The sequence below is a fragment of the Neobacillus nitrireducens genome, from assembly GCF_030915405.1.
Taxonomy (GTDB): Bacteria; Bacillota; Bacilli; order Bacillales; family Cytobacillaceae; genus Neobacillus.
Genome location: NZ_CP133262.1, coordinates 3727844 through 3958529 on the forward strand (window position 1 = coordinate 3727844; position 230686 = coordinate 3958529).

General features: G+C 39.9%; 197 protein-coding genes, 3 rRNA genes, 2 pseudogenes and 3 riboswitches (2 of these 205 cut by a window edge). Of the genes and pseudogenes, 161 read left to right on the forward strand and 41 right to left on the reverse strand.

Annotated features, from left to right (window positions below; genetic code table 11):
• Both RCG22_RS18070 and RCG22_RS18075 read left to right on the forward strand, forming a co-directional pair.
• A protein-coding gene (locus RCG22_RS18070; protein ID WP_308104060.1) for a flagellin N-terminal helical domain-containing protein crosses the window boundary here: on the forward strand, window positions 1-1461 show its 3' portion. The gene continues 144 nt to the left of window position 1, outside the view; 1461 of the gene's 1605 nt are visible here — the last part of the coding sequence; the start codon falls outside the window, past its left edge; the stop codon is at window positions 1459-1461.
• A gap of 97 nt (window positions 1462-1558) precedes the next feature.
• Window positions 1559-1647: riboswitch (cyclic di-GMP riboswitch) on the forward strand.
• 49 nt (window positions 1648-1696) lie between these two features.
• Complete coding sequence (locus RCG22_RS18075) at window positions 1697-5161, forward strand: OmpL47-type beta-barrel domain-containing protein (protein WP_308104061.1); 3465 nt, start codon at window positions 1697-1699, stop codon at window positions 5159-5161.
• Between the two features lie 92 nt (window positions 5162-5253).
• Here RCG22_RS18075 and RCG22_RS18080 read toward each other — a convergent pair whose 3' ends face one another.
• Complete coding sequence (locus tag RCG22_RS18080; RefSeq protein ID WP_308104062.1) at window positions 5254-5925, reverse strand: glucosaminidase domain-containing protein; 672 nt, start codon at window positions 5923-5925, stop codon at window positions 5254-5256.
• Window positions 5926-6080: 155 nt separating this feature from the next.
• Here RCG22_RS18080 and RCG22_RS18085 point away from each other — a divergent pair, with 155 nt between their 5' ends.
• The 28 genes and pseudogenes from RCG22_RS18085 to queF all read left to right on the forward strand — a co-directional run bounded on the left by RCG22_RS18085 (window position 6081) and on the right by queF (window position 29141).
• Entirely contained in the window at window positions 6081-7214 is a 1134-nt protein-coding gene (locus RCG22_RS18085) for a flagellar hook-length control protein FliK (protein WP_308104063.1), read from the forward strand.
• 16 nt (window positions 7215-7230) lie between these two features.
• Window positions 7231-7653, forward strand: coding sequence for a flagellar hook capping FlgD N-terminal domain-containing protein (locus tag RCG22_RS18090; protein ID WP_308104064.1), 423 nt, complete (start codon window positions 7231-7233; stop codon window positions 7651-7653).
• 21 nt (window positions 7654-7674) lie between these two features.
• The gene (locus RCG22_RS18095) at window positions 7675-8565 is read left to right on the forward strand and encodes a flagellar hook-basal body complex protein (protein ID WP_308104065.1); all 891 of its coding nucleotides are present in this window, start codon (window positions 7675-7677) and stop codon (window positions 8563-8565) included.
• A 123-nt stretch (window positions 8566-8688) separates the two neighbouring features.
• Window positions 8689-9612, forward strand: a complete 924-nt coding sequence (gene fliM / locus RCG22_RS18100; RefSeq protein WP_308104066.1) for a flagellar motor switch protein FliM — start codon at window positions 8689-8691, stop codon at window positions 9610-9612.
• A 106-nt stretch (window positions 9613-9718) separates the two neighbouring features.
• Window positions 9719-9973, forward strand: a pseudogene (fliN, locus tag RCG22_RS18105) (flagellar motor switch protein FliN); the annotation flags it as partial.
• 138 nt (window positions 9974-10111) lie between these two features.
• Complete coding sequence (fliD, locus tag RCG22_RS18110) at window positions 10112-11671, forward strand: flagellar filament capping protein FliD (protein WP_308104067.1); 1560 nt, start codon at window positions 10112-10114, stop codon at window positions 11669-11671.
• A 2-nt stretch (window positions 11672-11673) separates the two neighbouring features.
• On the forward strand, window positions 11674-12030 hold the full coding sequence (locus RCG22_RS18115) for a hypothetical protein (RefSeq protein ID WP_308104068.1): 357 nt from the start codon (window positions 11674-11676) through the stop codon (window positions 12028-12030).
• A gap of 17 nt (window positions 12031-12047) precedes the next feature.
• Entirely contained in the window at window positions 12048-12425 is a 378-nt protein-coding gene (fliS, locus tag RCG22_RS18120) for a flagellar export chaperone FliS (protein WP_308104069.1), read from the forward strand.
• Window positions 12426-12547: 122 nt separating this feature from the next.
• Window positions 12548-12634: riboswitch (cyclic di-GMP riboswitch) on the forward strand.
• Window positions 12635-12735: 101 nt separating this feature from the next.
• The gene (gene flgB, locus RCG22_RS18125) at window positions 12736-13116 is read left to right on the forward strand and encodes a flagellar basal body rod protein FlgB (protein ID WP_308104070.1); all 381 of its coding nucleotides are present in this window, start codon (window positions 12736-12738) and stop codon (window positions 13114-13116) included.
• 9 nt (window positions 13117-13125) lie between these two features.
• On the forward strand, window positions 13126-13566 hold the full coding sequence (gene flgC / locus RCG22_RS18130) for a flagellar basal body rod protein FlgC (RefSeq protein ID WP_098262828.1): 441 nt from the start codon (window positions 13126-13128) through the stop codon (window positions 13564-13566).
• 12 nt (window positions 13567-13578) lie between these two features.
• The gene (gene fliE / locus RCG22_RS18135) at window positions 13579-13878 is read left to right on the forward strand and encodes a flagellar hook-basal body complex protein FliE (protein WP_098262827.1); all 300 of its coding nucleotides are present in this window, start codon (window positions 13579-13581) and stop codon (window positions 13876-13878) included.
• Between the two features lie 36 nt (window positions 13879-13914).
• Window positions 13915-15546, forward strand: coding sequence for a flagellar basal-body MS-ring/collar protein FliF (gene fliF, locus RCG22_RS18140; RefSeq protein WP_308104071.1), 1632 nt, complete (start codon window positions 13915-13917; stop codon window positions 15544-15546).
• Window position 15547: 1 nt separating this feature from the next.
• The gene (fliG, locus tag RCG22_RS18145; protein WP_098262825.1) at window positions 15548-16549 is read left to right on the forward strand and encodes a flagellar motor switch protein FliG; all 1002 of its coding nucleotides are present in this window, start codon (window positions 15548-15550) and stop codon (window positions 16547-16549) included.
• Window positions 16539-17324, forward strand: coding sequence for a FliH/SctL family protein (locus RCG22_RS18150; protein ID WP_308104073.1), 786 nt, complete (start codon window positions 16539-16541; stop codon window positions 17322-17324). Before fliG ends, RCG22_RS18150 begins: the two co-directional genes overlap by 11 nt.
• Window positions 17311-18630, forward strand: a complete 1320-nt coding sequence (gene fliI, locus RCG22_RS18155; protein WP_374049479.1) for a flagellar protein export ATPase FliI — start codon at window positions 17311-17313, stop codon at window positions 18628-18630. Before RCG22_RS18150 ends, fliI begins: the two co-directional genes overlap by 14 nt.
• Window positions 18627-19070 carry a flagellar export protein FliJ gene (gene fliJ, locus RCG22_RS18160; protein ID WP_308104075.1) on the forward strand — a complete coding sequence of 148 codons (444 nt, stop codon included), beginning with the start codon at window positions 18627-18629 and terminating at the stop codon, window positions 19068-19070. Before fliI ends, fliJ begins: the two co-directional genes overlap by 4 nt.
• A gap of 33 nt (window positions 19071-19103) precedes the next feature.
• Window positions 19104-19445, forward strand: a complete 342-nt coding sequence (gene fliN / locus RCG22_RS18165; RefSeq protein WP_098262821.1) for a flagellar motor switch protein FliN — start codon at window positions 19104-19106, stop codon at window positions 19443-19445.
• Window positions 19446-19456: 11 nt separating this feature from the next.
• Window positions 19457-20053 (forward strand): flagellar biosynthetic protein FliO, encoded by a 597-nt coding sequence (locus RCG22_RS18170; RefSeq protein WP_308104076.1) that lies wholly within the window; start codon window positions 19457-19459, stop codon window positions 20051-20053.
• A 56-nt stretch (window positions 20054-20109) separates the two neighbouring features.
• Complete coding sequence (gene fliP, locus RCG22_RS18175) at window positions 20110-20814, forward strand: flagellar type III secretion system pore protein FliP (RefSeq protein WP_308104077.1); 705 nt, start codon at window positions 20110-20112, stop codon at window positions 20812-20814.
• 17 nt (window positions 20815-20831) lie between these two features.
• Complete coding sequence (fliQ, locus tag RCG22_RS18180; RefSeq protein ID WP_098262819.1) at window positions 20832-21101, forward strand: flagellar biosynthesis protein FliQ; 270 nt, start codon at window positions 20832-20834, stop codon at window positions 21099-21101.
• Window positions 21102-21110: 9 nt separating this feature from the next.
• The gene (gene fliR, locus RCG22_RS18185; protein ID WP_308104078.1) at window positions 21111-21890 is read left to right on the forward strand and encodes a flagellar biosynthetic protein FliR; all 780 of its coding nucleotides are present in this window, start codon (window positions 21111-21113) and stop codon (window positions 21888-21890) included.
• Window positions 21887-22990 (forward strand): flagellar biosynthesis protein FlhB, encoded by a 1104-nt coding sequence (gene flhB, locus RCG22_RS18190; protein WP_308104079.1) that lies wholly within the window; start codon window positions 21887-21889, stop codon window positions 22988-22990. Before fliR ends, flhB begins: the two co-directional genes overlap by 4 nt.
• 25 nt (window positions 22991-23015) lie before the next feature.
• Window positions 23016-25067, forward strand: coding sequence for a flagellar biosynthesis protein FlhA (gene flhA / locus RCG22_RS18195; RefSeq protein WP_308104080.1), 2052 nt, complete (start codon window positions 23016-23018; stop codon window positions 25065-25067).
• Window positions 25064-26209: a flagellar biosynthesis GTPase FlhF gene (flhF, locus tag RCG22_RS18200; protein WP_308104081.1), complete on the forward strand. Its 1146-nt coding sequence runs from the start codon at window positions 25064-25066 to the stop codon at window positions 26207-26209. The genes flhA and flhF overlap by 4 nt, the downstream gene beginning before the upstream one ends.
• A complete protein-coding gene (locus RCG22_RS18205) occupies window positions 26160-27032 on the forward strand; it encodes a MinD/ParA family protein (RefSeq protein WP_308104082.1) in 873 nt (290 codons plus the stop codon). Before flhF ends, RCG22_RS18205 begins: the two co-directional genes overlap by 50 nt.
• Window positions 27033-27068: 36 nt before the next feature.
• Entirely contained in the window at window positions 27069-27782 is a 714-nt protein-coding gene (locus RCG22_RS18210) for a FliA/WhiG family RNA polymerase sigma factor (RefSeq protein ID WP_308104083.1), read from the forward strand.
• Window positions 27783-27962: 180 nt separating this feature from the next.
• Window positions 27963-28388, forward strand: a complete 426-nt coding sequence (locus tag RCG22_RS18215; protein WP_308104084.1) for a PilZ domain-containing protein — start codon at window positions 27963-27965, stop codon at window positions 28386-28388.
• Between the two features lie 252 nt (window positions 28389-28640).
• Entirely contained in the window at window positions 28641-29141 is a 501-nt protein-coding gene (gene queF / locus RCG22_RS18220) for a preQ(1) synthase (RefSeq protein WP_308104085.1), read from the forward strand.
• Between the two features lie 153 nt (window positions 29142-29294).
• Here the strand turns inward: queF and RCG22_RS18225 are convergent, their stop codons facing one another.
• Complete coding sequence (locus tag RCG22_RS18225; protein WP_308104086.1) at window positions 29295-29462, reverse strand: hypothetical protein; 168 nt, start codon at window positions 29460-29462, stop codon at window positions 29295-29297.
• A 161-nt stretch (window positions 29463-29623) separates the two neighbouring features.
• Here RCG22_RS18225 and RCG22_RS18230 point away from each other — a divergent pair, with 161 nt between their 5' ends.
• Entirely contained in the window at window positions 29624-30448 is an 825-nt protein-coding gene (locus tag RCG22_RS18230) for a protein kinase domain-containing protein (protein WP_308104087.1), read from the forward strand.
• Between the two features lie 66 nt (window positions 30449-30514).
• Here the strand turns inward: RCG22_RS18230 and RCG22_RS18235 are convergent, their stop codons facing one another.
• Together RCG22_RS18235 and RCG22_RS18240 are read right to left on the reverse strand one after the other, a co-directional pair.
• On the reverse strand, window positions 30515-30733 hold the full coding sequence (locus tag RCG22_RS18235; RefSeq protein ID WP_308104088.1) for a DUF2922 domain-containing protein: 219 nt from the start codon (window positions 30731-30733) through the stop codon (window positions 30515-30517).
• A 40-nt stretch (window positions 30734-30773) separates the two neighbouring features.
• Window positions 30774-30992 (reverse strand): DUF1659 domain-containing protein, encoded by a 219-nt coding sequence (locus RCG22_RS18240; protein WP_308104089.1) that lies wholly within the window; start codon window positions 30990-30992, stop codon window positions 30774-30776.
• Window positions 30993-31467: 475 nt separating this feature from the next.
• Between RCG22_RS18240 and RCG22_RS18245 the strand changes: the two genes are divergently transcribed.
• The 8 genes from RCG22_RS18245 (at window position 31468) to RCG22_RS18280 (ending at window position 39802) form a co-directional block, all read left to right on the forward strand.
• Window positions 31468-32205: a GntR family transcriptional regulator gene (locus RCG22_RS18245; RefSeq protein ID WP_308104090.1), complete on the forward strand. Its 738-nt coding sequence runs from the start codon at window positions 31468-31470 to the stop codon at window positions 32203-32205.
• Window positions 32206-32271: 66 nt separating this feature from the next.
• The gene (locus tag RCG22_RS18250) at window positions 32272-33117 is read left to right on the forward strand and encodes a fructoselysine 6-kinase (protein WP_308104091.1); all 846 of its coding nucleotides are present in this window, start codon (window positions 32272-32274) and stop codon (window positions 33115-33117) included.
• A 100-nt stretch (window positions 33118-33217) separates the two neighbouring features.
• Window positions 33218-34510: an ABC transporter substrate-binding protein gene (locus RCG22_RS18255; RefSeq protein ID WP_308104092.1), complete on the forward strand. Its 1293-nt coding sequence runs from the start codon at window positions 33218-33220 to the stop codon at window positions 34508-34510.
• A gap of 125 nt (window positions 34511-34635) precedes the next feature.
• Window positions 34636-35523 carry a carbohydrate ABC transporter permease gene (locus tag RCG22_RS18260; protein ID WP_308104093.1) on the forward strand — a complete coding sequence of 296 codons (888 nt, stop codon included), beginning with the start codon at window positions 34636-34638 and terminating at the stop codon, window positions 35521-35523.
• A 4-nt stretch (window positions 35524-35527) separates the two neighbouring features.
• A complete protein-coding gene (locus RCG22_RS18265) occupies window positions 35528-36427 on the forward strand; it encodes a carbohydrate ABC transporter permease (RefSeq protein ID WP_308104094.1) in 900 nt (299 codons plus the stop codon).
• Between the two features lie 291 nt (window positions 36428-36718).
• Window positions 36719-37684, forward strand: a complete 966-nt coding sequence (locus RCG22_RS18270) for an SIS domain-containing protein (RefSeq protein WP_308104095.1) — start codon at window positions 36719-36721, stop codon at window positions 37682-37684.
• A 78-nt stretch (window positions 37685-37762) separates the two neighbouring features.
• On the forward strand, window positions 37763-38776 hold the full coding sequence (locus tag RCG22_RS18275) for an SIS domain-containing protein (RefSeq protein WP_308104096.1): 1014 nt from the start codon (window positions 37763-37765) through the stop codon (window positions 38774-38776).
• 12 nt (window positions 38777-38788) lie between these two features.
• A complete protein-coding gene (locus RCG22_RS18280; RefSeq protein WP_308104098.1) occupies window positions 38789-39802 on the forward strand; it encodes an SIS domain-containing protein in 1014 nt (337 codons plus the stop codon).
• Window positions 39803-39944: 142 nt separating this feature from the next.
• On the opposite strand, the gene RCG22_RS18285 is transcribed toward RCG22_RS18280, so the two are convergent.
• The 5 genes from RCG22_RS18285 to RCG22_RS18305 form a co-directional block, all read right to left on the reverse strand.
• Entirely contained in the window at window positions 39945-41423 is a 1479-nt protein-coding gene (locus RCG22_RS18285; protein ID WP_308104099.1) for an N-acetylmuramoyl-L-alanine amidase, read from the reverse strand.
• Between the two features lie 217 nt (window positions 41424-41640).
• Window positions 41641-42459, reverse strand: coding sequence for an N-acetylmuramoyl-L-alanine amidase (locus RCG22_RS18290; RefSeq protein WP_308107199.1), 819 nt, complete (start codon window positions 42457-42459; stop codon window positions 41641-41643).
• A gap of 253 nt (window positions 42460-42712) precedes the next feature.
• Window positions 42713-42856 (reverse strand): YvrJ family protein, encoded by a 144-nt coding sequence (locus RCG22_RS18295; RefSeq protein ID WP_098262797.1) that lies wholly within the window; start codon window positions 42854-42856, stop codon window positions 42713-42715.
• 61 nt (window positions 42857-42917) lie between these two features.
• Entirely contained in the window at window positions 42918-43136 is a 219-nt protein-coding gene (locus tag RCG22_RS18300) for a DUF2922 domain-containing protein (protein ID WP_308104100.1), read from the reverse strand.
• 40 nt (window positions 43137-43176) lie between these two features.
• Window positions 43177-43395, reverse strand: coding sequence for a DUF1659 domain-containing protein (locus tag RCG22_RS18305; RefSeq protein ID WP_308104101.1), 219 nt, complete (start codon window positions 43393-43395; stop codon window positions 43177-43179).
• A gap of 137 nt (window positions 43396-43532) precedes the next feature.
• Here RCG22_RS18305 and RCG22_RS18310 point away from each other — a divergent pair, with 137 nt between their 5' ends.
• Window positions 43533-43724, forward strand: coding sequence for a hypothetical protein (locus tag RCG22_RS18310; RefSeq protein ID WP_098264041.1), 192 nt, complete (start codon window positions 43533-43535; stop codon window positions 43722-43724).
• Window positions 43725-43783: 59 nt separating this feature from the next.
• Here the strand turns inward: RCG22_RS18310 and RCG22_RS18315 are convergent, their stop codons facing one another.
• The 4 genes from RCG22_RS18315 to RCG22_RS18330 all read right to left on the reverse strand — a co-directional run bounded on the left by RCG22_RS18315 (window position 43784) and on the right by RCG22_RS18330 (window position 48710).
• Window positions 43784-45085 carry an NCS2 family permease gene (locus RCG22_RS18315; protein ID WP_308104102.1) on the reverse strand — a complete coding sequence of 434 codons (1302 nt, stop codon included), beginning with the start codon at window positions 45083-45085 and terminating at the stop codon, window positions 43784-43786.
• A gap of 218 nt (window positions 45086-45303) precedes the next feature.
• The gene (locus RCG22_RS18320) at window positions 45304-46773 is read right to left on the reverse strand and encodes a diguanylate cyclase domain-containing protein (RefSeq protein WP_308104103.1); all 1470 of its coding nucleotides are present in this window, start codon (window positions 46771-46773) and stop codon (window positions 45304-45306) included.
• A gap of 222 nt (window positions 46774-46995) precedes the next feature.
• Window positions 46996-48210, reverse strand: a complete 1215-nt coding sequence (locus RCG22_RS18325) for an aminotransferase (protein WP_308104104.1) — start codon at window positions 48208-48210, stop codon at window positions 46996-46998.
• Window positions 48207-48710, reverse strand: coding sequence for an Lrp/AsnC family transcriptional regulator (locus RCG22_RS18330; RefSeq protein ID WP_308104105.1), 504 nt, complete (start codon window positions 48708-48710; stop codon window positions 48207-48209). Before RCG22_RS18330 ends, RCG22_RS18325 begins: the two co-directional genes overlap by 4 nt.
• 267 nt (window positions 48711-48977) lie before the next feature.
• On the opposite strand from RCG22_RS18330, the gene RCG22_RS18335 reads away from it, so the two are divergent.
• The 8 genes from RCG22_RS18335 to RCG22_RS18370 all read left to right on the forward strand — a co-directional run bounded on the left by RCG22_RS18335 (window position 48978) and on the right by RCG22_RS18370 (window position 57385).
• Window positions 48978-49910, forward strand: coding sequence for a phosphate ABC transporter substrate-binding protein (locus RCG22_RS18335; protein ID WP_308104106.1), 933 nt, complete (start codon window positions 48978-48980; stop codon window positions 49908-49910).
• Window positions 49911-50330: 420 nt separating this feature from the next.
• Window positions 50331-51320, forward strand: coding sequence for an efflux RND transporter periplasmic adaptor subunit (locus tag RCG22_RS18340; RefSeq protein WP_308104107.1), 990 nt, complete (start codon window positions 50331-50333; stop codon window positions 51318-51320).
• Complete coding sequence (locus RCG22_RS18345; RefSeq protein ID WP_308104108.1) at window positions 51320-52030, forward strand: ABC transporter ATP-binding protein; 711 nt, start codon at window positions 51320-51322, stop codon at window positions 52028-52030. The genes RCG22_RS18340 and RCG22_RS18345 overlap by 1 nt, the downstream gene beginning before the upstream one ends.
• Entirely contained in the window at window positions 52014-53174 is a 1161-nt protein-coding gene (locus tag RCG22_RS18350) for an ABC transporter permease (protein WP_308107200.1), read from the forward strand. The genes RCG22_RS18345 and RCG22_RS18350 overlap by 17 nt, the downstream gene beginning before the upstream one ends.
• A 120-nt stretch (window positions 53175-53294) precedes the next feature.
• Window positions 53295-53822 (forward strand): PepSY-associated TM helix domain-containing protein, encoded by a 528-nt coding sequence (locus RCG22_RS18355; RefSeq protein ID WP_308104109.1) that lies wholly within the window; start codon window positions 53295-53297, stop codon window positions 53820-53822.
• Between the two features lie 199 nt (window positions 53823-54021).
• A complete protein-coding gene (gene galE, locus RCG22_RS18360; RefSeq protein ID WP_308104110.1) occupies window positions 54022-54993 on the forward strand; it encodes a UDP-glucose 4-epimerase GalE in 972 nt (323 codons plus the stop codon).
• A gap of 199 nt (window positions 54994-55192) precedes the next feature.
• Complete coding sequence (locus RCG22_RS18365; protein WP_308104111.1) at window positions 55193-56524, forward strand: putative bifunctional diguanylate cyclase/phosphodiesterase; 1332 nt, start codon at window positions 55193-55195, stop codon at window positions 56522-56524.
• A 12-nt stretch (window positions 56525-56536) separates the two neighbouring features.
• Complete coding sequence (locus RCG22_RS18370) at window positions 56537-57385, forward strand: YitT family protein (RefSeq protein WP_308107201.1); 849 nt, start codon at window positions 56537-56539, stop codon at window positions 57383-57385.
• 23 nt (window positions 57386-57408) lie between these two features.
• On the opposite strand, the gene RCG22_RS18375 is transcribed toward RCG22_RS18370, so the two are convergent.
• Window positions 57409-59451, reverse strand: coding sequence for a molybdopterin-dependent oxidoreductase (locus RCG22_RS18375; protein WP_308104112.1), 2043 nt, complete (start codon window positions 59449-59451; stop codon window positions 57409-57411).
• 218 nt (window positions 59452-59669) lie between these two features.
• Between RCG22_RS18375 and RCG22_RS18380 the strand changes: the two genes are divergently transcribed.
• Window positions 59670-60164, forward strand: coding sequence for a hypothetical protein (locus RCG22_RS18380; protein WP_308104113.1), 495 nt, complete (start codon window positions 59670-59672; stop codon window positions 60162-60164).
• A 105-nt stretch (window positions 60165-60269) separates the two neighbouring features.
• The gene (locus RCG22_RS18385; protein ID WP_308104114.1) at window positions 60270-62162 is read left to right on the forward strand and encodes an Ig-like domain-containing protein; all 1893 of its coding nucleotides are present in this window, start codon (window positions 60270-60272) and stop codon (window positions 62160-62162) included.
• 77 nt (window positions 62163-62239) lie between these two features.
• Here RCG22_RS18385 and RCG22_RS18390 read toward each other — a convergent pair whose 3' ends face one another.
• On the reverse strand, window positions 62240-62686 hold the full coding sequence (locus tag RCG22_RS18390; RefSeq protein WP_308104115.1) for a DUF6376 family protein: 447 nt from the start codon (window positions 62684-62686) through the stop codon (window positions 62240-62242).
• A 173-nt stretch (window positions 62687-62859) separates the two neighbouring features.
• Between RCG22_RS18390 and RCG22_RS18395 the strand changes: the two genes are divergently transcribed.
• Window positions 62860-63303 carry a ferritin-like domain-containing protein gene (locus tag RCG22_RS18395; protein WP_098263295.1) on the forward strand — a complete coding sequence of 148 codons (444 nt, stop codon included), beginning with the start codon at window positions 62860-62862 and terminating at the stop codon, window positions 63301-63303.
• Between the two features lie 106 nt (window positions 63304-63409).
• Here the strand turns inward: RCG22_RS18395 and RCG22_RS18400 are convergent, their stop codons facing one another.
• Window positions 63410-63685 (reverse strand): hypothetical protein, encoded by a 276-nt coding sequence (locus tag RCG22_RS18400; protein WP_308104116.1) that lies wholly within the window; start codon window positions 63683-63685, stop codon window positions 63410-63412.
• Window positions 63686-64029: 344 nt separating this feature from the next.
• Here RCG22_RS18400 and RCG22_RS18405 point away from each other — a divergent pair, with 344 nt between their 5' ends.
• On the forward strand, window positions 64030-64638 hold the full coding sequence (locus RCG22_RS18405) for a transposase (protein ID WP_308104117.1): 609 nt from the start codon (window positions 64030-64032) through the stop codon (window positions 64636-64638).
• Window positions 64623-66116 (forward strand): YifB family Mg chelatase-like AAA ATPase, encoded by a 1494-nt coding sequence (locus tag RCG22_RS18410; protein ID WP_308104118.1) that lies wholly within the window; start codon window positions 64623-64625, stop codon window positions 66114-66116. Before RCG22_RS18405 ends, RCG22_RS18410 begins: the two co-directional genes overlap by 16 nt.
• Window positions 66117-66854: 738 nt before the next feature.
• Here RCG22_RS18410 and RCG22_RS18415 read toward each other — a convergent pair.
• Complete coding sequence (locus tag RCG22_RS18415) at window positions 66855-68237, reverse strand: S1C family serine protease (RefSeq protein ID WP_308104119.1); 1383 nt, start codon at window positions 68235-68237, stop codon at window positions 66855-66857.
• 235 nt (window positions 68238-68472) lie between these two features.
• On the opposite strand from RCG22_RS18415, the gene wecB reads away from it, so the two are divergent.
• Together wecB and gloA2 are read left to right on the forward strand one after the other, a co-directional pair.
• The gene (gene wecB / locus RCG22_RS18420) at window positions 68473-69621 is read left to right on the forward strand and encodes a non-hydrolyzing UDP-N-acetylglucosamine 2-epimerase (RefSeq protein ID WP_308104120.1); all 1149 of its coding nucleotides are present in this window, start codon (window positions 68473-68475) and stop codon (window positions 69619-69621) included.
• 22 nt (window positions 69622-69643) lie between these two features.
• Window positions 69644-70030 (forward strand): SMU1112c/YaeR family gloxylase I-like metalloprotein, encoded by a 387-nt coding sequence (gene gloA2, locus RCG22_RS18425; protein WP_308104121.1) that lies wholly within the window; start codon window positions 69644-69646, stop codon window positions 70028-70030.
• Window positions 70031-70407: 377 nt separating this feature from the next.
• Here the strand turns inward: gloA2 and RCG22_RS18430 are convergent, their stop codons facing one another.
• A complete protein-coding gene (locus tag RCG22_RS18430; protein ID WP_308104122.1) occupies window positions 70408-71079 on the reverse strand; it encodes a hypothetical protein in 672 nt (223 codons plus the stop codon).
• 36 nt (window positions 71080-71115) lie between these two features.
• On the opposite strand from RCG22_RS18430, the gene RCG22_RS18435 reads away from it, so the two are divergent.
• From RCG22_RS18435 to RCG22_RS18445, 3 genes are all read left to right on the forward strand, one after another.
• Window positions 71116-71265 carry a hypothetical protein gene (locus tag RCG22_RS18435; protein ID WP_308104123.1) on the forward strand — a complete coding sequence of 50 codons (150 nt, stop codon included), beginning with the start codon at window positions 71116-71118 and terminating at the stop codon, window positions 71263-71265.
• Window positions 71266-71369: 104 nt separating this feature from the next.
• Entirely contained in the window at window positions 71370-72026 is a 657-nt protein-coding gene (locus RCG22_RS18440) for a 5-bromo-4-chloroindolyl phosphate hydrolysis family protein (protein WP_308104124.1), read from the forward strand.
• Window positions 72023-73201, forward strand: coding sequence for a toxic anion resistance protein (locus RCG22_RS18445; protein WP_308104125.1), 1179 nt, complete (start codon window positions 72023-72025; stop codon window positions 73199-73201). The genes RCG22_RS18440 and RCG22_RS18445 overlap by 4 nt, the downstream gene beginning before the upstream one ends.
• Before the next feature lie 122 nt (window positions 73202-73323).
• Here RCG22_RS18445 and RCG22_RS18450 read toward each other — a convergent pair whose 3' ends face one another.
• Window positions 73324-74061 (reverse strand): M15 family metallopeptidase, encoded by a 738-nt coding sequence (locus RCG22_RS18450; protein ID WP_374049480.1) that lies wholly within the window; start codon window positions 74059-74061, stop codon window positions 73324-73326.
• A 286-nt stretch (window positions 74062-74347) separates the two neighbouring features.
• Window positions 74348-74432, forward strand: a riboswitch (cyclic di-GMP riboswitch).
• A gap of 49 nt (window positions 74433-74481) precedes the next feature.
• Here RCG22_RS18450 and RCG22_RS18455 point away from each other — a divergent pair.
• Both RCG22_RS18455 and RCG22_RS18460 read left to right on the forward strand, forming a co-directional pair.
• Entirely contained in the window at window positions 74482-74646 is a 165-nt protein-coding gene (locus tag RCG22_RS18455; RefSeq protein ID WP_166257048.1) for a hypothetical protein, read from the forward strand.
• A 132-nt stretch (window positions 74647-74778) separates the two neighbouring features.
• Window positions 74779-75213, forward strand: a complete 435-nt coding sequence (locus tag RCG22_RS18460) for an SRPBCC family protein (protein ID WP_308104128.1) — start codon at window positions 74779-74781, stop codon at window positions 75211-75213.
• Window positions 75214-75489: 276 nt separating this feature from the next.
• On the opposite strand, the gene RCG22_RS18465 is transcribed toward RCG22_RS18460, so the two are convergent.
• Window positions 75490-76542 (reverse strand): multicopper oxidase domain-containing protein, encoded by a 1053-nt coding sequence (locus tag RCG22_RS18465; RefSeq protein WP_308104129.1) that lies wholly within the window; start codon window positions 76540-76542, stop codon window positions 75490-75492.
• Between the two features lie 212 nt (window positions 76543-76754).
• Here RCG22_RS18465 and RCG22_RS18470 point away from each other — a divergent pair, with 212 nt between their 5' ends.
• From RCG22_RS18470 to galE (RCG22_RS18485), 4 genes are all read left to right on the forward strand, one after another.
• A complete protein-coding gene (locus RCG22_RS18470) occupies window positions 76755-76916 on the forward strand; it encodes a hypothetical protein (RefSeq protein WP_308104131.1) in 162 nt (53 codons plus the stop codon).
• A 449-nt stretch (window positions 76917-77365) separates the two neighbouring features.
• Window positions 77366-78178 (forward strand): UTP--glucose-1-phosphate uridylyltransferase, encoded by an 813-nt coding sequence (locus RCG22_RS18475; protein WP_308104132.1) that lies wholly within the window; start codon window positions 77366-77368, stop codon window positions 78176-78178.
• Window positions 78179-78184: 6 nt separating this feature from the next.
• The gene (locus RCG22_RS18480; RefSeq protein ID WP_308104133.1) at window positions 78185-79462 is read left to right on the forward strand and encodes a UDP-glucose dehydrogenase family protein; all 1278 of its coding nucleotides are present in this window, start codon (window positions 78185-78187) and stop codon (window positions 79460-79462) included.
• Between the two features lie 63 nt (window positions 79463-79525).
• Entirely contained in the window at window positions 79526-80515 is a 990-nt protein-coding gene (gene galE / locus RCG22_RS18485; protein WP_308104134.1) for a UDP-glucose 4-epimerase GalE, read from the forward strand.
• A gap of 39 nt (window positions 80516-80554) precedes the next feature.
• Here galE (RCG22_RS18485) and RCG22_RS18490 read toward each other — a convergent pair whose 3' ends face one another.
• The gene (locus RCG22_RS18490) at window positions 80555-81619 is read right to left on the reverse strand and encodes a glycosyltransferase family 61 protein (RefSeq protein ID WP_308104135.1); all 1065 of its coding nucleotides are present in this window, start codon (window positions 81617-81619) and stop codon (window positions 80555-80557) included.
• Window positions 81620-81827: 208 nt separating this feature from the next.
• Between RCG22_RS18490 and RCG22_RS18495 the strand changes: the two genes are divergently transcribed.
• On the forward strand, window positions 81828-82835 hold the full coding sequence (locus RCG22_RS18495) for a glycosyltransferase family 2 protein (protein WP_308104136.1): 1008 nt from the start codon (window positions 81828-81830) through the stop codon (window positions 82833-82835).
• A 27-nt stretch (window positions 82836-82862) separates the two neighbouring features.
• On the forward strand, window positions 82863-84605 hold the full coding sequence (locus RCG22_RS18500; RefSeq protein ID WP_308104137.1) for a GT-D fold domain-containing protein: 1743 nt from the start codon (window positions 82863-82865) through the stop codon (window positions 84603-84605).
• Window positions 84606-84729: 124 nt separating this feature from the next.
• Here RCG22_RS18500 and RCG22_RS18505 read toward each other — a convergent pair whose 3' ends face one another.
• Window positions 84730-85689: a GDP-mannose 4,6-dehydratase gene (locus tag RCG22_RS18505; protein ID WP_308104138.1), complete on the reverse strand. Its 960-nt coding sequence runs from the start codon at window positions 85687-85689 to the stop codon at window positions 84730-84732.
• 76 nt (window positions 85690-85765) lie between these two features.
• Between RCG22_RS18505 and RCG22_RS18510 the strand changes: the two genes are divergently transcribed.
• Both RCG22_RS18510 and RCG22_RS18515 read left to right on the forward strand, forming a co-directional pair.
• The gene (locus RCG22_RS18510) at window positions 85766-86461 is read left to right on the forward strand and encodes a glycosyltransferase family 2 protein (protein ID WP_308104139.1); all 696 of its coding nucleotides are present in this window, start codon (window positions 85766-85768) and stop codon (window positions 86459-86461) included.
• On the forward strand, window positions 86458-87150 hold the full coding sequence (locus RCG22_RS18515; protein ID WP_308104140.1) for a glycosyltransferase: 693 nt from the start codon (window positions 86458-86460) through the stop codon (window positions 87148-87150). Before RCG22_RS18510 ends, RCG22_RS18515 begins: the two co-directional genes overlap by 4 nt.
• A gap of 46 nt (window positions 87151-87196) precedes the next feature.
• On the opposite strand, the gene RCG22_RS18520 is transcribed toward RCG22_RS18515, so the two are convergent.
• Window positions 87197-87457, reverse strand: a complete 261-nt coding sequence (locus tag RCG22_RS18520) for a hypothetical protein (protein ID WP_098262247.1) — start codon at window positions 87455-87457, stop codon at window positions 87197-87199.
• A 187-nt stretch (window positions 87458-87644) separates the two neighbouring features.
• Here RCG22_RS18520 and RCG22_RS18525 point away from each other — a divergent pair, with 187 nt between their 5' ends.
• The 4 genes from RCG22_RS18525 (at window position 87645) to rrf (ending at window position 94141) form a co-directional block, all read left to right on the forward strand.
• Window positions 87645-88373, forward strand: coding sequence for a YheC/YheD family protein (locus RCG22_RS18525; protein ID WP_308104141.1), 729 nt, complete (start codon window positions 87645-87647; stop codon window positions 88371-88373).
• 901 nt (window positions 88374-89274) lie between these two features.
• Window positions 89275-90812 (forward strand): 16S ribosomal RNA (locus tag RCG22_RS18530).
• A gap of 202 nt (window positions 90813-91014) precedes the next feature.
• Window positions 91015-93949: ribosomal RNA gene (locus RCG22_RS18535) — 23S ribosomal RNA — on the forward strand.
• 75 nt (window positions 93950-94024) lie between these two features.
• Window positions 94025-94141: ribosomal RNA gene (gene rrf / locus RCG22_RS18540) — 5S ribosomal RNA — on the forward strand.
• Together the 16S, 23S and 5S rRNA genes form the textbook arrangement of a ribosomal RNA operon.
• A 57-nt stretch (window positions 94142-94198) precedes the next feature.
• Here the strand turns inward: rrf and RCG22_RS18545 are convergent.
• The gene (locus RCG22_RS18545; protein WP_308104142.1) at window positions 94199-95980 is read right to left on the reverse strand and encodes a vWA domain-containing protein; all 1782 of its coding nucleotides are present in this window, start codon (window positions 95978-95980) and stop codon (window positions 94199-94201) included.
• A gap of 387 nt (window positions 95981-96367) precedes the next feature.
• Here RCG22_RS18545 and RCG22_RS18550 point away from each other — a divergent pair, with 387 nt between their 5' ends.
• Both RCG22_RS18550 and RCG22_RS18555 read left to right on the forward strand, forming a co-directional pair.
• A complete protein-coding gene (locus RCG22_RS18550; protein WP_308104143.1) occupies window positions 96368-97303 on the forward strand; it encodes a CPBP family intramembrane glutamic endopeptidase in 936 nt (311 codons plus the stop codon).
• Between the two features lie 534 nt (window positions 97304-97837).
• Complete coding sequence (locus RCG22_RS18555) at window positions 97838-99421, forward strand: L,D-transpeptidase family protein (RefSeq protein WP_308104144.1); 1584 nt, start codon at window positions 97838-97840, stop codon at window positions 99419-99421.
• Between the two features lie 134 nt (window positions 99422-99555).
• Here the strand turns inward: RCG22_RS18555 and RCG22_RS18560 are convergent, their stop codons facing one another.
• Window positions 99556-100131, reverse strand: coding sequence for a 3D domain-containing protein (locus tag RCG22_RS18560; protein WP_098264015.1), 576 nt, complete (start codon window positions 100129-100131; stop codon window positions 99556-99558).
• A 335-nt stretch (window positions 100132-100466) separates the two neighbouring features.
• On the opposite strand from RCG22_RS18560, the gene RCG22_RS18565 reads away from it, so the two are divergent.
• A complete protein-coding gene (locus RCG22_RS18565; RefSeq protein WP_308104145.1) occupies window positions 100467-103502 on the forward strand; it encodes a S8 family serine peptidase in 3036 nt (1011 codons plus the stop codon).
• A 54-nt stretch (window positions 103503-103556) separates the two neighbouring features.
• Here the strand turns inward: RCG22_RS18565 and tagU are convergent, their stop codons facing one another.
• Window positions 103557-104489, reverse strand: coding sequence for a polyisoprenyl-teichoic acid--peptidoglycan teichoic acid transferase TagU (gene tagU / locus RCG22_RS18570; RefSeq protein WP_308104146.1), 933 nt, complete (start codon window positions 104487-104489; stop codon window positions 103557-103559).
• Window positions 104490-104928: 439 nt separating this feature from the next.
• On the opposite strand from tagU, the gene RCG22_RS18575 reads away from it, so the two are divergent.
• The 3 genes from RCG22_RS18575 (at window position 104929) to RCG22_RS18585 (ending at window position 108066) form a co-directional block, all read left to right on the forward strand.
• Window positions 104929-106203, forward strand: a complete 1275-nt coding sequence (locus RCG22_RS18575) for a serine hydrolase (protein WP_308104148.1) — start codon at window positions 104929-104931, stop codon at window positions 106201-106203.
• A gap of 74 nt (window positions 106204-106277) precedes the next feature.
• Complete coding sequence (locus RCG22_RS18580) at window positions 106278-107225, forward strand: C39 family peptidase (protein WP_308107202.1); 948 nt, start codon at window positions 106278-106280, stop codon at window positions 107223-107225.
• A 124-nt stretch (window positions 107226-107349) separates the two neighbouring features.
• Window positions 107350-108066 carry a polysaccharide deacetylase family protein gene (locus RCG22_RS18585; RefSeq protein WP_308104149.1) on the forward strand — a complete coding sequence of 239 codons (717 nt, stop codon included), beginning with the start codon at window positions 107350-107352 and terminating at the stop codon, window positions 108064-108066.
• 55 nt (window positions 108067-108121) lie between these two features.
• On the opposite strand, the gene RCG22_RS18590 is transcribed toward RCG22_RS18585, so the two are convergent.
• On the reverse strand, window positions 108122-109147 hold the full coding sequence (locus RCG22_RS18590; RefSeq protein WP_308104150.1) for an acyltransferase: 1026 nt from the start codon (window positions 109145-109147) through the stop codon (window positions 108122-108124).
• A 206-nt stretch (window positions 109148-109353) separates the two neighbouring features.
• Between RCG22_RS18590 and RCG22_RS18595 the strand changes: the two genes are divergently transcribed.
• From RCG22_RS18595 to RCG22_RS18615, 5 genes are all read left to right on the forward strand, one after another.
• Window positions 109354-111513, forward strand: a complete 2160-nt coding sequence (locus RCG22_RS18595) for a bifunctional glycosyltransferase/CDP-glycerol:glycerophosphate glycerophosphotransferase (RefSeq protein ID WP_308104151.1) — start codon at window positions 109354-109356, stop codon at window positions 111511-111513.
• Window positions 111514-111533: 20 nt separating this feature from the next.
• The gene (locus tag RCG22_RS18600; RefSeq protein WP_308104152.1) at window positions 111534-112952 is read left to right on the forward strand and encodes an MBOAT family O-acyltransferase; all 1419 of its coding nucleotides are present in this window, start codon (window positions 111534-111536) and stop codon (window positions 112950-112952) included.
• A 17-nt stretch (window positions 112953-112969) separates the two neighbouring features.
• The gene (locus RCG22_RS18605; RefSeq protein WP_308104153.1) at window positions 112970-114172 is read left to right on the forward strand and encodes a DHHW family protein; all 1203 of its coding nucleotides are present in this window, start codon (window positions 112970-112972) and stop codon (window positions 114170-114172) included.
• Window positions 114173-114209: 37 nt separating this feature from the next.
• On the forward strand, window positions 114210-116897 hold the full coding sequence (locus RCG22_RS18610) for a bifunctional glycosyltransferase/CDP-glycerol:glycerophosphate glycerophosphotransferase (RefSeq protein WP_308104154.1): 2688 nt from the start codon (window positions 114210-114212) through the stop codon (window positions 116895-116897).
• A gap of 316 nt (window positions 116898-117213) precedes the next feature.
• The gene (locus RCG22_RS18615; RefSeq protein WP_308104155.1) at window positions 117214-119604 is read left to right on the forward strand and encodes a glucosaminidase domain-containing protein; all 2391 of its coding nucleotides are present in this window, start codon (window positions 117214-117216) and stop codon (window positions 119602-119604) included.
• Between the two features lie 46 nt (window positions 119605-119650).
• On the opposite strand, the gene RCG22_RS18620 is transcribed toward RCG22_RS18615, so the two are convergent.
• Window positions 119651-120988 carry a glycosyltransferase family 2 protein gene (locus RCG22_RS18620; protein WP_308104156.1) on the reverse strand — a complete coding sequence of 446 codons (1338 nt, stop codon included), beginning with the start codon at window positions 120986-120988 and terminating at the stop codon, window positions 119651-119653.
• 243 nt (window positions 120989-121231) lie between these two features.
• Between RCG22_RS18620 and RCG22_RS18625 the strand changes: the two genes are divergently transcribed.
• The 11 genes and pseudogenes from RCG22_RS18625 (at window position 121232) to RCG22_RS18675 (ending at window position 136746) form a co-directional block, all read left to right on the forward strand.
• The gene (locus RCG22_RS18625; RefSeq protein WP_308104157.1) at window positions 121232-124354 is read left to right on the forward strand and encodes a CDP-glycerol glycerophosphotransferase family protein; all 3123 of its coding nucleotides are present in this window, start codon (window positions 121232-121234) and stop codon (window positions 124352-124354) included.
• A gap of 52 nt (window positions 124355-124406) precedes the next feature.
• Entirely contained in the window at window positions 124407-125291 is an 885-nt protein-coding gene (gene galU / locus RCG22_RS18630) for a UTP--glucose-1-phosphate uridylyltransferase GalU (protein WP_308104158.1), read from the forward strand.
• Between the two features lie 95 nt (window positions 125292-125386).
• Window positions 125387-126556, forward strand: a pseudogene (locus RCG22_RS18635) (CDP-glycerol glycerophosphotransferase family protein); the annotation flags it as partial.
• Window positions 126557-126844: 288 nt separating this feature from the next.
• Window positions 126845-129169: an SH3 domain-containing protein gene (locus RCG22_RS18640; RefSeq protein WP_308104159.1), complete on the forward strand. Its 2325-nt coding sequence runs from the start codon at window positions 126845-126847 to the stop codon at window positions 129167-129169.
• Between the two features lie 159 nt (window positions 129170-129328).
• Window positions 129329-131107 carry an SH3 domain-containing protein gene (locus RCG22_RS18645; RefSeq protein WP_308104160.1) on the forward strand — a complete coding sequence of 593 codons (1779 nt, stop codon included), beginning with the start codon at window positions 129329-129331 and terminating at the stop codon, window positions 131105-131107.
• Window positions 131108-131385: 278 nt separating this feature from the next.
• Entirely contained in the window at window positions 131386-131784 is a 399-nt protein-coding gene (tagD, locus tag RCG22_RS18650; RefSeq protein WP_308104161.1) for a glycerol-3-phosphate cytidylyltransferase, read from the forward strand.
• 70 nt (window positions 131785-131854) lie between these two features.
• Window positions 131855-132973, forward strand: a complete 1119-nt coding sequence (locus tag RCG22_RS18655) for a CDP-glycerol glycerophosphotransferase family protein (protein WP_308104162.1) — start codon at window positions 131855-131857, stop codon at window positions 132971-132973.
• A 118-nt stretch (window positions 132974-133091) separates the two neighbouring features.
• Complete coding sequence (locus tag RCG22_RS18660) at window positions 133092-133922, forward strand: ABC transporter permease (RefSeq protein ID WP_308104163.1); 831 nt, start codon at window positions 133092-133094, stop codon at window positions 133920-133922.
• 17 nt (window positions 133923-133939) lie between these two features.
• Window positions 133940-134746 carry a teichoic acids export ABC transporter ATP-binding subunit TagH gene (gene tagH / locus RCG22_RS18665; RefSeq protein ID WP_308104164.1) on the forward strand — a complete coding sequence of 269 codons (807 nt, stop codon included), beginning with the start codon at window positions 133940-133942 and terminating at the stop codon, window positions 134744-134746.
• Window positions 134747-134748: 2 nt separating this feature from the next.
• Window positions 134749-135480: a WecB/TagA/CpsF family glycosyltransferase gene (locus tag RCG22_RS18670; protein WP_308104165.1), complete on the forward strand. Its 732-nt coding sequence runs from the start codon at window positions 134749-134751 to the stop codon at window positions 135478-135480.
• Between the two features lie 216 nt (window positions 135481-135696).
• Window positions 135697-136746, forward strand: a complete 1050-nt coding sequence (locus RCG22_RS18675) for a glycosyltransferase family 4 protein (RefSeq protein WP_308104166.1) — start codon at window positions 135697-135699, stop codon at window positions 136744-136746.
• A gap of 119 nt (window positions 136747-136865) precedes the next feature.
• Here the strand turns inward: RCG22_RS18675 and RCG22_RS18680 are convergent, their stop codons facing one another.
• Complete coding sequence (locus tag RCG22_RS18680; protein WP_308104167.1) at window positions 136866-137864, reverse strand: LCP family protein; 999 nt, start codon at window positions 137862-137864, stop codon at window positions 136866-136868.
• A 149-nt stretch (window positions 137865-138013) separates the two neighbouring features.
• Window positions 138014-138646 (reverse strand): YigZ family protein, encoded by a 633-nt coding sequence (locus tag RCG22_RS18685; protein WP_308104168.1) that lies wholly within the window; start codon window positions 138644-138646, stop codon window positions 138014-138016.
• A 331-nt stretch (window positions 138647-138977) separates the two neighbouring features.
• Here RCG22_RS18685 and RCG22_RS18690 point away from each other — a divergent pair, with 331 nt between their 5' ends.
• The 8 genes from RCG22_RS18690 (at window position 138978) to RCG22_RS18725 (ending at window position 147881) form a co-directional block, all read left to right on the forward strand.
• On the forward strand, window positions 138978-140120 hold the full coding sequence (locus tag RCG22_RS18690; protein WP_308104169.1) for a sensor histidine kinase: 1143 nt from the start codon (window positions 138978-138980) through the stop codon (window positions 140118-140120).
• Between the two features lie 64 nt (window positions 140121-140184).
• On the forward strand, window positions 140185-140871 hold the full coding sequence (locus RCG22_RS18695) for a response regulator transcription factor (protein WP_308104170.1): 687 nt from the start codon (window positions 140185-140187) through the stop codon (window positions 140869-140871).
• Window positions 140872-140991: 120 nt separating this feature from the next.
• Window positions 140992-141837 carry a DegV family protein gene (locus RCG22_RS18700; protein ID WP_308104171.1) on the forward strand — a complete coding sequence of 282 codons (846 nt, stop codon included), beginning with the start codon at window positions 140992-140994 and terminating at the stop codon, window positions 141835-141837.
• Window positions 141838-143151: 1314 nt separating this feature from the next.
• Window positions 143152-144165 carry a nuclease-related domain-containing protein gene (locus RCG22_RS18705; RefSeq protein WP_308104172.1) on the forward strand — a complete coding sequence of 338 codons (1014 nt, stop codon included), beginning with the start codon at window positions 143152-143154 and terminating at the stop codon, window positions 144163-144165.
• Window positions 144135-145625, forward strand: a complete 1491-nt coding sequence (locus RCG22_RS18710; RefSeq protein WP_308104173.1) for an ATP-dependent helicase ComFA — start codon at window positions 144135-144137, stop codon at window positions 145623-145625. Before RCG22_RS18705 ends, RCG22_RS18710 begins: the two co-directional genes overlap by 31 nt.
• A gap of 22 nt (window positions 145626-145647) precedes the next feature.
• Window positions 145648-146364, forward strand: coding sequence for a ComFC family protein (locus RCG22_RS18715; RefSeq protein ID WP_308104174.1), 717 nt, complete (start codon window positions 145648-145650; stop codon window positions 146362-146364).
• Window positions 146365-146618: 254 nt separating this feature from the next.
• Window positions 146619-147167 (forward strand): ribosome hibernation-promoting factor, HPF/YfiA family, encoded by a 549-nt coding sequence (gene hpf / locus RCG22_RS18720; protein ID WP_088089623.1) that lies wholly within the window; start codon window positions 146619-146621, stop codon window positions 147165-147167.
• A gap of 147 nt (window positions 147168-147314) precedes the next feature.
• Window positions 147315-147881, forward strand: coding sequence for a Uma2 family endonuclease (locus RCG22_RS18725; protein ID WP_308104175.1), 567 nt, complete (start codon window positions 147315-147317; stop codon window positions 147879-147881).
• A 217-nt stretch (window positions 147882-148098) separates the two neighbouring features.
• Here the strand turns inward: RCG22_RS18725 and RCG22_RS18730 are convergent, their stop codons facing one another.
• On the reverse strand, window positions 148099-149430 hold the full coding sequence (locus RCG22_RS18730) for a cytochrome c3 family protein (RefSeq protein WP_308104176.1): 1332 nt from the start codon (window positions 149428-149430) through the stop codon (window positions 148099-148101).
• Between the two features lie 279 nt (window positions 149431-149709).
• Between RCG22_RS18730 and RCG22_RS18735 the strand changes: the two genes are divergently transcribed.
• Entirely contained in the window at window positions 149710-150636 is a 927-nt protein-coding gene (locus RCG22_RS18735) for an RpnC/YadD family protein (RefSeq protein ID WP_308104177.1), read from the forward strand.
• 227 nt (window positions 150637-150863) lie between these two features.
• On the opposite strand, the gene secA is transcribed toward RCG22_RS18735, so the two are convergent.
• Window positions 150864-153377 carry a preprotein translocase subunit SecA gene (gene secA, locus RCG22_RS18740; RefSeq protein ID WP_308104178.1) on the reverse strand — a complete coding sequence of 838 codons (2514 nt, stop codon included), beginning with the start codon at window positions 153375-153377 and terminating at the stop codon, window positions 150864-150866.
• Window positions 153378-153916: 539 nt separating this feature from the next.
• Here secA and RCG22_RS18745 point away from each other — a divergent pair.
• The 7 genes from RCG22_RS18745 (at window position 153917) to RCG22_RS18775 (ending at window position 165473) form a co-directional block, all read left to right on the forward strand.
• Window positions 153917-155314 (forward strand): cytochrome c3 family protein, encoded by a 1398-nt coding sequence (locus RCG22_RS18745; protein WP_308104179.1) that lies wholly within the window; start codon window positions 153917-153919, stop codon window positions 155312-155314.
• A 27-nt stretch (window positions 155315-155341) separates the two neighbouring features.
• Complete coding sequence (locus RCG22_RS18750; RefSeq protein ID WP_308104180.1) at window positions 155342-156550, forward strand: cytochrome c3 family protein; 1209 nt, start codon at window positions 155342-155344, stop codon at window positions 156548-156550.
• Window positions 156551-156570: 20 nt separating this feature from the next.
• Complete coding sequence (locus tag RCG22_RS18755) at window positions 156571-157269, forward strand: tetratricopeptide repeat protein (RefSeq protein WP_308104181.1); 699 nt, start codon at window positions 156571-156573, stop codon at window positions 157267-157269.
• Between the two features lie 2 nt (window positions 157270-157271).
• Window positions 157272-158243, forward strand: a complete 972-nt coding sequence (locus tag RCG22_RS18760; RefSeq protein WP_308104182.1) for a 6-bladed beta-propeller — start codon at window positions 157272-157274, stop codon at window positions 158241-158243.
• A gap of 160 nt (window positions 158244-158403) precedes the next feature.
• Window positions 158404-159927, forward strand: a complete 1524-nt coding sequence (locus tag RCG22_RS18765) for a cytochrome c3 family protein (RefSeq protein WP_308104183.1) — start codon at window positions 158404-158406, stop codon at window positions 159925-159927.
• Window positions 159928-160267: 340 nt separating this feature from the next.
• The gene (locus RCG22_RS18770; RefSeq protein WP_308104184.1) at window positions 160268-162469 is read left to right on the forward strand and encodes an Ig-like domain-containing protein; all 2202 of its coding nucleotides are present in this window, start codon (window positions 160268-160270) and stop codon (window positions 162467-162469) included.
• A gap of 280 nt (window positions 162470-162749) precedes the next feature.
• On the forward strand, window positions 162750-165473 hold the full coding sequence (locus RCG22_RS18775) for an Ig-like domain-containing protein (protein WP_308104185.1): 2724 nt from the start codon (window positions 162750-162752) through the stop codon (window positions 165471-165473).
• 50 nt (window positions 165474-165523) lie between these two features.
• On the opposite strand, the gene RCG22_RS18780 is transcribed toward RCG22_RS18775, so the two are convergent.
• Window positions 165524-166042 carry a hypothetical protein gene (locus tag RCG22_RS18780; RefSeq protein WP_308104186.1) on the reverse strand — a complete coding sequence of 173 codons (519 nt, stop codon included), beginning with the start codon at window positions 166040-166042 and terminating at the stop codon, window positions 165524-165526.
• Between the two features lie 171 nt (window positions 166043-166213).
• Window positions 166214-168169 carry an SEC-C metal-binding domain-containing protein gene (locus tag RCG22_RS18785; RefSeq protein WP_308104187.1) on the reverse strand — a complete coding sequence of 652 codons (1956 nt, stop codon included), beginning with the start codon at window positions 168167-168169 and terminating at the stop codon, window positions 166214-166216.
• 338 nt (window positions 168170-168507) lie between these two features.
• Between RCG22_RS18785 and prfB the strand changes: the two genes are divergently transcribed.
• The 14 genes from prfB to RCG22_RS18855 all read left to right on the forward strand — a co-directional run bounded on the left by prfB (window position 168508) and on the right by RCG22_RS18855 (window position 184255).
• Window positions 168508-169609, forward strand: a protein-coding gene (gene prfB / locus RCG22_RS18790) for a peptide chain release factor 2 (RefSeq protein ID WP_308104189.1) whose coding sequence is annotated in 2 segments (ribosomal slippage) — window positions 168508-168579 and window positions 168581-169609 — 1101 coding nt in all. Because the reading frame shifts where the segments join, the coding sequence is not laid out codon by codon here.
• Between the two features lie 263 nt (window positions 169610-169872).
• The gene (locus RCG22_RS18795) at window positions 169873-170700 is read left to right on the forward strand and encodes a YitT family protein (RefSeq protein WP_374049481.1); all 828 of its coding nucleotides are present in this window, start codon (window positions 169873-169875) and stop codon (window positions 170698-170700) included.
• Window positions 170701-170751: 51 nt separating this feature from the next.
• Window positions 170752-171096, forward strand: a complete 345-nt coding sequence (gene cccB, locus RCG22_RS18800; protein WP_308104191.1) for a cytochrome c551 — start codon at window positions 170752-170754, stop codon at window positions 171094-171096.
• A gap of 614 nt (window positions 171097-171710) precedes the next feature.
• Window positions 171711-172397, forward strand: a complete 687-nt coding sequence (gene ftsE, locus RCG22_RS18805; protein WP_088089609.1) for a cell division ATP-binding protein FtsE — start codon at window positions 171711-171713, stop codon at window positions 172395-172397.
• Complete coding sequence (ftsX, locus tag RCG22_RS18810; protein ID WP_308107203.1) at window positions 172387-173280, forward strand: permease-like cell division protein FtsX; 894 nt, start codon at window positions 172387-172389, stop codon at window positions 173278-173280. Before ftsE ends, ftsX begins: the two co-directional genes overlap by 11 nt.
• Window positions 173281-173460: 180 nt before the next feature.
• Window positions 173461-174750 carry a murein hydrolase activator EnvC family protein gene (locus RCG22_RS18815; protein WP_308104192.1) on the forward strand — a complete coding sequence of 430 codons (1290 nt, stop codon included), beginning with the start codon at window positions 173461-173463 and terminating at the stop codon, window positions 174748-174750.
• 326 nt (window positions 174751-175076) lie between these two features.
• Complete coding sequence (locus RCG22_RS18820) at window positions 175077-176534, forward strand: S41 family peptidase (RefSeq protein WP_308104193.1); 1458 nt, start codon at window positions 175077-175079, stop codon at window positions 176532-176534.
• 171 nt (window positions 176535-176705) lie between these two features.
• Window positions 176706-177899 (forward strand): PDZ domain-containing protein, encoded by a 1194-nt coding sequence (locus RCG22_RS18825; protein ID WP_308104194.1) that lies wholly within the window; start codon window positions 176706-176708, stop codon window positions 177897-177899.
• Window positions 177900-178249: 350 nt separating this feature from the next.
• Window positions 178250-179029, forward strand: a complete 780-nt coding sequence (locus RCG22_RS18830; RefSeq protein WP_308104195.1) for a DUF6448 family protein — start codon at window positions 178250-178252, stop codon at window positions 179027-179029.
• Window positions 179030-179097: 68 nt separating this feature from the next.
• The gene (gene lepB, locus RCG22_RS18835) at window positions 179098-179613 is read left to right on the forward strand and encodes a signal peptidase I (protein ID WP_308104196.1); all 516 of its coding nucleotides are present in this window, start codon (window positions 179098-179100) and stop codon (window positions 179611-179613) included.
• Between the two features lie 371 nt (window positions 179614-179984).
• On the forward strand, window positions 179985-180932 hold the full coding sequence (locus RCG22_RS18840; protein WP_308104197.1) for a cation diffusion facilitator family transporter: 948 nt from the start codon (window positions 179985-179987) through the stop codon (window positions 180930-180932).
• A 272-nt stretch (window positions 180933-181204) separates the two neighbouring features.
• Window positions 181205-181909 carry a response regulator transcription factor gene (locus RCG22_RS18845; RefSeq protein ID WP_308104198.1) on the forward strand — a complete coding sequence of 235 codons (705 nt, stop codon included), beginning with the start codon at window positions 181205-181207 and terminating at the stop codon, window positions 181907-181909.
• Window positions 181890-183341, forward strand: coding sequence for a sensor histidine kinase (locus RCG22_RS18850; protein ID WP_308104200.1), 1452 nt, complete (start codon window positions 181890-181892; stop codon window positions 183339-183341). The genes RCG22_RS18845 and RCG22_RS18850 overlap by 20 nt, the downstream gene beginning before the upstream one ends.
• Window positions 183342-183652: 311 nt before the next feature.
• Complete coding sequence (locus RCG22_RS18855) at window positions 183653-184255, forward strand: NADPH-dependent FMN reductase (RefSeq protein ID WP_308104202.1); 603 nt, start codon at window positions 183653-183655, stop codon at window positions 184253-184255.
• Between the two features lie 50 nt (window positions 184256-184305).
• Here the strand turns inward: RCG22_RS18855 and RCG22_RS18860 are convergent, their stop codons facing one another.
• The 3 genes from RCG22_RS18860 to RCG22_RS18870 form a co-directional block, all read right to left on the reverse strand.
• Window positions 184306-185364, reverse strand: coding sequence for an ABC transporter permease (locus RCG22_RS18860; protein ID WP_308104203.1), 1059 nt, complete (start codon window positions 185362-185364; stop codon window positions 184306-184308).
• Window positions 185361-186086 carry an ABC transporter ATP-binding protein gene (locus tag RCG22_RS18865; protein WP_098262786.1) on the reverse strand — a complete coding sequence of 242 codons (726 nt, stop codon included), beginning with the start codon at window positions 186084-186086 and terminating at the stop codon, window positions 185361-185363. Before RCG22_RS18865 ends, RCG22_RS18860 begins: the two co-directional genes overlap by 4 nt.
• 211 nt (window positions 186087-186297) lie before the next feature.
• The gene (locus RCG22_RS18870) at window positions 186298-186852 is read right to left on the reverse strand and encodes a hypothetical protein (protein ID WP_308104204.1); all 555 of its coding nucleotides are present in this window, start codon (window positions 186850-186852) and stop codon (window positions 186298-186300) included.
• Window positions 186853-186935: 83 nt separating this feature from the next.
• On the opposite strand from RCG22_RS18870, the gene RCG22_RS18875 reads away from it, so the two are divergent.
• The 15 genes from RCG22_RS18875 (at window position 186936) to RCG22_RS18940 (ending at window position 201166) form a co-directional block, all read left to right on the forward strand.
• Window positions 186936-187529: a putative ABC transporter permease gene (locus tag RCG22_RS18875; RefSeq protein WP_308104205.1), complete on the forward strand. Its 594-nt coding sequence runs from the start codon at window positions 186936-186938 to the stop codon at window positions 187527-187529.
• A gap of 240 nt (window positions 187530-187769) precedes the next feature.
• On the forward strand, window positions 187770-188468 hold the full coding sequence (locus tag RCG22_RS18880) for a response regulator transcription factor (RefSeq protein ID WP_308104206.1): 699 nt from the start codon (window positions 187770-187772) through the stop codon (window positions 188466-188468).
• Window positions 188469-188472: 4 nt separating this feature from the next.
• The gene (locus tag RCG22_RS18885) at window positions 188473-189855 is read left to right on the forward strand and encodes a sensor histidine kinase (protein ID WP_308104207.1); all 1383 of its coding nucleotides are present in this window, start codon (window positions 188473-188475) and stop codon (window positions 189853-189855) included.
• Window positions 189848-190552: a polysaccharide deacetylase family protein gene (locus tag RCG22_RS18890; protein ID WP_308104208.1), complete on the forward strand. Its 705-nt coding sequence runs from the start codon at window positions 189848-189850 to the stop codon at window positions 190550-190552. The genes RCG22_RS18885 and RCG22_RS18890 overlap by 8 nt, the downstream gene beginning before the upstream one ends.
• A 7-nt stretch (window positions 190553-190559) precedes the next feature.
• Entirely contained in the window at window positions 190560-191177 is a 618-nt protein-coding gene (locus tag RCG22_RS18895) for a DedA family protein (RefSeq protein ID WP_308104209.1), read from the forward strand.
• Between the two features lie 170 nt (window positions 191178-191347).
• A complete protein-coding gene (locus RCG22_RS18900; RefSeq protein ID WP_308104210.1) occupies window positions 191348-192508 on the forward strand; it encodes an MGDG synthase family glycosyltransferase in 1161 nt (386 codons plus the stop codon).
• A gap of 35 nt (window positions 192509-192543) precedes the next feature.
• Window positions 192544-193146: an undecaprenyl-diphosphatase gene (locus tag RCG22_RS18905; RefSeq protein WP_308104211.1), complete on the forward strand. Its 603-nt coding sequence runs from the start codon at window positions 192544-192546 to the stop codon at window positions 193144-193146.
• A gap of 128 nt (window positions 193147-193274) precedes the next feature.
• Window positions 193275-194105 carry a cytochrome c oxidase assembly protein gene (locus tag RCG22_RS18910; RefSeq protein ID WP_308104213.1) on the forward strand — a complete coding sequence of 277 codons (831 nt, stop codon included), beginning with the start codon at window positions 193275-193277 and terminating at the stop codon, window positions 194103-194105.
• Between the two features lie 240 nt (window positions 194106-194345).
• Window positions 194346-195692 (forward strand): cytochrome ubiquinol oxidase subunit I, encoded by a 1347-nt coding sequence (locus RCG22_RS18915; RefSeq protein WP_308104214.1) that lies wholly within the window; start codon window positions 194346-194348, stop codon window positions 195690-195692.
• Window positions 195689-196717 (forward strand): cytochrome d ubiquinol oxidase subunit II, encoded by a 1029-nt coding sequence (locus RCG22_RS18920; protein WP_308104216.1) that lies wholly within the window; start codon window positions 195689-195691, stop codon window positions 196715-196717. Before RCG22_RS18915 ends, RCG22_RS18920 begins: the two co-directional genes overlap by 4 nt.
• Before the next feature lie 14 nt (window positions 196718-196731).
• Window positions 196732-196833 carry a cytochrome bd oxidase small subunit CydS family protein gene (cydS, locus tag RCG22_RS25455; protein WP_374049382.1) on the forward strand — a complete coding sequence of 34 codons (102 nt, stop codon included), beginning with the start codon at window positions 196732-196734 and terminating at the stop codon, window positions 196831-196833.
• Between the two features lie 248 nt (window positions 196834-197081).
• Complete coding sequence (locus tag RCG22_RS18925; protein WP_308104217.1) at window positions 197082-198155, forward strand: YncE family protein; 1074 nt, start codon at window positions 197082-197084, stop codon at window positions 198153-198155.
• Between the two features lie 156 nt (window positions 198156-198311).
• Window positions 198312-198518, forward strand: coding sequence for a copper chaperone CopZ (gene copZ / locus RCG22_RS18930; protein WP_308104218.1), 207 nt, complete (start codon window positions 198312-198314; stop codon window positions 198516-198518).
• 83 nt (window positions 198519-198601) lie between these two features.
• A complete protein-coding gene (locus RCG22_RS18935) occupies window positions 198602-201025 on the forward strand; it encodes a heavy metal translocating P-type ATPase (protein WP_308104219.1) in 2424 nt (807 codons plus the stop codon).
• A gap of 12 nt (window positions 201026-201037) precedes the next feature.
• A complete protein-coding gene (locus tag RCG22_RS18940) occupies window positions 201038-201166 on the forward strand; it encodes a hypothetical protein (protein WP_308104220.1) in 129 nt (42 codons plus the stop codon).
• A 255-nt stretch (window positions 201167-201421) separates the two neighbouring features.
• On the opposite strand, the gene RCG22_RS18945 is transcribed toward RCG22_RS18940, so the two are convergent.
• The 3 genes from RCG22_RS18945 to RCG22_RS18955 form a co-directional block, all read right to left on the reverse strand.
• A complete protein-coding gene (locus RCG22_RS18945) occupies window positions 201422-202165 on the reverse strand; it encodes an amino acid ABC transporter ATP-binding protein (RefSeq protein WP_308104221.1) in 744 nt (247 codons plus the stop codon).
• 16 nt (window positions 202166-202181) lie between these two features.
• Window positions 202182-202841, reverse strand: coding sequence for an amino acid ABC transporter permease (locus RCG22_RS18950; protein WP_308104222.1), 660 nt, complete (start codon window positions 202839-202841; stop codon window positions 202182-202184).
• A gap of 66 nt (window positions 202842-202907) precedes the next feature.
• Entirely contained in the window at window positions 202908-203684 is a 777-nt protein-coding gene (locus RCG22_RS18955) for an amino acid ABC transporter substrate-binding protein (protein ID WP_308104223.1), read from the reverse strand.
• Window positions 203685-204062: 378 nt separating this feature from the next.
• Between RCG22_RS18955 and RCG22_RS18960 the strand changes: the two genes are divergently transcribed.
• The 5 genes from RCG22_RS18960 to RCG22_RS18980 all read left to right on the forward strand — a co-directional run bounded on the left by RCG22_RS18960 (window position 204063) and on the right by RCG22_RS18980 (window position 208231).
• Window positions 204063-204494, forward strand: coding sequence for a hypothetical protein (locus RCG22_RS18960; RefSeq protein WP_308104224.1), 432 nt, complete (start codon window positions 204063-204065; stop codon window positions 204492-204494).
• A complete protein-coding gene (locus tag RCG22_RS18965) occupies window positions 204481-205848 on the forward strand; it encodes a 4Fe-4S binding protein (protein WP_308104225.1) in 1368 nt (455 codons plus the stop codon). Before RCG22_RS18960 ends, RCG22_RS18965 begins: the two co-directional genes overlap by 14 nt.
• Before the next feature lie 843 nt (window positions 205849-206691).
• On the forward strand, window positions 206692-207147 hold the full coding sequence (locus tag RCG22_RS18970; protein WP_308104227.1) for a WD40/YVTN/BNR-like repeat-containing protein: 456 nt from the start codon (window positions 206692-206694) through the stop codon (window positions 207145-207147).
• Between the two features lie 77 nt (window positions 207148-207224).
• On the forward strand, window positions 207225-207620 hold the full coding sequence (locus RCG22_RS18975; RefSeq protein ID WP_308104229.1) for a WD40/YVTN/BNR-like repeat-containing protein: 396 nt from the start codon (window positions 207225-207227) through the stop codon (window positions 207618-207620).
• Window positions 207621-208024: 404 nt separating this feature from the next.
• Window positions 208025-208231, forward strand: a complete 207-nt coding sequence (locus RCG22_RS18980) for a DUF2933 domain-containing protein (protein ID WP_308104230.1) — start codon at window positions 208025-208027, stop codon at window positions 208229-208231.
• Between the two features lie 271 nt (window positions 208232-208502).
• Here the strand turns inward: RCG22_RS18980 and RCG22_RS18985 are convergent, their stop codons facing one another.
• On the reverse strand, window positions 208503-209741 hold the full coding sequence (locus RCG22_RS18985; RefSeq protein ID WP_308107204.1) for a hypothetical protein: 1239 nt from the start codon (window positions 209739-209741) through the stop codon (window positions 208503-208505).
• 182 nt (window positions 209742-209923) lie between these two features.
• On the opposite strand from RCG22_RS18985, the gene RCG22_RS18990 reads away from it, so the two are divergent.
• The 17 genes from RCG22_RS18990 to RCG22_RS19070 form a co-directional block, all read left to right on the forward strand.
• The gene (locus RCG22_RS18990) at window positions 209924-210295 is read left to right on the forward strand and encodes an ArsR/SmtB family transcription factor (protein WP_308104231.1); all 372 of its coding nucleotides are present in this window, start codon (window positions 209924-209926) and stop codon (window positions 210293-210295) included.
• The gene (locus tag RCG22_RS18995) at window positions 210288-212348 is read left to right on the forward strand and encodes a heavy metal translocating P-type ATPase (RefSeq protein ID WP_308104232.1); all 2061 of its coding nucleotides are present in this window, start codon (window positions 210288-210290) and stop codon (window positions 212346-212348) included. The genes RCG22_RS18990 and RCG22_RS18995 overlap by 8 nt, the downstream gene beginning before the upstream one ends.
• 132 nt (window positions 212349-212480) lie before the next feature.
• Window positions 212481-213431 carry a cation diffusion facilitator family transporter gene (locus tag RCG22_RS19000; protein WP_308104233.1) on the forward strand — a complete coding sequence of 317 codons (951 nt, stop codon included), beginning with the start codon at window positions 212481-212483 and terminating at the stop codon, window positions 213429-213431.
• Between the two features lie 267 nt (window positions 213432-213698).
• The gene (locus RCG22_RS19005; RefSeq protein WP_308104234.1) at window positions 213699-213983 is read left to right on the forward strand and encodes a YhdT family protein; all 285 of its coding nucleotides are present in this window, start codon (window positions 213699-213701) and stop codon (window positions 213981-213983) included.
• Window positions 213980-215431, forward strand: coding sequence for a sodium/pantothenate symporter (panF, locus tag RCG22_RS19010; RefSeq protein WP_308104235.1), 1452 nt, complete (start codon window positions 213980-213982; stop codon window positions 215429-215431). The genes RCG22_RS19005 and panF overlap by 4 nt, the downstream gene beginning before the upstream one ends.
• 100 nt (window positions 215432-215531) lie before the next feature.
• Complete coding sequence (locus RCG22_RS19015) at window positions 215532-215771, forward strand: CsbA family protein (RefSeq protein ID WP_098262752.1); 240 nt, start codon at window positions 215532-215534, stop codon at window positions 215769-215771.
• 220 nt (window positions 215772-215991) lie between these two features.
• Window positions 215992-217971 carry an excinuclease ABC subunit UvrB gene (uvrB, locus tag RCG22_RS19020; protein ID WP_308104236.1) on the forward strand — a complete coding sequence of 660 codons (1980 nt, stop codon included), beginning with the start codon at window positions 215992-215994 and terminating at the stop codon, window positions 217969-217971.
• A 7-nt stretch (window positions 217972-217978) separates the two neighbouring features.
• Window positions 217979-220852: an excinuclease ABC subunit UvrA gene (gene uvrA / locus RCG22_RS19025; protein WP_308104237.1), complete on the forward strand. Its 2874-nt coding sequence runs from the start codon at window positions 217979-217981 to the stop codon at window positions 220850-220852.
• Between the two features lie 373 nt (window positions 220853-221225).
• Window positions 221226-221540, forward strand: coding sequence for a magnetosome magnetite crystal formation protein family (locus tag RCG22_RS19030; protein ID WP_308104238.1), 315 nt, complete (start codon window positions 221226-221228; stop codon window positions 221538-221540).
• A 42-nt stretch (window positions 221541-221582) separates the two neighbouring features.
• The gene (locus RCG22_RS19035; protein WP_308104239.1) at window positions 221583-222692 is read left to right on the forward strand and encodes a DUF4097 family beta strand repeat-containing protein; all 1110 of its coding nucleotides are present in this window, start codon (window positions 221583-221585) and stop codon (window positions 222690-222692) included.
• 15 nt (window positions 222693-222707) lie between these two features.
• Window positions 222708-223073, forward strand: a complete 366-nt coding sequence (locus RCG22_RS19040) for a phage holin family protein (RefSeq protein WP_308104240.1) — start codon at window positions 222708-222710, stop codon at window positions 223071-223073.
• Window positions 223074-223367: 294 nt separating this feature from the next.
• Window positions 223368-224303: an HPr(Ser) kinase/phosphatase gene (hprK, locus tag RCG22_RS19045; RefSeq protein ID WP_098260052.1), complete on the forward strand. Its 936-nt coding sequence runs from the start codon at window positions 223368-223370 to the stop codon at window positions 224301-224303.
• Window positions 224304-224323: 20 nt separating this feature from the next.
• Complete coding sequence (gene lgt, locus RCG22_RS19050) at window positions 224324-225142, forward strand: prolipoprotein diacylglyceryl transferase (RefSeq protein WP_308104241.1); 819 nt, start codon at window positions 224324-224326, stop codon at window positions 225140-225142.
• A 31-nt stretch (window positions 225143-225173) separates the two neighbouring features.
• The gene (locus RCG22_RS19055) at window positions 225174-226142 is read left to right on the forward strand and encodes a nucleoside recognition domain-containing protein (RefSeq protein WP_308104242.1); all 969 of its coding nucleotides are present in this window, start codon (window positions 225174-225176) and stop codon (window positions 226140-226142) included.
• Window positions 226111-226755: a pyrophosphatase PpaX gene (gene ppaX, locus RCG22_RS19060; RefSeq protein ID WP_308104244.1), complete on the forward strand. Its 645-nt coding sequence runs from the start codon at window positions 226111-226113 to the stop codon at window positions 226753-226755. The genes RCG22_RS19055 and ppaX overlap by 32 nt, the downstream gene beginning before the upstream one ends.
• 5 nt (window positions 226756-226760) lie before the next feature.
• The gene (locus RCG22_RS19065; RefSeq protein ID WP_308104245.1) at window positions 226761-227294 is read left to right on the forward strand and encodes an acyltransferase; all 534 of its coding nucleotides are present in this window, start codon (window positions 226761-226763) and stop codon (window positions 227292-227294) included.
• Window positions 227295-227576: 282 nt separating this feature from the next.
• Window positions 227577-230686, forward strand: partial view of a bifunctional 2',3'-cyclic-nucleotide 2'-phosphodiesterase/3'-nucleotidase gene (locus tag RCG22_RS19070; protein WP_308104246.1) — the 5' portion only. Its footprint extends 859 nt past the window's final position; the window shows 3110 of its 3969 coding nt (coding positions 1-3110); its start codon is at window positions 227577-227579; its stop codon lies off the right edge, out of view.

Genomic DNA, 230686 nt, shown 5'->3' on the forward strand with positions numbered 1-230686 from the left:
TCTGAAAAAATGAGAGCGCAAATCCGCGGCTTGGATCAAGCATCACGTAATGCCCAAGACGGAATTTCCTTAATCCAAACAGCTGAAGGTGCCATGAACGAAACACACAGCATCCTACAACGTGTTCGTGAATTATCAAACCAAGCAGCTAACGGAACTTCAACTACTCAAGATAAACAAAATATCCAAACCGAAGTAAACCAATTAATCGACGAAATTGATCGCGTAGCTGGTGATACAGAATTTAATAGCTTTAAGATTCTAAATGGCGATATCTCTAAGACTGCTAAATTTGCCCAATCAACAGGCGGAGCAGTTGCGAATGTTGTTGCGTCTGCAACAGCTGCGGCGGGAACAACAACTGTAACAACTTCAGGTCCTTTAGCAACAGCTGAAGAATCGATTTGGCAAACAGGAACACTAATGGATCACAATGGCGTAGCTGCTCCTGTAAGTGGCACGACCAAAATGACAGACCTTGGTGATGGCACTAGCAACTATGGTCTTCAAGTTGGCGATGAAATCACTCTTTCTGCAGTTGTAGGCGGCGAAGTGAAATCTTCTGTTTATGTTGTTACAGCTGAAAGTACATTAGACGATTTTATGTCTTCTGTTAAAAATACACTAGGTGCTGCTGATGTATCGATGAGTTATGGCGCAGGGGATTTTTCATCACTTGGTACAGGCGCAATGGGTCTTGATGGAACCTCTTCTGCTGCCAACACATTGGTTATTTCTGGTCAATCTGGTGCAGCCAATGATATTAGCACATTAAAAATCTCAGCATCTTCATCAGAAGGGATTGCACGTTCGTCCTTTAACACTGAAATGAATGGCGGTCTTAATGGTGGACTAGAACAACTTCAAGTTGCTGGAAACCAGGGTGACTTTATCGCTCAAGTTGACATAAATGGAGACGCTACTGCAGGGACTGGTGATGGAAGAATCGCTGTTCGTTCTAATTCTGTTGTTCAAGTTTCTAATTTACAATTATCATTTAATGACACAATTGCCGCTGCTGCTACATCTACGATTACAGTAGGTTCTACGAATAATACAGTATCCATCCATGTGGGCGCAAACGCAGGACAAACATTGGAAATTGGCATTAACGCGATGGATTCAGTAGCATTAGGCCTGAAAACTAACGGCGTTAATATCTCTCTTATGAGTGAAACAAGTGCAGAAGATGCATTAAAAGTTTTAGATGGTGCAATCGGTCGTGTTTCGTCTGAACGTTCTAAATTAGGGGCAATTCAAAACCGTTTAGAACACACCATCAACAGCCTTGGAACCTCTTCTGAAAACTTAACGGCTGCTGAATCCCGTTTAAGAGATGTTGATATGGCTAATGAGATGATGCAATTTACGAAAAATAATATCCTTTCTCAAGCTGCACAATCTATGCTTGCGCAAGCTAATCAACAGCCTCAAGGTGTATTACAGCTTCTTCGTGGTTAATAACTAGTTATTACAATTAAAAAGAAGTCTCTTATCAGAAGGGACTTCTTTTTTTAAGCTATCTACTGAAATGGTAATGAAAGTTTTGGTTGATCATCGTGAAAAAGGGCAAATTTCAGGAAACTGGAAGACGCAAAGCTGCGGGACTAACCTTAAATAAATAAGTATGTCAGCCGGGTTGCCACATTACGTGCCTTTTTCGCATATGCTTCTACATTTTTTAGGAGGAATACGTATGCAAATTGTAAGAAGGAAGATTTCCTTTCTTGTGTTAGCGGTACTATTTTTACAGTTATTATCACCGATTACTTCAGCTTTTGCTGCAAGTAATTTAACCACCGCTCCTACAAATTTACGTTATTATCCTGATGGGATTGATAACTTTCTCTTAAGATGGGACGGGGTGACCGGTGCTAGTGGCTACCGTCTTTATGAAAAAGTGGGCGAAGAAAATGTCTTAAAAAAACAAACATCAAATCTCTATTTCTACCTTGCAAGTGTACCAGAAGGAACTCATACCTATACCGTGATCGCTTATAATAGTACGGGAGAGTCTCCGTTCTCAACATCTTTAAACGTTGAGATTAAATACCCTGATATGCAATCACCTAGCGGATTGACTTCAAGTATCGTCAACGGTAATGATGTCTCGTTAAAATGGAATGCAGTAGAATTCGCAACAACTTACAATGTTTTCGAAGTGAAAGATGGTCAGAGGGAATTACTTGCTTCATCAACAAAACCAAATCAATATTTTGCTAATGTTTCTGAAGGTGAACATGTTTATGAAATAACTTCATACAATTCCCAATACGGAGAATCAACACCAAGCTCTTTTGCTGTAAATGTTGTCTTTCCTGATATGGCAGCACCTACTGGCTTAACTGCTTATATTAATGATATTAATAATGTTTTGTTTAGATGGAATGCGGTTCCTTATGCTGAATCCTATAATGTATATCAAATTGTAGATGGAGCAAGGAAGTTTATTGCTACGACAACAGATACAAAACAGTATCTATCAAACTTGCCTGAGGGCGAAAATATTTATGAAGTGACTTCTTATAATTCTAAATATGGAGAATCGTTGGCAGGTAGCAAAAGCAAGTTTACGGTCTCTTATCCGGAAATACTTCCGCCACAAGAGGTTTATCCTTATTTTTATAATGGAAACGATCTTTTTCTCATGTGGTCTGCAGCAGGATATGCAGAACAGTATAAACTCTATCAATTGGTCGATGGTCAAAAAGAATTAGTTACGACTACTACCAATCGTTCACACTACTTCAGTAACCTTCCAGAAGGTGATTATACCTTTGAAATCGTTTCTGTCAGTAGCCGTTTTGGAGAATCCACTGCAAAAACTTACGACGTAACGGTTGAATTCCCGGAAATGCAGGCACCTAAAGCGTCAATCGATATGGATACTCCAACTAGTGCGGTAATTGGCTGGTCCTCTGTACCGTATGCAACAGAATACGAAGTCTATAAATTAGTAGATGGAGTACCTACATTAATTGGAACAATAACATCAACAAAAACATCTTACTATGTAAGTGATTTACCACAAGGTAAACACGAATATATGGTTCTAGCAAAATCCGACCGCTTCGGAAAATCTGGCTACTCTAATGTAGTTGTGGCAGAAGTAACACCAGTCCTACCTGCTCCAAAACCAAGCGCACCAGAAGTAAAAGATGATTCTGTCACTCTTACCTGGGAACCAGTGGAAGAAGCAGACAAATACAATGTCTACAAAGAAGTAGACGGAGAACGTGTATTAGTTGGAACTACTACGGAACCAACCATTACTGTAGATACTCCAAAAGAACAAGGCACTCATGAGTACTTAATCGTTCCTGTCACAAAAGATGGAGTAGAATCAATTGACTATGCAACGGTTGAAGTGGTGATCGACAAACCATCTGATGTCACAGCGCCAGTAACGGTTGCCGAACCAGCGGATGAAAAATGGTCAAAAGAGGATGTTTCCGTCAAGCTAACGGCAACAGACGATTTAAGTGGTGTGAAGAGCACCTTCTATTCTATTAACCATGCAGAGTTCGTCGAAGGTACACAATTAACACTCAATCTAGAAGGCATGAACACCGTTTCATTTTATAGCGTTGATAATGCTGGAAATGTTGAGGAAGTTAAGACAGTAGAAGTGAAAATCGACAAACAAGCGCCGGAAACGGTGATCAATGCGAGTGCCTATTGGTATAACAATAAGGTTAATTTAGAACTAACAGCAATCGATGATCTTTCTGGAGTAAAAGCCAGCTATTATTCAGTTGATAACGGAGCTTTTACAGAAGGAACGCAATTTAGCATCGAAGAATCAGGCATTCACACGGTTTCCTTCTACAGCGTTGACAATGTTGGCAATGTTGAGGAAGCAAGAACAGTTGAAGTGAAAATTGACAACCAAGCGCCAATAACTACTGCCGAGGTAAAAAATAATAGTTTGGTGGAATTAACAGCAACTGATGACCTTTCCGGAGTTCAAGCAACCTATTACTCCGTAAACGGTTCTGATTTTAAAGAAGGTACAAGCCTTGAGGTTACCCAAGCAGGAGTAAATAAAGTTACCTTCTACAGCATAGACAAAGCTGGAAACTATGAAGAACAGCAAACCATTGAAGTTGTAGTAGATAAAACGGCACCGGTCACTGTAAGTAATATTGAGGATCAATGGTACACCGAAACAGCGAACGTTGAACTGACAGCAACTGATGACCTAAGCGGAGTAAAAACAACATACTATTCTATCGATGGTGCTGACTTCACCGAAGGCACAAGCTTTACAATCGAAAAAGAAGGCACACACACAGTTACATTTTATAGTGTTGACAAAGTTGGTAACACAGAAGTAAAAAATACTGTAGAAGTAAAAGTAGATAAAACTGCTCCTACAACAGTAAGTAATATCGAGGATCAATGGTACACAGAAGATGTAAACGTTGAGCTTACTGCAAGTGATGAGCAAAGCGGTGTGACAGCAACCTACTATTCTATCGATGGTGCTGATTTTACCGAAGGCACAAGTTTTACAATCGAAAAAGAAGGCACACACACAGTTACATTTTATAGTGTTGACAATGCAGGCAACACAGAAGTAAAAAACACAGTCGAAGTAAAAGTAGACAAAACCGCTCCAACGATCAAAGCAGATTTCCCAACGGAATATGCGCTTGGATCAAGCTTCAACCTTAATTATGATGCAGCTGATAATCTTTCAGGCATTAAAGAAAGCTTTGTCGAAGTCAACGGTGTTAAGAACACAACAGGAAAAATCACCTTTGACAAACCTGGCGTGAATACAATTAAGATTACAGCTATAGACAATGCGGGATTAAAAACAGTTGTAGAAAAAAAGGTATCCACCTATATTCAAGCGAATATTGAAGTAACACCGAAAGTCATCAACGGTAACAAAGGAGACTTTACGGTTAGGGTAACATTACCTAAAGGCTACAGTTTTGATAATGTTGACTTAGCCACGGCAACCATTAATAAAGTTAACGCACTTAACGACAGCAAGGGCTTAGCAAATCAAGCGAAAAAAGGCCAATTTAAATTTAATCGTGAAGATTTTATTTGGGATGAGAAACAAGAACTATTAGTTTTCCATGCAATGGTTGATGGAGTTCTTGTCGTAGGAAGCACAACTGTCGATGTTATTAATAACCATAAATAATGAATCAATAAAGAGAGGATGTCCCATTGGGGCATCCTCTTACTATATTTTATTAAGAAAACGCCCAGCTGTCGATGGGCGCTTGCGCTTTCCTATACAAGGGTACCGAAGAAATTGTTTACGCCTTTTACCCAATGATTATTTAATCCAGTAGGGTCATTATTGGCGCCAACCGGTGCATATTTGCCACCTATTTTTGCAATGGAATCCAGTCCTTTATCTAAATAATTTTTCCGTAAATTTCTTGCCATATCATGAATACTTTCTGAGACGGAATCATAATGTCTTAGACCATTTTTACCCATCATACCGGCAATATTATTTTTCTCATAAACGGCCTGAGACTTGCCATTACCTGTTTCATGCATGGCGACTGAGGCTAATAAATTTGGATTAATATTAAATGCTTTGCCGGCTTCTATGAACTGTTCCCCGAGATTGCTTAATTTTCCTTTTAGCGTTGAATTCAATTTCTCTAAAGATACTTCTGAAAAATCCAAGCTTGTGGTCGAGTTTACTATATGGGAAAGGTCCTTGATGTTATCAAGAATTGGTGAGGTGCCAGCCCAAAAACTCCCATTTGATTGTTGAAGTTGAGAAGGAGTGGAGGATTCCCCTTCAAGTAACATCGCTTGTAAAATGGATTGAAAAAAATCACCGCTAGGAATTTGCTGATTTGCACTATTCATTGTTGGGAGATTGGTCGATATAGATAGTAGAGCTATATTTTTAAACCAATCTGAAGAAACGGGACTTATACTCATAGTTTACTGCTCCTGTCGTATGACTTCTTTTCTACTATTTTACACCTTTTCTAATATGAGGTAAATCCTATCGGAATACTTTGTTAAAAAAATTTAAAAAATAGACCCATACGCTTTTTTAATAATCAATCTCCACTCGAAAGGAGAAAAATATTGTGATTGCATCGGCTTCATTGATTCCTAGTCAACACAAAATATCCAATAAAACTAGCGGTACTAAACCGGATGATCAAACAGTCGGCTCATTTTTGGAGTTATTGAATGAGTTGAAAAAAGAACCAGAGCAGGATTCAAGTAAAAATCTCCTTGCCATGGTGGACCCGTTATTCAGTCCAATGAATGAGGATAGCACCGAATCTATTAAACTAGGAGAACAGGGGGATCATCAGGAAGAACAGACTAAAACCGAGCAACCGACAAGAGAAGATTTGATTTCTTTTATAAGTTTATTGTTCAAAACTGACATTGATTCAAATAATCCTACACATTCTCAATTTGAAAAAGAATTACAAAACATCAATCCAAGCAAGTCAACACCTGCTCGTTTAGAAAAAGAATTACATAAAACCAGTCAACAACTAGAAACCATCCCCCTTGAAAAAATGGCAAAGCTACTCGCGGAAGCGGCTATTCCAGTTAAAGAAGGTATTTCAACACCTCAACTTGGACAAAAGTCACTTGAGGATTCGCTCAAACCTAAGCAAAACGGAAATATGCCGGCACCTGATTTTGAATTTCAGCCAAAGTTCGAGGGAAAAGAAGTTATTTTTCAATCCGTTCACCCTAACGGCGCAGGCTCTGTTGCTGGTAAGAGTGAACAGGCACCGATCCCTAAGGGTTCTGTCCAGCAGTTTTTCTCGGAAGTCATCGAGTTAGTCAAGAATCATGCGAGCCTCAAAAAGGCATCAGAGTTCATGGAAGCGAAATTCTCGCTGACTCCTGAAAAGCTTGGGGAGATTGATGTGAAATTGTCCATTCATAAAGGACAAGTAGCTGCTCACTTTACCGCTGAAACACTCATTGGCAAAGAAACACTTGAATCGCAAATCTCTTTATTACGCACTTCGCTTCAGCAACAGGGGCTGAACGTAGATAAGATAGAGATTACCTTAGGCGGACAGGGATTACAGCATTCCTTTTCACAACAGGAAGAAAAATCACGGCAGGACCAATCCCAGCAACGATCTTCGAAAAAGAAAATCAATATCGAGGAGTTTTATCAAAGCCATTCAACGATCGAAGAATATAAGCAGAGTGGAATTGAAAACACGATTAATATTCTGGCCTAAAGAGGAGGAAAGCACGATGAACACAATTAACTCTTTAAATATGAATACAAGTACGAAATCAACCAAACAACAGAGCCAAGTAGATAAAGATCTTTTCCTGCAGATTCTAACTACCCAATTACGAAACCAAGATCCAACCCAGCCAATGGAAGACCGTGAAATGATTGCGCAAATGGCACAATTTAGTACACTTGAACAAATTTCTAACCTGAATCAAGCATTTAATCAATTTATCGATAGTCAACAAGTAGATATTAGCCGTTATTCTACTATGATGAATAAAGAAGTAACTTGGACCGATGATGTCACTGGCAAGCAAGAAAGTGGCGTTGTTAAAGGAATTATCAAAAAAGACGATCAATTCTATTATCAAGTGAATGATGAAGAGATTCCAGTTGGAAAGATAATTTCCGCTAAAGAAATAGCATCACAAAGCTAATAAACTCAGGAGGTAACAAACATGCTGCGTTCACTCAATTCAAGTGTATCTGGGATGAAGGGTTTCCAAAATAAATTAGATGTCATCGGTAATAATATTGCTAACGTTAATACAATCGGATATAAAAAAAGCCGGATTATCTTTCAAGATGTGCTAAGTCAAACAGTGCGGGGGGGTTCCACCGCTAATGCTAATTTAGGAGGAACCAATCCTGTTCAAATTGGCTTAGGGGTAAAGACAGCATCAGTTGATACCATCCATACACCGGGGAGCCCGACTACGACGAACCTATCTTCTGATTTATATATCGATGGAAATGGTTTCTTCGTCGTTCAAAACGACAGTGGGTCCAAATATCTGACAAGAGCAGGTAATTTTGATCGCGATGGTCTCGGTAATCTCGTTACTCCGCAAGGGTATAAAGTGATTGGTAAAGATGCTACTACTAACACTTTTGGACCAATTAACATCGATTCTACTAAGTATGTTTCCTACACAATCGATTTTAATGGGGTTATTAAAGGTGTAGAAGCCGATGGGACAACAAATGACATTGCTACGCTTGGTACGGTTGTGGTTTCCAATCCAGCCGGTTTGAAAAAAGTGGGCGGTTCTATGTATGAATTATCTGGGAATGCAGAAACGAATTATCAAGTGGATCTTGCCGGTAATTTTGTATTGGATGCGAATGGAGATAAAATTCCTGCAGTGCCAACGATTGATGGCTTAATGAATACACGGGATATTACCAAAGCCGGTCAAATTGTCTCCGGTCAGTTGGAAATGTCCAATGTCGATCTTTCAGAAGAGATTACCGAAATGATTATCGCTCAGCGTGCATTTCAGGCAAATGCCAAAGTTATTACTGTATCAGATTCTATTTTAGAAGAGTTAGTGAATTTAAAACGGTAATAGACTAGTAAAATTAAATGAGTAACAATAGTGCTAGACCATATTCAATTTTAAGTGTTAGTATTTAAAGGGAAAGTAAACTACTTTCCCTTTAAATGATTTTACGGCGGTGAGGAAAACACGATGACACTATATGAAAATACCAAAGACGTGAACGTTTATGATTTTAAAAAAGCACTCCGGTTATCAATGGAACAAGTGCGCGTGCTAACACGAATTCATGATAATTTTGCTTATCAACTGGCTTCCGCTATTTCAACACAATTAAGGACGATCGTCCAAGTGGACGTGTTGTCTGTTAATCAAATGATCTATGAAGAGTTTATTAAACAACTGCCAGCCTTCACTATATTAAATGTTTTTGAAACCCCGGAAAAAGGCCGAATGATTATGGAATTAAAGTCGCAGATGGCGTTTGGTATTATTGACCGCTTATTAGGCGGCCGGGATTTGCCTGTCATTTTGGAAGAAAAAACAACCTTAACACAAATCGAGAATAAAATTCTTCATAATCTTTTTGCGGGGTTTGTTGAAAATCTCCAAAAATCGTGGAAAGATTTAATGAATGTAAATTTGAAGGTTGTTGAGATTGAAACCAATCCACAATTTTTACAAGTAGCCATTCCCAATGAAACCGTCATTGTGATCGCATTCCAAATCAAAATCGGTGAAATCACGGAATTGATGCATATTTGCATTCCTTATATTATATTAGAACCATTCCTGCCCAAATTATCATCCTATCAATTATTCTCGACTCGTACTAAAACCAATAGTCCACAGGAATCAAATTTGTTAAAATCAAAACTGCAAGAGCTTGAAATTCCTGTCAGTGTAGAATTGGGGCGTTCAACCATCTCAATTGAAGAATTTCTATCGTTAAATGTGGGCGATATCGTTCAGCTCGAGCAGCTTTATGAGGAACCATTAAAAGCAATGGTTGGTAAAGATGTGAAGTTTTTAGTCAAGCCTGGTATGAAAAAGACGCGCCTAGCCGCAGAAATTGAAACTGTTTTTGAAAAAGAGGGTAAAAAAGATGAGTTATGATGGGAAAATTTCAAAAGAAGAATTAGCTGCCTTATTAGGCGAAAAACAAGAGGAAACAAAGCCGTTTTTATTTAAGGATTTGGAAGAACAACCTCTCAAAGACGGAGACGAGGAATCCGTCAATTTAAACCTTCTCATGGATATTAATCTAGAAGTAGTCGTTGAATTGGGGAGAACAAAAAAGAAAATAAACGAAATTTTAGAGCTGTCCCAAGGTTCGATTATTGAATTGGACCGTGTGTCAGGTGAACCAGTCGATTTATTAATCAACGGGAAAGTCGTCGCCAAAGGGGAAGTCGTCGTTATCGATGAATATTTTGGTGTCCGGATAACAAAGATTATTAGTAAGACGGTCAACTAATTATAAACAAGGGCTGATTCCATGTGAATCAGCCTTTTTCTATCGATGACAGTAACTTTATAAAATGCTTCAACGTTCTCTCCAAAAATGCCGTTATCCTTTACTAGATACCTTATAACGGGTTCGGAGGATGGTAGGATGATTACAAACAATCTTCGTTTTTCTGGTTTGGCATCAGGAATTGATACCGAATCATTAGTAAAAAAATTAATGGATGCGGAAAAAGTACAATTAAATAAAGTGATACAAAATAAGACGAAAACGGAATGGAAAGTCGATGCTTATCGAGAAGCCAATACGAAATTCCTAGATTTACGCACCTCGATGGAAACACTAAGACTTGAATCTACTTTTACAAAAAGTAAGCTGACTTCATCAGACAGCAGTAAGGTAGATGTCACTGTATCGGGGCTGCCGAGCAGAAGCGAGTATATCATTACTGATGTTAAGCCCTATCAACCTGGGACGCCTTCCTCTGTAAAATTCGCTGCCACAAGTCTAGCAAGTGAGACAAGTGAATTGGGAGCGGGGAACGGATTTCAATTTACTTTGAACGGTGAAACAATCGACCTAAACGCTCAGGATTCGATTCGCAGCTCGATCACTAAAATCAACGCCTTAGCTGACAAAACAGGCGTAACAGCAAGTTACTCAAGCGGTGATCAGGCGATTGTGTTTACCTCTAAAGATGCAGCGGGGAATATTAACATTGCCAATCTATCAAACAGCACGAATGTATTAAGGCTGGCAGAAGGAACTGTCAGTGAGATACAAAATGACTTTCCAGCAGGAAACCCAAGTGGTGCCAGTGGAAACTCGGCTATTAAGGCAATCGATGGAGAGGTAACCATTAACGGGACGAACCTGACGCTAAAGAATAATCAACTGAACTATGATGGAATTACCTTTACCATCAAATCTGAGATACCAGCGGGAAGCCAAGTCACGATTACGAAAAAAACAGATGTGGATGCGATCTTCGATAACATTAAAGGATTTGTCGACAAGTATAACGAGACCATTCAGACATTGCATGATAAGTTGGGTGAAAAGCGGTATAAAGACTTTGCGCCGCTATTAGATGATCAGAAAACAGACATGAAGGAAAAAGAAATTGAATTATGGGAAGGTAAGGCCAAGAGTGGTTTATTGCAAAGTGATCGCATCATCTCTTCGGCCCTCGATAAATTACGAACGACCATATACTCGAAGGTTAATGATATCGATGCGACAAAAATGAATACCCAATTTGATTCGCTTTCGGAAATCGGAATTACGGCGAGTTCCAATTACAAAGAAAATGGCAAGCTAGAAATCAATGAAACGAAGCTACGTGAAGCACTAGAAAACAATATCGAAGAGGTTTCATTATTATTTTCAAAAAAATATGACACAACGAAATCGACAAACAACACAGCTAATAATAAAGCGGAATTCGCTAATAGTGGGATTGGTTGGAGACTGTATGACCAACTTAATGAGACGATGAAGGAAATATCCAAGACAGCCGGTACGTCTAATGATGCGGTCCTTTCTAAATCATTAAGTCAGTTGGATACGCAAATCGATTCATGGCAGAAGAGATTGGAAGCGAAAGAGAATTATTATTGGAAACAATTTACAGCCATGGAGCAGGCCATTCAAAAATCTAATAGCCAAAGCGGATGGTTAACACAACAAATGGGTGGAGGGATGTAAGCTTGTATAAACAAAAGGAGGCATTACTCCAAAGGTATTACCAGCTTACAAACAAACTAATCAACGAAATGACGGAGAACGGTGTAGAAATTATTCAAGCTGCATTAAATGAACGTCAAGCGTGCATTCTGGAAATAAACCAAATGGATCAAGGTGCAGGCCAAATCCTGCTAAACCCGGCAATCGAAAAACAACTGTTACGAATTCATCCTTTGGAGGTAGAGCTTAAAAGGATGCTAGAGAGAGTACAGCAAAAGGTGCTATCCAATTTGCATGCGCTCAAAAAGGAAAAAACGATTAAACAATACGGGGAATCGACCTATGGTTCAAGTGGGTTATTTTATGACAAAAGAAAATAGAGCAAAGGTGGTCAAACATGTCTCTTCGCAATCCATACCAGGCATATGAGAACAATCAAGTGCTGTTCGCAAAGGGGGGAGAGCTAACCCTTCTTTTATATCAAGGGGCGATTAAATTTATTGAACAGGCAAAGCTGGCACTGGGGAAAAATGATCTTCAGCGAGCTGGTGATCGCATGATTAAAGCCCAGAACATCATCAGCGAGTTAATGGTGACTCTTAATATGGATATTGAAATTTCCAAGTCTTTACTCCTGCTTTATGACTATGTAAAGCAAAGATTAATTGATGCGAATCTTAATAAAGACGTAAAAATATTAAATGAAGTTCAAGGAATGCTAGTTGAATTGCTAGAAACTTGGACGGAAGCAATCAAAGTCGTTAGACCTACTTAACTGTGAATTTTTTGTTAAGTAGGTCTTTTTTCATTTTTTCCCCATTGTAATATATGAAAGTGCATTGTAATATAATAGTATTGGTAAAATTCGACCAATATCATCAGAAAACGACATTTATAATCCGATAATGGCAAACCTAGGGAAATCTAGGGACGCAAAGCTATAGGGGCTACCATCATTTTTGATCACGCCAGCCAGTTACCGAAGAGATATAGTTTATTTACTATGTACTATTCTTCGGAGTAGTACTTTTTTTTCGCAAAAAAATTGGGTTTATTTGCCAAGAATTAGAGAGAGGAGATTAAAAATGCTACAGAATATATCGGTTCTAAATCAGGCATTAGATGCTTCTGTGTTAAGGCACAATGCCATTTCTAATAATCTGGCTAATGTGGATACCCCAAATTATAAACCGCAAAAAGTAGTTTTTGAGGAACTATTGAAGGATGAACTAGCAAACTCTTCTTTTGTGGGAAAGTTGACGAACCCCAAGCATATTCCCATCGGCAATTCAGCAGCCAGACCCTATATCACCGAGCAACCTGTGGTGATGCAAAATAATGGGAACGGCGTAGATGTAGATCAAGAAATGACTAATTTAACGAAAAATTCGATTTGGTATCAGACATTAAGCTATCAGCTAGGCGAAGAATTTAATTTATTAAAAACAGCCATAAGGTCAAGGTAGGGATAAAATATGTCAATGTTTCAACCTTTAAACATTAGTTCTTCCGCATTAACAGCGGGGCGTATGAAAATGGATATTATTTCTTCCAATATTGCCAATGCTACAACCACTAGAGGGAAATTGGTGAATGGGGAATGGATTCCGTATCGAAGGAAAATGGTAGAGGTCGAACCGAGTGGGACCGCACCGTTTAGTCAATTTTTAAAAAATGAAGTGGGGGCGAATGGTGTCAAGGTGACAAGAATTACCGAAGACCAGACTCCTTTCCAACCTGTTTATGACCCTGCCCATCCAGATGCAAACAAGGATGGCTATGTCATGATGCCTAACGTGGATATCACCAAAGAGATGGTTGACCTAATGAGTGCCTCAAGAGCATATGAAGCCAATGTTACTGCATTTAATGTTGGAAAAACGATTTCGTTAAAAGCTTTAGATATTGGTAGATAAGGAGTTTAAATAATGAAAATAGATCAATTGATGATAAACCCATCACTTTTTATCGAAAAGAATCAACCTGTGAATGCTGCTTCACCTTCTAAAACATCCTTTTCACAAGCTTTAGGTGAGGCACTAAAGAGTGCAAACGAAACCATTATCCAATCCGAGAATATGTCAGAAAAAATTGCGACGGGCGAAATCAAGAATATTCATGATGTAACCATTGCTGCACAAAAGGCCCAAATTGCTTTGCAGTTAACTACTCAAGTAAGAGATAAAGTGGTGGAATCGTATCAAGAAATTATGAGAATGCAAGTATAATGAACGACTTAGTTTTACTAGGAAGTTAGGTGACCTATGAAAGAGAAACTCGGTGATGTTAAGGGGAAAATAGTTCAAGGCTGGAAAAATACCAGCAAGAAAAATAAATCCTTCTATATTGGTACCTTTATTACGTTAATAGCCATATTTTGCTTTATCTTTTTCTTTTTGTTAAAGACCAATTATGTACCTCTATATTCAAATAACTTAACTCAAAAAGAAATCGGTGAGATTAAGGCTGTTCTAGAAAAACAAGGGTTCACTGATTATAAGATTGCCAATAATGGCACACAAATCCTTGTTCCAAAAGAGAATGTTCCAGACCTTATCGTTAATTTAGCTTCAGAAGGTCTGCCGAAAAGCGGCCCGATTAGTTTCTCCGAACAAACTCAAAATTTGAAGTTTGGTGTAACGGAACAGGAATTAGATGTCATCGAACGAGAAACGATTCAAAAGCAATTAGCTAATTTGATGACAAAAATTAGCGGTGTTAAGAGCGCCGAAGTAATGATTACAATGCCAAAGGATAGTGTCTTTATTCGTTCGGAGAATGAAGATAAAGCCAGCGCCTCCATCATTGTTGACCTAGAACCAGGCACAGAATTAGAACAAGGACAAATTAAATCACTCTACTTCTTAGCCTCAAAGAGTATTCCAAATTTACCACAAGAGAATATTGTAATTTCCAACCAATACGGTCAACTGTTAACACTAGAAGATTCGGGTAGTGATTCCTCTTTTGTGGGGGTAGGCGACTATGAAAATCAAAGAAAAATTAAACAAAAAGTAGAGGCCGATATTCAGCGCAGTATACAACAGATGCTCGGTACGATGTTAGGACAGGATAAAGTATACGTTCAGACGTTTGCTAAGTTGAATTTTGATAAGGTCAAAACCCAGCAAAGTCTTGTGGAACCAATTACAAAGGACCCTAAAGACGGAACTGAGCAAGGAATCGCAGTTAGTGTGGAAGAGATATCCAAAACTTATAATGGTACGGGAGCATCCGCTGCTAGTGGGGTAAATGGGACAGGTACGGGTGATGTTCCGGCTTACGCAGGCAGCGGCGATGCCGGAAATAATAAGTATCAGGAAACCCAGAAAAAAGTAAACTACGAATTCAATCGGATTACAAAAGAAATCATCCAGAGTCCTTATACAATTGAAGATTTAACCATCAATGTCGGTGTCGAACCTCCCAATCCGAAAAATCCTTATTCGTTAACACAGGCAACTCAGGATAATATTCGAAGCATCATCTCGAATGTGGTGCGTACGGCAATTGATACGAACAATACAAAAACAGCATCAGATTTAAATAATCGAATTACAATCTTCCCAAGAGAATTTACAGGAAAAACGGATGTAGTTACCCCAAAAGAAACGGGGATAGAAAAACAATCCTTGTGGAATTATCTCTTAATTGGTGCGGCAGCATTGGCTTTACTGATAATTGGATTCCTTTTCATGAAATGGATGAAACGGAAAAAGGATGAAGATCTTGATCCCTTTTCCGAATACTTGGAAGCCAAAAAGATTAACGAATTTGAAGAGGATGCTAATAAAAAGAAATCCGTCCAAAATGAAATTAATCAATTAGCTGGTAAGAATACCGAAGAATTTGTTGATCTGCTGCGCTACTGGTTAAAGGAAGATAAGGAGGGGTAATATGCGCAAGTTAACGGGACTTCAAAAAGTGGCGATCCTTTTGGTTTCTTTAGGAAAAGAAGGTTCTTCTACGGTCTATAAACATTTGAAAGAAGATGAAGTGGAGTTATTAACAAAAGAAATTGCCAATCTTCAATGGATTGATTCAAGTGTAAAAGAAGAAGTTTTAGATGAATTTTATACGATGGCAACGGATAAAAACGTCGTTTCCAAAGGCGGCGAACATTTTGCCAAGGATTTACTTGCCTTATCATTTGGAGAAGAGAAGGCAAAGGAAATGCTCCATCGCTCTTCAGAGAAAAATCAAAAGAAGCCGTTTTACTTTGCTCATCGGGCCGAACCCGTTCAAATTTTAAACCTTTTACAATATGAAAATACCCAAACGATTGCACTTGTTTTATCTTATTTGGATTCGCAAAAATCATCGGCTATTCTTTCTTCTTTTCCAGCAGAAAAGCAAACGGATATAGCCACAAAAATTGCGCTCATGGACACCGTTTCTCCAGAAGTGATTCGACAGGTGGAAGAAGTTCTGCAAGAAAAACTGGCAACCACCTCGTCACATGATTATACAGTAAACAATGGAATTGATAACATCGTCAATATTTTAACAAGCGTTGACCGCGGGACAGAAAAACATATCTTAGAAGCCTTATCGGAGCAAAGCCCAAACTTGGCAGAGGAAATCAAAGGAAAGATGTTTATCTTTGAAGATATTGCTTTCTTAGATCATTATTCCATTCAACGTATTCTCCGCGATGTTGACAGTGAAGACTTGTATTTAGCTTTAAAAATTGCCAGTGAAGATTTAAAAGAAGTAATCTATAAAAATATCTCAAAAAGACGGGCGGAATTACTTGAAGAACAAGGGAAATATGATAAGCCTGTCCGACTCAAAGAAGCAGAAGAAGCTCAAGGCCGGATTGTAAGAATCGTTCGTAAGCTGGAAGAAGAAGGCTCGATTCTGATTGAGAGAAGAGGTGGAGAGGCCGTTGTCGTCTAAGATTTTCAAGTCTACCACGATCTCTCCTGTCATCGAAGCTATGTTGTTATTGTCAAAGAAAAGAGGAAATGATGATACGACTGATTGCATCCAGTCAAGTCAATCCGCTGAAGAACTTCTATTAAGTGCCGAACAACAAGCAGCTGCCATTCTGAAGAGTGCAAAAGAGCAAAGTCTACTAGAAAAAGAACAAGCAGTATCCGAGCTTGAGAACTGGAAACGGATCCAGCAAGAGAAAGTGATGCAAGACCTTGAAGATATCAAACAGCAGGGCTTTCGCGCGGGGTTCGAACAAGGGAAGCAGGAAGCAGAGAGTGAATACACCTCTAAAATACAGTTGTCTCAAGAACTATTAACTAAGGCTTATCAAGATAAAAAAGAAATTATTAATGAATCTGAGCCATTTGTTATCGACTTAGCGGTCCAAATTGCATCTAAAATTATTCAAAAGGAACTTGATTCTAAACCGGAAGTATTGATTGAGATGATTAAACAAAACCTCGTCTATTCCAATGAACGCTCGATGATTTCAATCTGTGTAAGTCCGGAAGATTTTACATTCGTCCAAAATCAGCGCAATCAATTACTTGAATCGCTGGAGGGACAGGTCGAAGTGAAAATTTTACCGGAGCATTCGATTGAAAAAGGCGGCTGTGTCATTCGCACTTCGTATGGAAGTATTGACGCTCGATTGGATGTACAGCTGAAAGAAATAAAGCAGGCATTACTGAAAACATTACAGGATGATTCGTATGAAAAAAATGCTGGAGATTGATAAATATTTACATACCCTACAGACGATTAATCCGATCAAAATTAATGGAAAGGTCACCCAGGTCATCGGTCTTACCATTGAATCACAAGGTCCTGACGTCAAGATGGGCGAGGTTTGTCAAATCTATCCTGCTACGAATGAGCCCCCATTAGAAGCAGAGGTGGTCGGCTTTAAAGGGAATCGAGTGCTGTTGATGCCATTAGGAGAAATTGTTTCGATTGGTCCAGGCTGTGAGGTGGTTGCCACGGGCAAACCGTTAACCGTTAAGGTGGGAATGGATCTACTTGGGAAGGTTTTAGATGGTTTAGGCAAACCAATGGATGAAAGCCCGCTCCCCTCTGGATTAGTTGAAGTAGTTACGAATAACAATCCACCTAATCCCTTAAAACGGCCAAGAATTCACCAGCCCTTGAATGTGGGGGTCCGCTCGATTGATGGGCTGTTAACAGTTGGCAGAGGCCAAAGGGTCGGAATATTCGCAGGGAGCGGTGTTGGAAAAAGCACGCTGCTAGGGATGATTGCGAGAAACACCAGTGCGGATGTTAACGTCATTGGCCTCATTGGAGAACGCGGCAGAGAAGTACTTGATTTTATCGAAAGAGATTTAGGAAAAGAAGGGTTGAAAAAGTCTGTCGTTGTCGTGGCCACTAGTGACCAGCCGGCCTTAGTTAGGATTAAAGGGGCGATTATCGCCACAACGATTGCAGAATTCTTCAGGGATCAAGGCTTGAGTGTCAATTTAATGATTGATTCCGTTACCCGTTACGCGATGGCGCAAAGAGAAATTGGCCTTGCGATCGGGGAACCGCCAACAACAAAGGGGTATACTCCTTCTGTTTTCGCGATGCTGCCAAAGCTGTTAGAAAGGGCAGGGACTGGGCCTAAGGGTGAAATTACCGCGTTTTATACGGTCTTAGTTGACGGCGATGATATGAATGAACCAATCGCTGATACGGTAAGAGGAATCTTGGATGGACATATTGTATTAGATCGGAAATTAGCCCACCAAGGCCACTTTCCATCGATTAATATTCTAAATAGCGTAAGCCGCGTAATGAAAGATATTACGGCATTGGAACATATTCAGGCGGCGGAGAAAATCAAACAGTTCATGGCTGTCTATCAAGAAGCTGAGGACTTAATCAAAATTGGTGCTTATAAACAAGGGGCAAACCCAGAAATTGATTTATCCATTAAATATAAGGGCTGGATCGACACCTTCTTAAAACAAGGAGTCAATGAACCATCCCAACTAGAGCATTCCATTCAAACAATGATTGAACAATTTGGGGAGATGGTTAAATGAGTTTTCAATTTCGGTTTGAAAAAATCTTGACGATGAAAGAAAAAGAAACGGAGTCGGCATTTCATGAAATGAATGTCATTAAAACAATAAAAGAAACAGCCGAACATCAATTACTACAATTGCTTGAAAAAAAAGACAGCTATATACAAGACTACCAAACGATGATGCGAAATTCTCTTCGAGTGACAGACATCCAAGAAAAAGAGCAGTATATCCATTTCTTAAATAAGCAAATTGATCGAGCTAGAAAAAAAGTGAACGAACTTACCCAAGAGTTTCATTTGAAAAATAATCTGTTATTGGCTAAAAACCAAGAAGAAAAGATTTGGAGTTCCTGGCGGGAAAAATCCTTAGAGGAATATACCGAAAAAATAAATAGAGAAGAACAAAATCAATTAGATGAAATGGCGGTGCTCCGCTATTTTCACAAAAACTACTAACAATCTGGCTAAAAAAGAGAGTGCGAACTAAACATGAATGATAAGCAGTCAAAAAGAATCCAAACGGTCCAATTTGCCCCGTTATCCGAGGGAGTTAAATCATCAAATTCTAGTAAAGAATTAAACTCCATTGAAGATGTGAATCTCCAATTAATTGTCGAACTAGGTAAAACGAATATGAAGGTCAGGGACATTCTGAAAATTAAACCCGGCGTGATTATATCCGTCGATAAATTAGCTGGGGAGCATGTGGATGTGGTCATTAACGAATCAGCTGTGGCCGAAGCGGAAGTGGTCGTCGTGGATGAAAAATTTGCGATTCGCATCACGGATATCGTTTCTAAGCAAGAACGCGAAGAAAGAATGAACGATTAGAGGTGTGCAGATTGAAGAATATCCATCTAAAGATCACCTTAGTTTTCGGTTTCCTTTTACTGTTTTCTTCGTTTTCACATCATCAAGCGGCCTATGCTAAGGAGGGCAATACCGTTTATGATGCCTATCAAACGGGTAAAGGCCAAAAAAATACGGTTGCTACCCAGGGAACACCTTCAGCAGGGGAAAAGAATTCGCTTGTACCTGAAGTTCTGAAATTTATTTTTTCGTTTGCCGCAATTATCATTCTATTACTCTTGTGTTTAAAATTTCTGAAAGCCAAATCGAAGCAAATGACTTCGCAGGGCCCCATGTATACGATGGGCGGCCATTCATTAGGTGGGAATCGCTCCCTGCAATTAATGATGATTGGCACAACACTGTATATCTTAGGAGTCGGCAATGATGTTCAACTGCTTCGGACCATCGAACCCGGAGAAGAACAAGATTTGATTTTGCAATCACTTGTAGTAGAAGCAGAAAAAAAGCAACTACCTAAACTTTTTCCTTTTAAAAAGAAACAGACAGAGGATTGGGAACAAACCTTTCTGTCGCAAATGAACCAGGTTCATTCAACCAGTATTCCAATCAACAAGTTAAAAGACTAACAAAGATGGCGGAGATTCAGTTGCTAAAAAAAATATGTATCCTATTACCTTTTCTTATGTTGAGCTTTTATGATGTTAGTTTTGCCGCCTTTGATGCGACCATACCCGGTGTGAATTTGAGTAGTTCGGAGCCGGGAGGCGTGTCCACATCCATCAAAATCATGCTTCTCTTAACGATTCTTTCTGTGGCCCCGTCCATTCTGCTGCTGATGACTTCGTTTACGAGAATTGTGATTGTCTTATCGTTTGTGCGAACATCACTGGGCACACAGCAAATGCCGCCTAACCAGGTCATCATTGGTCTGTCGCTGTTCCTCACGATGTTTATTATGGGCCCCGTCTTTTCTGATATTAACAAAGAGGCCTATCAGCCGTTTATGGATGGGAAATTGACTCAGGAACAAGCACTTGATACGGCCGCAAAGCCAATCAAAGAATTTATGGCCAAGCACACAAGGGAAAAAGACTTAAACTTATTTCTCGATTATTCGAAGCAGAAAAAGCCAGAAACAATCGATGATATTCCCTTACATGTGTTAGTTCCAGCCTATTCGATCAGTGAGCTAAAAACGGCTTTTCAAATGGGATTTATGATTTTTCTCCCTTTTTTAATCATTGATATGATTGTGTCCAGCATTTTAATGGCCATGGGGATGATGATGCTGCCACCTGTTCTGATCAGTTTACCATTTAAAATATTGTTATTCATTTTAGTAGATGGCTGGCATTTAATTGTTAAATCCTTACTTACCAGCTTTTAAATAAGAGAGGTACGATCATGACACCGGAAATGGTTATTGAAATTTCGAAGCAAAGTGTTTATGTCACAGGTCTTGTCGCTGCGCCTATTTTAATACTTGCTTTAGCAGTGGGTTTAATTATTAGTATTTTTCAAGCGGTTACCCAAATCCAAGAGCAAACACTCGTGTTTGTTCCAAAAATGATTGCCGTTTTTATTGGTTTATTGGTTTTTGGACCGTGGATGTTAAGGCAGTTATTAAACTTTACGGAACAAATCTTTGGCAATCTGTCACAGTTTGTAGGGTAACTTACAGTGATGGACTGGTTAAATGAATTACCTGTTTTTCTACTTATCATGGTTCGGATGGCTTGTTTTTTTATGACGGTTCCGATTTTTATGTCGAGATCCATTCCAGCATCTTTTAAAATTGGACTCTCTTTTTTCTTGGCGGTTATTGTCACCATTTCAACCGAGCAAGCTGAGATTCACGCCTTTTCAGCAGGATTCATCCTCCTCATTATGAAGGAAGCAATGATCGGATTAGGTCTCGGCTTCATTGCCTCTATTCTTTTTTATGCGATTCAATTAGCCGGAACCTTGATTGATCTTCAAAGTGGTTTTGCGATGGGAGCAGTGTTCGACCCTCAGGCTGGAACAAACGCCAATTTATCGGGAAGGTTTAAAAACGCCTTGGCGACACTGTTTCTATTATCGCTCGATGGTCACCATTTAATCATCCAAGGTGTACTTGAAAGCTATCAATGGATTCCGGTGGATGCGCTGGTGCCTGCCTTAATCGATGGCAGCATCTCAACGTTCTTACTAGAAACGTTTAAAAGCTCGTTTGAAATAGCGTTTTTACTGGCATCACCGATTGTGTTTACGTTATTTTTGGTTGATTTAGTGCTTGGCATCATTGGAAAAACATCACCGCAAATCAATCTGATGGTCGTCGGCTTTTCAGTGAAAATTGGTGTCTATTATCTTGTTTTATTATTAGCGCTACCAGGCTTTTTCCTGTTGCTTCATCGTTTGTTTGCACAGATGTTTGAAGCTGTCGGTCATATGATTCAAATTATGGGAGCATCTATATGAGGGGAAACAGTGACAGCCGCTTTTTACTAACATTAGATTTACAATTTTTCGCGGAGGAAAAAACAGAAAAAGCGACGCCGCAGAAGAGAAGGGAATCGAGAAGAAAAGGCCAAGTAGCCAAGAGTGCTGAGGTAGCTTCATCCTTGATGCTAGTGTCATTTTTTCTATTCTTGCTCTATTATGGCAAATACTTTGCGACGAACATTCTAGTTTTGTTTCAAAATATTTTTTCTTCCTATTTATTACTAGATTTATCTGCAGCGAGTACACATAAGCTGTTCGTCGATTTATCGCTGCTTACTATAAAAATTGTCTTGCCGATTTTAGCCATGTTGTTTGTTGTTGGCTTATTGTCAAATTACCTGCAGTTTGGTTTTTTATTGACCACGGAAAATTTAAAATTTGATTTTAAAAAAATTAATCCGCTTGAAGGGGCGAAACGGATTTTATCGGCCCGGTCGCTTGTGGACTTACTTAAAAATATTTTGAAGATTGTCCTCATTGGCGGGATGGCCTATTTTTTACTTAAAAAGGAAATAGGAACCTTTTTGCACCTTTCCCAAATGGGGATTAGGCAAATTATTGATTACCTTTTTACGATTATCATTAAAGTCGGAGTGTTTACCTCAGGCGTATATGTGGTTTTAGGAGCAGCTGATTTTCTTTATCAAAAATATGACCATGAGAAGAAAATGAAGATGTCATTAAAGGAAATAAAAGATGAACATAAAAAAAGTGAAGGTGATCCCTTGGTCAAGGGGAAAATCAAGGAATTGCAACGAGCGATGTCGTTAAACCGAATGATGTCGGATGTGCCAAAGGCAGATGTTATCATCACGAACCCCACCCACTATGCGATTGCGATTATGTATGATGCCAATGATACAAGGGCACCAGTGGTGATCGCAAAGGGTGTTGACTTTATGGCGCAAAAAATAAAAGAAATTGGAAAAGAAAATGGGATTATTTTATCTGAAAATAGGCCGTTAGCCCGGGCCTTGTATGCAAATGTGGAGATTGGTCAGGAGATTCCCGAGGAATTGTTTAAAGCAGTCGCTGAAATCCTCGCCTATGTTTATCGTTTAAAAGGAAAGTTCTAAGTCGTTCAGAGAATAAGGTGGAAAAATGAAGTTTAAAGAAATTTTCGTATTACTTGCTGTGTTACTCATCGTTGTCATGATGGTCATCCCATTGCCTACGATACTAATAGATATCTTGCTGATCATTAATATCTCTCTATCTATCACGATTTTACTAGTTGGAATGAATACAAAGGAACCCTTAGATTTCTCGATTTTTCCGTCTTTGCTACTGTTAACGACACTATTTCGGTTAGCGTTAAATGTCTCAACCACTCGTTCCATCCTTTCGCATGGGAATGCCGGCCATGTGGTAGCAACTTTTGGAGAGTTCGTGATTGGTGGAAATCCGGTCATTGGATTTATCATTTTTTTAATCCTCGTTATTATTCAATTCCTTGTGATTACGAAGGGTTCAGAGCGGGTAGCCGAAGTGGCTGCAAGGTTCACCCTAGATGCAATGCCAGGTAAACAAATGAGTATCGACGCCGATTTAAATGCAGGGATGATTAGTGAAAAAGACGCTCGTGCGCGCCGGGAAAAAGTAGGGCATGAAGCTGATTTCTACGGGGCGATGGACGGGGCAAGCAAGTTCGTTAAAGGGGACGCGATTGCTGGAATCATCATTTTATTTATTAATGTCATCGGTGGTTTCGTCATTGGGATGACCATGATGGGGATGGATTTTGCTGAGGCCGCGAGTACCTTTACGTTATTATCAGTTGGAGATGGTCTTGTTAGTCAAATCCCAGCACTGTTAATTTCAACAGCAACGGGGATCATCGTTACACGAGCAGCCTCTGATGGCAGCCTAGGTGATGACTTAACCCAGCAATTATTTGCCTATCCGAAGTTGATTTATGTGGTTGCTGGCTGTATTGCTTTATTTGGTTTGGTTACGCCGATTGGAATTCTGTTAACATGGAGTATTGCTGGTCTGTTAATTTTTTCCGCCTATAAAATGCAAAAAGCAAAAGATAAAGAAGCCGAAGAATTGGAAGAAATGCCAGAACTGCCAATCGAAGAAGAAAATAGTCCGGAGAATGTGCTGAACCTGCTGCAAGTGGATTCATTGGAATTTGAATTTGGGTTAGGTTTGATTCCATTAGCGGATGCCACACAAGGCGGCGATATTTTAGACCGGGTCATCGCGATTCGAAAACAAATCGCTTTAGAGTTAGGATTAGTGATTCCAATCATCAGGATTCGCGATAATGTCAATTTAGAATCAAATGAGTACATGATTAAGTTAAAAGGCAACGAGATCGCCCAAGGGGAAATCTTCCTTAATCACTATTTGATGCTCGCACCGGATGATGAAGATCACGGTATCATCGGGATTGAAACGGTCGAGCCAACCTTTGGCCTACCGGCTTTATGGATCAATGATGAGATGAAACGGAAAGCAGAGATCTATGGCTATACCGTGGTGGATGCTACGTCCGTCATCACCACCCATCTAGCTGAGACGATCAAACGGTATGCGCACGAGATTTTAGGTAGAGAAGAAACGAAGCAACTGATTGACAAGGTGAAAGAAACATATCCCTCCATTGTGGAAGAGCTTGTTCCATCCTTGTTATCGATAGGTCAGATTCAAAAAGTATTACAAAAGCTGTTGAAAGAAAAAGTCTCGATTCGCAATTTGCCTGTCATCCTTGAAACCCTTGCTGATTGGGCTGTTTTTACGAAAAATCCAGATTATTTGACCGAGTATGTGAGGCAGAGTCTATCAAGACAAATTACCCAAAAGTTGACTGTGGGTAAAATGATTCAAGTGATTACCGTAAATGCCCAAGTTGAAAAGATGATTAGCGAAAATCTTCAAGAAACAGAGCAAGGGATTTATCTAACGCTAGATCCGCAATCGATTCAGCAATTGGTCCTATCTTTAAATGAGACAATCCAACAGGTTGTGAAGGTGGGAATTCAGCCGATTATCATGACATCGCCAACGATTCGGATGTATGTCAAGCAAATTGTGGAACGTATTAATGAGGATATCCCTGTGATTTCATTTAACGAATTGGAATCAGATGTGGAAGTTCAAAATATTGGTGTCGTTCATTTTCAAGATGTTGGAGTGGTTACCGCATGAAGATTAAAAGATATATCGTAAAGTCACTACCACAGGCCGTGCAGCAGATACGGTTAGAGTTAGGAGAAAATGCCGTCATTCTTAATACGAAGGAAATGAAAACAGGAGGTTTTCTTGGCCTGTTTCAAAGGAAACAGCTAGAAGTAATCGCTGCCTCGGAGGAGTCTGATCAGAAGCGTGAGCCATCTGGGCCTATACAGACCAATAAGGAACAAGTTGATACAGAAGTTCTTAACAGGTTAAATCAGATGGAAAAGCTGCTTGGACAATTTGTCACCAATCAAAATCAATCACAGGATCAAACTTCACGAGGATTAGCAAAATGGATGAAACGGTTAGAGGATCAGGAAGTTGATGCTGAAGTTATACAGTTTATTGCCAAAAGAATTACGTCTCTCCACCCTTTATTGGAGCAGAAAACCGAAAGGGAAATTGGGAATATTGTCATCAGCACCTTAACAAAGTTATTTCAGGAGTGCGTTGCACCAGAAGGTTTGGATTCAAATGTTAACATGATTACTTTAATTGGACCGACGGGTGTGGGTAAAACGACAACCATTGCTAAACTTGCTTCAAGACAAGTGTTAAATCAGCGGAAAAAGGTCGGCTTTTTAACGGCAGATACCTTCCGAATCGCTGCGATTGAGCAGCTAAAGACCTATGCCACCATTTTGAATATCCCGATTGAAGTTGTCGAGAGTTCAGATCAGCTAAAACAATCACTGGTTAACTTAAAGAATTGCCAAATGATTTTCATGGACAGTGCAGGAAGAAATTACCTAGAAGAGCAATATATCGAAGAAATAAATGAATTACTCACACAACAATTAAAGCAAGAGAATCACTTGGTCCTTAGTATGACTGCCAGGTGGAAGGATATGAAACAGATTGTAGAAAAAATGAAATCGGTGCAAATTGATCGAGTCATCCTCACAAAGTGGGATGAAAGCACTTGTTATGGAGCTGCATTAAATTTAGTTTATCATTACCCGTACCCATTATCTTTTCTTAGTTTGGGACAAGGTGTTCCAGAAGACATTATGCTAGCAGACCCAGAATATATGGCTAAAAAGATTGTGGGAGTCGATGAAGATGAAGCAGGATCAAGCACACAGACTGAGAGAATTGCATCAGCGTATTAATAATATGAAACAGGGAAGGGAAACCAAAGTTGTATCAATCACAAGTGGTAAAGGTGGAGTTGGCAAGTCCAATTTTGCGATAAACTTTGCCTTAGCACTGGTTGAAGCAGGACAAAAAGTGGTCCTTATCGACTTAGATATTGGGATGGCCAACCTTGAAATCCTTTTAGGAATGAATGTTAAGGACCATCTGATAGATATGGTAAGGCATAAAAAAAATATTTGGGACGTCCTTGAAAAAGGGCCCAATGGCTTAGAACTGATTTCCGGCGGGAGCGGCTTTGAGGAAATTTTGGATTTAAGTGAACACGATACTAATTATTTATTTACTGAACTAGGAAGACTGGACGGGTATGCGGATATCATTTTATTTGACACAGGGGCAGGCCTTTCGAAGGAATCGCAGCGTTGCCATTTAGCGGCAGATGAAATTATTCTTGTTACAACTCCTGAACCCACAGCGATCACAGATGCCTATTCCGTCGTTAAAATTTTAAATCATCAAGATTCGAACCTTCAAGTTCGGTTAGTGGTAAACCGTGTCCAAAACTCACAAGATGGGATTGCGATTGCTAATCGGGTGCGCCTGGTGACGAAACAGTTTTTAGCAAAAGAGATCGATGTTCTGGGATTTCTGCCGAATGATTCGATCGTGTTTCAATCGGTGCTAGAACAGTCCCCTTTTTACCTAAAATATCCTAAGTCTCAACCGGCTAAATGGATGAAGGATATGGTGAATATCTATTTGAATATGGATAATCGCACGAATATTACCGGGGTAAAGGGTTTTATCAACAAGCTTTCTCAATTGGTTAAAAAATAACTTAAGATATCGTATCAAACTGGAGGAGGGGTACTTTTGAGTCAACAGCTGGAAGAAAAGTTATTTGATCAATACCTGCCATTGGTCCATAAAATAGTAAAGAATACAAAAAGAAGTCTTCCCCACAATGTGGAAGAGGACGAACTCCTTTCTTTCGGTATGATGGGTTTATTAGATGCCCTCCGAAAATATGACCAACGTGAAAATGTAAAGTTTGAAACCTATGCCTCACAAAGAATCCGTGGCGAAATTTATGACGGTTTACGCAGGAACGATCCGTTGTCGAGAACGTTAAGGAAAAAAGAAAAAGAAGTGAAGCATGCATACGAAGTTTTAGAGCAAAACCTATTTAGGAAGCCAACCATTTCGGAAGTAAGTAATTATTTACAGATCAGTGAGCACGACTGTAAAAAGATTATGACACAAGTTTCTTTTGAAAAACAAGAATCCTTATTTGAACCAATTGAACAGGGAGAAGAGGCTCAATTAAAGATTGATTTACTTGCAGACCAATCCGTAGTGGAGCAATCTAAGATAATAGAAGAGAAAGAGCGCAGCAAAATTCTAGCTTCATTAATCGATGATTTACCTGAGAAAGAAAGGATCATTCTATCATTGATCTATTATGAGAATTTGAGTATGAGTGAAGTCGGGAGAATATTAGATCTACATAAATCAAGAATTTCACAGCTGAATTCACAAATCCTAAAAAAACTAAAAAAAGTACTTGAAAAGGAATGGAGCGAATGACCTGCCAAGCAATTGGGGGTCATTTTGTCTGTTTAGGAACGGGAAAACAAGGAAAAGGGCTCAACGATAATGAAAAAAAGCCGTTAATAGTAATAAACAGGCAGGTGAATTTTACTGATCATGAAAAGGGATATCGTTTTTATGATTTATATAGATTTTTAATAAAGGGGTATATTATCTATGGCACTAAAATCGTTAACTTTACATTCTTCAAACATAGAAATTTCCAATTTAATAAATGAAAATTCTTACCGGATAAAAATAAATTATCCGTTAGAATCCGTCCTGACTTTAATTAATCGAAAAGAAATCGAGATAGGGATAGAAGAAGAGAATACCGTTGTCTTTATTGAAAATATCGGTCCAGGCGGATTGAGGTTTTTATCCAATTTAAAATTAATGGTCGATCAGAAGATTATCTTTTCTTTTGAGACAGAGGAAATAAACGAAATCCATATTCAAGGGGTCATTATTTGGAAGGATGAGATGTCTGAAGGACTCTATATGTATGGTGTACATTTTTATTTAGAGGAAAACACACGTGCCCAATTTACGGAATTGCTAAATGATTATTCAGAAAAGCATTTTACCCGAAACGAAGGTTAGTGTGCCTCCCATAAATTTTCAATTGACGTTTTGTTTAGTGTTCTATAATATATGGGGAAGAGAATACCCGTACTTGCGAAAGAGGTTCATAGCTGATACCCTCTATAAAAAACTATGGATTCATGACTATAAAGCCATGTCCATATTGGACGTGGCTTTTTTGTTGGATTCTTTTAGTTTGAAAAATAGAGCTGTGCAGCAAAAAACACTCTCTTGAAGAAGTCTCGGGATATAATACTAGGGGGTTCTTTTATGTCTGGCAGAAGCCATGAAGAAGGTTTAAAGGATTTAACTTTATTAGGTAATCAAGGGACTACCTATTCATTTGAATATGCACCAGAGGTGTTGGAGGCGGTTGATAATCTGCATCCGGATCGTGATTATTTCGTGAAATTTAATTGCCCGGAATTTACTAGTTTATGCCCGCTGACGCGCCAGCCGGATTTTGCTACAATGTATATTTCGTATGTTCCAGACCAAAAGATTGTCGAGAGTAAGTCATTGAAGTTGTATTTGTTCAGTTTCAGAAATCATGGCGATTTCCATGAGGATTGTGTGAATATCATCATGAATGATTTAATTAAGCTGCTTGACCCACGGTATATTGAGGTTTGGGGCAAGTTCACTCCACGGGGCGGGATTTCGATTGACCCATGGTGCAATTATGGGAAGCCGGGAACCAAGTACGAAGAGATGGCTCATTTCCGCTTGATGAATCATGATCTTTATCCGGAAAAAGTGGATAACCGTTAAAATATTCGGCCGGATTTCCGGCCTTTTTTTTATGTGGTGTGGGGTCTCCGCGGGTTATTTCACCAGTAAATGGGGGTTATCCGCTAGTGAATGGCACCCAATCACCAGAAATGATTAAAAGCCACGAATCTCCCGTGGCTTGTTGTGTTTAAGTTACCAGACATAATCGTCATTTTCTTCTTCCTGACTGTCATCATCTGTTAGTTTGTCTTCGAGCCATTGGTCACGGGTGATTCCAGTGAACATGATTTCATTTTGAACCTCTTCACTATTCCATTCATCATCCAGCATACTCGCTCGAAGATTTGGATCTATTGTCATCTTTTTTTCACCTCCACTACTATCATTACCAATTTTCTCGTGAGTATAATTGATGTAGTGAGCGTCTGATTAAAAAATTGCACGCTTCATGATGGAGTGGAGGGCAGCTCGGGTTCGATTCTTTCCAGCATACAGGTAAGAACGCAACAATAAAAGAAAGCATGGTGTTATCATTGGATATTGGTGGTTTTGATATAAAAAGGAAGCTCTATTCGAATGAATTTGGCCTTAGTGTTTTTGAAGTAGTGGAACAGGAAACGAAAAGGACGTATATCCTCAGGTTAGCTGATTTCTCTAATAAATCCATGGACTTTAAAAAGGCCCAATGGAATCAGTTACAGGAGGAGTATCAGAGAGTTATCTCCGACTATAGCCATTTACCGCGCATCCTGCAGCTGGCGAAGGTCGACGAAGATCACTTGTTTATCCTATTAGAATGCGAGGAAGGGCTGACATTACTAGAAAAAGGGACGCTAGCGTCAGATGAAGTAAAACAGCTGGTTACAGCAGTCAAGCATCTTCACGAAAAAGGAATCATTCATGGGTCGATTTCTGCTGAGAACATCTGGATTACTTCGAACGGAAAAGTGATTTTATATGGGGCCGGGGAGGCCAAAATCCTGGAAGGAAAACCACGGTTAGGGGCTGTTTCTGATATTCGGCAGTTGATCAAAATCATCCGCATGCATTCCGACATTAGAGAGTCAGCCGGAGAAATGCTTGCAATAGAGGACCCGACAACAGTGGAAGAATTAGAAAGGCTTCTCGCTAGTGCTGATCGGAAAATAGCCATCAGTGACGATAATAAATTGGCTTCATTTTTTGAAAGAAAAAGCATCGGCCAAAAACAGGAAGCTGACAATAAACGCCAAAAGAAGCTAAGTAATCAACAAGGCGATACGAGGAAATCACGAAATCGCCTAATCATTCTTGGTGGGGTAGTCAGTTTAGCACTGCTTTTTCTGCTTGCTTATTTTTTACTTTGAAAAATAACAAATATTTTCCAAATAGGAGAAAGGCCGGATCCACGGGAATCCGGCCTTTCTCAAAAATTAAACTAATTCATAATCCGTTACGCTACGGTCGACGACTCTTGCTCCTTTTGCCGAAATAAACTTGCCACTTCCCGATGTGAATATATCGGATGCAATAATTTGCGACATCGACATCTTGACGACCTCTTCATCGATCGGCTCCTTCGGATTGTCGACAGTGATACGAGCAGTCTTGCCAAGTTCGGTACCGAATTGTAATTCTAAAGTTTTTGCCACAGTTATTCACCTCCTTTCTTAGCCTCAGTCGATGACCCTATTATGCTAGAATTTCCACGCTGTCATTTCGTTCGACCTTTTTCAGCGTATCAGTGCCTAAAACAGAAAGTGCTAATGCCGCCTGAAATAACTGGTCGGTCGTCGCTTCCTTTTTTACATTGCTAAAAGTTTTGGCCCGTAGAATGAGCTCGCCATTATCATCCATTCCTGCCTCATACACTAAACGAAGCTTTGTCCCTTCCAAAAGTGATTGTGCCATTGTCCCTCACCCCCTTTCACCTTCTATATAGAAGAAAGTCGGCAAAAAGGACAGGGGGAAGGAAATATTTGTTATAAAGGATGAGTTTCTACTATTCCAATCAATTTAATATACTAGTTAAACATGGCAGCACTTATTCTAAAATAGAATTATTGAACGTTTACTTTTAAAAAATTTGTAGAAATTTGTTTAGTCGATCATATATTGACAAGAAGTAGGAATTGACTTATTCTGGAGTTAACTAATTTTTCTGACAAAATATCTTCACTCTTTAAATCTCCTTCGCTAAAATCAACTTAGAATCGCTTATTTTGTAAGCGCTTTTAACGGATTACAACCTATTCACTACTTCCAGAAAAATTCACATTAGTTTGCTGTAAATGGTATATACCATAAGAAGGAATAAGAGTTTACAAATGAAGCAAAAATACTATATCCTTTGTATTAAATAGATGAATATACAGGAGAAATAGAGATGAGTAGAATGATCCGTGATGAAGAGGATATTCCTTTTTACAAACAATTAAAGAATAAGATCCTTGACGAGATAGAGAGCGGTAAGCTTAAGCACGGTGATAGGCTTCCGTCGGAAAGGGAATTGGCTGAGCAGTTTCAAATCAGCCGGATGACCGCAAGACATACCTTGTCAATCCTCGAAAGGGAAGGTGTTGTGGAAAGACGTGTAGGTTCGGGAACCTTTATTAACAATCAGAAAATCCAAATGGACTTTGTTACGTTTAATAGTTTTACCAAAAACATGCTGAGCAAAGGATTAATACCGAGCACACAGATTCTTTCGATTCGTAAAATTGAAGCAACACCTAATTTAGCTCAAAAGCTAAAACTCGCCTCAGGAGAGATACTGATTGCCATTCAACGGCTTCGGCTTGTTAATGAGACTCCAATCTCAATTGAAGAATCATTCCTGGCAGAGAAAATTTGTCCTGGACTCGATGAAATGATTACGGATAATGATTCCTTGTATGAGATTTTAGAAAGAGAATACGGGATCGTCCTTGTCATGGCAAAGGAGTTTATGCAGGTGGCGGTATCTGATGAAAGTGAGAGCAAGCTGTTAAAAGTCCGTTCCGAGAGTCCGTGTATATTTCAAGAAGCAGTTGCTTTTGATAGTAATGAAAAGGAAATAGAATTTTCGACTTCGTTAACGAGAAGTGACATCGTTAAGTTTTATTCTGAATTAAAGTTGAAATGATGGTTAAAATCATTTCAACTTTAATTAAGTGGTATATACCATTAGTCATTTTAGGAGGGTTTTTTCATGAAGGTAATCGGTGTGGGTGATAATGTGGTGGATAAATATGTTTATAAGAAAACGATGTACCCAGGTGGAAATGCGTTAAATTTTAGTGTTTATGCCAAGCAGTTAGGGGTTGAAGCAGCATACCTTGGTGTGTTCGGCAATGATCGGGCTGCCCGGCATATTATTGCCACCTTAAAAAGCTTGGAGGTGGATATTTCCCATTGCCGGCAGCATGAAGGGGAGAATGGCTTTGCCGCGGTTGATTTAGTGGATGGTGACCGCGTGTTCATCGGTGGGAATGGGGGCGGTGTTCAAGTTGAGCATCCAATCGTCCTCAGCCTAGAAGATGTGGAATATATTAAAAGGTTTGATATCGCTCATACCAGCATTTACAGTGAAATGAATTCAGAATTACATAAGTTAAAAGAATCCGGAATCCTAGTATCCTATGACTTTTCAAGTGATTATAACGATGAATTGCTTGAGAAGAATTGCCAGTATATTGATTTCAGCTTGCTGTCGTGTGGGAAATTGGCCGATGAGGAAGTAGAGAGTCTACTAAAACGTGTCTATTCCTATGGGAGTAAATTAGTGCTGGGTACAATGGGTTCCAGAGGCTCAGTTATCTATGACGGCCAATCCTTTTACCGCCAGGAGCCTCACTTTGTTCAGCCCCTTGATACGCTAGGTGCGGGGGATTCCTTTTTTACCGCATTTATTTTACATTATCTCACTGAAAAAAGGAAAAATCCTGATATTCATCAGAATACCTTCCTTTTAAAAAGCAGCATGGAAGAAGGGGCAAAGTTTGCGGCAAAAACCTGTCTAGTTGATGGTGCCTTTGGTCATGGGATTCCTTTTTAATATCTTATGACATTGGAATATTACTTTCGGTATAGGTTTAGGAGGTGAAGGGAGTCCACTTTGTTTTGGTTGATGTAAAAAAATAAGGAGGGTTAATGAAATGAGAAGGAAGATAAACGTTTTATTAGCAGTACTATTGGCGTTCGCGCTCGTCTTGACAGGATGTTCTAGTTCCTCTTCCAGCGGTGAAGAGTCGGGGAAGGTCGTTTTAAAGTTTTTGCATAAGTGGCCGCAGCCAGAATATGCTCCCTATTTTGAAGAGGTAGTGAAGGCTTTTGAAAAAGAAAATCCAGATATCAAGATAAAAATGGAAGCGATTGCAGATGAACCGATTAAAGATAAACTCCGTGTAATCCTAGGCGGTAATGAAGTTCCTGACATAATGTTTTCCTGGTCGGGTGAATTTGCCCGGAAATTTGTTCGTGCCGATGCAGCCTTAGATTTAACTCCTTATTTAAATGAAGATACGGCTTGGAAGGATAGTTTTATTCCAGCATCGCTTCAGCCTTTCACATCCAACGGGAAAAATTATGGGATTCCACTTCGTTTTAATGGTAAATTCTTTGTTTACAACAAGAAGATTTTTGATAAATACCAACTGCAGGCACCGACTACATGGGATGAATTTATCCAAGTTCTAGACACCCTGAAAAAGGGCGGAGAAACGCCGATTATTCTTGGAAACCAAAGCCCATGGGCAGCGATTCATTATTTAACAGGATTAAACCAAAAGATGGTCGCACAGGATGTGAGAATGAAAGATTATAATCCTAAATCAGGAGAGTTCACAGATCCTGGCTATGTTAAAGCAATGGAAATGTTGGCTGATTTGAATAAAAAGGGTTATTTTATGAAGAATGTTAACTCTAGTTCTCATGATATGGCACAGCAGCTCTTTGCGGCTGGTAAGGGGGCAATCTTCTATGTTGAATTAGAAGAGTTCCAAACCATCGAGAATAATATGAAAGGAAACTGGGGCTTCTTCCCTATGCCGTCCATTGCAGATGGTAAGGGCAGCCAAAGTTTCATCACTGGCGCACCGGATGGATTTATTGTTTCTTCAAAAACAAAGCATCCGAAAGAAGCCATCAAATTCTTAAAGTTTTTAACTAGCAAAGATAATGCTTTAAAGCTTGTAAAACAAATTGGCTGGCCAAGTCCGATTGACGGGGCAACCAACCCAGATACAGCTTTGAAGGAAGTAGCGGAAGGTGTCGATTATATGAAGAAAGCCGAAGGTATGGCTGAGTGGCTCGATACAGACGTTCATGCAAAGGTAGCAGATGTGTATTTATCCAACATTCAGCTGTTGCTTGATGGATCCAAATCACCAGAGGAAATTATCAAAGAAGTGCAAAAGGTTGCCAAACAGGTACAGAGCGAAGTGGAATAAAGAAAAGCGGAGCCGCTGGGCGACGGAACTAGACAATATACAAAGTTATTATATGTTTCACTTTTATAAACGAGAAAGGGTAGGCAGGGTACACTTGCTTACCCCCTCCTAGGAGGAAGTTGGGGATGACAAGAACATTTCGAAACAGCCGAACCGCCATACTTTATATTTTGCCAGCGCTCCTTTTCATCCTGTTTTTTGTATTTTTGCCGATCATGTTAAACCTGTATAACAGTTTGTTTCGGTGGAATTCCTTTGAAGCGGGAAAAGTTTTTGTTGGCTTAGAGTACTATGGCAGACTTTTTAAGGATCCAATCTTTTTTACCGCTTTGAAAAATAATTCCCTGTATGCCGTCATTTCATTAGTGTTCCAGGTTGGTTTGGGCTTAATCATTGCCGCCATTTTAGAAGATAAATTAATTAGAAGGTTTCAGCCCTTTTTCCGAACTGTCTTTTTTATCCCGTCTGTTATTTCAATTGCAGTAGTTGGTTTGTTATGGCAGCTTCTCTATAACCCGGAAGTGGGTTTAGTGAACGGCGTCTTAAAGACATTAGGACAATCAGAATGGGCCCTCTCATGGCTGGGAGATAGTAAAACGGCCATTTATGCAGTTGTTGCTGTTTCACAATGGCAGTACACCGGTTATATGGTGATGTTATTCTTGCTTGCGATGCAAAAAATTCCTTTTGAATATTATGAAGCGGCAATGATTGATGGAGCTTCTAAGATAAAAACGTTCTTATATATTACCTTACCGCAGATGAAGGAAATGATTCTTGTCGGAACGGTGATTACCGTGATTGGTGCATTCAAAGTATTTGATGAAGTGTATGTGATGACCAATGGGGGACCAGGTCGTTCAACAGAGGTATTAGGAACGATGCTGTATCGGGCCGCCTTCCGAAATGATGAAATGGGCTATGCCTCCACGATTGGGACGATTATTTTTGTCGTAACCCTTACCCTATCCTTAATTCAGTTGAAAATAGGCAAATCGGGACAGGAGGCGTAAGGCAATGACGACTAATAACCCAGTTGTAAAGACGAATGAAATAAAAGAAATCAAGACAGGGAGCCCAAGACTATCCTTGAAGGTGAAAAATAGAATCTTTCAAACGGGTGTCCTTATATGGTTTAGTCTCTTTGCATTGGTGATCATTTATCCGATCATATGGCTCGGCTTGAGTGGACTTAAATCCAATGCGGACTTTTTCTTAAATACTTGGTCGCTGCCGAGGGAATGGCTATGGGAGAATTACAAAGCTGCGTGGGATGCAGGGATTGGCCACTTTTTCCTAAATAGTGTGTTCATCACGGTGATCTCAGTTGTAACGGTGCTGCTGCTCGGGTCAATGGCAGCATATGGATTGAGCCGCTTCCAGTTTAAAGGCCAGAATATTTTATTGATGATTATTCTAAGCGGGTTAATGTTGGCACCGCAGGTCAGTTTAATTCCTTTATACAAATTACTGCAGGCGATTGGACTTTATAATACCTATTGGGCATTGATTTTACCATATGTGGCTTTTCAACTGCCGTTTTCAATTTTTTTAATGCGATCCTATTTTCTATCGATTCCGAAAGAACTTGAGGAGTCGGCGATTATTGATGGATGTAATAGTTGGAAGGTATATCGGCATATAATTGTTCCGATGGGCAAACCGATTATTGCCTCGTGTGCATTACTAACGGGGATGAATGTGTGGAATGAATTTATGTTTGCGTTAGTTTTTGTAGAAGACTCTGCCCTAAGGACAATTCCAGTGGGTCTGATGAATTTGCGCAGTCAGTTGAATACCAATTTCGGTATCCAATTAGCTGGGTTGGCCATTTCGGCGCTGCCAATGATTATCGCGTATATTGTATTCCAAAAGCAATTTGTCCGTGGCCTATCGGCCGGAAGTGTAAAAGGATAAGTCAGCTTGTGAAAGAGTGGAATGAGCATGAAAAAAGATAGGAAGAGTTCGAGTTCCTAGTTCATGCTCATTCACTCCAGTTTCATATGATTGGTTTAAATGGTATATACCAAATGATATTTTTCACTTTGGGCTGACTACTCTACGATGAATTTGGGACGTTTGTACTGCAGTTTGCATGTATTTTTATTTGTGGATTTGCCTTGATTTGTTTCGAAACATTTCAAAGGCTCCAATATAGCCAAAAAGAAGTTTTAACGGTAAAAGTCAATAAATAGAGGAGGATAAAAAATGTTAACAGACGTACAAAAGGCTTTGGATGTGTTTAAAGAAAGGGACATTGATCGTGTCTATTTCGTAGGATGCGGTGGCTCATCTTCTCTCATGTATGCAAGCAAATATGTATTAGACCGGGAAAGTGAAACGATTGATTCGGACCTGTATAGTTCAAATGAGTTTATTCATCGTAACCCACGGAAACTTAATGAAAAGTCGCTGGTGATTTTGTGCTCCCACTATGGAAAAACACCGGAGACGGTTGAGGCTGCCCGGTTTGCAAGGGGAAAAGGCGCAATTACCGTCTCGTTAACCTTTGATTCCCAATCGCCGCTTGCCCAAGCTTCTGAATATGTCATTGTTTATGAGGATGGGCAAGAAGCGAAGTATGTGAATGAGTCACCGGCTGTGATGCTTGAACTTGTTTTTGGTCTTCTAGCAGCTAAGGAAGGGAATGAAAAGTTTTCCGATATCATTTCGTCTTTAGAAAATTTAGACCCAATATTAGTCCAGGAGAAGGCAAAGTATTTAAATCAGGCAAAGGAATTTGCCCAATCCTATAAAGATGAAAAAGTAATTTACACGATGGCAAGCGGCGCCAATTATGGAATTGCTTATTGGTTCGCGATTTGCTTGCTGATGGAAATGCAGTGGATTCATTCCCATGCCCTCCATGCCGGCGAATATTTCCATGGGCCATTTGAAGTCTTGGATAAAGACGTGCCAGTGATTCAATTATTAGGTTTAGACGAGACGCGTCCATTAGAAGAACGCTCATTAGAATTCACTCAAAAATATGGAGAAAGGGTAGTTGTCCTTGATGCAAAGGAATTTGACCTGACAGGTGTAGCCGAAAGTGTCAAAGGCTACATTGCCCCACTCGTTCTGCAAACCATTCTGCGCCAATACGCAGAAGAATTAGCAACAGCCCGCAACCATCCACTAAGCACAAGAAGATATATGTGGAAAGTACCTTACTAAAAAAGGTGTCAGGCACCAACTGTGTTTTTATCAATGATAGTCTCAATAATTTAATTATGAATTTGGAGGTAATTTTTGATGTTAAAATTTGATGCGGATTTATTTTTGCAATTGGTTGGGAAAGAGGCATTAGCGAAGAGAGAGGAAATAGAGAAGATTGTGGATGAAATTTCGGCTAAAGGATTTAAAAACATATTCTTAATTGGTTCCGGTGGAACGATTGCAATGATGTATCCATATGAGTATATTTTTAAGTCTAATTCCACGCTGGAGGTTCATGCAGAGATTGCGGCTGAGCTGCTAGTAATGAATAATCGCCACTTGACCAAAGATTCTGTTTGTATCTTTGCTTCTGTTACGGGAACCACAAAAGAAACAGTAGCTGCTGCTGAGTTCTGCAAGAGCAAAGGAGCCACAACCATAGGACTAGTAGCTGAACAAGGCACCCCATTGGCTGAGACGGTGGAGTATTACATCTCTACTGGTCATGAGAAGCATTCGTTTGATACCTTCTTTATTCACTTACAGCTGCTTACGTTTCGCTTTATTTATAACAATGATGAATTCCCGCAATATGATCAGTTTGCGAAAGAAATTGCCCTTTTACCACAAGGGATGGTCGATGCGTTAGAGCAGTTTGACTCCCAAGCGGAGCAATTTGCAATAAAGCATAAGAATACCGACTACCACATGCTGGTTGGGGCCGGGAACCTTTGGGGCAATACCTATTCCTACGCCATGTGTATCCTGGAGGAAATGCAATGGATTAGGTCGAAATCCATTCACGCCGCTGAGTTCTTCCACGGCACGCTTGAACTGGTGGAGGAGGATACAAGTGTAATTTTATTCAAAGGCGAAGATGAAACTCGTCCATTGGTGGAACGTGTGGAACGATTCGCAGAAAATATTACTAAGGAATTGTTCATTTTGGATACAAAGGATTACCGTTTGGATGGAATCAGTGAGGAATTCAGAAAGCACTTTGCTGTCTGCCTGAACTGGGCACTGACTGGCCGAATCAGTGTCTACCTTGAGCGTGAAAGAAATCATCCGTTAGAAATCCGCAGATATTACCGTAAAATGGCTTATTAGGAGGCGGCGATAGTGTATAACTTTGATGTGGAAAGATATTTAACGATCCAAAATGGTGCCTTATCTCTTAAGGATGAATTTGATCAGGTGATTGATTCATTGATAGAGAACGGATTGGAAAATTTATTCTTTGTCGGAACTGGCGGTGCGGCCATCCTAATGCAACCGGCTGAATATATTTTAAAAACATATTCCACCTTACCCGTTTTTACAGAAATCTCTTCGGAATTGATGTTGATGGGCCATCAGCACTTGGGTGAGCATTCACTGGTTATTTTGCCATCTTTATCTGGTACAACGAAAGAAACAGTGGAGGCGGCTGCATTTTGTAAGGAAAAAGGGGCGGTAACGATCAGCTTGGTGGGGCATGCCTCGACACCATTAGCGAATAGAACCGATTATACTTTTGTGAATTATGCGGCTGATGATACCTCCTGTGAATCGTTCTATATCCAGTCCTATTTGCTAGTGTTCCGTTTATTGTATAAGCAAAATGAATTTCCCGACTATCAACAATTTGTTGAGGAATTGAGACATCTGCCAACTGTGCTCCTTTCCGTGAAAGAAGCAATCGAACCGCGGGCAGCTGAGTTTGCCTGCAAACATAAGGAGACGCCCTACCATATCCTCTCAGGAGCAGGTATCGATTGGGGTCAAACCTATTATTATGGCATGTGTATTTTAGAGGAAATGCAATGGATTAAAACACGTCCGGTTCATGCATCCGATTTTTTCCATGGTACATTGGAATTAGTAGAAGAGGATACGAGCATTATCCTCTTAAAAGGTGAGGATTTGACCCGTCCACTTACGGAAAGAGTCGAGCGTTTTGCTGAACATTATTCGAAGGAATTAACTGTTTTTGATACGAAGGATTATCGATTAGCGGGTATTTCTAATGGGTTGAGAAGTCTTATTTCTCCGATTGTTTTTGCGGCCTTGCTTGAGAGAGTCAGCTGCCACTTGGAAAAGCAAAGAAAGCATCCGCTGACAACAAGAAGATATTATAAAAAGGTACCCTTTTGATAGTATCAATGGATTGAGTGCAGCCCTCACATCTTTTGTGAGGGCTCTTATTATTTAGTTCATATCTTAGTTAAAAAGTATCGGTTTCAATTTCCAAATATCATTGGGAAGAAGAGAGGAGCTACGTGTAGACTCCTGCGATTCAATATCCAGCATGGATCATTTGTTCATAGAGGTTTAAAATCGATTGTCCGTAGGTTGTACCTGGAACAGCCCATTTTCCGTTTAAAGCGGTCCATGTGGGAGCAGAACCTCTGTCGACAAGTTGAAAGCGGGGGTCAACTAATGGATATTGATTGGGTAGTGGCTTCGTAGTGGCATACGCGTACAGGTGCTGAAGCTGGGTAAGGACCCCTTCTTCCTCATTTTTAAAGCTTGCCCCTCGCGTATCTCCTCCAGTTGCTCCAATTCCTGCATAGTTGTTCTGTCCTGGATTGACGACTCCGGTAAACCGAAAATAGTCTGTTTCGTGGATGGCTTGTGCAAAGGCAACATCCCCTCTAATCCCGTAGTAATTCCCGTAAGTTTGATAAAATTGACCTAATTCCGGTGCGTTAGGGTTGACCTTTTTCACAAATTGATCCATCTGTTCCGGTGATAGGAAAGTCGGACCTAAAACGGTAAACAGGCCCGGGTCCGCTATGATTGGTGCTTCTTTTGGACTATTGCTTGGGGTAGGACTTGTGTTTGAATTCGTGCTAGTGCTGGGTTTTGCTGTTGCCGCTTTTGTGGTGTTGGCTGCTGGTTTTTGGGTGACTGATTTAGTTGTCGTTGTACTTGTTTTTTCAGTAATAATAAATGCATCATCGTATCCTAATTTTTCGATTGCCTTGAGGCGTTTTTCTGCCTTGGCGTTGGTTGTATAGGATGCAACTTTTACTCGGTACCAGGTGGCCCCCGATATTTTTGTAGAAACGATCGCTGATTTAATGCTCTTTTTCTTTAATTCTGCGACCCTGTCTTTTGCATTTTCTTTCGATTTATAGGAGCCTACATAGACGGTATAGACTGTTTTTGTCGTGGCTTGAGTTATTTTGGGTGTGGTTGTTGTTTTCGTAGTTTCCTTCGTCACTTTGCGTTTTAGATTAAAGGCCTTGGCTATTCCGTTGACATGACCCTGAGCGACTTTTAGATGCCAAGAAGAATCCTTCATCAGCTCGGCATCATGTTTATTGCTTATAAAGCCGTTTTCCGTTAGGAGTGACGGCATTTTGGTTTCCCTGATTACATGAAAATTGGCCTTTTTTTGTCCGCGGTCCTTCAGTTGATTCACCTTTATGACTTCGCTATGGATGATATCTTGGTATTTTGCAGCTTTACTTGAATCAGATAACCCGTCGTAAATAAAATCCTCATATCCTTGGGCGGAATTGTCAGCCGAATTGATGTGAATAGCCAGGAAAAAGTCTGGGTCCCAGTCGTTGGCGGCACTTGAGCGCTCAGCTAAGCCTTTAGTGGTATCGCTTGTACGACTCATCTTTACTTGAACATTTTCATAATCCTTTAGGATAATCGTTCGTATTTTAAGCGCAATTGCTAAGGTAATATCTTTTTCATTCAGTCCATTATCTTGGGCGCCGGGATCTTCTCCGCCATGACCTGGGTCTAAATACAGCTTCATACTTACCCCTCCATTTCTTTTAAAATACGTTCAACTATATCTTATGGTAAACCCAATCTCGTGGACTCTATCTGAATTGCTAAACATGAAAAACCATACAAAAGACCCCCTCTTTTTATTGATAGGTAGGAGGTCTTTTGGAAGGCGGTGTCCTTTTGGGGCGGACAAGTGTACATAAGCGGTGCCTGACACCAAAATATACACTTTAAATACTTGTTCATTCTGCAACAAGGAAGGCGTCTTTGATGCCGGCCTTTTTTACATCATCTAAGCGTTCTTCGGCATTTTCTCGGCTAGAGAAGGCACCTGCTTGGACTCGGTACCATGTTTCTCCAGAGATTTTTGTGGTATCGACGAATGATTCGATGCCTTTTGACTTCAGTTGGTCTACTCGCTCGTCGGCATTTTCTTTCGATTTGAAGGAACCGGCAATGACTTTGAATAGCGTACCGGAATCTGGTTTATCAGGTTTCGGGGGTTCAGTGGGCTTACGTTTCAGGCCAAAGGCTTTGGCAATTCCGTTGACGTGACCTTGTGCTACTTTTTGTATCCAGGAAGATTGTTTCATTAGTGCGGCGTCATGGTCATTACTGATAAAGCCATTTTCCGATAAGAGTGCCGGCATATCTGTTTCACGTAACACGTGAAAGTTCGCCTTTTTCTGGCCGCGATCTTGCAGTTGATTTACTTTCATAACTTCGGCATGGATAATATCTTGGTATTGGGCTGCTTTAGAAGTGTTAGATAAGCCACTATAAATATAGTCCTCGTATCCTAGGGCTGAGCTTGGGCCGGAATTGATGTGAATAGCCAAGAAAAAATCTGCCCCCCATGCATTCGCCTCACTCGATCGCTGACTTAAGCTCTTTGTCGTATCGCTGCTCCGACTCATTTTCACATTAATGTTCTCATAATCATTTTGTAAAATGGACCGTATTTTAAGCGCGATAGCTAATGTTACATCTTTTTCATCCAATCCATGACCTTGAGCCCCAGGGTCTTGTCCGCCATGGCCTGGATCTAAATAAAGCTTCATTTCATCCTCTCCATTTCTAAAAAATTGATTATATATACATGTTATGTGACTATGGACAAACATGTGCAGGTGCTTGTCATGGTATTTTGGTGGTTGGATTACACCAAAGATAAATTTTCTTTGTTACCGAGGGGGCAGATGAATGGCAGTTTGGGTAAGAAAGAGAGCCCTTAAATGACCGAACTCTCATTCGTAGCGAGCTTCGGGTAACAAAGAACACCCCTCGCCAATTTGGTCAGGGGTTGTTCCGCAATTATATCCGTTCCTTCATCCGCTCGGGGAGATTCTGAATCGAGGTGACAACCATATCAAGCTTTGACTCAATCCGGTAAAGCAGATAAAGGGTCACTACGATAGGAAATCCAACCTCGCTAATGATTGGAATCAATTGTTCCACTTTTTTTCACCTCGCTTTTTTAAAAAAAGGCCGTCCCTAAGGGGAATCGGCCTCTCACTTATTAAACCAATTCATAGTCCGTCACGTTACGGTCAATGACACGTGCGCCTTTCGCAACGACAAGCTTACCACCTGCTGAAGTAAAAATATCAGCTGCGATAATTTGCGTCATCGATTGCTTGACGACTGCCTCATCAATCGGTTCTTTTGGATTTTCGACTGATAAACTGACGGTCTTGCCCATCTCCGTCCCAAATTGTAAATCTAAGACTTTTGCCATATATCTCACCTCCCATCGCTAGATTATTCCTCCAATATCATTACGCTAAAATTTCCGTGCTGTCATTTCGTTCCACTTTGTTCAGCATGTCCTTGCATAGAACAGTAATCGCTTGCGATGCTTGAAATAACTGTTCAACCGTTGCTTCCTTTTTAATATTGCTAAACGTTTTTGCTCTTAGGATGGGTGCACCCTTTTCATCCACACCAACCTCAAAGACCATACGAAGCTTTGTTCCTTCTAATAATGCTTGTGCCATGATCAACCACCTCCTTTCACCCTTTATATAGAGAAAAGTCGGCTAAAAGGACATGGTAAAAGAAAATAATATAAATAAAGTTGATTAATGCTATACTTGGGGAACGGCTTTGGTTTCTGAAAGGAGTTAACAATCTAATGAAGTATTTGAAATCACAAATGCAGCAGTTAATTAAGGATAATAAAGAATTGCATACACGCTTAAAAGAGTTGAAGGTAGAACACGGACTCGAAAAAAACACGGCCCTAAAGGCTTTATACCATTCAGAAGTTGCGGATGGCGGAAAGTATATGACAGCGTACCAGGCGCTTGACCTACCTAAAAAATAGATACCCAAAAAAAGAGTGTGAGGCACCGCATTAGGTGCCTCACACTCTTTTTTTTAAAATTAATGTTGTAAAAATGCCAATTGAATAAAGAACAACACGGCAAACACGTATAGCAAGGGATGAATTTCACGCCACTTCCCTTTTACTAATTTTAACAGTGGATAACTGATGAAACCAAGCGCGATTCCTGTCGAAATACTTGATGTAAGCGGCATGCTCAAAACAGTTAAAAAGGCAGGGAAGGCTTCATCTAGCTCATTCCAGTGGATTTTTGCAATACTTCCCATCATGAGACTGCCGACAATAATCAATGCCGGTGCGGTAATGGCAGAAATCCCGGAAACCGTACTAACCAGTGGACCGAAGAAGGCGGACAGGATGAACAGGATTGCCACCGTCAGGGAAGTTAAACCAGTTCGTCCTCCAACTGCGACCCCTGATGTCGATTCAATATAGGCGGTTGTTGGGCTCGTCCCAAACATCGCACCCACTGCAGTACCAATCGAATCAGCGAGTAAAGCTTCTCTCGCCCGCGGCAATTTGCCACCTTTCATTAAACCCGCTTGGTTCGCAACACCAATCAACGTACCAGTGGTATCAAAAATGGTCACTAATATGAATGAAAAGACAACGGCATAAAGGCTGTGCTGAATTACATCGGTCAGCGCTGTCACTGGATTAGCAATGATTAATCCTTCTGGCAAAGTCGGCATGGCCATAAAACCATGAGTAAATTCAAGCTGGCCGGTAAAGAAGGCAATGAGCCCAGTTAGGACCATTCCAAAAAATATTGCCCCATTGACTCGAAGTGCCATCAATACTAATGTAATTGCCAGTCCGACTATCGCTAACAGAGCGGAAGGTGAATGAAGATCGCCGAGACCGACAAGATTCGTCGGATGTGCTGTAATAATTTTTGTAAGACGCAAACCGATAAAAGCAATAAACAAACCGATTCCGGCGGTAATCCCGTGCTTAAGGTTATCCGGGATGGCGTCAATTAATTTTTCCCTCAGGGGAGTTAACGATAAAATGACGAAGATAACACCAGCAATAAAAACAGCGGCAAAGGCTGTATGGTAAGTTATCCCCGGATGGCTGCCGACAACAGAATAAGAGAAGTAGGCGTTGAGCCCCATGCCTGGTGCAATAGCAATTGGATAATTAGCAAATAGCGCCATCCAGAGGGTTGCGACAACTGCAGAAATGATAGTTGCGGTGAACACCTGCGCAAACGGAACCCCAGCATCGGCAAGAATAACCGGATTGACAACGACGATATAGACCATTGTAAAAAAGGTGGTAATCCCTGCAAGCAGTTCTGTTTTTGTATTGGTATGATTTTCTTTAAGTTTAAACATCATTGTTCCTCCAAAATACGAACGTTATATTAAGACTTAAACTATATTATTCGTTTTTAGATAAAAAGACAAGAGGTATCCCTAATTTTGTTCTATTTTTGTAACAGTTATACTGGTGCCTGACACCAACAAGGGGGAGGATTCCTTCCACGAAAAAGAGAACCACCCCATGCTTTGTAAACAACAAGCGAAAAGGGGGGGTTCTCTTTCTTAATTAACTAAATTTGACTAACTGTCCTAACCGAGTTAGGAGTTGGGTTTATCATTGTCCTTTTTTGATCACATTTTTCTTTGTACATCTCCTGGTCAGCCATTTCGAGGATTTTTTCAAGTGTAATGCCGGTGCCTGGTTTATAGTGATAAAAACCATAGCTAGCTGAGATGGAATAAGGCTTTTGATTGCTTCCATTAATCTCCTCAAACCCGTGCTTAATGTTTCTTACAAGCTGCTGGACATCCTTCATTTGCTTTTGGAAGAAGACAAGGATAAATTCATCCCCGCCCAGTCGAAATAAGACGTCGTTATTTGTAATTTGTTGGTTGATTGTATCACAGCAAGTTTTAATTAAATCATCGCCTGTCGAGTGGCCGAACAGATCATTTGTTTTTTTCAAATCGTTAATATCGATATAGCAGATAATGAATTCTTGAGATTCTGAACCAGCGCTCAATTGCTGGCTGAGCAGCTCCAGCCCACTTCGACGATTAAGCACTCCAGTAAGCATATCAAACGAAGCATGTTTATAAAGTTCTTCCTCATTTTTTTTCAAATCTGTGATATCTGTGACGCCAATCAGGATACAAGCTTCATCCAGATAATTGATCAATTCTAAACTCAACATGACCCATTTGCGAATATCAGGAGTAATTTGTTGTTCGACGCAATAGTTTTTGATACTCTTCTGCTCTTTCAGGCGACTAACGATATTGTGTTTCTCTTCCTCGGTTTTAAATAAGAACTTTCCGTTTAATGGAGTCGAGTCGGTACTTTGCAGATGGTAGTATTCGCTTGCATGGCGATTCATCAGCAATATCTCATCATTATCAAGCCTTATAAGGATAATCGGGTTCGGATTGAGGTTGAATAGGCGCCTGAAATTTTCCCCATTCCTTTTAAGCTTCATTTTGTTTGAAAAATCACTTTTACGAAACGAATAGAATGATAGGGATATCAAAAATGATAGGACTAAGGTACCTGTTGAATTAATCATTTTCGATAAAAATGTGAAGTGTTCATGTTCGATTAGATATAAACCCGTAATGAATAATATATGTATACCCAAAAATAGGATCAAAAGTTTTCTTGGCTGCATTGGAAATAAGACGCCAACTCCTAATAAAATAATAATATAGGAGTAGATATTGCCAGTAAATAATTGACTATTAATAGATGAAGCTGCCCCAATAAGTAGATAGCAGAGGATATACCAAGTAACGATAACCCTCTTGGGAATATTTCTGTAAAATTTATATATGAATAGGAATAAAAGAGAGATGATAAAACCTGCAATATGTATAGCTGAAAGATTGAATTTAAATATAGGACTGCTCATTTTTTTAAATAGGAAAAAGTCAACGATGAAAAAACAAGGGTAGGTAGAAATTAACATATATGAAACGAGCTTAATTCTCTCAAATAATACCTCGTAGTTATTTTGTAGAAACTCTTGATCAGGAACATAATTCATATCTATTCTATTAAAAAGATTGTTTGGAAAGGACCTCAAATATTCCACCCCTTTTTTACCATTCCTCGAGTATTTTAGCATAGATTATGAGGTCTGTCACAAAATAGGACGGTGTTAGGCACTAATAGAGTGGCTAAAAAAATATTGGTGTCAGGCATCAAATTCACATGGAAAAAGCCCAAACTTGTCCTAATGGACAAATTTGGGCTTTTAAGGTTATGGTTATTGGTTTATTTTTATTTCTTCTACTAACTTTTCACCATAGATTCCCTTTGACTCAAGGAATTTCTGGATTCTTTTCATGGCTTCTTGCAGCTGCGGCATGGAGGCTGCGTAGGAGCAACGAATATACCCTTCGCCGCTTTCCCCAAACACATTGCCAGGTACGACCGCGACCTTTTCCTTCATTAGCAGTTCTTCGGCGAATTGTTCGGAACTGAGTCCGGTTGCCATGATGGAAGGAAAAACGTAAAAAGCTCCTCCTGGCGTGTGGCAGTCCAAACCGATTTTATTCAAGGTATGCACGACATAGTTCCGTCTCATTCGGTAGCTTCGCTTCATCGCTTCCACTTCATGAAAGGTATTCTTCAATGCTTCGAGGGCGCCGTATTGGAGCATGGTTGGTGCACACATGGTGGTGTATTGAAAAATTTTCAACATCACCTCGACAAATTCTTTAGGAGCAGCAAGCATCCCCAAGCGCCAACCAGTCATTGCAAACCCTTTTGAGAATCCATTGATTAGGATGGTTCGCTCATACATCCCTTCAATGGCTGCAAAACTGGTATAGGTTTCTTCGTAGGTTAATTCCGCGTAAATCTCGTCGGAAATGACGATTAAATCGTGCTTTTCCACGATTGCGGCAATTTCCTTTAGTTCTTCCTTATTTAAGGTAGAGCCAGTTGGATTGTTTGGAGAACAAAACAAGATGGCCTTTGTTTTTTCGGTAATCGCTCCTTCGAGTTGCTCGGCTGTTAATTTAAACCCATTAGCAGGTGATGTGGAAATAGTGACGGGAGTCCCGCCGGCAATCGCAACTAACGGGGCGTAAGAAACGAATGCTGGTTCAACAATCAGCACTTCATCGCCTTGGTTTAAAATGGCACGGAAGGCAAGGTCAATTGCCTGGCTAGCCCCGACGGTGACGATAATTTGGTTTGTTGGATCATAATTGACAGCAAATCTCGTCCGAAGGTAATTTGAGATTTCCTGCCGTAATTCTAATAATCCCGGGTTCGCAGTATAAGCGGTATAGCCTTGCTCCAGTGATAAAATCGCTGCTTCGCGAATGTTCCAAGGGGTTACGAAATCTGGTTCGCCAACCCCTAATGAAATGACATCTTTCATACTGGCAGCTAGGTCGAAAAACTTCCTGATCCCAGAAGGCTGTAATTCTCGAGCGGTTTCGGATATATAGTGGGAGTACTCTTTTTTCATGGTGTAATCACCATTCTCCGGTCTTTATCATCGCTGCCGCCAAAAATCACTCCATCATGTTTGTATTTTTTTAACATGAAATGCGTCGTGGTTGAAACGACATTATCAATCGTTGACAGCTTTTCCGATACAAAGGTTGCGATTTGGTTCATGGTCTGTCCTTCAATCGTGATCGACAAATCATAGGCACCGCTCATCAGGTATAGAGAGGTGACCTCTGGAAAGCGATAAATTCTCTCAGCGACCGCATCAAATCCCACTCCGCGCTTCGGTGTCACCTTGACATCGATCATCGCGATAATGTTTTCCTGCCCCTCGACTTTGCTCCAATCGATAAGAGCTGGATAACTGACGATCACCTTTTCTTCTTCTAACTTTTTAATGGTATTTCTAACGGTTTCTTCGCTGCTCATCACCATCAAAGCAACTGTTTCTACAGAGATTTTGTGGTTTTCTTCGATGAGCTTTAATATTTCCAATTCTTCGTTCGTTAATTTCATATGCGGCACCTCAATTTTTATTTCATATAGTTGATTTTAATGGAGGAAGATGCACAACACAAATCAAAAATTCGAAACAATGAAATAAATTAGGATTATTTGCTATTGAACGTAGCATTGCTGAAGAGAACGAAAGTAAAAAAAATTTACAAACAATACCATTTCTTTACAAAACTATACAAACCATTAATAATCAGTTAACAAAAAAGGATTAATCTTATACCTGTAAACAAACAACAATCATAATTCTTAGGGGGATTTAAAGAAATGAAACGATTGAAAAATTTAAGCCTACTCACCTTGCTAGCAGCGTTAATGGTTTTCATGGCAGCATGTGGGGGCACAACAACTTCTACAGATAAGAAAGAAGGTACTGCTAAGAAGGAAGCACCAAAAATAGAAGAAGTAAAAGAATTATCCGGTACATTAAGCATATCTGGTTCCTCTGCGATGCAGCCGTTAGTAGCAGCAGCTGCTGAAGAGTTTATGGCTGAAAATCCTAAAGTTGATATTCAAGTAAATGCGGGTGGATCTGGTACCGGCTTATCACAAGTTGCTGAAGGATCTGTTCAAATCGGTAACTCTGATGTTTTTGCAGAGGAAAAAGAAGGTATCCCAGCGGATCAAATTGTTGACCATAAAATTGCTGTAGTAGGTATGACTGCTGCCGTTAACCCTAAAGTAGGGATTAAAGATATTAAAAAAGCGGATATAATTAAAGTTTTCACTGGAAAAATCACAAACTGGAAAGAACTTGGCGGAGCCGATCAAAAAATCGTTCTTGTCAACCGTCCTGATTCTTCTGGAACTCGTGCCATTTTTAATAAATTTGCTCTTGATGGTGCAACACCAGCTGAAGGAATTACGGAAGATTCTTCAAACACAGTTAAAAAGATTATTAATGAAACAGACGGTGCGATTGGTTACCTTGCATTCTCATATTTCACTGATGAAACTGTAACTCCTCTTGCTATTGACGGTGTTGAACCAACGGCAGAAAATGTACAAACAGGTAAATTCCCAGTTTGGGCTTACCAACACTCTTATACAAAAGGTGAGGCTACAGATCTTGCAAAAACCTTCCTTGATTATATGATGTCAGATGATATCCAAAATACTTTATTACAAGAACAAGGATACCTGCCTGTGACAAAAATGCAAGTTGAACGTGATGCACAAGGCAATCAGAAAAATCTTTAAAGCTAATAGTTTATTTTCAAATAGTTTAGTAAACTGTTAGAAAAAGCCTTCATTTCTTAAGTACAGGAATGGAGGCTTTTTTGTCATTCTAAGATGTTTTTAATAGCTTCTATTTGAAAAAATGCTCAAATAATTTTCTTCCTCCCGTGCTACGCCCATCATTAGTAAATAGTTTTAATAGATTAATACTCTCATTACTATATGTTACACCATCAAACTTAAGATTTTATTAAGGAGTCAGTTTCAACAACAATAATAATTCAGGTGTCAGGCGCCATGTGAAATTTTCACATGGTGCCTGACACCTTTTATTTTTTTAAGGATAAGTTAAGGAACGCACATGATAATAGGCTCATCAAATAAAACTTCTCTGGTGTTGAAGGGCGAAATTGCAGCAGGGAGCAAAAGGAGTCAATAGAGTTGAAAAAGTGGATTTGGATTTTTATCAGTGTTTTGGTCATCGGTTTTGTCGGGTTCCAGTACTATAAATCGAAAACCGTGAGCACGGAAGCAACGGCTCAAACCCGGACCGCCGTTGTCCAGCAAGGAAAACTAGAAGTTAAAATTAGTGGTTCCGGCACTGTTGAACCTGTGACGAGTGAGGATATTAAATCAACCATCGATAATGACGAAATTGATGAAGTATTAGTTTCAGCTGGTGACACCGTAAGTGAAGGTGATGAGTTGATTACTTTCACCGATGATAGTGACCCGATTACAGCACCGGCTGATGGTAAAATTACTACCATTTCCCTTACAGATGGAGAACGGGTAACAAATGGACAGGTTGTCGCTCATCTAACCGATTACAAGAATTTACAAACGGTTGTCCAAGTGGATGAGTTGGACATTACAAAAATTAAAAAGAAACAGACAGTCGGCATATCCGTGAGTGCGTATCCTGATACCACTTTTACCGGAAAGGTATCAGCGATTGCAGCGGAGGGAACCTCTGAAAATGGAACATCCACATTTGCTGTCACCATTCATATTGATCAACCGAAAAACTTAAAAGTCGGGATGAGTACAGAAGCAAGTATTTTAACCCAAAGTAAGGAAAATGCGCTCTTCGTTCCAGTTGATGGAGTGTATACAAGCAATAACGAGAAATATGTGATTGTGACTGCTTCTGCGACTGATACGAATTCCACTGCAACCACAGGTACAACTGAGCAAAAGACGGTAAAAACAGGAATTGCGACGGATGATTATGTAGAACTAACTGAAGGGGTTACAGCAGGTGAAACGATTCAATTGCCTGAACTCACCACGAGCAGCACCACCTCCAATAGACAAGGTGGTATGATGCAAGGCGGTATGGGCGGTATGGGAGCCATGACTGGCGGCGGAATGCCTCCAAGCGGCGCGGGCCAAGGACAATCTGGTTCAACCGGAAAGGGTGGCAATTAATGAGTACCCCAATTATTGAAATTAAAAATATGATGAAGACCTATAAACTTGGCGGTGAAACAGTTCATGCCCTCAATGATGTGTCGTTAGAAATTCAAAAAGGTGAATTTCTAGCAATCATTGGACCTTCAGGTTCAGGGAAGTCCACTTTAATGAATATGGTTGGCTGCCTGGACCGCCCGAATAAAGGTACCTATCACCTTGATGGTAAAGATATTGGAAAAATGGATGATAACAGCTTAGCGACAATTCGGAATCGAAAAATCGGGTTTATTTTTCAAAACTTTAACTTATTAGGTAAACTATCGGCCCTCGAAAATGTGGAATTGCCTTTGTTGTATGCGGGTATGCCAACTCGTGAAAGGCGTGAACGAGCTTTAGAGGGATTGGATAAGGTTGGCTTGATGGACCGTGCTGGGCACCTGCCGACCCAGCTATCTGGAGGTCAGCAGCAGAGGGTGGCAATTGCGAGAGCCCTTGTTGGCCAGCCGGCGATTCTCCTTGCCGATGAACCAACAGGCGCGCTTGATAGTAAAACAAGTAAGGAGATTCTTTTGTTAATGAAGGAATTGAATGAATTAGGACATACGATTATTTTAATTACGCATGATCTTGAGATTGCGAAACAAGCGAGAAGAATGGTCAGTATTCAAGATGGCCAGCTCTTTGAGAATGGGGGTGTCCTGATTGGGAATGCTGCAATCCATTAAAATGGCGCTTCGGAGTATTCGGAGCAATAAACTCCGGGCGGTCCTGACGATGCTTGGCATCATCATTGGGGTCTCGTCTGTGATTGTCCTGGTGTCGATTGCTCAAGGATCAGCGAAAAACGTTACGAGCCAAATCAATCAATTAGGAACCAACCTTTTGACGGTAAATACCTATAGCACCGATATTGAATTATCCGAGGATAAAATTAGTAAGTTAAGTGAGATTGATGGGGTAAAAGCGGTCGCGCCGGTTGTTTCTGGCCGGGTCTATGTGAAGAAAGAGCGGACGTCCTCGCAGATTACCTTAACAGGGACCAATGCTGCTTACTCAGACGTTCGTGATGCGAAGGTCAGTCAAGGACGCTTTATTACCGATTTGGATGTCGAGTACCGCCAAAAGATCGTGGTTCTTGGAGCGGACACCGCTGCAACCTTCTTCGGTGCATCGAATCCAATCGGTCAATACATTCAGGTGTCAGGCACCTCGTTCAAAGTAGTCGGAGTATTGGCTTCGAAAGGTAGTTCACTCGGGCAAAGCGGCGATAATGTAGTGATTGTCCCCTTGAGTACGGGGCAACGGTTGGTAGGCAGTACGACAATTAGCACCGTTTATTTACAAGGCAAAAGTGAAGATCAAATGGATTTCGTGATGAACGAGGTCAAAATGTCACTCGCTAGTATGTATCCTGGTAAAAGTGACTATTATGGCGTGACAAATCAGCAGGACGTCATGGATACGATGAGTTCCGTATCTGATACGATGACCATGATGCTTGGCGGAATCGCGAGTATCTCCTTATTGGTCGGCGGGATCGGCATCATGAATATCATGCTTGTGTCCGTGTCAGAACGGACGAAGGAGATCGGCATCAGAAAAGCAATTGGCGCGAAACGACGGGATGTTCTCTTGCAATTCTTAATTGAGGCCGTCGTGTTGAGTTCGATGGGTGGATTAATCGGAATTTTATTCGGGGTAGGATTAGGAAAAGTTGTCTCGTCGTTAATGAGTTTAAGTATTTCATACTCACCAACTGTGATTCTATCATCCTTCTTATTCTCGCTTGTAGTGGGTGTCGTCTTCGGTGTATTCCCAGCCAACAAAGCATCAAAATTGAATCCAATTCAAGCGCTTCGCTACCAATAATTGGTGGTGTCAGGCACCAATCAAGTATTGGTGTCAGGCACTTTCTATAAAAGGTCGTTCAATGCAGCGGCATTTTTACACAATTTGATCTATAAAATCAACGAAATGAGGAGAATGTATATGAAAAAAATGAGAAAAGCACACTTATGGATTGGATTAATCTGTTCTATCTTTATTTTAATCGAGTCGGTGACAGGATTGCTCATGAACGAGCCGTGGTTAATCGGGCAAACCCAAATGGAAGGAAATAAAGGCAATTTCCAACCAGGCCAGTTTAATCGTGGAGCAGGCCAGCAAGGTGCCTTCCCATCAGATCAAAACCAAGCAGCAGGGCAAACTCAACAAGCGCAGGCTCCAAAAGCTAATGGTCAAACACAGACAAATGGTCAAACTCAAGGTCAACCAGGACAAAACGCAGCAGTTCAATTCGGTGGCCGCCCTGGAGGAGAAGGTGGAACGAGTTCAATCACCGGTATCATTAGAGGTCTTCATGAAGGGAAAATCGGCACAACGAATGTAAAATGGCTGGTTGACTTAGTGGCAGTCGCCATGATCTTCTTAACAGGTTCAGGCATTTACCTTTCCTTGAAAGTCCTCAAAGCCGATAGAAAGAGAAAAAATCGTAATTCAGACGGTCAAGTAGCGTAAGAAAAGAAGGGTGTCAGGCACTAAAGAGTACCTGACATCTTTTTTTGCAAGACATCCATATTCTGGAATGGTTGATGCAGAGTGGAATTAACCTTATTTTCCTATTGTTAATAAATGCATATTCCTTTAAGAAATTGTTTTTTTTAAGATTATGATATAATAATACAGGTATTAAATTTCTAGCTAAGGGGAAATGAATATGATTCTCGTCGTTGGCGGAGCAGGTTACATTGGTAGCCATCTTGTGAAGGAATTAGTAGAAAAAGAAGAAGTAGTTGTTCTCGATAACTTAACGACTGGTCATCGCCAAGCAGTGGACAGCCGGGCTGTCTTTGTTGAAGGTGATCTCGGCAATGAAGAAGATTTACAAATGATCTTTAAAAGTTATCCAATCGATGCTGTTATGCACTTTGCTGCTTTTAGTTTGGTAGGGGAGTCTGTAGTTGATCCTTTGAAATATTATCAGAATAATGTGGCAGCAACGCTTACTCTGTTAAAAGTCATGATGAAAAATAATGTAAAAAACTTTATTTTCTCTTCCACCGCTGCTACTTATGGTATTCCTGATGTGGAACTGATTGATGAAACAACTCCAACCAGACCGATTAATCCTTATGGGCATTCCAAACTGATGATTGAGCAGATCTTGTCTGATTTCTCAAAATCCTATGGATTAAATTATGTGATTCTTCGCTACTTTAATGCAGCGGGCGCTCATCAATCAGCAGTGATTGGCGAGAGTCATGACCCGGAAACTCATTTAATTCCAATCATCCTGCAACAACTGTTAGGGAAGCGGGAAAAGGTATCGGTGTTCGGATCGGATTATGATACGGCAGATGGTACATGTATTCGCGATTACATCCACGTAACTGATTTAGCCAGTGCTCATATCCTCGCACTCGAGGCATTATTAACCGGGAAGAAATCAACAGAGATTTATAACCTTGGCAACGGACTGGGCTATTCGGTTAAGGAAGTTATTGAAACCTGTGAAAAAGTAACTGGTGTGGAAGCAAATGTAGAAATGGCTGACCGCCGTGCAGGAGATCCTGCCATGCTAGTCGCCTCCTCTCAAAAGATTTTTAGTGAGCTTGGCTGGAAGGCTGAACGAAACTTGGAAAAGATCATTGCGGATGCCTGGAAATGGCACCAACAGCAGCAATATTAATTTTCTAAATTAACTACAAAAGCAAATGTTCTAAGTTAACCCTCTCGTTGTAGAGGGTTACTTTTTTTTACGATGATTATTTGGAATGGGGGACAACTGGGTAGAGAAGAATTTTTTTCTATGGATAATATTTGGAATTTGATGGTTCCTATCTAGTACGTTAAGATTAGGTTATTAAATTTGCTAAGGGGTCCTTTTTATGGATGGGAAAAGTACGGAACGTGAAGAAAATCATTACGATAAGGTTTCGAGTATTCAATTATTAATAGAACGGCTCGACTTAACCTTAGCCTTCAGTAAGAGATATCAAATGTCAAGTGCGGTAGGTTATTTGCGTATATTCTTGCCGTCAGAACTCTCACATCCTAAAGATAATGATAGCGAAATAATTCTCCTCAATAAAATTTCGGCAAGATTGCAAGGCTCGTTGCGAGATATTGATACTGTAATCAAGGTCAATTCCACAGATTTTATGATCGTAATTGCTGATATTACCGAGCATGACTGCAAAGTGATCTGTGAACGGATTATTCATTCCATATCAGCTCCGTATCCGATTGATTTTCATAATTTTACGATTGGCAGCAGTATGGGGATTTGCATGTACCCCTATGGCTCCGAAGAACCGGATGAACTCAAGACCATGGCAAAGATGCAAATGTATGATGCCCAAGAGCTGGGAGAAAATCGCTTTTCTTTTTATAAAGGGAATTTAAATCAAACCGCTTACCGGAAAGTGATCATCGAAAATGATCTTCCCTATGCGCTCAAAAAAGGGGAGCTTTATGTTCACTATCAGCCACAATATTTTTTAAAAGAGCGGGCTATCAATGGTGCAGAAGCGCTAATCCGTTGGAGCCATCCAAGTTTAGGTGAAGTTCCCCCGGGGGAATTTATCAGCTATGCGGACGAAGCTGGCATGCTAAACGGTCTGTTTTTCTGGGTATTTGAAGAGGTCTGTCAAAAGATGTCGAGCATGAAGGACAGGAGCCTGAAATATTCGATTAACTTGTCTGTGAATCAACTCCTACTGGATTCTCTTATCTTGGATATCTCGAATATTCTAAAGCGGTACTCGATCCAAGCAGCACAAATTACTTTGGAGATTACCGAGAATATTGAGATATACACGGTTAAAAAGGTAAATGAGAAACTGCACTTTTTAAAAGAAATGGGATTCACGATCGCCTTAGATGACTTCGGAAATGGATACTTCTCGTTTTCAGACTTTATTAAGCTGCCGATTGATTTTATAAAGCTGGACCGTGATTTCGTGTTTAGCCTTTTGAAAAATAACAAACATAAGGGTGTTATAACGCCAATTATTCAGATGGCTCATAACTTGGAACTACAGGTTATTATAGAAGGAATTGAAGACCACACCCAGTTTGCGGAATGGGTGAAACTCGACTGTGATTTAATCCAAGGTTATTTTATTAGTGAGCCGATTTCGTTTGAGGAACTGACTGAATTGATTGCAGAAATTGAGAACAGAGTGGCGCTAGATTTTTCAGTGAATGAATTGCAATAAAAGGATGGATTAATAATGAAGAAAACGGTAAAAGATATTATCTATATTTTTATAGGGGCGCTTATTTTTGCGGTGGGTGTCAATTATTTTACAATCCCGAACCATCTCTCAGAGGGCGGTATTTTAGGGATTACGATTATTACCCACTATTTGTTTGATTGGTCGCCGGGTGTCGTGAATTTTGTCTTGAATGTTGCTCTGTTAGCGGTGGGTTATAAATTTTTTGAAAAAAGAACATTTATCTATACGCTGATTTCAATTGCAGCTTGCTCGTTGTTTTTATTTTTAACCGAGGATATCGGTCATCGATTAACCGATGATACATTTTTAGCTGCGATTTTCGCTGGTTTGCTTGTAGGTGTCGGGCTGGGATTGATTTTCCGGACGGGAGGAACCTCGGGTGGGTCGACGATTTTAGCAAGATTAGCGAATCAGTTGCTAGGCTGGAGCATTGGCAAGGGAATGCTGATCATTGATATTTTAGTAGTGATTGGCTCGATTTTCATCATCGGCTTGGAAAAATCGATGTATACGCTATTGATTGTGTTTATCGGAGCGAAAGCGATTGATTTCATCGTGGAAGGTTTGGACGAAAAGGTAGCGGTGATGATTATTTCCAGTTGCCCTGAAAAGGTCCTGGACAATATCACTAGCCGGATGTCGCGTGGGTTGACTGTCCTAGATGGCCGCGGCGGCTACACAGGACAGAACAGAGAAGTCCTGTATATCGTTATCAATAAGCAAGAAATCGTCCAGCTGAAAAGTATTATTAATGAAGTAGATGGAAACGCCTATGTTACCGTCCATACCGTCCATGAGATGATTGGGCACGGGTATAAAGCAAGTAAAACGAATGCCTGACACCCATTGGTGTCAGGCACTATTTATATTTTCTCAATACTTACTCGTCCTGAGAAGAAGGTCGCCCCGCCGCCCATATCGGCAATTCGGTCGGGGGTGAGGGTGTTAACTAGCTGTTTTGTGTCCCCGGAATCCGCCCATAGACCTTGTGTGGCTACCACTCCAGGAAGGACATTTTCCCCAACCGTCGCCTTTAACATACATTCCCCGCGCTGGTTCCAGACTCGAACCATATCTCCATCTTCAATCGCCGCCTTCCATGCATCTTGGAGATTCATATACACTCTTAGCTCCTTTTCCAAGCTGATATGCTTTTGATTGTTGGAAAAAGTAGAATTTAAGAAATGATGATTGGGGCCTGGAACAAACTGATACGGATGATCGCCGTCGTTTACTAAAGGTATATACGTTGGCAACGAGGGATAGCCGTCCTCTAGCATTTTCTGTGAAAGTAATTCGATTTTTCCGCTAGGGGTTGGCAGGTTCCCAGGGAAAATAGGTTTCACCTTTGCTTTCATAAAATGCTGCTCCATTAAAGCTTCGTAATTAATTCCATCTAAATACGGATTGCGAGGATTGTTTAAGGCTTGTGTAATCATTTCCGCTTCTGTCTCTTCAAAAACCGATTCAGCGAAACCCATTCCCCTTGCGAGCAGCTTGAACACATCGAGATTGGACTTGGACTCGACATACGGTTCAATGACCGGCTGCTGTAGTTGAATGTAATGATGCCAATACGATGTGTAGATGTCTGTATTTTCGAAGGAGGATGTCGATGGCAGGACAATATCTGCATATTTGGCTGTTTCTGTTAAAAATAAATCATGGACTACGGTAAATAAATCCTCACGTGCGAGGCCATTTCTGACCTTGTTAGATTCCGGTGCAACTACAGCAGGGTTTGAGCCGTATACATAGAGTGACTTCACAGGTGGATCTAGCGTGAGCAAAGTGTCGCCGAGTAAGTTCATGTTAATCACGCGGGTTTGTTTATTTTCCAATAGATCCGGTCGCTGCAGGTTTGCAGTATTTGAAGCTAGATAAGCCGAATTTCCTTTGATCGCACCACCGCCCTTGACAAGCCATTGGCCGGTGAGAGCCGGAAGGCAGGAAACGGTTCGGACGAACATTCCGCCATTATCGTGATGCTGGGGTCCGTTGCCAATCCGAATAAAAGCAGGCGACGTTTCACCGTACATCCGTGCCAGCTTATAGATATCTTCGACCGGTACACCCGTGATAGCAGAAACCCTGTGAGGGTCATACTGGACGACATGTTCACGCAGTTCGTCGTGGCCAACCGTATATTTTTGTAAAAAGTCCCGATTGACTCGATTTTCGGAAAATAAGATGTGCATCATCCCTAAAGCAAGCGCACTGTCGGTTCCAGGTAAAATTGGAATAAACCAATCTGCTAATCTACCGGTTTGATTTTTGTGAACATCAATGACGATAATTTTCGCGCCATTTTGTTTGCGGGCTTTTTGAGCAAGGGCGATTTGATGCATGTTAGTGCTCGCCGCATTAATCCCCCAAAAAATGAATAATTTCGAATGAATCGTATCTTCAGGGTCGATTCCGAGACTGCCGCCCATCGTATATTTATAGCCTTCCGAACCAGCGGATGAACAAATGGTTTGATCTAACCGGGATGCCCCGAGGCGATGGAAAAACCGGCGGTCCATGCCCTCCGCATTAAGCCGGCCCATGTTTCCATAAAAGCTATAGGGAAGAATGCTCTCCGGACCGTCGGATTCAATCAGCTCCTTCCAGCGGGAGGTAATCGTTTGGATTGCTTCTTCCCAACTGATTCGTTCAAATTTACCCTCGCCTTTGGGCCCCGTACGTTTCAACGGATAGGTGAGACGATTTTCATCATAAATCCGTTCCGTCATATTCCGGACTTTGTTACAGATATGCCCTTTGGTAACCGGATGCTGCGGGTCGCCATCCACCTTGATAATCCTCCCGTTTTCTTTATGCAGAAGTAAGCCGCACTGATCCGGACAATCCAGCGGACAAACGGCGTGAAAAACACCTTCTCGTTCATCAATAAAAGAAGCCATAGCCTAGTTAATCTCCTTTCTCGATTCATTTGAATTATGAAGATAGCTGCTGAAGTTGGTGTCAGGCACCGAACGTGGACATTTGTACTCTTGGAGTGGACATGATTCGTTGCTTTGTTTTATGTGATTTCTAATAATGCTACTATCATAACATCAAATTCGTTGTTAGGAACAAATATGATAAGCTATTTTTATATGTGATTGAGAGGGGATTTTTTATGAAGATTTGGAGAATGATAGGGTTATTAATTTTATTGATTGCATTAATGACAGCCTGTAAGAAAGAAATTCCTAACACCAATACGGCAAAGGACAATGTTGTCGTTTTAAATAATGAAACCATCCAAGGGATGGAGAAGGGGATTCTAGTTGGAACTCCACTCCGGTTGGATAAAAAAATCCGCTTAGCGGATGTCGAAAAAGTTTGGGGAAAATATGAGGAAATGCATGATCATGAGGATATCCATACCTATGTCTATACGATAAAGAATCGCCGAATTGTAATAGATGAAGAGGAACTAAAAACACTTTACCTGTTTCACATTGAGATTGGGATAACTCGAGAAGAATTACTTGCGAAAATGGGGACCCCCACCGAAGGAAAGAAAACGGGGAAGTCGCTCGTGTATCAAAAAAACGATTATCGAATCACCTTTCGTTACATTGATGATAAAACATGGGATTTAATCTTGTTTAAGGCTCCGCAAGATTAGTAAGTTTGGGAAATCCATATACCTTGAGGGTTTCCATCCCCTATTTTCTTTAGGTTATAGAAATATTATAATAGTTGAGGAATATGCATTTGATAGGAGGAACATATGGGACATTGCAATAGGAAACAGACAATCGTTATAGGAATACTAGGAGTTTTTCTTACTTTAATAACTTTTAGTTTTACTAGCTTTCAAGTTGCAGCTGAGGATAGTACTGCCACTAGGAACGCGCAAAAAGAGTATAGCAAACTAATGGTTCAAACGATTAATACAGAGAGAGAAAAAGCGGGCCAACCTGCTCTTAAAATGGCAGCACCTCTAAATGAAATTGCTAACTATAAAGCAAAAACTTTTGCTGTAGATGGTGTCACAGTCATGGATACATTACCAGAGCTGCTCGAAGAATTCTATGATAATATCAACTATCAATCCGCTGAAGAGATAGTTGAATACCGAGAATACCATGAAACCTATCCTTCGATTGCCGTCGAAGAGTGGATGAATGATTCTAGTAAAAGAGCGAAATTGTTAAACGAGAAATTTAATTACATTGGGGTTGGTTATAATTCATCGGGCTGGGTGGTTTATTTTTTAGAAACAACCGATACCCTCAAGGTAGACAATTCCACTGTTAATGATTCCTATCTTGCAAGTAGGCCAAAAATGGATTTCTCGACTCTATACGATGGTCTCTCGATTTTATCGGGTACTATGATACATTCGGGCAACTTCCGCTGGCAAGGAAGCATAATGGGTTTTGAGTGGAGAAGAGATCCGAAAGGTAATTCGATTATCGAGCAGGATTTGCTTTTTAGAACACATATTAAAAGAACCGCAAGCAAGCTCCATGAAGGGGAAGTTCCTATCATTAATAGTGATAACACATTCCTTGATCCTAGGTATTATCAATTTGAAAAAGGTAAACAGGTCCGTTTTTTCAACTGGCACAACGGGGTCGCAAGTAAACCCGTAGACTTTATAGTTCAAGAAGCGCCAGAACCAGAAAAGGCTGTGGTTCAGCGTGCTGTTAATGATGAACGGTACGTAACAGGTCAAGGGAATCCAGGAAATGCAGTAATGGTAAAAATCAGCACAAGTAATAGTCTGAAATATTATTTTTCAACAGTGAAGGAAAACGGAACCTTCAGTGTAGACGTAGGATACTGGCCAGCTGAAACTGCGATTGTAGTCACGCAAATGAACACGTTTGGGAAGGAAAGTAAAAAACAAAGTTATTTTGTAAAGACAGGTCTGCCACCGGCTGAACCTGCAGTTGAGCAAATAACTAATGCTGCATCCAACATCACAGTAACAGGTGAGAAAAACAGTACAGCATATGTTTATCTTGGAGCTAAAAGGCTAGCTGTAGGCAAACTAGACAGTAAAGGTAAATCAACTATTCCGATTACCAAGCAGAAGCAAGGGACCAAACTTGCGGTCTTTTTAAAAGACTTTGCTGGTAATCAAGGAAAAGCAGCGACCGTCAGTGTTGCGAAAAAGAATCCTCCTAAAAAACCGAAGACTGGTGAAATTTCCAATAAATCAAAATCGATTTCGGTGGTAGGAGAAGCTGAATCTACAGCATATGTTTATAGGGGCTCGAAAAAACTAGCCTCTGCAAAAATTCCTAGTAGTGGAAAAGTAACGTTGAAAGTAACTTCACAAAAGGCAGGTACGAAGCTATCCTTCTATGTGGTAGACGGTGCAGGCAATAAAAGTCCAGTATTCAGTTATAAGGTAAAGGATAAACTTGCGCCGACGAAACCAAACGTTACAAAAGTTACTAATAAAACAACAAAGGTCCTCGTTAAAGGGGAAAAGGGATCCAAGGTTTATATCTATAGGGGTGGAAAGCTGATAGGAAAAGGAACCATCAGCATGAAAACTGGAAAAACCTATATTAAAATCCCAAAACAGAAAAGTAAAGCATCATTAACTATCTATCTCAAAGATAGTGCAGGGAATAAAAGTAATTTGTGCTTAATCAAGGTAAAATAGGTGTCAGACACCAAAAAAAGACCGCTTAGACGACAGTTTAAGCGGTCTTTTTTATCCAATGATTGAAGTTAGATTTATTACTGCCCAAGCTGTTTTATTTGATCGAGGATGCTGCTGATTTCCTGGACGCTTTGAAATATTTCGGTATTTTCAAGGACAGAAGGGTCGAGAACTCCATTTTTATAATTTTTTAAGTACAGGTCAATTCCAGCAGTTAGTTTGTTGTTTTGGTCCACCAGTTGCTGGTGTAAATCGACCGCTATTTCAGGAGCTTGAAGTTTGTTAAAGGTAGAGATTTCTTGTTTCATATCCTGGAGCATCGTTTTGAGTTCAGCTGCGGCTTGCTTGTTGCCAACTGCTTGTTGCGCAATTGAGGGAGCATCATTTGCAAATGCCGTCGCCTTGTCTAAATAGTTCTTCGCCTCATTGGCATATGTGAGCGTATCTTTCGCATCATTTAACAGGGAACAGCCGCTCAGGAGTAATCCAATGATTGCAGCTAAAACTAATAACTTCTTTTTCATGCTGAAACCTCCGTTTTATTATTTTATTCTATCTAAAAGTGAAGGTTACTAAACGGTGTCAGGCACCATTATTGATATTTTCATAATGGTTTTATTGAAAAGTACAGAATAGTATGCACCCGGGAACCCCGTTATACGTAGGATATACATGAGAATCAACGGGAGGTTTTACGATGTATCCTTACACAAATTACTACGATGCCTTATATAGACAAAATAATAAATTGATACGAGAAGTGGAAAAAGCAATGAGTGGAGAGTACAATGCTATAAATTGTTATAGCCAATTAGCAAATTTGGCTCATAATGAGAAGGAGAAAAGTCGGATTCTTGAAATTCGCCAAGATGAAATAAAGCACTATCAACAATTTGAACAGATCTATACGAAGCTAACTAGGAGAAAGCCCCAACAACCAAAACTCAGTGAGGAATGCCCAGATGTTTACTTAGCTGGATTGGAGTTTGCCTTAGAGGATGAGCAAAATACAGTGGATTTTTATCTGGAAGTCGCTGATGGTGCTTCTGATCCAACGATTAAAGAGGCTTTTCGAAGAGCGGCTGCAGATGAACAAAATCATGCGGTTTGGTTTCTGTACTTTCTCACAAAAAATAAGTAGCTTATTCTGATGACCTCCAACCTGCTTTTTCTGGGATTACAGGAATTTAAAAAGAACACCCTTGTCACTATTGGCAAGGGTGATTTTAATGTGTTCATCGTTAGCTTTAATCCCCGCCACCACCTGAGTCTCCACCTGAATCACCGCCCCCATCGGAACCCCCGCCGTCAACAGGGTCGTCTGAATCACTTTCGTAATCATGTACATAATCATGGCTATAGGAACTTTTTCTTCCATTTCTTAAACTTGGGAAGATGAAAAAGGCAGCGATAATTGCTAAGGTTCCAAAGAACTCCTGCACTCCAAAAATAAGATAAATACCATAGACCAGAAGTAATGCACCTACCAGCCATTGAATAACTCTTACCGTTTTCAGAGACATCCCCCCAAATCAAACGTAAGAAATTTAATACCCTACAAAATAAATATTACAATTTGGGACTTTTTATGCATATTTTTTAGATATTGGTGTCATTAATGGTGTCAGGCACCACTCGCGGACATTTGTCCCTCCAGGGGAGACGAATGATAGTGCTAAAATTTATGGATTTTAGGAGAATTTTGATGAAGTATAGAGGATTCTTAGAGAGGATGTCGAAATGTATCTTTAGTAGTTTATTCTTCTGTTCCTGTCTTTTGGGGAATGCCTGCTTCTGATCCCTCATTTTTCTGCATCAATCCCCCATTTGAATTTTTAATCCCATAACAAAATAAGGAGTGAATGCAATGGTTCGCAGTGTTCGGACTTGGTTTCAAGGTGCAAAGTATCATGTTACAAGTAGAGGTATTCGGAAAAGTCCACTTTTTTTCGATGATGATGATTTTGAGAAGTACCTTGCTTTAGTTAAAGAAACAAAAGAACGTTATCCCTTCATCCTCCACACCTACTGCTTAATGTCCAATCATACCCACTTACAGATCGAAACGAAAGATACCCCATTGAGTCTTATCATGAAACATCTCAACACCAAATTTGCCAAGTATTTTAATAGAAAATACAATTTCTCCGGGCATGTATTCGAAAAACGATACGGAGACGAGCTTCTCAATTCCTCCGAATATGAGATCGACGTTAGTAAATATATTCACCTAAATCCCGTATCAGCTGGAATGGTGGCAAATCCTGAGGATTATCCCTGGAGCAGCTACCGAGCCTTTGTCTATGGGGAAAGTATCCCTCTGATTGCTCCAAAAACCCTTCTTTCCTATTTCCCTGACCCATCAACACAACACTATGAAAATTATATAAAATCATTACCAACCGACAAATTTTACTGGGAGGATGGAAAACTTAACATGCTTGAAAGGAAGGAAGAGACATGTGGGCTAAAGTAACCAGTATCGGATTAAAAGGAATGGAAGGATATCGGATGCATGTTGAGGTTGGCTCGTACGTTGGAAATGATTCGTTTAAAATTGTCGGGTTGCCCGATGCTGCTGTGAAAGAATCAAAGGAGCGGATCATTGCGGCACTTCGAACCTTAGGATATCACCTATCGGGCCAAAAAGTTATTATTAATCTATCACCGGCGGATCAAAAAAAATACGGATCTATGTTTGATTTTCCGATGGCAATTGCAGTTCTGCAAAGTTTGCATGAACTGGAGGTAATCGTGCCCGAGAATACTGGTTTTCTAGGATCATTATCGTTGGATGGATCGATTCAGCCTGTCGAAGGGATGCTCCCAGCCGTACTAGCGGCAAAAAGGCTGGGGATTCAAAGGCTTTATATGCCCTTTGACGAGGAATTGCCAGTATTAGATCTTAAGCCATTGGAAATCATCTATGTTTCTAGTTTGCAGGAGGCAATTGGACATCTTTCCGGTCAATGGGTTCCTCCGATTTATAAAGAAGAAAGGGATGAGAAATTCCGCAGCATTGAATATTTGGATTTGAAACAGATTATTGGTCATCAAGAAGCGAAACATGCGTTAGAAGTAGCAGCTGCTGGCAAACACCATGTCTTACTGACCGGACCACCTGGTTGTGGGAAAAGTATGTTAGCTGAAAGTTTTCCGTCCATCTTACCAGCGTTAACAAAAGAGTCGTTGCTAGAGGTTATCAGCCTTTATCAACTGAGTCAAAATTCCTTTCCTCACTCGAATATGCCACCCTATCGAAATCCTCACCACTCCGCTTCAGGTGTATCAATTATTGGTGGAGGACAATACCCAAAGCCAGGCGAAATATCGTTAGCCCATCATGGTGTATTGTTTCTTGATGAAATCGGGGAATTTTCGAAAAAAACATTAGATATGCTGCGGCAACCATTAGAAAGTGGCTTAATCATGATAAGTCGAACCCATGCAACGATTACCTATCCAGCATCCTTTATTTTGATCGCGGCGATGAATCCTTGCCCATGTGGCCATGCAGGGTCAACTACACATTATTGTACCTGTTCAAAAAAACAAATTCTTGCCTATCAAAATAGGCTTTCCGGTCCGCTTCGAGATCGGTTTGATATTAATCTTTCCCTTAGGCCCATTGATATTAATGCAGCAGCACATGAAAAGGAAGGAGAGGCCTCAATAATTGTCAGGGAGAGAGTGGAGGAAGCAAGGAAGAGGCAATATAATCGTTATGGCATGGAGGTTTGCAATAGCAGAATCCCATACGAAATCCTATTAAGCAAAAGCCCGCTGACGGACACGCAACATTCCACATTACAGAGACTAGCCATTAAAAACAGTTGGAGCAATCGCACCCAAATCAAAATCATCCGTCTCGCCCGCACCATCTCCGACCTCCAAGCCAGTCCCACCATAACAGACCAAAGTATCTGGGAAGCCATTGAGTTAAATGAGGTGTAAAAGATTTGGTGGTTTGGTGTCAGGCACCAGATAAAGAGCACCACATTATTCTAACGGGTTCGGTTTCCTATGGCAAAACGTGTCAATTTGCATTGGAAAATGCAAACCTAAATGTAATCCTTTTTGCACTATAAAATGTAGGACAATATGTAAGTCTAGAGAGATTAAAGAAACATTAGAAATATAGAGGGTTTATTCCCTTGCTATTTTTGCTAATAATTGCTAGTTCATCATATGAATTACGATATTGCAAATCATTTTCACCTTCTCCGTATCGATTTCGTGTAGGTATGAGAATTCATAGGCGGAGAATTTCCGGCTATTGTATAAAGAGGAAGCTTAAGAAGCAGATATAAGCGGAGATATTCCGGTTATCTGCTCTTAATAAGACAAAATCCAAGGATTAGGATAATATAACCGGAAAAACTTCCCTTATTCTAAAGGAAATATAGGTATTACCCAATTTAACCGGAAATTTTCCGTTTATTTTTCATATAAAGTGAATTCAAAATTCAGTTATAACAGAGACTTTCTTCTGTATCCCAATTTGTAAGTAAAAATGTAGTATATTCTGCTGAGGTACACTGGCTATTGTACCCCCACATTTTAATAGACAAATTGTACTATTTTATTGAAATGCCTTATAAACAAAAAATGACCTCCAACTTTAGATACAATTTGAAGGTCATTTTGTATTACATTTTTAATGTTTGCGACAGTTTACGGAACCCGTTCACACTATTCCCCATCTTTTTTCTGTTTTTTCTGTGCCTCTTGGAGGGCGAGGAGGATATCTTGAACGTCGATTTTTCCGTCGTTATTTAGATCGGTTAAGGTGTTTTCAGGTACAGTTGGCGGCGGGTTTACCGGAGTTGGGGTTGGAGTAACCGGTGCCGCAGCAACTGCTTGTTGTTTCGGTCTAAAGGCAAACGTGAATAATAGGAGAACAAGAATCAGCAATCCGGCAACACCATCCACGATATAGAAAATAGTGGCATAATCGGACCAGAGCGTTTTACTGCTGCCCATCTTCTTCTCAGAGTTTGCAATAAATTGTTTGATTTCAGAATGATTTGGATAGATGCGCTGAACGGCCTCGAATTTTTCTAAAGCATGCTTATAATAGCCGCCCCAGTATAGGTTAAGTCCTTCCTGATAAAGTTTATCTGTATCACTCTTCGCATTTTTAGCACCGGCTTGGTTGACAAATTCTTTCACGGTATTAACAGGCACGGCAAAGTTGAACCCTTGGACTTCTTGACCGTTGACTGTGTCGCCCCTAAACGTGAGTAAGCCAATGATCTCGCCCTTTGCATTGATGACTGGTCCACCGCTATTGCCGTGTGTGGCCGCCGCATTAATTTGAATGACCGGGCTTCCTTGTTCCGTCTTTTTGGAGGTTGCCGAAATTTGACCTGCATTCATTGAAGAAACTAAGGATGAATCGGGTGATAATAGGTCTGAATCGGCGGCAGCAGGGTAGCCACTAACCCAAACATTATCTTGATTTTGGATATTATCCGAATCTCCAAGCGGTAAGGTCGGCAGGTTTTTCCCTTCAATTTTTAGGACAGCGACATCTTTTCCTTCATTAATAGGGGCCCCATAGCTTTTAACCTCTCCATCCAGTACATCCCCGCCAGGTAAAACTACTTTCAGCACCTTCTGGATGTCCGTGTATTGTGTATATTGGACCATATAATTGTAGGCTGTTTTATAGTCTGCCTTAAAATAGTCTGCGATGATCGTTACTAGTTGTTCAAACGCGGCGTTGGCAATATCTTCATCTTCCTTTTGAGTCGCTTCCACAACATGAGCATTGGTGACAATATAACCGTTAGAGCTAATAATGGCCCCTGAGCCTGAGCCGCCTACAACAGATTGGTTATTTAGCTGCTCCAATATGGCAATGACTTCAGGATCATTGGGATTATTAAATTGCCACTTCACAACAGTATAATCGACGATCCGAACGACTGCAGGCTTAGAGTATTCCGCCAGTTTTTGTGCTTGAGTAATTTTCCCAGCAGCTGGTTTGAGATTGATGAGGAAAATCGAAGCCACCATTACTGCAATAAGTAGCAAGCTGATAGGTATGGTAAAAAGGGCCCTTTTTTTCAAAATAAATTCACTCCTACGAAGGATATTGTAAAAATATACTCTGCAATATATTCGCCCCTGGGAAAAAAGTAATATTGTACATCAAAAATTTTTAGATAATTGCAAGGTGTCATGGGTATTTGAGGAATTTCCATGACAAATGGAGAGGATTGCTTTTTTCAAAAATGGGTAATCTTTGGTATCATGTTTAGTGAATGAATATGATATCGAACTGAAGATATAGTTGGAGGCCTTTATGGAGAATCGATTGAAGGTAATGACGGTGTTTGGAACAAGACCGGAAGCAATAAAGATGGCACCCTTGGTAAAAGAATTAGAGAAATATCCTGATAAAATTAAGCCGATTGTGACGGTGACGGCGCAGCACCGTGAAATGCTTGACCAAGTGCTGCATATTTTTGAAATTACGCCTGATTATGACTTAAATATAATGAAGGAACGGCAATCTCTGCTGGATGTTACGACGCGCAGCTTAGACGGACTCAATCAAGTTCTTGCAGATGTCAAACCAGATATTGTGCTGGTCCACGGTGATACGACAACCACATTTGTGGCAAGTTTAGCGGCTTTTTATCACTCGATTCCGATTGGACATGTCGAGGCTGGGCTACGGACTCATAATAAATATTCGCCGTACCCTGAGGAAATGAACCGACAGTTGACAGGGGTCTTGGCCGATCTTCATTTCTCACCAACGGTTCAATCGAAGCACAATCTTTTGGTGGAAAATAAGCGGGAAGAGGCGATTTATATCACTGGAAATACGGCCATTGATGCGCTAAAAACAACGGTTCGAGCCAATTATTCTCATCCTGTATTAGACAGACTCGGAAATGACCGGTTAATTCTTATGACGGCCCATCGCAGGGAAAACACAGGGGAACCCATGGAAAATATGTTCCGAGCGATTTGCCGTGTGGTCGACCAACATGCCGATGTGCAGGTGGTTTATCCCGTCCATATGAATCCGGTGGTTCGTGAAATTGCCAAACGAGTGCTGGGGGATAACGAGAGAATTCATCTAATTGAGCCTTTGGATGTGATTGACTTCCATAACTTTGCCTCAAGGGCCTATCTGATTTTGACTGATTCTGGTGGTGTACAGGAAGAGGCGCCGTCTTTGGGTGTACCGGTATTAGTTTTACGTGAGACCACCGAGCGCCCGGAAGGAATTGAAGCAGGTACCTTAAAACTGGCTGGAACCGATGAAGAAACCATCTTCCGGTTAGCAGATGAACTGTTGTCAGATCAAGTAGCACATGACAAAATGGCTCACGCCTCCAATCCATACGGAGATGGTTACGCCTCCGAACGAATCGTCAAAGCCATTCTCCACCACTTTGAAAATGGGGAACGGCCAGCGGACTTTGGGGTTGAGAAATAACCTTTTTAGGAGATATAGTTAGATGAAAATTAATAAAATCCATCATATTGCGGTGATTTGTTCGGATTATCAAAAATCGAAGGATTTTTATGTTCGAATCTTAGGATTGACACCTATTAATGAAGTTTATCGCACGGAAAGAGATTCCTATAAGCTTGATTTGGAAGTGAATGGTCAATACCAGATTGAGTTGTTTTCGTTTCCAAATCCTGCTGTTCGGCCAAACTATCCTGAAGCAGCTGGTTTAAGACATCTTGCGTTTGAAGTAGATGATGTCGAAGAAGCGGTAGAATATATGAAAAACCATCAAGTGAAGGTGGAAGACATCCGAGTGGACCCCGTCACCAACAAGAAATTCTCCTTTTTCCCGGATCCTGATGGGCTCCCGATTGAGCTTTATGAGAAGTAAGTTGAAGCTCGTGAGATTTATTATGTAGTAGTTTGATTTATGTGTTTATAGCAGTAATTCAGGTTGTTGACGACCGTAATGGGAGAAAAGGAGTCCATTAGGTAGCCAATAGAGGGTATTGATGACCGAAAAGAGAAAAAAGAGCAATTTTGGTTGTCAATAGGGGCTATTGACGACCAAAATCGGATCGAAGGAGTCGATTGGGGCGTTAACAACCTACAATATTCTATTCCTTGGGGCTGACAGGAAATTAATGATCATCCCAGACAAAGAGCAAGACCTCAAATCACATTGTGGTCTTGCTCTCTTTATACTGTCCATCCCCTGCGTACAAAGGATGCGAACTGTCCACGAGCGGTGCCTGACACCATGCATCTTTATCTAGGCAAGCCTAAATTTGGATTTGGAAGTCCATATTCGCTTGGAGACCATGAGCCGTAACCGCTTATACCTGGGGGTGGTTGGAGCTGCTGTCCGTACATGTTCATATTTGGGCCGAATCCAGGGTATCCTGGACCGCCGACAGGAGGATAGCCTAAGCCTCCACCAAGTCCTGCCCCATATGGGTTGTAACCTTGAACAGGTCCACCACCGTATCCGCTGAACCCGCCGTAACCTGGGAATCCGCCATATCCGTTAGGATTCGGTCCGTTTCCTAGCGCAGCGCCTCCTAAATAACCTAAGCCAAGCCCAAGCAAGCTAGACCCCAATGATCCAAGGTTAAATCCTGAATGTCCATCATGATGCTGCGGTCCACCATGATGCTGCATCCCGCCATGATACTGCGGCCCGCCATGATTCTGTGACCCACCATGATTCTGCATCCCGCCATGATACTGCGGCCCGCCTTGATTCTGTGATCCACCATGATTCTGTGACCCACCATGATGCTGCGGTCCACCATGATGATGCGGCCCGCCAAAATGTTCCGCCCCACCATGAAATTGCCCCCCGCCATGATGTTGTTGACCACCTTGGAATTGTCTACTATCATAATGTGGATTTAATCCAGTTTGATACTCCACGGGCATATAATAAGGATTATACATAATATTCTCCTCTCTCCTCACGATCGTAACCATCCTATGCATGTGATTAAATTACTCTTGGGCAGAGTCCAATTAATTGGGGTTATCGCACCATCGCAAATGAAAAATACGTCTCTAGACCTAGAATTCTTTCCGTTTGAGGTCTATGGCGGGCAGGAGTTTTTTCGTGTATTGTTGAAGTATTAAATGGAAATAATTTTCTATTTGGTATATATTTTGAGTGAAATGAAACATTCCATTGAATTCATTCGTAGTAATATAAAGATGTCTTAAGTCAGGAGTCGATTATAATGAACCCGATTTTGTCGTTTCTTCTTCGCTCTTTTGTAGCCGTCCCAGTAACGGTGTTAACTTGGCTAATTAGCTATTTTCCTATGGACCAGACTTTTTGGACGGCGACTGGAATAGCAGTAACTGCAGGGATTCTTATCCATTTCATCCTTTCTATTGTGATGAACACTAGCTTTTTAAAAAAGCATCAGATCTCAAGAAAAGAATACCGATACATTCGAAAAAATCTAAATGAAGCGAAACAGAAAATCAATCGCTTGAATAAAAACCTTTTTACCATTCGTGATATTTCATCGGTAAAACAAAGATTAGATCTTCTTAGAATCACAAAAAAGATACACAAGATGACAACAAAAGAGCCGAAGCGATTTTACCAGGCTGAACAGTTTTATTTTTCACATTTAGATTCAATCGTTGAACTTACCGAAAAATATAGCTTCTTATCCTCGCAGCCGAAAAAGAACATGGAAATGGGCCAATCCCTGATTGAAACTCGCCATACACTTAATGAACTAACCAAGGTAGTGGAAGAGGATTTATATAAAGTGATTTCAGATGATATCGATCACTTGAATTTTGAAATTGACGTCGCAAAACATACCCTCAATAAGCAAAAGAACGCTAAATTTCCGGAAGAAAATAGGTGGCTAAAATGAATGAAAACAACCCAGTCCAACCCAATAAAACAGGCGATTTATTAGATGATATTCTCTCCGACCCGTTTGGGGATAAGCTTGAGCTTGCTAAAAAACCAGTCACGCATACAGGTGAGGCGAAACCGGTTAAATTAATTGATGTCATACCGGAAGAACATCGTGCAAAGGCGTATCAGATTGCCGAGCAAATCGATCCGACAAACCATCAATCGATGATTCAATACGGTACCCAAGCCCAAGGTAAGCTGCTGTCTTTCTCCCATACGATGCTAGAGCATGTGCAGAAACAAGATGTAGGTGAAATCGGGCAAATCATTAGTGATTTAATGAAGCGCTTGGATGAAGTGAATCCGGACGATTTGAAGGATGGGAAGCCATCCTTATTTGCTCGTATGTTTGGCAAAATTTCCGGTTCCATTCAAGAAGTGCTATCAAAATATCAAAAAACAGGCGCTCAAATCGACCGGATCAGCGTAAAACTTGACCGCAGTAAAAATGTCCTAATGTCTGATATTAAGTTGTTAGAACAGCTGTATGAGACCAATAAAGAATACTTTCATGCCCTTAATGTCTATATTGCCGCTGGGGAGATTAAGCTGGAAGAAATGCAAGAGAAGATCATTCCGCAGCTAAAAAGGGCAGCGGAAGTGACCAATGACCAAATGAAGTTCCAAGAAGTCAACGATATGATTCAGTTTGCGGACCGGCTGGATAAGCGGCTCCATGATTTAAAATTAAGCCGGGAAATTACCATCCAAAGTGCTCCGCAGATTCGCCTGATTCAAAATACGAATCAAGCGCTTGTGGAAAAAATTCAATCATCGATTATGACGGCCATTCCATTATGGAAGAATCAAGTAGCGATAGCATTGACATTAATTCGTCAGCGTCATGCCGTCGAGGCCCAAAAGCAGGTTTCGAAAACAACCAATGAACTTCTTTTGAAAAATGCCGAAATGCTAAAAACCAATACGATCGAGACAGCGAAAGAAAATGAGCGCGGTATCGTCGATATTGAAACCTTAAAGAAAACGCAGGAAAGCCTCATTACAACACTCGAAGAAACAATGCGAATTCAAGAAGAAGGACGCCATAAGCGCCGCCAAGCAGAACAAGAACTGGCAACGATGGAAAACGACCTTCGCCTAAAACTGCTTGAGATCAAAGGAAAATAACCAAAAAGGATCCCTCGTTGCGACCAAACTGCAGCGAGGGATCTTTTTTGCTAGAAAACACTTCGGTGTCAGGCACCGAAACCATGTGGTGCCTGACACCAAAAAGGGAGACCCACATTATACTAATTATTAACAACGGTTGTATTCAGGTATTCTTCAAGGGTAATTCCGCGGCTCATGATTTTTTTGGCGATGTCCTTACCGACAAACCGTAGGTGCCAAGGTTCGTATTGATAGCCGGTGATGGAGTCTTTGCCTTTTGGATAGCGGATAATAAAGCCATACTCAGCTGCATGGTTTTGGAGCCAGGTTGCCTCTTTAGTTCCTTCAAAGCAGTCCTCTGCCGCACAAGTTCCATCTCCTCCGGTTACATCAATCGCCAGTCCTGTTTCATGTTCGCTCGTTCCCGGAGCAGCACTGTAAGCACTTGCTGCCTCATATCCATCAAGATCGACGTAGTAATTAAACAATGTAGTCTGTGCAGCGTGAGACCTGTAAGCAGAAACACCTAACAGATCTACCCCCTGTCGTTTGGCACCAGCAAATAATTTTTCAATCGCCGCTCCTGCTTTTGCTCTCATTTGCCGCTTTTCTGTTCTCTGTTTAAACGTAAAAGGGATGTCAGGGTAAATTAAATCACTTGGCTGATAACTAGCAGGAAGTTTATTTTGCTTATTGACTAGAACGGGGATTCCCGCTGGGGAGGAAGCCTCTTGAATAGTAGCCTTCTGTTTCTGACCTCCCGAATCAGTAGCTGAATCATCGGCAAGTTTCCCCTCGTTTTGCATAAAGTGAAATTTCCCTGTGCATCCAGTTAAAGAGAGTGCAATCACGATAAGACACAAAAAAACAAAACGTATTTTTAACATAGGTTAACTTCCTTCTTTTAAGAATTCACTTCAGTAACCATCATGGACAGGATTAAAGACTTTAAAACGGTCTTTCTAAAATCTGTCCATAAAGGATGTATGAACGTTTGCATGAATCTTAGGAAGTTTCAGCGAAACATTTGATTGTATGAATTGGCAGTCATCCTTGGCTTTTAAGCAGAGAAGGAAGAATTCAATCACTGAATAGCACCGTCTAGGTACAAAGGCACTTTTATTTTATTATTTAGTTGCTTATATTTTTTATAAACACATAAATCGTACGAAACGGCAAAGCCATTGAAAAGTGGTGACGCAAAACTAAAGGGGCTAAGGTTTAACGACGATGCTTGCCAGTTACCGAACACGATAACTCCGTCGATTTATGTAGATGACCATGGAGGAGGATTTTTTGTGTTGAAAATGTTTATGAAGGGTAAATATTATTATCATTTAATTCAACATCGCCACAATGCACTTTTACAACAAGATTGCCTGGATGAAGAATTACGAGCAAAGCTGATGGTGAGAGCAAGTTATCATAATAGTAAAGCCCTTGAATTTGGCTTAAGAATGTAAGTAAATATATATTTTTTGAAAAAAGCCTGTATCTTTGATTTCTCGATAATCATTGGTACAGGTTTTTATTTTTACACAAGGAGGTATAATAAATTGCATATAAAAGTCACTGAAAAGAGAGATGAATGAAACATGTACAATCTGACAAAATTAATAATTGAAAAGCCTGCGAACGTGGTATTTGAAGCCTTCGCAGATCCTGCCCATATCAAGAATTTCTGGTTCACATCCAGTGCAAGATGGGAGCAGGGCACGACCGTTACGTTGAGATATGATGAATACGATGCACAAACCGATATCGAAATACTTGAAGTCGAGACCGATAAAAAAATCGTATTCCGGTGGGGCGAAGCAGGCGAGGCTGGAAATATTGTCACCATATCGCTGAATGAGATGGACAGCTCGAGAACAATCATTGAAGTGCGTGAAGAAGGTTTTAGAGAAGATGATGATGAGTTAATGAATATTTTGCTTGATAATAAAGGCGGCTGGGTTTATATGTTGACCTGCCTAAAAGGATATTTGGAGTTTGGTATTAACAAATTACGTGCGGCTATTGTTCATTGACATCGGCTGCCGTTGGTAAGTCCTCTCGCCTTAAAGTAAAAAGAGCTTGGTCTATAACCCAGGCTCTGCTTCTGATTGTTTAATCATCGATTCTTTCCTTTAAGATAGCAAATAATAAATTGGAAAAAAGAAGAATACTGTCAGAGTGGACAGGAATGTTTCGACATTATTTGTGATTCTAAGGTGCCAAAAAGCGTCGAGTGCCTGACACCGACGCTTAAATGTGTTATTTATTATTTTCGCAGCTTCACAACTATAGAGCTTCAGCTGTTCTAATTAGTGTGACATTGTTTTGCTATCGTCGTCATGGCCGTCTTTGGTGACTTTCAACACACCGACTGCGCCCTTTGTCGCATGATTAAATTGGTGTGTGACAAAAGGATAGCTGCCTTCCTCAGTGACGGTAAATTCAACTACTGCCCCGCCGCTCGCCGGAAGTAAGACTGTTTGCATTCCCTTCATATGATTAAATGGGTTTCCGTCAACATAGACATCATCAAACATAGTTCCAACAACATGGAAGCTACTGACTTCATTTGGACCAACGTTATTAATGTAAAATCTCACTTTGTCACCGACTTTTGCCAGTAGTGGTTTGTCGACAAGTGCGCCAACTGTACCATTTGTGTTGATATCCCCCTCTTTTAAAGCCTTAGATGAAAAAACTACATATTTCGGTTTTCCATTTGTAAAATCATTCATATCGTTGTATTTGTACCATTCATTTTGAACGATGACAAATTCACGATCGACTTTGGAATCGGTTGGATAGCCTTCCGTTGGTTTGACGATAATTATCCCGTGCATTCCGTTGGCAATATGTGCAAGAACAGGCTTTGTTCCGCAGTGGTACATAAACACGCCCGGGTTGTTGGCAGGATATGAAAATTTACCTGTTTCCTCCGGCATCACATTGGCAAAATCTTTAGATGGTGCAGCGTGTACGGCATGAAAGTCCATGCTGTGCGGGATGGCTGGGTCCATGTTCGTTAGGGTAAAATTAATTTTATCACCTTGGTCCACTACAATTACAGGTCCGGGCGCCTCACCGTTAAAGGTCCATGCTTTATACATTTCTCCTTTGGTAATTTCAATATCAGTGATTTGTGATGTCATCTCCACATTTACTTCATGCGCACCGATTCGATTTATTTTGATTGGTGTCGGTTTTTGATTTATATGCTCATGTGGTCCGATAACTTTAGTTGTCACACTGGTGTCTGTTTTGGCTTTAACTGTTTTTTCTCTTGATAAATCATCCTTTCCGCAAGCACTTAATACCATGACAAAAGAAACGATAATTGCTGCAAACTTTACTATTTTCCCCATTCAAATCTCCTCCATTTATCCCCTATAATGGAAAATTGTTTACGCTTTCATCTTATCTCTTGTGCAAAATAATCTAGTGATTGAAATCATAGGAAAAAAGTGGTTGAGTGAATATTTTGTGAACTATTGAGCAATGTTATATTAGCAACTTGCTAATGTTAAATAATTTCTAAAGAAAATGGCTATTATATAGAATAAAAGGGGGCATTGTTTTGAAAAATGAAGAAGAGGAAACAAGTGAAGGGTTGAATCAAATTTTTGAGATCATTAATGCAAAAGGGGATACAGGAGAACTGAAGGAAATTTTGGATAGTTACGATCGTGCGAAGATAGAGGATAATCAAAAAGCTAATTACAAAAGACCTAGAGAGTAATCTAGGTCTTTTGTAATTAGCCTTTGTGGATAATTGTAATGGGAAATGTGGATATAGGAAAGCGATTTGTGGGTAAATCTGTTGATTTTGTGGATAATCCTGTGGGATATGTGGATAACATTATTTACTGGTAAGTTTTTTAAAAATAAGCAATAGTTACACACATTTTCTGTGTATAAATAACTGGAATCTGTTGATATCCTAACATTTTATGTGGATATTCCTGAAAAAAATGTTGATAATGTTGTTGATAACCTAGGCGAGATTATCTAACTAAAATAGTATATTCTTCCTCAGTTTGCAGTGCACCAGTCCTGTCGCTTGCTAAACGGGGGCTTGCGTTTTTAAAATGAACAACTCCCCATTTTTAGCGCCCTTTTCGATTGGACAACCTTCCCCTTCGTCTTTTTTAGAATAAATTAATATTAGTTCGCAAGGAGGGAAGAGATATGATAAGAAAAGCAATCATTCCTGCAGCAGGATATGGTACAAGAACCTTGCCGATTACGAAAGTCTTGCCAAAAGAAATGCTGCCGATCTGCGGAAGACCAGCGCTTGATTATATCGTGGAGGAAGCGATTCGCTCAGGAATAGAGCAAATCCTTATTGTCGTATCTAGATCAAAGAATATGATTCTTGATTATTACGATCGATCGGTAGAATTGGAGACCTATCTAGAAGAAAAAGATAAGAAACACCTATTAAAGGAAATCAGCCTTCCGAATGTACATATCCAGTATGTTCGGCAGTCCTATGCACGTGGATTAGGGGAGGCCATCCTTCTTGGTAAACAATTTGTTGGGAATGAACCTTTTGCGGTCATGCTTCCTGATGAAGTTATTCTTTCCCATGAAAAACAACCGTTAAAACAGTTAATCGATATGTTCACCGAGGTAAACGGAAATATCGTTGGGGTGAAAAAAATGGACCCGACCCAATTAAAAAACTATGGAGTCATTCAACCAAAACGATTAAAAAACGCACAATTTCAAATTAAGGATATTGTTGAAAAACCACAAATATCCCCGCCATCGGATTTGGCTGTTATTGGCCGGTATGTATTTAATCCAGCCATTTTCGCTTATCTTGAAAACGTGAAACCGGATGTTGGTGGAGAAATTCAATTAACCGATGCGATAAAAGCAATGGCAAAAGATTATACAAGCTATGGGCTAGAAATTGAAGGCAAGTGCTTTGATATTGCCAAGATGTCTGAGTATATCAAACTCATTAATTATATTTGGGATTCAAAGGAGGGGTAAGGCCCAGTGAAAATTTTAATCATCGGAACAGGATATGTGGGAACAACAACAGGACTGATTTTTTGCGAAATGGGCCACAAGGTAACAGGACTTGATCTAGATGAGCAGAAAATCCAAGCATTAAGGGCTGGCAATTTATATTTCTATGAACCGGGACTGGAGGAACTGTTAACAAAGCATCTTCAAACCAATCAGCTTGCTTTTACAAACGATACGGAAACAGCCATTAAAGACAACGATCTGATATTCATTTGCGTCGGTACCCCCCAAGCACCTGACGGCAGCGCCGATCTTACCTATGTAAAAAAGGTCGCCAAATCGATTGGCCAGCACCTCAACCAGTATAAGGTTATTGTTACAAAAAGCACTGTACCAGTCGGGACGGCTAAGTTAGTAACAAGCGTCATCCAAGAAAATCAAACCTTCCCCATTCCATTCGATGTTGTCTCCAACCCCGAGTTCCTACGCGAAGGCTCCGCTCTAGAGGATGCACTCCATCCGGATCGTATCGTCATTGGTACAACGAGTGAAACAGCCAGAACCATCATGAGAGAATTATATAAAGACTTCCACTGCCCAATCGTCGAAACCCACCCAAAAGCCTCTGAAATGATTAAGTATGCGGCCAATTCTTTCCTCGCTTTGAAAATTTCCTATATCAATGAGTTGGCAAGAGTGTGTGACAAACTGTCCATTAATGTAAATGATATCTCGAATGGCATCGGACTTGACCACCGGATTAATCCGCATTTCTTAAAAGCCGGAATGGGCTACGGCGGCTCCTGTTTTCCAAAGGATGTCAATTCGTTAATCCAAACCGCTAAGGAACTGGGAAATCCTTTATCCATTCTAGAAGCAGTAGTCAAGGTTAATGCGGAACAGCCGGTTTATTTTATTGAAAAAATGAAACAGTCCCTCGGCAGTGATTTGAAAAATAAAACAATTGCCGTGCTTGGGTTATCCTTTAAAGCGAATACAGACGATACTAGGGAGTCACCAAGCCTTATCTTGATTGATAAATTACTAGAAGAACAAGCAACGATTAAGACACATGATCCGATTGTGAAAATGGGAGTACCCCATCAATTTCTGACAATTGAAGAGACCGTAGCCGGTGCGGATGCGCTCGTTATTTGCACGGATTGGGATGATTATAAAAATTTAAATTGGCAGAGCCTGAAGACGTTAATGAAGCAGCCTTATATTTTTGACGGGAGAAATATGCTTGATAAGGAGAAAGTGGAGAAACTAGGATTCTATTACTTTGGAATGGCTAATCATTAAAGAAGAGCATTGTAGCATGCTCTTTTTACTTTGGCCACTAAAAAAGGAGAAGGTGAGTAATCGATGATTTTAGTTACGGGAGGAGCCGGTTATATTGGCAGTCATGTTGTCAGGGATCTTGCGGATAGGGGCTATTCCGTTTTAGTTATAGACAATCTAACCACTGGTCATATCGAAGCAGTAGATAAACGGGCCATTTTTCTTCAGGGGGATGCGGGAGATCCGAAACTCCTCGACGGTATATTTAAAACCTACTCCATCCAGGCGGTTATGCACTTTGCAGCGAGCTGTCTTGTAGGTGAATCTGTTGTTAATCCCCTTAAGTACTATCAAAATAATGTTGTGGAAACCGTTCGCTTACTTCAAAAAATAAATCAATACCAGATTAAGCATTTTATCTTTTCCTCGACCTGTGCAACCTATGGGATTCCGAATCAATCAACTATCGATGAAAAGCTGCCGACTCACCCGATTAATCCTTATGGAAAATCAAAATTAATGATAGAAACCATGTTAAATAGTATTTCAGATCGCGATGACTTCAATTTTATCGCCCTTCGATATTTTAATGTGGCCGGAGCACATCCATCAGGCGAAATTGGAGAGGACCATACTCCCGAAACCCATTTGATTCCTAATATCTTAAGACATTTACAGGGGAAGTCAGCTTGTATTGAGATTCATGGGAATGATTATGCCACCCCAGACGGCACGTGTATTCGCGATTATATACACGTCACCGATTTGTCCACCGGTCATATTCTCGCATTGGAATTTTTATTGAAAAATCAACATAAAAAAACAGCAGAAATCTTCAATTTAGGGAATGAACGAGGTGTTTCCGTTTTGGAAATGATTCACCTCTGTGAACAAGTTACAAACATCAAAGCTACTGTTAACATTCAACCGCGAAGAAAGGGTGATCCCCCTCGATTAGTGGCATCATCAAAGAAAGTCAGGGAAGCACTGGGTTGGATGCCAAAGTTTGATATCCATACGATGATTCAAACAGCTTGGAACTGGCATCGAAACTATCCCGATGGATATAAATAAAAAAATAACCCATAGCGATAAAATACAGCAATTCTCCGATCATTTGATTCCAATAGTTTTGAAAAAGCTGCTGAATTTTTTCATATCAATTGTTAGATTATCGTACCCATGCCATTGTTGAGCGTTCGGGACCTGTTCACTTGCGCCGATAAAATAATAATAGTCCAGGTTTCCTAATGCACTAATTAGCCAATAAAGACCAGTTATATAGGTGGAGGGGAAAATTTCGAGAATTTTTGTTTTAGGCGGGCAAAAGGTTAAATTGGTTAATCCGGCGCCATGTGGAGCAACAATGGCCTCGGCCCCTGAAAAAAGCTGAACTTGCTCTGCAACGGACATCCATTCAAGTTCAACTTTAATAAAGCCATAAGCGGTGAGGAATTCTATTAAATCATTTTCGTTCAGAATTCTTCGTGTCTCCCTTCTGCTAATATATATTCGCTTATTAATAGAAGGATTTAATTTATTTTCAGTCAAAAAGCTGTTTCTTAGAAAATCATAGGCCCATTTTGTTACAAAGGATGGCTGTGAGGGAACGACTAAATTTTTCGCCTGAATATGGAAGTGGCGATGTGTTTTTTTGATGTCATCTCTTGAAATCCCTAAATGTGTCATGGTTTCAGATTGAAAAGGGGAATGCTCTGGGGCATATTTCATGATATAACGATTAACAGTAAACCCGCTTTCTCGTATCAAATGAAGCCGTGGAAGTACCTCAAACATCCAATGGTAGTAATTTCTGCTACCTACGTGTGTTAAGTCAGCGATTGCATCATAGTAGTCTGTTACAGGCGGGAGAGTTTCCATCTTAAAGATCGAATGGTCCCATTTGTTTTTTACCCATTCTAAAGATACATCCCATATTAATTTATTTTCCGGAGTTACGATGGCTCCGTTATCACCCCAAACGCGACCTCCGGGAATGATGGCAGCGTAACCTTCTGCTAATTTGATTGGATACCTTACGGGAGGGTTCTTCACCCTCTTTTTTAGATAAAAGTGGGGGTAAATGGGTTTATAAATACCTTTTCTCATTGACTCTGCCCCTAATTCCAGCCACTCGTTTACTGAGGGGAAAATATCTTCAGGTGGTTGAAAGCGCAAAAGTACCCCTCCACTCATTTGATGGTTTCTAAATAAGTATGATGCTTACGTTCGATATATTTTCAAAAAAGTGAAATCTTCCTTCCCTCTGAGGTGTATATCCAGGATTCGGGGAACGGCGGGTTTATTCAGAGAATAGGATAGAGAGGGAGTTAATTTCCTTGGGAGTGAAAACAATGAAGATAATCGTTATGAGGAGGCTAATCGGTTGAAAGTTGCGCTAGTTATGGCTGTTTATAATGGGGAGGAATATCTCCAGGAAACATTGAATAGCATTTTATCTCAAACCTATCAGCCATTGGAGATTATTTTAGTCAATGATGGATCAACAGATTCTACGACAGAAATATTGAATGCAATTACCGACCAAAGGGTGAAAATCATCCATTTGGAAGTAAATAAAGGGGTAGCCAACGGGTTGAATGTGGGGATTAGCCAAACTGAAGCAGAGTGGATTGCCATCCATGATGCAGATGATCTTAGTTTGCCTCAACGAATTGAAGAACAGGTTAATTATCTAAAAGCGAACCCCGGTGTTGTTGCCGTAGGTTCTTTTATTCAATGTATTGCGGGGAGAGATCTATCTGACGGACAAAGAGCACATATGTTAAGTAACGAAAGATATAAAAACTCTATTTTAAGTTGGGAAAAAATAAAGGAAGAGTTATTCAAAGGATGTCCGATTACACATGGTTCGCTGCTAATGTCAAAAGATGCCTTTTTGCAAGCCGGTCGTTATGACCCGCAATACAAGATTGCCTCCGATTATGAGTTCTTTACGCGTCTAGCTGATGTTGGTCCGGTCGAAATCGTCCCAAAGGTTCTATATAAATATCGGATATCCCCTAATTCACTATCCAATTCAAATGTCCTCGAAACCTCGAAAGAATTTCTAATCTCTTCAACCAAGTTTATTCGTAAGCACTGTTTCACAGGAAAAAAAGGAGAGCCTGTTGTTGTTGTTCATGGAACGAAGGCAGGATGTATTGCCTTTACGAAAATAATGCAAAAGGAAGGAATATTTCATCCTCGAATCAATCTTTTCTCGAATGGACGAAAAGATATGCGTAAATCTTACGAGCTATACAAGCTGGGTAAGATAGATGCGTTCATCATTCTTTCTAATGCACCAGTTGAAAATCAATTGATAAACTACCTTTCAGATAAGGGGCTGCAATTAAATAAGGATTATTTTACCTTATGGTCTGCCTTGTAAATTTCCTGTTAAAAGGAGTGATAGAACGTGGAGTTCCATAACCAGCCAAATTATGAAGAAAAGATGCTGGACCTTGAAACTGTATTGATGTTAATGGAGGATGCTCTTCAAAACCAAAAGCCACTTTCACTTGGCCGTTATGGACATGGTGAATTAGCTCACCTAGGCTGGACGTTTTTTCCTGAATGGACCATATTATTTGAACCCAATAGTGCCTACGCAGGAGCAACCGAGTCGCTGACGACGATAAAAAAAGAATTAGATACAGCATTAAGAACAACGGATATTGTTGGTTTTCATGCTTCATGGGGCCATGCCTGGGAAGATCGGGAGACAGCTAAACTGACAGGTCAGCTGCTAGGCTATCTAAACTTTATCCCTGAGAAAGTTTGCTCGGCGTTTATTACGCACGACATGATTACGAATCCTCAATTCTGGACGATCTTAAAAGGAAGGAAAATAGCCTTAATAGGAAGACGGGCCACTGAAGCAGCACCGCTTTTTATCAAAAGAGGCTTTAATGTAACCTATACAAGGGTACTAGAGGGTTTTGAACAAATAGAGGATGCCTATCAAGACCTTGCTTCAAGGGATTGGGATATTGCCCTTGTCGCAGCTGGAATTCCAGCAACCATTCTAGCCCCACGTTTGGCCAACCATACAAATAGAGTTGTTATCGACTTTGGGCATGCCTTAGATAAGTTGATTGATGGAGAAAACTTTAATTATAGTAAGATATTAATGGATTGGAAGGCTGGTAAGAGCAAGAATTATTTTGTATCCATGGTGATGGCTGTTCATAATGGGGAAAGGTTTTTGGAAGAAGCACTCGAAAATGCCCTTGCCCAGTCCTATGCAGATTTTGAACTAATTATCGTAAATGATGGTTCCAGCGATTCAACCAAACAAATTTTAGATCAAATCCAAGATAATCGGGTTCAGGTAATTCATCTTGAGAGGAACCAAGGTGCGGCCAATGCCTTGAATTTAGGAATAAGCCAGGCAAGGGGCGACTGGATTGCTATTCAGGATGCAGATGATAACAGCTATCCGCCCAGGATTGAGGACCAAGTTAACTATATTCAGGAACACCCTCAATTGGTTGGGGTGGGCACATGGATCAAATGTATTTCGGGGGATGCTGATATTCCTGATTCGGTTTATGAGGGATTGACGACTTGGAGAAACCAGCATACCTCAAGGGAAGAAATTAGAAACATTATTTTCTGGGGCTGTCCTTTGACCCATAGCTCGGTTATGTTCTCAAAGGATGTTTTCTGGGAAGTTGGGGGATACGACCCTCGATTCAAAATAGCCTATGATTATGATTTATGGCTAAAATTACTCGAAAAAGGTGAAATGGAAAAGGTTGAGAGGGTTTTATTAGATTATCGAATTCATAAAGGTTCCCTTTCGAATAAAGATGGTCTTGCGACAGTGAATGAAATACAGATTGCTTCTTCAAGAGCCATATTTCGTGCCTTTCATCAGGTAAAAGGACGTCTGCCAAAGGTTATTGTTATTGGGCCGGAAAGAGGATGCAGAAATTATAAAGCGAGGATTGCCAAAAAGAGTGGTATTAAGGTGGAAAAGTTGATTGATACCAATAAGAGTAAAAAAATACCTGCTGCAGTCCAAAAATTACAAGAGGGCAAGATAGATGCGATTATTGTTCTTGATCATGAAAAAAAGGATTTGATCATTGAGAGTTTAAACAATTTTGGGCTGCAACAAAATAAACATTTTTACCTTCTATATAACATTTTGTAGTAATTTCACTAGATGAATGATGTGATAGAAAATAGCCCCTTGAGGACTTCAAGGGGTTTCTTCGATGTGAGGGCATGTAGGGACGGATTCTTTTGTTGGAAGGAATCCAAGCTCTCGCAGGTATTTATGGTTGATTAAGTTTTTTTGTGTACTCGGCAATGGTTTCTTTCAATCCATTCTCCAATGTTATAGCAGGCTCCCAACCTAACAATTCCTTTGCTTTGTCAATGATAGGACACCTGACTTTTGGGTCGTCTACCGGCAGGGGATGAAAGGTAATGTTACTTGCTGAATTAGCCAATGTTTTTACCAAATGCGCTAATTCGATGATCGGATATTCGTTGGGGTTGCCGATATTGATGATTTCCCCGTTGGCCTCGTCTTTTTCCATTAAAAGCTTTAGTCCGTTGAGGGTATCGGTGACATAGCAGAACGACCGCGTCTGCGTTCCATCTCCATATACGGTCATGTCCTCCCCTGTTAGCGCTTGGCTGACAAAGTTGGAGATCACGCGGCCATCATCGTTCGCTAGGCCTGCTGAATACGTATTAAAAATCCGCGCCACCTTTACCTTTGTTTGATATTCCGTAAAATACAAATAGCAAAGGACCTCTCCTAATCGTTTCGCTTCATCGTAACAGGCACGCGGTCCCCATGTATTGACGTTTCCTCGATAAGTTTCCGGCTGCGGATGCACTTCCGGATCACCATAGGCCTCGCTTGTACTGGTATATACAATCTTCGCTTGCTTCCTCTTGGCTAGTTCGAGCATATTTTTCGTTCCAATCGTATTTACATTAATCGTTTCAAACGGGCTTGCTTGATAATATTTTGGAGAGGCAGCCGAGGCAAGATGGTAAATTTCCTGAACGTTTAAAAAGTCAGGGTCAGTAAGTATTTTCCGCGAACAGACATCCATCTCTTTAAAAATAAACCGGCCTTCCGGGAGACCCTTTATATTGGTTATTTTTCCGGATGATAAATTATCGACTCCAACGACGACACATCCGGCTGCAAGTAAATCCTTAGCAAGCTGTGAACCCAGGAATCCCGCCACTCCCGTAATCAGCACTTTCTTTTCCATGTTTCACCTCTATTTTTCAAGTCTCTTACATACTATGAAATAAATAAAGATTGGGTATAGGTAGGAGATGGACATCTTGATAACCGTCGTAACGAGTACAATCAGAGAAAACATGCTTGAGCGTGTAATCGAGAATTTTTCGCGGCAAAGCTTGGAGGAGAAAGAACTCATTATTATTTTAAACAAGAATGATATGAAACTAGGAAATTTAGTTGCGCCAAATATACGTGTATTTCAACTGGATGAAAAGAAAACATTAGGGGAGTGTCTGAATTTTGGTTCTATGCAGGCCTGCTATGAAACAATCGCAAAATTCGACGATGATGATTATTATTCACCTGCTTACTTGGAAAATGCCCTTCGCGTGTTAAAGGATCAAGGGGCAGACGTCGTCGGGAAGGCAGGGATTTTTGTTTATTTTAAAAAAGATAAGCTATTGACAGTATTCCGGCCAGGGATGAATTCTTTCTTTTTGAAAAATAAACGGGTGTTTCTGGCAGGAGGGACGTTAGTTTTTAAAAAGGCAGTACTCGAAAAGGCTCCGTTCCAGGCCTTAAATAATGGTGAGGATATACAATTTCAAAAGGATTGCTTTGACCAAAAGCTATCCTTATATTCAGGGAGCCTTCACGATTATGTCCTGATTCGCTACCCGGAGAGTCATCAGCATTCCTGGCGGGTCCTTGATGAGACCTTTCAAAAACAATGCCGAAGGATTGCGATGACGGATACGTTTGAGGAGTATGTGCGTGAAGGGGGAGAGACCTTATGATTTCTATCATAGCGTGCACGAATCGGAAGGATTTTGTCCCCAACCTTATCGAGAATTTCAAGAGACAAACGTTGGTCGAAAAAGAACTTATTATTATTGTTAATTCTTCTGTGATGGAAGTGGATGTTGCTGAACATAAAATTCTCCGCTGTCCGGATGAAGTAAGTTTGGGAGCATGTTTAAATCAAGGGGTTAGCGTGGCCCATTATGATTTTGTCACAAAAATGGATGATGATGACTATTACGGTCCTGACTACCTAAAGGAAGTGTATGGGACTCTTGTTCAAACAGATGCAGATGTAGTGGGTAAAAGCAGCTTTTACATTTATTTTAAAAAAAATCATGAACTGCGCTTATATAATCCCAATCATGAAAATCGATGGATTGTGAACAATGGTCCGTATAAAAGTTCCTACTTTTTAAGTGGGGCCACGCTCGCCTTCAAGAAGAAAATCCACGATAAGATTCGCTTTCCCGATGTGAATGTGGGCGAGGATAGCGGGTTTCAACGTCTTTGTTTTGAAAATAGGCTGAAAATGTATTCGTTATCGAAGGAGCACTATGCCTATATACGTTACAATGACCCTCTTCATCATCATTCAGATGCAAAGGCGCAGTTTTTAAGAAGGCAAGGTCATTTCATCGGTCATCCCCCTTCGATTGAAAAATACTTCGATAACACAAGGTAAGGCAGTGACGGTATTGTCACTGCCTTACTTCGGACTTTTAGAGCGATCAACCGCTAAGTAAATCGACGGAAAAGCTTTCGATGTCCTTACAACGGATAACTGTCAATCGTTCCGTAACAAAAGGAGATACCATATCTGGCTCAATGATTTTTACGCAGCAGTCGTTTGTTACACGGATTAGCTCCCCAGTAAATAAATCACCGGATTTTGTTCTGATCGTTACTTCGCTATGCTTGAATTTTTTTAAAATGCGACATAAACAATCTTTCTTGCAACTACAATCGCTTTTTTCTTTGCGACACCCCATTTGTACAACCCCCTTTCAAAAAGGTTTTCAAATTAATATATGCATAAGAAAAATTAAGGACATGGTCAAATCTCATTTTTCTTGCCAATTTTAAGACTCCTATTCTTTTGGACAAACATACAAGAACATCGGGACAGCTTTGAATAGAATAATAAGATAAGTCTCTCTAACGAAAGGGGAGGGGTGTATGAGTTATTCCTACGGAAAATGGACAAAATATCTTGTGATGATGGAAAATAAGACCCTCGTAGATTACTTGCCCAAGACTCATTTATTCTCAGAAACTGCATTTTGGAAACATTTAAATGAATATGGATCGGTTGTCGTTAAACCAAGCGAAGGGAAGCAGGGGTATGGAGTTGTCCAGGTATCCAAGTGTGGAGTAAATCAGTATGAAATTCACAATAAAAAAAATAAAATGGTTTTGGATAGCTGTATTCTTCATGAATTTTTGGACAAGATCCTGCAGAAAAATAAGCTCCACATTGTCCAACAAAGGATCCCTTTGGCTACGATTGAAGGGAATCCCTTTGATATCCGAGTCATGGTCCAGCGGAAGGAAGGCGCTATCGAATGGGAAGTGACTGGGAAAATCGTCAAAGTAGCGGAGGATGGTTTCTTCATAACGAACGTGGTAAAAGAGCTTCAAATGATAGAACAAGCTTATGAACAATCAGATATAGAGGGAATAGACTTTGCGGAATTGATGATAGAAATGGATAATATTTCACTAGTAACTGCCTATGAACTGCAGGAATTTTATCCTGATTCAAAGGTATTTGGATTAGATATGGGGATTACAGCTGATGGAAGGTTATTTATTATTGAGGCAAATCTAAGTCCAAGCATTGGGATGTTTAAAAAAGTGAATGATAAAACAATCTATCAAAGAATAAAGAAGTTCATGGAGGGATAATCGATTTCATTTTTGGACTATAAAATGTAGGGCAATTTGTAAGGCTAGAGGGATTAAAAAAACATTGAAATAGCAAGGGGTTCTTCCCTTGTCATTTTGCTTTTCATTGCTAATTCTTCGGATTGCGTAGTACGAAGAAGTTGGCAAACCATTTCCGGCTACTCGTATTGATATATGTGTAGGTATGAATTCATAGGCGGAAAATTTCCGTCTATTGTTTATAGAGGAAGCTAAAGTAGCAGATATAGGCGGAGATATTCCGCTTAATTCCTCTAAATAAGACAATATCTAAAGATTTGGACCATATAAGCGGAAAAACTCCCCTTATTTTTAAGGAAATATGGGTATTTCCCAATTTAGCCGGATTTTCTCCGTTTATTTTTCAAACACAGTGAAATCAACATTCAGTTATAGTGGAGCCTAACCAATATTTTCTGTATATCAATTTGCAAGTAAAAATGTATGACAACAATTTTACATTCCCCTTTATATGAAGATATATATATCATATTATCATATTAAAAAAATTAACTTATATATTAGGCTGGCATGGTGAGTAGTTTTTGTTTGTAAAAAATTTCATTTGTATTAATAAAGTAGGGGTGATATGATGTATTAACTGTCAAAGAAACCAACTAACCATTAAAAAAATATTAAGTTGTTGTTGACATTGATTATTGATTGATGATAAGATATGAAAGTTGTCACCGAAACTACTAAACTTTTCTAAGAAAATATTAATTAGTTGTTGACAATTAGTGAAGAAAAATGATATGATATAAAAGTTGTCTCGTTAAATTGTTCTTTGAAAACTAAACAAACAAAATCGTGCAAAACAAACAAAAAATTATTAGTTTCAGCAATGAAACTAAGCCAACGTAGCAAAATGAGCTAATCAACTTTCTCGGAGAGTTTGATCCTGGCTCAGGACGAACGCTGGCGGCGTGCCTAATACATGCAAGTCGAGCGAATCACTTCGGTGGTTAGCGGCGGACGGGTGAGTAACACGTGGGCAACCTGCCTGTAAGACTGGGATAACACCGGGAAACCGGTGCTAATACCGGATAATCCTTTTCCTCTCATGAGGAAAAGCTGAAAGTCGGTTTCGGCTGACACTTACAGATGGGCCCGCGGCGCATTAGCTAGTTGGTGAGGTAACGGCTCACCAAGGCGACGATGCGTAGCCGACCTGAGAGGGTGATCGGCCACACTGGGACTGAGACACGGCCCAGACTCCTACGGGAGGCAGCAGTAGGGAATCTTCCACAATGGACGAAAGTCTGATGGAGCAACGCCGCGTGAGCGATGAAGGCCTTCGGGTCGTAAAGCTCTGTTGTTAGGGAAGAACAAGTACCGGAGTAACTGCCGGTACCTTGACGGTACCTAACCAGAAAGCCACGGCTAACTACGTGCCAGCAGCCGCGGTAATACGTAGGTGGCAAGCGTTGTCCGGAATTATTGGGCGTAAAGCGCGCGCAGGCGGTCCTTTAAGTCTGATGTGAAAGCCCACGGCTCAACCGTGGAGGGTCATTGGAAACTGGGGGACTTGAGTGCAGAAGAGGAAAGCGGAATTCCACGTGTAGCGGTGAAATGCGTAGAGATGTGGAGGAACACCAGTGGCGAAGGCGGCTTTCTGGTCTGTAACTGACGCTGAGGCGCGAAAGCGTGGGGAGCAAACAGGATTAGATACCCTGGTAGTCCACGCCGTAAACGATGAGTGCTAAGTGTTAGGGGGTTTCCGCCCCTTAGTGCTGCAGCTAACGCATTAAGCACTCCGCCTGGGGAGTACGGCCGCAAGGCTGAAACTCAAAGGAATTGACGGGGGCCCGCACAAGCGGTGGAGCATGTGGTTTAATTCGAAGCAACGCGAAGAACCTTACCAGGTCTTGACATCCTCTGACACTCCTAGAGATAGGACGTTCCCCTTCGGGGGACAGAGTGACAGGTGGTGCATGGTTGTCGTCAGCTCGTGTCGTGAGATGTTGGGTTAAGTCCCGCAACGAGCGCAACCCTTGATCTTAGTTGCCAGCATTTAGTTGGGCACTCTAAGGTGACTGCCGGTGACAAACCGGAGGAAGGTGGGGATGACGTCAAATCATCATGCCCCTTATGACCTGGGCTACACACGTGCTACAATGGATGGTACAAAGGGCTGCAAGACCGCGAGGTTTAGCCAATCCCATAAAACCATTCTCAGTTCGGATTGCAGGCTGCAACTCGCCTGCATGAAGCCGGAATCGCTAGTAATCGCGGATCAGCATGCCGCGGTGAATACGTTCCCGGGCCTTGTACACACCGCCCGTCACACCACGAGAGTTTGTAACACCCGAAGTCGGTGGGGTAACCGCAAGGAGCCAGCCGCCTAAGGTGGGACAGATGATTGGGGTGAAGTCGTAACAAGGTAGCCGTATCGGAAGGTGCGGCTGGATCACCTCCTTTCTAAGGATAAAGCTGGACCTGTGAGCCAGACAAAACAGTTTGTTTATCGCACGTATTTTGTTTGTTTAGTTTTGAGAGTGCAATTTCTCTCAACACATCGTTCTTTGAAAACTAGATAATCGTAAGAAGAAGCAAAGTAAACATCGAGTAATCGCCATTTTAGTTTTTCTCTCTTATGTAAGTAAGAGTTATAAACCTTTTAGGTTAAGTTAGAAAGGGCGCACGGTGAATGCCTTGGCACTAGGAGCCGATGAAGGACGGGACTAACACCGATATGCTTCGGGGAGCTGTAAGTAAGCTTTGATCCGGAGATTTCCGAATGGGGGAACCCACTGTTCGTAATGGAACAGTATCTTTACCTGAATACATAGGGTATAGAAGGCATACCCGGGGAACTGAAACATCTAAGTACCCGGAGGAAGAGAAAGCAAACGCGATTCCCTGAGTAGCGGCGAGCGAAACGGGACATAGCCCAAACCAAGAGGCTTGCCTCTTGGGGTTGTAGGACACTCAACATGGAGTTACAAAGGAACGGGGTAGATGAAGCGACCTGGAAAGGTCCGTCATAGAAGGTAAAAACCCTGTAGTTGAAACTTCGTTCCCTCCTGAGTGGATCCTGAGTACGGCCGGACACGAGAAATCCGGTCGGAAGCAGGGAGGACCATCTCCCAAGGCTAAATACTCCCTAGTGACCGATAGTGAACCAGTACCGTGAGGGAAAGGTGAAAAGCACCCCGGAAGGGGAGTGAAATAGTTCCTGAAACCGTGTGCCTACAAGTAGTTAGAGCCCGTTAATGGGTAATAGCGTGCCTTTTGTAGAATGAACCGGCGAGTTACGATCCCATGCAAGGTTAAGTTGAAAAGACGGAGCCGCAGCGAAAGCGAGTCTGAATAGGGCGTTTGAGTATGTGGTCGTAGACCCGAAACCAGGTGATCTACCCATGTCCAGGGTGAAGTCCAGGTAACACTGGATGGAGGCCCGAACCCACGCACGTTGAAAAGTGCGGGGATGAGGTGTGGGTAGCGGAGAAATTCCAATCGAACTTGGAGATAGCTGGTTCTCTCCGAAATAGCTTTAGGGCTAGCCTCACGTAGTAAGAGTCTTGGAGGTAGAGCACTGTTTGGACTAGGGGCCCTCATCGGGTTACCGAATTCAGACAAACTCCGAATGCCAAAGACTTATCCGTGGGAGTCAGACTGCGAGTGATAAGATCCGTAGTCAAAAGGGAAACAGCCCAGACCACCAGCTAAGGTCCCAAAGTATACGTTAAGTGGAAAAGGATGTGGAGTTGTTTAGACAACCAGGATGTTGGCTTAGAAGCAGCCACCATTTAAAGAGTGCGTAATAGCTCACTGGTCGAATGACTCTGCGCCGAAAATGTACCGGGGCTAAACGTATCACCGAAGCTGTGGATTGACATCTTAGATGTCAGTGGTAGGAGAGCGTTCTAAGGGCGTTGAAGCTAGACCGTAAGGACTGGTGGAGCGCTTAGAAGTGAGAATGCCGGTATGAGTAGCGAAAGATGAGTGAGAATCTCATCCACCGAATGCCTAAGGTTTCCTGAGGAAGGCTCGTCCGCTCAGGGTTAGTCGGGACCTAAGCCGAGGCCGAAAGGCGTAGGCGATGGACAACAGGTTGATATTCCTGTACCACCTCTTTATCGTTTGAGCAATGGGGGGACGCAGGAGGATAGGGTAAGCGCGCTGTTGGATATGCGCGTCTAAGCAGTTAGGCTGAGAAGTAGGCAAATCCGCTTCTCACTAAGGCTGAGCTGTGATAGCGAGGGAAATTTAGTACCGAAGTTCCTGATTCCACACTGCCAAGAAAAGCCTCTAGCGAGATAAATGGTGCCCGTACCGCAAACCGACACAGGTAGGCGAGGAGAGAATCCTAAGGTGAGCGAGAGAACTCTCGTTAAGGAACTCGGCAAAATGACCCCGTAACTTCGGGAGAAGGGGTGCTTTTTGAGGTGAATAGCCTCGAAGAGCCGCAGTGAATAGGCCCAGGCGACTGTTTAGCAAAAACACAGGTCTCTGCGAAGCCGCAAGGCGAAGTATAGGGGCTGACGCCTGCCCGGTGCTGGAAGGTTAAGAGGAGGGGTTAGCGCAAGCGAAGCTCTGAATCGAAGCCCCAGTAAACGGCGGCCGTAACTATAACGGTCCTAAGGTAGCGAAATTCCTTGTCGGGTAAGTTCCGACCCGCACGAAAGGCGTAACGATCTGGGCACTGTCTCAACGAGAGACTCGGTGAAATTATAGTACCTGTGAAGATGCAGGTTACCCGCGACAGGACGGAAAGACCCCGTGGAGCTTTACTGTAGCCTGATATTGAATTTTGGTACAGCTTGTACAGGATAGGTAGGAGCCTGAGAAGCCGGAGCGCTAGCTTCGGTGGAGGCGTCGGTGGGATACTACCCTGGCTGTATTGAAATTCTAACCCGCACCCCTCATCGGGGTGGGAGACAGTGTCAGGTGGGCAGTTTGACTGGGGCGGTCGCCTCCTAAAGAGTAACGGAGGCGCCCAAAGGTTCCCTCAGAATGGTTGGAAATCATTCGCAGAGTGTAAAGGCACAAGGGAGCTTGACTGCGAGACCTACAAGTCGAGCAGGGACGAAAGTCGGGCTTAGTGATCCGGTGGTTCCGCATGGAAGGGCCATCGCTCAACGGATAAAAGCTACCCCGGGGATAACAGGCTTATCTCCCCCAAGAGTCCACATCGACGGGGAGGTTTGGCACCTCGATGTCGGCTCATCGCATCCTGGGGCTGTAGTCGGTCCCAAGGGTTGGGCTGTTCGCCCATTAAAGCGGTACGCGAGCTGGGTTCAGAACGTCGTGAGACAGTTCGGTCCCTATCCGTCGTGGGCGCAGGAAATTTGAGAGGAGCTGTCCTTAGTACGAGAGGACCGGGATGGACGCACCGCTGGTGTACCAGTTGTTCTGCCAAGGGCATCGCTGGGTAGCTATGTGCGGACGGGATAAGTGCTGAAAGCATCTAAGCATGAAGCCCCCCTCAAGATGAGATTTCCCATAGCGCAAGCTAGTAAGAACCCTGAAAGATGATCAGGTTGATAGGTCAGAGGTGGAAGCGTGGTAACATGTGGAGCTGACTGATACTAATCGTTCGAGGACTTAACCAATTTTTAAAGCGAACTCGTTTTTACAACTTCTTCTGCATTATCTAGTTTTGAGGGAATGATACCTCAACAAAATAGTCTGGCAGCAATGGCGAGAAGGTCACACCCGTTCCCATACCGAACACGGAAGTTAAGCTTCTCAGCGCCGATGGTAGTTGGGACACGCGTCCCTGTGAGAGTAGGACGTTGCCAGGCACGAAAAGGAACAGCGACTTAACGCTGTTCTTTTTTGTGTCTTAATTGGCATTCTTCCTAACTGACATTTTTAATATAAATGTATTTATTTAACTCGTTTAGCCTGATGCGTAGCTTATCGTTACGTCTTAGTCGATGTCCTGTCTCAGCATCAATCACTTCTTCGCCCAATTCAATAGGATAGTTTGATTTATTTAAAACTAGTAAAGTATTCTCAGTAATTGGAACAAACGTAATTTGATCGGTTTCTTTGAACTCCGATTCAAGCGTAAACAATTGGTTAAGACAGAATTCTCCTTTAAATGCCTTCAGTTTCTTAATTTGAGGTTCCATCGCAGCATGTGTATCCGCATCTTCAATTTCAATCACAATTTGGCCGCTAAAGCCCCGGCTTTCCTTCCTTCTTTTTGAAATAAAAGTGATTAATGGTGTGAATAAAAGAATCGCACCTACTATTGTAATAACAATATAAAGCCATGGATACAGCTGCGATTGTTTAAGGGAAGGCGCATTCACATCTTCTTTACTTGGTTCAGAAGCATTTCTCTGGATAGTGATTTTCTGGGGCTGTGTTTCACTGAGGAAACTGTTGCTTTCGGCCTTAACCATCACCTCATAGTTCGCCCCATCTCCAATTTTATACTCGCCTGTAAACCCATTATCTTGGGCATCTAATGGAACTTCCTCGGACTTTCCTGTGTCTAGATCCTTAATAAAAAGAGTAGCTTCCATTGTCCTGTAAATTTCCTTGTTTGTTATTTGCTTGCTGTTATCCTCAAAGAAGGCGGAAATTTTAATGGAATCCCCTGCTTCTAATTCTTTAGAAAGTGGGGCAAGTTTGAGCTGTAAATCATTGTTAAAAACAAGATTGATTTCAATCATATCTTTAGGAAAGCCCTTTACCTTCAGCGTCCAATCTCCTTGGACAGGATTCAGCAATTTTAAAATAGAGTATTTCTTTGATTTTAATAAAAGGATTTTGTCAGACGGCAAAGTTTGTTCTTTTCCGGATGGATCAACTAGTTTTAGTTCAACAGGTTTTTTAGAAATAAGCGAAATGTTTGCTTCTAGCACATTCTCATTTGGAATCTTGATGTTTATATCCTGATATTCCTGTTTGGCAACGACATCTTTTATAGGAACAACTTTTAACTTTAAATGATTTGCGAAAATCTCACTTAGGATTCCTGGTAAATCATGTGCATGACTTGTTTCAAAAAATTTACCGTTCGTGGTTGAAGCAATGTTTTTAAGGACTTCTTTATTTAACTTTCCGTTAGCGTTTAAGCCAATTACATAAATCGGATACCCCTTTGCTTTAGCATCAGCCACTGTCCCTGCAAGGTCCTCCTCTGCTTTCTTTAGTGTTTTCCCCTTATTCGCAATCAAATCATTGTTACCATCTGCTAATAAAACGATGAGAGGGAGATACCCCTTTTCGTGACTTTTATTAAGGACGTTGACTGCTTCTTTTACTCCCACAGAGATATCAGTTGCAGGATATTTTTGGAGTGAATCAATAAAGGATTTAAGCTCTTTTTTATCTTGTTCTGTTCGGATTGTGACGAGCTCTTTCTTACTGCGAACCTCATCAGAGTAGGCAACAACTCCAATTTTGTCTCCCTTAATTGATGCCATATCAATGAACATCTTCATGGCTTCATTACTAATTTTGTCCGGGTCACTGGTTAGCATTGATTTACTGACATCTACAACCAGTACCCCTTCCATGGAAGAAGAAGTATCTGCCGGCCGCACTACGCCCTCTGCCCCTACAGATATACAAAATACTAGGGTTAGCGCAGACATTAGTAAACTGCAAATAATTTTCTTAAACATCTATCCACACCTCCAGAGGTTTTAATAAAATTTGTTGTTTTATTAAGAATGTTGTGTTCATTATATAATACATTCTATCATTTTAGTGATAAATTACCTAAGTAATACTGGGATAAAACGGGATAATTATTTGTCGACAATTTTCGGGATTTATCCCCAGTGTCGGCTGGATAATTAATAGGGATGATTAATATCTGTTAATATGCTAAATTATTACTAATATACTTTTCCGAAAAAAAGGGGATCATTTCATGTCGAGAAAATGGAAGTGGACGATTGCATGTTTCTTTTTCCTGCTTTTTTTAAATGCGTTCGGGATCATTGCCGTAAAGATAATAGGCAGGTAAGGGGAAAGGGGATTTCTCCGCTAAATTTTCCAAGTAGGGAATGATGAGTTTGACAACAAATTTAACCAAACCGATTTCAAAAAATCTGCTATGGGCAATAATCATTGTTACAATTGGGGCAGAAGTGCTCCTCTATTTGACCCGGTACAGTTCTTTGGGCAGCACTCTATATGATGCTGTCATGGTGTCTTCCTTTTTTATCGGTTGGAAGCTATACCGGAGACTCAGTAGTGAGCAGGAACATCGGAAAAGTCCGCGCCAGATAATGCTTCAATTCACAGGTGCCTTTCTAATTTTCTTCCTTGGAAGTACGGTTGTTAATGTGTACTCGAACCTCACTTTTGAAGATTTTAACGAGGATTATGATCAATACGTACAAGACTACACAGAGTCACAAGCCCTTGAAATAGAGGGTGGAGTTGATAAGGAACTTCCGGATCAACCAATCGGGTCCATTTTTGAAAAAATAGATACCATTGGATATGATTTATATAACGACACACTGGCCGGCCTGGAAGAGGTATGGCGGTTGGCATATATTATTCTTCTGCTTGTGATATTTAAAAAGGTTTTCCCACGCCGCTGGGAGAGTGGTCGTAGAGATGGATTTCTGATGGCTGCACTGTTTATCACCTCAATTCTTTTCGGAATTGACCATACGCTCGATACGGACCAGCCCTGGGCGATCCGAATTGGGGCAATTGTAACTTTTGCTAATATGGGTCTCCTGTTTGGCCTCATCCTATTATGGACTCGTAACCTTTGGCTAACAGTTATTGTCCACGCTGTATACGATATCACGGCAACCCTGTCATGGTACTATATCGATTATGCAGTCGAGTATTTCACCTTAGGGGTGTTAATTGTCCACGTGTGCCTCTATATTTTTGAAACTATTCACCAAAATCGCTTCATGCAACAGAGGGCGTCGGTTCAGGAAGGTCCAAACATAGAAGTGACGCAAAAGGTAGAGTAATAGAAAAGAGGCTGCCTAGTAAATAGGGCAACCTCTTTTAGTTATATCCAAATGCTCTTTAATAATAGCGAACAGGCTAAAATTATTACTAGGATTAGGGTTATTGTAAAGAACCATTTTTTAATAGATTTTTTTTTATGGGGAAGATCAGGGTCACTGCTTTGATGGACTTGTGCGTTAATCCTCAGTTCCTCAAGCTCCTGCTTCACCTTTTGTTGGGCGGTAGTCAGCATCTTGCAGCCCTCCAAATTTCATAGATTATATGGACTATTAATATCCTACTACAAAAAGTAACAATAAATCCATTTATTCTCCAATTATTCTAATAGAAATAATAATTTGTTAGTATTTCCCGAGAAATGAAGAAGATTGTGCAATGGTGTCAGGCACCAATGAATAGTGTTTCGGATGTACACGTGGGGAATGTTGGAATTTGTAAAAAAATGCCGAAACTTATATTGTACTTATTTGTTTCTATTAAAATTGTAAATATGGTATGGTAGTAATAAATGGAAACAATAGGGGGTTCTTTTTGTGTTAAGACGTTTTTTGATTGGATTTATTATATTCTTTTTGGGGTTTTCAGTTCTTCCTCAGGCTCAAAAGGCTGAGGCTAGCACCATTTCCAAAAAGCAATTGATTATTGTTAATAAAAAGATTAATAAGCTAGCATTTTACGAGAATGGTAAATTAGTAAAAACATACAGAGTGGCAACAGGAAGAACTTCAAGACTTACCCCGGAAGGGACTTTTTACATAAGAGAAAAGATTAAAAACAGGCCTTACTATAAACACAATATTCCAGGCGGCGATCCTCGTAATCCATTAGGAAAACGCTGGATGGGTTTAAGCAAACAAGAGAATGGCGGTTATCCATATGCGATTCACGGCAACGCAAATGAGAGTTCCATTGGGAAATACATTTCGGGCGGCTGCATCCGGATGCATAATAATGAAGTGGTTGAATTATTTAAGAAGGTGAACATTGGTGCTAAAGTGGTTATTACGACTTCGAAAAAGAGCTTTAATCAGTTAGCTGCACCTTATTACAAAAATATCGACATTTCGGCTCCAACCTTTTCATACGTTAGCCCTGTTTCAGATAAATCAAATGAAGTGTCGGGGATAACAGAAAAGGGCGCAACGGTTACCGTTAAAATCGGCTCCAAAAAAATTATTAAAAAAGCAGATTCGAAGGGGAAATTTAAGGTAACGATTGGTAAACAAACGGCAGGTAAAAAGATATATTTATCAGCTAAAGATCCATCAGGAAACATCAGTAAGACGAAAATAGTTGATGTCAAGGATAAAACAGCTCCAGTCGTAAGCGGAGTAAACAATAAAGCTTTTTATAATAAAGATGTTAAGATTACCTTTAATGAAGGAACTGCAACATTGAATGGAAAAGCAATTAAATCGGGATATGTGGCTAAAGCAGCAGGTAAACGTACATTAGTAGTAACAGATAAGGACAAAAATAAGACAACTGTTGTGTTCACCATTGACAAAACAGCACCTGTTATTAAGGGAGTAAGCAATAACGCATTTTATAACAGGGATGTTACGATCGTATTTAATGAAGGAACAGCTACATTAAATGGGAAAGCAATTAAATCAGGATATGTTGCTAAAGTAGCGGGAAAACGCACTCTAGTGGTAACAGATGCAGCTGGAAACAAGAAGAAGATTGTGTTTACCATTGATAAAACAGCTCCAGTGGTGACGGGGGTAAGCAATGGGACCTTCAACATGGATGTTACGATCTCCTTTAATGAAGGAACCGCAACATTAGATGGCAATGTTGTTACAAAAGGAACTGTTGTTTCCGAAGAAGGTGAACATACTTTAGTGGTAACAGATGCAGCTGGAAACAAGAAGAAGATTGTGTTTACCATTGATAAAACAGCTCCAGTGGTGACGGGGGTAAGCAATGGGACCTTCGACATGGATGTTACGATCTCCTTTAATGAAGGAACCGCAACATTAGATGGCAATGTTGTTACAACAGGAACTGTTGTTTCCGAAGAAGGTGATCATACTCTAGTGGTAACAGATGCAGCTAAAAACAAGACAACTGTGGTCTTTACTATTAAAAAAGCAGAGGCAATGGTAGAATAAGTCTTAGTGCATGTTAAACAAATATAGTAGAAATCAAAGCAGCGCCTAATCCATCGAGATGAGGGTGCTGTTTTTTATAGTAAATTAATATAAAAAGTCCAAAGTGTATGAGGACACTTTGGACTTGATTATGCTTATTTTAATATTTGTACTTTCACTGTTTTTCTTCCCCATTGAATGGCCTTCTTATAAGATGGAACGAAGATATCAATCTTTTTTCCTCTCATGGCGCCACCGGTGTCACCGGCAATAGCATAGCCGTAACCTTCAACATATACTTTCGTACCAAGCTTAATCACTTTCGGATCTACTGAGATTACTTTTAGTTTTGGATTTTTCTTAAGATTTAACCCTATAGCTGTGATCCCAGAGCATCGCTTACAATTTGCAGTATAAGCAGTAGCACTAACGGTAATGGTCTTTACAACTTTTAACTTCGTTGATTTACTCGTAGTAGTTACAGATTTCTTTGGAGCAGGTTTACTAACGGTTGAGCTAGTAATCTTTAACTTTTGATTCGGATGAATCGTATTTGATTTAAGGTTATTCCATTGTTTTAAGGTGTTCACGGAGATTTTATATGTTTTTGCAATACGATAAAGCGAATCGCCACTTTTAACTTTATATGTATTGGATGCTGCTAATGCGCCATTATTACTTCCAAATAATATCATACCTGCCAAACTGAACATGACTAGGAATTTCTTCATCACTGAAAACCCCTTTCTCTTGTTATATAAAAGTTACCACAATAGTATTACAGTTATATTTCAATAGTTTACTAGTTGTATGACAAAACCGTTATAATCCGGTGTCAGGCACCCTTCGTGGACAAAACAGCGGACTTTGTCCGCTATAGGTGGACAGTGAGAATGAATCCTATGTTTTGTGTATGCGGTAATGAGTTAAATGGAGGTATTATCTACTATGAGGGGGTACTTTTTTTCTAGTAATTTTTAATCAATGCCCACAATTTTACAAGTAATAGTGATAAAATGTAAATAAATAGAAATGTTTAATAATTGAATAGTAATGGGGGAGAGCGGTGAAATATTTCTGGTCAGTAATTTTCATGGTACTTAGTTTATCAATAATGACCTCTATCGCAAGTGCGGAAGAGGTTACTATCCAGCCAAAGGTTTCAAAGTTTGATACGAAGGTGATTTTTGATGAGAAAAAGGAGTTTAATGATCAGGAGTTAATTGTAAAATTTACTTCGGGCACATCTTCAAATCAACGAAAGACTATTTTAAATCTAGTAAATGCCAAAGAAGTAGACCAATTAGAAATGGGAGACTTTTCATTCGTTAAAGTTCCCAATGGTTCGGATCTAGAAAGCCTTTCAAAAATTTTATTGAAAAATAAACAGGTGCTTTTTGTCGAACCAAATTATGAAGTAAAAAGTACTTACGTACCAAAGGAACCAAGTTATAAAAAACAGTGGTATTTAAACAAAATCCAATTGCCAAAAGCTTGGGACAAAACTAGAGGCTCGTCTAATATTACGGTTGCCGTGATAGATGGCGGGGTTCAGAAGGATCATCCTGACCTTAAAGGGAAAATTGTCAGCCCTTATAATGCGGTAACTGGGAATTCTTATTATACCCCCAATGAACATGCTACACATGTCGCAGGTATAATCGCAGCCAGCTTTAATAAAAAGGGCATTGCTGGAATTGCTCCGAATGTAAAAATTATGCCAATCAATGTATTCGATTGGCAGGGAGCAAGCGCCTATAATGTGGCGGTTGCTCTAAACTATGCCGTCGACCATCATGCTGATGTTGTTAATATGAGCTTGGGAAGTGAAGGCTATAGTTATCTATTGGATTCTTATATCCAGTATGCTAGGGCGAATGGAATTGTCCTTGTGGCTGCTGCTGGGAATTCGGATTCCTATATCCCTATGTATCCAGCTGCATTAAATGGTGTTATTGGTGTCAGTGCAACTGATAATAATGATCGTATTACTAGCTTTTCAAATTATGGTAACTATATAGATTTGGCGGCTCCAGGTTTGTCTATTTACTCAACAATAAGCGGAAGCTCCTATGATTACATGTCTGGGACCTCAATGGCAGCACCGGTAGTAGCGGGAGTAGCTGCACTGGTTCTCTCAAAAAACCCATTTTTAAGTCCCAGTCAAGTAGAGAGTATTCTAACCAGATCAACTACTGACCTTGGGAACAGGGGCTGGGATTCATTTTATGGATATGGAAGAATTGACGCATACAAAGCTGTTTCGAAAACACCTGCGCCTATTTCAAAACTAACAGCACCAACAACCTATAATATGACAGGGACAAATAAGGCTGCCTTTTCGATTACCGCTGCAAGCAGTACCAAGGTTTCCTTATATCTACAGACCACTCGTGGAAAAACAGTACGAACAATCTTTAGTAATAATGCTTCTTCCGGAAGGGGAATTTATGCCTCTTGGGATGGAAAAACTAGCAGTGGAGCTTATGTAACGTCAGGCACATACAAGCTATTAGCGAAGGTGTGGAATAGTAAGGGCACAATCTATAAAAGCTCCAATATTAAAATAGTAAACAATGTGAGACCTGCAATAGTAGTGTCAAGCAATTATTTCTTTTCGCCTAAAGTAAGCGGAAAACTAACTATTCCTTATCAGCTAACACTAAAGGGAAAAGTTACCGCGGTTATAACTGATAATAGAGGTAAAACAATCCTGAAAATTCTCTCCAATAAATTCTTATCAAGCGGTAAGAAGTCAATCGTTTGGAATGGGAAAGATTCAAGAGGGCATATGATAAAAGATGGCACATACTATCTCATTATGTCCCCAGCAGACAGCCGTAATAGAAAAGGGAAAACGAAAAAGGTGCAGATAAAAGTGGATACTGCGCGTCCATCCGCTAAAGTTACATTGTCATCCACCTTATTTAAAATGAACACTAAAAACACAGCCACAGCTAAATTAAGTCTGAATGAAACCTCAAATGTCCTTGTAAATGTAGTGAACGAAAGTGGAGTTAGTATAAAAAGATTAATTTCTAAACAATCCCAACCAGGTACTATCTCGATTAGCTGGAATGGGAAAAATGATAAAAACCAGTTGGCCGCGGAAGGAAAGTACCGATATAGTATTCAGTTAAAAGATGTGGCTGGGAATATTACAAAGATGAATAGTAGTCTATTCTCCCTCCAAGACTGGCGTATTCCTGCTATTCAATCGAGTAAAGATTTTAATTTTATTACAAAAGGAACGAAGACGTTTACCTATACCTTAACGAAGCCTGGAAACGTTTCTATTGATATCTATAAAGGGACTACCCTGGTTAAGACCATTGAGAAGGATGTTTATAAGGAAGCTGGAAAACAATCCTTTATGTGGGATGGAACAGATACTGCTCTGAATCAAGTAGTCGATGGGGATTATCAATTTAGAATCAATGTAGTGGATAAGTATCGTTTGTCGCAAACCTTCACAGGGAATTTACATGTTCGTCTCACTAATATTCAAATTAGTTATCCTGATATCGTGAAGTTTACAAATGATAGCGGGAGTGAGGTATATTATAAACTTTCACAGGCAGCAAATGTGACAATCGAGATATTCAATGCATGGGATGGGAAAGTTAGAACCATTAAGAAAAATGAACCAGTTAGTACAGGTATACAATATTTTAGCTGGGATGGCCAGGATGATAATGGATATGATGAGTATGATGACAATTATTTCTATGTGATCACAGCTCAAAATGTTTACGGTCAGAAAACATCAGTCACTGGGCAAATGACCAGGAGAGGAAACCCTTCATGGCTGGAATTACATTCTGTTGAATTTCCAATAACATCTGACCAGACTCATAATGGCCAAATGCAGCTGACTATTCGAACGACTCAAGATGTTAAAGCTATTTTGTATGTCTATAACTATAGTACAGAATTGGATAAAAATGAGTATTCCATTAAACCAGGTGAAAATAATATCGTTTATACTAAACCTAATTCAGATTACTTATTTTATTTAGTGGAATATCAAGACCTATTAGGTAATGAGTATTGGTATTATATTGACGAATATGGGTCTGCTATTTACGAATATGACTTCTAAATTCAAAATAAAGAGAACTTTGCCACATCAAGGCAGAGTTCTCTTTTATCTTGTTTATTTAGTTTCCAATTGTGTTTTCAACTCAGATTGGATCCGTTGCTTCTCGTCACCTGGAACGATATAGTAATAGATTCCATTTATTTTTGTACCAGAGCCTTTAACAGTCATTTGCTCGACGTTACCTGCCGCACTTCTGTAGTTCTTTTGAATGTCCATCATTTGATCAAAGGTAAGGTTTGTTCTAACGTTATTGCCAAGTGCTGCAAAAATAGTTTGATATTTAGTAAGTGAAGAGAGACTTGCGCCTTCACTCAAGACACCTTGAATGATTTCACGTTGCCGTAATTGACGTCCAAAATCGCCGCGGGGGTCTTCATGTCTCATTCGGGTAAAGGCTAATGCCTTTTTACCATCCAAAGTCACCTGACCTTTTGGAAAATGATAACCACCTTGTGAAAAGTCTAAATCATTATCAACGGTTATCCCGCCAACCGCATCAACAATATCTTTAAAGCCTTCCATGTTCACTTTAACAAAATAATCAATTGGAATATCCAAAAAGTTTTCAACCGTGTTCATGGCCATTTCTTCATTACCAAAAGCATAGGCATGGTTGATTTTATCCTCTGTTCCTTTACCGATAATTTCCGTGCGAGTATCTCGTGGAATACTAAGCATCTTGACAGAATTTAATTTAGGGTTAATAGATAGTACTATCATAGTATCCGAACGACCTTTATCACCTTTACGCTGGTCCACGCCCAAAAGGAGAACGGAGAAAGGTTGCTTGTTTTGTAGTGATACTTCCTCTACCCGTTTATCGGATTTAGCACGGTCAATGGGATGATGCATCGTTTCGACAGCGTTTGTTAATGATCTATAGACTGAATAGGCATATACCCCAACCCCTATAAAGAGGACTAATAAGATAATTCCAGTAACGCGGAGCCATTTTTTCTTTTTCTTTGTATTTTTGTCAGCTCTCATCAATTCTTACCTCCGAAACATATTTTAAACTATATTTTAGAATAGCAGAATTTATCGAAATTTAATACATTTATTTCAAAAAATTACATAATTTTTAACTGGTTTTTCTGGAAAAAATTTTTCGTGAATGTTACAATGAAATATTTGTAAATCGATATTTTTTGAAAAATAAAATTAGTAGAATAGTAGGCCGGCTGGAACATAACTATATTAAAACAAAAAGCTGGGAAAGTTGTCGAAGTAGTAGCAATTGACAAAGCCGCCAATACAAGTAAACCGAAAAAGGTAACCGTAAAGAAATAAGCAATACAAAAAATCCCTGAGATGTTTTCAGGGATTTTTTGTATTGCTAGATTATGAGGACTAAAGTTTTTCTTATATTAATATTTTACTATTTTTGTTAAAATTTAAGAGAGATATAGTGAAAAGGATGGGGAAAGTGTTGAAGACGGGACGTTTTTTAAAGGGAATCTTTATTATGATGATTTTATTTGCACTGGTCATTCCAGCAAAACTAGCCAGTGCGGCAGAATTAACAGCACAGCAAAATTTTTCAAAGAAAGTATCCGCAGAACTAAATAAGTACATAAAAAAAACGGGCGGTAAGGTCACACTTGAATACAGGGATTTAGTGACGGGTGATACCTTTCAAATCAATGGGAAAACACCTAACCGAGCAGCAAGCACGATTAAATTGCCTCTTGCCCTTTATATCATGGAGCAGGCTGATAAAGGAAAGATTAACTTAAATCAAAAGCTTAAATACAAAAGCTATCATTATTATAGCGGCAGCGGCGTTATTCAAAAGGATCGGGTTGGGACGACCTACACCATCAGGGACCTCGTCAAAAAGGCGATGATTTACAGTGATAATATCGCGTTCATTATGTTAAAAGAACGAGTGGGCCAGCGTAATTTCATTAAATATATGAAAAGTGTCGGCGGTCAGTATGCCTATCCTAATGGGCAAAATTTAACCTCTGCTAATGATTTAACGATCTATGCAAAAAGACTCTATCAATTTTCCGAGAAAAGTGCTCTCGGCAAAGAGCTTGTCGGTTATTTGAAAAGAACAGTCTATAATACGACGATACCGCGTGGGATCAAGGGAACAGCTGTCGCCCACAAGGTCGGGATGATTCCAATGGACAGGATTTATAATGATGCTGCGATTGTGTATGACAAAAACCCATATGTATTAGCGATTATGACAAAAGGAATTTCCTATGATAAATCACAAAAGGTGATTGCGGGATTAGCAGCGATTGTTAATAAGCATCATCAGACAAAAGCAACAGCAAACTATTTTAAGAGTAATGAGGATGTAACCATCTATCAAGATAAGTCGAAAAATGCAGCGGTAGGGACATTAAAAAAATATCAAACACTTAGAATTCTTTCGAATCAGGGGACATGGTATCAAATCAAATTTGGTAAGGGTTCAGGTTATATCCAAAAGAAATCAGTGACCGCCCTGTTGAAACATGCCGTAACTGGCTGGTCAACCAATCAACCGCAAATAGGAATTATTAAGATGAAGGCAATCGCACCTGTCTTTGACGAAACCACTGCAGGTTCGGTAATCGGCTATATTAATAAAAATCAAGATTACTATTTTTTCAAAAAAGAAGATGACTTCTATGGCGTAGATATAGGCGGAAGAGTGGGGTATGTCGCAAGTAACTATATAACGGAACTTAGCGTAAGCAAGTAAATTGGCCGATTTAGCTAGGGGACATGGGACCCTGGCTTCTTTACATAATTTTTAGTAGGAGGCAACTAGATTTGATGAAAAAGAATTGGATTCTATCATTTTTCCTATTACTAGTGATTTTAATAAATACTAGTAAAGTAGAAGCTGCAGTGGAGGGCGATAAAACCCTGCCGGTCACACCAACGGTAAACAACCTTACCAATAAATCGTTTACGATAAGTGGGAAGGCTGAGCCGAATACGATTGTGTATGTAAAAAGAGATTCGAATTATTACCTAAAGACGACTGTAGACTCAAACGGGAATTATACTATTCCGATGCCACAGCAAAAATATGCAACTATAATGGAAATTTACTCCGTTGATAGGGCCGAAAATAAAAGTCTATCAAGAAAAGTTGTCGTTAAATCACAGCCAAGGCTAAAAAGGAAGATACTGAATGTATCGGTCATCCGGCAATTGCCTGAGCTGCCCCGCGGATGTGAAGTGACAAGCTTAGCGATGCTGTTGAATTATTCAGGAACTAAAGCAAATAAAATGACACTCGCGAAACAGGTGAAAAAAGATCCTGCAAAATTGACCCGGAAAAATGGCAAAATTTATTTTGGCCATCCCAATTATGGATTTGTCGGCAATATGTACACCTTTAATAAACCAGGATGGGGTGTTTTTAACAAACCTATTGAAGCCTTAGCGGAAAAGTACAAACCAAATAGAATTAAAAATCTAACTGGCAAACCGTTTGAAACCATCCTTAGTTACGTAAGTGCCGGACACCCTGTTTGGATCATTAACACCAGCTGGTTCAGCCGTGTCCCGAACGAATATTGGCAGACCTGGTATACATCACACGGTACCATTCGGATTACCTATAAAGAGCATTCCGTTGTTATTACTGGTTATGATTCCAATTATGTCTATTTCAATGATCCATTAGATGGGACAAAGAATAAAAAACGGCCGATCAAATCATTTGTTGCGGGCTGGAAACAATTCGGAAGCCAAGCAATTAGTTATTATTAAGGAGTTGTTCATATTCTTGGTCTCAGTAGGAATAACATTCCTTTAGCAAGAAATGGGGAAAAGCGTCAACTGCATATCTTAGAATAGAAGCTTAAATGGTCTTAAATTTAGAGGGGGAAGGTTTATGTTAAATAAAACATCTACTGTATTTCTTACCATGATACTTCTAATTAGTACCTGCTTTTTTTCAACGGAATCCACCTATGCGTCGGAAATAAGCACCAATAAGATTGTTTATTTGACCTTTGATGATGGACCCAATCGATATACCCCTAAAATCCTAGATATTTTGAAAAAGAAAAAGGCGCATGCGACCTTCTTTTTGATCGAAGGGAATATTAAACGAAATCCGAAAACTGTCCAACGAATGATTAAAGAGGGGAACTATCCAGCGTTGCATAGTGTTTCACATGATGTCCACAAGTTATATCGCGGTAGTTCAAATAATGTGGCAATTGAAATGGAGAAAACACGTCAAACTTTATTAAGAGTTTCAAAGTTTAATAGCAGGTTGACACGGGCTCCTTATGGCAGTAAGCCTTATATGAAAAAACCACTCCGCGATGCTCTAGCGAAAAGGGGTTTCAAAATGTGGGATTGGGATGTTGATACGCTGGATTGGAAATATAATCGGACGAGACCGACCCAAATTACCTCAAGGGTTAAATCAGGACTTAAGGGCAAAAGGGACCCAATCGTGATCCTTTTCCATGATTCACGGGGAACAGCTGAGCAACTGCCAATTATCATCGATTATCTTCGGAAAAAAGGTTATAAGTTAGAGGTTTATGACCCCAATCGACATGTAGTGAAAAACTTTTGGAATGACAAGCGATTATAGTTAGTTGAAATCGATATGAAAGGGCTGCCCAAACGGTCAGCCCCTTTTTATAGAGTTAGGGTATTAATTTATTGAGAAACGGAAGCTTTTTAATGATATAAACCATAAGCGTGCTTATGGAAAGGATAATAAAAATATTGATTGGCACGGTAATCATCGGGTGGATGCGATTACTATCAAGATACAGCGAGTAATCCTTAAGAAAATAAATAACTAACGCATGAACAAGATAGATGCCAAAACTATAGATACTGAGTAAATTAAGTACTGGCGGCAGTGCCTTCTTTATGTTCAGCGACTTCATGCCTAAAAAGATCGCCATGGAAACAAACACGACATTAGGGGCAAAATTGGAATACCAATAGGTAACCAGTTGACCGTTGTTATTTTGGGTATACCAATAGGTTAAGAAAAAAGTCACTACTACCCCGATAAGTCCGGTTATGTTGACAGTACGCTTAAATTTTTTCGTAAAATCATAATGATCAAGGTAATAGCCCAACACAAAAAAACCAATATTTCCAGCGACGTGATTCAGTTCTAATTTATAAGTAAAACCGAAATAATACCTAACGAATGCACTGATCACTGTTCCGATACCCCATAATAGTAAGAAGTATTCAATTTCAACCCGTTTCGCATTTTTGATGAGGATGACAAGAAGCGGGGTAATTAAGTAAAGCCCTAAGATCGCATACATAAACCATAAATGGTAGTTAATTTGATCGGTTAATAAATAACGGAAAAATTGCGGCACCGAAAAATCAAAGGTTCCTTTCGATACTTTGTATAAATAATAAAAAATACTCCAGCATATTAAAGGGACCAAAATTTTACTTGTTCTTTTTAGCAAAAATCCCCTTAATGATATTTCGCCCCGTTTGCCTAGCATGAGGGCACCACTAATCATGAAAAAAATGGGCACGGCGTAGCGTGCAATGGTTTCATACAAATTTCCAGCTAAAAAAAAGCTAGGGTTATGCTTATGAAGATTAATTAAAACAACGCCAGCACTAACATGAATCATAACGACCGCAATAATCGCATACACGCGCAGCCAGTCTAAATAATACTTTCTCATCTGATTAATCCTTCTCCTTATGGTGTAAGCCTGTCTATCTATTATGTCCTCAATTATTTTACTTGATTTTCTTTTATTTTCAAAAACAAATTATCTTAGAAACAGATAAAATTGTATAAATGAACAAATTCTATACATAACAATGATTAATTGTTAAAATCTAAGAGGAATATTGTCGAAATTTCAGGGAGTGTGACAGAAATAGCATGAATACTAAACAAAAAGCGACGGTATCAATCATCATTCCGTATTACAACTCCATGGAATTCATCGGAGATTGTTTGAATTCGGTATTAACACAATCCTACACAAATTTGGAGCTATTAATTATAAATGATGATTCGGATCCAGAAAATACAGGATATATTGAATCGTTGCTACATGACAAAAGAATTGTCTATATAAAAAATGAGTCCAAAAAGGGCGTTGCCTATTCACGAAACAAAGGTTTGAGTTCTGCTACAGGAGAGTTTGTATTTTTTATGGATAGCGATGACCTTCTTGCGGAAAATGGAATTGAAATCCTTCTAGCTCATATTGATGAGGCATCTGCGATTGCTGGGAGAACTAAACGATTAGTAAGGCCGACGGATTTAGAGATTCCACAGCCGTCAGAAGTCATCGTAAGTGATCAAACTATTCTTGAAATCTTCCAAAGCGGTAGTATTTTAAATGTGTTGATCCGAAGCAGTTTCATCAAAGAACATTCGCTTCGCTTCTATGAGGGAACTGAAGGCGCCACAGATATATCAGGGGTAATCCCGTTTCTTTTATTCGTTAAAAGTTTACCAAGTTTAAATATCTGGACATATTTTCAAAGGGTACGGAATGATCCTATTTCCAATCAAAGTCTGGGCCAACGTTCCATCCAAGAGAGAACCCGTGATTTTATTAAAGTCTATTCTAAAATGAATCAACAATATGGAACCTCTGAACCGGTGAAGGAATATCTGGATAGGCTGCTCTTAAGTTTTTACCGACGAGAGGTTATTAATATTTTTAAAGATCAAAAACATCTGAATGAGTTTTTTGACCTACTGTCGACCGCAATGAAAACTCTCAACCCTGCTAGCATTACTTCCCAGCCAAATCATATTAAAAGGGAAATTGCTCAGCTACGGTCAGGCGATAAAAACAAATTCATTAAGGGATTTCGATTCCATATAGAAGCTAGGGACTTCAAAAATGCGATTAAAGGGTTCACCAGACTGAAAAGGTACATTTACGATAAGTTTTTCTTGAGATTCCCGATGAAAGAGAATTACATAGTTTTTGAAAGCTTCCTAGGAAAAAACTATTCGGATAGTCCCCGGAATATTTACGAATATATCATTGAAAACAATCTGGATTATCAGTGCATATGGGTGTTTAATGATAAGAATCGCCAAATTCCTGGAAATGCCAAAATTGTAAAACGATTCAGCCTTGCTTATTACTACTACTTTGCGGTCTCGAAATATTGGATCAATAATATGCGCCAGCCGCTTCATCTTGTCAAAAGAGAAGGTAATGTCTTTTTGGAAACCTGGCATGGCACCCCATTGAAGAAGCTAGTATTTGATATGAAGGATGTCTATTCGGCCAACCCGAGATATAAGCAAGATTTCTATATGCAGTCACGGGCATGGGATTATTTATTATCTCCCAATCGCTATTCATCAGAAATTTTTAGAAGTGCCTTTAAATTTGATAATGAAATGCTGGAGTTCGGCTACCCAAGAAATGACATACTTTATTCACCACGAAAAGAAGAAATTGTGGCAAAGGTAAAGAAAAGCATTGGGATCCCTAACAATAAAAAAGTGGTATTATACGCCCCAACTTGGCGGGACGATGACTTCTATGAGCCAGGCAAATATAAATTTCAACTGCAGTTGGATTTACATAAAATGAAGGAAACTCTTGGGACTGACTATGTGGTCGCACTAAGGATGCACTATTTTATTGCGGATGATATTAATGTGGAAGGCTTAGATGGCTTTGCGTTCAATCTTTCAAAGTATGATGAGATTGCTGAATTATATCTGATTTCGGATATTCTTATCACCGATTATTCTTCTGTATTTTTTGATTACGCCAACCTAAAACGGCCGATTTTATTCTTTACATATGACCTCGATAAGTATCGGGACCAATTAAGGGGCTTCTATCTCGATTTTGAAAATGAAGGACCAGGACCGCTGCTTAAGACAAGCGATGCCATCATTGATGCGATTGCAAACATTGATGAGGTAAATAAGCAGTATGCAGAAAGATACGATGCGTTCTATGAAAAATTCTGCAGCTGGCATGAAGGGAAATCCACAGAGAAGGTCGTCAAAAAAGTCCTGCTGGGTGAGGATCCATCCTTTCAAAAACAATCATAGAATGACGGAGGATAAAAAACGTGCTATTTAGTTCAACCGTATTTTTATTTTTATTTTTGCCTCTCACACTAACTTTATATTTTTTAGCCCCTAGAAAGTTAAGAAATACCATCTTACTTTTGGCTAGTTTGTTCTTTTATGCATGGGGGGAACCCAAGTTTGTTTTATTTTTGTTTCTCTCAATTATACTCAATTATGTTTTTGCCCTCTTAGTTGATCAAAATAGGGAAAAACATGTCTTGGTTAAGTGGGTAATGGGGGTAACTATTTTTGCGAACCTTTCTATTTTGATTGTTTTCAAATACGCCAATTTTATTGTCGACAACATTAATGAACTGTTTGGAACAACGATTGAATTAGGAAATATCCCTTTCCCGTTAGGAATTTCCTTTTTTACCTTTCAGGGACTAAGCTATGTGATTGATGTGTACAGAAAAGATGCGAAAGCTCAAAAAAATCTAATCAACATGGCCATGTATAAGGCGTTGTTTCCACAGCTGATTGCTGGACCAATTGTTCGATATGTAACAGTGGCCCATCAAATCGATGAACGGAAAGAATCGTTATCGAAATTTGCCTATGGGACCAAACGATTTATCATTGGCTTAGCGAAGAAAATGATTTTAGCCAATAATTGCGGATGGGTCGCTGACCAAGTATTTTCAATGCCTGCAGGTGAGATGTCCGTGGGAATGGCGTGGATTGGGATCATTGCTTATTCATTACAAATCTACTTTGACTTTTCGGGATATTCCGATATGGCCATCGGCTTAGGAAGAATGTTTGGTTTTGACTTCCTTGAGAACTTCAATTATCCGTATATTTCTCGTTCTGCAACCGAATTTTGGAGAAGATGGCATATCTCTTTAAGTACCTGGTTTAAAGATTATTTATATATTCCTTTAGGTGGAAACCGTGGTGGAACGTATAAAACTTACCGTAATTTATTCATTGTCTGGCTTGCTACAGGGATTTGGCATGGCGCCGCCTGGACGTTCATTGCCTGGGGTGTTTATTACGGAGTGTTAATTATGTTAGAAAAAGCCTTCTTACTTAAATGGATTAAAAGTATTCCAACGGTACTCCAACATCTTTATGCCCTGATTGTGGTGATGATTGGCTGGGTTTTCTTCCGTGCCGAAACATTTACGTATGGGTTTAATTATTTGAAAGTGATGTTTTTTGCAAATGGCAATCCTGTTTGGGACCAGCAGGCTAGTTTTTACCTTTCCCAATATGGAATCGTCCTATTGATTGCTATCATCGCTGCCACGCCTGTATTCCAAGTTCTCAAAGACAAAGTTATTAAACCGGGGCCAACGGGAATCGCCAGTGGCCGAAATTTGTTGGTCACAGCAAGTTATGCTGTTATTTTCTTTTTAACGCTTGTTAGCGTGGTTTCGAGTACTTTCAATCCATTTATTTATTTTAGGTTTTAATGAATATGGAGGGAATTATGAAAAAAGCTAATGTACAAGGCCTTGCCGTAATGATTATTTTTCTGTTAACTATCTTCGGCTTCTTTATCTTTACTTTTGTGACTCCGTCGAAGTCTATGTCGTTACTAGAAAATCGAAATCTGGCGCAAAGGCCTGATTTAAATAAAGATAATTTACTTACAGGAGAGTATGCTAAGCGATTTGAACAATATTACAATGATCAATTTCCGATGCGTGATTCATTTATTGAAACGAATGCTTTAATTAACAAAGATTTCTTCAGACAAAATGTAATTGAGGATGTCTACGTGGCGGATGATGGTTATTTATTATCACGGGTAGCTGAAGGAACATTGACTGATGCCAAAAAAATAGCAAATAGTATCAATCAATTTGCTGATAATTTAGCCAAAAAGAATATTAATGTTTATACTGCACTAATGCCAAATAAACCAACAATGATGGAAAATAAATTTCCCTCTTATTTTCAGAGCTATGGACAAAATAATATGGATCTCTTATATAAGGTACTAAATAAGAATACCCATCCAATTGACTCCCGAGGTAGTCTAAAAAAACATATGAATGAAAAATATATGTTTTTCTATACAGACCATCATTGGCAAGCTAAAGCAGCATTTTTTGCTTATCAGAATGTAATGTCAGAAATTATAAAACAGGAAAAGATCAATGATCGGATTTATCAATATAAAGATTATTCCTGGGAATTAATGGGCAAACCATTTTATGGTTCAGATGCAAGGAAAACAACAAGTGCAAATGCAAAGAAAGCAGATAGAGTCCTTGTAGCTGAGCTTAAAGAAAATCACAAGCCATTTGTCATGAAGTGGGGAACACGTTCGAAAAAAGACTTGTATAGTAGGGAGTTATTAACAAAAGATGATTTGTATACAAATCGTTACGTGGCTTATTTAGGAGGAGATTATTCGCAATTGATAATTACTAATCCTAATCAAAAAAGTAAGAAAAAAGTTTTAATAATCAAAGATTCCTATGCTAATGCATTTATTCAATTCCTTGTTCCTCACTATAAAGAGACACATGTGCTGGATTTACGCCATTATAATAAAATGCCAGTCGAGCAATACGTCGAAGAAAATAAAATTGATCAAGTTATTCTAATTAATAATGTTAACTCGATATTTCTAACTCCTGCATTAACAAACTTTAAACATCCCGGGCAGGGTGAAAATCAATGATAGTAGATAGTAAATTTTAAAAGGAGGAGTGTCTTAAGTGCAAAAGGAAAACCATCAATTTCTATTCTCAGTAATTATGGCGATTTATAATGTAGAAGAATATTTAGAAGAAGCTATTGATAGTGTTATTAATCAAACATTAGATTTTTCACATCATATCCAAATTATATTGGTTAATGACGGAAGCTTAGATAATAGTGGAGATATTTGTGAATCTTACGCACTGAATTATCCCCAAAATATTATTTATATAAAAAAGGATAATAATGGAGCAAGTAGTGCTCGGAATGCTGGATTAAAACTTGCAACCGGTAAATACATTAATTTTTTAGACCCTGATGACACCTTATCACCGAAAACATTAACATCAGTGTATAAATTTTTTGAGGAAAAGGGAAATGAAATTGATGTAGTTTCAATCCCTATGGAATTTTTTGGACTCGAAACAGGTCCGCATCTCCTGAATAATAAATTCACAAAAAAAAGGATCATTAATATTTTAGATGAACCAAAAAATATTCAACTTTCGGCACCAAGTTCTTTCATCAAGCAAGCTGCAACAAAAGATCATTTTTTTAACGAGAGTATGAAATATGCTGAAGATACAGAGTGGCTGACAAAAATTATACTAGAAAAGAAGCAATATGGAGTGGTTCCGAAAGGTCAATACAACTATCGAAGAAGATCGGATACATCATCTGCTACACAAAGTGGAAAACGAGATAGTAAATGGTACAATGAATACTTAAAAAAGTTTCAATTGGAAATGATAAATTATTCACTTGAAAAATTTGGTAAGGTCCCTAAATATATTCAATATATGCTGGCATATGATATCCAATGGAGAATAAATATTTCTGATAATGAGGGAATATTAAATAACACTGAAAAGAGTGAGTTCTTCGATTTATTGGCAAGGATCTTAGAATATATAGATGTAGAAGTTATTTTAGATCAAAATAACTTGAATCTACAAAGAAAGAATTTCCTGCTTAGTCTAAAAACCTCCAATAGTGAGAAAAACTTATATAAAACAATCTTTCTAAAGGATGATGTGCTTTTACAGTGTGGCAATAATATAATTAATTCATTAAAAAAGCAAAAGTTAACTTTAGAACTCTTATATATTGAAAACGAAGTTCTGTATATAGAAGGGAATTTTGGTTCTTTATTTGATAAAAGTGATTTACAAGTAATTGCTGAAGTTGGTTCTGAAATTTATTATTCAAAAATTATTGAAAGAAAACCATATAATATATATGTATTAGGTAGATTGATTAAAGAATATTTAGGGTATCGATTAGAAATACCATTGTCTAAGGTGAAAAATAAAGAAGAAATAAAATTAAAGATTGGTTTTGGGAATAAATTAATAAAAGTTGATTATAAATTTGGTCCTCTTTCCAGGATAAACAATTCTAAATGGAGCTACTTTACTAGCCAAAACCTTGGGATTTATTATAAGAAATCAAAAAAGTCATTTGTGGTGTTTAAAAATGATATAAAAGTTCAAAGGATATTAGAAAGATTTATTCTGAAGAAGTTGTTGAGAAGTAAAAAAGTAGGGGCAAGGAAAGCTTTTATTGTTCGTCTGATTTACCGAATATTGTTAAATCTTAAAGGGGAAAAACAGGTATGGTTATTTCTAGACCGCTTGAATAAGGCTGATGATAATGCTGAGGCATTATTTGAATATGCAATGGATCAAAAGGACGGTATAAAAAAATACTTTATAATTAACAACCAAAGTGAAGATTTTAATCGATTAAAAAAAATAGGTCCCGTGGTTTCTTATGGTTCGTACAAACATAAACTTCTACATCTATTATCTGATAATATAATTTCATCACACGCTGATGAATATGTAATAAATCCATTTCAAAAGATGAAGAAGTATTACAATGATTTATTTAAATTTAATTATGTTTTTCTTCAACACGGAATTACAAAAGATGATATATCTGGTTGGTTAAATAAGTATAAAAAGAATATAAGTCTGTTCATTACTTCAGCAAAACAAGAATATGACTCAATAATAAATGGTTCATATAACTATGAAGAGAAAAACGTAGCTCTAACAGGATTTGCCCGCTTTGACAAACTTGAAAACAATGATAAGAGGCAAATCGTTATAATGCCAACATGGAGGAATTATTTAGTTCATAAGATTGATCCTTTAACTGGAGAAAGGCCTTATAGTGATTCTTTTAGAGAAAGTGCATATTTTGAAAACTTCAATAGTTTATTGGGCGATGAGAACTTAGTAAAAGCTGCCGAAAAATATAATTATCAAATTGTGTTTTTCCCGCATCCTAATATCAGGCAGCAATTAAAGGATTTTAATATCAACCCTAAAATTAAAATCACAAAGCTAGAAGAAAGTTATCGCCAGTATTTCAATGAATCCAGCTTGCTTATTACAGATTATTCTTCTGTAGCATTTGACTTTGCGTATTTAAAAAAGCCTTTATTATATTTCCAATTTGAGAAGAATCATCTTGAAGAAGGTTATTTCAATTATGAAACAATGGGATTTGGAGAAATTATTGATAATAAAGATGACCTTGTGAATACGATTATTTCTTATATGGAAAGTAATTGTGTAATGCCAATTAATTATGTAAAAAGGGTAGAAAGCTTTTATCCATTTACTGATGAAAATAACAGAAAAAGGATTTATGATGCGATTCGTCAAATTAATCAACTAAATAAGACTATAAAATAAGCTAGAGCAGCCACAAAAGAGCTATTCTCATTAGGGAATAGCTCTTTAATTTTATAGCCCTAGTTAAAAGGCCCCATAAATTGTTGTTTATGGAATAAGTAATTTGTCGTAAATTGTAAAAATAGATTAAAATTCTATAACTATATTGTTACAATATAAAATAGTTCGTCTACTGAAATATGTTCTTGAAGTATTACATTTATATTTTGCTAGATTTATAGAGAACGTTATTATTCTCATTTCAAGGTCAAACTTTGTAGAGGACTGAAGGGACAAGAGGTCTCTAAAAATTATTTATTACTTATAGGGAGGTATTATGGAGAAGGTTAGAAAGATAGTTGTGCATGCTGCTATTGCTGGCTTATTATTTACAATGAGCCCTTTACCTGCTTTAGCAGAGGGGAGCTCAACGGAGGAAGCAATAACTTCTGTCGAGAGCCAGAATACAACAGCTGGGATTAACCAGAATCTGGTTAATAGTGATACAACAGCTGTGGTTGAAGAGGAATCAGTAACTAAAGAAACAACAGCTGCGGTTGAAGGGGAATCAGTAACTAAAGAAACAACAGCTGTGGTTGAAAAGGAATCAGTAACTAAAGAAACAACAGCTGGGGTTGAAAAGGAATCAGTAACTGAAGAAACATCTGCTCCAGTTGAGAAGGATCAAGTAACAAGAGTTAAAACCACAACAGTGGAAAAAGACAATGTGGCGGCGGATAAAAATTCGAATGTAGAGGTCGAACTTACTGGGATAACGATCCAGCCAGAGACTAATGTCTTTGCCGAAAATTCTATAGACTCTACCAGCCTTCAGACATATACAGAGGGTACTTCAGTAAAAGTGTATGATTTTTCAGAGGATTGGTATGTTACTACTGTCAATGTCGATGGAACCGATCAATCAGGTTACATACAAAAAGGTGCAATTGAGTTAGTGACTTCTACCCCGGTAAAATATGAAGGAATTGCAATTAAATCCGAAACCAATTTGTATACTTCACCAACAAGAAGTTCAAAAGTGGAAAAGTTTTATAGCGAAGGCTCGCTACTAAAATTTTATACCTATACATCTGGTTGGTACAAGTCGAACGTAACCGTGAATGGTCAGTGGCTGACTATATATATTCATAAAGATGATATAGAAATACCGACAGCTAATCCGGTTAAACAACGGGGGTTTGCGGTACAGAACCCAACTAAAATGTATGCCTCACCATCAAGAACTGCGCAAGTGTTGCGAACATATGCCAAAGATTCATTTCTAACTTTTTATAGCTTTACATCGGGATGGTACAAATCGTTCGTAACGGTGAATGGCCAGTGGCGGACCATTTATATTCACAAAGATGATATTGAGAAACCCACAACCAACCCTAAGTTACAAAAAGGTATTTCGTTGAAAGAACCAATTAATATGTATTCCTTACCAAAAAAAGGTGCTCATGTAATAAGGACCTATCCATCGGGATCAACTTTAAAGTACTATACCTATTCGTCTCAATGGTATAAATCAAGCATTACTTATAATGGAACTCAACATGTAGTGTATATTGCTAAAGACGATGTAGATCAGATTACGGATAATCCTGAATTACAACAAGGAATTGCTTTGAAAAGCCCAACAAAGATGTATATATCTCCAACTCTATCAGCCAATACATTAAAGACCTATGGTCAGGGTTCCATATTAAAGTTTTATTCGTTTACTTCAAATTGGTATAAATCTGCTATTAATGTGGCAGGAAAGCGTAAAACAATCTATATCTATAAAAACGATGTAGAAAAGGCAAGTGAATCGAATAAAGTTCTTCAAGGCTTATCATTAAAATCAATAACTAATGTTTATTCTCTACCATCAACCGAAGCACAAATACTTAGAAAGTATTCGAGAAATACTATATTAAGGTTTTATGATTATAGCGAAAATTGGTATAAATCCAGAATTAATGTAAATGGTAAAATGATAGTTTGCTATATTAAGAAATCAGATATAGGTGTACAAAAAAATACTGAATATGATTTGACTCTAGAACAAGCTTTATATATGCAAGAGAATGCATCGCCGGTTTCTGATATAAATTCAGTCTGGTCTGCAGCTACGACCTCACAAATTGAATATTATCTGGACCCGCTGAACTTCCGCTCCAATTCGGATACGTATTTGCAATTCTTAATCTTGTCGCATCCAGCCGGGACAAATGCAACCGAATTGAATAACCGAATTCTTTATGGAAAAGGGGTATTAGCTGGTAAGGGAAGTTCTTATATTAAAGCAGCACAAACCTACCATATTAATGAAATATACCTTATCAGTCATTCTTTCTTAGAAACAGGTAATGGCAAAAGTGCGCTTGCCACTGGAATAAAAGTTAACGGCGTTACGGTTTATAATGTGTATGGCGTGGGTGCTTATGATCGAAACCCAGATTACTATGGTGCACAGTTTGCTTATGAACAGGGATGGACGACAGTTGAGAAGGCAATCATTGGCGGGGCAAAATTTGCGGCTGAAAACTACATCCATGCTGGACAAGACACATTATATAAAATGCGCTGGAATCCAGCAGCGATGGATACCTATGGCTATGCAGCTCATCAGTATGCAACAGATATCGGCTGGGCTATAAAACAAACAACGAGAATGTCACAGATGCTAAGTACGTTAACACAATTCACGTTGCTCTACGATGTTCCTGTCTATCAATAATGAAAAAAGGGTGGATCCATTTTATTTTGGATTCACCCTTTTTATATTAACCCAACTTTACTTTTTTCAAGTTTACTTCGTTTAACATGTATCTATTACCCGATTCGGTTTCCAGGCCGAATTGGAATTTACTCCGGTAAAAGGGTAGAGTGGTTTCGAAACCGGCATGCTCATAATTCCGGACTATAGTCCCCCAGATGATCCTTAGCTTTCCTGGAATTTCGGTTTTCGGCAAATACGTAAGCTTATCTTTCGCTTTAATAAACAGACGATCATTCTCCTTCATAAAGTATGCTTTATTCTTGAAATGACCCTTAATTAACCACTTTAAACCACGGTAGTTACAATCTGTTATCACGACCTTTTGTTTTTCAATCTTTTTGGGACTGAAATCCTCCTTGTAGGGCCAGCCATTATCACTCAAGTTTAGCAAATAGGTTTTATAATAAAAGGGCATGTCCTGTTCTATGATGTATTTCTGATCAAACAATTGAATTAACCGGACAAACTCCTCAAAAAACTCTTCTTGTTCTTCTTGCGTTAATACCTCATATATAATGGGATTGTTTTTTGGGAAAAGATACAACCGGCTATGATATGTGATTAAAAACTGTACATATGGCAGAATCTCATTGTATCGACTCTTGGATTCATTAATCAGTTTTAAATAACATCGTCTAATCATTTCTGTGTACCTTGATTTTTGATACCAGGCATTACTCACGAGGGAGTCCTCATCTACACGGCGGCGGTAATGGTATTTTGCTTCGGAGACCACCCCGTATTGCTTATGTTCTAATAAAAAGGTATTGATAAAGAGGGCATCCTCCCAAAATTTAATATCTGTTTGAAAACGCATATGAGGATTGTTAAGAAAATGCTCCGCTTTAAAAAAGCATCCGCCAATATGAAAATGAATCCCCGTATACTCTTCGAGAATATGAATCACCCGGTCTCCACGCTCAAACCGATAATTTAATCGGTGCGGGGTATCGATTCGTTCAAAATGGTAAAGGGGAATCACAGCAAGTTGAACATCCTCATGCTGAGAAAAGAAACTGGCCACCTTTTCAAGTGAATTCTCGGACAGAAGATCATCGGCATCAAGGAAGCCAATATAATCGGAATGAACTGATACATGATTAAGACCAGTATTCCGGGCACTGCCAGGTCCGGCATTGTCGCGGTAGACATATGTAATATTGCTGGGATATTGGCTTACGTAGTTTTGACAGATAATCTTTGATTGATCGGTACTTCCATCATCAACCAGAACTATTTCGACATTTTCTTTAAAGTTTACTGTTTGATTAATAAGACTTTCAATCGCCTCATGTACATACTTTTCTGCATTATAAACAGGAATGATCATCGAAAAAAGCATTTGTAACTGCCCCTTAACTGTATTTGTGGTGAGTCTTCTCTTCATTATAGTAAAGTGGCTGGGTTAGTACAATATCAATGGCAAACTAGCAAATTGATGACAAACAAATTTTGTCATTTCCATTTGCTTTTTTTGGTTTAGAAAAGTAGATTGTCTGCTCCGTACATAGAACTCCTCAAAATTGGTAAGAATAGCTAATAAAAAATAGAAGAAAGTGAACTTGCAAGGGAGCTGTAAATTTTTATGAATCGAAAGGTTTTAAAAAGAAGAATCAAATTTATTATTGGACCCCTCTATAATTATTTAAGAAAGTCCAATCATCGTAGAAATTTTCAATATAGAAGGTACTTAGAAAAATTAAACGTGATTGACGATACCATTTTATATGAAAGCAGGGACGGAAAAAGTTTAACAGATAGTCCCTATGCGATCTTTAAATACCTTGTCAATAACCCAAAATATAAGAACTTCAAACATATTTGGTCAATTAATAATCCCGAGGAGCTAAATAGAGTACTTACAGATTATCAAGATTTGAAAAATGTGATATTTGTCAAACGGAATTCCAAGCAATATCTAAAGTGGTTAGCTACTAGTAAGTATCTAATTAATAATTCTACCTTTCAGGCCTTTTTTATTCCCAAGGCGGACCAAATCTATATTAATACATGGCATGGGACCCCGCTTAAGAGTATGGGATTTGATATCCCTGGGAATCCTGCCCACTCGCAGAATGTGGTAAGGAATTTTCTGAGTGCGGATTACCTCTTAAGTCCAAATGACCATACAACAAAAATCTTACTTGATAGTTATAAATTGAACGGTCTTTATAATGGAAAAATTTTACAAGATGGCTATCCAAGAATCGATCTTACCTATCAAACGGATTCGGAGAAATTCAAGCTTTTTTTAGAAGGATTAGGGCTGGCTATGGATAAAAATAAACAAACCCTGCTTTATGCTCCAACATGGAAAGGAACTAATATATCCAAAGCAAAAAATGATATGTTTCAAATCATAAGTGAAATGAATTATTTGAGGAATAAGGTTGGAAAAGACTATAACCTTTTGGTTAAAGTTCATCCTTTTTTATATGATCAGGCACGGAAATTTAGTGAAATCAAAGATATCCTCATCCCAGACTTTGTCGATACGAATGAGTTGTTAAGTGTGGTGGATCTGTTAATTACCGACTACTCTAGTATCTTTTTTGATTACCTCGTCACTAATAAACCAATTTTATTCTATATTTGGGATTATGATGATTATCGTGAAGAAAGAGGCATGTATCTGTCCGAGGACGAATTACCAGGGCCGACTCTCTTTACCATTGAAGAAGTAGCAAAGGCTGTTCTGGATATCTCGGCAATAAGTGAAAACTTCCGTCCCATCTACCAAGCAGCAAAAAATAAATTCACTAATCATGATGATGGAAAGGTTACCGAAAGGATCGTCCAATACGTTTTTCATCAGGAAAAGAATCCGGTCAACGTCATTAATCAATTAGACAAGGGAAAAAAGAAAATCCTTATTTATCCTGGCGGGTTGTTGAACAATGGGATTACTTCCTCCTTTATTAATCTTGTCGATAACATCGATTATACGAAGTATGATGTGAGTATTTTGATGAAACCCCCAAAGGCGAAGGAAGCATTAAATAATCTTGCCAAGGTGAATAAGAATGCCAGGTTCCTGTTCCGAAGCGGCTTAGAAGTACGTAGTCTTTTGGAAGTTTATCGGGATAAATTTGTACATAACCGTGGTGCGCATAGTAAAGTAACAAAGAAGCTTTATCCGGAGAAAGCCTACCAGCGGGAATACAACAGATTATCAGGACGGGCACAATTTGATTATGCAATCGACTTCAGCGGGTACAGCCTATATTGGGCCAAATATTTGCTAGCTTCCGATGCCAAGAAAAAAATCTGTTATATGCATAATGACATCCGTACAGATAGTGAAAAAGTCATCAATGGGCGCCGACCGCATCGTATTAATTTACGCGGACTTTTTTCCGTCTACGAAAGGTTTGACAAGCTTGTCAGCGTATCACCTGCAACGATGGAGTTAAATAAAAGTAATTTAGTCGAATTTGCCGAGGAGTTTAAATTTGATTACGTCATGAACTCGATTAATCCTGAAAAAATATTAAAATTAGGAAATGAAGATTCTCCTGATAGTATCACGAAATCATTAATCAATGAGGCTCTGTTTGATGACCAAATTATTAATAATACGGTCTTTAAAGCAAGGGCAAGAATCTCTCTTCCTAAAGATCAAGTTATCTGGAACAGGCCACCTGTTGTAGCAGGTGCAACTGAACTTGCGCCAGCCATGAAATACCTAAATCAGGAAGTGGCAATTTTACGTAAGGTTCAAACCATATCCAATCATTATTATAAGTTTACGCTTGAGGACCGAATTGTCGGCTGGCTAGACCAGGCATGTTTTGAAATGCTTCCGGATAGTATTTTGTTTCAAACACCCGTGCAGAAATTAGCCATTATTTCCCATGGACAAGGACATGACATTTGGAGCAAGCCATATTTTCTTGAAGGAACAGAAAAAGTTGCATCAGGTAAGGACTATAAGGGTCGATTAGTCGATGTGGATACAGAAGCTCGGACCCAGCAAGGAATCTATAGCCGGCTTTCTGTTAGAGGAACCTTCCTTGGCTGGATGGATTCGTCCGCATTAACGATTGTTCGTGAATATGAAGGACGTAAACAGTTACATGAAAGAATTAATACTTCGTTGTATAAAATACTTCATTCGAAAAAATACAAACTAGTTGTTCCGATGGAAATAGAAGAAAGTAATGAAACGATTGAAGAAACGATGATCCCCCAGCCAGTTAAAGAAAATTATAACTTCATCACAATGGGAAGATTATCACCAGAGAAAGGTCAGGATAACTTAATTAAGGCTTTTGGCAGATTTCATGAGAACTTCCAAAATTCAATGCTGTATATTCTAGGTGAGGGTCCGTTAAGAAAAGATTTAGAGAATTTAATTGCAGAATTGAACTTAAAGGATTCTGTCTATCTAACGGGACAACTTGAAAATCCATTTACCCTTATGAAAAAATGTGATTGTTTTGTACTTTCCTCCCATTATGAGGGACAGCCAATGGTATTATTAGAAGCGATGACCCATGGGATGAAAATCATTGCAACAGATATTGTAGCGAATCGAAATGTATTGGAAAATGGAAGGTACGGCTTATTAGTTGAAAATAGTATAGCAGGGCTAGAGCAAGGTCTCACTCAATTAGCTAGAAATGAGTTTGATAATAGACTTGATGAATTTATTCCAGAAGAATACAATAAAAGGGCAATGGCCTCATTCTATCAGGTATTAAAATGAGGCTGGAATTTAGATAATAAGAACTAGAATTTATTTTAAGGAGACATAAATAATGAGTAAAGTTAAAAAGGCGATTATCCCTGCTGCTGGCCTAGGGACGCGATTTTTACCTGCTACGAAGGCGATGCCGAAAGAAATGCTCCCAATCGTTGATAAACCAACCATTCAATACATAGTCGAAGAAGCGATTGAATCGGGAATTGAGGATATTATCATCGTTACAGGAAAAGGCAAACGAGCGATTGAAGATCATTTTGACAGCGCATTTGAACTAGAGGAAAATCTAGCTCGAAAAGAGAAGTTTGAACTTCTCGAGGAAGTTCGTAAGCCGGGAAATGTTGATATTCATTATATTAGACAAAAGGAACCAAGAGGCCTTGGACATGCCATCTGGTGCGCCAGAAAGTTCATTGGGAACGAACCATTTGCAGTGTTATTGGGGGATGATATAGTCCAAGCAAAAGTTCCCTCTTTAAAACAATTAATGAATATGTACGATAAAGTCGGTGCTTCGGTGATCGGTGTTCAGCCAGTCCCGTTGGAAGAAACCAATCGTTACGGGATTATTGATCCGAGCCGGCAAGATGGCCGCATGTATGAGGTGAGAAACTTTGTTGAAAAGCCGCCAGTCGAGTTAGCGCCTTCAAATCTAGCTATTCTGGGCAGATATATATTAACCCCAGAGATTTTTGATCTCCTTGAAAATCAAGAAACAGGCTCAGGCGGCGAAATTCAGTTGACAGATGCGATTCAACGTTTGAATAGTCTCCAAAATGTATATGCGTATGACTTTGAAGGAATCCGCTACGATGTGGGCGAAAAGTTTGGATTTATTAAAACAACGATCGAAATGGCGTTAAGTAGAGAGGAACTGAGAGACCAGTTGTTAGATTACTTAGTTCAGCTTGTCGACCAAGAAGTAAAAATTAATAAGTAGGATTTTGATTGGACACAAGGCTGCGGATATTATGATGCAGCCCTTTCAGTGTCTCTTTTAATATCGTTAGGAGCGCGGTTTGATTGGTATCATCGGTGAAAAGGCTAGTAATAGTAGGGTACAAATGGGTATTTCAATTGGTTTCCCTTATTCCGGCTCGGAAAAACCTGATTATGTTCGAAAGCTTTCTTGGCAAGCAATACAGCTGTAATCCTCGGGCGATTTACGAATACCTGCAAAGGAACCATCCTGAATATGAACTTATTTGGAGTGTCGATCCTCGTTTTGAAAAAGGATTCATCGATAAAGGTATTCCGTTTGCTAGGCGGTTTTCGGTAAAGTGGCTGTTCTTGATGGCAAGGGCACGATTTTGGGTGACCAATAGCCGGATGCCACTCTGGATTCCGAAACCTAAGCAGACGATTTATCTGCAAACATGGCATGGAACACCCTTAAAGAAGCTGGCCCATGATATGAAAGAAGTGCTCATGGCGGGGACGACGACGGAGCAATATAAGCAGGAATTTTATCAGGAATCGCGCAACTGGGATTACTTAATTTCTCCCAATCGCTATTCAACGGAAATATTTAAGCGTGCTTTTCAGTTTGAAAAAGAAGTGATTGAATCGGGTTATCCTAGAAATGATATTTTTTACAAACAGGGTCATGAAGAAATCGCACAGGAATTTAAGAAAAAACATCAACTGCCTAATGATAAAAAGGTGATTCTCTATGCACCAACGTGGCGCGATAACCAATTTCATCAAGAGGGCAAATATAAGCTTGATTTACATTTGGATCTGGAAAAACTAAAGCAAGAGCTCGGTGATGAATATATTATCATTCTTCGGATGCACTATTTAGTAGCTGAAAACTTTAATTTGGAGGCGTACCAAGGCTTTGCCTGGGATTTTTCCAAGCATGAGGACATTCAAGAGCTTTATCTAATCAGCGATTTACTGATCACTGATTATTCCTCTGTATTTTTCGATTATGCCAATTTAAAACGACCGATGGTATTTTTTACATATGATCTGCAAGAATATAAGGATGATATCCGAGGTTTTTATTTTGATTTTGAAGAAAAAGCACCTGGACCGCTCGTCGAAACAACGGATGAAGTGATTACTGCCATTAAAGGTCTAGGAGAGGCAGCTATTTCGAACGATCGTCTGGATGAATTTTATCAGCGGTTTTGTTATTTAGAAGATGGACATGCAGCGGAACGAGTGGTTAAAGAAGTAATTTTGAAGAATCGAAAATAAGTAGACCGAAAACGCCCATGTTTGAAAATGGGCGTTTTTGTCATTTTAACCCGCCTCAAGTCAGAGAGTTGTGACAAATTCTACGAAAAACCACCCCATTTTTATAAGAAAAATTTCCTATTTTTCTCTATTGCAACAAGTATTTATTGGAATCTATTTAAAATCTTGGATGAATAAGAGATAATAATGATAGATTTCATCCCTTTTTCGGCATAATATGATCTTTTTGAAAGAATTGTAGAAAATTGCCAACTAATATCTTATTAAGAGACATAGGGAGGTGTTTCATTGAAAAATATCGGTAAAGTTTTCCTCATATCTACTAGTTTATTTTTAGGTGAGATTGCAGCACCTATTGTTCCAAATGGTTTACATCAGGTTGAGGCAGCCAGCGCAGTAAGATTAGCAAACAGCAGTTATCAAACAACGGCAAATGTTAATTTACGAATGGGTCCAAGTACAAACCATAAAACAATCACTCAAATTCCTAAATCTAAAACAATTACGGCAATGGAGCAAAAAGGCAGCTGGTTTAAGGTCTCATACCAATTTACCTCAAGGGGAACTAAGGTAACAAAAATTGGTTGGGTTACCACCCTGTATATAGAGAAAAGTTCTCTAGCTCCAAAGACGATTCAATTTCAAAAAACAACGTTTCAAACCATCGATCATGTCAATATCCGTTCAGGAGCAAGTACAAACTATAAAACACTTCTGACAATTCCGAAGGGGAAGACCCTGATAAGCTCGGAGAAATTAAGTGACTGGTATAAGGTGACCTATATCTATTCAAGTAAAGGGAAGAATGTGACAACCACTGGCTGGGTAAAGGGAACTTACTTAAAGGAATATTATCAATATAGTTCGATTACGGGTGCTTATTATTTTCCAAAAAAGACAGTGAAACTGTATCCGACTCCAGATACAAAGAAAAGCACAGTTTATAGCCTTTCAAGTGACAACGGACTTTATTCCGCTAATAAGGCAGTAAATAGTGTCGGACAAACTTGGTATAAAGTTTCGTACAATGGGAAATCATTTTACGTTTATAGTGGAGATGTAAGTAAATATACGTTAACTTCCGAAACAGAGACAGAGTATCAAGCCAATTTTGATACCTATTTATACGCCTCTTATGGGAAAAGTTATACCAAACTAGTGGAAATACCGAAACTAACAATCATATCTGTAAAGCAAAGGATAGGAGATTGGTATAGAGTCTCCTATAACGGTAAAGCAGGCTATGTCTACGGCGGTGATTTTACGAAGTACACTCAGCCTGCTGAGACACCCAGCACAGGTGGAATAGACAAGGGTGAGGTAACCCCGCCTGCCGATGCGATTACCGAGGAAGCGATAGCTAAAAATACATATGCGGTTACGAATCCATTAAATTTACGGCAAGCTGCAGGAACGGATGCCACTATTCTAACTGTGATTCCGACTGGAACGATTATTATCCCAACCAGTAAGACTTCCAATGGCTGGTATAAAGTCAACTATGCAGGAACAAGCGGATATATATATGGTACATACCTTCAGCAGGTGATAACAGGTGATCCCATGGGTGTGAAAGATAGCTACCAGTTCATTGATTTAAGGACAAAATCGCTTGTCACTGCTAGTCAAATTGATGATTATATTGCCTCCTATGTAAGAAATACAGGGAAGAAAAGTATTCTGTCTGATAAAGGCAAGGTATTTATTAAGGCTGGAGAAAGATATGGGGTAAATGCACTTTACCTAGCAGCCCATGCAATCCACGAAAGCGCCTATGGAACCTCCCCTATTTCGATGGCCAAGAACAACTTATTTGGCTTTGGTGCGTATGATGCAGCTCCTTTTATAGCTGCTTACCGGTTTGCTAGTGTAGAACTGTGCATTGACTACATTGCCCGTGAAATGAAATCAACGTACTTAAATCCTGCAAATTGGAAGTATCAAGGGGCCTATTTAGGGTTCAGCACCAAAACATTAACGAATGCAAGAATTGATTCCAGCAGTGAAGGAATGAACTTTTTCTACGCAAGTGATCCGAATTGGGGAAAGGTCATTAGCCAGCATATGGAAAGGATTCTTTCCTATGATAAAGCCTATTATGCTGGGGCCAAGGCTGATACTCTAGTCCCAACGAGACCATCTGTTCCCGTTGGCGGGGATGTGTTTCCGGCCGGTATTGTTGCGAGTGTCACCCTCTCAGCAGATAAACAAATCGTTCTTAATAGTCAAAAAGGCGTTCATGACGCTGTCAAAACCATTAAAAAAGGAGCCTCCTTTAATCTTCTAGAAAAAACCAATGACTTTTGGCTGAGGGTTAAAGTGGACAATAAAGAATACTGGACCAATGATGTGGATTTTAGTAAATATAAAAACTTTTTATCTGTGAAAAATTTAGGAAGAGTTACAGTTTCAGAGCTTAATATTCGAAAAGGGCCAGACAAATCCTACCCCTCGATTGGAAAATTGGGATTCAATGAGTATGTTTCTATTGTTACAAAATCAGATGGTTCTTTAATGATGGACCCATCAAATTCATGGTACCAACTAAAAATGGCGGATGCATCAACTGCTTGGGTAAGTGCAGCTTACCTTTATACGAAGGATTTATATTAAGTTGTTTTAATATTTTTTAACAATAGTAGTTTAGTAAAAATAAAATGAGGTGAAGCGATAGTCCCTAATACGAACGTTCATTTCTGATGAAGAAGCTTGAGTCGTTACGATGACGGAAAATCAAAAAGTAGAGAGAAGGATGCAGAGTCAATGAAAAACATGGGGAAAGTTTTTGTTCTATCCACCGGATTATTAATAGGTGGTCTGAGCAGCGGAATGACGATTCCGCTAGCACCAATCAGTATCGAACATGCCGAAGCTGCTAGTGTTGTTCGGCTAAGTAAAACAACATTTCAAACAACGACCAACCTAAGATTGCGGGCAGGGGCAAGTACTAAATACAAAACAATTCTCACGATCCCAAAGGGGAAAGTGATTTATGGGACAGAGAAAAACGGCAGCTATTATAAGGTAACTTATGCCCATAAATATAAGGGTAAAACCTATCAAAAATCAGGCTGGGTCAGCGGCAGTTATGTGAAGGAATACGATCAATATATCAAAACGAGTGGAACTTATTATTTTACGAAAAAAACGGCCAGCCTTTATTCAACGCCGGATACAAAGAAAAAAGTTGTAGGGAGTCTTCCTGTTGGAAATAGGTTGTACTCGTCCCAAAAGGTAGTTAATAGTATAGGGAAAACATGGTACCAGATTACATACAAAGGGAAAAGCCTTTATATTAATAGCGATGATGTTAGTAAATCCCAATTAGCACCCACAAAAACACCTGTAAATCCTCCAGTAAGTACAAGCAATGGAATGTACTACTTAGTTTTGGACGATTTAAATATGCGGCAATCAGGAGAAGACTCAACAATTTTAGCAGTTATTCCAAATGGTTCGAGCGTTAAATCAACCGGTAAAAAACTTAATGACTGGTACGAAGTCATTTACAATGGGAAAACAGGTTATGTTTATAAAAGCTATATTAAGGAATATAAGCTAACGGACTATCGGTTTATTGATTTACGGACTCAATCTACAGTTACTGCTAAGCAAATCAATGATTACATCTCGAAAAATATTAACGGCAAGCCAAGTGTACTGGTAAACAAAGGGCAAGCCTTTATTGATGCAGGTAAAAAGTACGGGGTTAACGCTTTATACTTAGCGGCACATGCCATACACGAGAGCGGCTTTGGCACTTCTAATATTTCATTAGGTAAAAAGAATTTGTTTGGTTATGGTGCCTATGATGCCGCTCCTTTTGTAGGAGCCTACCGTTTCTCTACAGTGGAGCAATGTATTAATTATGTTGCCCAAAAAATGAAGGCTGATTACCTCAATCCGAACGGCGCTCATTTTGAAGGAGCACTACTTGGCTACCGAACAAATGATTCCAAAGGAAAGAGAATCGCAAGTAAAAGTATCGGCATGAATTACTGGTATGCTAGTGACCCGAACTGGGGCAATGGAATTGCCCAGCATATGCAAAAAATCTTGGCCTATGAGCAAAAAAATTATGAAAATGCGTCCATTAATAATAGTGTTCCTACCTTACCAGGAATACCGGCGGGGAAAGATAAATTTCCTATAGGAATTCTAGCAAAGGCAAAAAAGGATTTATCAAGCACCATTAAAAAAGATAAGAATTTTTTCTTACTTGAGAAATTCAATGATTATAATCTAAAGGTCAATGTAAATAAACAGGATGCGACCATTAAAGTTCCCTTCTCAACCTACGATGATTATTTCACAGTGCTCAATCTAGGAAGAGTTGTTGGAACCGGGACTGATGTATTAAAAGTACGTCCAGATGCTTCCACCACAAATAAGGAAATTGCTACTCTTCATTTAAATGAGTATGTGCAGTTGGCCTTGGATAGCAAAGGAAACATCATAATGGATAAAGAGAAAAATTGGTACAATATCAGGCTATCTAATGGCAAGTTTGGGTGGGTAAGTAAGCTTTATATTGCTAGGGAATTAAAATGATTGTTGGCTGACTTGGAATGCAAGTCAGCTTTTTATTTGAATCCAGCTTCAGGGCCAATCGGCTAGTGGACTTCACTAAACAGGCGCTTACACTTTTTATCTATGGGTACATTTCTCCATTTGTGGGTTTTACATGGAAATCAAGGAAATACACATTGAATTTTATAGGTGTTAGTCTTATAATGATTTGGTGAACTATGCCGTATACTGAAATTACTCTTGTGATGAATAAATTCTCCAAACTTTTCTTAATACTAAATACAGGAGGAATCACTCTAATGAAAAAGATTCTAACATATGGAACATTTGATTTGTTACATTTTGGACATATAAATTTACTTAGCCGTGCTAAGGATTTAGGCGATTATTTGGTTGTTGGTCTTTCCACTGACGAATTTAATAAAGGAAAGAATAAGCAGGCGTACCACAGTTTCGAAAATAGAAAATTAATTTTAGAATCGATTCGTTTTGTTGATGAAGTGATTCCAGAAAATACGTGGGATCAAAAAATCCAAGATGTCATCAAACATAATATTGATTTATTTGTGATGGGTGATGATTGGAAAGGTAAATTTGACTTTTTAAAGGAATATTGTGAGGTTATTTACCTGCCAAGAACGATTGGGATCTCTACTTCCCAAATCAAAGACGATTTAAATGCTGTCACAAATGGTTAGGGAACTAGCCATTTGTTTTTATTTATTGATCTTTAAGTGTATTTTTTCTATATTTTCATTGGTACCGCTTATGAACAAGACCACGTTTGTTGTTAGTTTTGGTGATAACAGCCAGTATGTATATGAAGAAATTCGCCGGCAAAAGATTCCGATGAAAGTGGTTTTTCTCTGCGAAGAAAAGGCATTTCATAAATTTAACGACGCTCGTGAAGGAACTGTTCTTCTGTTTGATGTCCGACATCTGATTCATTGGGTACAAGCGGTTTTCCATTTAGCTACATCCCGCTATCTTTTCATTGATAATTATTTTGGCTTTTTAGCAGCGGTAACACTTAAGAAAGAGGTCCAATGTATTCAGTTATGGCATGCGTCCGGTGCTATGAAAAAATTTGGACTGGAAGATGAATCAGTAAAAACTAGATCTGAAAAAGCAAAACAGCGTTTCTTACAGGTATACAGTAAATTTGACCAAGTGGTCGTTGGCTCGGATATTATGGCAGAGATCTTTATAAAGTCCTTTCATCTTAAAAGGGAAAATATCCTGCCGACAGGGATTCCAAGAACTGATTTTTATTTTAATGAAGAAGCGAAGCAGCAGGCAAAAGCATCCTTATTACATAAACATCCCGTTTTGAAAGAGAAAAAAGTGATCATCTATGCTCCGACCTATCGAGATGATCAGTTAGTTCATTTCAATCTGGTGCTTGAGATCGAAAAAATGGCTCGGGAACTTGGGTCGGAATATATTTTAATCTTACGATTACATCCGGCGATTAAGAATAAAGAGGAGTATTCCACCCGCTATCCAGAATTTGTGGTCGACCTTTCCTCTGATCATTATGAAATTAATGACCTGCTTGTCGCAGCGGACTTTTTGATTACAGATTATTCTTCCATTCCGTTCGAGTTTTCCCTTTTACGAAAACCAATGATCTTCTTTACCTATGATTTTGAAGATTATAAGCGGGATCGCGGGGTCATGGAAAGGTTTGAAGAAAACCTGCCGGGGCCAATCGTAACGGATACGGATACTATTATCGATATAATTAGAAACAACCGTTTTGACCTGAATATAATCGATTATTATTGTGAAAAATGGAATCAATACTCGATAGGTCGTTCCAGTCAAAATCTTGTTCGTCATATATATTCGAAAAATCATCTTGAAAACACAAGTAAAGGGTATTAAAAAATTGTGACAAGCTTCGATTTTTTTATGGTCGAAGCTTTGTTTTTTATTATGTCCCTTTGGGGAAATTAATGTATAATGAACAAGGTTATTATTAGCTTTAGGAAGGACAATTTTAATGAAATCGATGATTACAATTGTAAAGGAGCAAATCAGTTCCTTTTATCTTATCCTGAGATTATCTGCCTTTGAATTGAAGAGTGCAAATACAAATAATTATCTCGGCAGATTATGGGAGATACTGAATCCAATGATTCAGCTGACTATTTATTGGTTTGTATTCGGAGCCGGAATTCGTAAAGGCAGAGAGGTTCCAATGGATAATGGCATGCAAGTTCCATTTTTTATCTGGATGGTAACAGGCATGATCGTCTGGTTTTTTGTGAATCCGGCGATATCCGCATCATCACGTTCCATTTATTCACGGATTCAATTAATCGCGAAAATGAGTTTTCCGATGAGCGCCATTCCCTCCTTTGTGATCATGGCGAATTTCTATACCCATTTATTATTAGTGGCGGTCGTCACCATCTTTTTGCAATTTACTGAATTTAAATTGAGTATCTACTTTATCCAGCTGCCCTATTTTATGGTTGCTACGTTATTATTTTTATTAGCCCTTGCATTGGTCACATCCACACTGTCAACTATTGTCAGGGATGTACAGCAGGTGGTTCAGTCCGTACTGAAAATGCTATTATATTTAACACCGCTCTTATGGCAAACGAGTTCGTTAATGATCAATGGAATTGATTTTGCCTTTATATTAAAACTAAATCCTTTATATTATATTGTCGAAGGGTATAGAGCTGCCTTGCTCGGAACCACATGGTATCCAGCAGAATACCCGCAATTAACGTTGTATTTTTGGATTACTGTCCTAGTGTTGTTTTTAATTGGTTCAGTCCTACATTTGAAATTTAGAAACCGTTTTGTTGATTATTTGTAAATTGGAGTTGATTTTTTGTGAGTGAAACGGTGATAGTGAAAAATGTTTATAAAAAATATAAGATGCATCGGTCACCAAAAGAAAAGCTTCTTGATGTCGTTTTACCTGGCGGGTATGGTGAAGACTTTTACGCGCTTCAAGATATTTCATTTACAGCCCATCAGGGTGATGTTATTGGTCTGGTCGGGGTCAATGGTTCCGGAAAATCGACGCTGTCTAATATCATTGCAGGTGTAATTCCACCTACTACTGGAGAGGTTACCTCGATTGGGACGACCTCGATTATTGCCATCTCGTCAGGACTTAATAATCAATTAACCGGCCGAGAAAATATCGAATTAAAATGCTTAATGCTTGGTTTTAAAAAGAAAGAAATTAAAGAGATGGAACCCGAAATCATAGAGTTTGCTGACATCGGAAAATTTATTGACCAGCCAGTTAAGAAATATTCAAGTGGGATGAAGTCCCGTCTCGGGTTTGCTATCTCGGTCACTGTTAATCCCGATATATTAATTGTTGATGAAGCATTATCTGTTGGGGATCAGGTTTTTGCGCAAAAATCAAAAAACAAGATGTTTGAGTTTAAAGAAAAGGGGAAAACCATTTTCTTTGTCAGCCATTCCATGGGACAAATTAAAGAGTTTTGTGAAAAAGCGGTTTGGCTTGAGTACGGGGAAATCAAGCAATTTGGGCCTGTTGAAGAAGTTATCCCAGAATACGAAAGATTCTTAAAATCCTATAAATCAATGTCAAATGAAGAGCAGAAGCAGTTCCGCGAAGAGGTTATGCAAAAACAAAAAGGCTTAGCATTCAAAGGAATCTAACCATGAAAACGAATTTTGTTCCCGTATTAAATATAAATTTTGTGAATAAGCGTTTCGATCAAGTGGTTGAAATACTTTTCTCGAATATTAAAAGTAATCGAAAATCATTTATTGTCACAGCTAACCCGGAAATTGTCATGTATGCTCATGAGCATGCAGAGTATAAAGAAATCATTCAATCGGCTGACATGGTGGTCCCTGATGGTTATGGGATCATTCTTGCTTCCAAAATACTGAACAACCCGATTATCGAAAGAGTGGCCGGTTATGATTTAATGGTCCGTCTGCTCGAGCTTGGAAATGAGAATCAACTGAAAATTTATCTATTGGGCGGTCGTGAGGAGACCAATCAAAAAGCGGTTGCTAATATTAACAGCCACTATCCAAACATTCAAATCGTAGGCAGTCATCATGGATTTTTTGATTGGGAGAAAAATAAGATTACGTCCGATATCAAGGTAGCCTGTCCAGATATCATTTTTGTGGCATTGGGATTTCCTAAACAGGAACAATGGATTGCCAGGAATCTTGATCAGTTTTCAAAAGGGCTTTTTATCGGTGTTGGGGGCAGTATTGATGTGCTCGCCGGTGAGGTTCAGCGTGCACCGCGAATCTGGCAAAAATTGAACCTTGAGTGGTTTTATCGTTTGATTTCACAGCCTACGAGATGGAGAAGGATGCTAGCCATCCCTCGGTTTTTGATGCAAATCTTCAAATTAAAGCTTCATAAATAATTTATTGTGAAATAATTGTAACTTTTTGTTGAAGCCAATCGTCTACTATGTGTAAAACCTAGTATAGTTAGTTATTTTAGACGGAATTTTCCAACAATTCAACAATTTATAACAAAATATAAAATGTGTGCTATAATATGTTCGTTGTGTACTTAGCAATATGTGCCTGTTTCTAAAATTTATTAATGGGGCATTATATTCATAGGGAGGGTCTGTATGCTGTATCTGACCTTAATATTATGTTTTTTATGCTCCATTTTAATTACTCCAATTGTAAAAAAATTGGCATTTAAATTAGGAGCAACGGACAGTCCTAATAAGCGTAAAGTACATGTTAAGATTATGCCTCGTTTAGGTGGACTTGCCATTTATATTAGCTTTCTTTTAGGTCTATTAATCCTGCAACCAAACAGTCCATACCACGCAGCGATTGTTGTGGGTGGAATAATTATACTAGCTACTGGTATCTTAGATGATATCTATGAATTATCAGCGAAAATAAAGTTTGTGTTACAAATCTTTGCAGCTCTCATCGTGGTGATGTGGGGCGGGGTGGAAGTTGAGTTCATTAATTTACCGTTCAATGGTTCTTTAGAATTTGGTATCTTTAGTATTCCGATTACCGTCATCTGGATTGTCGGTGTCACTAATGCCATCAATTTAATTGATGGACTGGATGGCCTAGCAGCTGGCGTATCTTCCATTGCTTTTATCACGATTTCCGGAATGGCGATTGTGATGGGAAATGCTTATGTAGTAGCGATGGGGACAATCCTCCTAGCCAGCACATTAGGATTTCTATTATATAATTTTCACCCAGCAAAAATCTTTATGGGTGATTCCGGAGCACTCTTCCTAGGTTATATGATCTCGGTCTTATCCCTACTCGGTTTTAAAAATGTAACCTTAATCTCATTTGTTGTTCCAATCATAATTCTAGGTGTTCCGATTTCAGATACTTTTTTTGCTATCATACGTCGAATTTACAATAAAAAGTCATTATCAGCTCCAGATAAGTCACATTTACATCATTGCTTACTAGAACTAGGCTTTACACATCGTGAAACTGTTCTGTTAATTTATGCAATGAGTGCGATGTTTGGATTGGCTGCCTTCATTTTTACGATTACAACCGTTTGGGGTTCGATCTTAATCATCACCATTATTGTGCTGGCTATTGAACTTTTTGTCGAAACAATTGGTTTAATCAATAAAAATTATCGGCCGCTTCTTCGCATCATGGGGATTTTGAACAAAAACAGATAAAACTAATAAAATCGTAAAAGGGTAAATCACCATTGTGATTTACCCTTTTATTGTTTTCTTTTCACCCATATTTATGCAAAGAAAGAACCCGGATAATTATTAATCATCCGGGTTTTTTCTTATTTATTTTCAGTTGCACTTGCCGTATTTGTTCTGTTAAGGTGTTTCTTTAGTGTTGATTTTGTTTCTTCTAGGGCAGTTTCATCCAGTTGATAATAATAAATGCGATCAATATAGGAATCAGAGCCCTTTAATGATAAAGATTCAACATTGATTCCACTACCAGCTTGGATATAACTAATGAACGACTTCATTTGATCGAACGTTAAATCGGTTGACATATTTTTTCCGACAGCTTCCATTACATCAGTGTAATTAGTGATGGACTTTATGGAAGAACCTTTGGCGATGATGGCTTTAACAATCTGCTGCTGACGCATACCTCTTTGGATATCACTATCAATTTTCCTTGTTCTTGCAAACGCTAGTGCTTTCTCACCATCTAGCTCCTGTAAACCTTTGTGCAAGGTAATAGCTTTTGCATGGTCCTTGGAATCTTGTTCAGAAAATGTGAACGGAACATCAACTTTGACACCATCTAACGCATTAATTACGTCAATAAAAGCGTTGAAATTCATTTTTACATAATAATCAACTGGAACATCAAGTAATTCTTCAACGGTTTCAAGCGTAAGTTTCACGCCGCCATAAGCATGGGCATGAGTAATTTTTGTATAAATATCCTTTTCAGGAATATGAACATATGAATCACGAGGAATACTTAATAGTTTAATAGATTTATCTTTTTTATTAAAAGTAGCAAGCATCAAGGCGTCTGAACGGGAACTGCCGCTAGCCTTTCTTTTTTCACTATCATCCACACCAATAAATAAAATGGATGTATTTTCAAGCTTAACATTCGTTTTCTTAGAATCACGATCAATGGGCTCATAGGATTTGTTCATCACTGATTCAGCTTTATTGTATAAAAAACCACCGTAAGCTGTTGCGCCTATGATCAATAATAGGAGGGGCATTAGTACCCAAAGCAGAATTCGTTTTCGTCTTTTCTTCACTCTTTTTTTGTTATTATTATACACTTGTCTATTGATAGACATCGATTGCCTCCTAAGTAGTAAAAGTAGAAAAATGTCAGTATTTGTGGAAAATCTACTCTATTTTATAATATTTATTGAGATAGGTAAAATGAATTTTTTATTACAACAAAATTTGTTTGTTCCAGCCGAAACAGGAAAGGGGGAATTACCTACATATCTGTCTCAAGATAAGTCACTTCACCTGCTGTAATCTCGGCTTGTCCATTTGTCAATTCAATCATCCATTCAGTGAACACCTGTTGCATCTCTTCCTCGACAAATACTTCAATTTCGACATTCTCCCGGTACTGAATACCTTTAAGAATATAGATGGAAGACCGCAATTCATTTTCAATCTTTCCTAGCCATGAGTAGTCTACTTTAACATGGCAGACCCTCATCAGTCTTCTTTCAACAATTCCCACCGCATCCAGGCCCTCTGACGCTGCTTTGCCATAGGCGCGGATTAAACCGCCTGCACCTAATTTTATCCCGCCAAAATAGCGTGTAACCACCACGACGGTATCCTTCAGCTTTCTCTTTTTCAGAACCTCAAGGATCGGAACACCGGCAGTACCACTTGGTTCGCCGTCATCATTGGCTTTCTGAATTTGGTCGTGTTCACCAATTAGATAGGCGGAGCAATTATGAGAGGCATCCCAATATTTTTTTTTCAACGTTTGAATGAATTCCTGGGCTTCCCCTTCCGATTCGGTTCTTTTGATGTGAGCAATAAATCGTGATTTTTGAATAGTAATTTCATGTTCTCCAGTTTTTTTTACAGTATGGTAACGAGGCAACATTATGCGCACTCCTTCCTTAATTTTCATAAGTGTGTAATATAACTTTAATATGGCAGTAAAGTTTCCGTGTTATAATAAGATAGATGAAAGTAGTGAAAACTTACTTTTTTAGACAGATAATGATACTACCATTATACTACTTTTTAATGAGAATTAAGGGTAACGCATTGGTTTAGATTCGCAAATTAGTGAAAATAAAGGTAAAATATGTTAAAAGGTAGTAGGAAAGAACTGTGATATCTAATTCTAATGAAATATCATTCACTGAAATAAGATGATTGTTTAGCAGTAGCGTCAAGAAGCTTTTGCTTTTCATATCGGGGGAATGTGTATGAAATTAAAACAGTTTAATATGAAATCGATTGATGAAATTCGTGAAGAGATGATTGAGACCGTTACTTGCAGTAAATCTGACATCTTCCAGATCGGTGAGCAGTGCCGTCAAGATTATGAAAAAATGATCAATGAATTAGACAATATTAAACAAATGATGGTCAAACTTATAAATGAAGGCGATCAACTCGAAGAACAAGTCGTTGAAGCTCAGAGCATGTTGTCAGAAGTCAGCATGAATTTTAAAAGTTACTCTGAAGAAGAGGTCCGTGATGCTTACGAGAAGGCCCACCAGCTGCAAATGGATTTGTCCATTAATTGGCAATACAAAATGCAGCTCATGGAAAAAAGGACAGACCTCGAAAATCGTCTCGTGGGTCTAGATGAAACAATTGATCGTGCCGATCAGCTTATTTCGCAAATTTCTGTCGTCATGAATTACCTGACCAGTGATTTAAAACAGGTGGGCAAAGTCCTTGAACATGCAAAAGCGAAACAAGATTTCGGTTTGAAGATTATTGAAGCACAGGAAGAGGAGCGCAAGCGGCTTTCAAGGGAGATCCACGATGGCCCAGCCCAAATGCTTGCCAATGTCATCATGCGTTCCGATTTAATTGAGCGTGTCTATAGGGAAAAGGGCGCGGATGAGGCGCTTGCTGAGATTAATAGCTTTAAAAAAATGGTCCGATCAGCACTATATGAGGTCCGTCGGATTATATATGACCTTCGTCCGATGGCATTAGATGATTTAGGTCTTGTCCCTACCCTCAGAAAATACTTGCGAACCATCGAAGAATATCATAACCATTCAAAAATAGAGTTTATGAATATTGGCCTAGAACGCAGGCTTCCTACTAAGTATGAAGTTGCACTCTTCCGAATGATTCAGGAATCGGTGCAAAATGCTCTGAAGCATGCAAATGCCTGCGAAATCAGAGTCCGCTTAGAAATAACCAATTCCTCGGTTACCGTCCTAATTAAGGACAATGGGGTTGGTTTTGATATCACAGAAAAGAAACCTGAGTCATTTGGCATGATTGGGATGCGCGAGCGGGTTGACCTGCTTGAAGGCGAAATAACGTTTGATTCAAAAAAAGGCAAGGGAACCGCAGTATTGATCCGAGTTCCACTAATTAACTAAGACTAATGAACCTACCGCCAATGGAGAAAAATTTCGAAATTAGAAGGATTAGGGGGCGTACCGTTTGACTACGAAAATTGTTATTATAGACGATCACCAACTTTTTAGAGAAGGTGTAAAGAGAATACTAGAGTTTGAAAAAACGTTCCAAGTTGTTGCAGAAGGCGATGACGGCAGCGAAGCACTAAGATTAGTAGAAGAATTCCAACCTAATGTGGTCATCATGGATATTAACATGCCACAAAAGAACGGAATTGAAGCAACTCGTGAGTTGGTTGGAAAATACCCTGATACAAAAATTATTATCCTCTCGATTCATGATGATGAAAACTATGTGACCCATGCCTTACAAACGGGTGCACAAGGTTATCTTTTAAAAGAAATGGATGCCGATGCCTTGATTGATGCTGTTCGTGTGGTAGCTGAAGGTGGATCCTATTTACATCCAAAGGTTACACATAATTTAGTGAACGAGTATCGCAAGCTCGCTGCGGGAGTAGCACGTAGTGGCGGAGGCTATATGCCAACGATGGAAATTCGCCGTCCATTGCACTTATTAACACGTCGTGAGTGCGAAGTGCTCCAAATGCTTGCCGATGGAAAAAGCAACCGCGGAATTGGCGAAGCATTATTCATCAGTGAAAAAACAGTCAAAAACCATGTGTCAAACATTTTACAAAAAATGAACGTTAACGACCGTACCCAAGCAGTAGTAGTCGCGATTAAAAATGGCTGGGTAGAGGTAAAGTAAACCAGTAATAAGGAGCATGCTGAATAGTATGCTCTTTTTGTATGGCCAATTAATGCAATTTATCTCTACTTCATATAAAATACCATATAGTAGGTAAATAGATAAGGATGGTATTTGGTTATGAGGACAGCCGTCATTACGGATAGTACCGCGTATATCCCAAAGGATATACGCGATAAATGGAATATACATATGATCCCTTTACATGTCATCTTCGGCAACGAGGTGTACCATGAAGAGATTGATATAACTTGGAGCCAGTTTTATGAAGAAGTGAAAACGAAAGATCTGCCGACTACCTCCCAACCGCCTATCGGCCAGTTTGTAGAGCTGTTTGAACAGCTTTCGAAGGAATATGATGCGGTCATCTGTGTTCACCTCTCAAGTGGAATCAGCGGCACTTTCCAGGGTGCAAACACAGCGAGTACAATGGTAGAAGGTATCACGGTCTATCCATTTGATTCGGAAATCAGCTGCATGGTTCAAGGCTTTTACGCAATTGAGGCCGCAAAGCTGGCCGCCCAAGGTGTAGATGCTGACACCATTATGGCTCGGTTAGATGAGCTAAAGCAAACAGCTTGTGCCTATTTCATGGTAGATGATTTAATGCACCTGCAACGAGGCGGCCGCCTCTCAAGTGCCCAAGCGTTTATCGGCAGCCTTCTAAAGGTTAAACCACTGCTTCATTTTGAAAATAAGGTAATTGTCCCTTTTGAAAAAATTCGTACTCGGAAAAAAGCTTTAGGTCGAATTGCAGATTTGCTCGGTGAGGATGCCTCAAGCGGAGGCAAATACCAAGCCGTTGTCATTCACGCCAATCGCGAGGAAGAAGCAAAGGAGTGGCGCGATGAGCTAGCTGCAAAGTATCCCAACGTTGAATTCACGATAGGTTACTTTGGTGCCGTTATCGGCACCCATCTCGGCGAAGGATCCATGGGCATGGGCTGGATGAAAAAATTAGATTAGTAAGCGAGTTACCATTCTGGCCTTTCGGCTGGAATGGTTTTTTTGTTTTGGGTGGGGATTGGGGTTTGGGGTTTGGCGGAATCATCTAGGGATTCGGCGGAAAAAGTTCCGAACTTGGCGGAATCCATACGCAGTTTGGCGGAATAACTCAAATAGTTGGCGGAATCCCGGCCCAAATCGGCGGAATCGATCGATCTAGCGCCCGCAACTATACGAGCAGAGAAAAGTTACCTGTTTTATAAAAAAAGGTAATCAAGTGGGGTTTGGCGGAATCAACTAGGAATTCGGCGGAATAAGTTCCGAACTTGGCGGAATCCACACACAGTTTGGCGGAATAACTCAAATAGTTGGCGGAATCCCGGCCCAAATCGGCGGAATCGATCGATCTAGCGCCCGCTACTATACGAGCAGAGAAAAGTTACCTGTTTTATAAAAAAAGGTAATCAAATGGGCTTTGGCGGAATCATCTAGGAATTCGGCGGAATAAGTTCCGAACTTGGCGGAAACCATACACAGTTTGGCGGAATAACTCAAATAGTTGGCGGAATCCCAGGCCAAGTTGGCGGAATCCATCGGTCTAGCGCCCGCTACTATACGAGCAGAGAAAAGTTACCTGTTTTATAAAAAAGGTAATTAAAAGGGTTTGGCGGAATCATCTAGGAATTCGGCGGAATAAGTTCCGAAGTTGGCGGAATCCATACGCAGTTTGGCGGAATAACTCAAATAGTTGGCGGAATCCCGGGCCAAATTGGCGGAATCGATCGGTCTAGCGCCCGCTACTATACGAGCAGAGAAAAGTTACCTGTTTTATAAAAAAGGAAAATAAAAGGGGTTTGGCGGAATCATCTAGGAATTCGGCGGAATAAGTTCCGAAGTTGGCGGAATCCATACGCAGTTTGGCGGAATAACTCAAATAGTTGGCGGAATCCCGGGCCAAATTGGCGGAATCCATCGGTCTAGCGCCCGCTACTATACGAACAGAGAAAAGTTACTTATTTTATAAAAAAGGTAATCAAAGGGGGTTGGCGGAATCATTTAGGAATTTGGCGGAATAAGTTCCGAACTTGGCGGAAATCATACTCAGTTTGGCGGAATAACTCAAATAGTTGGCGGAATTCCGCCCCAACTAAGCGGAATCCCTCCCCAAGTCTTCAATTCTCCCTCCCCAACTCAACCGAATCTCAAACTTGCAACAATAGTAAAGACAACAAATCGTCACAAATCCACAAAAAATATATTAATCTTCGACAAATAAGCAGGAACTTTTACAAATATTGTAGAAATTTTCCGAAAAAGTATAAGGAGTGATAAATAATGATTATGAAAGAATTAACCCCACCGCAAAGACTATTCCTAACCCAAATCCTAAAAACAAGACTAATCATCGGCCACAGCAAATATAAAGAAATAGAAAAAGACCTCGCCAAACGCTGGGCAGGATACCGGGGTGAAATAGCATTAGCTAATTACGTAAAAGAGCTACCAAAAGACAAGTACCTCATCTTCCACGACCTCCAACTTCAATTCAACGGTATTCATTTCCAAATTGACACACTTCTCCTCTCGCTAAGTTACATTCTAATCATCGAAGCCAAAAACATCGCGGGTGCACTCACATTTGATAATACTTTCAAGCAGCTTATCCGAAACCATGACGACGGAACAGAGGAATGTTTTGAGGATCCGCGCGTTCAATGCCAACGACTTCAATCCCTCTTGCGCAACTGGCTGATCAAAAACCACTGCAATGTGCTCCCGGTTGATACCCTTATTTTTTTCAAAAGCACCAGTACGATCTTGAAAACAAATTCCGGAGATAAAACTGATTTCACCAAAATTTGTAAGGGAAGAGACATCTTTAATAAAATTGGCTCAATGGAACAACGCTATCATCAAGAAAAAATAAACAGCGAGACCATGACCAAAATCGGTAACCTGCTTCTAAGTCAACACAGCCCGAAACCAGTCGATATCTTAAGCGAATACACTCTTACCGAAAAGGATATTCGGTGCGGTGTTTGCTGCCCAAATGAAAAATGTAACTATATCCCGATGAATTACAAAAGAGGGAATTGGAACTGCCCCGCTTGCCTAACAATCTCAAAAGACGCCATCCTAATAACACTCAGTCACTATTTCTACCTTTACAAACCGACAATTACCAATCTGGAATTAAGGAATTTTCTACTTCTCCCAACCCCGGATACTACTCAGAAAGTTATTCACAGATTAAACCTACAAACAACAGGAAATACAAAAAATCGCCTCTATTATCTAAACCCAAAGAAGGTGCCCTCATGCGATTTGTCATTAAAAACAACGTCCTAATTCCCGGCAACAACACTGACGGAAACTCACTTCCAATCTCAGACATTCCAAGCATCCCGCAGCCGCCACAAAACCCAAATTTCCCACACAATAATGATCTTCAGCTTCTTCTCACCGGCAAACAACTCCTCCTGGAAGATATCCCATTTCCAATCGAGGAAGTGCAAGCACATTACGAAAATGGATATGTCACCTACCGCAAAGGAATCTACTACGAAGGGAAAAAGCCTGTTTGCTCCCGGTGCGGAAATAAGGATCCACAGCATTTTGCATCTTACCCATGCTCCCGCTGCGGCGAAACCTGCCTCTACTGCCGCCGGTGCATCATGATGGGGAGGATCAGCGAATGCACGCCGCTCATCGGTTGGAATGGCCCGGTGCCTGACACCATTCTTCCTTCAAAAATCAAACATTGGCAGGGGACACTTTCTGAAGGGCAGCAGGTGGCATCGGACCATGTGACGGAGGCCATCCAACAGAATAAGGAGCACTTGGTTTGGGCTGTATGTGGGGCAGGGAAAACCGAGGTCTTGTTCGCTGGTATTGAAGTCGCACTCGCTGCGAAAAAAAGGATATGTATCGCAACCCCAAGAACGGATGTTGTCTTAGAACTCACTCCCAGACTAAAAGCAGCTTTCCCGAAGATAAAAGTCGCTTCACTTTACGGCGGAAGTGAGGACAGACATCTGTATGCCCCGCTCACGATTGCAACCACCCACCAGCTACTTCGCTTCTATCATGCCTTTGATGCAATTATTTTAGATGAGGTCGATGCATTTCCCTATACAGTCGAGGAATCCCTCCAGTATGCCGCCATCCAGGCGCGAAAGCCGCATTCCGCCATGATTTACCTGACGGCGACACCTAATCAAAAGTGGCAAAGGGAATGCCGGACAGGGAAACGAGCATTTACAACCATCCCGGCTCGTTTCCATCGCCATCCGCTCCCAGTTCCCAAATTTGAATGGTGTGGAAACTGGCAAAAACAGCTGCAAAAAAATAAACTGCCGCCAAATGTCCTCCGCTGGATAACGGCGCGGATCCAATCGAACAAACAAGCCTTAGTGTTTTTTCCACATATCCCCTTAATGGAAAATGCACTCCCCATCTTGCGCCAGTTTGCGTCATCTATCGAAGCAGTCCATGCAGAAGACCCTGACCGCAAAGAAAAGGTACAAAAAATGCGTTCCAAAGAAACGCCTCTGCTGTTAACGACGACCATTCTCGAACGAGGAGTAACTCTTCCAAATATCGATGTGGCTGTGGTTGGGGCTGAGGATGAAATTTTTACAGAAAGTGCCCTCGTCCAAATTGCCGGAAGAGCTGGGAGGAGCAAGGATCATCCTGACGGCGTGGTGACCTATTTTCATTATGGAAAAACCGAAGAGATGTTAAAGGCAAGAAAGCAAATTGTCTCGATGAACCGGGAAGGGGTCAAAAGAGGCTTGCTTGATAAATAAAAATAGAGAGGAGCTTTAAAAAATGAATTTCTCCCTCCAATACTCCTGTCTAAACTGCCATGAGTTCATCCTCCCTAACATTGGTTGGCGAGCTATATTCTCCGTAGAAAAAGAACAGCTTATTTGCCAGACATGCGAAGGAAAGTTAGAAAAGATCGAAGGTGAGCAATGTCGTATATGCAGCCGGCCGTTTCAAAACATAGACGAAAAATTTCGCAGAGGTGATTTGTGCCATGATTGTTTTCGCTGGGAGGAAGACCCAGAATGGCAGGGATACCTTGAAAGAAACCATTCCTTATACCTCTATAATGATTTTTTAAAAGAATTGATTGCTAAGTTTAAATTTCGCGGTGATTATGTATTAGCAAAGTTATTTTCAGATTTAATAAAGAAGAAACTGACCGAAATCGCTCCCGACTTTTTTGTACCCATACCGTTAAGTGAAGAACGGCTTTATGAACGAGGCTTTAATCAAGCTTCCGCCATCCTATTAGAAGCAGGCTATCAATCCAATCATCTACTTAGCCGAATTCATTCAGAAAAGCAATCAAAGAAATCGAGGGCAGAACGGATTCACCTCCCACAAGTATTTCAGCTCCCTCCTCATATTCAGATGGAAGGAAAAAAGGTCGTTCTGATTGATGATATCTACACAACTGGCTCAACACTACGGCATGCAGCAAAACTATTAAAAGAGGGTGGTGCAGCCAGTGTTCAATCGCTGACACTTGCGCGATAGCTCTTCTAGGATTTAACCTATTCTGAGGACTTTTTACTGGAAAGTTGTACCACTAAAGATTACAATGAAATTGAATAATCATTCATTTTAGTAAAAATTACCTTATCGTGTCAAAGGTAGCGCAGAACATTGTCACTATTTCCCCATTGTTTTTGTCAATAAATCGACAAAATTTTTGTTCTGATTTAGCAGGATATTCATAGGGTAAAATAGAAATGTTAATACATAGCCTTAACTAAAGGAGGAGTCCACAAATGAAATATAACGTTCGTGGTGAAAACATCGAGGTTACTCCAGCAATTAGAGAGTATGTAGAGAAGAAAATCGCAAAATTGGAACGCTATTTTACAGAAGCACCTGATGCAAAGGTAAATGTGAATCTAAGATTCAATCAAGATAAAACTTCTAAAGTAGAAGTGACTATCCCGCTTCCGCAACTTGTCCTTCGTGCAGAAGAAACAAATGTTGATATGTATGCTGGGATCGACTTGATTACTGATAAACTAGAGCGCCAAATTCGCAAACACAAAACAAAGGTTAACCGTAAATTCCGTGAAAAAGGCGATTTTCCTGTTACATTTGCCACCACTGAAAACACAGAAGTACATGAATTAGACGAAGATGAATTAGAATTAGTTCGTACCAAGCGTTTTGATTTAAAACCAATGGACAGTGAAGAAGCGATCCTGCAGATGAACATGCTGGGCCATAGCTTCTATGTATTCACAAATGCAGACACACACCGTACAAATGTTGTTTATAAGCGCAGAGACGGCCGTTATGGTTTAATCGAAGCACAATAAGGAATATGAGAAAAACGAACGCTGCTCCTACATGGGGCAGCGTTTTTGAGCTAAGCTAACTTTTAGAAGAAAGTGAAAATATTAGCTCACTAGTTTTTAAAATGTTCTATTGATGGTAAACTGTGGATATTAATGGAGGTGCAAAAAATGAGTATCAACCAACCTCAATCTAAGAAAGTATCGTATGCTGATTATTTAACATGGCCTGATGAGCCCCGATATGAAATTATTGACGGTATTCCCTATTTACTAGCGGCACCGTCAAGACAGCATCAAGATATCGTAATGAATTTCGCTGGAGAAATGTATTCTTTTTTAAAAGGGAGTACATGCCGAGTGTACACAGCCCCATTTGATGTTAGGTTATCTGCAACAGTCGATAACGAAGAATACCAGGTAGTCCAGCCCGATATTAGTGTGGTATGCGAGGCAGGGAAGTTGGATGAGAAAGGATGCAAGGGTGCCCCGGATCTCATCGTAGAAGTCCTTTCCCCATCAACTTGGCAGCGGGACCGTATAGAAAAAATGAACCAATATCAAAAACACAATGTAAAAGAGTACGTGATCATCTATCCGAATGAGAAAGTTTTAGAGCAATATGTTCTTGATGAACATGGGAAATATCAGATTCCCTATATTTATAAAGAAGGAGATGTTTTTAACTCACATATGTTTCCTGAATTCACACTTAAAACAAGCGATTTATTCTCCTGAGAACGAGTATCTCCCTACTAGGTAATGCCTGTCTTCTAAATTATAAACAGTCAATTTTGCGCTTTGCAGTTATCCCCATGTGGATAACTAAAATCCTATTACCTATACACACAAATCCGCCCGTGATATCCACAATATACACAGTCTAACCGTTAATAAATCAAAAAAGGGATGTCCTAATTCTGGGACATCCCTTTAGCTTAATATTTTTATAGGGTTAGGCATGTTCACCTTTGAACTCGCCGTTATGGCAGAAATCACAGTAAACATCGGAAGGTGCAGTTCTTGTTTTCGGGTCTGGCTTTCCATTATCATGACAGACAAAACATTTCTTTCTCTGTTCGGGTGTTGCTGAATTTAGTCTGTGCCGATCGGTTAACCACGTGTACCGTTCTTTGTGGTTTGCCGGGCTATGTGCATGACAGATGCTGCAGAAATAATTACTGCGGGATTCTGTAGAAACCGTCAACAAGTCTTGTTTATAGGTCACTTTCTTATCGGTGTCCGTTAGTAACTTCCTTATATCTTGTTTTTCTAGATCTTTGATCCATAAGGAATCCTTATGACAGTTAAAACAGGTACCTAGATCTTTTACAGCAAAATCACCATGCCGCACTATCCAGGTGTTAACATCATGATTTTTCGGTGTTTTGATACTCTGATGACAGGTAAAGCATTGCATCGATAGCTTCACATCGGTTTTCTGTTGGCTAACTGCTTGGAGGATCGTCTTTTGTTTGTTATCAGGGAGCTCCCTTTCCAGAACACCTGCCTGTGATTCTGCTGTCTCCTGAAGGAGGACGCTATCTTCGTTTTCAATTGGTTTCTTTTCATGATTATTTTTAGGCAGAAGATAGTCTATATCCTTCCACGGCTTTTTGCCTTGGTTGACTTGCTCATGACAGTCAATACATGTTCCCATGTTTGGATTCTCGTACTTTTCACCCATTAGCTTCTTCGCGTTGTCTTTAGTCCAGGCAGCATAAGTGGATGAATCGTTAATCCCTCGCTCGGCCACCTTCGCATGAACTACACCCCGATGACAGGTGACACAAGGGATGCCTTCTTTAATATGGCCCTTATGATTGACTTTTAAATCGCCATTGGCAGTAATTAAGCGATTTCTTGAGTGACACTGCTCGCAGTTCTCGTTTGAGACGGTAACCGTCGGGACAATCTGATCTGGGGCCCCAACTACATGGTAATAGACCTCTTTAAGTGATTCTATTTTATGTATAACTAAATTTTTTGCACCAGGTTTAATATGACATTGGGTGCATTTGATTTGATTATGGGCACTGGCCTGATAGGTCACATGCTCCGGTGCCATTTCATGACATGTAGAACAAAAAGATGGTGTAGAAGTATAGCTAATCGCTCCATATGTAAAACCAAGCAGCGCTATAAATGTTGTTAAAGCGACGACAAGCAGCCTCCAACGTTTCATTGGATTTTTACCTTTTCTTACATTTCTACCGGCAGACTCTGGATGGTTCCCATCAGTTACTTGCCCTTGATCGATATCTTGTTTCTTTTTCCAAAAAGCCACAGCAATCCCCCTCTTACAGTAGTATCTTACCAGAAATCGCTTTATCAGGTAGATATTTCGTGAAAAATGTCACAGAAATGTAGGTCGAATGTCATGTGAGTATTTTTTATATTTTTACAAGTAGAAACATAATGTGAATGGTTACAAGCATTTTCTGTTTAAAAAATTGGGTTTTTATTAAGAACGTTTGTTTGCGTTTTTGCGATAATATTGGTATAGTATTCATAGAATAACACCTATGAATACTTTCACATATTTCTCTTTGAAGGATGTGTTTACATGGCAATATCTATGTTAATTCGTGATGACCCCAGTCAGTATATCCACCATGACCAATTATTCAAGCAGTTAATTCCCACCTTTTTCGCTGAATTTTTAGATCTATTCTTCCCAGAAGTTCCTCCACACATCGATTTTTCCACTATTAAGTTGCTATCAGAAGAAATGTTTACAGATTTATTGGAAGGAGAGAGTCGCAGAGCAGACATTGTCATTGAAGTAAGATTAAAAGGTCAGGATAGTATTATAATTATCCATGTCGAACCACAAAGTTATAAACAACCAGATTTCAACGCGAGGATGTATCAATACTTTAGCTTGCTTTACAATAAATATCGAAAACCTATATTACCAATTGCTATTTTTAGCTATGATGATATTAAATTTGAGCCTAGTAAATTTGAAATTTCTTTTCCATTCTTTCATGTTCTAACTTTTAATTTTCTAAAACTTGAATTAAGAAAAATGAATTGGCGCCATTATATTGATTCGAATAATCCTGTTGCTGCGGCGTTAATAAGTAGAATGGGTTATTCCGAAAAGGAAAAAGTACAGGTGAAGAGAGAATTTTTACGAATGTTGGTTAAAATGGAAGTAAACCCAGCAAAAATGGAAATCATTAATGGTTTCTTTGAAACCTATTTATCGTTGAATGACAGAGAGGAGAAGGAGCTAATGGAAGAAATAAAACAATTAAACCGAGATGAAGCGGAACAAATTTTGAAATTGCCAAATTCCTGGAAGGAAAAAGGAATTAAAGAAGGAATTGAAAAAGGGATTGAAAGAGGGATTGAAAGAGGAAAATTGGAAGAAAAAAGAGAAGTTGCAATTGGAATGTTAAGAGAAGGGTTACCTATTGCGTTAATTTCAAAACTTACAAAACTCGGTTACGAGGAAATCGAGCATCTAAAAAAATCCTTTAAATAAACGTAGATGATGGGTTCCTTTGGGACCCATTTTATTTTTTTATTATGGAGTGTGGATAACAATATATCAACAAAATCCCCTCAAAATCCCCTCACTTATCTACAAATCCACAAGTTTCCCCCCGAAAACAACAAAAAGAGCCAGCGAATCTAATCGCCAGCCCTTAATTAATGATCAACATCGAAGTTATATCAAATATCAAATATCAAATATCAAATATCAAAAATTTATTTCCCTGCCCCGCAGCAGTTCTTATATTTCTTGCCGCTGCCGCAGATACATGGATCGTTACGGCCTACGTCAATTTGTTTTACTTTCGGTTTTTTCTTAACGGGTTCGCCTTCTTCTTTTGGATTCACTGCTTGGCCTTTGGCTACTTCTTGACGCTCAAGGTTATTGCGGATTTCCGCTTTCATGATATACATGGCCGCTTCGTCCTCGATTGAATGGATCATCGCCTCAAACATCGCAAAGCCTTCGTGCTGGTATTCACGAAGCGGATCGATTTGTCCGTAGGCACGTAAATGGATTCCTTGACGAAGTTGGTCCATCGCATCGATGTGATCAATCCACTTGGAGTCAACCGCACGGAGCGTAACAACCTTTTCAAATTCGCGCATTTGCTCAGGGAAAAGAAGTTGTTCTTTTTCCTCGTAACGTTCTTTCACTTTTGCAAAAATGGCCTCAATAATTTCATCTGGATCCTTGTCCTTCAAATCTTCCGCTGTCAAGTCACCCTCATGTAAAAGAGTGGCATGCACATAATCAACAATCGCTTGTAGATTCCATTCTTCCTCATCTTCGTGGCGCGATGCATGGGCATTCACGTTGCGCTCAATGGAGTTCATGATCATCTTTTGAACGATATCACGAAGGTTATCTGATTCTAATACTTCATCACGCTGGGTGTAAATGATCTCACGCTGTTGGCGCAGAACATCATCATATTGCAAGAGTTGTTTCCGGGCATCAAAGTTGTTCCCCTCAACGCGTTTTTGCGCTGATTCAACCGCTCTAGACACCATTTTACTCTGAATAGGCTGATTATCATCCATACCAAGGCGTTCCATCATTGATTTCATATTATCTGAACCGAAGCGGCGCATCAGTTCATCTTCCATTGATAAATAGAACTGAGTAATACCTGGGTCCCCTTGACGTCCAGAACGTCCACGGAGCTGGTTATCAATCCGGCGACTTTCGTGGCGCTCAGTGCCAATAACAGCAAGTCCGCCCAGTTCAATCACACCTTCTCCAAGCTTAATGTCCGTACCACGGCCGGCCATGTTCGTCGCAATTGTAACTGAACCTTGGTGACCTGCTTCCGCTATAATCTCTGCTTCACGCTCATGGTTTTTCGCGTTCAAGACATTGTGGCGAATACCTTTTTTCAATAAATACTTAGAAATAAGTTCAGACGTTTCAATCGCAACCGTACCTACTAGCACAGGCTGTCCTTTTTGGTTACGCTTAGCGATATCCTCGACCACTGCACGGAACTTGCCGTCCATTGAGGAGTAGATTAAATCAGCGCGGTCATCACGGACGATCGGGCGATTCGTAGGAATCACGATAACATTCATATTATAAATGTTGCGGAATTCTTCCTCTTCCGTTTTTGCCGTACCGGTCATACCAGCTAATTTTTCATACATCCGGAAGTAGTTTTGGAACGTAATCGTTGCCATCGTCATGCTTTCGTTTTGAACCTCGAGACCTTCTTTCGCCTCAATTGCCTGGTGCAAGCCCTCACTGTAACGGCGCCCCTTCATCAATCGGCCTGTGAACTGGTCAACGATCACAATTTCACCCTCTTGAACGACATAGTCGACATCAAGGTGCATGCTGACATTGGCTTTTAATGCCTGGTTAATATGATGGTTTAAGGTAACATGCGACATGTCAAAAAGGTTATCAATCCCGAACGCTTTTTCCGCTTTGCTGATCCCTTCTTCTGTCAGCATTACGCCCTTTGTTTTTTCATCGTAGGTATAATCTGTATCTTTTGCAAGCATCCGAACGAAACCATTCGCTTGAATATAAAGGACAGCCGATTTTGCCGCTGAGCCTGAAATAATTAAAGGTGTACGGGCTTCGTCAATTAAAATCGAGTCAACCTCGTCAATTACGCCGAAGAAAAGTGGGCGCTGAACTTTTTGTTCCTTATAGAGGACCATGTTATCACGTAAATAATCGAAACCAAATTCGTTATTTGTTCCGTAAGTAATATCAGCCGCATAGGCTGCCTGCTTTTCTTCCTTATCCATGCTATTTAAATTCAAACCGACTGTTAAGCCTAGGAATTGATACAACTGACCCATTTCCTCGGCGTCACGGCTGGCTAAGTATTCGTTGACCGTAACAACATGGACACCTTTGCCGGAAAGAGCATTCAAATAAACGGGCATGGTCGCAGTTAACGTTTTACCTTCACCTGTTTTCATTTCCGAGATATTCCCTTCGTGAAGAGAAATCCCTCCCATTAACTGAACATGATACGGATACAAGCCAAGCACACGGCGAGCGCCTTCACGGACAACGGCAAACGCTTCAACGAGTAAGTCATCCAGTGTTTCCCCGTTTTGATAGCGAGCTTTAAACTCTTCTGTTTTCTCACGCAGTTGCTCATCGGTCAGCTTTTCGGTTTCTTGTGCCAGTGCGTCAATTTTTGTGGCCAGCTTATCTAACCGCTTCAGCTCACGTTTGTTCAGATCAAACACTTTATTTAAAATCCCCATCATTTGATGAACGCTCCTTTATATAGAGACAAATGCACTCTTTTTTAAAAAATCATAGTCAAAAATTTCGTTAAATACCTTTCCTATCTTACCATTTCCTCCATACAGTGACAACAATGTTAGCGGAGAGCAGAATTTGTACAATCTACTATTATATATCTGACCGTGATAAATGCCGCAACTTGCTCAAAAAGATGTTCGGTTTTTTGTCAAATATGGCAGACCTATGACGTTAAATTGATAATGAGTCCCAACTAGAAGGACTTCCATTCAAATTCCAATATTATTGTATAAAACTAGAGTAATATCGTATATAAATTCATAAATATGCAGATTAAACAACGCAGGTATAGTGTTAAATAACCCGTTAAATAACAACGGTTTTATGTTGTTTTTATAGGAAATCTTACACTTGATTTCTTTGAAAAAATATTCACAAATTGTACATTGGATTATAATCTCACAATGTTAGATACTACCTTTAGAGAGGTTAATATGGAAAATATATAGAGAAACAATCCAAAATGGGAAGGGTGAGTTAAGTGGCCATTTGGGGGAAAAAAAATAAAGATAAAGATCCCGAAAGTAGAGAAGATAGAAAAAAAGTTGGCCTGATTCGCGGATTATGGCGAAAGTTTCGAGCGATTGACTGGAAGAATCCAGTGAACAGGTGGAAATTGTTATTCGTTTCACTTGTTGGCTGTATCGTTGTATTTGGTGGAGGTTATGGAGTTCTTACCGCGACTAACTCACCAACATTCTGTGCAAGCTGTCACGAAATGGCACCTGAGTATTCATCTTACACAGCGAGTGCTCATAATCAGATTTCATGTGTCCAGTGTCATATCAAGCCTGGTTTCACCAACATGATTACCCACAAAATGAAATCAGTTAAAGAAGTGTACTACCACGTAACAGGTGTTCCTGAACAAATCGTTCAAACCGAAGAAGAAGCCGTTTCAAACGAAAACTGTTTGCAATGTCACTCGAAGAACCGTCTCGTAACCGCATCCGGGGACTTAAAGGTAAATCACAAAGGACATATCGAACAAGATATTCCTTGTATCACCTGTCATGCCGGGGTCGTGCATGCGAAAATGGCATCTCGTGGGATCAACGTCGAAGAAGTTCGCGGCAAATGGACAGCAGAGAGTGCTGAAAAATTAATGGAAAAGAAATACCTAAGACCTAACATGGGAACATGTATTGATTGTCACGATCAAGTAAACAACGGCGTAAAACCTTGGAAGGAAGCAGCTTACAGCGTTCCGCCAAATCCAGAAGAACTTGAGAAAAAAATGGAAGAAAGCAAGAAAGAAGGCTCTTCCGCAGCAACAACAGAAACCGCAGCTGAAGCAACACATGAAGGTGCAACAACTGAAGCAGAAGCAATAGCAGAACATGATCAAAAAACACAAGATATCATTTTACAAGCAATTGGCAAACAACAAAAAGACGTCAAACTTTCCATGGCTTGTGAAACCTGTCATAAAAAAGTAAAAGTTCCGAAGAGTCATAAGGTTGAAGGCTGGAATGGAAATCACGGCGGCACAGCTGTTCAAGAGTTAGATAAGTGCGTAAACTGCCACCAGGATTCGAAATGGTTCAGAGCTATTCCGAAAGAAGATATTATTTCAATTCTTAAAATGAAAGAAACCAAATCAAAGTATGTACCGAACATTACAGTCGTGAAAGACCAATCACGAATCAATAAATTCTGTAGCGCCTGTCACGGCAACCGTCCACCAGGACACGTCGACAGTGACAAATGGTTAACAGCTCACGCGTCGAAAGCGAAAACAGCTGATCAAAAATCAGAATGCTTCGTTTGTCACGACCGTACAAAGCCAATACCAGGCTCAACAGAAGTAAAAGCACCAACAGACGTTTATTGCCAATACTGTCATAGAACTGGCTTTAAATCTGACAAGAAGAAATAATAAAACCTGAACAGGAGGGTCGCTTTTATGGACGAGGAGCACAATCAAGAACTGCCGGCCCCTCCCAAATTTCGCTTTAAAGGAAACGAGTTTCGCTATAGGTTATTTAAATATCTAACTCTAACTGTGTTGTTTCTAGCTATCTTCTTTGGCCTTAGCTTCGTAGGGCTAGAAACAACATCCAGTTCAAAATTTTGCGCATCCTGTCATGAGATGAAACCTCAGTATTATACTTGGAAAGCTTCCTCACATAGCGAGGTTGCCTGTGAAAGCTGTCATATTGGGTCGGGAACAGAGAATTACGTAAAAGCGAAAGGCAGCGGAATTAAAGAAGTATACAAAAAGCAAACAGATACCTATCTGGCACCAATTAAGATGCCGAACCTAATACCTGATTCAGCATGCGAATCCTGTCACAACATGAAAAACCGTGAAGTGACACCTTCCGGGGATATCATCATACCTCACAGCAAACATAAGACGGAAGGCATTAAATGCGTACAGTGTCACAGTGGTACTGCTCACGGGGAAATATCCGATCGAAGAGTAACTTATAAGAGTGATTACGGAAAATGGGATGAAAAACTAGGTACTGTGCTAATGAGTGACACGAAGTTTACTAGTCCGCAAATGGATACTTGCATGGAATGTCATGAAGCAAGGAAAGCAACATTGAAATGTAGTGCTTGTCATGAAACAACAATGGTTCCTAAAACTCATAAAACAGCAACTTTCAAAGCAGGTGGACACGGAAAAATACAACCATCTGAATTGAAAAAATGTGAGCAATGCCATTCTTATATGTCGAGCGAAAAGTACGACTTATTTAAGGAAGACCCAAGCTATACCAAATTTCTAAAAAATGAAACTACTAATTCCAACAAAAGTGTTTCAGTTTCGCAATATGCAAAAACAAACACATTCTGTAAAGAATGCCATGGAAAAAGGCCAGAAAGCCATAAAATTGCTTCTTTTGATACAAAACATGGCAGTATAGCAAAGGATACACAAAAGTGCTTTGTATGCCACGCTAACCGGATTACGAGTGATTCACCTGTAACAACGGTTCAATGTGCTTCCTGTCATCCGAGTTCACATGGGGACAGATTTAAGGAGAAACACCCGATCCAATTAGCAGTAAATCAAAAATACGAAAAATCATGTTTAAAATGTCACGTTGAAAAAACGTGTTCAAAATGCCATAAGTCAAACATAAACCATAAAGCTAAAGAATAGATTCCGAGAGGGGATTTACCATGGAAGCAGAAAAAGTACCTCAGGAAGTAGAGGAAAGAGCAACCAAGAAGAAGCCAAAGACGTTTAAAAAGAAAACTGGGATCCTATTATTGTTACTTACATTAATTATTACCGTTGGTACTGGATATGCTCTCGGTCACTTTTATTTTTGGAATAGCATTGACATGAAACGAGTAAATGAGCAGTTAGATTACTATAAAGAAGCAGTAAGAAAAGATCCTTCCAATTTAGAAAACCGAATCGTTCTAGGGTATACCTATTACTTAAAAGGTGACCATGATGAAGCTATTAAACAGTTCGATAATGTATTAGAGCAAGACAAGAATAATTATGATGCACGTTACAATATGGGTTTAGTCTATATATCTGAAGAACGATATAATGAAGCGCTTATTGAATTTGAAAAAGCTGTCAAAATCGCTCCTAAAGACTATAAGGGCTATGTGCAAATAGGAATCTCCTATCGTGGCTTAAAAGAATACGACAAGGCGACCAAGTCACTTGAACAAGCTAATAAGCTAGCTCCAACCAACTCCGACATCATTTATCAAATTGGAATGGTAGCAGAAGCTCAAGGAAAATATGCAGATGCGATCACCATTTATAAAGATGCGCTACAATATGATCCATTGTATAAGGATGCAATCGATGCATTAGATCGACTTAAAGATAAAGACACAAAGGCTGAAGGTGAATAACGATGAAAAGACGTAATGTGTATATCGGTATGGCACTCATTGCTATAGCCACGGCAGCAGTTTTTACCTTCCTTTTCCTAAATAATACAAAAGCAGTTGATACAGGACTCCTAAAAGTTATTACTCCAAATGGAGCACCGAATTACAGCCAAGCGCTTACTGGTGACTTTAACAAGCCGCTTGCTAAGCCTATGGATGTAACAGCCAATAGTTCGTTTACGTATGTGTCAGATACGAATAATAAACGTGTTCTAGCATTTGATGGCGGCGGCAACCAGTTGTTCGCATTTGGTGAGGATGGAACTGGCAAGGGGCAATTTAAATTTCCTTATGGAATTGCAACAGATGATAAGGGAAGAGTATTTGTTGCCGATTTATATAATGGAAATATTTCAATTTTCAATGAGAAAGGGAAATTTATTGATTACTTTGCAAAAAAAGTAATGACCGATAAAAAGATAGCAGCACCAGCTGCACTGAGAATTATTGATAAAAAGGTGTACATGACCGATATTAAAACAAATAAAGCTTATGTATTTGACTTAAACGGAAAGCTGCTACTTGAAGTGGGTAAACCAGGCACGAAAGATGGCGAACTTAACTCACCAAACGGCATCACAGTCGACGATGAAGGCAATATTTATATCGTGGATACTGCCAACCAGCGCGTAGAGATTTTCGATAAAGCAGGTAAATTTAAAAAGATTATCAATGGTTCAGCTAATGGCAAGGGAGAATCCATCTTTGTCAACCCAAGGGGAATTGGCATAGATAGCCGTGGCATCATGTATGTTGTCAGTAACTTGACCCACCTTGTTTATGGCTTTGACAAGGATGGTAAGAAAGTATTTGAATTTGGCGGTATGGGGGAAAACAACGGACAATTCTCTCTGCCAAACGGCTTATTCATCGATAAAAATGACAATGTTTATATTACAGATACATTAAACATCAGGGTACAAATATTTAAATAACATCAACGAACCTAACAGAATCAGTAATAGTCAAGTTGAAAACCTATTTCCTTCACATTAAAGGGGGTGGTATAGAAAACGTATAGTCAGAGGCATTTTCAGAGTATATAAAACAAAAAAACAGAGAAAAAAAGAGAGATTTATTTGGGAGGTTTTAAGAATGAGAAAGTTTAGCTTTAGCTTACTTTTTGCAATCATGTTGTTAGGCATGTTTGCAGCAGCTGCATCTGCAGAAAGCACAACGATGACTCCAGGTACAAAAGGAACATCAATTACTAACGCAAACCATACAGCTGAGGGTGTTGACACAAATGACGGTTCTACAGCTGGTACTGTTATCAAAGCATTAACTGGTCAAAAAATGCACACTTCGTACCAAAATAACACAAACTCTTGTGCAAGCTGTCACCAAACACACACTGCAAAAGGCGACTCATTGCTATTTTCAGACAGCGTTTATAACACTTGTACAGCTTGTCATGATGGTACTTTAGGATTTGCTAACGTATTTGCTAGTGGCGAAACTGCTAAAATGACTGGTGCTGGTACTTTCGGTGGTACTCACGGCGCATCTCAGCACCAAGCTAACGATGCAGTGAAAATCAGCGCTGCACCAGGTGGAAATCACACTGACGGTTCTAAAATTAGTGGAACTGGTTGGGGCGAAAACTTCAACTGTGCTAGCTGTCACGCACCACACGGATCTTACTCTGACCGTTTACTTCAGTACAATCCAAACGGTATTGCTTCAATGCCAGCATCTCAAGGCGGTATGCAATTAGAAAATGTTCCTGTAGTTGATACTTTACCAACAGTTGATGCTGCTGCTCCTGCTGTTGTATTATATCGTACTACAGATGCTACTTCTGGGGTTGTAACTGTTGCTCAATATAACAAAGGTGCTTCTGCTTATACAAAATCTGAAGCTCCATGGTTATACGGATATGATAACCGTACTGATGGAAAAACGTACTGGTCACGTTTCATGAAAGATGCTACTACTGTTGCTGCTTACGGTTCAACAGCTGGTGTATACTTCGATTACGAACATGCTCAAGCATATTCTACTGCTGACGCAGGTAAAACAGCACTAAATAATGCTGCTACAGGTTTCTTAGCTCGTCCTGTAGTTGTTAAAATGGAAAAAGATGAAGCGACCCACTCTATTAATCAGGCTGCATACTTTGGCGGATCTACTGTAGCTAAAATGGGCGTTTCTGAACAAAAACTGAAAGATCTTGGCTACACTGTAAAAGCTGATGGCACTGTTACAGGAATCGGTGTTGCAATGTCCAAATTCTGTGCAGCTTGTCATACTGATTACCTAACTGCTTCTGGAACTAAATCAACTCACTTCGAAGCTGAAAATGCAGCATATCGTCACAGCACAAACAGCGACTCTTACACTTGCGTACGTTGTCACTATGGTCACGGTACTGACGCTTACATCATGAAAGACTCTCTTGGACGTACAATTACTGACTTGACTAAGACTGGTGGACAATTTGCAGGCGATACTACAGGAGCTGAAGCCTACATGACAGACGTTAACTCATCTTCTGCTCTTAAAAAATTCACTAACATGTCAGTATGTTGGGCATGTCACAACAGCTCTCACGCTGAATCAATTAAGAATACTGAGCGTTCTGCAGACCATCCAAACGGAATGCCAACAGGCTATTAATAAAATAAGCTAACAATTAGCAGCAACTAATTATTAGCTCAAAAATGAAATGTTCGAATGATAAGGTGTTATGCTTTGGCATAACACCTTATTTAATTACTAATATAGTAACATTCAAGTCACTAAATTGTCAATTTTGTCTATTTACATTTTCCCTTTTGGGGTTTATTGACTTTTAAAAAGTACCTCGAATAATTCTAATCCACATTTTGATAATTAATATATGAATATTTATTGAATAATATCCCCTTCCCCTAGTACCTTCCCATCAATAGGAATAAAATAAGTATGAAGTACAACATTTTGCCACTGCATAAATAGTAGAAACGAGGGGTGCTAAATGAAGGAAAAAGGACTCCTGCATAAAACAAAGCTGCATGTACTAATAATCCTTGTTTTATGTATTCAAATATTTGGATCCTATCAAATATCGGGAATATCCGTTGTAAAGGCAGCAGGGACTGGAACAGATCCAAGCGTAACAATAGTAACACCTGAATCAGGCGCTTATCTAAACACTGGTAATGTAACCATTTCGGGTACAGTTGGGAATTATACCACAGGAATGAAAGTCAACCTGTTAAATGGAACTGTTCCAATAGGAACGCCCTACGAAGTAAATGGGGATAGTTGGATTATTACGGATATTGCTTTACCTGAAGGAACATATAATATTATTGCTAATCTTGTAGATGCTCAAGGAATAACTGTTGCCTCCACGACATTAAATAATCTTACAATTGATCTAACACCGCCCAACATTACATTTGTGAACTTAGTTGAGGGTGCTTTTTCCAAATCTCGTTCGGTTGAGTTAGCTACTGAAGCCGATTCAACTGTGCAAATCTGTAGGGGTAGCTGCGACTCGACTACTGGAACATGGCTAACCGTCCCCAAAGATAGTAATGGGAAATGGATCTATACGGATCTGCAGATGGCGGAAGGCACTCAAACCTTTTCTGCAAAGGCGATAGACCGTGCAGGGAATGAGGGAACACCTCAACGGATTACTTTTACATTAGATACACTACGTCCTACTATTTTAATGAACAGCATTGTTCCAACTTACACAGAGGATATGACACATGTTTCAATAAATACGGAAATAAAATTCAGGGTTTCTGATGCAAATGTATTAAAGGAAACAGAAATTAACAAAAGTATTAGAGTTACCAGTAAAGGTAAAGATATTCCAGGTGATGTCCAATATGACAAGGTCACAAATGAAATTTCATTTATACCAACCGTAAGACCTTTATCATTGAGTACAAAATATAATGTTTTTATTAGCCCGTTGGGAGTTATTGATTCTGCTGGTAACAGTGCATTTCCTCGGTTTTGGTCATTTACGACGGAAAGTGCTCCACCAACTAGAGATGCAGTGAGTGGAAAGGACCTTTACGGAATGGTCTATAATGGACAAAATGTTCGACGGGAAAGTCCTCATGCAGCTTATGCAAATAATGTGAATATATGTGCCAATTGCCATAGTACGCATGAAGCGAGTAATCCAAATTTGTTGGATCAGAAACAAAATAGTGGAAGTTCTACTACTCAACTATCTGTTGATGACTATTGCATGGCTTGTCATGACGGAACTGTTGCACCGATACCCGAAAATAGTCAAGCCACACACAAGCATTCTGCGGCAATCGATATTTCCGGGAAACCTAGCGGTAGTTCCTGTGCTAGTTGTCATAATCCACATATTGAGCGGTCAGATGGTAATCCAAATTTAGCACAGGATCATATTGTCTATACGCATGCTCCTAATATTCAAAAGGACAACAATCCAGTCGGGAAAGTTAGCAGCAAAGAACAACTATGTGAGAACTGCCATGAATCGGGTCTAAGTGCACTAGTAGCCAAACCTGACGTTGTCGTAGAGTATCGTGTTTTCCAATATAAAAAAAATATAAGTGCAATCGGAATCTATGAAAATTATGATTTATGTCTGCGATGCCATAATTTGAATACCAAAAATAAATATAATGGAATCGCTGATATCGCAAGCTTTTACAATAATTTGACGGAGGAAACCAAGAAAGAATTCGAAACAAGTAATTCTGGATTATCCTATTCTAATCGAGAGATATCTTTAGCTGAGAAGGAATTCTCCAGTCATATTATTAAAGCACAAGATGGAAGCCCTCTTACCGGGCACATTCCATGTGCAGAGTGTCATGATACACATGGATCTGCTAATATAAAAAACCTTAAAGAATCTCTAGGGCACGAGGATATTAAAACCTTTAGTGCTGGGGATGCAGATCGTAAATCGGTGAAAGTCCAAATTGGTTCAAATGAGCGTGATTTTACTATATTAACTGATTCAAAGGAACGAGAATTCTGTCTAGCTTGTCATAATGGGACAACTGCTATTTATGGGGTTACTGGACAAAAATATGATGACACGCGTACAGAACATAAGGATTATCCTGGAAAGGCCTGCTCTTACTGTCATGGAAGAGGAGAGACAGAAGTTGAAAAAGCTTTAAGCGCCTCACATGCGCCTAAAAAAGGAATAGTACCAACACCATAATAGTTAAAATCGAGAGGAGCTTTTCTCTCGATTTTTTTGTGTTTAATGCGCATCACTCTTCCAACTTGTGGAAAAAAATTCTTAATTAAAGATGGAGGGCTTTTTTATACAGCAAATTCACATTTTGTTAAAAAAATTGTCGTTTTCTGTTATATAAACTAATTTCCAATATGAGTATAATAGTAATAATAGTAAACTTTTACTAAATATTGAAAGGAATTTCCCAACATTCAGCTATCCTTATACTCCTATTAAACTATGACAATTAGAGGAATAATACATGCAAAAACAAATGAAACGTTTTTTCTTTACATATATCATCATTCAGCTTCTGGTGGCCATGGTTCACCCCTCCAGTTCTTATGCTGCGAATCCTAACGTTTATCCGACTGTTGTTGTACAGGGGAACAATGTCACGGTTTCCGGAACCGTCGAATGCGATAAAAATTATTTTGTTGCTTCTATGGAAATGGTTGATGGAAACCAGATTTCAAAACCCATTCAGCTGAATTCAGCCACCACATGGTCCTATTCTTTCCCGAATGGATTCAGTGACGGAAAATATAATTATACGATTAAAGCCATTGCTATTCACAAAAATGATAGGACTTCAAGTACTTTTACAACACCCATCACCTTTACCGTCGACACCACCGGCCCAACGCTCTCGATAATAACCACATCGGTTCAAAAGAATAACGTGACGATTTCAGGTTCCGTTAGTGATGCGGTGACACAAAATAACCAAATTACCTTGGAATTACTGGAATCCAATTTAAGCCCTGTTGCCGGTGTTCCTTCCACGGTCCCCGATGCACAAGGGAATTGGTCTTTTTCTTTTCAAAAAACCGATGGAATTTATAATTTGAAAATTAAAGCAACCGATGATGCGCAGACTAAACATTCTTCCTTTAAGGATGTAAGCTTTACAGTGGACTCGACAGGACCTACGATTTCTATCTCGAGCACAGCACGACAAAACAACAACGTGGTCATTTCTGGAACGGTCTCTGATATCGTGACAGCCAGTAATTTGATCCAAATGGAATTATATGATTCTAATCTTAATCGGATCACCGATGCTATCCTAACTGGACCGAATGCGCAAGGATATTGGTCCTATTCTTTGACAAGAACGGATGGAACCTATAATTATAAAATAAGAGCGCTGGATTTACTCAATAATTCTACCTACAAAGACTACAGCTTCACAGTAGACACGGCTGGACCAAAGATTACTACGAATAGTCCTGTTTTCCAAACCGACAAAAAGATTACTCTATCCGGGACCGTATCAGATGCCACTACTCCAGCCAATCAAATCCCAATGCAGTTGTTGGATGCGAATGCTATCCCGATAACCAATGCCATTTATTCAGCCCCAACTGCAACAAGTAATCAATGGTCTTACACCCTCCCTGGTGAATTTACGGAGGGAACCTACAATTATAAAGTGAAGGCGACTAATTCATCTAATTTTACTACTATTACTAATTATAGCGTTACGGTAGACTATACCCGGCCAAAGGTATCCTCGATAAAAGTCAAAGTATCGGACAAAGTTAATGCGAATGGGAAAACAGATATAGATTTGCTTCCAAATGATGTGACTGGTTATGTTAAAACCAATACCCCGATAACTTTTACAATGACAGATGACAAAATGGTCTCAGCGGACAAAGTACAGAATGCACTGATTGTTTTTTCCAGTAAAGGCGTTAACGTTGCGGGGACCATCAAGGCTACTAAAAAAAGTGATAAAAATTTGGAAGTGGTTTTTACACCTGCTACCCCGCTTGCCGCAAGTACAACCTATTATATTATGATCAATCCTCTGCTCGTTGATGTGGTCCCTGGCTCAGCTACCACTACCGATGCAGCTGGAAATCCTGTTTATCCGTTGATTCGAAAGTTTGCAACGGAACGGGGGAGCGTTTTAAAGCTAGCAAGAATGCTGGCTTTGGTCGCAACAGATCCAAATGCAAATGATCCGCACGGCAATTATGCGATGAATACGAATACCTGTGCAACCTGCCACAGTACTCATAATGCTAGTGGGGCAAAACTGGAACAATACAATACAAACTATTCTAGCTATAACTATTGCATGGCCTGTCATGACGGTACGGGAGCAGCCGCCCCTTTAAATATGCATCAGAATGGTCATTTTTCAGAGTATGGAAAAGACGGGGTTCAAAGCAGTGCCGGGGAATGCGCTTCCTGTCATAATCCGCATTTGGCTTGGAATGAAGAAAATCCGAACCTGATAAAGGATCATTATGTGGTTGATAACCATCCGGCCGTTGAAGGGGTTCCTGCGGATATGTTTGACAGCGAAAAGCAACTTTGCGAGACCTGTCATGATACGGAAACCAATCAGGTAAAGAACTATGGTTCGCAAAACAATATTGTGGTGACCAATAAAATCTTTGATTACCGTAAATCAACGGCAACCGGTGTCCCAGATGATTATGCCTTATGCTTGCGCTGCCATGACGGCACGAGGAAGTGGAAGGACTCTAAGGGTGTGGAACAAGTAATTTCCAACATTCAACAATTCTTTGATACGAAGACAGATGAAAAAACGGATTTGACAAACAGCAATTTATCCCAGCACAGGATTACAGCTATTAGTGATGGCCAACTTGTAAAGAGCAGCGGTACCGCAGCCAATGACGGTCACATCCCATGTAGTGAATGTCATGATACCCATGGTTCTACAAATATCAAATTGCTAAGTGCTACATTGGGATTGGAGGACAGACGTTTATTTTCCTCAGGTTCAGGTGACTGGGATGCAGCGAAGGAGCGTGTTTTCTGTTCTACCTGCCATAACGGTTCAACGGCCATTTACGGTGTGACCGGAAAAGCACTCGATACTGCTAAATCAGCCGGTCATACCAGTACAGCTCCACGAGCATGCTCGACCTGCCACGGGATGGGAAATACTGCAGAAGAAAAAGCCTTGAGTGCCGCACATGCACCAATGCAGGGTACACCTTAGAATAATATAATAGTAAAAACGAGAGGGGACGCGCCCTCTCGTTTTTACTTTTACTTTTCACCCATTATTTTTCTAATGGAATCAATCTGTTTCAACTTTTCCTCTTCATTATTGAGAAGCACACTGCCATATTTCGGCATCATTTCAAAATAACCCTTGTTTGTTTTGGTAAGGAAAAATAAATACATTTGATCTTTTTTCAGCAAAGGGAACTTTTCATAGGTTAAGAGATATAATTTCCCCTTCTCCTTATAATAGCCTCCCTCTTGATTGACCGTAATGTCCCCGAGCAGGGCACCTTTTATATTCTGTGTAATCCGCACTAAGAATTGGGTATTTGGCTTTCCTGTATATTCATCATCCCCAACTTCTCGGATGACTTCACCAATAAAAATATGATCAACCGCCTGGACTAATTTTTGTTTCTCTTGATAATCATCCTTAAATGGATAGTGTTTATTGACAATTATCGCGGAATCCTTTGAGTCTAATAGTGAAGTGTAATACTTTAGGGAGAATATCCCTATCCCAACCAAAATTAAGACAAAGATAATAGCCCATTTTTTCATTAAACAGTCATCCCTTCAAATAGAATACCTGTTTTCAATTATATCTTGAGGGCATTAAGTATTTTCTTATCTCTTGTGAATCTTTAAGGAACAATATGCCTTGAGGAACGGCATTCGTACCCATTAAAAAAGGCCACCGTAACTCATAAGCAGTTACCGATGGCACCAGATTTATTTACCTTTTAACCACTCGTTTAGCCCATCAATTCTCGTCCATAAATGCAAATGCATGTCCGCATAAACAATCGCTTCGTTTTCATCGCCAAAGCCATAATAGTCTGGTGGGTAGGCGGGCAGACGTTTCTTGCCTGTTAAGTAGGTAATCACATACTTATTTAACTTTTTTGCTTCTTTCAGCAATTTCGCGGCCTTCGCTGTGAAGCCTTTTTCAATGATCTCAAGCAATAACTGATTGTAGGAAGCTTGGGCTGACTCCTCTTCATATTGTTGGAGCAAGTCTTCAGCCTTCTTGTAGTCCCCTGCATCGATGTAGGCCACAAACAACGAGTAACGCACACCTTGGTTATCCATTGGATTTAGTTCCAGCAATTCTTCATATTGGCGGATGGCTTCTGTTTTTTTCCCAATCAGAGATAGGGCTTCAGCATAATGAAGTTTCGCCCGCATGAACGGTCTAGTTTCAGTTAATCCCCAGAAGTAGCCTTTGTTTTCCTCGAAAAACGCTTTACCAAGTTCACGTTTCCCCGCCTGTATGCCTTTTTCATAGAGAAGGATGGCTTCCTCAAGGCTTTTTGTTTTTTCAGCAAGGATGACATAGGCATCCGAACAATTCGGATTCAACTTGACGGCTTCTTCAGCCAGCTTATATCGCTGCTGACCGTCCGATTGATAGGCATCATAGATCAAATTTCTAGCGCGCTCTTCATCCCGTCTTGATACTTTCCGAACAGGGCTCTTTGCTTTTTTAGTGGGTGTTTCAACAGCTGTAAGTGTTTGAATGTTTGAAACCTGCATGCCCTCAGGTTTCCCGGTTTCTACAACTGAGAGAGTGCCTTTTCTAGGAAACTCAATGACAGGTGCCATTTCAGAAGGCGGCGAGATCGGTGCTTCATCAAACCCATAAACCATTCCAATCAACTCCGCAATTTCCTGATGTAATACTGTTTCCAACTCCGTAAATATCGAGGAAACGGAACCTGTTGAAACTCCGTACTGCTTGGCGAGCTCCTTTTGCGTATACGTTTTTTCTAATGGTGCAATCGTTGACACTAAATAATGGAGGGCGGCCACATAAAGTTTTGGATTTTGGATTCGCTTTTGCTTTTTCTGGCAAAAACTCAGCCAAAGAATTACACCTGTGTCGACAATGGGAGCTGGTACATCGAGTGATTCCATTGTTTGCTTAAAGGTATCGGCAACTTCTTTATAGATAGGGGCCGGCCAATCCATCTCATCGATGTCCAACAGATTGCCGACCATTGGAAGTTCACTCAACACCTCCAAGAAGAAGTCTGTCAAATATTCCTGCGCTGAGTCGTAATCTGACTCTAAACTGCTAGCCTCAATATAGGTAAAGGCATCCGCGGGTTTTAGGTCAGGTAAATCAAAAGGAGAGGGAAAGAAGACATAATTTTGCTCATATGGAACCAGGATTCCCACGAAGAAAGCACCTTCTTCTACTGTAATAGGGACATTCGCAATAATCGCTTCCAATTCTTCCGAGGTAAACCCGTCAGCGACTGTAACTTTATTGTTTTCAACGGAAAGGACTTTCCCCGCAATCGTTCGTGCTTCCGTCCATGTTTGTAAAATCTTTCTTAGTTTAGGTCGTTTAATTTTCCCTGCTTCCGCAGCAATAAACTTCTCAATAATCGTTTCACCATCATCTAATCCTTCAAAAAGAATAAACCAAATCGCATGAATAAATTCATAAAATTCCCGTTCTTGATCCGTATCAATTTGAATGATTTCTTCCAAGTCTTCGAAATCCTCTTGTATTTCTTGCCCAAAGTGATAGAAAGCAAAATGAAGGATATGCTTTTGCAGGCTGTCGATTTCACTATCAATCAAATTGGTGATGGATACAGCCTCATTTGCCCCACAGCACTTTTTATACTTTTTCCCACTTCCGCATGGACAAGGACCATTCCGGTTTATTTTCTCCAACTCGCTCATCCCCTTTTAAGACCAATCTTTTATATTCGAAATATTCTTGTATGTATAAATTAACTTTTTAAAAAGTTGTTCATCCACTTTACTCTTAGTTAATAGTACCATTTTTGACAGATAGAAATGTAAAAATACTCATGAACTTTGCTTGAATTATCTATTGATGATACCATTAGGAATTTATTAATTTTACCTTCCCGAACAGGTTTGTGCTTTTTTTAGGTCAATCTTTGAATTTTATAAGGTAATCAAGCTATAATGGTTAAGGAACTGACCATTGATTTCGGAATAAAATACAATACAGGATATTTTTAATTTTTATAGAGGTGAAGATAATGGAATTAGCAGAAATCCGTAATGATCTTGAAAAAACAGCTAAGAAATTAGCGGACTTTAGGGGGTCTCTTTGACCTTGAAAATAAGGAAGCAAGAATTGCAGAACTAGATGATGAAATGCTGCATCCCGATTTTTGGAATGATCAGCAAGCCGCTCAGACGGTCATTAGTGAAGCAAATGGCCTGAAGGATCAGGTCAATGAATTTTATGAACTGAACGAGAGTTTTGAAAATCTGGAATTAACCTATGAGCTTGTAAAAGAAGAAAATGACGACGAATTGCGTGCGGTGCTGGAAGAAGAGCTTCAGCAGTTAACAGGGCGCTTGAGCCAATATGAGCTGCAGCTTCTCTTGAGTGAAGAGTACGATAAAAATAATGCGATTTTGGAGCTGCACCCAGGTGCGGGCGGAACGGAATCACAGGACTGGGGCTCGATGCTCTTGCGGATGTATACTCGCTGGGCTGAGAAAAAGGGCTTTAAGGTCGAAACGCTCGATTATCTGCCTGGTGATGAAGCAGGGATTAAGAGTGTGACGCTTGCCATCAAAGGGCATAATGCCTATGGTTACTTGAAGGCGGAAAAAGGGGTACACCGCTTGGTCAGGATTTCTCCGTTTGATTCCTCAGGCCGCCGCCATACGTCGTTTGTTTCCTGTGAAGTCATACCTGAACTCAATGACGACATTCAAATAGAAGTTCGGACCGAGGATTTAAAAATTGATACCTACCGTGCGACCGGTGCGGGCGGGCAGCATATTAACACCACCGATTCAGCCATCCGGATTACCCACCTCCCAACCGGCGTGGTGGTCACATGCCAAGCGGAACGTTCGCAAATTAAAAACCGCGAGGCAGCGCTGAAAATGCTAAAATCCAAGCTGTATCAACTAGAAATTGAACGCAAAGAACAAGAGCTACTGGAAATTCGCGGCGAACAAAAGGAAATTGGCTGGGGCAGTCAAATTCGTTCGTATGTCTTCCATCCCTATTCGATGGTAAAAGACCACCGGACCAGCGCAGAAAGCGGCAATGTTCAAGCAGTAATGGACGGGGATTTGGATCAGTTTATTGATGCTTATCTAAGGTCAAGGATTTCCTAACCATGACATTTTTGAAAAAATAAAATAGTTGTTTAAAGCCTTTGTCGACCTTTTCGGCAAAGGCTTTTCTATTGGGATGTAATAATGAAAACACCGTAAAAGACAAATGCTAATAAAATAAAAATTTAACCCTTTAACACGTCACTTTACTGCCATTTACACCAAAATTTGCCCATGCTATACTCTTTCGGTTAGAAGAATGAATTTTGAGGAGAATAGCATTTATGAATATATTAAGTAATCTTACACAATCCTATCCTAAAATGAGAATCGCGATAGATTATCTACTTGTGCTGATTGGTGCGGCGATTATTGGTCTAACGTTTAACGTGTTTTTACTGCCAAATCAAGTGGCTTCAGGAGGAGTCAGCGGCATCAGTACGATTACAAAAACGGTGTTGGGCTGGGAACCGGCTTATGTGCAGTGGGCCTTTAATATCCCTTTGTTTATTGCTGGTGTGCTGTTTTTAGGAAAGCAATTTGGCGTCAAAACACTTGCGGGCACTATTTTTTTACCATTCATTGTTTTTTTAACAAAAGGTTTAGAGCCTTGGACAAATGATGCACTGCTCGGGGCTTTGTTCGGGGGAATAGGTGTAGGGCTTGGTCTGGGCATTGTTTTTAGGGGGAGGGCATCAACGGGCGGAACCGACCTTGCTGCACAGATCATTAATAAATATACAGGCATTAGTCTCGGCCGATGCGTTGTTATGATCGATGGCTTAATCGTGCTTGCTGCTGCGATTGTGTTTGATATTGAAAAGGGTTTGTATGCATTGATTGCCCTCTATGTAACAAGCAAAACGATTGACCTGATTCAGGTTGGCTTCGGCCGGTCAAAGATGGCGATGATTATTACGGATAAACAAGAAGAAGTTCGTGCAGGAATTTTGAATAAAATTGACCGTGGTGTGACAAAACTATCAGCATATGGTGGTTTTACTGACCATGAACGGCCAGTTCTAATGTGCGTTGTTGATCAGTCAGAGTTCACAAAATTGAAACAATTGGTTAAAACCCTTGATCCAACTGCATTTGTGGTCGTTATGGATGCGGCTGAAGTGTTAGGAGAGGGTTTCAAACGAGCGTAGGATTGGTATAATAATGCATTGATGGTATTAATTTCTGAAAGGGGTAATCAGGTGAAAAAGAAATGGCTTACATTGTTGATGGGAACTGCGTTAGTTATGGGACTAGCTGCCTGCGGAGGCGGAGATAAGGACACAACTAAGGACACGACTAAGGACACAGGAACGGAAACAGCTAGTAGTGATGCAGCTGCTAAGATTTTCGATCAAAAATGCTCTGGCTGTCATGGCGGGGATCTAACAGGAGGGATGGGACCAAACCTTACAAAGGTTGGCTCAAAGTACTCTAAGGACGACATCTTGGGTATTCTTAAAAATGGTAAAGGTCAAATGCCTGCAAATGTAGTGACTGGCGATGACGCTAACACAATCGCTGAATGGCTAGCAGCTAAAAAATAAGAGCTTAGTTTTAAAAACGTTCTGTTTGATAAAAACAGAGCGTTTTTTTTATTTACCTATTTTAGCAGCCCAGCAGAGGAAACTCAGACTGGTTTGGCGGAATCCGTCCCCAGTTTGGCGGAATAATTCCAAAAGTTGGCGGAATCCCGGTCCAATTTGGCGGGATCCACCGATCGAGCGCCAGCTACTGTACGAGCAGAGAAAAGTTACAGATTTTATATAAAAAGGTAATTTAAAAGGGGTTTGGCGGAATCATCCGGGAATTCGGCGGAAAAGGTTACGAAGTCGGCGGAATCTGTCCCCAGTTTGGCGGAATAATTCCAAAAGTTGGCGGAATCCCGGTCCAATTCGGCGGGATCCACCGGCCACACAACTCTTAAACCATTCCCAAAAAGCCAAAAATAAGAGTAAAAATGTCGAACTGTGTCATAAAATGTAATTCTTTGAAAAGAAACTGTAATATTTTTACCGCTTTTTTTAGCCTTTTATGATGTTATAATAGGTTTATGCGAAATTATTCACATATTTTTTGTTATCCTAGTCCATTTTGCAAATAAATAAAGATTATTGTCGAATTCACAGTTCGTTATGTCTTTAAATAAAAGGTGATAAAAATGATCGAACTACAAGATGTATATAAAAAGTACCCAAATGGGGTTTCCGCTATTAATGGGATAGACGTCCGGATTAACCAGGGCGAATTTGTTTATGTCGTCGGACCAAGTGGTGCCGGAAAATCGACATTCATTAAAATGATGTATCGAGAGGAAGTTCCAACTTCAGGGACCATTACTATGAATGGTGTAAACCTCGCAAAACTAAAAATGAAGAAGGTACCCATTTTCCGACGGAATCTTGGCGTTGTCTTTCAAGACTTTAAGCTCCTTCCAAGACTAACTGTCTATGAAAATGTCGCTTTTGCTTTAGAAGTAATTGAAGCGCAGCCGAAGGTCATTAAAAAACGAGTCATGGAAGTTCTTGATCTCGTTAATTTAAAGCATAAGATAAAAATGCTGCCAACCGAGCTTTCTGGCGGGGAACAACAGCGTGTTTCAATTGCCCGCTCGATCGTCAATTCTCCGAAAGTCGTGATTGCGGATGAGCCTACTGGAAACCTTGACCCGGAAACATCATGGGAAATCATGAAAATTTTTGAAGAAATTAATGCAAGAGGAACTACCATTGTTATGGCAACCCACAACCGAGAGATTGTTAATACATTGCAACACCGAGTGATTGCCATTGAAGGCGGAAAAATCGTCCGTGATGATGAAAGAGGTGAATACGGTTATGAAAATTAGAACCATTGGCCGTCACGCTCGAGATAGTTTTAAGAATATCAGCAGAAATGGCTGGATGACATTTGCATCCGTTAGTGCTGTAACTGTTACCTTGATATTAGTTGGTGTCTTTTTCGTTATTATGATGAATCTTAATAGAGTCGCAGAAACGATTGAAGATGATGTCCAAATTCGCGTTCACATCGATGTAGCAGCGACGCCGCAAGACCAGCAAACCTTAAAAAGTGAGATTGAAAGCATACCTGAAGTGAAAACGGTGGCCTTCTCCTCTAAAAAGGCCGAGCTAGATAATTTAGTTAGTAGTCTTGGTGAGGAAGGCAAATCTTTTAAACTTTTTGAACAAGATAATCCTTTAAACGATGTATTTATCGTAAAAACAAAAAAGCCGACTGATACGATGAAAGTCGCGAAACAAATTGAAAAATCTACTTTTGTTGCCAAAGTAAAATATGGCCAGGGTAAGGTTGAAAAATTATTTAAGTTTATAAAAGCAAGCCGCAACGTTGGAGTTGTTTTAATCATTGGCTTATTCTTTACAGCCATTTTCCTAATTTCAAATACCATAAAAATTACGATTATTGCACGTCGAAGAGAAATTAAGATTATGAGATTAGTAGGTGCAACGAATACATTTATTCGCTGGCCCTTCTTTTTGGAAGGATTATGGCTTGGTGTCTTAGGGTCCATTCTGCCTATTATTCTGATTTCGATTGCCTACTACCGTGCCTATGATTATGTTACCCCATACCTAGAAGGTACATTTATCAAAATCCTGCCGATTGATCCCTTTATCTATCAGGTTTCTGGCATTTTGATTTTAATGGGCGCATTAATCGGCGTTTGGGGCAGCTTGATGTCCGTAAGAAAATTCTTAAAGGTGTAATCCAAAAGCGGAAGTACCCGTTTACAGTCAGGAAGGGCTAGTGTCATGTCCTTCCTGTTTTATTATGAACGATCTGGTTACTAGAATAGATCAAAAGTTTCGTACACAACAACATTCGTTCACACAAAGCTAACGAACGATTTTACCTGTACATAGAGAGAATGGGAGGAGAAATCGGAAATGAAGAAAACAGTAATAACAGTTGCGGTTGCACTGACGGTCGGACTGGGAACAACCTTTGGCGGAATCACAATTAAAACAGAGGCTGAGTCGATTTCCAGTTTGAAAGGTGAACAAAGTAAAATTCACGACAAACGTTCCAATTTAAAAGAGGATATTAATCAAGCAAACGGTCAGATAAATTCATTAAAAAATCAGCAGGCAGGCGTACAGAGCGAAATGAAACGCCTTGACTTTGCGATTGAAGATACAACTACGAAAATAGATGATAAAACGGAAAAGGTAAATGATACAAAAGCAGAGGTTACAAAACTCCAAGCAGAAACCAAGGTCATCCAAGAGCGTATTAAAAAACGTAATGTACTTTTAATGGACCGGGCCCGCAGTTATCAGGAAAATGGCGGCATGGTCAATTATTTAGATGTGCTAATGGGTTCAACTAGCTTTAGTGATTTCATTGACAGAGCGAATGCGGTTGCTACCATCGTGCAGGCGGACCAAGATATTATTAAGCAGCATGAGGCCGATAAAGCGGAACTTGCGGAGAAACAAGCAAAAGTAGAAAAAGATCTTTCTAGTCTCGAGAATATGCTAGTAGACTTAAAAAATATGAATCAGCAATTAAATGCCCAAAAGAAGGAAAAAGATAAACTTTTAGCAAGCTTAAAAGATAAAGAAGAAGAAGTCCATGAGGGTATGATGGACATGCAAGAGGAGGAGCAGATTCTTGCTGGTCAAGAAGCGGCGATTCAAAAGGCCATTCAAATGGAGAAAGAGGCACAAGCAAGAGCAGCTGAAGAGGCGAAAAGAAATACGTCATCAAGCAGTAGGAATAGCGGTTCTAACAATAATTCTGCTCCTCGTTCGGATGCAACACCAAATGTTTCAAGTGGATATTGGACCCAGCCAACAACTGGATATCTTAGTTCTGGTTTTGGGGGCCGTGGGGATGGAAATCATTACGGAGTCGACATTGCCAACGGGACCAAGATGCCAATTGTTGCTGCGGCGGATGGGGTTGTCATTAGATCCTATTATTCTAGTAGTTATGGAAACTGTATTTTTGTTTCTCACTCGATTAATGGGAAAGTGTACACAACCATCTATGCCCATATGACGGCACGTTATGTCGGCAGTGGAGCTACTGTGAAAAAAGGTCAAAAGATTGGTCTTATGGGGAATACGGGAGCCTCAAGAGGACAGCACCTGCATTTTGAACTTCATAAGGGTCCATGGACACTGGATAAGCGTTATGCCATTAATCCAGTCGGGATCGTACCACTACCATAAAAATGGGAGAAGCTTTTTGCTTCTTCCATTTTTTTTGCAAAAAAAATTATAAAACTTTGAACTTAGATAACTGTCTAGCTCCAGCGCCCAACGGCTAGTGTACTTCGCCCTTTTCCCTACGATAAGTCAACATCGGATCACTACGCTCTCCGTGTTTCCTATATCTCAGTCAAAGTGCTCCAGTCCATACGCCGCTAAACGGGCGCTTCCGCTTTTCTTATCATAACTCGTCCATTCCAAACATATAAGTTAATAATCGGGCAGGTATTTGGGGCCTTTAAATGTAAATAGATAGGACAGGCATTTTTAAAGCGAGGAGGATTTGGATGAATCGTAGATGGATTGCCCTGTTGATGACGGGTTCGCTTTTGACAGGAGCGGGGGGCACCTATGCAGGAATGCAGTTAATGGATAAAAAGGATGGAAACAAGAAGCTTGAACTCATGCAATCTCCGAAAGATCATCAAATAAATGCTGAAGAAAAAACAGCTGATCTTGAAAAAGTAGAGGAGGCCTATGATCTTATTTTAAGCAGGTATGTAGAAAAAGTAGATGATAAGAAGTTGGTAGAAGGCGCAATACAGGGAATGCTTTCCGTCTTAAAAGACCCCTATTCGGTCTATATGGATAAGGAAACCGCTCAACAATTTACCCAGACCTTGCAATCGTCGTTTGAAGGGATTGGTGCCGAAGTAGGAATGGTTGATGGGAAAATTGTTATCGTTTCACCATTCAAAAATTCCCCCGCAGAAAAAGCAGGCATCAAGCCGAATGATCAAATTTTAAAGGTAAATGGAAAAAGTATAGAGGGGCTAGACTTGAATAAAGCAACTCTAAAAATTCGCGGCAAAAAAGGGACAAAGGTGGAGTTATTAATTGCAAGAAAAGGGTTAAGAGACCCATTAGCGATTGATGTTACACGGGATGAAATTCCACTAGAGACAGTCCATGCTCAGGTGAAGAAGCAGGATGGAAAAAATATTGGTTATATTGAACTAACCTCATTCTCAGAAGATACGGCAACTGATTTTGAAAAGGAATTAACTGCGTTAGAAAACGATAATATTAAAGGATTAATTATTGATGTCCGTGGAAACCCTGGTGGCCTTTTAGATAGTGTTGGTGAAATACTAAAAAAATTTGTTCCAAAGGATAAACCATACGTCCAAATTGAGCAGCGGGATGGTAAGAAAAAACGTTACTTCTCGTCCTTGTCAGCGAAAAAGGATTATCCTGTGCTTGTCCTTGTCAACAAAGGCAGTGCCTCCGCATCTGAAATTCTTGCCGGCTCACTGCAAGAAGCGGTTGGTTACAAACTCATTGGAGAAACCACGTTTGGAAAGGGCACGGTTCAGCAAGCTGTACCAATGGGGGATGGCAGCAATATCAAGTTAACATTATTTAAATGGCTCACTCCAGACGGAAATTGGATCCACAAAAAAGGGATTCAGCCAGATGTGGCCGTCAAACAACCAGCCATCTTTGCTACCCATCCTATCCAAATCGATAAGCCTCTGGAAGAGGATATGAATAATGAGCAGGTTAAGAATGCGCAAGAAGTACTAGCAGGTTTAGGATTTGCCCCAGGGCGGACGGACGGTTACTTTAGCAAGGAAACAACGATGGCCGTAAAGGGCTTCCAACTCCATGTGAACATGGAACCATCAGGGAAAATCGGTCCCAAAACAGCGGCTAAATTTGAAGAAGCAGCGATTGCCGAAATGAAAAAAGAAAAAAATGACCTTCAGCTGCAAACAGCATTGAGATTAATTACGAAAGATTAAAGCAGAGGCTTTTCGCCTCTGTTTTTCTTTTGCTTCTTGAAATGTTTCAACATTTTATCCACTTTCTAAAAACTAGCAATATGTTTTATGGTTCCAATTTGGTAAAATACTCTTTAGGAGACTTTTCCATATTAGATTACTAGAAATTTTGATAGAGGCAGGTGGCAGGAATTGGTGCAAATATGGCTTGTAGAACTTCTAAAAGGGACAGGCAAGTTATTTCTTCATCCTGTTTTATACTATCTTGTTTTCCTAACAGCGATTTTGGGCGTTACAAGGGTGAAACGCGAGCGAAAAAACTTTCATATTCGGGCACATGATGCTTACTATGAACTTCGCCAGTTATTTCCGCAAGGAATACTAATCGGACTGGTCTTATCTATTATTATTGTTGCTGCAGGAATCGCAGTTCCGTTTGCTGCCATTCTACTTATTGCTCTATTTACGGTTGTATGGTCTTTAACCACAAATGTACGATGGATCTCACCTGCCTATACGTTTGGGGCTGCTTTTTTCACGATGGTCTTGATTGCTGAAAATAATTGGTCAATCCCACTTTTTTCAAAAACGTTTCAGTTCTTAGGTGATAAGATTTATCCTTCTGTGGTGGTTGTGCTTGGATTTATGTTAATAGCAGAAGGAACACTAATTTTTAAAAATGGCAGCATAGGAACCTCACCTAAACTTGCTAAAAGCAAACGTGGTCAAAACATTGGTTTGCATGAAGGAAGGCGCCTTTGGATGGTTCCTTTGTTCCTCCTTATTCCAGGAAATGCGCTGCAGCTTCCCTTTGACTGGTGGCCAGTCTTTCATTTGGGCTCAGAAGAATACACATTGATTCTCGTGCCATTTGCGATTGGATTTCATCAGCAAATCAAAGGAATGCTGCCTAAAGTCGCCATTCAGCTTCATGGACGCAAGGTTATCACCCTTGGCGTACTCGTTTCACTTCTTGCTGTTGCAGGCTATTGGTTCCCGCTTAGTTCGGTTGTGGTAGCTGCACTGGCGATTCTTGGCCGTGAAATGATTACATTAATGGCCACGATAAAAGATGATAATCTTCCATTTTATTTTTCAAAAAAGAATCAAGGTCTGATGATTATTGGAGTGATTCCCGAATCACCGGCTAGTAAAATGGGTCTGCAGGTTGGTGAGATAGTTTCAAAAGTGAATGGAGTTTTGGTTCGTGACGAAAAGGTGTTTTACGAAGCACTACAAAAAAACCGTGCCCACTGCAAACTCGAGGTTCTCGACACCAATGGAGAAATTCGCTTCGTCCAACGTGCACTTTACGAAGGAGACCACCACGAACTGGGCATCCTCTTTGTTCAGGATGACCGCAAATATGATAAGAAAATAGGATAATATTTGTAATTTTTCACAATAAGTTAGAATTGTTTCATAATAGGCTAGAATGGTTTTTCATAATTATTTAGAATAATTGAATCTGTTATTTGGAGAAGTTGACGCTTCTCTTTTTTTATATTTGATTTATTTAAGCTGGTGATGCTTTTGCTGAAAGTAGAGGAAAAAGTCAATTATGCTCTTAATGAGGAACAGAAGAGTTTAATTAGAGTACCTGCGCCATTTAAAGCTTTGAACAAAAAAGTTCACAAATAGTCCCTATGTAGTACAAATTTGTTTTCTAATATAAAAACATACTCAATCAAACAAAAAATTTAAATTGAGTAATATCTTATAAGGAGGCAATTTGTATGAAAAAATTCAAAAAGCCAAAATTTTTTGGTGCACTTTTAATGGCTTTAGCCATCACTGCTATCGTGCCTACAATGGCAAGTGCTCATTGTGATACGATGGACGGGCCTGTAGTTGGAGACGCAAAAAAGGCTATTGAATCCAATAATCCTAGCTATATTCAAAAGTGGGTTCAGCCAGATGATGAGAAAGAAATCAACCAGATATTTGATTTAACTATGAAGGTTAGAAAATTAAGTCCTGAAGCACAGGAACTCTCTGATAATTACTTGTTTCAAAATCTGGTAAGAATTCACAGGGCAGGTGAGGGCGCACCATATACCGGTGTTAAACCTTATGGAACTCCTGTCGATGAAAAAATTGCAGCAGCAGATAAGAGTATTGAAATGGGGAATTTATCACCTTTAGAAAATCTTGTACCAAAAGGAAAAATGCCGGAACTACAAGAGAGATTTGATAAAGTTCTATCCTTAAAGGATTTTGAAGTAAATAATGTTAGGGCTGGAAGAGAATATATTGAATCTTACGTTAGCTTCTTCCATTTCGCAGAAGGTGAAGAAGAAGGCCATGAAGCTGGTGGCGAACATCAAATGACAGATGAACATGCTGCTCAAGGAGACCAGCATGCAAACACAGAGGCAAGTGAAAAATCTAATGCTAAAGAAGGTCAAAAAGGTGCAGAATCTTTACCGCTAATTCCATGGAGTTTAGCAGCTATCCTTTTTGTTACAACTTTAATTTTTGCGGTTAAATATCATAAAGAGCATTCAAAAAAATAAAATCGACAATTCCCCTCCCGTCTAAATTAAGTGGAGGGGAATCGTTTTTTAAATAAGGGGGCAATGCTATGAATTTAGTTATAAAATCATTGAAAAATTTGATTCCGTTCATCGTTACTGTGGCAATTATGGCATTTGTCATTAATAAGTTTCTTTTTTTTGAAATTTTAGTTCCTAGTGGCTCTATGTACCCCACCATTAAACCAAATGACAGAATTATTACTACAAGAATTCATAATGTTAATAAGATAAAAAGAGGCGAAATTTTAGTTTTTTACTCTAATGAATTTCAAGAAACTATGGTTAAACGGGTGATTGGTCTTCCAAATGATTCAGTTGAAATTAAAGAAAATGGATTAGTTTTTATCAATGGACATAAGCTAGACGAACCCTATGTAAAGTATCCAGATAATCGTACTGGAAAGTTTAAAGTACCTAATGAGGAATATTTGTTTTTAGGAGATTATCGCCAACACTCATTAGACAGTCGTTCATGGAAAAATCCGTTTATATCGGAAAATGATATTAAAGGAAAAGCAGTTTTCATTCTAATTCCTTTTAATAGAGCATCTATACTTGAGTAGATGAAATTGAGGAATGAACTATTTTAATGAAATAATTACCTTTTACGAATAGGCTGGTTACTATAAGTAAGACTTGTTAACGGTGCTCTACTTTCTGAAATAGTTCACTTTAGGGTTGGGGTAGTTACCTTCACACATCTTCATTTTATACTCACTTCTGTTAAAGGAGTATTCTATTTATTTTATTAATATAAATGATAATAATTATTACCTATAATTAACTAAAGTAATGATAATTCCATATTATAATAGGTTTAATTATGATATTAATTCTCAATTAAAATAAAATTTTCTCAATTAAAATTGACATTATTTATTTTTAAAAATATAATCACATTGTATTTGTTTTTATTGAGTAAGGAGGAAATGTATTGAATAAATGTGATTATCATCACCTAAACCACGTTAAAGAACAACATAAATCAAAGAAAACATTATGGTTTACATTAATTATTACTCTGTTTTTTACTGTTATGGAGATTGTTGGTGGCTTTTTATCCGATTCTCTTGCTCTCTTATCTGATTCTGCTCACATGATTTCAGATGTACTAGCTTTAGGGATGAGTATGACAGCAATTTATATGGCTACACGGAACCCAAATAAAAAGTACACGTTCGGCTTCCTCCGTTTTGAAATTATAGCTTCGTTTATCAACGGCCTTGCTTTGGCAGTTATCGCATTAGGAATATTTATTGAGGGAATAAAACGAGTAATGAATCCGAGAGAAGTTGACCTACAATTGATGTTGATTATTGCCTCTATTGGCTTGTTAGTTAATATTATTCTTACTATTGTTTTAAGTCGTAGTTTAAAGGAAGAAGAAAATCTAAATATAAAAAGTGCACTGTGGCACTTTTTAGGGGACTTACTAAGCTCTGTAGGTATTATAATTTCTGCCATATTAATTTATTTTACTGGTCTTTCTATCCTTGACCCTTTAATCAGCATGATAATTGGAGGGATCATTTTTACTGGTGGTGCAAAAATTATCCATGAATCCTATCTTATTTTGATGGAATCTGTACCAGAAAAATTTGATCTTGATTCAGTTCGCCATGACATTAGAACCGTCGAAGGTGTTGTAGACGTTCATGAAATGCATCTATGGGCAGTTACAACAGACCACTATTCCTTAACAGCACATGTATTCATACGTGAAGATAGTCAACCTTTGAGTACTATTTCGACCATTAACCGACTTTTAAAAGATAAATATGGTCTCAAACACTCAACCATTCAAATTGAACATCCTGCAATTAATGACCACGGACTATATGGGAAAGAAATGTTGCTTAAAAAACAGGCTTACTCGAGTTAAAAGGATATTACTAATCCCACAATTCTAGCCCGTATCAGGCCATTTTAGGCACTTGATCTAAATCAAGTGCTTTTTAAAAGTTGGAAATGTAAAATTTAACTAAAAGTAGATTTAGATGGATGAAGGAGTGATACGTTTGACGTTAAGCGGATCTACCCTGGATAGAGTATTTCTGGATATTGGACCGCTTATTATTTATTTTTACGGAGTTATTATTGCAATAACCTAACTTTATTTCGAATCAAATGGTTATCAGAGGGAGGAAAACGTAAATGAATAAAAAAAGAATTTTGGTGGTAGATGATGAGGAAAATGTATCAGATCTACTTAAATTATACTTAGAGGTAGAAGGTTTTGAAGTACAGATAGCAAAGGACGGATTAAGAGCATTGACACTTGTCAATCAATTTAAGCCGGATTTAATCATCCTAGATATTATGCTTCCATTTAAAGATGGCTGGCAAGTAGCTAAGGAACTAAGGCTGACTATGAATATTCCTATCATAATGCTCTCGGCAAAGGGAGAAGAATCGGATAAAATACTTGGATTAAATTTAGGTGGAGATGACTATGTAACTAAACCCTTCTCTCCAGGAGAAGTTGTGGCCAGGGTAAATGCTATTTTGAGAAGATCCAAATCAGAAATAGTAGATAATGATAAATTGGAATTTGCCAAGCTTGTTATTGATATTAATAAATATGAAATTGTTGTTGATGGAACAAAAATAATGAGTACTCCAAAAGAAGTAGAACTGTTATGGTTCCTTGCCAGTAATCCAGGAAGAGTATTTAATAGAGAACATTTGCTGGATAAAATTTGGGGATATTCTTATCTAGGGGATTCTCGCACTGTTGATACCCATATTAAACGTTTGCGACGAAAGATTGAGAATGGGCTTTCCTATACTTACCTTCAAACTGTATGGGGAGTAGGATATAAATTTGAGGTGATAAAATATGAAGAAAAGCTTATTTAGTAAGCTTTTTAAAACCTATGTTATAGTAACCCTTCTCAGTATTGTAATAGTAAGCTTTTTTTTCTACCTTTTTTTTAAAAGTTATTATTTTAGTTTAAAAGAACAACAAATGATTACCCAAGGGGAGAAAATGGCTCAAATATTAAATCCTTATATAAAGGATCAAGAATTTAATAGAAGTAAAGAAATCATTCAAGAATATAATAAAGTAAATATTTCACAAATGTGGATTGTTAATAAAGACAGGAAATTTATTAGTGATTTAGAAGGACAAAATAATACAGAACATTTACATCCAAAAACTAATCAACTAGAGAGTGCACTTAAAGGAAAAGTTGCAACAAATTATGGGGTGGTAAAATATTCAAGGACACCTGTTTTAACAGTAGCCTTACCCATATATGTGGAGGGTAAAGTAGCCGGAGCCATTTTTGTATGTTATCCTCTTTCAGATATTAAAGCAAGTATTATTCAGACCTGGCATATAGTGATTTTTGCTGGAATAATCTCTATTCTTATTGTTGCGTTTGTAAGTTATTTTATATCACAGTCTATTACGAAGCCAATTAAGGAAATAACAAAAAGTTCTTTAGAGATGATAAAAGGGAATTTTACAAAACAAGCGAAAGTATATTCATCTGATGAAATAGGTATATTGGCAGGAACATTTAATACAATGATGCTCACCCTTGATAAAACTTTACGAGATTTAGAAAATGAGAAAAATAAAATGGCTGCATTGGAAAGAATGCAAAGAGAATTTGTTGCAAATGCTTCTCATGAACTTCGGACCCCTTTGACTTCTGTTCGTGGGTACCTTGAAGCACTGTTAGATGGTGTTGTAAGCAGTGAAGAACAGGAAAATAGATATCTTAGAATTACTCTTAAAGAGACACTGAGACTACAAAGATTAGTCAAAGGTCTATTAGATTTGTCGAAAATTGAATCAGGACAAATTAAGATTAATAAAAAAGAATTAAATCTTTCAGAAATTATTAACCGAACCGTTATGAATCTTGAACCATTGGCAGATGATCAATTACTTTCTTTAAAGGCGGATGTGCAGGAACATTTACCACCTGTTTTGGGCGATGAAGACCTTATAGAACAAGTTCTCATTAATTATATCACTAATGCGATACGGTTTACTCCCGAAGGTGGGAAAATCACAGTAAAAGCTGTCATACACGAAGGTGAAGTACACGTTCATGTAATAGATACTGGTATTGGAATTACTCATGATGAACTTTCAAAGGTTTGGAACAGATTTTATAAAGTCGATCAAGTTAGATCTTCATCTAAAGAGGGAGCCGGTTTAGGGCTATCCCTTGTAAAAGAAATAATGGACCGCTTAGATGGTAAAGCCTGGGTAGAAAGCACTCTAAATCAAGGATCTATGTTTAATTTTAGTTTAAAAATAATTAAAAAATAGCATCTTTTTTGTGCCTGACACCATCCGAAAAAGCCGCTTTGCAAAAATTTTGCTAAGTGGTTTTTTATTTATCTGGGGCAATCTAATTATGTGAAAAATAAAAGATTATTTCGTTGACAAAATGATTTTAATATTATAGAATTACTTTGAATTAAAGATATATTAATTGATAATATTTAAATTAATAATATTTTATTTCAAGGATAGTTCGTAATAGTGTGTAGGAGAATATCCTGCCAAAATGTGTTTTGTTAATTCATGAACACTACGTAACTTTTTAGATAAAAAAATTATTATAGGTGGTGTTGAAGTTGGGTTTTTTAGGTAGACTATTTGGTGATTCAAATACAAACTCAAAGGAGGAAAAAACAATGACAAAATTAAACATTGGTATTATTTTAGGAAGCACACGTCAAGGACGTGTTAGCCCACAAGTAGGGGAATGGGTGAAAGGGATTGCCGACAAACGCGGCGATGCAAATTATGAAATTGTTGATATTGCAGACTTCAATTTACCATTCTTAGGTACAACTGACGGTTCAGAACCTGGTATCGCTGAATGGAATGGAAAACTTGCTAACTTAGATGGTTTCGTATTCATTGTTCAAGAATACAACCACAGCATCACTGGCGCATTAAAAAATGCTCTTGATTTTGCGCGTGAAGCTTGGAATGACAAAGCAGCAGGTATCGTAAGCTATGGTTCAACAGGCGGTGCTCGTGCAGCTGAACATTTACGTGGCATCATGGGTGAATTAAAAATTGCGGATGTTCGCACACATCCAACCTTGTCATTATTCACTGATTTTGTAAACGGCAGTGAGTTCAAGCCAGCTGAATTACACCTTAATAATGTAAATGCAATGCTTGATGAAGTGAATGCATGGAGCGGCGCATTAAAAACTATTCGATAAAAATGAAAATAGGGAGCGATGATTAATCAATCATCGCTCCCATTTTTTATTTATAATTTGCGGTACTTTTTCAATGAAAGGATATTCAAAACAATGAATAGTGCCGCGAAGATTACTAAGGCGAGAAGGTCTCCACTGATATCACTCAAACTAGACCCTTTGTACATCACACCTTTTAAGGCATCTCCTGCGTAATACATTGGCATCACCTTCGCGACTGCCTGTAACCAGTCGGCCATCCCTTCTAGAGGGAAAATTCCTGCAAAAAAGATTTGCGGTATAACGGCAATCGGGATAAATTGAATCATTTGGAACTCGGAAGCTGCAAAGGTCGATAACAGAATCCCAAGCGAGAGTGCTACCAAGGCTAATAATAAATTGGTCAGGAGCACATTTCCTATCGACCCGACAAGGACGATATCTAATACATTAATAGCATAGAAAACAACAATTATCGTTTGAATCACCGCGAATAGTCCATACCCCACCAAGTAGGCGGTAACGATTTCCCATCTCCGAATCGGAGTTGACATCAACCGCTCCAAGGTGCCTGTAGTCCGCTCACGTAATAAACCAATTCCTGAAATAATAAATACGAAAAAGAATACAAAGAAACCAACTAATATCGGACTTAATACATCAAAATAGACGGTGTCTGAATCACCATAAACGTAGTGAATATCGATACTTTTCGGCGCCATAGCTGGTGCTTTTCCCGCGCTTTGCATCATCATCTGTGCTTGTAACTGTGCCGCGGTTACCTGATTGACCTTCATTTGCAGTGCTTTTGCTTTTGTAGGATCGTCATTCCGAAGTGTAAGCTTTATTTTGCCATTCTCCTGCTTCAGCAGCCCGTCAAGATCATCATCTAGAATGGTATGATTTGTTACTGACTTGTATTCTTTCACCTGAATGTCTGCCTTTTTGAAAGCCGCTGTTAAATCACTATCTACACCTGTAACCCCTAATTTCGGATCAACGGTATTGCCGTTGAATAAAAAGTACATCAGAGTAAGAATCAGTAGTGGAGCAACAAATAACAAGGCTAAGGTGCGTTTGTCCCGAAACATCTGTTGACAAATTCTTTTAATTAGCGCAATCACTCTCATGATTGTTTCACCCCTGCCTTCAAAAATACCTCATCAAAATCATCTGTTTTGTAGAGCGCCTTTAATTCGGTTGGCGTCCCACTTGTTAAAATGCAGCCATCACGGACCATGGCTACATAATCGCATTTCACCGCTTCATCCATGACATGGGTCGTGACGATGATGGTTTTTTGCTCTTCATTTTTCAAGCGTAAAAATTCTTTCCAAATCGATAATTTTAATTCGGGATCGATACCGACGGTTGGTTCATCTAGGATAAGTATTTTCGGATCTTGAATGAGTGCAATCGCCAAGGATAAGCGTCGTTTCATTCCGCCAGAATAAGCTGCGACCCGTTTCTTTAAGTCATCTGTCAGGTTTACTAAGTTGGCCACATAAGTAAGCCGCTGTTTCTGTGCCTCTTTAGTTAACCCGAAGAGAGAAGCGAAAAATTTCAGATTCTCTTCGCCTGTTAATTCGACATACAAGGCATCGGCTTGGGCCATATAGCCAATTTCTTGAAGTAAGGCAAGGTTCGGCATTTTCTCCTTTAAGACATGAATGGAACCTGTATCAGCCTTTTCCATCCCGACAATCATTTTGACAAGGGTGGTTTTCCCTGCCCCTGAAGGACCGATTAGTCCAAATAATTGCCCTTTCTCAATCGTTAAATTGACATTATTTAAAACAATCTTTTTTCCAAAGCTTTTGCTTACTTGTTCTACTTTAATGGTTGAGTCCATCAATCATTCCCCCTAGGATTGTTGACGCGGTTATAATTTTATTTTACAACTCAGCGTGAGATTAGCAATATACAAAAGACAACAATGTGTTGTTTATCGTCGACTAGTTCGAAAAGCGTTTATTTATTTTTGAAAAAAAGTTAGTCTAATTGCTTTTTCGCCTCGTTCACATGCCTATGTACTTGGGTCCGAAACCTGAGGAAAGGTGCGACTAATTAGTGTTCAAAAGGGGGTTGGCGGAATTATTAGGGAATTCGGCGGAATCCTTCTGAAGTTTGGCGGAATCCCGGCCCAGTTTGGCGGAATCCTTCCGAGGTTTGGCGGAATAACCCTGATAGTTGGCGGAATCCATAATCCGTGCGCCAGCTGCTAAACAAACAGTGAACGGGCTCGTGCCCCTATTAAAAAAAGTAACTAAAAGGGGGTTGGCGGAATCATAAGCGAATTCGGCGGAATCCTTCTGAAGTTTGGCGGAATCCCGGCCTAGTTTGGCGGAATCCTTCCGAGGTTTGGCGGAATAACCCCGATAGTTGGCGGAATCAATAATCCGAGCGCCAGCTGCTAAACAAACAGTGAACGGGCTCGTGCCTCTATTAAAAAAGGTAACTAAAAGGGGTTTGGCGGAATCATAAGCGAATTCGGCGGAATCCTTCTGAAGTTCGGCGGAATGCCGGCTCAGTTTGGCGGAATAACCCCGATAGTTGGCGGAATCCCGGCCCAATTTGGCGGAATCTATCCCGCCCGCAGCCAAATTCAGCCGAATCACAAATAGGAATTTTTTTGTATATTTGGCAGCCCCGCTGTTAAACCTAAAGTGGGAAATTCTTATCCATGAAAGGTGGTTTAGCCATGATCATTAACTTGCTGAATGGTATTGAGTTTCAAAATCCGGATATTTTCAATCTTGAAGGAGCAGCAGCGATTATTTTCTATTTCACCATATATTCGTTGATAGGCTGGCTGCTGGAAAACAGTTATAACTTCGTCACAAAGCGGGAGTTTTTTAAGCCGAATTTTTTATTCGGACCATTTAAACCGATGTACGGCTTTACTCCTGTCCTCCTGGTCTATCTAATTTCACCAGAGACGAATTGGGTAGTGGTGATACTCCTTTGCACCTTGATCCCAACCATGGTTGAATATCTGACAGGGTCATTATTACAGAAACTATTTAACCGGCAATGGTGGGACTATTCCAATTCACCTCTGCAGCTCCATGGACATATTTGTTTGCCTTTTTCTGTCTGCTGGAGTATTCTCTCGCTACTTTGCATAAAATGGATTCACCCTGCAATTGTCTTGATGTACGGAGACATTGAACCTTATTGGGCATGGATTTGGTCAGCGGTAGGACTATACCTCCTAGCCGACCTCGTCTTAGCCATCCGGAAACATACCTTACAGGATCTTATTACTGATGAACCAACGAATCCAATCCAATAGGTGCCTGACACCGAAAGAATGACACGATATAAAAATGACGAAGAACCCGTGTGGTTCTTTTTTTTGCACTTATCCTGAGCTAAGGGTGAATAGGAAAGATTAGATTAAAATTCAATGAAAAAAAGAAAACTAAGCAGAAATCATGCTAAATTGAAGTAGATAAATATCTAGATAAATAAGTTTAGTCAAATATAAGATAGATTTACAACATAGGTTCCTGCAATAAAAGGAGGGCTGACGATGGCACAGCGGATTTTGGTGGTAGAGGATGAAAAACAAATTTCCAAGATATTAAAGCTCGAACTAGAGTATGAGGGATACGAAGTAATAGTTGCTTATGATGGGAAATCAGGATTACAGGCAGCCTTAGATGAAAAGGTGGATTTAATTTTATTGGATGTCATGCTACCTGAGATGAATGGCATAGAGGTTTTAAGGAGAATACGAAAAGAGAATCACCTTCTGCCCGTTATTTTACTAACAGCCCGAAATATGACAATCGACAAGGTGGCTGGACTCGATCAGGGAGCGAATGATTACATCACCAAGCCATTTGAAATTGAGGAACTATTAGCAAGAATTCGTTCTTGTCTGCGGCAAATTTCCAATGCAGTTAAGACTTCACAAGAAGATGACACCCTCTTAGATATAAGGGATTTAACCGTTAATCTTGATACGAGAGAAGTCACAAGGGGGGCGACATCCATCACGTTAACTCCTAAGGAATTTGATTTACTCGTTTATTTACTATCCAATAAAAATAAAATTGTTACGAGGGAAAGTATCCTCCTGCATGTGTGGGGCTATGAATATGAAGGGGAAACGAATGTCATCGATGTGTTTATCAGACATTTACGAAAGAAAATAGAAGAAGGTTTTTCTGAGCCAACGATTATTCAGACGGTGAGGGGAATCGGTTATACCGTAAGGGAGAATTAAACCAATGAAGATTACCACAAAAATAAATCTTATTACTACAGCCTGGATCCTATTTATGTTACTTGCTGTGAATGCTGTAGTGTATTTTTCATTTATGAAGATTACTGTCAATATGGAAGATGGTGAACTATTTCAGAAGGCTAATTATTTGATAAATGAAATCAACAAGGAAGATTCTCCTACTGTAATTAAAGAGAAATTAACTCCCTATTTAACAAACCATTCATTTATTAGGATTGTTCAGCCCGATTCCAAAATTGTCAGTCAAGTAACCAATGATCAGCACCTGGCTGCTAGAATAAAACCGCAATTCGCTTCTGAAAAGGGGACTCAAAGGCGTACCATTAGACAAAAGACTGGCGAAGAACAAATTGCTATTGTCAGGGTGCCAATTCAATCAAAAGGGCAGGTTATCGGAACATTAGAGTTTGGGGAGAAATTAGTAGGATTGGAAACAGGAAAAGACTTATTACTTTCTATTCTTGCCTTTTGTACCATCCTAGGTGCGGTATTATCACTGCTCGGGGGCAGATGGTTATCCAATCTGATTATGAAACCGATCTCCAATATGATTAATACCATGGAGGACATTGAACAAAGTGGTATCCCGAAAAAGATCATCATCCAACATGAGACAAAAGATGAGCTGCAAAAATTGGCTGTGACATTTAATCGGATGATTGACAAATTAGAGGCAAATCTTGAAAAACAGAGGCAATTTATTTCTGATGCGTCGCATGAATTAAAGACCCCGCTTACGGTGATTAAAAGCTATGCAGACCTACTGCTAAGACGGGGGTTGAAAAATGAAGTGGTTGCCCATGATGCGATTGAATCCATCCACTCAGAGGCAACGAGAATTCAAAAAATGACCGAACGGTTTCTAGATTTAGCTGATACAGAGTCTGGAAATCATTTGGAAATGAAATTTATCCATTTGGTATCCTTGTGTGAGAATTTATTCAAGCAATTAAAAAGTGCTTATAAGCGAGAAATTAACCTCCATTACGAAGACCCTGATATTTCGGTATTCGCGGATGAAGGAAAGCTGAAACAGGCAATTATTATCTTAATCGATAACGCCATCAAATACAGTACAGATACGATCGATGTGTATTTAAAGGATAAGGAACAATTGACTAGCATTACGGTAAAAGATTACGGGATCGGCATTCCGGCACGTGAAATCGAAAATGTCTTTGAACGTTTTTACCGAGTGGACAAGGCAAGGAGCAGGGAGACAGGCGGGACGGGGCTAGGCTTGTCGATTGCAAAAAATATCATGAAGCAACATCAAGGGGAAATTATCGTAAAAAGTTCGGAGGGAGTGGGAACAGAAGTGGAGTTGTTCTTACCCAAACAGAAAGGAAAGTTTTTGAGTGATTAAAATCTTGAGCGAGAGCGTACTACTATTATTGATTTTTTATCTGATCTATGCCATATTACCAACACTAATCGTACGGATGAGCGGTCGAGGCATTATCAAAAGAATCAATGCTCCGGCGATTGCATTAACGTTTGATGATGGTCCCAATCCTGAATACACACCGCTATTGCTTGATCTTTTGCAAAAGTACGGTGTAAAGGCGTCTTTTTTTGTGGTAGGCAGTAAAGTGAAAGCCCATCCTGCTATTATTAAACGGATGTGTCAGGAGGGGCATACGATTGGCATTCATCATTATGACCATATTTCGAGCTGGATTCTCTCACCCTTTCGGTTAAAGAAGCAGCTGAAAATGACCGAACAGGCTATCAGCGAGATCACTCAAGAAAAAGTGACCTTTTACCGGCCGCCATGGGGGAATTTTAATATCGCCAGCCGATTTTTGAGTAAACGATTTAAAGTGATTATGTGGTCGGACATTTTTGGTGATTGGAAGGTAGCGAAAGGAAAAAACGGCCTGCTGGAACAATTGCTCCAAACGACAGAGGCGGGCTCCGTGCTGCTGCTTCATGATTGTGGGGAAACCTGGGGTGCCGATTCGCTAGCGCCAAGTTATATGCTGAAGAGCCTAGAAATTTATTTACAGGAAAACATAAGTAAAGGTACAAAATTTATCACATTAAATGAAGTGACTTTTTGAGGGAACTATGAATGTAGAAACGATCATAAATTATATTAATATATACGGGTACTTCGTTATTTTTCTCTTTTTATTCTTAGGTATTATTGGCATTCCAGCTCCTGAAGAATCGCTGCTCTTTTTAATTGGCGTGCTGAGTTTTCACCACCAGCTTTCCTCGGGGCTAACTATGCTTTGTTCCAGTCTCGGAGCATTTATTGGGATGCAGACCGCCTATTCAATCGGGAAATATGTAGGGTCCCCATTTATAAAAAAATATGGTAAGTATATCGGGATTACGGATGACCGCTTAGAAAAGGTAAGTCGTATCTATGCGAAAAATGTACGTAAAACAATTGTTTTCGGTTTTTATCTGCCAGGCATTCGGCAGGTCAGTCCCTACTTTGCTGGGATTAATAAAATTCCCTATCGGATGTTTTTCTTGTTTTCCTTGCTAGGCACTGTACTATGGACCATCCCTATTATTGTAGGCGGTTATTACGCAGGTAAGGTATTTCATATCAATCCAGACTATATTCCATATGCCGGACTGGTATTTTTCATTCTTTTTTTACTCTATGTCCTCGTTATGTCTATAAAAAAGAGAAAAAAGGAATCAACAGAACTGGATAAAAACAAAACCTGAAAAGTCATCTTTTCGGGTTTGTTTTTTTATATCCGGCTAAAAAAAGGCTGAAGGTAAGATTAAAAATCGATTAAAAACCGAGTTTTACAAGAAATGAGTGATACATTGAAAGAGTAATTTAGAAATCATTTTTCAGGAGTTGATTTCTATTCGAATAGGAGATGGAATAAGTGAAGAAAATTTTGTTTTTACCACTCTTACAAATGCAGTCGGGACATCATCAAGTCGCTGAGGCATTAATGGATCTTTTAAAAAAACATACAGACGATTTTACTTTTAAAAAAATAGATTTGTTAAGCTATACCAATAAATCGTTAGAAAAAGTGATTACAAATGGTTATCTTCATTGGATTCGCTATGCGCCAGAAACCTATAATCTTGCTTATAAGAGCTTTTTCTACGTACCGCCAACTAAAAAGAATTCTTTTAAATGGTATGAACCACTCTTTTTGAAGAAAATGGAGCAATTAATTGCGGAGGAAAAACCAGATTTACTTGTTTGTACCCATGGATTCCCTTCTTATCTTCTTAGCAAGTTAAAAATGAAGGGGAAATGCGACCTGCCGATTATTAACGTATACACGGATTTCTTTATTAATAGTGTTTGGGGAAGAGAGGGAATTGATCTCCATTTACTACCTAGTCAAGAGGTCAAAGCAAAGCTCAGCCGAAAAGTACCGAATCAACAGTTGATTGTGACGGGAATTCCAGTCCATCAAGAAATGACGAAAACCTTCACTCGAAAAAAACATACCAATCGGCTCAAAATCTTATTATCTGGAGGAAACAGTGGATTGGGCGGGATTTTAAAACTAACGGAAGAGTTAAAGCTGTCTACCAACTTAGACTTCCTAATATTGTGTGGCAACAATAAGAAACTATATGATGAAATCCATTCGTGGGATCTAGAACATATCAAACCATTACGTTATCTTTCTTCTAGATTAGAAATGAATCAGCTTTATGAAGAAGTGGATGCCATTATCTCAAAACCAGGCGGGGTCACAATTAGTGAAGCGATACAGAAAAAATTGCCAATCTTTGTTCATTCCGCCCTTCCAGGACAGGAAAAAATAAATCTTCGCTACTTAAAGACTCAAAATCTAGTATTTGAACTTAATCTGACAACTCCTTTGGAAAGTCAGTTGCTCAGTGTATTAACGGATCAGAAAAAAATGAATGGCTGGGAGCATGCAATCGATTCATATCAACAGGGAATGGAACTGGAGAAGCCAGAAAAAATCGTGGATTTGATCGAATCAATTCTTGACCAAAAAACGAGCAGCAGGCAGTCAAGATTGGTTAGATATTCATCTCCTTTGCGAATTTAAGATTGTTGAACGACATGAATCTGGAGGTTGTGAAAATGTCTCACATCGACTATAGTATTTTTCAAATCATCAATCACCTTGCCGTAAGTGAGCGATTTTTAAACCCTTTAATGATAGTATTAGCAGAAAAAGCAGAGTATCTATTTTTTGCAGGAATTATTTTTTATTGGTTTTTTCATAAATCACAACACCGAAAAATGGTCGTTGAGGCCATTCTAGCCGCTTGTGTGGCGTTAAGTATAAATGGAGAAATCGGTCACTTTTTTTACCGGAATCGTCCGTTTGTCGCCCATCATGTGAACTGGCTAATCCCTCATGTGAAAAATGCCTCGTTTCCAAGTGATCACGCGACTGCGGCGTTCGTAATTGCAACAGCCATTTGGATTTGGAAAAAACGTGACGGCTGGATGTGGTTGGTTTTGGCTGCAGGCATTGCTCTATCCCGTGTTTGGACAGGGGTACATTACCCATTAGATGTAATCTCAGGGATGCTTATTGGGGCAGGTGTTGCATTTGCTATCCATTTCTTAGTTCTTCGATTCGAGCAAGTCAATAAAGTAATCATTTGGCTTATTGAATACTATGAGAAAATGGAAAGTAATCTGCTTAAAAAGACCAATCTGTACAGAAAAGGATAAGGAGGAGCCACATTGGTTCTTCCTTTTTGTCATAAATCGGCTAAACTGTCATAAAATTTAAAGTTAGTTTTATGTGTCGTAAGGATAATTTTTTGAAGTCTAAGTGTCCTGAGTGGAAGGAGGATTTCATGTTATATGCGATGGTGCTTGAAGGACAATCGTTGTGGAATGTGCCATTATTAGCTTTCCTCATTTGTATAGCGTTCTTATATATTGTCTTAGTACTTTCTTTTACAAAAATAAAGCTTAACCAAAAACAACCCCTGTTATTTTTCCTCAGTTTAGGCATCACGTATTTAGCCTTTGGCAGTCCATTTGAAACAATCAGTCACCTATCGTTTAGTTTGCATATGCTGCAATTGAGCATTTTTTACTTTATTATCCCCCCTCTCTTTTTATTAGGTATTCCAGATTCGTTTCTCCGGCACATTCAGAATCTCGCCCCATTTGTTCGAGTGAGCAAGTTTTTCTTACCGCCGATTGCTGCACTTTATGCGTTTGGGGTGCTGTTCTTGATGTACCATTTTCCAGTTGTTATAACGAACATTTCACAAAACACGTTGGTCCATAATGGCTACTTAGTTGTGCTTTTACTTCTGTCTGTTCGAATGTGGGGGCCTATCGCATCACCTGATTTGAACAGTGATGGGTCAAAAAAGCAGAATAAACGGTATCTATTTTTGAGCGGGCTTGTCTTAATGCCAGCCTGTTTGCTTTTTATCCTCACGGCATTAATTGGTGGAATGAATAATCCTCTTCTTTCCGAATTAACCGCAAACCTTTGTATCTCACCCTCCCAATTAGATTCCCTTAATCTCCTGCCTACACCATTTAATACTAGACTTGATCAAATGTTTGCGGGAATCCTAATGCTCGTTATCCATAAATTTGGATTAATCCTAACGGTGCGTCTTGGGAAAGAAGTTAACAGTAGGACTGTGGTGGGAATGGTTGATTAATCACCGTTCCCACTATTTTTCTGTGGAGAGGTACAGTTTCTTTCCTATGCGGTTAAATATATTCCGTGATAATTTTGGGAATGGTATCTAAAGAGTACCTGAGTTATTTTCTCTAAGGGGGATTTTTTATTTACAAAAAACAAGAACGGAAACTCGTTTGGCTGACCTTCATTGTAGCATCAATCATAGGACTGTCGATTATTGGACGGTTATTTTCTGGATAAGAAAGGGGGGAGTTTAATGGATAATGAAGAAGCCGTATTTTTTAGTCGTGTCCTAACCGAACTGACTTTGTCCTTTCATATTATTTATGCAACCATTGGGGTCGGGATTCCACTGATGATTATGATTGCCCAATGGGTCGGAATCAAGAAACAGGATGAACACTATATTTTACTCGCGCGAAGATGGACAAGGGGATATGTGATTACCGTGGCTGTCGGTGTTGTGACTGGGACTGCGATCGGGTTACAGCTTTCTCTCCTCTGGCCCAACTTCATGCAGTTGGTGGGAAATGTGATTGCCCTTCCATTATTTATGGAGACCTTTGCCTTTTTCTTTGAAGCGATTTTTTTAGGGATATACATATATACTTGGGATCGATTTGAAAATCAGAAAAAACATTTGCTCCTGCTGATACCAGTGGCCTTAGGCGCCTCATTTTCAGCCGTCTTTATTACGATTGTGAATGCATTTATGAATGCACCAAAGGGCTTTGATGTGGTCAATGGTCAACTCGTAGATGTCAGTCCAATCTTGGCGATGTTTAATCCGGCCATGCCGACTAAAGTGGCCCATGTCGTTGTCACCGCTTATATGACAGCGGCGTTTGTCCTCGCTGCGATTGGTGCCTTCCGGTTACTTAAAGGTTCAAACCATATCTATCATAAAAAGGCGTTGTTTTTAACAATGAAGCTTGGATTGGTCTTTTCCGTCGCAACCGCTCTTTTAGGTGATTTCTCCGGCAAGTACTTGGCTGAATATCAGCCAGAAAAATTAGCAGCAGCTGAGTGGCACTTGGAAACAGGGAAAGGTGTGCCCCTTATTCTTTATGGTGTCCTTGACAATGGAAAAGTCAAATACGCACTGAAAATTCCTTTTGCGCTCAGTATTCTTGCCCATGAGGTCCCTAATGCAGAAGTGATTGGACTTGATCAATTTCCAAAGGATGAAGTGCCGCCGCTATATATCCACTATTTGTTTGATACGATGGTGACGATTGGGATGTGGATGACCGCTTTGTCTTTGGTGTGCGTAATCGGTATCTGGCGCCAATGGCGTTTCGTTTTGTCTACATGGTTCCGCTGGCTGCTAGTGCTCGGCGGTCCTCTCTCTATCCTTGCGATCGAGGCTGGGTGGTGGCTGGACGAGGTCGGCCGTCAGCCCTGGGTCCTGCGTGGGATTTTGCGAACAAAGGATGCGGCGACGACAAGTGGTCAAGTCGATCTTATGTTGGTTTTATTTGCCGGACTATATCTTGTCCTTGGAATTGGCAGTGTAGTTGTCCTCTGGCGAATGTTCCGGAAGAACACGGTGGAACAGGAACTGGCTGACAGAGCCCCCGAGAAAGCGGGTGATGCGTTATGACACTGGAAATTGTCGGTATTTCAGCTCTGGGGCTGTTTCTGTTTGGATATATTATCATTGCATCCATTGATTTTGGGGCAGGATTCTTTAATGCATACAGTACAATATCGGGCAAACAGCATATATTAACAAAGATTATTCACCGCTATCTATCGCCGGTTTGGGAAGTCACTAATGTTTTCTTAGTGTTTTTCTTTGTCGGCATGGTTGGGTTTTTTCCAAAAACGGCCTATTACTATGGGACGACCTTACTTGTGCCAGCGAGTATTGCGATTATTTTACTGGCGATTCGAGGGGCCTATTATGCATTTACCACTTATGGGGGACTCAAACATAAACGCTACACCATCTTGTATGGACTAACGGGACTGTTTATTCCAGCATCCCTGTCGAGTGTATTGACGATTTCAGAGGGCGGCTTTGTAACAATGGTAAATTCCGCCCCTGTCCTCGATTATTGGGCATTATTTACCAGTCCATTATCGTGGAGTATTGTGGTCCTAAGTCTAACAGCCGTATTATATATTTCAGCAGTATTTTTGACATGGTATGCCGATCTTGCTGGGGACGCGGCCGCCACGGACCTATTGCGGAAATATGCGCTTAGCTGGGCAGGACCAGCCATAATTACCGCTGCGGGGATAATATTTGAAATGAGGACGCACAACCCAGAACATTATCAGCGCTTACTCGACCTCTGGTGGTTGTTCGGATTGTCTGTTTTGTTTTTTTGTGGAACCGTCTATTTAATCTGGAAGCGACGTGCCTATGGGCTGGCATTTGGACTGTTGGCAGGGCAATTTGCGCTAGCTTTTTTGGCTTATGGTGCTTCTCATTATCCCTATTTACTGTATCCCTACCTCACCCTATACGATAGCTTTACCAATAAATCGATGGCAATTGCTCTGATTGTTGCCTTCATAGCAGGGCTGGGCTTGCTTCTCCCCTCAATATATCTTTTGTTAAAATTGTTCCTGTTTAACAAGGAATATGTGCAAGGGAATCGGAATGATGAACATGCTTAAGGGGGACGAATGTTTTGGATGATTTCTTACTTTTCTATGCACCGTTTCTTGTCATGCTTGCGTCAATTGCCGTGGCGTTTTGGATTGCACTGAAAGATGATTTTGTGGAAAAATAAACTATTTTTTTGCCCTCTTGGTTAAGAGGGCTTTATTATTTTAGGGCTATGGTAATGATGATTGTCTGTGAAAACCTAACAAAGCCATTTAAGGCCCGCACATTATAAAATAAAAGTTTGCAGTATTTATGGATTTTCACAATATTGTAAGAGTTGCTACTTGAAAATTTCTATAGTGATGGAAATCACGTTTTACTCATCACCACCTTGTTTATGATAATGGTAGATATTAAGAGGAGGAAGGAAAAATGAAAAAAATTAACTTACTATTAATTGGGCTGCTGTTAATGTTTGGTATTTTACTCGCGGGATGTAGTTCGAATAAAGAAGAAGGTAATACAGGAAAAAAGGACAATCCATCAAATGTCGAAAAAACTGTGGATAAAGAGGCAAAGTACTATTTTACTGCAAATGAGAGTGGAAGTATTACAAAGGTAAATGCTGCTGACAACACGGTTGCAGCAACAATTGAGGGAGAAGGAACTGTACATAATATTCAGGTGTCTCCCGATGGTAAAATAGTCGGAGCAACATTGGTTCCAATGATGGAAGGAAGTCATGATGGAGGGCATGACATGGAGATGAATGGAAATGCTCTTTTCTTCAATACTACCACTAATGAGCTTCTCAAAAATGTCGAAGTTGGTAACCATCCGGCACACATTGTTTTTACCGTGGACGGAAAGTATGCACTAGTTACAAATAATGAAGACAACACCGTATCTATCATTGATATGAAAACTTATTCAGTTATTAAAACAATCTCAACTGGAAAAGGACCTCATGGTTTCAGAATATCCCACGACAGCAAATATGCCTATATTGCTAACATGGCTGAAGATACAGTTAGTGTGGTCAATATTGAAACAATGAAAGAAGAAAAGAAGATTAAAGTGGGGGCAACTCCCGTAACAACAGGAATTACGGCAGATGGAAAAACGCTAGTTGTAACTTTGAACGCCGAAAACGCCTTGGCTATCGTGAATTTAGAAACAAATGAAGTCAACAAAGTGGAAGTCGGAAAAGGACCTGCTCAAGTATATATTGATTCTAGCAACAAACTTGCTTATGTAGCAAATCAAGGGACCGAGGAATCTCCATCTAATTCCATGTCAATTGTCGATATTACAGCTAAAACAGTTACAGCAACAATTGAAACGGGTAAAGGGTCTCACGGTGTGGTAACCAGCAGTGATAATAAATACGCCTATGTTACAAATATGTTTGAAAATACAGTCAGTGTCATCGATCTTGCAGCAAAGAAGGTAGTAAAGACTTTGGATGTCGGAAAAGTTCCTAATGGCATCAGTATAATGAAATAAGTTTAACCAATTTATGTATACTAAGGTTGGAGTGAACGAGAAGTCCATATTCAATGAACAAATTATGAATTATCTATAAAAGTTGTTGTATACTATAGGGGGGTATGGTAATATATTGATTATAGAAAGTAACAAAACATGAGAGGGGTTTGAATAATGGAAAAAGTAACATTAAAGGTAAAAGGCATGTCTTGTGGTCATTGTGTAAAGTCAGTTGAAGGAAGTGTGGGTGCCCTTGACGGCGTGAAGACCGTAATGGTTGATCTCAAGGGAGGCACTGTTGACATAGAGTTTAATAGTGAGACCGTTGCTCTTGCAACCATTAAAGAAACCATTGATGATCAGGGATATGATGTTGTTTAATTTTAAAACAAAGGAACGTGCTATTTTATAGCACGTTTTTTAGAAGTGAAATATACCCCATATAGGTATTAGGAGTTGGTTTTATGAGTCAGAACATACAAGAAACCACATTACAAATAACTGGAATGACCTGTGCGGCCTGTGCTGTAAGAATAGAAAAGGGTTTAAATAAAGTCGAAGGTGTCGAGGCAGCTACTGTCAACCTTGCCCTGGAGCGGTCCTCCATAAAGTACGATCCCGCTGTAACCAATCTCGGAGCACTCGAAAAAAAGGTTAGAGATTTAGGATACGATGTTGTTACTGAAAAAGCAGAGTTTGATATTAGAGGAATGACTTGTGCGGCTTGTGCTACGAGGATCGAAAAGGGGTTAAATAAATTAAACGGTGTTTCGAAAGCAAATGTTAATCTGGCTTTGGAAAAGGCAACAGTAGAGTTTAATCCATCTGCACTTTCCAAAAATGAGATTATTCAAAAAGTCGAAGCACTTGGATATAGCGCAATGGTTAACGATGAAGCGCAACAAAAGGAAACCGCTGATTATCGTCAAAAAGAAATCGAAAAACAAACGGGGAAATTCATTTTTTCCACGATTCTCTCTCTGCCTTTATTGTGGGCAATGGTCGGCCACTTTTCGTTTACTTCTTTTATTTATGTACCTGAGATGTTTATGAACCCTTGGGTGCAGCTTGCTTTGGCTACTCCTGTTCAATTTATCATTGGGAAACAATTTTATGTGGGTGCCTTTAAAGCACTAAAAAATAAAAGTGCCAATATGGATGTCCTTGTAGCCCTCGGAACATCGGCGGCTTACTTTTATAGTGTTTATTTATCTTTTTCTGCTCTCGGTGGAACGGCCCATACGGTGGAACTCTATTATGAAACAAGTTCAATTTTAATTACCTTGATTATTCTTGGAAAGCTTTTTGAAGCAAAGGCAAAAGGACGCTCGTCAGAAGCAATCAAGAAACTGATGGGACTGCAGGCAAAGACAGCTTTAATCGAAAGGAACGGGATCGAACAAGAAGTTCCACTTGAAGAAGTGATCGTCGGAGATATTATCCATGTCAAACCAGGTGAAAAGATTCCAGTAGATGGACGAATTGTTGACGGACGATCAGCGATTGATGAATCAATGCTAACAGGGGAAAGTGTTCCAGTCGACAAAAGCATTGGAGACGAAGTAATTGGAGCAACCATTAATAAAAATGGATTCTTAAAAATTGAAGCAACAAAGGTTGGCAAAGATACAGCGCTAGCCCAAATCATTAAGGTTGTTGAAGAAGCACAAGGCTCGAAAGCACCAATCCAGCGCCTTGCCGACCAAATTTCAGGTGTGTTTGTCCCGATTGTGGTTGGGATTGCAATTGTTACCTTTATCGTGTGGTATTTATGGGCAGCACCTGGGGATTTTGCCGAAGCGTTAGAGAAAATGATTGCTGTTTTGGTCATTGCTTGTCCCTGTGCTCTTGGTCTTGCAACGCCTACATCAATTATGGCTGGCTCAGGCCGCGCAGCTGAATTTGGAATCCTGTTTAAAGGTGGAGAGCATCTGGAAATGACTCATCGCATCTCTACCATCATTTTAGATAAAACGGGAACCGTGACAAATGGAGCACCTGTTTTAACAGATGTCATTCTTGAATCGTCTTCCCTAAACGAAGAAGAATTATTGTCGTTAGTTGGATCGGCCGAAAAGCAATCGGAACACCCGCTTGCGCAGGCCATTGTGGAGGGAATTAAAGAAAAAGGAATCGACTTCAAAGAGGTAACCACGTTTGAGTCCATTCCGGGTTTTGGAATTATGGCAACTGTTGATGGAAATGAGCTATTGATTGGAACAAGAAAGCTTATGAACAAGTACCAAGTCGCCATTGATCCTGCCTTGGATAAAATGGATAGACTGGAACGTGAAGGGAAAACTGCAATGCTTGTGGCAGTCAATCAAAGCTTCGCAGGAATCGTCGCAGTAGCAGATACCATCAAAGATACCTCTAAGTCTGCCATCAAGCGCCTGAAGGAAATGGGTCTGGAAGTCATCATGATTACTGGAGACAACCAGCAAACAGCAAGCTCTATCGCTGCCGAAGTAGGAATTGACCAGGTCATCGCAGAGGTTCTGCCAGAAGGAAAAGCGGATGAGGTCAAGAAGCTTCAGGCCCAAGGTAAAAAGGTGGCCATGGTTGGAGACGGAATTAATGATGCGCCAGCACTAGCGGTTGCGGACATTGGTATGGCGATTGGAACGGGTACAGATGTGGCGATGGAGGCCGCTGACATTACCCTAATCCGTGGTGATTTGAATAGTATTGCCGATGCGATTTATATGAGTAAAAAGACGATCAATAATATTAAACAAAACCTCTTCTGGGCATTCGGTTACAACACGCTTGGAATTCCAATTGCGGCTCTAGGTTTCCTTGCCCCATGGCTTGCGGGAGCCGCCATGGCATTTAGCTCAGTTTCTGTTGTCCTCAATGCGCTCAGACTACAAAAAGTTAAATTGTAGAGGAGAATGACTATGATAAAAAAATGGACGATTGCTGGATTTGCCTATTTGCTTATTGTAATGGCCGGTTACGGCATTTATAGTTCAACAATACAACCTGATTCTATTCCGCAACATAATGATGGAGTGAATCACGAATAACTAAATAAATTATGATTAGGAGGCATAGTGTACCACGTACTGTGCCTTTTTTGCTTTAGTAACTTATTATTTCTGTTTCCCCATAATTTCTCGATTATTTTAGGCTATGATAAGAATAAAATTATCCCAAACCCATGTTATGACATTGGAACGGGGATTCCTCGTTAAGTTATTTAAGAAGACCCTGATGTACATTTTCTTGTGAAAATGTACATCAGGGTCTTCTTATCTGGTGGAAAATTTTGGATCCTAGATTTATAAACTACGGTTCAAAAAGGCTTTGGTTCGTTCAAATTTGGGGTTAGTAAATAACTCAGATGGAGGTCCAGACTCAACAATCTCTCCGTTGTCCATAAAAATGACATGGTTCGCCACTTCCTTGGCGAATCCCATTTCATGAGTCACCACAATCATTGTCATGTGTTCTTCAGCGAGATCCTTCATTACTTTCAATACCTCGCCAGTTAACTCCGGGTCCAATGCAGAGGTAGGTTCATCAAACAATAGAATTTCAGGGTTCATCATGAGTGCACGAGCGATAGCTACTCTTTGTTTTTGTCCACCTGAGAGATTTGCAGGATAGGCGTCTGCTCGGTCAGTGAGACCAATTTTATTTAAGAGCCCCTTACTCCGCTCGTGTATTGCTGTGGGTGATTCCTTCTTTGCCATTTTTGGAGCAAGTTCCAAATTTTCTTTTACCGTGAGATGCGGGAAGAGGTTAAAATGCTGGAAGACCATGCCCATTTTTGCGTTGATCTCTTTAATTTCCTGCGGTTTGGCATAGACGCCGTCCTTTACTAAATGACTGCCTGATACGCTAATCGTACCATCATCTATTTTTTCGAGATGAACCAAGCTACGGAGCATTGTGCTTTTTCCAGATCCGGAGGGACCAATCACCGCCACCACATCATTTTTATTTACATCAAAGGTAATCTGTTTTAGTACATCCAACTTGCCGTACGATTTTTTGAGGTTAGATATTTTAATGATAGCCATTCTTTCCACTCCTTTTTTATTCGAATCTGAATCGTCTTTCGAGTCCTTTAAAGACCATAGTTAAAATGAGTGTCATAATTAGATAAATAAGACCCGCCACGAAGAAAGGTACAATCGTAAAGTCGCGGTTTACTGCAGTTTGAGCAAAATGCAACAGTTCCGGTACGGCAACGGCATAAAGAAGTGCAGTATCCTTGACTAGTGTTACCGATTCATTTGCGACAGCTGGAAGGGCAATGCGGAACATTTGTGGCAGAATAACCCGTGTCATCGTCTGCCATTTATTCAAACCGAGAACTTGTGATGCTTCATATTGCCCTTTATCAATCGCAAGAAGCCCGCCGCGAAAGATCTCGGCAAAATAGGCGGCATAGTTCAAGATAAAACCTAAACAAGCTGCGACAAAACGATCCAGAACTAAGTATTCTCCTATTACGGGAATCATCGGCAATCCGAAGCATATAAACAGCAGCTGGAGCAAAAGTGGAGTACCGCGCATTACGTAAATATAGCCCTCTGCAAATATGGATAAAGGCTTAAAATTACTCTTTACGGCTAGCGTTAACATAAAGCCCAGTGGAATTGATACGATAATGGCAATCAAAAACAAGAGGACCGTCATCTGTGCCCCTTCAAGCATTGGTTTTAGGATAGAGATTATATAATTAGAAGACATAACAGGTTTCCTCCAAAAACAAAACAGGGTTCCCTGAGGAAATCCTGTTTTGCCCTATATTCGTTATTACTTTAAGACTTTATCTTCGTTAAACCATTTTTTCGAAATTTGAGTGGCAGTGCCATCCTCATTCATATCATCCATTGCTTTTTGAAGCTTTTTAAGTAATTCCTCATTTCCCTTTTTAACACCAATCCCGTATTCTTCAGGTGCTAGAGATTCATCAAGTACTTTAAAGGACTCTTTCTCTTTTGCCATATAATAGTTGATAACAACCTCATCAATAACAACCGCATCCAACCGGCCGCTTTTAAGATCGGACAAAGCTTGAACATTGTCAGCAAACTCAGTTACTGTCTTTATTTTGGCTTTGATAGGAGCTGCCTCCAAGGCATCCGCCGCAGAAGAAAGTGTTTGTAAACCTACAACTTTACCAGTTAAATCATCTAATTTAGTTAGCTTTGAATCAGCCATAGTGACGACCACTTGGGCATTTTTCAAATAGGGCTTGGTGAAAAGGACTTTCTTTTTACGTTCATCCGTAATAGTGTATCCGTTCCAAATGAGGTCAATTCTTCCGCTGCTTAGTTCCGCTTCTTTCGTACTCCAATCGATTGGTTGGAACTTAACTTTTTCCCCCATTTTTTCGGCTGCTGCTTTAGCTAAGTCTATATCAAAACCAACGATTTCATTTTTGTCATCCCGGAAACCCATCGGGGCAAATTTATCGTCTATACCAATTATCAGCGTTTTATCCTCTTTTTCCGCTGATTTAGATGAGCATCCTGTAACAATTGAAAACATTGCTGCGATTACTAGAATAATAGTTGCTAAACGTTTCATTTTAAAATAACCACCTTATCTATATTTTAATTTACTTTAGTACGTTACCATGCTATCACGATACCATATTATAACTCTATAATGTGATGGAGTTCAATAGCTTTGGAAATATAGTAAAATTGCGAATATTCAAATTCCGTCTGTTTATCTCCATAGAAAATTCATTTTTATTTATTCTTTTCTTTTGGGGGAAAATAAGACGAATGTAATATGTAAATATGTAAAAATGTGGTTAGATTTTACAAAAGTATGAACAAATGGGTGAATACGCAAAATGACATAGTTCATCCAATAAAAATGCATATAAACTGCAAATTTACCCATTACATTATACGTATAAACATTAAAGGCATAAATAACTTTTCGGAGGTGGCAAAATTGAAAAAGGCTTTTCTATTTTTATTATCATTAGCATTTATTTTCTCATTTGATGTAAGAGCCTTAGCTGATGGTGACCATAGTAAAAATATTAAACAGGCAACAGAAAATTTTAAAAATGGCAGTAGTAATGATCAAACCGAAATGGAAGGAATGGACCACGGCAGTGGCGCGGACATGGAAGGAATGGACCACGACAGTGGTGCGGACATGGAAGGAATGGACCACGACAGTGGTGCGGACATGGAAGGAATGGACATGGAGGAAGGAAGCGGTGGTGCAGCTCATGATCATCATGCCGCAGTTGTGGAGGTACCACCAAACTATAAAGTGTTAGGTACCTATGGAGCTGTGAACTTATTATTTATCCTTATAGGTGTTTGGAATAAATGGTTTAGACGGAAGGGGGATTTAAACAATGGCCATGCCTGAGAAAAACTTACCAGAAAAGGAACCTTTTGATCTCCTATCGATACCAGTTGTAAAAAAGTTTGTAAAAAGCAAGTGGTATCCAGGAATCTTTCAATGGATCGTTATCTTCGTATTTTCGATTATTGTTTATGAATTAGTTATGGGGACTGTTGATCCAAGTAAAAACTTCGGAACAACAATGACATGGGTGTTATGGTGGCCGATCATACCCGTTCTATTTTTAGTAACTGGCCGCTTCTGGTGTGCGATTTGTCCGTTTGGTAAATTAAGTGATATTGTCCGTAAATTTGTTGGCAGCAAGCGTCCAATGCCTAAGTTTCTACGAAAATATGGAATTTGGCTTATTGATATCTTCTTTATTATGATTACTTACAGTGACCACGTTTGGGGCATTGTAGAATCTCCTCGAGGATCAGGTTACTTATTGCTTTTACTAGTGACAATGGTTGTAGGAACATCTGTTTTTTATGAAAGAAGAACCTTTTGTAAGACGCTTTGTTTCCTTGGCGGTCTCGCTGGAAACTATTCTCGTTCTGGAGCGTTAAAAGTGCAGGCAACACCTGATATTTGTAAAACCTGTAAAGTGCAATCCTGCTACAAAGGATCTGAGGGTGTGGAAGGTTGTCCAATGTTCCAATTCCCACGGACAATGGAATCTAGTGCAGAATGTAATATTTGCGGAAACTGTGTGAAGAACTGTCCGAATAATTCCGTGAAAATCACCACAAGAGTTCCGACGAAAGAATTATGGGGCTTAAAGAATCCGAAGCTTGAGCATGCTTCCCTTGCAGCTGTTATTATGGGGATCGTATTCGTACAAAATATTACCATGCTTGAACCTTGGCAAAATATTTTAAGCGCGATTGGCTCTGTTACTGGTACTTCAAACTATGTAGTAAACTTTTCGATCGCCTTTATTATTGCAATGGCATTACCGATTCTTTTATTATTAGGAACTGCAAAACTAGCATCAATCCTTGGAATGGAAGGATCAATCAAAAAGAACTTTACTCGTTTTGGCTATGCAATTATTCCATTAGATTTAGCTGGGCACTTAGCTCATAACCTATTCCATATCTTCACAGAAGGTAAGGCCGTTTGGTTTAACTCGATCCGATTATTTGGTGTCGATTCAAACCCAGCAAATTTAAGTCTAGCTTCCACACCAACCGTACAAATGATTCAGTATATCGTAATTGTAATCGGATTGGTCGGTACTTGTTACGTCGTGTACAGGATGGGCAGAAGCAAAATGACATCTTTAAAAGCAATGCTTCCATATTACGTACTTATGACGGTACTAGCCATCACAAATATTTATTTATTTTCACTTCCGATGATGCATAGGGTGTAATAAAAGACTAGTCGTAATTTGATGAAGAAAGGAAGGACCGAAAAGAAGGTCCTTCTTTTTTGTGTTTTTAGTACTTTTTATTAGCGATCTAGTTTATTAAGCTACTATTATCAAATTAGAAGGAACTTTAAACTTATTTAAAGGACAAAAGAATCCGGGTAAGTAATATTAGTCTAAGGATGTGATATATATTGTAATTCATTCAAATATGTCCGTTCTTGTTTGTTGGATTATAAGCCTTTTTATTTGAGCTTTAAATTTCCTTTAAGATTCCCTCAAAGTAATTTTAAAACACGCCCCTTGTCCAGCTTGACTTTCAACTGTTATTTTCCCCCCGTGTGCTTCAACTCCCTTTCGTTTTGATATATCCGCATAACCATTAATATAAGGTAATGGCATGCGAAGTTCGTGTGAAATACTTGCTAGGGTCTGAATAGAATGAGAGAGCTCACCAAGTTCATCGAGAGAAGGTTTGGAAGCGTTACTTTAAATCGTCGGTGTCTGTTTGTGATTCCTTCTCGATAAATAAGAAGAAGGTACCCCACTCTGCGTAACTCGACTATTTCTAAAAACTGTTACAAAATCTGGTTACTTTCTGCACAATTCTTTTATACACTCGAAATAGATTAAAACGTTCAATTTACATAGATAATGCATTTTGAGGAGGAGTCATATGAATCATGAACACTTGATGAAGTTTACTCTGCGTCAAATGGAGATGGAAAGGAAGTCAAAATTAAAAGCTAAACATACTCCTTTTAAAAAGATTTCCCAATATTTTAAAGTAATAAGGAAGATAATTTTGTTTGTAAAGGTAAAATGACATAATTAGAGGTGAAAGGTATGAAGAAGATTGCGGTATTATCAGTACTATCCTTAAGTTTAATTCTTTCCGCATGTGGTTCAACAGAGGATTCAAAAATTGCACCAGTAAAAAGCGGGAAGACAATTGAAGATATTCACGGGGTAGGCGTTTCAAATGACGGGACAACATATGTTGCAACTCATGAAGGACTTTTCTCAACAAAAAATGTGGGTAAAACCTGGAATAAAGTTGGGCAATCGAGTGATGATTTCATGGGTTTTCATTTAAGATCGGATGGTGCAATGATGACCAGCGGACACCCAGGGCAAGATTCAGAATACCCTAATCCAATGGGCATATTAGTCAGTAAGGATAAAGGGTTGAGCTGGAAAGAGGTTGAATATGTTGGAAAGATTGATTTCCATTTACTAACTACCTACCACCATGATCCCAAAATCATCTATGGACTTAATCAAATGGGTACTGGGCAATAGGTGCTGGTATTTATAAAAGCTTAGATGGAGGAGAAAAGTGGGCTAAGGTAGAACCAAAAGGTTTACCAGGTGACCTGATGAAGGTTTATTCGTTACTTGTTCTTCCGGAAAATAAAGACACCTTATTAGCTGGGACCGAAAATGGTGTGATGATTTCGAAAGATGGCGGAGAAAATTGGAATGTATTTGACGAGACCCGTCTTATAACTGCAATGACACTTATGCCGAATGGTAAAGATATCATTGGATATTCAATCAATAATATGGTTTCAGGGGTTATGATCAGCCAGGATAACGGTGAATCGTGGTCAAGTATTGGTTTGGACCTAGGTGAAGATGCTGCTTCCTCCATTTCAGTAAATCAAAAGGATGAAAAACAAATAGCTGTTTCTACTTTTAGTACTTCACTTTTTGAAACGAAAGATGGCGGACAGAAGTGGGATCAGATTATTACGACGGGTAAATTAAAGTAAATGAAAAAAACCAGTGATCACTGGTTTTTTTCATGTCTTTTTTGTTGTCGGTGTCATTGAAATGTTATGGTTTCGATATTTTATTTCCATGGATGCCTCATTCCAAGTTAGTCCCTTAAAAGTAATATTATTTTCATTTGATTTGTTCGTTCTTCTCAATAAGGCTTCAATTCTTGCTAATAATTCGGCTTCATAACCATTTTCTCCCCTCATTTACTAAGTCTTTATATTAATAATAAATGAAAAATATGAAGAATCTTTGCAGAATAGGAATTGCTATAAAGGATTTAAATCCGTTATATTCAGTCCAAATTTTTCTTTAAATAAACGCTCTCAACACACTATTTCTTCATAGAAAATCCTTTTTCAATTTGTATGATGGAAGAAAAGAAGGAGTGGTTTTTATGGAATGGTTACAGTATTTGCTGCTATTACTTTGTCCACTAATGATGATTTTCTGTATGAGAGGTCATGGTGGAGGACATAATCATCAACACGGCCAACACATATCCCCAAGCACGGATTTAAAGTTAAAACTTCTTGAGGAGGAAAATAGCAAACTTAAAAATGAAATGGAGGAACTTGCAAAAGTAATAAAAAAGGGGTCCTAATTCTTGAGCCGTAACCTTAAAAGGTTACGGCTTTAGTTTCGAAACATATAATAACATGAAAAAAGGCTCTAACCGTGGGGGAATCGTTAGAGCCCTTTTCATTTTAAGAAAGGGATATTCTTTTTGGAAAGTTTTACAGAGATATTTCACAAATAAATTGTGTAAGAATGATTTAAATTGCCATTAATCATCTCTTAAAATTCCATGCCTCTATGTTAATAAACATATTTGCACAAAGTTAGCAGAAACGGTGACAAAAAAGCATCATTTATTATACGGTTTTTGATAATTTAGTTAAGATGGATACGTCGTTTCCGAATTTACACATGGCATCGCAGTCACAACGCAAATCATCAAATAACAGATAGGAAATAGATTGGGAATCAAGTGATCGGATGGAAGGCCGCAGCAATTGAGCTTTGATTTCCTTTTCCCGCTTTTCAGGTGCCACTAAATAAAATTGACAGGTATCTGCTTGAACAGATATTGACAAGTCTGATAAGCGAAGAATTCCCGAATAAATCGAGGTGCTTTTTTCAACTTCGAACCCAGCAATCACCTTTTCCTCTTGATCCAACCATAGGACATCAATCAAAGCAATGGTATCGGCTACAGAGGGTGGAAAGTTGAATATGTTTAAATTCTTCAATGAATACTCCCCTAATTTTTGTCCATTCCATTCACGTTTATGATCATTCCGTGCTATCCAAACTTTATATCCCAATGATTTTCCGAGGCGGGCAAGGTGGTACTGCATTTCGGAATGAGTATTTTCTTCCATTTCATCTTTCATTACATCCTTATTACGTCTGTTTTTAGCCTTTACTATTTTTTCTTTTTCAATTTTTAAGAAATCCATAGCATTTTCTTCAATAATTATTTGATAGCTGCCGATTTCAAATAATAGACCGGCGAGAGCACCCAAATCTTTTGATAACTGGTCCTTATATGTGTCATTTTCATGGATAAGCTTTGCTCGCATATCAAGATACGCTTCCCATGAGCCTAGTTTCATCTTTTTGTTAAATAATAGATTATATCCGTTAACTATTGCAGTATTAAATGGAGGAAACAGGGTTGGATGTAAAAAATAGATGATATTCGCAACCGCAGGCCCAACTCCCTTAATTTTTAGTTTGTCTAATTTTTGAATCTCTTCTACAACTTTCTCAGCACTTGATGTTTCCAGGCATGCTTTAAGGAACCTTCCAAACGCTTTCTGATTAAGAGTATTTTCATAGATATCTGGGATTCGTAATTTAGGTTTCCAGTAAAAAGCATGAGCTGCACCTTCAAATACTTGCTTTTGCTCCGAAATGGCCGTAACTACCATTTCGAGACTTGATCCTTTGAAATCATTGCCGAATGTTTCCTCTTCTATTTCCTTAATTACTTTTAGCAATCCTTTTCGAATAGTCCTGAAGGCTTTTAATCGATCATTACTATGTAAAAACCAAGTGTGATATACGGATTCTGGGTCGTTTTTATACAAATCTATTAATGATTTCATCACGATTAGTCCCTCTCTAAATGGCAATCTTATCAAACATCTCAATTATAAAATTTTTAGCAGTTGGAAAGGTATGACAATAATCATTTTCCCTTTCAAAAAAGCCAAAAATGATTGACACTCAAACCACCATTTGAATATTATATAATCAAACGAACATTTGAATGAAGAGGGTGACCAAATTGAAAGAACGTGATGTTTGCGAGACTCCCTGTGTCGATAATGAGAAAACTATTCGTGTTAAACAGCAACTTGAAAATGGTCATAAGATCCCTGATGTAACGAAGCTTTTTAAAGCGTTGTCTGATGAAACTCGCATGAAAATTGCCTATTCCCTAACGTTGGAAAATGAGCTTTGCGTCTGTGATGTCGCCAATATTGTTGGGGCAACAACAGCTACAGCCTCCCATCATTTGCGCCATCTAAAAAACCTTGGTCTTGCAAAGTATCGCAAAGAAGGCAAGCTCGTTTATTACTCCCTTGACGATGACCATGTGAAACAGTTGATCCACATTGCGGTTGCCCACCAGGAGGAGGTGGCGGGTCGTGAGTGAGACTATTGAAAAACAAGTTTACCGGGTCCAAGGTCTTTCCTGAACAAGCTGTGCTGCAAAGTTCGAAAAGAACGTCCAACACCTGGATGGTGTGGTTGATGCAAATATAAATTTTGGGGCTGCAAAGCTCACAGTCTATGGAAATACAACTTTAGAGGGTTTAAATGAAGCGGGTGCCTTCGATAAATTAACGATATTTCCAGAAAAAGAAAAACCGCCAGTCACCGCAGACTTACCGTTCTGGAAACGATATGGTCTGCTTGGGCTGTCATTATTGTTCCTTATCGCCGGCTATATTTTTTCGGAAAATATCCTGTTCGCAGCTGCGATTTTACTAGGAGGCTTTCCTCTTTTTAAAATAGGCTTGAACAATATACTCCGGCTTGAATTTGACATGAAAACACTGATGACTGTTGCGATAATTGGAGCGGCCATCATTGGTGAATGGAGCGAGGGAGCGGTGGTAGTGCTTCTATTTGCGATTAGTGAGGTCCTTGAAACCTATTCAATGGATAAGGCACGAGCATCGATTCGTTCGCTAATGGAACACGCCCCAACAGAGGCACTGGTTTTTAGAAACGGAAAAGAAATTACCTTGAAGGCGGAAGATATTGAGATTGGCGACATTATGATCGTCAAGCCAGGGCAAATGATTGCCATGGATGGAATCATTGTTGACGGGGCATCAAACGTCAATCAAGCCGCGATTACCGGCGAGTCTGTTCCTGTTGCTAAAGTCCTCGCTGACGAAGTTTTCGCAGGCACCTTAAATGCCGAAGGATTTTTAAAAGTAAAGGTCACTAAGCTTGTTGATGAAACAACGATTGCAAAAATTATTCATTTAGTGGAAGAAGCACAGGCAGAAAGGGCTCCATCGCAGCGGTTTGTGGATCGGTTTGCGAGGTACTATACGCCAGTAATCATGGCGGTGGCTGTTTTGGTTGCGATTATCCCGCCGCTTGTTTTCTCGGCAAACTGGCAAGAGTGGATTTACCAAGGTCTCGCGGTGTTAGTGGTCGGCTGCCCCTGTGCACTTGTCATTTCCACGCCTGTTTCGATTGTGACTGCGATTGGAAATGCCGCCCGAAACGGTGTGCTGATTAAGGGCGGGAACTTTTTAGAAGAAGCCGGGGTGCTCCACGCGATTGCCTTTGATAAAACGGGGACCTTAACAAAAGGAATTCCCGTCGTAACGGACTATATAAATTTTAGCAATGACGAGAATTTACTCGATCTTGTTGCCTCATTGGAAAGTAAATCACAGCATCCCCTTGCCGCCGCTATCATTAAAAAAGCGGCCCGCAATGACTATCAGGTCGATGAATTTGCCTCGATTACTGGGAAAGGCATTACCGGGAAAGTGAATGGAGCAGAGTATCGTGTTGGGAATACAAAACTGTTCACTGATATTCCAGCTGAAATCGTGCACCAAATTACTGCTCTGCAAAATCAAGGGAAAACAGTTATGATCATGGGCACCTCAAAGGAAATCTTGGCCCTGATTGCGGTGGCGGATGAAGTCCGTGAAAGCAGCCGAACCGTCATCGAACGGCTCCATCAACTTGGAATCAGGCACACGATTTTGTTGACCGGCGACAACAAGGCTACGGCCGAAACGATTGGCCAACATGTGGGTGTGACTAGCATTGAAGCAGAACTGATGCCAGAGGATAAATTAGCTTTTATTAAAAAGCTAAAAAAGGAATTCGGCCGAGTTGGAATGGTTGGAGACGGAGTGAATGATGCACCCGCGCTCGCTTCCGCAACGGTAGGAATCGCGATGGGCGGGGCCGGAACAGATACAGCCTTAGAAACCGCTGATATTGCGTTAATGAATGATGATTTGAAAAAGCTGCCGTTTACGATCAAGCTAAGTCGGAAAACGCTGCAAATCATTAAGCAAAATATTACCTTATCCTTAGTTGTGAAGCTTATAGCCCTTTTACTAGTGGTTCCAGGCTGGTTGACCTTATGGATTGCCATTTTCGCTGATATGGGCGTGACATTACTTGTTACATTTAATGGCTTACGGCTTTTAAGGGTAAAAGACTAGACGTTATAAATAGTGTTTCCAATCATGTATCAAAAATAAAGATTAGAAAAAACTAGCCTTAATCGTAATATTTTCGGTTTAGAAAGAGATAAATAAAAGAGCCGCTTTTTGTTGGCTTTTGGGGGGATAAACATGGGTCATCACCATCACGGACATTCACATGGACATTCACATGGACACTCACACGGCCATTCGCATGGTCATTCACATACAAGTAATAAGAAAGCTTTATTGAGTTCCTTCCTATTAATTGCTGCCTTTATGGTCGTCGAAGTAATCGGTGGCCTGTTAACAAATAGCTTGGCACTTTTGTCCGACGCCGGGCATATGCTGAGTGACGCCGCTGCACTGGGTTTAAGCTTTTTTGCCATCAAGCTTGGGGAGAAACAGGGCTCACAGGAAAAAACGTATGGTTACAAACGATTTGAAATTATCGCGGCAGCCCTGAATGGAATAACACTTGTCGTGATTTCTATCTTTATCTTTTTTGAGGCTTTCCAACGCTTTTTCAATCCGCCAGAGGTGCAAAGTACCGGAATGCTGATGATCTCTGTCATAGGGTTATTGGTAAACATTGTTGCGGCGTGGATATTAATGAAGGGTGACAAGGATGACAACCTAAATGTCAGAAGTGCATTTTTACATGTTCTTGGTGATATGCTGGGTTCTGTAGGCGCAATTGTTGCGGCCTTGCTCATCATGTTTTTTGGCTGGGGGATTGCCGATCCAATTGCGAGCGTCATTGTTTCGGTATTAATATTAATCAGTGGATACAGAGTAGCGAAAGACTCCTTCCATATTTTGATGGAGGGTGCACCTGCACAGATTGATATCAATCATGTGAAGCAGGAACTAAGAAAGATTCCCTTTGTGAAGGAAGTCCATGATCTGCACATATGGACAATTACCTCCGGGTATCCAGTATTAAGCTGCCATATTACCATTTTGGATAACGGTGTTCATGATGAAATCCTCTCCCAATCACAGCGGATCCTTCATGACGAATTCCACATCGAACACAGCACCATCCAAATCGAAAAAGAAACCAACGGATGCCCAAGCCCGCATGGAACATGTAACTAACAATATGGGTGCTACTATATTAGAGCACGTTAGTGGCTGAAGGGAATTTTCCACCAGTGGCGGACAAATAAGCAGAAGTGTCTTTCTTTGGTGCCTGACACCACATCACATCACATCATATCACATCCATTAAACCTGTCCGTGAAGAGGATAGGTTTTTCTTTGTGTGTTTTTTCGTTCTTCAATAGTTTTAAATTGGATATTTTTTCATTATTGGTTAAAATAATATGATGATGTTTAAGATAGTTTTTACCCAGGAGGATTCACATGAAAGATAGGGAAGGTCAGCAAGACAAGCGTTTCAAAATTGCGCACAGGGAAGCCCTGATTGGAATTATTCTAGTTTTAATTAATTTTATTTGGTGGTATGGATTTGCCTACGGGCTCGGTTCGGAAAAAGTAGAAAAGTATTCGTACATATTCGGGCTGCCCGCCTGGTTTTTTTACAGTTGTATTCTAGGCTTTATTGTTATGATCATCCTCGTTACTTTTACAGTCAAATTTTTATTCAAGGATGTTTCCTTTGAAGAGGAAGAGGGGGAGGTCAAGTGAACTGGGCCGTCATTACCCCACTGTTAATTTTCTTATTGATTATCTTTGCTGTTGGCATGTGGTCAAACAAGTTTGTTATTAAATCTCATTCTTTCTTAGAGGAGTACTTTTTAGGAGAACGTCAAATGGGCGGATTCATTCTCGCAATGACGATGGTGGCGACGTATGGCAGTGCCAGCAGCTTTATTGGGGGTCCCGGAATCGCTTATACGAAAGGACTAGGCTGGGTCCTGCTTGCGATGGCCCAATTAGCAACCGGTTATTTTACGCTAATGGTCTTGGGGAAGAAATTTGCAATTATCTCCCGTCAGTACAAGGCCATCACCTTAATTGACTTTCTTAAAGAGCGCTATAAAAGCAAAGTGGTCGTTTTATTCTCGGCAGCAAGCATTATCATCTTTCTGTTTTCATCAATGACCGCGCAATGGATTGGCGGGGCACGGTTGGTCGAAAGTTTAACAGGTCTGCCCTATACAACTGCACTATTAATCTTTGCCTTTTCAGTCCTTATCTTTGTGATTGTCGGCGGTTTTCGTGCGGTGGCAATCACAGACACAATTCAAGGTGTGGTCATGTTTGGGGGAACGTTAATCCTTCTCATCGCCACAATTAAAGCAGGTGGGGGAATCCCGAAGATTATCTCAGACTTAGCGACTGAAAATCCGAATCTGATCAGTCCGTTTGGCGCAGACAGAAGTTTAACGCCGTCCTTTGTCTCCTCTTTTTGGATTTTAGTTGGGGTGGGTGTTGTCGGCCTGCCGCAAATTGCAGTCCGAGCGATGTCTTATAAAAATTCGAAGGCCATGCACAATGCAATAATTATTGGAACAATCGTGGTCGGTTTTATTATGCTGGGCATGCATCTCATCGGCGTATTCGCAAGACCAGTTCTGCCTGGTGTGAAAATTGGCGATACCGTCATGCCTTTGTTATCGATGAAGGTACTGCCCCCATATGCCGCAGGAATCGTTCTCGCGGCGCCAATGGCTGCAATTATGTCAACGGTCGATGCTCTATTAATTTTGGTTAGCTCGGCCCTAGTCAAAGATGTCTATTTAAATTACATCAAGCCTGATGCAGGGAACGACCAAGTGAAAAAGGTGAGCTTTAGTGTGACCGCCGTAATTGGTATTGTCGTTATTCTGTTCTCGTTGAGTCCACCAGATCTAATCGTTTGGCTGAATCTGTTTTCATTTGGGGGGCTCGAGTCGGTCTTTATCTGGCCGGTTATTTTAGGATTGTATTGGAGTAAGGGCAATAAATACGGGGCGATTACTTCGATGGTTATTGGGATGGGTTCGTATATTACCATCGATCAATTTTATCCGAATGCCTTTGGTTTTCACACAGTGGTCCTCCCCATCTTCCTATCTCTTGCTGCATTCGTGGTAACTAGTTTATTTACTCAGCAAAATGAAGGTAGGATGCATGTTGGAATGGAAAAATAAGCTAAGTTTTCGAAACGAGGTTCCGTTACCATTTTTGTTGCAATTTTGTGAATTAATTTTTAGAATGAATTAACAGCAATTATAAAATGAGGTGAACTCATTGGAAACCGTTATTCGACATTTATCAGCGCTTATTTTTCCGGGGCTGCTCGTCTTGCTTTTCACACGAGTTACTTACAACCGGGTCATCGGGTTAATATTAACCGTTGCCCTGATTGCTACGTCTGTATATAAAGGTTATACCAACACATTTTTGCTCATCGTCGTCGATGCCTTTTCCCTAACAGCAGGCTTTTGGATGGCTGAAAAAATGAAGCAGAGGGTCATTAAAAAGAGTTAATCCATTTAATGGTTTTGTAGGTCTGTCAGAAAAATGGCAGGCTTTTTCTGTTGAAATTCCAAAAAACGAATATTCGTTCGCATATTATTGGTTTGTTTCTAGGGGATTGTGGTAAAATGGTAATATGAATTTAGAGGATACACTTGAAAGCAACCATCCCGGTCCATTAACAAGGTACATATGCTGAAAAGTGATTGATATAACGGGAGGTAAAGGAATTGTGAAGGATCAATTTGAATTAGTTTCAAAGTACTCGCCCCAAGGGGATCAGCCCGAGGCGATTAAACAATTAGTTGAAGGAATCAGAAACAATAAAAAACAACAGACGCTGCTTGGTGCGACAGGTACGGGTAAAACTTTTACAATTTCAAACGTGATTAAAGAGGTAAATAAACCAACCCTTGTCATTGCTCACAATAAAACACTTGCTGGACAACTCTACAGTGAGTTTAAAGAGTTTTTCCCAAATAATGCCGTCGAGTATTTTGTCAGCTATTATGATTACTTTCAGCCAGAAGCCTATGTACCATCGACAGATACTTTCATTGAAAAAGATGCAAGCATCAACGATGAAATTGATAAATTGCGTCACTCGGCGACTTCCTCCCTATTCGAACGCAAAGACGTGATTGTCATCGCCTCTGTATCCTGTATTTACGGTTTGGGTTCGCCTGAAGAATATAGTGAAATGGTGTTGTCCCTTAGAACAGGAATGGAAGTGGAGCGCAATCAACTGCTGCGCCGGTTAGTTGATATCCAATATGACCGAAACGATATCGATTTCAAGCGCGGAACTTTTCGTGTACGTGGTGATGTTGTTGAAATTTTCCCTGTTTCTCGTGATGAGCATTGCCTTCGTGTCGAGTTTTTCGGTGATGAAATCGAACGGATTCGTGAGGTTGATGCCCTGACTGGGGAAATTATCGGTGAACGTGAACATGTCGCCATTTTCCCGGCATCCCACTTCGTTACAAGGGAAGAAAAGTTGCTTAAGGCGATTGAAAATATTGAAAAAGAACTAGAAGTACGGCTGGAGGAACTGCGCGAGGACAATAAACTGCTCGAAGCCCAAAGGCTTGAGCAGCGTACACGTTATGACCTGGAAATGATGCGCGAAATGGGTTTTTGCTCAGGAATTGAGAATTACTCACGCCATTTAACCTTAAGGGATGCAGGATCAACTCCCTATACTCTGCTTGATTATTTTCCAAAGGACTTTTTAATGGTGATTGATGAGTCACATGTAACCTTGCCGCAAGTGAGAGGGATGTTCAATGGGGATAAAGCACGGAAACAGGTGCTTGTTGATCATGGCTTCCGTCTGCCATCAGCCCTTGATAACCGACCATTAATGTTTGACGAATTCGAAAAGCATATCGAGAATATCATTTTTGTTTCGGCTACACCGGGACCCTATGAGCTCGAGCATACACCAGAAATGGTTTCGCAGATTATTCGTCCGACTGGACTTTTGGATCCAACCCTTGAAGTCCGCCCAATTGAAGGGCAGATTGATGACTTGATTGGTGAAATCCATGATCGAGTAAGTAAAAATGAACGGGTTCTTGTGACCACTTTGACGAAAAAAATGTCCGAGGACCTAACCGATTACTTGAAGGAAATCGGGATTAAGGTTCAATATTTGCATTCGGAGGTTAAGACGCTCGAGCGGATTGAAATTATCCGCGAATTGCGCCTCGGCAAATATGACGTTTTGATTGGGATTAACCTGCTCCGGGAAGGGCTAGATATTCCAGAGGTTTCGCTGATTGCGATTCTCGATGCCGACAAGGAAGGCTTCCTTCGTTCCGAACGGTCGCTAATTCAAACAATTGGACGTGCCGCCCGGAATGCTCATGGCCATGTCATCATGTATGCCGATAAAATTACAAACTCGATGGCATTAGCGATCAGTGAAACAAAGCGCCGCCGTTCCATTCAGGAAGAGTATAATCGCAAGCATGGAATCACGCCGATGACGATTCAGAAGGATATTCGTGATGTCATCCGTGCCACCCATGCCGCGGAAGAGCAGGAAGAATACAAACCATCGGCATCCTTCAGTAAAATGTCGAAAAAGGAAAAAGAAAAACTGATTATGACGATGGAAAAAGAAATGAAGTTCGAAGCCAAGGCGCTTAATTTTGAACGTGCTGCAGAGCTTCGTGATTTAATTTTAGAGTTGAAAGCGGAAGGATGACGTAACGATGGCGATGGAGAAATTGATTGTGAAAGGCGCCAGAGCCCACAATTTGAAAAATATAGATGTCACCATTCCGAGAGATAAGCTTGTTGTCTTGACGGGACTTTCCGGCTCTGGGAAGTCCTCGCTTGCCTTTGATACCATTTATGCAGAAGGGCAAAGACGTTATGTCGAATCCCTGTCTGCCTATGCTCGGCAATTCCTTGGTCAAATGGATAAACCAGATGTAGATGCCATTGAGGGGCTATCTCCGGCTATTTCCATAGATCAAAAAACAACAAGCCGTAACCCCCGTTCGACGGTTGGTACAGTGACAGAAATCTATGATTATTTACGATTATTATTTGCTAGGGTTGGACATCCAACCTGTCCGATTCATGGGATTGAAATCTCCTCCCAAACAATTGAGCAAATGGTCGATAGGATTTTAGAATATCCTGAGAGGACTAAAATGCAAATCCTCGCGCCAGTTGTATCAGGCCGTAAAGGAGCACATATAAAGGTGTTCGAGGATATCAAAAAACAAGGGTTTGTCCGTGTCCGTGTCGATGGAGAAATGCTCGACCTTGGCGATGATATCGAACTTGAAAAAAATAAAAAACATTCGATTGAGGTTATTATCGATAGGATTGTTGTCAAAGAAGGCGTGTCGGCGCGGATTGCCGATTCGCTCGAGACTGCGCTGAAAATGGGCGAAGGGAAGGTCATTGTTGACGTCATCGGCCAAGAAGAACTGTTGTTTAGTGAAAATCATGCGTGTCCGCATTGCGGTTTTTCAATCGGAGAACTAGAGCCGCGGATGTTTTCCTTCAACAGTCCTTTTGGCGCCTGCCCAGAATGTGATGGGCTTGGTTCTAAGATGGAAGTCGACGTCGACCTTGTCATTCCCAATCGTGATTTGACTTTAAAAGAGCATGCGATTGCCCCGTGGGAACCAACCAGTTCTCAATATTACCCGCAACTGCTTGAAGCCGTATGCAATCATTTTGGGGTGGATATGGATACCCCGGTGAAGGATATTCCTGAACACCTTTTGGAAAAAGTGCTCTATGGCGGCGGACATGAAAAGATTTATTTCCGCTATGAAAATGATTTTGGCCAAATTCGTGAAGGGAATATTGAATTTGAAGGCGTCCTTCGCAATGTCGAGCGCCGCTTTAAGGAGACAAGCTCCGAATACATCCGTGAGCAAATGGAAAAATACATGGCCCAGCAGCCCTGTCCAACCTGTAAAGGCTATCGTTTGAAAAAAGAGACTTTGGCCGTACTCATTAATGGACGCCATATTGCCCATATAACCGATCTTTCGATTGAAGAGGCAAATCAATTTTTTGCGGGATTAAAGCTGTCAGAAAAAGAAATGCAAATTTCCAAGCTGATTTTTCAAGAAATAAGTGAGCGCCTCGGATTCTTAATTAATGTCGGTCTTGATTATTTAACACTCAGCCGCACCGCTGGAACGCTTTCGGGCGGTGAAGCCCAGAGGATCCGCTTGGCTACACAAATCGGGTCGCGTTTAACCGGTGTTTTATATATCTTGGATGAACCTTCAATCGGCCTCCACCAGCGTGATAATGACCGCTTGATCGGGACATTGCAAAGTATGCGGGATATCGGCAACACTCTTATTGTTGTCGAACATGATGAGGATACCATGCTTGCAGCTGATTACTTAATTGATATCGGCCCAGGTGCTGGGGTGCACGGAGGAGAAATAGTTTCAGCCGGTACACCAGCTGAGGTAATGGCTGACCCGAAATCACTGACAGGTCAGTATTTATCGGGGAAGAAGTTTATTCCGCTTCCACTCGAGCGACGCAAGCCGGATGGCCGTTTTATTGAAATCAAAGGTGCTTCTGAAAATAATTTAAAAAATGTCAGTGTGAAGCTTCCGCTGGGTATGTTTATTGCCATTACAGGCGTGTCTGGATCGGGAAAAAGTACACTTATCAACGAAATTCTCCATAAGTCGCTTGCCCAAAAGCTGCACCGTGCAAAAACAAAGCCCGGGGAACATAAAAGCATCAAAGGCATTGAGTATTTAGAGAAAGTCATCGATATTGATCAGTCTCCCATCGGCCGAACACCACGCTCGAATCCGGCCACCTATACCGGTGTCTTTGATGATGTCCGTGATGTGTTTTCGAACACAAACGAAGCAAAGGTCCGTGGGTATAAAAAAGGCCGATTCAGCTTTAATGTGAAGGGCGGACGCTGTGAGGCATGCCGCGGTGATGGAATTATCAAAATCGAAATGCACTTTTTACCGGATGTATATGTTCCTTGTGAAATCTGCCATGGCAAGCGCTACAACCGTGAAACCCTGGAAGTGAAGTATAAAGGAAAAAATATTTCTGATATTCTTGATATGACCGTGGAAGCGGGAGTTGAATTTTTTGAAAATCATCCAAAAATCAGCCGCAAGCTGAAAACAATTTTGGATGTAGGACTTGGCTATATTAAACTTGGTCAGCCGGCGACCACATTATCTGGAGGGGAAGCTCAGCGTGTTAAGCTCGCTTCTGAGCTGCATCGCCGCTCGCAAGGGAAATCATTTTACATTCTTGACGAGCCAACGACTGGCCTTCATGTCGATGACATTTCCCGCTTGCTCGTTGTCCTGCAGCGCTTGGTTGAAAATGGAGACACCGTCTTGGTAATTGAGCATAACCTTGATGTAATCAAGGCTGCCGATTATATTGTCGATCTTGGACCAGAAGGCGGCGACAAGGGCGGTACGATTGTCGCCACTGGGACCCCAGAAAAAGTGGCCGAAGTCCCTGAATCTTATACAGGAAAATACTTAAAGCCTATCCTTGAGCGTGAACGCCAACGGATGAAACAAGAAATTGAAGATAAGAGTGCAATCAAAGCATAAATTAGAAAGAAGAGCCGAAATTCGTGGGTGAGCACCTGCAGAATTCGGCTCTTTTTTATTTGGAATTGAGAATCATATATTGGGGTTTGGCGGAATCATCGTAGGAATCGGCGGATAAAGTTCGAGAGTTGGCGGAATAAATAAAGAGTTCGGCGGAATCACGGATCAGTTTGGCGGAATAAATTGTCAACTTGGCGGAATCCTTCCCAACTCAACGGAATCCCATCCCACTCCACTCCTACCCACCCCCATCAAAACCAAAATGGCTGCCATATCCAAACAACAACCAAGACGACCATTCACTTTTTTATAAAAATACGAAACTTTCCATATTCAAACACGTAAATAAAGGATAAAGGAGTTGGGCGCAGAAATGGAAACGAGAAAAGTTCTATCAAGCTTGTGCTATTTTAGTATTTTTTTTGCTGGGTTTATTTTTCCCCTTATTGTTTACATCGCGACGGGGGATGCAGTGACAAAAAGACATGCCAAAAAGTCGCTGCTATCACATTTGATACCGCTAATTCCAACGCCACTACTTATATTTGCCCTCTACTATGATCTCACCAAAACGCCAGACAGCGTGCCTGCTTTTACGATTATATGTATTGTTGTCCTTATTCTCATCTGGATTGTTGTTATTATCTGGAACATTATCAAAGGCGTAAAGGTATTGGTTGCTGAATAAGCATTAAATGAGACAAAATTACAGATTATGGGGTGAAAAACGATGAAAGAAGAAAAAAAGCGAATCTTAAAAATGGTTGAAGAAGGAAAGCTGACTGTTGATGAGGCAGTTACGCTCTTAGAAGAACTAGAAAAGGCCCAGCAAACGATGGAGCAAAAGCAAGAGCAAATTGTGAAGGAACTCTCGACCGCCGTCAATTTTGAAGAAACGAAAAAGGAGGACCCTTTACAGGCGAAATATCAATCCACAAAAGAGAAGATTTTTGACTTTGTCGATTCTGCATTGAAAAAAATCAAAGACTTTGATTTTGATTTGAACTTTGGCCAATCCGTCGAAATTTCGCATATTTTTCATCATGGTGAGGTTGATTTGAAAAATATGGACATTGATGTGGCGAATGGTTCGATAAAGATTGCTGCATGGGACCAACCAGATGTACGAATTGAGTGCCAAGCGAAGGTATTTAGGGTCGAAAACTCAGACCAAGCGCGCCAGAACTTCTTAAGAGATGTTATTTTTTCTGTTGAAAATCAGAAGTTACGTTTTAAGACTCAGCAAAAATGGATGAAAGTTGAATCCGTTATTTATGTGCCGAAATCTCAGTATGAGCGCGTTCGCATCAGAATGTTTAATGGTCCTGTATCGGGAGAAGCGATGGATGTCTCTGACCTAAGGGTGAAAACTGCGAATGGAAAAATAAACCTTGATCGTATCAATGGAAACAGAATAGAGGTTGAAACAGCGAACGGAAAGATCAACATTATCAGCAGTCGATTGGATAATCTTGAAGCTGAGACTATTAACGGTGGAATCAACCTCGAAGGCGATTTTAAAAAGGTAGAAACCCAATCCTTTAATGGAAACATCAGCTATAAACTAACCGGAAATCGTACAGAATTAATTCAAGTAAAAGCGACCACTGGCGGGATCGACCTCTTTGTCCCTGAAGGGCTGCCAGTAAATGGGGAGCTTAAGACCAACCTGGGAGGATTTAATCTGCAGCTTGTCGGGGTGCAGGTTCTGGAGGAGAAAAGCGAAATGATTCAGAAATCGCTTCGCTTCCAATCCATCAATCATCCGGAAAAAATGGTGAAAATCTATGCTGACACAAAAACCGGTTCTATCGCGATTCATAAGTCAGAAGAAGTATAACTAGGGGAACTGAAAATGAGATGGCTGATTGGATGTTTGATTAATGCGGTTTTATTTATGGCACTGGCCGGTTATTTTCACGCGAGCTTTCAACTAACAGGATTTAGTGCCGCACTTCAGGCAAGTATTTTACTGTCAATATTAAATGTATTGGTGCGCCCGCTTCTGATTCTGTTTACCTTGCCGGTGACGGTTTTAACGTTAGGATTGTTCCTATTTGTTATCAACGCGATTACGCTTGAGCTGACGGATTATTTAATGGGGGACGCCTTTGAGATTTCCAGTTTTGGGATGGCCTTCTTTTTTGCAATCCTGATGTCGCTCGTAAACTTGATTATTCAAAAAACACTGCTACAGCCATCAAGGAAATCGAAGGATTAATGTTAGGGGTGTACACTAAACCGGTGTGCACTTTTTTTTGTGAAAATATCTGAATCTACCCATTCTAATTTTTTAGACAGGAAAGTATGGTTATTCCTCGAAAAATGCTAAAATAAGTGGAAATGGAATAAAATTTGCTTTGAAATTGATTACTGTCTAGCTTCAGGCGCCATCTGCTCGAGGTCATAAGCCAATCCGTCAAGAAGGTTAAAGAGCAACCTTCATGCCGGCTCGACTTATGCTTGTCGCCGATAGGCAGGCGCCTTATGCTTTTCTAGTTAAGGAGGAAGCTTCTTGCCGAAAGTACGTACGAAAGATATAGTCGAGAAATTTAATCTTGAATTGGTGAGCGGGGAAGAAGGAATTAACCGCCCGATTACAATGAGTGATATCTCCCGTCCAGGAATTGAAATGGCCGGTTATTTTGAATTTTATCCAGCGGAACGCATTCAATTGTTAGGTAAAACCGAACTTTCCTTTTTTGAAATGCTGCCTGAAAATGAACGAATTTCACGAATGGAACGTTTATGCACGGATATCACTCCGGCGATCATTGTCACCCGAGATATTGAGGTACCTGTAGAGCTAATTGAAGCGTCAGAGCGTGAATCCGTCCCTGTTCTTCGAGTGGGCATGAAAACCACCCGTTTTTCTAGTCGTTTAACTAATTACTTAGAAAGCAAGCTGGCACCAACCACGGCTGTGCATGGTGTCTTAGTAGATGTGTATGGAATTGGTGTGTTAATTACCGGAAAAAGCGGTGTAGGTAAAAGTGAAACCGCCTTAGAATTGGTTAAGCGCGGACACCGCCTCGTTGCTGACGATTGTGTGGAAATCCGTCAGGAAGATCAGGATACCTTAGTTGGAACTTCTCCGGATTTAATTGAGCATTTATTAGAAATCCGCGGGTTAGGGATTATCAATGTGATGACTCTGTTTGGAGCCGGTGCGGTACGCAGTAATAAACGCATCACGCTCGTTATGAATTTAGAAATTTGGGATTCTAAAAAGCAGTATGACCGTCTTGGTTTAGATGAAGAGACAATGAAGATTATTGACACGGATGTTCCAAAGATGACCATCCCTGTTCGTCCAGGCCGAAATCTGGCTGTTATTATTGAAGTTGCATCCATGAATTTCCGTCTGAAAAGAATGGGCGTGAATGCGGCGCAGCAATTTACGGAGCGCTTGTCAGATGTCATTGAAGACGGTGACCATGAAGATATTTAAGGGGAAGAGGAGATAGAGAGATGAACGAAACTATTCAACCGCTAAATCCGATTGCCTTTACACTAGGGCCGATTTCGGTGCATTGGTATGGAGTGATTATTGGATCAGGTCTGGCACTTGCCTTGTACCTTGCCATCCGGGAAGGGAACAAGCGGGGACTTGATAAAGACACATTTGCCGATTTGATGCTGTGGGCCATTCCAATTGCGATTATTTCGGCGCGCATTTATTATGTAATTTTTGAATGGGATTATTACGTCAAACATCCGGCAGACATCCCGCAAATATGGAATGGCGGCATCGCTATTCACGGTGCCCTAATTGGTTCCGTTTTGACCGCCTACGTATTTGCGAAAAAACGAGGCATATCCTTCTGGAAAATTGCCGATATTGCTGCACCAAGTATTATTCTCGGACAGGCGATTGGCCGGTGGGGAAATTTCATGAACCAGGAGGCCCATGGCGGGGAAGTGACAAGGTCTTTCCTTGAAAACTTGCATTTACCTCAATTTATTATTGATCAAATGTATATTAACGGAACCTATTATCATCCCACATTCCTTTATGAATCTCTCTGGGACTTTGCAGGCTTTTTCCTATTAATTTTCCTTCGCCGGGTCAATTTCCGGCGCGGTGAACTGTTCCTTACCTATGTGATTTGGTATTCTGTTGGCCGCTTTTTCATCGAAGGCTTACGGACAGATAGTTTAATGATTGGAAGTCTTCGAATGGCGCAAATGATTTCGATTGTATTGGTGATTGGTGCATTAGCTATCCTCATCTATCGTCGAACTAAGCAGAGGACGGAGCGACGTTATTTAGATCAAGAGAATCTTTAATCGTCTTTTTAAAAAGGAGGGTTTGGGGGAAATGCTTTTTAATTCATTAAAAAAGGGGTTACAGGTTGGCTTTAAGACCACATGGACCTTGGGGGAAATTATCTTTCCAGTGACCCTGATTGTGGCGGTTCTGCAGTATACACCTGTACTGCCATGGATCATTAAATTGATTTCCCCGCTTATGAAGCTGATTGGCTTGTCAGGGGATGCGGCCATTCCGCTTGTGCTCGGGAATTTTCTTAATCTCTATGCCGCAATTGGAGCGATATTAACGCTCGATTTTTCGGTTAAAGAAGTGTTTATTTTAGCAGTTATGCTTTCATTTTCCCATAATTTATTCATCGAATCGGGCGTTGCTATGAAAGCCGGTGTTAAGCTGTGGGTGGTTCTCGTCACAAGACCTGGACTTGCCTTGCTTTCTGCGGCAGTGATAAATCTAGTCTGGCATGGCGGCGGTGAGACCGCTCAATATGGATTTATTGAGCAAAGTGCCGAACCGGCTGCGGGCGTGAGTGGAATTCTCCTTGAGGCGATTCAAAAGGCAGGGCTGGGTATTATACAGCTTGCCATGATTGTCATTCCACTGATGATTGTGATTCAAATTTTAAAAGACTTACAATGGCTACATAAGTTTTCAAAAACAATGGCGCCCGTTACCAAAACGCTCGGCATGCAGGAAAACACTTCAACCACGATGGCGGCAGGACTCTTGTTCGGCTTAGCTTATGGTGCTGGTGTGATGATTCAGGCGGTTAAAGAAGATGGAGTCAGCAAAAAGGATATTACCCTGGCGTTTATTTTTCTAATGGCTTGCCATGCTGTCGTGGAGGATACATTAATCTTCTTACCACTCGGCATTCCGATCGTGCCATTGTTTCTCATCCGGATTGGGGTGGCCATTGTCTTAACCTTAATTGTCGGTACGATTTGGAAACGCTCGGGGCTTGTGAAAAGAAAGGAAGCAACCTATGAAAAACAAAATTACGACAATTCTCTTTGATTTAGATGGGACATTAATTGATACGAATGAGTTAATTATTACGACTTATCTGCACACTTTGGAAAAATACTACCCAAGCAAATACCAGCGTGAGGACGTCCTTCCGTTTCTCGGACCTACGCTGCATGAAGCGTTTGGCAGTATCAACCCTGACCTGGTAGAGGAAATGGTTTTAGAATACCGTGCCTTTAATATTGCCAACCATGATGAGTTGGTGACGGAATTTGCCGGTGTCTTTGAAACGATGCAGTCATTGAAGGATAAGGGGTTTAAACTTGGGATCGTCACGACTAAACGTCATGATGTGACGCTGAAGGGGTTGCGTCTGATGGACCTTGAACGATTTTTTGAAGTGGTAGTAACTTACGATCATGTCAGTAAAACCAAGCCCGATCCCGAACCAATCTTTAAAGCACTGGAACAGCTGGATTCAACACCAGAAGAGACAATGATGGTCGGGGATAATTACCATGATATTTTAGCAGGTAAAAATGCTGGGACGGTAACGGCTGGTTGTGCATGGTCGATTAAAGGCAGAGACTATATTGCCAAATATGAACCGGATTATATTCTAGAGAACATGGCTGACTTACTAACCATTCTCGGGGAGTGAATTGAGTGAGAAATACAACACGCTACCCAGTTGAAGGGGCAAATTCTTTATGGCACGTCTACAAGACTGTGCCTTTTTGGAAAGTGGTCAGAAATTTTGTCGTCATCCAGCTCGCACGCTATACCCCTTTTTTGGGGATGAAGAACTGGCTCTACCGCGTTTTTCTTGGGCTTAAGGTGGGTGAGCAGACTTCCTTCGCCTTGATGGTCATGCTGGATGTCATGTTTCCGGAGAAAATCAGTGTCGGACGTAATACAGTTATCGGATATAACACGACAATTCTTGCGCATGAGTATTTAATTAAAGAATACCGGTTGGGTCCGGTTGTGATTGGCAGCGAAGTAATGATTGGTGCCAATTCGACAATCCTGCCTGGGATCACGATTGGTGATGGCGCAATTGTCTCGGCCGGGACACTGGTACATAAGGATGTTCCTCCAGGTGCGTTTGTGGGAGGGAATCCGATGCGGGTCATTTACACGAAGAAAGAATTAGCCGAACGCTGGGCGGATGATGCAATTTATGGGAAGAAAGGTTAGTCTGGTCCATTTCGACCAGGCTTTTTTTATTTTCTCTTAAAATTGAGTACGAAAATAGTAAATAAGACACATTTTCGTTCTTGTCAAAGAACGATATAATAATATAGCGTACATACTTGGAGATTCAGTCTATATAGAAGGCAAGTTTTTAATAGTAGTAATCTATTAAAAATTTGCCGTTTTTTGTCTGGATCTTTATAAAAGGGGAGGATTACTTTTACATAATCTCGGGCGTGGGTTCTTAGTAGAAAGAATAATCCAAAGGGATAGGTGATAGGGACTATGAAGAAAAAGAAAATTAGTCAATTAAGCAAAATGGCTACTACAGCTTTGCTACTTAGTACGATTGTTTCACCAGCAATACCTTATAATGTAAAAGCTGTCTCAGAAAACACAGCTACTCTACGAATCTTAGAAACTACGGATCTGCATTCTAATGTTTTGCCGTATGATTATTTCAAAGATACAGCTGTAACAAATTACGGTTTAGCAAAAACAGCTACTCTAATCCAGCAAGCCAGATCTGAAGCTGATAACTCCATGCTTTTTGATGCGGGTGATACGATCCAAGGGAATCCGCTAGCAAGTTATGTTGCCAAAGTTAATAAACTTGGACCAAATGAGACTCATCCAATTTATAAAGCAATGAATTATTTAAAATATGATGCAGGAATTGTCGGGAACCATGAATTTAACTATGGTTTAGATTACTTAAAAGATGTTCAGGAAGAAGTACAATTCCCAATTGTAAACGCTAACATTTATAAAGACGATCATGATTCCAACCCGGATAATGATGTAAACTACTTTACACCGTACCAAATTATCAATAAAACCATTAAAGACAGTGCGGGTAATGAATCTACCATTAAAGTTGGGGTAATCGGCTTCGCTCCACCGCAAATTATGCAGTGGGATAAAGATAACCTAAATGGAAAAGTCATTACGAAGGATATTGTGAAACAAGCCAATAAATTCATTCCAGAAATGAAAGCAGCAGGGGCAGATGTAATTGTTGCGATTGCGCACTCTGGCTGTGATATCGCTGAGGCAGACAAAGAACTTGCAGAGAATGCTGTTTACGATCTAACCAAAGTAGCTGGCATTGATGCCATGCTTTTTGGACATGCTCACGTCAACTTCCCTGGTGATGCATCATTTACCGGCAAGACTGGAATCGATAACACCAAGGGTACCATCAATGGAGTACAAGCTGTTGAAGCAGGGTTCTGGGGTAATAACCTTGGCGTGCTTGATTTAGCCCTTGTTCAAGATACAAATGGCAAGTGGACAGTTGATAAAGCTAATTCTAAATCAGTGAACCGTCCAGTGACGGTTGATACCGCTTCAGACGCGACAATTGTAAGTGATGCACAAGCAATCCACGAACAAACACTTGCCTATGTACGTGGGAAAATCGGTACGACTGAAATTCCAATGCACAGCTACTTCACTCGCGTAATGGATGACGCTTCAACACAAATCGTCAATGCAGCACAAATGGATTATGTGAAAAAATGGATTAACACAAATGCACCAGAGTATAAGGATATTCCCGTTCTTTCAGCGGCAGCACCGTTTAAAGGCGGTCGCGGCGGCGTAACGGATTATACAAACATTGCTAAAGGTGACGTGACAATTAAGAGCGCTGCTGATCTGTACTTATTTGATAACACCTTAAAAGCTGTTGAAATAACAGGCGACCAAGTAAAAAGATGGATTGAAGAATCAGCGAAACAATTCAACACCATTGATCCAAATAAAGAGGGAAATCAAGATTTACTAGATTATGATTTCCGTCCATACAATTATGATGTTCTTGATGGTGTGAAATACGAAATTGATGTCACGAAGCCAAAAGGCGAGCGCGTTGTTAACTTAAAGATGATGGATGGAACACCTGTTGACCCAGCGCAAAAATTCATCGTAGCAACAAATAACTACCGTGCTGGCGGAAGCGGCGGTTTAGCAGAATTAAAGAGTGCGAAAGTAGTCGTTGATTCTCCATTTGAAAACCGTCAAATCTTAATGGATTATATTTCAGCTAAGGGGACAATTAACCCTGTCGCAGACAATAACTGGAAAATAGCTCCTGTTGGCGGCGTTGCCAAAGTAGTATTCCACTCTGCTCCAGAGGCGAAGGCATACCTTGGACAACAACCAGATGTCAAAGACCTTGGGGCATCCACAACGAAAGCTGGTTACAATTTATTTGAATTAGACCAAAATGTCCATGTTCAATTATTAGGAATTAATGATTTCCACGGACAATTAGACTATACAACTAACGTATCTGGTCGTGCTGTCGGCGGTATTGAATACTTAGCAGCGTACTTAAAGCAAAGAGAAGCAACCAACCCTGCCAATACTTTGATGTTACAAGCTGGAGACGTAGTAGGGGCAAGCCGTCCGGTATCTGCGCTATTACAAGATGAGCCAACGATTCGTTTCATGAATGAAATCGGAATGGACATTGGTACGATCGGTAACCATGAATTTGATGAAGGCGTAGTAGAAATGAAGCGTTTAATCAATGGAGGTTCCCATCCAAAAACAGTTGATAAGTATGGTGCATTTGAAGGTGCCGACTTCCAATATGTTGTTGCCAACGTTGAGGATGAGAAAACTGGCGAATTAATTTTACCTCCATATGCAATCAAAGAAGTGGACGGCGTTAAGATTGGCTTCATCGGTGTCGTTACAACGGAAACACCAAGTATCGTGACGGCAAGCGGTGTGGCTGGCGTTAAATTCACAGACGAAGTGGAAGCTGTTAATAAATATGCAGCTGAGTTAAAAGGAAAAGGTGTCGAAACTATCATCGTTCTTGCCCATGATCCGGGTACTTCTGCAACGAATGGAAGTAACCCAACCGGTAAAGTGGTTGAAATGGCCAAAGCGATTGATGATGAAGTCGACGTAATTTATGGTGCCCATGACCATAGGTATTTGAACTCAACAGTGTCTGGAAAATTGTTAGTGCAGTCCTATTCTTATGGTACAGCATTCTCTGATGTTGAATTGACTATTGACCCGGTCACGCAGGATATTGTCGAGAAACAAGCTGAAATCGCATCCACCTTCAGAGATGCTATTACTCCAGATGCCAAAATCAAAGCAGAACTTGAAAAATATCAAGCAGATATTGCCCCGATTACAGGTGAAGTAGTTGGTGAAGCAACTGCTCCAATTTCTCGAACTGCTAATGCAGACGGAGAAACGGCACTCGGTAACCTGATTGCCGATGGTATGAAGGCTGCAACGAAAACTGACTTTGCCTTTATGAACGTGGGCGGGATCCGTGATGAGATTAAAAAGGCAGGTCCAATTACTTGGGGCGACCTTTTCGCCATCCAGCCTTTCGGAAATGATATCGTGACAATGAACATTAC

What these genes read in the sequence shown, in the direction of transcription:
- RCG22_RS18750 (WP_308104180.1), top strand. Translation starts at nt 155,342, where the DNA reads ATGGACGAGGAGCACAATCAAGAACTGCCGGCCCCTCCCAAATTTCGC.
- RCG22_RS18435 (WP_308104123.1), top strand. Translation starts at nt 71,116, where the DNA reads ATGCATGTGATTAAATTACTCTTGGGCAGAGTCCAATTAATTGGGGTT.
- RCG22_RS18090 (WP_308104064.1), top strand. Translation starts at nt 7,231, where the DNA reads ATGAACACAATTAACTCTTTAAATATGAATACAAGTACGAAATCAACC.
- RCG22_RS18315 (WP_308104102.1), bottom strand. Translation starts at nt 45,085, where the DNA reads ATGTTTAAACTTAAAGAAAATCATACCAATACAAAAACAGAACTGCTT.
- RCG22_RS18625 (WP_308104157.1), top strand. Translation starts at nt 121,232, where the DNA reads ATGAATCGAAAGGTTTTAAAAAGAAGAATCAAATTTATTATTGGACCC.
- ppaX (WP_308104244.1), top strand. Translation starts at nt 226,111, where the DNA reads ATGAAAAACAAAATTACGACAATTCTCTTTGATTTAGATGGGACATTA.
- tagU (WP_308104146.1), bottom strand. Translation starts at nt 104,489, where the DNA reads ATGAGAGCTGACAAAAATACAAAGAAAAAGAAAAAATGGCTCCGCGTT.
- RCG22_RS18950 (WP_308104222.1), bottom strand. Translation starts at nt 202,841, where the DNA reads ATGTCTTCTAATTATATAATCTCTATCCTAAAACCAATGCTTGAAGGG.
- RCG22_RS18505 (WP_308104138.1), bottom strand. Translation starts at nt 85,689, where the DNA reads ATGGAAAAGAAAGTGCTGATTACGGGAGTGGCGGGATTCCTGGGTTCA.
- RCG22_RS18255 (WP_308104092.1), top strand. Translation starts at nt 33,218, where the DNA reads ATGAGAAGGAAGATAAACGTTTTATTAGCAGTACTATTGGCGTTCGCG.
- RCG22_RS18830 (WP_308104195.1), top strand. Translation starts at nt 178,250, where the DNA reads ATGAAAAAATTCAAAAAGCCAAAATTTTTTGGTGCACTTTTAATGGCT.
- RCG22_RS18390 (WP_308104115.1), bottom strand. Translation starts at nt 62,686, where the DNA reads ATGAAAAAGAAGTTATTAGTTTTAGCTGCAATCATTGGATTACTCCTG.
- RCG22_RS18095 (WP_308104065.1), top strand. Translation starts at nt 7,675, where the DNA reads ATGCTGCGTTCACTCAATTCAAGTGTATCTGGGATGAAGGGTTTCCAA.
- RCG22_RS18765 (WP_308104183.1), top strand. Translation starts at nt 158,404, where the DNA reads ATGAGAAAGTTTAGCTTTAGCTTACTTTTTGCAATCATGTTGTTAGGC.
- RCG22_RS18545 (WP_308104142.1), bottom strand. Translation starts at nt 95,980, where the DNA reads ATGTTTAAGAAAATTATTTGCAGTTTACTAATGTCTGCGCTAACCCTA.
- RCG22_RS18330 (WP_308104105.1), bottom strand. Translation starts at nt 48,710, where the DNA reads ATGAAATTAACGAACGAAGAATTGGAAATATTAAAGCTCATCGAAGAA.
- RCG22_RS18760 (WP_308104182.1), top strand. Translation starts at nt 157,272, where the DNA reads ATGAAAAGACGTAATGTGTATATCGGTATGGCACTCATTGCTATAGCC.
- RCG22_RS18580 (WP_308107202.1), top strand. Translation starts at nt 106,278, where the DNA reads ATGAAAAAGAATTGGATTCTATCATTTTTCCTATTACTAGTGATTTTA.
- wecB (WP_308104120.1), top strand. Translation starts at nt 68,473, where the DNA reads ATGGAGAATCGATTGAAGGTAATGACGGTGTTTGGAACAAGACCGGAA.
- RCG22_RS18660 (WP_308104163.1), top strand. Translation starts at nt 133,092, where the DNA reads ATGAAATCGATGATTACAATTGTAAAGGAGCAAATCAGTTCCTTTTAT.
- RCG22_RS18300 (WP_308104100.1), bottom strand. Translation starts at nt 43,136, where the DNA reads ATGGCAAAAGTCTTAGATTTACAATTTGGGACGGAGATGGGCAAGACC.
- RCG22_RS18885 (WP_308104207.1), top strand. Translation starts at nt 188,473, where the DNA reads ATGAAGATTACCACAAAAATAAATCTTATTACTACAGCCTGGATCCTA.
- RCG22_RS18285 (WP_308104099.1), bottom strand. Translation starts at nt 41,423, where the DNA reads ATGAAGCTGTATTTAGACCCAGGTCATGGCGGAGAAGATCCCGGCGCC.
- fliQ (WP_098262819.1), top strand. Translation starts at nt 20,832, where the DNA reads ATGACACCGGAAATGGTTATTGAAATTTCGAAGCAAAGTGTTTATGTC.
- galU (WP_308104158.1), top strand. Translation starts at nt 124,407, where the DNA reads ATGAGTAAAGTTAAAAAGGCGATTATCCCTGCTGCTGGCCTAGGGACG.
- RCG22_RS18690 (WP_308104169.1), top strand. Translation starts at nt 138,978, where the DNA reads ATGAAATTAAAACAGTTTAATATGAAATCGATTGATGAAATTCGTGAA.
- RCG22_RS18715 (WP_308104174.1), top strand. Translation starts at nt 145,648, where the DNA reads ATGAATTTCTCCCTCCAATACTCCTGTCTAAACTGCCATGAGTTCATC.
- galE (WP_308104110.1), top strand. Translation starts at nt 54,022, where the DNA reads ATGATTCTCGTCGTTGGCGGAGCAGGTTACATTGGTAGCCATCTTGTG.
- RCG22_RS18700 (WP_308104171.1), top strand. Translation starts at nt 140,992, where the DNA reads ATGAGGACAGCCGTCATTACGGATAGTACCGCGTATATCCCAAAGGAT.
- RCG22_RS18940 (WP_308104220.1), top strand. Translation starts at nt 201,038, where the DNA reads ATGATAAAAAAATGGACGATTGCTGGATTTGCCTATTTGCTTATTGTA.
- fliJ (WP_308104075.1), top strand. Translation starts at nt 18,627, where the DNA reads ATGAGTTTTCAATTTCGGTTTGAAAAAATCTTGACGATGAAAGAAAAA.
- RCG22_RS18895 (WP_308104209.1), top strand. Translation starts at nt 190,560, where the DNA reads ATGAATGTAGAAACGATCATAAATTATATTAATATATACGGGTACTTC.
- RCG22_RS19000 (WP_308104233.1), top strand. Translation starts at nt 212,481, where the DNA reads ATGGGTCATCACCATCACGGACATTCACATGGACATTCACATGGACAC.
- fliM (WP_308104066.1), top strand. Translation starts at nt 8,689, where the DNA reads ATGACACTATATGAAAATACCAAAGACGTGAACGTTTATGATTTTAAA.
- RCG22_RS18850 (WP_308104200.1), top strand. Translation starts at nt 181,890, where the DNA reads ATGAAGAAAAGCTTATTTAGTAAGCTTTTTAAAACCTATGTTATAGTA.
- fliD (WP_308104067.1), top strand. Translation starts at nt 10,112, where the DNA reads ATGATTACAAACAATCTTCGTTTTTCTGGTTTGGCATCAGGAATTGAT.
- RCG22_RS18440 (WP_308104124.1), top strand. Translation starts at nt 71,370, where the DNA reads ATGAACCCGATTTTGTCGTTTCTTCTTCGCTCTTTTGTAGCCGTCCCA.
- queF (WP_308104085.1), top strand. Translation starts at nt 28,641, where the DNA reads ATGTCTGGCAGAAGCCATGAAGAAGGTTTAAAGGATTTAACTTTATTA.
- RCG22_RS18275 (WP_308104096.1), top strand. Translation starts at nt 37,763, where the DNA reads ATGTTAAAATTTGATGCGGATTTATTTTTGCAATTGGTTGGGAAAGAG.
- RCG22_RS18725 (WP_308104175.1), top strand. Translation starts at nt 147,315, where the DNA reads ATGAGTATCAACCAACCTCAATCTAAGAAAGTATCGTATGCTGATTAT.
- RCG22_RS18585 (WP_308104149.1), top strand. Translation starts at nt 107,350, where the DNA reads ATGTTAAATAAAACATCTACTGTATTTCTTACCATGATACTTCTAATT.
- RCG22_RS18770 (WP_308104184.1), top strand. Translation starts at nt 160,268, where the DNA reads ATGAAGGAAAAAGGACTCCTGCATAAAACAAAGCTGCATGTACTAATA.
- RCG22_RS18515 (WP_308104140.1), top strand. Translation starts at nt 86,458, where the DNA reads ATGATTTCTATCATAGCGTGCACGAATCGGAAGGATTTTGTCCCCAAC.
- RCG22_RS18735 (WP_308104177.1), top strand. Translation starts at nt 149,710, where the DNA reads ATGGCAATATCTATGTTAATTCGTGATGACCCCAGTCAGTATATCCAC.
- RCG22_RS18375 (WP_308104112.1), bottom strand. Translation starts at nt 59,451, where the DNA reads ATGGCTTCTTTTATTGATGAACGAGAAGGTGTTTTTCACGCCGTTTGT.
- RCG22_RS18325 (WP_308104104.1), bottom strand. Translation starts at nt 48,210, where the DNA reads ATGAAAAAAGAGTACTCCCACTATATATCCGAAACCGCTCGAGAATTA.
- fliE (WP_098262827.1), top strand. Translation starts at nt 13,579, where the DNA reads ATGAAAATAGATCAATTGATGATAAACCCATCACTTTTTATCGAAAAG.
- RCG22_RS18520 (WP_098262247.1), bottom strand. Translation starts at nt 87,457, where the DNA reads ATGGGGTGTCGCAAAGAAAAAAGCGATTGTAGTTGCAAGAAAGATTGT.
- flhA (WP_308104080.1), top strand. Translation starts at nt 23,016, where the DNA reads ATGAAGTTTAAAGAAATTTTCGTATTACTTGCTGTGTTACTCATCGTT.
- RCG22_RS18460 (WP_308104128.1), top strand. Translation starts at nt 74,779, where the DNA reads ATGTACAATCTGACAAAATTAATAATTGAAAAGCCTGCGAACGTGGTA.
- RCG22_RS18680 (WP_308104167.1), bottom strand. Translation starts at nt 137,864, where the DNA reads ATGTCTATCAATAGACAAGTGTATAATAATAACAAAAAAAGAGTGAAG.
- RCG22_RS19030 (WP_308104238.1), top strand. Translation starts at nt 221,226, where the DNA reads ATGGAAACGAGAAAAGTTCTATCAAGCTTGTGCTATTTTAGTATTTTT.
- RCG22_RS18550 (WP_308104143.1), top strand. Translation starts at nt 96,368, where the DNA reads ATGATGAGTTTGACAACAAATTTAACCAAACCGATTTCAAAAAATCTG.
- RCG22_RS18670 (WP_308104165.1), top strand. Translation starts at nt 134,749, where the DNA reads ATGAAAACGAATTTTGTTCCCGTATTAAATATAAATTTTGTGAATAAG.
- RCG22_RS18355 (WP_308104109.1), top strand. Translation starts at nt 53,295, where the DNA reads ATGAAAAAAATGAGAAAAGCACACTTATGGATTGGATTAATCTGTTCT.
- RCG22_RS18590 (WP_308104150.1), bottom strand. Translation starts at nt 109,147, where the DNA reads ATGAGAAAGTATTATTTAGACTGGCTGCGCGTGTATGCGATTATTGCG.
- RCG22_RS18970 (WP_308104227.1), top strand. Translation starts at nt 206,692, where the DNA reads ATGAAGAAGATTGCGGTATTATCAGTACTATCCTTAAGTTTAATTCTT.
- RCG22_RS18475 (WP_308104132.1), top strand. Translation starts at nt 77,366, where the DNA reads ATGATAAGAAAAGCAATCATTCCTGCAGCAGGATATGGTACAAGAACC.
- secA (WP_308104178.1), bottom strand. Translation starts at nt 153,377, where the DNA reads ATGATGGGGATTTTAAATAAAGTGTTTGATCTGAACAAACGTGAGCTG.
- RCG22_RS18305 (WP_308104101.1), bottom strand. Translation starts at nt 43,395, where the DNA reads ATGGCACAAGCATTATTAGAAGGAACAAAGCTTCGTATGGTCTTTGAG.
- RCG22_RS18205 (WP_308104082.1), top strand. Translation starts at nt 26,160, where the DNA reads ATGAAGCAGGATCAAGCACACAGACTGAGAGAATTGCATCAGCGTATT.
- RCG22_RS18975 (WP_308104229.1), top strand. Translation starts at nt 207,225, where the DNA reads ATGAAGGTTTATTCGTTACTTGTTCTTCCGGAAAATAAAGACACCTTA.
- RCG22_RS18910 (WP_308104213.1), top strand. Translation starts at nt 193,275, where the DNA reads ATGTTATATGCGATGGTGCTTGAAGGACAATCGTTGTGGAATGTGCCA.
- RCG22_RS18350 (WP_308107200.1), top strand. Translation starts at nt 52,014, where the DNA reads ATGCTGCAATCCATTAAAATGGCGCTTCGGAGTATTCGGAGCAATAAA.
- gloA2 (WP_308104121.1), top strand. Translation starts at nt 69,644, where the DNA reads ATGAAAATTAATAAAATCCATCATATTGCGGTGATTTGTTCGGATTAT.
- fliF (WP_308104071.1), top strand. Translation starts at nt 13,915, where the DNA reads ATGAAAGAGAAACTCGGTGATGTTAAGGGGAAAATAGTTCAAGGCTGG.
- RCG22_RS18780 (WP_308104186.1), bottom strand. Translation starts at nt 166,042, where the DNA reads ATGAAAAAATGGGCTATTATCTTTGTCTTAATTTTGGTTGGGATAGGG.
- RCG22_RS18225 (WP_308104086.1), bottom strand. Translation starts at nt 29,462, where the DNA reads ATGACAATAGATCCAAATCTTCGAGCGAGTATGCTGGATGATGAATGG.
- fliR (WP_308104078.1), top strand. Translation starts at nt 21,111, where the DNA reads ATGGACTGGTTAAATGAATTACCTGTTTTTCTACTTATCATGGTTCGG.
- flhF (WP_308104081.1), top strand. Translation starts at nt 25,064, where the DNA reads ATGAAGATTAAAAGATATATCGTAAAGTCACTACCACAGGCCGTGCAG.
- RCG22_RS18465 (WP_308104129.1), bottom strand. Translation starts at nt 76,542, where the DNA reads ATGGGGAAAATAGTAAAGTTTGCAGCAATTATCGTTTCTTTTGTCATG.
- RCG22_RS18775 (WP_308104185.1), top strand. Translation starts at nt 162,750, where the DNA reads ATGCAAAAACAAATGAAACGTTTTTTCTTTACATATATCATCATTCAG.
- fliN (WP_098262821.1), top strand. Translation starts at nt 19,104, where the DNA reads ATGAATGATAAGCAGTCAAAAAGAATCCAAACGGTCCAATTTGCCCCG.
- RCG22_RS18915 (WP_308104214.1), top strand. Translation starts at nt 194,346, where the DNA reads ATGGATAATGAAGAAGCCGTATTTTTTAGTCGTGTCCTAACCGAACTG.
- RCG22_RS18430 (WP_308104122.1), bottom strand. Translation starts at nt 71,079, where the DNA reads ATGTATAATCCTTATTATATGCCCGTGGAGTATCAAACTGGATTAAAT.
- RCG22_RS18845 (WP_308104198.1), top strand. Translation starts at nt 181,205, where the DNA reads ATGAATAAAAAAAGAATTTTGGTGGTAGATGATGAGGAAAATGTATCA.
- tagD (WP_308104161.1), top strand. Translation starts at nt 131,386, where the DNA reads ATGAAAAAGATTCTAACATATGGAACATTTGATTTGTTACATTTTGGA.
- RCG22_RS18605 (WP_308104153.1), top strand. Translation starts at nt 112,970, where the DNA reads ATGAAAAAAGCTAATGTACAAGGCCTTGCCGTAATGATTATTTTTCTG.
- RCG22_RS18860 (WP_308104203.1), bottom strand. Translation starts at nt 185,364, where the DNA reads ATGAGAGTGATTGCGCTAATTAAAAGAATTTGTCAACAGATGTTTCGG.
- RCG22_RS18955 (WP_308104223.1), bottom strand. Translation starts at nt 203,684, where the DNA reads ATGAAACGTTTAGCAACTATTATTCTAGTAATCGCAGCAATGTTTTCA.
- RCG22_RS18980 (WP_308104230.1), top strand. Translation starts at nt 208,025, where the DNA reads ATGGAATGGTTACAGTATTTGCTGCTATTACTTTGTCCACTAATGATG.
- RCG22_RS18685 (WP_308104168.1), bottom strand. Translation starts at nt 138,646, where the DNA reads ATGTTGCCTCGTTACCATACTGTAAAAAAAACTGGAGAACATGAAATT.
- RCG22_RS18675 (WP_308104166.1), top strand. Translation starts at nt 135,697, where the DNA reads ATGCTGTATCTGACCTTAATATTATGTTTTTTATGCTCCATTTTAATT.
- RCG22_RS18755 (WP_308104181.1), top strand. Translation starts at nt 156,571, where the DNA reads ATGGAAGCAGAAAAAGTACCTCAGGAAGTAGAGGAAAGAGCAACCAAG.
- galE (WP_308104134.1), top strand. Translation starts at nt 79,526, where the DNA reads ATGATTTTAGTTACGGGAGGAGCCGGTTATATTGGCAGTCATGTTGTC.
- RCG22_RS18270 (WP_308104095.1), top strand. Translation starts at nt 36,719, where the DNA reads ATGTTAACAGACGTACAAAAGGCTTTGGATGTGTTTAAAGAAAGGGAC.
- RCG22_RS18240 (WP_308104089.1), bottom strand. Translation starts at nt 30,992, where the DNA reads ATGGCACAATCACTTTTGGAAGGGACAAAGCTTCGTTTAGTGTATGAG.
- lgt (WP_308104241.1), top strand. Translation starts at nt 224,324, where the DNA reads ATGAACGAAACTATTCAACCGCTAAATCCGATTGCCTTTACACTAGGG.
- RCG22_RS18710 (WP_308104173.1), top strand. Translation starts at nt 144,135, where the DNA reads ATGCGATTTGTCATTAAAAACAACGTCCTAATTCCCGGCAACAACACT.
- RCG22_RS18965 (WP_308104225.1), top strand. Translation starts at nt 204,481, where the DNA reads ATGGCCATGCCTGAGAAAAACTTACCAGAAAAGGAACCTTTTGATCTC.
- RCG22_RS19055 (WP_308104242.1), top strand. Translation starts at nt 225,174, where the DNA reads ATGCTTTTTAATTCATTAAAAAAGGGGTTACAGGTTGGCTTTAAGACC.
- RCG22_RS18265 (WP_308104094.1), top strand. Translation starts at nt 35,528, where the DNA reads ATGACGACTAATAACCCAGTTGTAAAGACGAATGAAATAAAAGAAATC.
- ftsE (WP_088089609.1), top strand. Translation starts at nt 171,711, where the DNA reads ATGATCGAACTACAAGATGTATATAAAAAGTACCCAAATGGGGTTTCC.
- RCG22_RS18310 (WP_098264041.1), top strand. Translation starts at nt 43,533, where the DNA reads ATGAAGTATTTGAAATCACAAATGCAGCAGTTAATTAAGGATAATAAA.
- fliI (WP_374049479.1), top strand. Translation starts at nt 17,311, where the DNA reads ATGCTGGAGATTGATAAATATTTACATACCCTACAGACGATTAATCCG.
- RCG22_RS18865 (WP_098262786.1), bottom strand. Translation starts at nt 186,086, where the DNA reads ATGGACTCAACCATTAAAGTAGAACAAGTAAGCAAAAGCTTTGGAAAA.
- RCG22_RS18935 (WP_308104219.1), top strand. Translation starts at nt 198,602, where the DNA reads ATGAGTCAGAACATACAAGAAACCACATTACAAATAACTGGAATGACC.
- hpf (WP_088089623.1), top strand. Translation starts at nt 146,619, where the DNA reads ATGAAATATAACGTTCGTGGTGAAAACATCGAGGTTACTCCAGCAATT.
- RCG22_RS18320 (WP_308104103.1), bottom strand. Translation starts at nt 46,773, where the DNA reads ATGAATTATGTTCCTGATCAAGAGTTTCTACAAAATAACTACGAGGTA.
- lepB (WP_308104196.1), top strand. Translation starts at nt 179,098, where the DNA reads ATGAATTTAGTTATAAAATCATTGAAAAATTTGATTCCGTTCATCGTT.
- RCG22_RS18395 (WP_098263295.1), top strand. Translation starts at nt 62,860, where the DNA reads ATGTATCCTTACACAAATTACTACGATGCCTTATATAGACAAAATAAT.
- fliS (WP_308104069.1), top strand. Translation starts at nt 12,048, where the DNA reads ATGTCTCTTCGCAATCCATACCAGGCATATGAGAACAATCAAGTGCTG.
- RCG22_RS18945 (WP_308104221.1), bottom strand. Translation starts at nt 202,165, where the DNA reads ATGGCTATCATTAAAATATCTAACCTCAAAAAATCGTACGGCAAGTTG.
- RCG22_RS18985 (WP_308107204.1), bottom strand. Translation starts at nt 209,741, where the DNA reads ATGAAATCATTAATAGATTTGTATAAAAACGACCCAGAATCCGTATAT.
- RCG22_RS19040 (WP_308104240.1), top strand. Translation starts at nt 222,708, where the DNA reads ATGAGATGGCTGATTGGATGTTTGATTAATGCGGTTTTATTTATGGCA.
- RCG22_RS18245 (WP_308104090.1), top strand. Translation starts at nt 31,468, where the DNA reads ATGAGTAGAATGATCCGTGATGAAGAGGATATTCCTTTTTACAAACAA.
- RCG22_RS18615 (WP_308104155.1), top strand. Translation starts at nt 117,214, where the DNA reads ATGGAGAAGGTTAGAAAGATAGTTGTGCATGCTGCTATTGCTGGCTTA.
- RCG22_RS18290 (WP_308107199.1), bottom strand. Translation starts at nt 42,459, where the DNA reads ATGAAGCTTTATTTAGATCCAGGCCATGGCGGACAAGACCCTGGGGCT.
- RCG22_RS18795 (WP_374049481.1), top strand. Translation starts at nt 169,873, where the DNA reads ATGAGAATCGCGATAGATTATCTACTTGTGCTGATTGGTGCGGCGATT.
- RCG22_RS18525 (WP_308104141.1), top strand. Translation starts at nt 87,645, where the DNA reads ATGAGTTATTCCTACGGAAAATGGACAAAATATCTTGTGATGATGGAA.
- RCG22_RS18875 (WP_308104205.1), top strand. Translation starts at nt 186,936, where the DNA reads ATGATCATTAACTTGCTGAATGGTATTGAGTTTCAAAATCCGGATATT.
- RCG22_RS19005 (WP_308104234.1), top strand. Translation starts at nt 213,699, where the DNA reads ATGAAAGATAGGGAAGGTCAGCAAGACAAGCGTTTCAAAATTGCGCAC.
- ftsX (WP_308107203.1), top strand. Translation starts at nt 172,387, where the DNA reads ATGAAAATTAGAACCATTGGCCGTCACGCTCGAGATAGTTTTAAGAAT.
- flgC (WP_098262828.1), top strand. Translation starts at nt 13,126, where the DNA reads ATGTCAATGTTTCAACCTTTAAACATTAGTTCTTCCGCATTAACAGCG.
- RCG22_RS18335 (WP_308104106.1), top strand. Translation starts at nt 48,978, where the DNA reads ATGAAACGATTGAAAAATTTAAGCCTACTCACCTTGCTAGCAGCGTTA.
- RCG22_RS18405 (WP_308104117.1), top strand. Translation starts at nt 64,030, where the DNA reads ATGGTTCGCAGTGTTCGGACTTGGTTTCAAGGTGCAAAGTATCATGTT.
- RCG22_RS18645 (WP_308104160.1), top strand. Translation starts at nt 129,329, where the DNA reads ATGGGGAAAGTTTTTGTTCTATCCACCGGATTATTAATAGGTGGTCTG.
- RCG22_RS18925 (WP_308104217.1), top strand. Translation starts at nt 197,082, where the DNA reads ATGAAAAAAATTAACTTACTATTAATTGGGCTGCTGTTAATGTTTGGT.
- RCG22_RS18260 (WP_308104093.1), top strand. Translation starts at nt 34,636, where the DNA reads ATGACAAGAACATTTCGAAACAGCCGAACCGCCATACTTTATATTTTG.
- RCG22_RS18400 (WP_308104116.1), bottom strand. Translation starts at nt 63,685, where the DNA reads ATGTCTCTGAAAACGGTAAGAGTTATTCAATGGCTGGTAGGTGCATTA.
- RCG22_RS18880 (WP_308104206.1), top strand. Translation starts at nt 187,770, where the DNA reads ATGGCACAGCGGATTTTGGTGGTAGAGGATGAAAAACAAATTTCCAAG.
- flhB (WP_308104079.1), top strand. Translation starts at nt 21,887, where the DNA reads ATGAGGGGAAACAGTGACAGCCGCTTTTTACTAACATTAGATTTACAA.
- RCG22_RS18445 (WP_308104125.1), top strand. Translation starts at nt 72,023, where the DNA reads ATGAATGAAAACAACCCAGTCCAACCCAATAAAACAGGCGATTTATTA.
- fliP (WP_308104077.1), top strand. Translation starts at nt 20,110, where the DNA reads ATGTTGAGCTTTTATGATGTTAGTTTTGCCGCCTTTGATGCGACCATA.
- RCG22_RS19035 (WP_308104239.1), top strand. Translation starts at nt 221,583, where the DNA reads ATGAAAGAAGAAAAAAAGCGAATCTTAAAAATGGTTGAAGAAGGAAAG.
- RCG22_RS18560 (WP_098264015.1), bottom strand. Translation starts at nt 100,131, where the DNA reads ATGAAGAAATTCCTAGTCATGTTCAGTTTGGCAGGTATGATATTATTT.
- uvrA (WP_308104237.1), top strand. Translation starts at nt 217,979, where the DNA reads ATGGCGATGGAGAAATTGATTGTGAAAGGCGCCAGAGCCCACAATTTG.
- RCG22_RS18905 (WP_308104211.1), top strand. Translation starts at nt 192,544, where the DNA reads ATGTCTCACATCGACTATAGTATTTTTCAAATCATCAATCACCTTGCC.
- RCG22_RS18230 (WP_308104087.1), top strand. Translation starts at nt 29,624, where the DNA reads ATGGTGTTATCATTGGATATTGGTGGTTTTGATATAAAAAGGAAGCTC.
- RCG22_RS18380 (WP_308104113.1), top strand. Translation starts at nt 59,670, where the DNA reads ATGAAGATTTGGAGAATGATAGGGTTATTAATTTTATTGATTGCATTA.
- RCG22_RS18250 (WP_308104091.1), top strand. Translation starts at nt 32,272, where the DNA reads ATGAAGGTAATCGGTGTGGGTGATAATGTGGTGGATAAATATGTTTAT.
- RCG22_RS18705 (WP_308104172.1), top strand. Translation starts at nt 143,152, where the DNA reads ATGATTATGAAAGAATTAACCCCACCGCAAAGACTATTCCTAACCCAA.
- RCG22_RS18620 (WP_308104156.1), bottom strand. Translation starts at nt 120,988, where the DNA reads ATGCTTTTTTCGATGATCATTCCTGTTTATAATGCAGAAAAGTATGTA.
- RCG22_RS18595 (WP_308104151.1), top strand. Translation starts at nt 109,354, where the DNA reads ATGAATACTAAACAAAAAGCGACGGTATCAATCATCATTCCGTATTAC.
- RCG22_RS18365 (WP_308104111.1), top strand. Translation starts at nt 55,193, where the DNA reads ATGGATGGGAAAAGTACGGAACGTGAAGAAAATCATTACGATAAGGTT.
- RCG22_RS18345 (WP_308104108.1), top strand. Translation starts at nt 51,320, where the DNA reads ATGAGTACCCCAATTATTGAAATTAAAAATATGATGAAGACCTATAAA.
- RCG22_RS18815 (WP_308104192.1), top strand. Translation starts at nt 173,461, where the DNA reads ATGAAGAAAACAGTAATAACAGTTGCGGTTGCACTGACGGTCGGACTG.
- RCG22_RS18920 (WP_308104216.1), top strand. Translation starts at nt 195,689, where the DNA reads ATGACACTGGAAATTGTCGGTATTTCAGCTCTGGGGCTGTTTCTGTTT.
- RCG22_RS18075 (WP_308104061.1), top strand. Translation starts at nt 1,697, where the DNA reads ATGCAAATTGTAAGAAGGAAGATTTCCTTTCTTGTGTTAGCGGTACTA.
- RCG22_RS18655 (WP_308104162.1), top strand. Translation starts at nt 131,855, where the DNA reads ATGAACAAGACCACGTTTGTTGTTAGTTTTGGTGATAACAGCCAGTAT.
- RCG22_RS18385 (WP_308104114.1), top strand. Translation starts at nt 60,270, where the DNA reads ATGGGACATTGCAATAGGAAACAGACAATCGTTATAGGAATACTAGGA.
- RCG22_RS18215 (WP_308104084.1), top strand. Translation starts at nt 27,963, where the DNA reads ATGGCACTAAAATCGTTAACTTTACATTCTTCAAACATAGAAATTTCC.
- fliG (WP_098262825.1), top strand. Translation starts at nt 15,548, where the DNA reads ATGCGCAAGTTAACGGGACTTCAAAAAGTGGCGATCCTTTTGGTTTCT.
- RCG22_RS18410 (WP_308104118.1), top strand. Translation starts at nt 64,623, where the DNA reads ATGTGGGCTAAAGTAACCAGTATCGGATTAAAAGGAATGGAAGGATAT.
- flgB (WP_308104070.1), top strand. Translation starts at nt 12,736, where the DNA reads ATGCTACAGAATATATCGGTTCTAAATCAGGCATTAGATGCTTCTGTG.
- copZ (WP_308104218.1), top strand. Translation starts at nt 198,312, where the DNA reads ATGGAAAAAGTAACATTAAAGGTAAAAGGCATGTCTTGTGGTCATTGT.
- RCG22_RS18820 (WP_308104193.1), top strand. Translation starts at nt 175,077, where the DNA reads ATGAATCGTAGATGGATTGCCCTGTTGATGACGGGTTCGCTTTTGACA.
- RCG22_RS18080 (WP_308104062.1), bottom strand. Translation starts at nt 5,925, where the DNA reads ATGAGTATAAGTCCCGTTTCTTCAGATTGGTTTAAAAATATAGCTCTA.